This window comes from Neobacillus sp. GCM10027624 (assembly GCF_042675345.1).
Taxonomy (GTDB): domain Bacteria; phylum Bacillota; class Bacilli; order Bacillales; family Cytobacillaceae; genus Neobacillus; species Neobacillus cucumis_D.
The window spans coordinates 57,672-288,357 of sequence record NZ_JBHTHD010000013.1 but is presented as its reverse complement, the minus strand read 5'-3'; the positions used below and the strand labels follow the sequence as shown (position 1 = coordinate 288,357).

The following is a 230,686-nucleotide window of genomic DNA, read 5'->3' as shown; positions in this document are numbered from 1 at the left end:
TCACGAAAAACGTCCTTCATCTAACCCATGAAAGACGTTTCTTGCTGCTTTTCACGAAAAACGTCCTTCATCCAACCCATGAAAGGCGTTTCTTGCTGCTTTTCACGAAAAACGTCCTTCATCAAATCCATGAAGGACAACGGCCTTTCAAAACGAACTGCTCCCATTAACCTCTAGAAACAGGTACCTCAAAAATAATTTTCGTACCCTTTCCTGGCTCAGAAACAATAGATAGGTCCCCGCTAACCGCCCGGGCACGCTCGTCCATGCTGAAAAGACCAACCCCCCGCTGGACTGTGTCTACATCAAAGCCTATTCCCTTATCTTCAATCATTACCCTAACAAGTTCATCAATTTCCCTTATCGTGACAGTTGCTTGAGCAACATCAGCATATTTGCGGATATTGGTTAATGCCTCTTGAATAATCCGATAGATCGTTAATTCAATACTAATTGGCAACCTTTTGTTCAACACACATTCAAAAAAGACATCAATATTATAGTTCTCTGAATAACGAGAAAGAAAAGAACGAATCGCCGGAACCAATCCAAGGTCATCCAATACAGATGGTCGAAGCTCCCAGGAGATTTCACGAATTTCCTCTATTAACTGCGTTGCCTCCTGTTGCATCTGTTGAAGCAGAGGGTGGTCCTGCTCATTAAGCAACCGATTAATCGTAATCAAATGACTATAAAGATTTTGACCAATGCCGTCATGTAAATTTCTTGATAACCGCTTCCGCTCTTCTTCTTGGACATCAATGATGGTCGTCATCATTTTTTGCAATTCCTGCTCAACGCGCTTTCTTTCCGTGATTTCATATCGAATCGCAACATATTGATAAGGTTTACCCTTTTCATTTAAAAATGGGACAATCGTTGTATCCATCCAATAATGGGTTCCATCCTTAGCGCGATTGCGAATTTCCCCCTTCCAGACCTCACCGGAACCAATCGTCCGCCACATATTTTTAAAAAACTCCTGTGAATGATATCCGGAGTTAATAATCCGATGATCCTGCCCCAATAATTCTTCCCTTGAGTATTTTGATATCAAGCAAAATTGATCATTCACATATGTAATAATCCCGTGGGAATCCGTTATCGCTACAATTGATGACGCGTCAAGAGCAAATTTATAGTCTAAAAGTTCATTCTTAATCTGCTGCATTTCTCTTTCCATTTCTGGTCCCTCCTTAAAGTAATGTATGCCCTTTTAAAATCTGCTCCAGAGCTTCAGCAGCATCCTTTACCAATTCTTGATCCTGTTCGGTAAAAAGATGTGCTGCCCTATTGCCAATCAGCAATACCCCTTTAGGGACAGAATGAAAAAATAGTGGAACCGCATATGCGGATAAAAGTTTTTCAGCCAGCATAATCGGATAGTCTGTTACCTTCCCAATGATATTCTTCGGAAAATTTCGAAGCATCATCGCACTTCCGCTCGAAATAATTTTTCCGGCGATTCCCTTCCCAAAACGAACGGTGATACGTTCATATTTATTATTCAAATTACCTGAAACATAATGCCAACGAACATCCGGGCCAATTTCATTTTGAAAGGCAAGCCCCACAAACTCACAATTTACTGCAGCTTTCAATTGATTACATATTTCAATAACTGCCTGTAATTCTCTTAATTTTGTCATCTGTGGCGCTTCTCCTTAAAAACCATACCCTAATAACCCCTTTTTAACCGCATATTCAACAAGCTCCGGCCGGGTTTTCATTTGCAGCTTTTCCATCAGGTTCCCTTTATGGGTTTCAACCGTTTTTACACTAATCACCAGCTGCTCGGCGATTTCCTTGTTTGAGTACCCTTTTGCTATGAGGGTGAGGACTTCTTTTTCCCGTTCCGATAAAAGATTATAAGTGTCTGAACTATCATGCTTCATTCCTGTCAAATATTCTTCCATTAATCGTTTTGTAGCTGCCGGGTGAAGATAGGCATCACCAGCTGCAACCGATTCAATCGCAGCCATTAATTCATCATGGGGTGCACTTTTTAAAATACATCCGGATGCACCTGCCTGAATCGCCCGGAACAGATACTCCTCATCATCATGCATAGTTAAAATCAAAATATTGATCGTTGGCATTTCCTTTTTGAGCTCGGTGGTGGCAGTAAGCCCATCTTTACCATGGGGCATACTTAAGTCCATGACCACTACATCCGGCTTTAGCCTTAATGCCTTCTTTATTCCTTCGTTTCCTTCCGAAGCCTCCCCAATTACTTCCATCATCGGATTGGTATTAAGGAGCATCTTCAGACCCATTCTCACAACCGCGTGATCATCAACCAATAGGATTTTTATCAAAACTAACTCCCCTTTGTCCCTTTATTTCAAGGGAAGAGATATTTCTATCGAGGTTCCTTCTCCTATTTTAGAGGAAATTGAACACTGTCCGCCAGTAAGAAGCATTCTTTCTTTCATCGCTGCAAGGCCGGATAATGGGCTTGTTATTTCATGTTCCTCCGGTTGAAATCCCTTACCAAAATCGTGAATCGTTATGGTTAATTCCTTCTCTTTCCAAATAAAATTCATCTTCACATTGGAGGTATCGGCATACTTCGCAATATTGGCCAGAGCTTCCTGGCAAACCCGGAAAACTGCGATATTTTGCCGCTCGGGAATTTGTTTTTCTTCTCCTATTGATTCCAGGTCAACAAGAATACCAAATGTTGAAGTATACAGCTTAATATAACTCTTAATGGCGGGAAGTAAACCAAGGGTTGTTAAGGTAGGAGGATGCAATTCTACTGAAAGCAGCCTAATTTCTTGGATGGTTTTTTCGATAAGCTGAGACATTTCACGAAGATAATGCTTCATAGCCGGTTGCTCTGTACCGGATTCAACAAACTGTAATCCTGTTAAAATACTATATAGATTTTGGCCAACCCCCTCATGGAGCTCTAAAGCAATTCGTTTAATTTCCTCCTCTTGGGAGTGAATAATGTAGGAGCTAATCCCCTCTTTTGACGGTAAAATTGTCATTCATCAACCCTCCTAAACCCCTTTTGGATTAAACTTAGTTGTTGATTTCCGCTCCAGTCGCTTCGCTTTCCGCGGGCGGTTCGGGGAGCCTCCTCGGCCCCGTCCTCCCGCAGAAGTCTCGCGCCCTCCGCTCCAATCAACAACAATTACAATTAGCACTGTCTATTTGTAAAAAAGCCAGACTTTAGTAGGTCTGAACTTTTTTTACTATATAATGAAGACCGCTTTCCGGATCAAAGGCGGACCATTCGTTTTCCGTTTCAATAACATCGCTTGCTAGTGGTACTGCCAAAAAATAATAATCATCAAAATAAAAGCGGATATGTGTGCCATCAGGGCATGGCTGCACTTTTTTTATCGTTTTGTTAACAGTTGGTGCTTGATCCCCACCCTCTGCATCACGAATCGTAATTTCAACCGGCCCGCCGGTAAATCGTTTTAGATCCTCTAAATTAATGGACTCCACAGCTATTACATCCTCTCTTTGCCGGATAGATGAACAGCTTGTATCCTTGCAGATACTCCCAAAATTTCTCCCCGGCATTCTCCTCGAGAAACATAATTGTTTCTTCCTCAGAGCCCCAATCACTCATTCCTTTTATCTCTGCAACAACCATTTCAGCCTCGTCCATTGTTTTTTCTTCAAGAAACCAATTCAATCGTTTATTCGCAAAAGTTTCTTTTAAAATCTGGTCTATTTCCTTAGCGAAACCGCCTGATTCTGACCGAATAAAACAAAAATCAATATACGTTTCACTAGTCATTGACCTTCACACCTTTTTTGTAGATGATAAGTGCTACTGGAAATAAAATAATATTGATGACCGCAGCAATAATGGTATTTGTGTACTTTTCATAAAAATATTGATGGACCATGTATTGGGTAAAGATAATATTTAACATTAAGACAGCAAGCAAGAGTGCAACTGGTACGTAACTACGCTTCATAACGTTTCACCCCCACGGCATAGACAGCGCCGTTCTCAACTTTCACATAAATTTCAGGAAGCGGACGTCTCGGTGGTCCCGCAATCGGTTCACCTGTTTTCACATCAAATTTCCCGTGGTGGCATGGGCAGATCATTTCTCCCTCGTCTTTTTTCCAAAAAACAGGGCAGCGTAAGTGGGTACAAGCATTTTGGTAAGCTACAAATTTATTTTCTGAAAGCCTAATTAAAATCGCACTATCGTGCTCGCCCGGGAAGGCAAAGTCTACTGCATCCCCTACCGGCAATGACTGTAGGTCAGCGATTTTATGCTTTGGATATTTTTTATCACTAAGACCCGTTAATTCTTTAGCAGCTAAAGCACCCCAAGGAAGGGATGAAACTGCAAATACTCCTGCTGCCCCCGCAAGCATCTTCATAAAGCCGCGGCGGTCAAGCTTTCTCTCATTATTACGATTTATATTATGGGTGTAATTATCTTCATTAAACGGGATTTTATTATTTTTATTATTCATGTTAATCCCTCCTAAAACAGTTTTGTGACACCCTGCAAGATACCAGGGAGATTCACTCTTACATTTGTTTCGCCTTCTAAATAAGGCATGCTTGTTACCCATTTACCGTTATCTAAATTAAATTGCTTTTGTTTTGCTTCAATTTCTTCATCTGTCAGCCATTGCAATGTATTCGACGGGCAGACACTAGCACACATTGGCGGAATTCCATCCTTCGTCCGGTCGATACAAAGATCACATTTATACATTAAATTCTGCTCTGTATCAAACTTTGGTATTCCATACGGACAAGCAATCGTACAGTTCTGGCAGCCGATACATTTTTCCACAAGTGCCGAAAGCACGGCACCTGTTTCATGAATTTGAATAGCCTGTGCCGGACAGCTTCTCGCACATGCCGGATTGACACAGTGAAGGCACATAAGAGGCATCGTTTGACGATTGACTAGCGGATTCACATCGTAAACATAGTTTCGATTGCGTTGTTCATGCCCGCCGCACTGTGTACAAGCCGCTAAACAGGATCGGCATCCTATACAGTTTTCAAGTTCTAAATACAACCTCTTTTTCATTTACTGCACCTTCTTCATTTCTAGTTTTTCGATTTGTGCTGCACATGCTTTAAACTCCGGCATGCGGGAGATTGGATCAAGTGCATCAATTGTTAATAGATTGATAGATTTATCGTGTCCAAAATGATAAGGAACAAACACCGTATCTTTTCGAATGGCTTCTGTGATTTTTACTTTATATTCAGCCTCACCTCTACGGGTAAAGAGGCGGACATATTCTTCATGTTCAATATTATATTTTGCCGCTGTTTCAGGATGAACCTCCACATATGGCTCAGGACACATGTCACGTAAGAATTGAATTCTTCTTGTTTGATTACCTGATAGATAGTGGAAAACGACACGACCTGTTGTTAGGCGTAACGGATATTCTTCATCTGGCTCTTCAGCAGGCGGGCGGTATGGCAGGGCACAAATTTTCGCCTTTCCATCCGGATGATAAAACTTCTTATCTAGGAACATATGTGGTGTACCTGGATCGTTTTCATCTTTGCAAGGCCAGAAAACACCATCTTGTTTGTCGATTTTATCCCATGTTGCTCCGTAATAGTCCGCATAGCCGCCTTTTGAAGCTAAACGGAATTCATCTGCAACATCTCTAGCGGTTTTCAGATGAGAGAAATACTTCCCTCTACCTAATTTTTCAGCCAACTCCACTTGCATTTGCCAGTCCGGCTTTGATTCACCGATTGGCTCTTGTGCTTTATTAATTTTAATAATCCGTCCTTCAAGGTTGGTTACCGTTCCTTCATCTTCTGACCATGTGACAGAAGGAAGGACGACATCCGCATATTCTGCTGATTCAGATAAGTAGAAATCAGCACATACCATGAAATCCAGGCTCATTAACGCTTTTCGAATAAAGTTTTGATTTGGAGCAGAAACGGCAGGGTTCGAACATAGCAAATATAAACCGCGAATTTCCTTTTGCTCCATTAATTGAAACATTTCTACTGCTGAAACTCCTGGCTTCGGCATTTCATCAGGGGTAATGCCCCATACCTGACATACTTCTTCCACATGCTTCGGATTGGTTAGCTTACGATATCCCGGCAATAAGTCTGATTTTTGACCATGTTCGCGGCCACCCTGACCATTTCCTTGACCAGTAAACGTTGCAACACCTGATTTTGGACGGCCAATTTTTCCTGTTACAAGCGCCATGTTGGTGTAACCTGAAACATTGTCGACTCCCTTATGCTGCTGTTCGATTCCACGCGCGAACATTACGATAGCATTTGGTGCTTTGCCGTAAATTTCAGCGGCACGGATAATCTTTTCTTTTGCAACACCAGTAATTTGACTTGTATATTCAGGAGTAAATTCTTTAACTAATTCTTTTGTTTCTTCAAAACCATTGGTATGGTTGTTAACAAATTCCGCGTCGGCATAACCATTTTGTATCAGTAGATTTAAAATTCCATTCGCCAGTGCTAAGTCTGTTCCTGGACGTAAATCTAAGTGAACATCTGCTCTTCTGGCAATTGGTGTTTCACGAGGGTCAGCCACAATCAAGTAGCCGCCTCTTTCCTGTACATGCCAGACACGGAACATCGAGGTTGGATGACATTCAGCTGTGTTACTTCCGGCAATGAACAAGCAATCTGTTTCATGGAGATCGGTCCATGGCAATGTTGAACCACGGTCCACTCCGAAGGAACGTAAGAATCCACCGGCTGCACTGGACATACAGAAACGTCCGTTATAATCGATATATCTTGTTTGAAGGGCAACCCTTGCAAACTTTCCTGTTAAATAACATTTTTCATTTGTCATCGATACACCGCTAAAGACGGATAATGTATCTTTTCCATACTTTCCTTGCAGTTCGGTAAACTTCTTCGCAATCAGGTCATATGCTTCTTCCCAAGTTGCTTCACGGAAGCCCTCTTGTGTCCCTTTTAAGGAAGCATCATCACGAATTAATGGTTTTAAGATTCGATCCGTGTGATTCGTTTGTTGATAAGCAGTTACTCCCTTCGGACACATTTTACCAACATTTACCGGCCAGTCATAACGAGGTTCTACCCCTATGATTTTGTTGGTCTTTGTATTTACACGTAAATTCATTCCACATTGCATTCCACAATAAGCACAATGTGTTTTTATTAACGTTTCGTTTGGATGCCGTACATTTTCAATTTCTCTAAAAAACTTATCCCTTTGCATTCTGGTTTGCCTCCTTGACCTTCACTTGGTGGGTTGGGAATCCTGAGAATCTTGCAATGCGGTATTTTCTGCGGCATGGCAGGCACAATTCAGCAAGATTAAAACCGTCTTCCATATTAAATTCGATTTCATTGACACCTAAAACTTGAATGACATCGTTTGATTGTTCAACTGAAACAAAATGATCTCCGCACACTTTACATTCTTTCATATGCTGTTCTCCATAATGTTCTCGGTAATTTCTTGCAAAAACGCTCATTGGACGGAAAGGAATATGGGCAAGCTTTCCGAATGGTAAATAGATTAATGTGATAATCACTGAAAATTGGTGGATTAAGGACATTTGCGGCTGCATCCAGCCATGTAATACGATGTTCTGAAAGGTTAATAACAGACCTGTAATCGAAATAAACAATAATAGGTAAAGCGGTAAGAAATCGTACATGAATTTTTGCTCGGCTCTTGCCTGCATGTTTTTTAAACGGCGGTAAAGCGCCATGCAAACACCTGAAATGACCATGATGGCGGCAATATTCAGTGCGTTATAAGAGAAAAAGGCGATAATCCCTTCAGCCGGAACCTTCATGACATTCATTCCGAAAAGCACAATATTATAATAGCCGTTGTCTTCCATCGTAAAGTACATCCAGCTAAATACGAGCGGGAAGGTCACAAGACACGCAAGCACACAGCCCCAGCCAATTAAGATATGTTGCACCCATCGGTAAATTCCCCGATTCCGGATAAAATCGTAAATCGCTAAATGACTGACTGCAGTTTTCGCTGTGCTTTTTCTAAAAAGCAGTTTTAAACCTTTTTTAATGATAATTTTGGTTGGCGGTCTTTCGCCCCAGGCAATAAATCGATAGAAAAAGCCACCGACAAAGACAAGGGTTCCCACCATGTATCCGTATAGATTTAAGTCAATATGGGTAAACATTCTTGTTCCGATAAAGGTTAAAATCGCTAGTCCGACGACAGTTAAAAAGACTGATTTCGCAAAATGGGATGCAAACGCATCATTGACCGAGCGTTCCTGTTTTTTACTTGCTACTAGTTTCGCTTCCATTTCAAGCTCCTCCTAAAAAAAAATAACACTAACGTTTTGTCTTACCTTATTGTAAGAAAAACGTTAGTGTTACAAATATAGGGGAACTCCCCCATCCTCGGGGGAAAAAACCCTTAGAAATATGGATTTTGACAAAAGTCTGTCACAATTATGATTTTTGAAGGTATTTTCCCCTCCAGGAATTGATGAGCAGGTAAAAGAACAATACAATCTGTAGGATGAAGAGAGTCGAATCCCAAAAGCTAATACTTGAAGGGAATGTTTTAAAGCCTGGGATTACTTCCTTTATCGAATAAAACAATTCCGGAAAGAAATAAAAAATATATAAAAATACAGTTAAACCGACCCCTATAAAATATAAAATGGAATAGCCGATTACAGTCTTTTTTTCGCTTTCAAAAAGGATTTCACCAGTGGTAAGTGATTTTCCAAACGGTATAAGGCCCCTTAGCAGCCCTTGAGCATTTTCCATCAAATTATAGCAGCCCGAACAATTCTCAATAAGGTAATAAAAATCTGTTTTCATGTAAATACAGCATTGATACACCATTCTAAAAAAGATATCTAAAACAACAATTTTCATTAGGCTTAGGAAAAACCCTGAAATGGGAGCAAAAAACATTTGACCTGCTAAAGCAAAAAATAGGATAACCGTATCAAAACAGATACCTGCCAAAAATAACTTATTTCGATCCTTTGCTGGTAATTTCCATACTGTGGACATATCTGTTTCTAAAACTAAAAGAAATAATCGATGTCCCACATTTATTTTTGCAGGCAGATTATAAGAACGTAATGCCATAATATGTCCAAATTCATGAATTAAAACAAGAAGAGACCTGAGTACAAATAACAGCGGTAAAATTAAAGACATCGAGTCAAGAACGAATAAATCTTTATAATGCGGGAACAAAGAAGGATTTATGATTAAAAGAATGATATTAACAAAAAATAAAAACGAATAAACAATATAAGCATACCGATTGAAAAAGATTCTCCCAATTATGGAGGGAATCCATAGAAATCCTAAATCTTCTTTTTCCCTTTGATTACACTCAATTTTTACGCCGTTAATTTCTGCTATTAGATTTAATGAAATTAACTGGTCAGCAAATTCAATCAGGTCCACGTCTTCATTAGGATATTTCGTACGAAGTTGATGCTCGATTTCTCCTAACTGTATTCCCTGGCTGATTAAATGAATCGCATCAATACAAATCTCCTTCATTTCATAAAACTCACCTGAAGCTTGATCTTCGACAATATAATTTTTTTTATCTCTATGAATTTCGATTTCGACCAATTTGAGAAAGGAAGAATAGCTAACGCTCATTTAACCACCCTTTTACTTTTAATCTATAAAAAAGGATGCTTAGCTAAAAAGCTAGCATCCAACATTTTTCAAGGCATAAAGATACACCACCAGCAGGTAGTTTTGATCTTTTTTAACTTCCGGATCTTCATGAGGTCACCCCCTAACCGTTTGTCTTTTCTTCATGTATGTTTAAATTATTATGTCCTAATCCATCATTCAATTTACTATGAATGGTTTTCCATTTTGGTAATACTTTTTTATATTCTTCTACTAATTCAGGATCAAACTGTGTCCCGCTTCCCTCTAAGATTCTACTATTTGCTTCTTCAACGGATAAAGCTGATCTGTACGATCTTGTTGAGGTCATAGCATCAAAAGCATCTGCTATGGCGGATATCCTTGCGAGAAAAGGTATTCCTTTACCCTTTAATTGGTCCGGGTACCCTTTTCCGTCCCAACGTTCATGATGGGAACGTATAACAGAAATACTATTCTTTAAACCCACCACCTTGGAGACAGCTTCGGCTCCTACAATGGTATGAGATTTTATAATTTCATATTCTTCATTCGTTAACATACCAGGCTTCATTAATATTTGGTCTGGGATATTAATCTTTCCAATATCATGGAGTAGACACGCATAATTAAATGACTGTAACTCATCTTCTGAAAATTTCCCACTTACTTTTGCCAACTCTAATGCATAGCTGGCAACCCTTTCACTATGCCCTCTTGTATAAGGGTCCTTAAGTTCAAGAGTCGCAATTACTCCTTTTACAATGCCCACTATCTGTTGATCATAAGATGTTTTTATTGCTTTTACATACGATTTGAATCTATATAAGATAATGAATGAAAGTACTGAAAAAATAGCTACAATTAAAACTGGCAAAAGAACTACTGGAGATTGGATGATTATCCCATCAAGAATGTATTTTAATAATAAACCGACCGTTACCACCTTAACAAAAGTCGTACTGACAAATACTGGAGATAATAGAAGCCAAAACACTTCAACTACATTTCCTGTTTTAAAATGAGTAGGGTCACCCATAAAGGAAATGATTTCATTTATTAACGATACACTTGTATAGGTAATAAAATAGACATATTTTATTAGGTATACCTTTTGTCTTTTAAATAAATAGTAAGCAATTGGAATTAATGCAAACATGAATAAATAAATCCATAAACCTAGGACATCTCGATTATCATTTTTAAATTTCGGATCATAAATTGAAATTATTCGAAAAGATAAATCATACGCAATGGAGATAAAATAAAACAAAACTAGAAACCATTTTAATGTTCGGCCCTCTTCATTTCTTATGTTGGGGTCTATTAATTTTTTTTTCATATATTTACCTCACATAATGGATGCTAAAACTTTTAGTAGAAGAGAGAAATCAATTAGCTGAACAACATCTAAATTCCAACACTTTTCTACATTATAAATCATTTATTTTAATAGAAGAATACAAATGAGAGATGAATTTTTGTATTTTTGTAGAAATATCTTCGGAAAAATAGGATAAATTACCCAAAGTCAAATACAGACTAAATTTCATTCTATCTTTCCGAATTTTGGTTTATCGGTATAACCACTTCAACCTTTGTCCCTACACCAAACTCACTAAGAAAGTTCAGGTCCCCGAAATGATCGTTAATAATTTGATTCGTAACCATCAGACCCAGACCTGTTCCTTCCTTTTTGGTAGTGTAAAAAGGTTCACCTAAACTTAACAGGCTTTCCTCAGAAATTCCGCAGCCCCCATCTTGGATCGAGATATGCACACTTTTTTCCTTTGCTTCTTTTACGTTAATTTTCACCTTACCTCCATTAGGCATTGATTCAATTGCATTTTTTATTAAATTAATAAAAACTTGTTTCAACTGTTTTTCATCACATTCTATTGCTGGTAAAGGCCCTTCTATAACCGTTTCAAGTATGACATTCTGGTTTTTGGCCTGTTGCTGAGTAATCGATAAAGTATAAGCAATTATTTCTTCAATTCTTGCTCTGTCGAATTTAATTTTTTTGGGTTTTCCTAGATACATCAAATCATTGACAATTGAATTAATACGGTCAATCTCTTGAATCATAATGGGGTAGTGGTCATTTGTATTTGGGTATCTCTCCTTTTGTAATTGCGTAAAACCTTTTAAAGAAGATAACGGGTTTCGAATTTCATGCCCAATAGCTGCAGCCATTTGACCGATAACAGCAAGTTTTTCTTTTTGCCTTAGCTCATCATGTACATGTGTTAAGGAATCAATATAGGATTTAAATCTTATTAATAGAATAAAAGCAATAGCACCTATGATGAAAAACATCAAGACTGGAAATAGCGCACGGTAATCATGAAGGATTAATCCCAAAAAGAGATCTTTTCCAATCATACTAAGAGTAACTGTCCAAAAGTATTTTTTATTAACAAAAACTGGTGAAAAAACAATGAATAGAATTTCCACAATATTTCCACTAGCAAATGGCTTTGATGTGCCTAGATAAGTAATAAGACAATCAATTACATCAAAAAATATATAACCGTAAATATACAGATACTTTACAATGTACGGATTTCCCTTTTTTATATAATAAACTCCAATGGGCAATAAAGATGATAATAAAAAATATTGCCATAATCCTAAACCATCATTAAGGTCTTTTAACTCCTTTTCATTCGAAAAGGAATAGATATAATCATAAAAAAAATCAAATGAAAAATAGATTATATAAAATAACCACAAAAATAATTTAATGGCTTTTTTCTCTTCAAATATTAACTTTTGATTTCTGAAGCCCTCTTTCATATTTGTAAATCCTCCAATGACTTAAGAAACGCGATAGATTTTAATTAATCTTTCCTACTATTCTACCACCTATTATAAAAATTACCGACAGAAATTTAAATTATACGATGATTTTCGACATATTTTTCAATGTTCAACCCATAGGAAAAAGGACCCCTTTTTGAGGTCCTTTCCGCAATTTTATAGAACTAACTAATTTTTCTCATTTCCTTTACACTGCTATTCAATGTGGAATGCTTGCGTCCGTAACCGAAGTAAACAGCTAGACCGATTACAAGCCACACTCCAAAACTAATCCATGATGTTGCTGGAAGCTGAAGTGCCAAATATCCGCAGAATAAGAAAGCCAAGATTGGTACATATGGTACCAATGGAACGCGGAAACCCTTTGGAGCTCCTTGATTATTTTTACGCAGATATAAAATCCCGATTGAAACGGTCATGAATGCTAATAATGTTCCGATGTTAACAAGCTCAGCTAATTTGCCCAGCGGCACTAATCCTGCAAATATGGATACAAGGAAGCAGGTAATCCATGAGTTCATCATTGGAGTTTGTGTTTTCTTGTTTACCTTTGAGAAAACTTTTGGTAATAATCCGTCACGACTGATCGCATAAAACAAACGAGTTTGTCCATAAATCATTACAAGTAAAACCGTTGTTATTCCGGCTATTGCACCAAGTGATATGAGGCCAGCCGCCCAATCTTGATGGATAAAGTTAAGAGCGAATGCAACTGGATTTTTAACATCAAGCATTTGGTAAGGTACAATTCCTGTCAAAATGGCCGATACAGCAATGTATAAAACAGTACAAACAATTAACGAAGCGATAATTCCGATTGGTAAATTACGCTGCGGGTTTTTTACTTCCTCCGCAGCCGTTGCAACAGCATCAAACCCAATATAAGCAAAGAAAACAGTTGCAGCACCAGTTGCGACGCCTGAGAAACCAAATGGCATAAACGGAGTCCAGTTAGATGGTTTTACATACCATACACCGATAACAATAAATAGTACAACGACCGCTAGCTTTATAATTACCATGATCGCATTTAAACGAGCTGACTTTTTAACACCTTGTGTTAATAAGAAAGTGATAAAGAAAACAATGATAATAGCCGGAACATCAATAAACGTTCCATTTGCCGGATCATATGCGCTTGTGATGGCCTTCGGAAAATGGATGCCGAAACCTGCGAGAAGCCCCTGAAAATAACCTGACCATCCACTGGCAACTGCCGATGAGGCAAGTCCGTATTCAAGGATTAAATCCCACCCTAAAATCCAAGCAATGATCTCACCAAATGTTGCATAGCTATACGTATAGGCGCTTCCTGATACTGGGACCGTTGAAGCGAACTCCGCATAACAAAGTGCAGCGAACACACAAGCTAAACCAGATAATATGAAAGAGATGATGAGTGCTGGTCCTGCATGTTCTGCAGCAGCAACTCCTGTTAATACGAATATACCAGTTCCAATGATGGCTCCAATGCCCAGCATCGACAAATCAAAGGCACCTAATTCCTTTTTTAAGGTTATATCTTTTTGTCCAGCCTCTTTGATTAAGGCCTGGATTGATTTCTTTCTAAATAAATCCATTGTGTTTACCTCCTCGACAAATGTCGAAATGTTCTGAATAAATACTTCATAAAAATTTATATTGAAATAATATAATTTATTATTATAAAAAGCAATATATTTTGAAAAATAAAACAACTTGTAGATAATACCAAAACAGAATTTCCCTTTTATAAGGGTTTTTAACAGGGAATGATTGCGTTTTCACTATATTTACTTCTATCGTCATTATATTATTATAATAATTTCTATTACCGAAATAATTTTTTCGTTATAAAAAAAACTGACCATTCGTCTGAAGGGCCAGTTAGACTATTTATATGTTTATGACTTCCTTTTTACCTGCAGGTAGTATCATCGTTACTTCGGTGCCAACTCCAGGTTGACTTTTGTAGGACACCTTCCCATTCATGGTTTCAATAATTCGTAATGAAACAGATGTACCAAGTCCAGTTCCCTTATCCTTTGTCGTATAAAATAAGGTTCCAATCCTTGATAGCTGCTCATGTGTCATTCCCTTGCCGGTATCTGTTATCAAAATAATAGCATTTTGATGATCATACTTGAACTGAATCGCAACCTTCCCTCCTTCTGGAGTAGCTTCAATTGCATTCTTTATCAAATTAACCAGCGCTTGCTTTAATTGATTCCGATCTGTAAACAGCGAGAAAGCAGTTTGGTTAAATTCACTTTTAAGCGTCACCCCTTGTTTTACCGCAAGCGGATCCAAAAGCATAACGACTTCTGAGAGAACATCTGCCAGTTGAAACTTCTCTAATTTTTCAAATTTAGGTTTCGCGAAATTTAGATAATCATTAATAATTGATTCAGCACGTCCTAATTCACTCAAAACAAGGGAAAAGTATTCATAATTTTTACCCTGTTCCTCTTTTTGCATCAATTGTAAAAATCCCTTCACAACGGTCAATGGATTCCGCACCTCATGGGCAATAGAGGCAGCAAGTTCCCCCAACGTATTTAACTTTTCAGCCCGGATAATTTCCTCTCTCATTTTATTTCGTTCGATCACATTTTCACTTAGCTTTGAAGTGATGATAATGGCAAGAGTATGTATAAATCCGATAAGAATAATATCAGGAATATTAAGTACTATTTTGAGTGGGGCCCCTTGAAAATAGTGGTAGGTATTAAATGAAACAAAGCAAAGCAGCAGGGGCCAACAGCCAATTACACTTGAAATAAGCACCCTTTTATTAGGAGGTAATTTCCAAAATCGTTTCGCAGCTAAAAATGATAGTAAAGCAGTTAACAGCGTATTGGCGAGCCCAAAATATATGGTGTTTCCTCCCATAATGATTCGAGTCACAACAAGGGTTCCGAAAACCATCCCTCCGGCTCTCGGTCCCGCGTAAAGAAAAGATAGGACGAGAGGGACGTAACGGAGGTCCCAATGAAATCCATAGTTTGCATGTGTAAAAATCATACAGGTTAGGGCAACTAAACTTTGCAGCGTACCGCTAAGAATAGGAGAGTTCATTTTACTATTTTTGTCTGAAAGAACGCTATAAATTAGGACTGGTGCAATTGTGATTAACAAATTCAATAGAAGTCTTTCCGCCAGCATCGCCGTATTCCCCCAAAAACCAACTATATTCTCAGTTATTCGACAAAAATTTCTCCTTTCCTTTAAAACGAAGAATTTTTTTACATGAGGTATACTTTTTTGCGGTTAACGACTCTTGCCAGTAAAATTCCCATAGTAAATATAGCATTTTCGGTCTTCATCAATTTCTCTTGAATCTAAAGCAAATTCGAGAAACATCCCATCCTTTTGAATATAAATAAAATCCGAATGCAGGCTGGTCAACACTTCTTCATGTCCCCATAATTCTTTGCTTTCTAAAAGCTTTGTCCCTGATGGGCTAAGTTCTCTAATCTCAAAACCGATATAGGAATAGCTCTGCTCTGTTCCTTCGTTTACGTAATCTTCTTTTTTAACATAAAGAACCGCCATACCATCGGGATCCATGGCAGTGGCCGTTACGGCATACGTCCGGCCTTCTTTGACAAAAAAGTCACATGTCATTCTTGCTACAGCTTCCGTTATCGGTAAGTCCTGGTAGCTCCATAATGCAGGATAGTTCAAATCCTGGTCGTCAAGGCGATATTCCAGCCGCATCCTCATCCCTCTTTCTTTTTTGTTTCAATTTTACCATTGTTTTCCTCACCATTCCTTCTATAATAAAAATAGATTAAAAAGGGGTGAGACAGTGAGAAAAACACAATGGTTAATAACGGGGGTTCTTACCTCTCTAGTAGCTGGAACCATATCCGGGTGTTCACAGGACCTGCCGCCTAAACCGGATGATAAGCGTTGTGCCGATTGGGAATGGGATGACGATCAAGGTGTTTGGCAGTGTGATGATACCCATTCAGGCTATTATCATCATTATTACCACGGGGGAAGTTTCTTTAAGAGCAAGTCAGCTCTTCATAAATCATCTGCCTATAAATCTTATAAATCCTCCTCCAGTTTTAAAGGCGGGTTTGGGAGCGGTTCAAGAGGCGGATTTGGAGGGTAAGTATGTCCATTTATAAAGAAAAACGAAAGCAATTTTATTCAAACTTTCCTACCTTTTGGTCAGACCTGTATGGGGGAGAATATAGTCTCTACCATATTTTTGAAATCACAGAACAAACCCGTATGCTTCTTCGTGAAGCAACAGAACGGATGGGGAAGATCTTTTTCAAAACAGCTAGGCTTCTTCGTACTCTACCCGATGAACAGCTTCTCGAGCTTGGTTTCCCACATTCCTGTTTGCCATTCATCCGGATGAAGACTCTTTATCCTGAAACAGTTATCGGAAGATTTGATTTTGCTTTAACCAAAAGTGGATTCAAAATGCTTGAGTTCAATAGTGATACTCCGACGTTTATCGCTGAATGCTTTCAAATCAATGGAAAAGTTTGCACGGATTTTGGATATCATGACCCTAATCGCAGACAAGAAGACCTTCTTTCCTCCGGAATTACGAGGGCAGTACTTGATGCAACAAATAGGAATTCATCAGCAAATATTGTCTTTACAGCTCATGACGACCATATAGAGGATTGGAATACAACTCAATATTTAGGCGGGCTCTGCCAAGTTAAGAATAAGATTTTACCAATGTCTGAGCTTAGTATAACGGAAGATGCCTTACTTGATTCTGACGGTATTCCGATTGATGTTCTGTACCGTCAAACCTATCCTCTTGAACACTTGGTGGAGGACCGTGATCCAAGAACGGGGGATTATGTCGGGATTGAATTATTGCAGCTTGCCAAAGATGGAAAAATTGCAATTTTAAACCCAGTTTCGGCTTTTCTGCTTCAGCCTAAATCCATTCAAAGCTTAATTTGGGGACTTACCGAGAATAGAGCGTTTTATACGGAAGAAGAACAATGCTGGGTTAAAAAATATATGCTGCCAACCTATTTGGAGCCGGATGCTTTTATTGGAAACCAGGAGTTTGTTCAAAAGCCATCGTTTGGGAGAGAAGGGGACACCGTGACGATTTGGGATAAGAATTCTTCTGTTAAAGTACAAAATACTTTTCAAACCTATGCGGATGAACTGCCCATTTATCAAGCATATGCACCGCTTCCAACTGTTACCCTTGAAACAGAAAAGGGCATGGAGGAACTTTCTTATGTGTTTGGGTCCTTCTTGATCGGCGGTAAACCGAGCAGTATCGGGATACGCGCCGGCGGAAAAATCACTGGAAATGAATCTTATTTCTTACCAGTGGGCATTAAAAATTAGGGGGATTGTTTATGGTAAGTTTTTTGAGTTATTTAGCCGTTTCACTTGTTCTTTTGCTGGTGGGGCTATTTTTAATGGAAATCACAACGAAGGTTAAGGAATTTTCCTTAATGGCAAAGGGAAATAAAGCTGCTAGTTATGTGCTCGGAGGAAGAGTATTAGGTCTTGCAATTGTCCTATACTCGACTGTTGCTAATTCCATTTCCCTTACGGATATGGCTTTGTGGGGGGCAGTCGGAATTTTGGCACAGATTATTGTGTTTTATTTAGCGGAATGGCTCACGCCGCGTTTCAATGTAATGCAAAGTATTGAAGAAGATAATCAAGCAGTTGGACTTTTTCTGATGTTTTTATCGGTTTCAATTGGGCTTGTCATCGCAGGCTGTTTGACGTACTAATAATCAAACGCATCTAATTCTAGATGCGTTTGTTTTTTATAGCTTCTGAAATGTTTTTCGATCACATATCACAAATAACTGGGCCTCTTTTGGAATCGGCTCATTCCATTTTTTAAGAATGTTTAAATCCTTCCGATCAGCAATAAGCTGTGCCCCCATTTCCTTAAGGGATTCATATGCCTCACCGTACGTTATCCATTTCGGGTTGACCTCTATCTCCCAAAGATCACTGCCTTCATCCCCGTCCTGACGGCTCAGCAATTGGGTAAACAGATGACTTGCTCCCTTATTCTGAGCAGACTTTGCCATCAGATTGGAGACCGATTCATGCGATAAAATAAACTCATCAATTTTGACATGTTTAAAATTGCCCACATGCTTTTCATTCAAAATCTCAGCAATCGTGTAAATATTTTTTTCCGTGTCCTCATCATATCGTTCAATGGAAGAGGCAACAAGCAAGGTTTTCCCATCAGCCAAATCCGGATTCGTAATCCCATCTGATGCAAACAACAAGACAGCTTTCGATTTTTCAATCTTCGCTTTTCTTAATGTCTCTTCATCCGTTGGACTTCCTTGAATATAATGAAACCGTTCATGTTCATAAGGTGTTTTCTCTAACTCATCAATCAGGACAATCTCCGTTTTAGGTCCGCCTAGGAAAAGTTCTTGGATGGTATTCTTACTTTTTGTTGTCCAACCAATAATAACGAAATGATCCTCCCCTCTGAATGCCATTCTTCCTTCCTCCTTCATTTTTTTGATTTGGGATAAGCTGTCGACAATCATCCCAATCACCGTTCCAAATAAACCAATACCCGCCGTATAAACAATCACCATTGCCCAAATTCTCCCTAATGGGGTAGATGGATACACATCTCCATACCCAACAGTGGTCATCGTTGTTAAGATCCACCATACAGCATGCAAAGTACTTTCAAAGGTTTTAGGCTCAATAACCCTCATAACTTCAGCATTGATAAAAATAAAAAGAATAGTAAAAATAAGGACAATCCGGTATCGATACCGGGAAGCTGTTAGAAACAGCCTTCGAAAAAACAGCATGTGTCCCCCTCCTTTTCCACCTAAAAAGAAGGCATTTCTACCTTCTTTGAGGATTTCTGTAACCAATCCACTTTCCTTATTTTGCTAAGAGTATTATATCATTGGAAAATCCTGCACTGGTTTATATTTTTAAAAAGGATCTCTCCTAAGTCGCTTTAGAGGAAAATTTTTGGGTATATACAAAATATCGTTCATTCCTAAAAGCTTATTCCTTTCATGAAAAGCCTTATTCAGGGAATGCTATCAGCGAAATATGATGTCAGAAAGGGGAGTTTATATGCACAATGATCAGGTGATAAAGCAGACGGTTGCCCATAAAAAATCAGAAAATCAGGAAAAGGGAAAATCCTCTGTACTCGCTTGGTGGCAGCTTTCTCTTCTTGGAATCGGTTCGGTCATCGGAGCTGGCTTTTTTCTTGGAACAGGTCTATCCATTAAAACAGCCGGTCCTTCCATTTTATTTAATTACTTAATTGCTGGGTTTACGGCCTTTTTTGTTTTTAGCGCGCTTGCAGAAATGACCGTCAGGGACCCTCAGCCCGGCTCGTTTCGAACCTATGCAAAAAATGCCTTTGGGAACTCAATGGGTTTTGTTTCTGGATGGATGTATTGGTTATCCGGTGTGTTTATCATGTCAAGCGAGGCAGTTGCGCTTGGAACCTTTACCCGATTTTGGTTCCCTCACGTTGCCTTGTGGATCTTTACGGTTTCCTACGTGGTCATTGCCTTTGGAATCAATTTATTAGGGGTTAAAAACTTTGGAAAAATCGAATCGACGTTTGCAATGATTAAATTATCTACGCTCGTGATTTTTATTCTTTTTGGTGCCTTTCTGTTATTTCATTTCATTTCCCCGCCAACGTCTCCCTTAAGGGGATTTACAGACTTTCACCATATGCTGCCAACAGGAATGAAAGGAATGTGGTCTGCTTTAATCTTTGTGTTTTTCTCTTTTGGCGGAATAGAGATCATGGGAATTGCATCAAATGAATTGAAAAATCGTAAAGAAGTTCCAAAGGCCGGCAGCAGCATGCTGATCGCCCTAGTTTCTGTATATATTTTATCGATTTTCTTTGTCCTTTATATGGTTTCGTGGACGAAAATCAATGAATCGAAAAGTCCTTTTGTTACTTCCTTATCTGTTTTTCATATTCCCTTTATTGATACCATTCTCAATTTCATTATTATTAGTGCTGCATTTTCAACCATGATTGGTGCACTTTTTTCCGTCACCAATATTTTAATCTCTCTTTCCCAAGATGGCGATGCACCAAAAGGGCTGGCAAAGAAAAACGGGCGAGGTACTCCAGTGAAAGCATTGTTTTTAACGGGTATTGCTTTAGCCGCCTCCCTTGGCCTATCGTTTATTTTACCGGGAAAAATATACGAGTACATTACAACGGCCGCAGGTGTGATGCTGATTTTAAACTGGACGATTATTCTTTCGTCCCAAATTAAATTGCGGAAAAGCGATACTTCAAAAACTTTTAAAATGTTTGGATATCCTTTTACCTCTTATTTAGGAATTGCCCTAATCATTATCGCAGTCTCAGGGGGTCTTCTTCATGCCACTCAAAGAATGGGAGTCTTTATTAGCCTGGGCCTAATCGGGGTGATAATACTAAGTTATTGGGTCATTTTTAAGACAGGGCTCATTTCTCATAGTAAGGCTGAATCGTAATAATTTAGCCTTTTTCAAATTTATATTTGACAAAAACCACATTCACCTGTAAAATAATGTCTTGTGCTTTACAAATTATGTAACTTGGAATTTAGAAGAGAACGCAAAGTAAGAATTTTTTCTGGCATTCTGCTTATGTTTTAATAGAAACTATTCACACTGGATCGGCTTCGGAGCCGTAAGGATGTAAGAGAGGTAGGGCTTACGTCGTTTAGGGAAAACCATCAGTGGAACAGTAACCGCGGCAATTGGTATATAAAAACAATCATATCTAAATAAATTTTTACCTTGCGATGGCTGATAGCATTGGCAACCATTCACAAGTTACGATAACAACCCCAATGAGGGTTAAAGCAAAAAAGGCAGAGGGCATTTGTCCTCTGCCTTTGCCAATTTTATATCAAAAGAATTTATCCTCGAAGCTTCATCCTTTGATGTTTTATTTTTCGAATAACCTGGTTTAGTACCTCTGAAAAAATTAAACCAAAAGCAATTGCCCCTGATAACATCAAAACATTGGCTGCATTTCCTAAAGCCTGATTATAATCATTTTCCACAAAATTGCGCATCGCATCATAAGCAAGTCCTCCGGGAACGAGAGGAATAATCCCGGCTACGCTGAAAATAATCACAGGAGTCTTGTAAAATTTCGCTAGTACATGACTAACCACGGCAATAAATATTGTTGCTATCCAGGTCGCTAAAACTGCATCCCCAAAATAATCTTCAATGACATAGTAAATAAGCCAGCCTCCCATGCCAATCAGACCACATTTTATTAACATATTCTTAGGAGCATTAAAGATAATTCCAAAGGCACCCGTTGCAATAAAACTCGTAATTAATTGGGCTAAAATATTCATCCTCTGCCCTCCTTGCTTTTATAAAAATGACAGGACGATTGCAATACCTGATCCGATGGCAAAGGCAGTTAAGAATGCTTCCGCCCCTTTTGACAAACCTGATACTAAATGGCCGGCCATCAAATCCCTGATTGCATTGGTAATTAATAGTCCGGGAACCAAGGTCATAACAGAGCCAATGATGATCTTATCCAACTCTTGACCGATTCCAATTTTTACAAATATAAAGGAAAGCAGACCGATTACAAAGGAAGCTAAAAACTCAGAAAAGAACCTAATAGGTACAAAACGGTGAAAGTAAATATTACTCAAATAGCCAAGACCGCCTGCAATCATGGCCGGGATGAAATCATTCCAGCCCCCGTTAAACATAATCATGAAACAGCCGCTTGCCAAGGAAGCTGCCGCCACTTGAACCATAAACGGAAACGTTAAGGTTAACGAGTTAAGCTCCTTTAGTAATTTTAGCGCTTCTTTTGGGCTTACTTCTCCGCTGCTAATTCTGCGTGAAATACTGTTGACCATCGCGACTTTCTTTAGATCTGTAGATCGTTCAGAAATCCGAATAAGTTTCGTCTTCGTAGGCTCTGATCCTTCTGCTGAAAAAATGATCCCTGTTGGCGTTACATAACTATGTGAATTTTCTATCCCAAAGGCAGCGGCAATTCGCATCATTGTATCTTCTACCCGATAGGTCTCCCCGCCGCTCTGGAGCATGATTTTCCCTGCAAGAAGACATACTTCCATAATTTCATAGGTTTGTGATGCTTGATTTTCCATTCAATCTCTCCATTTATCCTTTAACATTCAGATAAATTACAGTTTAAATCAAAATCAAGTGAATAAGCAATCTTCAATTCTTATGAAGAATGTTTTCACCATTTTTCCAACAATTTCGGCCTTCATCGACCTTATGAAGGACGTTTTCACCGTTTTTCCAACAATTTCGGCCTTCATCCCTCTTATGAAAGACGTTTTCTCCTTTTCTCCAACAATTTCGGCCTTCATCCCTCTTATGAAAGACGTTTTCACCGTTTCTCCAAAAATTTCGGCCTACATCAACCTTATGAAGGACGTTTTCTCCTTTTCTCCAACAATTTCGTCCTTCATCCCTCTTATGAAGGACGTTTTCACCGTTTCTCCAACAATTTCGGCCTTCATCCCTCTTATGAAAGACGTTTTCACCGTTTCTCCAACAATTTCGTCCTTCATCCCTCTTATGAAGGACGTTTTCACCGTTTCTCCAACAATTTCGTCCTTCATCCCTCTTATGAAGGACGTTTTCACCGTTTCTCCAACAATTTCGGCTTTCATCCCTCTTATGAAGAATGTTTTCACCATTTCTCCAACAATTTCGTCCTTCATCGACCTCTTTCGTGACTAGCGGCTTACCCCAGCAGAAAAAGTCACTCACCAATATTGTTTTCAAACCATTCCTGGAGCTCTATTAAAGAATTGAAACTGAAAATCTCTTCCCCGTTCTGCCCATTATCGGTGCCTGTATTCCCTCTTAAGGTAACTTGACCTTCATCACCGGAAATTAAAATGGCATAGGGATGGTTTACATTGATGTACCTTGCATCCAAATCATTGTCTACCCAATTTTTACTCCGCAAAAACGCTTCATAGTTTTCCAATAGAATCCCTCCTATCCCCTTATTGTGCCAATTTATAAAAAAATAAGACCCCTTCGCCAACACGAAAAGGTCCATTACAATCCTCTAAGATTTTTGCTTATAATACGTAATCGCCAGCGCAAAGGCTAAAACTGTTCCTTTGACGATATCCATTGCATAATAAGGAACAGACAACATGACGAGTCCGTTTTGAAGAATCCCAATCAAAACAGCTCCGATAAAGGTTCCAAATGCATTCGCTTTTCCCGCCCCAAGAACAGAAAAACCAATAAAGGCAGCGGCAACAGAGTCCATCAAATACGGTGCCCCAGAATTGATCTCCGATGTCATGACACGAGAGGCAAGAACAATCCCGCCAATCGAAGCAAAAAGTGCTGAAAGCAGGTAGGCTGCCACCTTATACTTATTAACCGGAATCCCTGAAAGCCTCGCTGCCTCCTTATTCCCGCCAATCACATACATGTAGCGTCCATGCTTCGTATAGTTTAGAAAAATATGAACAACTAAAACTGCAACAGCCATGATGATGATAATCCACGGAACCTCACCAATTTTTGCAAAAAACGGACTAATAAGACCTTCCGCCATTGTTCCATCCGGCATCACCATATTTTGCGAAACGGTTGCCCCTTTTGTATAAGTTAACGCAGTCCCTTGAATGATAAACATCGTCGCCAACGTCATCAACATATCCGGAATCCGCATTTTTACAATCATGAAGGAATTCAGGGCCCCGACCACAATAGAAGCGGCAATTGCTGAGATAATCGCAACCAATGTATTTTGTGAAAACCAAACAAACATCGTAATCACGATAGCATTGGAAAGCGAAGCGACGGACCCAACTGATAAGTCGAACCCATCAACGGATAACGATATTGTGATCCCAATCGCAATAATCGTTACAATTGAAATCGAACGAAGAATATTAACGATATTGCTTCCTTGAATAAAATTTGAATTAACAGAGGAAAAAATAATGATAAGGGCAACAATCGTGATGATCGTTCCATACTTATAAAAAAAGTGAAACAGGTCAAATGCTTTTTTCTCTTGTGTCTTAGTTGTAATATTTGCTTCCATTATTACCTGCCTCCTGTTGAATAGAATAAAAGCTCTTCTTCTGTTGTTGATTTCGTTTCCAATTCCTTTACCGCCCGTCCATCATATAAACAATAGACCCGATTCGTGATGCCGATGATTTCGGAAAGCTCTGAAGTTGCATAAAGAATGGCCTTCCCGCGATTCGCCAATTCTGCAATTAAATCAAAAATATCCTTCTTTGCGCCAACATCTACCCCTTTAGTTGGTTCGTCAAAAATATAAACATCCGCTTCGGCAACGAGCCATTTCCCAATTGCAACCTTTTGTTGATTCCCTCCAGAAAGGTTTTGTACCTTTGTTTCCTCTGATGGCGTTTTAATTCCAAGGCGTTGAATAAATTGTTTAGCATTTTCCTTCTCTTTTTTTCGATCAACAAAACCCAACATTTTCGTAAATCGGTTTAAATTTGCAGCCGTTAAATTCGTTTCAACGGACTCAAGGACTAGAATCCCCTCTTTGCGCCTTTCCTCCGGCACTAACGCTACCCCGTTCACTACTGCATCATGTGGACTGCGCAGTTTCAGCTTTTTGCCATGTAGAATAATTTCGCCCGTGGTCAATTTTTCCGAACCAAACAACGCCTTACATAGTTCGGTTTTTCCTGCCCCCACTAATCCGGCAAGCCCGACAATTTCTCCCGATTTCACATGCAGCGTTAAATCGCGGATTTTATCTTGATCTGAAACTCCGTTTACCTCAAGAACAATGTTTCCAATTTGAGTAGGTAGTTCGGGGAACTGCTCCTCCAACTTTTGGCCCAGCATCTTCTCCACAACTTTATTTTGCGTTGTTTCCGCTATTCTTTCTGTCGCGACCCATTCACCGTTTCTCATAATGGTAATTTCATCGCAGATTCCGAATATTTCCGGAAGGCGGTGGGAGATAAAAATAATCCCAACATTTTGTTTTTGTAGATCCCGGATGATTCGGAACAGCTCTGTTGTTTCGGTATGGCTTAACGGTGCTGTCGGCTCATCTAAAATTAAAAATTTACATTGCTGGGAGATTGCCCGTGCAATTAAAACCATTTGTTTTTCCGCAAGTGACAGCTCGCTAACCAGCTTTTTCATAGAAATTTCAATGTTCATGCCTGCTAATATTACAGCCGCTTTTTCATGGAGTTCCTTCCATTTAATTATCTGCTTTTTGCCCATACTATGAACTGTTTCAAGCAGCATGATATTTTCGGCAACCGTTAAGTAGGGGATAAGTGCAGTGTCTACTTCTTGATAAACAATTTGAATCCCGGCATCTTGTGCATTTTTTGGCGTGCGAATGTCCTGCTTTTGACCATTCATCGCAATTTCACCTGAATAGTGGCCGTAAGCACCGGAAAGCACCTTCATTAATGTGGATTTACCGGCACCATTCGCCCCAATCAAAGCATGTACTTTTCCGGTTTCCATTGAAAAATGAACATGATTTAACGCTTTTACCCCAGGGAACTCAATTGATATGTTGCTCATTTCTAATGTTGTCTTTTCCAACGTGTTATCCCCCTTTCAAGAAAACACTCTCTTCATCAACTGAAAAAGAGAGTGTAACCAGAACTGCTTTATTTCTTATAATGATCTTTTAGAGTCTTCATCCAATCCTCTTCAAATGCAGTAGATTGACCCCATCCCGGTATTATATCTGCTAGATTGACCATATTAACCGGCTGTTTAGACTTTTGCAAATCACTTTGAGATACAAGCGACGCTTCAAGGTCATATGATTTTGGAGTTTCTTCTTTTGCTAGTTTCTTTGCTAGTATTCTCATATCAACGGCACCAATCAATTTAGGATCAACGGCAGCCGTAGACTTCCAAGCACTACCTTGGCGCTGAATTTCTTGTAAATCGGAATTGGAAACATCAATTCCATAGATTTTTACTTCTTCACGGCCTGCTTCTTTCAAGGCACGTGCGGCACCGATTGCGAATGCATCCCATGTAGCAAAAATCGCATCTAATTTGCCTTTTGGATATTTATTAAGCATCGCGGCAACTGCATTTTGCGTTTGGACACTTGTATCAGCAGCGGCTACTCCAAAGCGGTCAACCTCTTTGATACCAGGATTTTTCTTAAGAACATCTTGATAAATCTTATTTCTTCTTACCATTGCCGGGAATCCGTCTACCCAAAGATATGCAATATTAGCTTTTCCGTTTGTATCTTTTACTAATTGATTAAGGGTTAATTGCGCTAGCTTTTCATCATCTTGAGAAGTTAACGTGACACCATCCACATCCGCTAGTTTTGGATTTGAGTCGAAGGTAACAACGCTTTTCCCTTTTTCAACAATCTTCTTCACATCATTGACGGTTGCATCATCATCTCCATGCGAAATAATGTAACCATCATAGTTTTGATCCAATGCTTGGTTAATCGCATCATGGAATTTTGCAGTATCTCCATTAGCCGTAAATACATCGACTTGGAAGCCAAGTGCTTCCCCTTCTTGCTTGGCACCAGCTAAAAATTGTGCTGTATGATCGTCTCCACCGATTTTACGGATGACCTTAATTTTAAAATGATTTCCCTTGGCATATGCAGCTGGTACGCCTTTTAATGAAACATTTTTGTCTCCGCTTGCTTGTTTTGTTGTACCCCCGGAAGCACAGCCTGTTAAAAGCAGTGTAGCGGCTAGTGCTGAAACGAGTGTACTTTTTAATAGATTTTCCCCCATCTTTCATGCTCCCCCTTTTTTCTATTGCTGTCCTATACCAAGTTGGAGGGTCCCTTTTTCTGAAAAATAAAAAACCTCTCTGAAAAGAGAGGTTTAAAATCACTAGTAAAAGGGATTTCTCCTCTCTTATCTCTCAAAACAACTAATTGTTTTGCAGGATTTAGCACCAATTCCGATTAGGAACGGTTGCTGGGCATCATAGGGCCAGTCCCTCTGCCACTCTTGATAAGAGAACGCAATATTATATGAATCTAGTTTTTATAATAAACTTATTTTAACTCCTATTATCAAATTGTCAATAGTGTTTTGAATATTTTTAATAGAATAACTTTAACTATTTCTAATGAAACTTTAATTGTAATAAAATTAAATTCGGCACTATAATATTTAGATAAACGAAATATTTTTAGAAAGAAGTGCTAATTATCGTGTATCAACAGGAAAGTGCAAAGCGAAACCTAAGGATCATGTGGTTTGCCAACTTTTTTGTTGGCGGCAGCATGACGATGGTGCTGCCTTTTATTTCACTATATATTGAGTCGATGGGGAACTTTTCAGAAAAATATGTTCAGCACTGGGCTGGATTAACGTTCGGTATCACCTTTGTGTCCGCTTTTATCTTCTCACCTATTTGGGGAAAAGTTGGCGACCGGTTTGGCAGAAAAAAAATTCTCATTTATTCCGGAGTAGGAATGGGAACCTCCATTTTACTAATGGGGTTTGCCCACACTGTTTTTCAATTATTTATGCTCCGCTTCTTTATGGGGTTTTTCTCTGGTTTTATTTCCATGTCTCAGGCATACATTTCTACTCAGACACCGAAAAATATTGCTGGAAGAGTATTGGGGACACTTCAGACAGGCAGTATTACCGGTTCCTTATTGGGTCCTATGCTTGGGGGTGTTTTAGCGGATTCACTCGGCTATGCAACCTCTTTTAAATGGACATCTATTTCCATTTTCATTTCAGCCTTTTTGGTTATATTCACCAAAGAGTTCCGCATTGAAGCCAACAAAAGCACGAAATCTCATTACTCAAGTAAAGAGGTTTTAATGCATATCATAAAAAACCCTGTTTTTTTAACGGTTATTTTACTTTCATCTCTTGAACAGATTGCTCATTTTAGTGTTCAGCCGATTCTTTCTTTATTTGTCAGTGACCTGCACGGAAAAACAAATGTGGCATTTTATTCTGGAATTGCTTTCTCCGCAGCTGGCCTGGGAAACTTGATGATGACGAAACGATGGGGGAAAATCTCGGACAAGTACGGCTATACGAAAATCTTAATTACCCTACTCTTGGCGGCGGGACTAATCTATTTACCAGGGGCCGCTGTCACACAGTTTTGGCAGCTGGTTATCATCCGTTTTGTTCTTGGCGTTTTAATCGGCGGCGTGGTTCCAACTCGAATTGCTTATATCCGGCAGGAAGCACCGATTGCAATGCAAGGAGAGGTGCTTGGTTATAATACAAGTTTTCGTTTTTTCGGAAATATTATCGGACCGATGCTCGGTGGTTTTATTTCCGGAACTTTTGGATATTCCGCCGTATTTATCAGTACAAGCGCCTTACTTATTATTAGTGGGTTGATTTTATTTGCTGCTGTCCACTATCAGCCAAAGCTTTTAAAGCATACAGCATAGGCCGCATGTGAAAACATACGGCCTTTTCTAATCGCTATTTTGCTATTTTCGCTTCTAAACTAGTAAAATCAATCTCTTTATAATAACTGTTCTTCACTAAAATATTCGGACCAAGACAAGAAACCGCCGGACAGTGACAATTCAATTCATTTGCGATACTTGAAGTTTGCCAAGCTTGATAGGCATCCTCAAGCCTTGTCGTTTGAATATTTCCAAGCGCCGGGGTATCGCCAAAATCCGTGACAATAATATCACCGTTGAAAATGTTTACATTTAAACGTGAACGGCCGTCAGGATCATTTCTCACGGTAACATTTTTGCTTTCGTATAGTCGTCGCAAAAGATTCATATCCTCTTGGTTATGGCTGCAAGGATAGAATGGCAGCGTCCCAAACAGCATCCACACATTTTCATCTCTAATGTCTAGTAAATGATGGATCGCCCCTCGAATTTCGTCCAGTGTTAATGTCTCAAGATTGCTGGCAAAATCACTTGGGTACATCGGGTGCACTTCATGACGCTGGCAAAGCATTTCCTCAACAATTTGCCGGTGAATTTTTTCTAAATGAGGCAATGTCCGTTTATTCAACATCGTTTCCGCCGATACCATTACTCCCGACTTTACGAGTTCACGGCTGTTTTCTATCATTCTTTCAAAGTATTTTTCTCGTTGACTGTATTCAGGCTGCTTTTCCATTCTGGCAAAGCCTCCTTCTACAAAGTCATCTATCGTTCCCCAGTTATGTGAAATATGTAATACATCCAGATATGGAATAATTAATTCATAACGGTCTAAATCCAGCGTTAAATTAGAATTAATCTGTGTCCGCACGCCACGCTCATGAGCATATTTTAAAATGGGTCCCACATAATTTTTTACCGAGGAAAGGGAAAGCATCGGCTCACCGCCAGTGATACTTAGCGATCTTAACATCGGAATTTCCTCTAACCGCTGCAGCAGTAAATCAAGGGGAAGTGCTTCTGGGTCCTTTGACTGTAGAGTATACCCTACAGCACAATGCTCACATCGCATATTACAAAGGGTTGTCGTGGTGAATTCAATATTACTTAACTGAAGTTTTCCATATTGCTCAACATCTAAATAAGCTTCCCACGGATCAAACAATGGGGTAATTTTCTTCATATTTGGCATGATAAATCTCCTTACTATCAGTCTTTCAAAACCTTTCCCATTCTAACATAAGATATTCTCTTAGCAAGAAAACCATGACCCAAAAGGCCGCAATCAATTATTTTTGCGGCCCCTCAAATCTACATTATTTTCAAATTCCCGGGAAATATCGACAAAAAGCTATATGATTATTTTTCTTTACTCATGAAATAAAGATAGCCCTTTATCATGAAATAGCTGACTTCGTCCGGCAGAAGCTCCTTAATCGGCTTTAAGCGCTCACGACCTGCTTCTTCTACCGCTTTTTCCAATAAATGAACGTATTCAGAAGGAATAATCGTTGAAAACTCAACCCCTAATCCCTGCTGAGCACATTGAATTAAATGGTTTTCGATAGTACTAATAGATAAATCTCTCTGTTTTGCAATCTCTTTTAAAGATAAGTTGTTTTGAAAAAGTTTAAGGGTTTCCAAATGGGAATCCCCTACTGCTTTTTTCGTAGGCTTTTTTGCCGGTTGTGCTTCAGTTATGAGCTCACTTTGGTAATCGGGATGCGCCTCACAAAATTCACGAATTGCCTGAATAAAATCGAGACCATACTTTTTCAGCTTCATTTCACCAACACCGCTTACTTGTAAAAACGCTTCACTGGATTTCGGCATTTTGGCGCACATATCCTTTAATGCTGCATCTGAAAAAATGACAAATGGCGGTACTTTTTCCGCCTCGGCAATTCTTTTTCTGACTTCACGTAGTTCTTCAAATAATGGATCGCTTATCGATACTTGCTTAACAGTAGCAATTTCCCTTCTGTGAACCTGCTGTTTTCCCAAAAGAACTTCTTTCCCCTTGGGCGGAACATAAAGTGTTGGAAAGGTTCCCTGTTCAATCGCGATTAATTCTTGTGAAATCAAAAACTCAATGAAATCACCGACATCCTTTGCACCTTGGTCCTTCATGATTCCATAAGTGGTGAGCGTGTTAAACCCCATATCGGTTACTTTTTTATTTTTTGAGCCTGTTAACACTTGCGCAATAAGTGTTTTTCCGAAACGTTGCCCCATCCGGATAATACAAGACAACACCATTTGTGCTTCCTTCGTAACATCCACACTCGAACGGGAATCTAAGCAATTTCCACATCTGCCGCATGCTTCAGTTTCGGTTTCCCCGAAATAATGTAAAATAAATTCCTGTAAGCAGTTTTCGGTGTGGCAGTAATCCACCATCTGCTGCAGTTTTTCTAATTCCTGCGTCATTCGGCTGCGGTCACTTGATTGGTCAATTAGGAAGCGCTGAATTTGCACATCCTGTGAGGAATGCAAAAGAATACATTCACTATCAAGACCGTCTCGTCCTGCACGCCCGGCTTCTTGATAATAGCTTTCCATGTTTTTTGGAAGCTGAAAATGGAGGACATATCTTATATTGCTCTTGTCTATTCCCATTCCAAATGCTGATGTAGCAACCATCACGGAGGCTTTATCCTTCAAAAAACGATCCTGCTCTTGGGCGCGTTCCACATCTCCCATCCCAGCATGGTACCGTGAGACCTGTATGTTTTCCCTCTTTAATTTTTCATAAAGCTGGTCGACATTCTTCCTGGTTGCGGCATAAATAATCCCGGTTTCCTTTTCATTTTTTTTAATATAATCAATAAGAAATTTAAAACGATCCTGACCCTTAATAACAGAAAAAGAGAGGTTCTCCCGTTCAAATCCTGTCATTACCGTGTTCTCTTCATCAATTTTAAGCAGTGTGCAAATATCTTCACGAACTTTTGGAGTTGCCGTTGCCGTCAAGCCAATGACAATTGGTTTATTTGGAAGTATGCTGACCATTTGTTGGATATGACGGTAGCTTGGGCGGAAATCATGTCCCCATTGTGAAATACAATGGGCTTCATCAACAGCTACTAACGGAATTTCCATTTGTTTAAGGTCCTCAATGAATTCCTGAGATTCCAGGCGTTCTGGTGCTATGTATAAAAGCTTGTATTTCCCCTGTTTAGATTCCCGTATTCGCTCATTTGCTTCGTTATAGCTTAGGGAACTGTTGATGAATGTCGCAGGAATTCCTGCCTGGATAAGAGCATCGACTTGGTCTTTCATTAAGGAAATCAGCGGTGAAATGACGATGGTTGTTCCCGGAAGCACCATTGCTGGGATTTGATAGCAAATCGATTTACCACCTCCGGTCGGCATTACACAAATCGTATTATTTCCCTCTAATACAGAGCGGATCGCCTGCTCTTGACCCTTACGGAAGGATTTGTACCCGAAATACGTTTCTAATATAGGAAGAGCTTGTTGAAACAAACTTAGTCACTCCTTTCTATTAAAAAAACTCGTATTTCCATTATACGAGTTTTTGAGCATCGAATTCTATAGTCATATAAGGAGCTTTTTTTGGACAGAACTTGATGTAGAGTGAAGTTACAATTAATGGGTATTTTTTTTAATGAGACAATCCATTACAATATAAGTAAATCAAAGACCTAAGAGGGCATCACAGATGAAACCATTTAAAGAAAAGAAAAAACACAAGAAAAAGATTCGCCATTATGTATTTGAAGAAATCCTCGAATGTATTTTTGAGGGGATATTAGGTCTGATATGGAGATTAATTGTAGGTTTTTTTCACCTTTTAGCCCGGTCGATTGCCGCTGTTTTTCATCATTTTTTTTAAATCAAAGGTTGTCAAAAAGCCAAGCCGCTTTTTGACAACCTTTTTTATTATTGTTGAGCCCTACCCAATGAAGCCCCTTGAGCAAACAGCTCCTCTAACTGTTTCCGTAGAATAAACTTTTGGATTTTCCCACTGGCATTCCGCGGCAGCGCCTCACAGAAAACATACTTTCTCGGCCGTTTATAGTTTGCTAATTTGTCGCTATTCTTGCAGTAATCATCCAACTCCTGTTCGGTGACAGCAACCTCTTTTTTCACAACGAAAGCAGTTACCGTCTCACCCCAGCGGTCATCCGGCTGCCCGACTACTGCGACATCGAGTACTCCGATATGCGCATGCAAAACGTCCTCTACCTCGCGCGGGTAAATATTTTCCCCACCGCTGATAATCATGTCGTCCACACGATCATTCACAAAAAGGTAGCCTTCTTCATCCATATAGCCAATATCCCCTGAGTGATACCAGCCCTTATACATTGCTTTTTCAGTCGCTTCCTCCCGGCCAAAATAACCAAGCATCATGCACGAACCTTCTACAATAATTTCACCAGGTTCGCCTGGAGGCAGGACATCGTCCGGGTCGGATGGACCATCCTCATTAGTACGAACAATCCGAACCTCATGATTTAAACTGGCCTGGCCAGCAGAGCCAACTTTCCGTAATTGGTCACCTTCAGACAAGAAGGTAATTGCCGGACCCATCTCAGTCATCCCGTACGCTTGCACTAACGAAATCCCGAGACGTTCATGACAGGCATGGACAAGAGATGGCGCCATTGGAGCAGCTCCATATAATCCAAGCTTCAAGCTTTCAAGATTATACTGGCTTAAATCCTCTTGAAGAAGCATATTCCACATCGTTGGGGCAGCGAAAAATTTTGTGATTTTTTCCTGACTGATTAATTCAAGAACTTTTTTGGGACTAAATTGGTGCAGAATCACATTACGGCCGCCCGAATGAACCCTTGGCAGGAAGGCGCAATGAAGTTCGGCACAATGGAACATCGGTGCCGTCACAAGACCTACATCCTCCGCTTCATACTTCTTGGCCGCAATCACCAGCATACTCTGCTCGATCATATTCCGATGACTGTGCATTACCCCTTTCGGTCTGCCGGTTGTCCCGCTTGTGTACATAATCGCATATAGATCATTTTCATCAACTTCCACCTGTACAAGTTTGGATGAAACCGCATCAAGCTGTTCATGAAAGTTTTTTGCATAGATGGGCGGATCATCATCAATATACCAGAAGGAGATGGCTGGGAAACGGTTCTCGATGTTGGCAATGACAGGCTCTAAAGCATTTTCAAAAAGAATAACCTTTGGGGAGGCATCCACTAAAATATAAGCAACTTCCTCAGAAGTTAACCGAAAATTAATCGGGTTGAAGACAGCACCGATTTTCGCGCAGGCAAAAAAGGCAGTCCCTAATTCTTCGGTATTAAATAGAAAAGTTGAGACGCGGTCGCCTTTTTTTACCCCTTCCTTTAAGAGTGCGTTCGCAAGGCGGCTCACTTGTTCGTTCCATTCTTTATAAGTGAAACGAACATTTTTTCTCACATCATAAATCGCTTCCTTATTCGGAAACTTTTTAACTGTCAAATCGAAAACTTTGCCAATCGTCGTCCCCATACAATCTCCTCCAGAATATTAGTCTAACCTTTCAATAATGGTCGCGTTTGCCATCCCATGCCCTTCACACATAGTCTGCAAACCATAACGGCCGCCTGATCGTTCAAGCTCATGTATCATCGTCACCATTAACCTTGCCCCGCTGCCGCCCAATGGATGACCCAAAGCAATCGCACCCCCATTTGGATTCAGCTTAGCCGGATCCGCACCTGTTTCTTTTAACCAGGCCATTGGTACCGGCGCAAACGCTTCGTTGACTTCAAAAATATCAATATCATCAATGGATAGACCTGATTTCTCCAATGCCTTTTGGGTGGCCGGGATAGGCCCTGTCAGCATCAAGGTTGGATCCGACCCAACGACAACACGGGTATGAACGTGGAAACGAGGTTTTAACCCCAGCTCCTCTGCCTTTTCTCGGGACATAAGTAAAAGGGCTGCTGCACCATCGCTGATTTGACTGGAATTTCCCGCATGAATAACCCCATCCTCAACAAAGGAGGTTTTTAGTCCGGCAAGTGCCTCTAAAGAAGTTCCTTTTCTTGGCCCCTGGTCATCCCTAATAACTATTTTTGTGCCATCAGGAAGTGTTACTTCAAGCGGAAAAATTTCTCTTTCAAAATAGCCCTCAGTTTGTGCCCGCAATGCCTTTTCGTGACTTTCGAGTGAAAATTGATCAAGCTCTTTTCGGGTAAAACCGTATTTTTCAGCAATCCGCTCTGCAGAGAGCCCTTGGTGAATCATCTCAAATCGTTTTCTTAAATTGGGGCTGAAAGGGTCTCCAGCTCCTTTATAGCTAGACCCCATCGGCACCCGGGACATGCTTTCTACACCACCTGCAATGACGACATCCATATCTCCCGCGAGGATGGCCTGTGCAGCAAAATGAACAGCCTGCTGGCTTGAGCCGCACTGGCGATCAATCGTGGTTCCAGGGACTTCAATCGGGAATCCGGCAATCAATGCCGCGACTCTGGCAATGTCTCCTGCTTGTTCACTTACCTGTGTGACACATCCGAGGATGACATCATCAATAATGGCAGGATCTATCCCGGCTCGATTGACTAATTCTTTTAATGTTAATGCTGCCAGGTCATCTGGACGAATATCCTTTAATACTCCATTTCTTTTTCCAACAGGTGTCCGAACACCTTCTACAATGACTACTTCCCGCATCATTTTCGACCTCTCTTTTCTATAATCCAAGGTTTTTTGCAATAATTGTTTTCATAATTTCATTTGTCCCTGCATAAATGCTGGATACTTGTATATCACGGAATCTTCTCGCAATCTCGTATTCTTCCATATAGCCATAGCCGCCGTGCAGCTGCATACATTCGGAGGCAATCTTCTTTGCATTTTCTGTAAGTTTCCATTTTGCCATCGAAACCTTCGTCACAACATTTTTCCCCTCGATATGTTCTCTAATCAGCTGATCTAAAAAGGCCCTGCCCATTTCAATGTCGGCCGCCATCTCTGCAATTTTAAACTGGGTATTTTGGAATTGGCTGATGGACTTTCCGAAAGCTTCACGGCTTTTTACATAATCTATTGTTAGTTTTAGCATTACCTCTGCTGCTATCTGGGCCTGTATCGCCACCACAAGCCGTTCCTGCTGCAGTTTATTCATCATATAGAGGAAGCCTTTTCCTTCCTCACCAATAAGATTTTCTTTTGGAACCTTGCAATCTTCAAAAATAAGTTCAGCAGTATCCTGGCAATGCAAGCCAACCTTGTTCAGCTTTCTCCCTCTGGAAAAACCGGGGTTGCCTCTTTCTACCATCAAAAGGCTGATTCCTTTATGTTTTGGCTTGGCATTCGGGTCGGTTTTACAAGCAACTAGGATTAAATCCGATTGAATTCCATTGGTAATAAACGTTTTTTGTCCATTTACTATATAATGATTTCCATCAAATTTTGCGGTTGTTTTAATATTAGCCAGGTCTGAACCTGTCCCTGGTTCCGTCATCGCAATTGCTGTAATCAGCTCACCCGAAGCACACCTTGGCAGCCATCGCTGTTTTTGTTCTTCTGTTCCAAAGGCGTTGATGTAGGGGATGACAATATCGCTGTGAAGTCCAAGCCCCACCAATCCGGATCCTACGCGTTCGAGCTCTTCATTAATGACAATGGAAAAACCCCAGTCCACCCCACTCCCTCCATATTTCTCCTCTAAATCAGGACAAAGAAATCCCTGCTCCCCCATTTTTGTCCAAAGGGAACGAGGAATAAGGCGATTTTCCTCCCACTGTTCATAAAAGGGATATGCTTCTTTGTCCAAAAACTTTCGTAAAGATTTGCGGAAAATTTCATGATCTTCCGTTAAATATGGATGGTTCATCCCACAATCACCTCTCTATGGTTTGAAAACGCTTACCATTTATATTTTACCAGATAATACCGAATTTTTTTGAATATTTTATTCCAGGTTGCTCACTCCCTCTTACCTATGTCATAGGACCTTTTGCATAATTTGTAGAATTATAAATGTTGAAAATTCAGAAAATATGAAACTATAATAGTTCTGGTAGGAAAAAATTACATAATAGGAGGGAATTTTTATTGAAGTTTAAAAAGTTGTCGATTTTATTTGTATTAATGCTGGCAATAAATACCTTCTTTTCTTCGTTTGTTTTTGCTGAAAACACCAATAAAAAAAGTATTGTTGCCTTAGGGGATTCGATTACATATGGATGGAATCTTCAAGATCGTTCACAAGCATTTCCCTATCTAATTGGGACTGACGAATATACGGTCTTGAAAAATATTAGTGCCCCTGGCTGGAAAACTACTGATTTATTAGCAGGAATGAGCACAGCTGAGAATATGGACGCAATTAAAAATGCTGACTTGATTACTTTGGATATCGGAAATAATGATTTATTGTCACTTCCGGAAGTAAAAGTAATATTAGATCAATTAAAAGCCAACCCGCCGGTACTACCAACTCAGGACCAAATTAATGCTGCAACTGCTGCTTTAATGAATGCTATTTCAAAATTACCAGCAAATCTATGTGCGGTAATCACAACGGTTAAAAATGTGAATCCTGATGCACCAATTATTCTTTACAACCTATATAATCCATTTGGAACCAACGCAGGTCCTTTACATGACCTTGGTGAAAAAGTTATCCCAGCTGTGAATTCACAAGTTATCAACCCTCTTGCGCAAACCTTTGGTGCCCACGTAGCTAATGCCTATTCCGCGTTTGATGGAAGACAAGCTGAATTAATTTTACCTGGGGATATTCATCCAAATACTACTGGCCATCAAGTCTTAGCTGGTTTAGCTAATGATATTTTAAAAACCCTGGCACCTCAGGATTTTGATATTACGCTAACACCATCGACTACAGAACCAGCGGAAAAGGTAACCGTAACGGTTTCTACTACAGCAAATGAAGTTGCCAGCATGAAATGGCTGCCTGGAGAAAAAACGACGGCAGATTTCGAGGGAACTGGAACTGAGATCAAAAACAACCAGTTTGAGGTAACGGAGAATGGCAAATATACAGTGTATGTGATGGACCGGAATGAACGCGAAAAAGTAAAGATCATTGATATCAACAATATTAAACAGGCACCTGCACCTGATTTCAACCTTGACCTAACGGCTTCGCCAATGGAGGAAACAGAAGGTCCAGTGACCATCAAAGTTTCCACCACTGCAGAAGAAGTTCTAGAGATGAAATGGCTTGCTGGTGAAAAAACGGTTGATGATTTTGCCAATGATGGGACTAACATTACCGATAACCAGTTTGATGTAACTGAAAACGGAAAATATACCGTATATGTTTTGGATGGTAGAGGGGTCCAAAAAGTTAAGGTCATTGAAATTACCAATATTAAATCCAATTCCGATGATCCTAGTAATGGAAATCCTGGAGACGACGGTACTAATAATCCTGGGGATAATCCTGGTGATACCGGTAATGACAACTCTACTGATAACCCGGGGAATGGCGGAAGCGACAATCAGACGGACACCTCTGGAGATAATGGCAGTGATCACCCGGCATCTGATTCAGCTGATAAAAGCAGCAAGAGCCCTGCATCCGCAACAGATAATTCGTTACCTGACACTGCAACATCAATGTACAATTATGCCGCAATGGGACTAGCTCTACTATTAGCTGGTATAGTGGCAATGAAGGTCCAGCAAGTAAGAAGAAAGAGAGAAAATATCTAATATAACAGGAGATCCGTTCCATTGGGGGACTGATCACAAATAAACCTGCCGCTTAAGGCAGGTTTATCTTTTGCGATATTCTTTTAAGAGGCAAAATCTTCTGAACCTTCAAATCCCAATTCTGGTGGTCGTTTCCTGAAAAATTTGGTTATGAATAGCAAGTGAATGATTCCTAATACACTCCATATCCCCCCCAAGAATTAAGGCATGTTTATCTAAATTGCTCCAGAGCCAAAAATTAAAGACAGCACCAATAAGCGGTATAATCAAATAAAACAAAATATCTCGAGGAGATCGCTTATTCCCCTTAATGAAATAATGGGCAATAACAGAAATATTGACAAATCCAAAAGCGGTAAAGGCTCCGAAATTGATAAAGGAAGTCGACGAAGCGACATCAAGTTTTAAGGCAACTAGAGAAACCAAGCCGATGATTAAAAGATTATAGACAGGAGTTTTGTATTTAGGATGAATATATCCAAAAATTCTTTTCGGAAGGACAGAATCACGGCCCATAACGAACAGAAGCCGGGCTGCACTCGCTTGGGCAGCGACAGCAGAGGCAAAAGAGCTAACAATCAATCCCGCAATAAAGATGGAAACAAACAAGTCTCCTCCTACCATCCGAATAACCTCAAATCCCCCTGAATTGACATCCTTAAAATGAAAACTAGGATGCACGAGCTGGGCGAGATACGAAACAACTACAAAAATGCCGCCACAAATCAATACCGCAAGAAATGTCGCCTTAGGAATGGTCTTTTCTGGCTGAATCGTTTCCTCTGTAAGGGTAGAAATAGAGTCAAATCCAAGGAAAGAGTAAGCGGCGATCGCAGCCCCTGCAAAAATCACCGGAATAGAAAATTGACCTGTAAACAAAGGGGTAATCGATACTAAGCTGCCCGTTCCCGTCATTAAACTTTTTGCACTCAAAACGATAAAAATACCAATCACTAGAAACTGGAGCATCATCAGCCAAAAATTCAACTTGGTTGCTAATTTGATTCCTAATATGTTTATTACCATAGGTGGAATGATAAAAATCAGGACAGACACCCAGAAAGGGATCGCCGGAATCGCTGCAGATAAAGTATAGGCAGTCAATACACAAATGGCCATCGGTAAGAACACATAATCCAATAAAAGAACCCATCCGATCATGAAGCCTAGATGTGAACCGATTGCTTTCCGTGTATAGGTATAAGCGGAACCAGCTACAGGAAAGGCCTTGATCATTTGGGAATAGCTATACGCAGTAAAAAGCATCGCAATGATGGTAATCAAGTAGGCACTAACAATTAATCCGTGTGTCGTTTCCGATAAAACCCCAAAAGTAGTAAATACTACTGCAGGAGTCATGTAAGCGATACCAAATAAGGTGATCGGAACGAGGGTAAGCGTTCGGTTTAATGATTGATTATTTTCCATCCATATACCTCCATCTATTCAATTACATCAAACGCTTTTCTAACGTTAGATTTCAATTTTCCCATGGTAAGAATTCTCTTCCCGGTTGATGATCTTCAGTCTGCGTTCATTTAAATAGTGATAATGCTTCCTGCTCTCCAGAACGAGCGACAAGTCGATTGAAGCCGAAACCACCTCTTCTTGTTGAGTACCAGCCTCCACCAGAATCCGCCCGTATGGATCAACGATCATACTCCCTCCGACAAATTCAGTAACTTCCCCACCATCACGGCCTTCGCCAATACGGTTAGCCATCGCAACGAAAATCTGATTTTCCTGGGCCCTGGCCTGAAGGGCTACACGATGAACGGAACCGTACGGGTGCATATTACCATCCGTCACGATTAATAATTCTGTTCCCAAACTTGCCACCGCACGGGCTGTTTCTGGGAACTCAATGTCGTAGCAAATAAGAAGTCCTAGTTTGGTACCATTCCAAGTGCAGCTTTGAAAACTATTGCCCGCTTCCACCCTGGAAGCTTCTCCCACCCACAGATGGGTTTTGCGGTAAGAAAGCAATAACCCCGTTGGCCCTACAAGAACCGTTGTATTATAAACATTCTCGCCGTCTCTTTCATAAAGACCGGCAACAATCAAGGTGTCTGCCTCCCGGGCCTTCTGTTCCAAATGGTGAACGACAGGTCCATCCAGCTGCTGCGCTAAAGTACGGCAGACCTCCCTTTCTGGAAATCCCATGACATAAGTCTCCGGAAAAACAATGAGATCATGATGGCTACCATACTCCTCAATCACTTCATCCATTCGAGCAAGATTTTTTTCAATTCGGCCATCTTCACAGGCCAGCTGCGCTAATGCAATTCGAAGCGTTTCCATTCCATTCCTCCTATTAACTTTTATGGTCAACTCTCCCTTAATAATGCAATTAGCGTGCCAAACGAAAAAACCCCGCTAGAATAACAAAACTTCAACATACCAATCAAGGGTATGTAAGTTTAAACTTACACTGTAAGTCAAAGTGCACACATAATAGTAAATGAGCACGCATTTTTCATAGGATGTCAGTTTAAACTAACAGTGTTATTCTATAATTACACCCCTTCTTCGTTATGGATATTTAATCTTTTCATCTTTTGATAGAGAAGAGGACGGGATATTTTCAGGAGCTCCGCAGCTTTGGTTTTATTTCCTTTACACATTTTCAGCACTTGAATGATCGCCTCCCGCTCCGCATGCTTTTTGATTTCTTCGAGCGGGTTATGATGTTCGATAAATTCAAAGGGATCTTTCTCTCTCTCCAAAAGGTAATCGAAATGTTCAATTTTCAACTCGCGCTCCTGCGAGCCAATCCGGTTCATCGCCCTTTCAATCATGTTTTGAAGCTCTCGAATATTCCCTGGCCATTTATAATTCATTAACATTTCCATCACTTCATTCGAAATCGTTTCGACATTTCGATTTAGAATTGGATTGAAGCCATTGATGAAGGATTGTGAGATTAACGGGATGTCCTCCACTCTTTCTCTTAAGGGAGGAATATGGATATTAATCACATTTAATCGATAAAATAAATCCTCTCGGAATTTCCCCTCTTTTACGAGAGTTTTCAGGTTTTCATTGCTCGCCGTTATGATGCGAATGTCAATGGGAACCGTATATTTACCACCCACTCGATCGATCTCTTTTTCTTGTAAGGCTCTAAGGATTTTTGGCTGTAAGGTGTAAGGCATTTGATTAATTTCATCCAAAAACAGCGTTCCATGATTGGCCATTTGGAATTTCCCTTCTTTTCCTCCCTTTTTAGCACTTGTAAAGGCGCCCTCCTCATACCCAAACAACTCCGATTCAAAGAGTTCCGTTGGGATAGCCGAACAATTAATCCGGACAAAATTCCCCTGGCTTCGAGAACTCAGATCATGAATCGCATGAGCTACCAGCTCTTTTCCTGAGCCTGTTTCCCCACTAATCAATACGGTGGATTGGGTACTGGCCGCCTTCCGGATTTCTTCTCTCAACCGTTTGGTAGCCGGACTTTCCCCAATGATATGGTTAATCGTATACTTTGCACTCTGAAGACGTTTTAACTCATTTTTGAAATAATTCAATTCTTGATTAAGGCTTTCTATTTTTTTCACAAAATTATTCAGCAAATAATAGTTATCAAATAAATCGTACTCGACCACGCCAAAAAACGTTCCGTCTTTTTCATAGATAGGGTAACGGGTACTAATAAGGGTGGCATTTTCTAAAAAATAGGGGTCGGCAATGGCTGGTGTTTTCATTTCGACGGTTTTATGAATTTTTGTTGTAGGAATCACATCGTGAACATGTTTACCAATAATCTCTTTAAGATCTACCTTAATGGAGTCTGCTGTTTTTTGATTCATATAAATAATTTTTGCATCTTTATCCACTACAACTAACCCATCAATATATTCTAAAATTAAGTGACATTGCTCCAATGAAAGCATAAAACATCCTCCCAGGAATTTGATCTGGTACCAAACTCTATTAATATAAAGATGTTACCATTTTTCCTATTTTTCCGTTATCATAAAATTTAGTTAATAGATTTTTAATTGAACGGAGCGATGGTATGAAAAAGAGAAAAATGGTCATTACCCATAAATTAACACAGCAGCAAATTAACCAAATCCAAGAACTCATCCCTGATTGGGATTTAATCGTTGGAAAGGATAAAGAATTTTGGCAAGAGCACCTGCAGGATGCAGAAATTATTGCTGGTTGGAAACGGGGACTTGAAGAATATTGCCTCACCCCTGATTCAAAACTAAAATGGCTTCAGACATGGAGTGCCGGAGTCAACTCCCTGCCACTTGAAAATCTGGAATCCAAAAACATTTTCTTGACGAGCGCCAATGGTGTGCATTCCTATCCTATTTCTGAAACTATCTTTGGCTTAATGCTAGGGTTAACGAGAAAAATCCATACCTATGTAAAGAACCAGCAATCGAAAAAATGGCACCATGCAAATATGGGCTTGGAATTACATGAAAAGACAATTGGAATTTTAGGTGTTGGGGCAATCGGAAAAGAAACCGCAAAGATAGCGAAAGCCTTTGGTATGCATGTAATCGGCCTCCGTCACTCTGGAAATCCTGAAGAATATGTCGATGAAATGTACACACCGAACGAACTCAATGCCCTCCTGCCAAATTGTGATTATATTGTGATTACAATGCCATTAACGAAGGAAACGTATCAATTAATCGGAAAAGAGCAATTTGATCAAATGAAACCTTCTGCCTTTATCATCAATATTGGCCGTGGTGAAATTGTCGTAGAAAAGGATTTAGTTCAAGCACTGCAAAACGAAAAAATTGCCGGTGCTGGGCTTGATGTTTTTGAAAAAGAACCATTGACTGAAGAAAGTCCGTTATGGGAAATGGAGAACGTGATTATTACCCCGCACACTTCCGGCTCAACTGAACATTATAATCAGCGGGTAATTGAAAAAATACTTATTCCAAATTTAAAAAGCTATCTTTCCGGACAAACTCCATCAGAAAATCTGGTAGATTTTTCGAAAGGCTACTAGTGGTCTATGGCGCAAATCACCATTGAAAAAACAAAAAGGCGAAGCGTCAAATTTTTAAAGATTCTTATACCGGCTCTTCTTCTCTTTCTGCTCGCTATTAATTTTTTGCCTGTTCAGCCTATTAAGGAGAAGCCATTTTTCAAAAATAACCGTCCGTTGGTTGTTGCCCATCAAGGCGGTGAACTACTCGCTCCCTCCAATACAATTGCGGCATTTTCAAATGCTGCAAAACTTGGGGTTGATGCACTCGAAACGGACCTCCATATAACAAAAGATGGGCAGTTGGTAGCCATCCATGACCCGACTGTTGACCGAACAACGAATGGACATGGGGCTGTAAAAGACTTGACCCTGAAGGAAATCCAAAAGCTTGATGCCGGATACCATTTTAAAGACCTTCACGGTCAATACAGTTTTCGTGGCAAAGGTGTTTATATTCCAACCGCTGAAGAGATTTTTCAAAGGTTCGGGAACATGAGGATTGAAATGGAGATTAAGGATGATAATCCGCCGAAGCGATATGAAGAAATGGCAAAAAAGCTCTGGGCTTTAATTGAAAAATATCACATGGAGGATAAAATTCTCGTTGCCTCTTTTGACCAAAATATTCTTAAAACCCTTGATAAGTATGCAAAGGAACGAGTGGCTACTTGTGCTGGTAAACAAGAGGTGACAAAATTTGTTGTGTTTCATAAGTTCTTTTTACGGGATTTATATCAGCCGCAGGTGGATGATTTTCAGTTACCCGTTGCGGATAGCGGTTTCGATTTAACGGACAAGAATTTGATCGATGGTGCACATCGGCGCGGCATGCAAATTCATTACTGGACCATTGATGACCCGAAAACGATGAAAAAATTAATTGCATCCGGTGCAGATGGGATATTAACCAACCGTCCGGATTTACTGCTTAAGGTGATGAAAGGGATGGGGAAATAATCCAAATAATTCCTTGGATTAACAGCACATGAACCTCTATCACAGGTCATAGTTCCCGTTCCTCTCTGATTTCTCTCGGCACGAGCACTATCATAGGCGCTCAGTTCCCGTTCCTCCCTATATTCTCTCGGCACGGGCACTATCATAGGCGCTCAGTTCCCGTTCCTCTCTGATTTCTCTCGGCACGGGCACTATCATTGGCGCTCAGTTCCCGTTCCTCTCTGATTTCTCTCGGCGCGGGCACTATCATTGGCGCTCAGTTCCCGTTCCTCTCTGATTTCTCTCGACGCGGGCACTATCATTGGCGCTCAGTTCCCGTTCCTCTCTGATTTCTATCGGCGCGGGCACTAGCATGGGTGCTTAGCTCCCATTCCTCTCTGATTTCTCTCGGCACGGGCACTATCATAGGCGCTCAGTTCCCATTCCTCTCTGATTTCTCTCGGCACGGGCACTATCATTGGCGCTCAGTTCCCGTTCCTCTCTGATTTCTCTCGGCACGGGCACTATCATAGGCGCTCAGTTCCCGTTCCTCTCTGATTTCTCTCGGCACGGGCACTATCATTGGCGCTCAGTTCCCGTTCCTCTCTGATTTCTCTCGGCACGGGCACTATCATAGGCGCTCAGTTCCCGTTCCTCTCTGATTTCTCTCGGCACGGGCACTATCATTGGCGCTCAGTTCCCGTTCCTCTCTGATTTCTCTCGGCACGGGCACTATCATAGGCGCTCAGTTCCCGTTCCTCTCTGATTTCTCTCGGCACGGGCACTATCATTGGCGCTCAGTTCCCGTTCCTCTCTGATTTCTCTCGGCACGGGCACTATCATAGGCGCTCAGTTCCCGTTCCTCTCTGATTTCTCTCGGCACGGGCACTATCATTGGCGCTCAGTTCCCGTTCCTCTCTGATTTCTCTCGGCACGGGCACTATCATAGGCGCTCAGTTCCCGTTCCTCTCTGATTTCTCTCGGCACGGGCACTATCATTGGCGCTCAGTTCCCGTTCCTCTCTGATTTCTCTCGGCACGGGCACTATCATTGGCGCTCAGTTCCCGTTCCTCTCTGATTTCTCTCGGCACGGGCACTATCATAGGCGCTCAGTTCCCGTTCCTCTCTGATTTCTCTCGGCACGGGCACTATCATTGGCGCTCAGTTCCCGTTCCTCTCTGATTTCTCTCGGCGCGGGCACTATCATGGGCGCTCAGTTCCCGTTCCTCTCTGATTTCTATCGGCATGGGCACTATCATGGGTGCTTAGCTCCCATTCCTCTCTGATTTCTATCGGCACAGGAACTATGATGGGTGCTCCGTGCCCGTACACTACGTAAATAACCCAAACCGGGCACTTTCCTTTCAAATTGAATTTTTTTACCTCTAAAATAAAAAAAATGACGTGTGTACTCACACGTCATTTTTGCACCCGTCCTCCGGGCGGCCCATTAATACACCGTTTGCGCACCATTTCCCGCAACCGTCATCCATTCAAACTGTCGAAGACGTACTTCAAATAATGTCAATGGATCGCGAAACATTTCAGGATTGGTGTTCATTTTTGTAAGAATATCTTGATTGGTATGAACCTCTGATTGCGCCTCTTCAATAGCTCGTGAGACAACACTGGCCGGAAACCTAAAAAACAGGCTAATGTCCCGCTCCAATGCTTTTTCAAACAATTCAAATTGCTGGAAAAAGCGGTCATTAACCAGAACAACCGTTTCAGAGTAATCATCGTTTTCAACAAAATTTTTGTACTTATTAAACAGCATCGTTTTGTTTTGCGACAACGCCCCTAACAATTTCCCTGCACTTTTTAGCAGGAACTGTGAAGGTGTCCGGCGCAGCAGGATATTGAGCGGTTCTAATATAAATCGGCTTGTCATTCGGTCCGTATCCCGACGCCAATCATCGAGCACCTTAAAATCACATTCCAGCTTAAACCGTTCCTCTCCGTACATTGCGTTAAAGCCCTCTGCCATTTCGTCTAGGAATTGTTGGCTTTGAGCGAATTCCTCTTTCGTTTGCCCAATCCAATCCTGCAAGGAGGTGTAATATTTCGGAAGCACCGTACCCTCTAAATATTCCTGAATTCTTTTGTTCATTTCGGAATTAAGCTCAAGATGTATGTTACTAAAATCACTGTTTTCCTTAATTAAAGAAGAACATTCCTTTAACATTTTTGGCACAGCCTCAGAAATTTCCTTTTGGAGACTCTTCTTAATCTCACGATAACTTCGCGTAATGGTCTCCGTTTTTTGTGATTCAGCATCCTTTATCTGATTGAGAGCCCCCGTTAATTTCATGTGCATCTCTTCATTCCAGCGCACTGATTCAATTAATTGGTTCTCCACATTAATCCGTTTTTGCAGCAATTCCGTAATAGTCGAACGAATAAAAAATAATAATTTTGCCAGCCGATTATCTTCGATATTTCTGGTACTTTTTATCGATCGAATAAACTCTTTCAATTCACCTAACTGTTGACCGCGGTCATTTTGCGCTGAAAAAGCTAAAATCTTTGAATCCGGTAAGTAGGAATGGATTTCCGCTTTTGTTTCATTAAAGATTCGTATCATATCCTGTTCGTTCGCAATCGTATCCATTTTATTCAAGAGAAAATGGATAGGAATATTAGGCGCCTGGTCATGGATTTGTGATAGAATTCCCCGTTCCTTAGCAGTAAACGGTGCATTGGCATCTAGAACAAATAATACCGTGTCCGCTGCATGGATTTGTTTCATTACTTCATACTGATTTCCATTTAGCCCTGGAGTATCAATAATGGAAAGTTGATTCTCCTGCAAAAATCGGACTGGTCGCTTAAACTCGAAAATGGACTCTAAAGCATTTCGGCGCCGATCCATTCGTTCTTGGAAGTCAGCTAGCCCAGCCAATTGGATAATTTCTTGATTATTTATCTCAAAAACATCAAGATCAGGATGATCCATAAACATCACAACAGATGATGTCGGACTATCCTGCAAATCTTCTCCGCAAATGGTATTAACAAATGTAGATTTACCCGTTCCACTAAGTCCAGTTAGGACAAGATGATGGGTTTCAAAATTAATCAGCTGCTGAACCATCCATTTCAGGCGATTATTTTCACCCATATCATTCTTCTCTGCCCATTGCAAAATCGAATCAAACAATTTTAAGCATTCTTCGAGTTCATCTATTTCATGTTCCGTATTACTGATAATCTTTTCTGCCTCACTCACAACGCTCATATTAATGCTTACTGGAAATAACTCGTTCCATGAAAGGACTGCAGCTGATGCGATGACCATGTGAGATGGACTAGATATTCGAATCCAATTGGTCAATAAATCAGGAATTAAATCGGTTAATTCTTTAATTAAATACCTTCCATCAATCAAGCTGAAATAGGTGTCTTTATAAAGGGTTGAAAGTTCTTCCCAGTGATCGTTTTGATTTGTTTCTAAATTGAATAAAAGCTGATTCATTTCTTTTATCCAAGTAAAATACAAATCTTCCCTTTCATAACTATTCCATAAAGCAACCGCTAACTGTTCAAACAAATTCCTGTCTAATGTATAAACTACGTTCAAAGCATGTGAAAAATAGCCTGGCGGCAATTGTTTGGTTACACCATTTTTAATATAGGAAATAACCACTTCAAACCATTCCGGAGTAACCGTTCGATTCGCTTCATTTACAGCGAGTTCAATAGCATTCTCCCAGTCAAGCCGGTCCTCAAAAAACCTCCTGGCGATTTCTGTAACCTGCGGATAATCCGGATTGGAAAGAACCGTTTTCTTGATGACTTCGACTGCTGAGTCCATTTTTCCGCGTTCGTTATAAAGTGTAAATAACTGTAAAGCTACTTCAGTCTTTAAGGTAAGACTGTCGGTTTCAATTGCGGTATACAAGTCCTCCGCATTGGACAACAGCCCCATTTCGTAATAAGCATCTGCTGTATTTTTTTGCGCCCATGGCTCCAGTTCATTGATAATGTTTCCCCATTTAAAAATGGCTGTCTCAAAGTCTCTATTGTGAAAATACACTTCACCTTGTGCAAACCGTATATAGGATAAATCCGGTATACCCTTTTGCATTTCTTCTTGATAGGCATCCCCGAGAACACGAATCGGATGTACCACTTCATGTTCATTAATGAACATGCTATAGTACTGTTTTTCTGTTAGCTGCTTTTCTAACGACATTGTTTTCCCTCCAATTGCAAGCACTTCTATGTCATTCATATGGAAAAGAGGCATATTTATTCCTCATACTATTCGAACAATGGGACGATTATAAGTCCATAACAGAATAATTCTACCAAATGAATTTTTAAAAGCGATTTCAGTTATGTTTCATTTCGGAGACAAAGCTTTTGGAATCGCTTTTTTTCTCCGCTTTTACACCGTATAATGTTGTCAAAGAAAGATAAGGAGCAATCATTTTGGAAAAGGAACAGGCAGTCTCACTCAGTAATTGTATAGAAAAGTGGAATGGCACTAGTTATGAAATCACTCAGTTAAAAACAGTTGATGGTACCTTACCAAAGTTTCATCAATGGACAAAGGGAAAATCCGTTGTAGCGGGTTATAAAGTTACCCGGATTGAATATGATACAAGCTACTACTTTATATTTATTGACTGGCATAGAAACGACAAATATTATTTAGTGATTTATACGCATGATAAATCGACGACCGTCGCTGAAATTCGCAATGTGGAAAAAATCAACGGGGACCTGCATCTGCTATGGGCATATAATCCATTAAAGAGAGACGGAAAAAATGCAGAACGGAAAGCCTATTTTAAACAAATGTTCGGCTCTGTGACTGTTCAGATTAAGCTTCCTTCATCCCCCCTTGAATTAGCCGAATTCTTTGACCAACTATTTCTTCTTTGTTCAAGAAGGATAAAAGCGGACCAGATTGTCGAAGTCTTTGATTTTGATGATCCACATAAATTTGAACGATAGTAAATTGAAAAGAGGCCTTTAGCGGGCCTCCCTTTCATTTTTTATAAAACCTTACTCAAAAATGACTTCGTTCTCTCTTCTTGCGGGTTATCAAATAGCTCACTTGGAACATTTTCCTCAACGATTAGTCCGCCGTCCATAAAAATGACCCGGTCTCCAACTTCCTTGGCAAAACCCATTTCATGCGTGACCACAACCATCGTCATTCCTTCTTTTGCGAGCTGCTTCATTACCTCTAACACTTCACCGACCATTTCTGGATCAAGTGCTGAGGTTGGCTCATCGAAAAGCATGATTTTCGGCTCCATCGCCAGTGCCCTTGCAATTGCAACACGCTGCTTTTGTCCCCCGGAAAGCGAATCCGGGTAGGCATTCGCCTTTTCGGCCAACCCTACCTTTTTCAATAACTCCAGACCTTTTGCTTTCGCCTTTTCGGCAGATACATTCCTTACCTTCATCGGTGCAAGCATTATATTTTCAATGACGGTTTTATGCGGAAATAGGTTAAATTGTTGAAACACCATTCCTACATCTGTCCGCACTTTATTAATATCTGTCTTTTTATCAGTTATATCGATTCCCTCAATCAAGACATGTCCGCCTGTGATGGTTTCTAGTAAGTTAATACAGCGAAGAAAGGTCGATTTCCCTGATCCGGAAGGCCCAATGACAACAACCACTTCCTGGGGTTTTACGGTAACGTTAATATCTTTTAAAACTTCATGATTACCAAAGCTTTTTTTCAAATTGGTTACTTTAATCATTCTGTGGCCAACCTTCTTTCAAGTCGAGATAGCAGGAAGCTTAAGGAAAGAGTTAACACTAAATAAATCGCGGCTGCTGTAAGATATGGCTCCCATACACGGTAATACTGCCCTTGCATGGCTTGTCCCCAGTACATAAGCTCTGGTGCCGCAATGAGCGCTGCGAGGGAGGAATCTTTGATTAATACAATAAATTCATTTCCAAGTGGCGGAATCATACGTTTAAAAGCCTGCGGCAGAATGACAAATCGCATCGATTGTACATGGTTCATACCTAATGAACGGGCTGCTTCCATTTGTCCTTTATCAATTGATTGAATCCCGGCACGGAAGATTTCAGCGATGTAGGCAGCTGAGTTTAAAGAAAGTGCAACAATGGCTGCCACAATCGCATTGGTTTCGCCAAGGAATACTGGAACCACAGCAAAATGGATGAGCAATATTTGAACCATAAACGGTGTCCCTCGGAAAAAGGCAATATACCATTTAAACGGTAGCGCTGCCCATTGATTTTTCATCATTTTTCCTAATCCAATTAATAGCCCCAGTACTGTTCCAATGATGATACTGCCAATGGAAAGCCCAATGGTTAATAGGGTTCCCTTCAAGAAAAAAGGACCATACTCAGCTAATAAATCCCAACGAAAATCCATTCATTGACCCCCTCAATCTTTTTAAAAATCCACCATTTATACTTTAGTTATTTATCACAATAAAATATTTTAAGCAGATGCAAAAATTGCGTAACTGCTAGTATTCTAGAGTTACGCAATTTTCATCTTCTATTGTTGCTTTAACGAATTCAAATCCGGTTCAAACTTAAACCATTTTTGATAAATTTTTGTGTATTCACCGTTTTCCATCATCTTCTTAATCGCCTGGTCAAATTCTGCCTTTATCTTACTTCCTTTTGGAAACAATACTCCATAAAACTCTTTATTAAATGCAGAGTCATCTGGAATGACAACAAAATTTTCATTTGGATTATTTTTTACATATTGCTCAACAACTGTGTTATCAGCGACCACTGCATCAGTACCACCACTCTTAAGCTCCATAATCGCTAGATTATTATCTTTGAACTTTTTAAGTTTCGAGTTATTTTTTCCAAACAGAGCTTCTACCGCTGATTGACCTGTAGTACCATTCTGTACGGCAACTACTTTCCCTTTCAGATCCGCAGCACTTTTAATTGCACTATTTTTCGGAACTAAAATTTCATTTTTAGATAGGAAGTATGGAGTAGAGAAATCATAGGTTTGTTTGCGTTCGTCATTGATGGTGATTGCACCAACTCCGATATCAGCATTTTTCCCTTTCACTTCAACAAATAGCGGTTCCCAGCCCACATGCTCAACTTTGATGTTATAACCGGCTTCTTTAGCAGCCGCCTGGATAAAATCAATATCAAAGCCAACAATTTTCCCTTTATCCATGTATTCAAATGGCGCATAAGCCGCATTTGTTACGACTCGTAAAGTCTTCTGTTGATCTCCTTTTGCACTGCCATTTGTCTTTTCGCTCGTTCCACAAGCTGATAGAACAAACATCAATGCCACGACTAAAATGGTAGAAAAAATCTTAACCTTCTTCATTTTGTACCCCCCAATATTTTTCTATAAAAATATTAATAATATTTTGAATATACAATATTATAACCTACTTTTAAAGAGTTTTCTATAAATATCGGGAATATTTTGAACATACATGATTATAACTACCGTTGTATTCTTATTCAATATGTAATAAATTACTATTTCAATAAGGTAAATAATGGTTTGATCATATATTTTTTGATAGGAATAAAAATTGCGTAACGGCAAAGGGTTACGCAACTTAATTCTTTCCTATTGTTGTTTCAATGCATTTAAATCCGGATCAACCTTAAACCATTTTTGATAAACCTTTGTGTATTCCCCATTCTCAATCACTTTTTGAATCGCTTTATCAAAATCAGCTTTTAACTTGCTGTCCTTTGCAAACATTAATCCATAGAATTCTTTTTCAAATGCAGAGTCATCTGGAATGACTACAAAATTTTCATTTGGATTATTTTTTACATATTGTTCAACTACTGTGTTATCAGCAACAACTGCATCGGCACCGCCGCTCTTAAGTTCCATAATCGCTAGATTGTTGTTTTTGAATTTTTTAAGATTCGAATTATTTTTACCAATTAGCGCTTCGACTGCTTCCTGGCCAGTTGTACCATTTTGTACGGCAACTACTTTATCTTTTAGATCTGCAGCACTCTTAATTGGGCTATCCTTTGGAACTAGGATTTCGTTTTTAGAAAGGAAGTAAGGAGTAGAAAAATCATATGTTTGTTTACGCTCATCATTGATGGTAATCGCAGAGATTCCACCATCGGCCGTCTTCCCTTTAATTTCTACGAATAACGGATCCCAGCCAACATGTTCAAGTTTTACATTATATCCTGCTTCTTTTGCTACAACATTAAGGAAGTCTACATCAAAACCAACTACTTTACCCTTATCCATGTACTCGAATGGTGCATAGGCCGCATCGGTTACGAACCGTAAAGTTTTCTTTTCCTCTTTTTTGGGACTGGCATCTGTTTTTTCACTTGTACCACAAGCAGATAAAACAAACATCAAGGAAAAGACTAGAAGCGTTGAAAAGATTTTGAACTTTTTCATTTTCTACCTCCAATGTTTTTTTATAAAAATATCAATAATATTTAGAATATACAATAATGCCTATCATTTTTAAAGTGTTTTCTGAAAATATTGATAATTTTTCTGTATTTCATGATTCTATTGAACTATGTATTTTTATTCAGTGTTTAGTTTATTACTATTTTAATACACTAAATCATTAACTAAATGAATAGCATGATTAGTTAAGCCCTCTTCTGTCAAAGTTATTTTTGGGATAAAACCTTCCACCGGTGCTTCAATTTGTTTGTTAATTTTTCTAACAGCTTCACTGACAAAAAGGAAAAAAATAGCTATCTTAACATTACAAACCATCGAAAGGAAGATTTATATGTATCGAAAAAACGATATTCAACTGGCAGCCAAAATAGTGAAATTAGATTTATTACGAGACGAACTGTATGAAGAATTAATGAAACAACTCGGCTCCAAAGCACATGAACTTTTAAGAAAAATTCAAAATCAGTAAAGGAGTGAGAAGCATGTCTACACATTTGCGTATAGGAATAGACACCCTAAAAAAATATTACATTAACAAGTTAATTCACTCTGGTCTTGATAAAGATTTCAAAACTGAATTAGATTCCCTTACTTTAAGCGAATTAAAATTAATCCTTAAAAATCAAATTCCCAATCAAAAATGATTCCACATCCAATCATTTTATAATATCAAAATTATAGAAAAATTCATTCAAATGTGAGAAGATGTAACATAAACTGTTATAAAGTTTACAATCTTTTAAAAATAGATGAATAGAGTGTGGTGAGAAAAGATATGGGAAAAGATTTGTCTTATAAAGATAAGAAGGTTATTACCATCGGAGTAGTCAGAGATCTAACCGGTCTATCCGAAAGGCAAATCCGCTATTACGAAGAAAGAAAACTCATTTTCCCAGAAAGATCAGGCGGTGGCAGTCGAAAATATTCCTTTAACGATGTTGAGTTATTAATGGACATAGCAAATAAGATTGAAGACGGGATACAAACTCACGAGATTAGACGAGAAATGCTTCGTGAACAAAAGAAACAAAATCAGGAAGAAATACGCAGGAAAATGATCCAAGGGCAACTAAACGCGCAATTTGGTTTAAGGAAAGGTCAATAAACTGAAAAACATGAAATATTTTTTTGAGCTTAGGCCTCGCTGTTACATTTGAAGCGGGCTTTTATTTTGCCCCCCTGTTACTTTAGCAATCTTACAACATTCAAAAAAACGTGTGAGATTATCTAACATAATTATAGAAATCAATCTCACATTCATGCAAAAATACAACTACAGTGAATGTTAACAAATTTAACATTACAAAAAGGGGGAGAACGAATGGATACTTTGTTTTTATTAAACAGTTTATGGGTGATGGTAGGTGCAGTCCTTGTGATCCTCATGATTGGAGGTTTTATCCTTCTTGAAACAGGATCTACTCGAATGAAAAATGCAGGTCATATTGCTGGTAAAACGATTCTAACCTTTAGCATAAGCTCCATCCTATTTTGGGCTGTAGGATATGGATTAACCTTTGGAAAAGGAAATGAACTGATTGGCCTTTCCAATTTTTTCTACTCTGGTTATGAAATCAAAGGATTATCTCTATCCGGTTCCGTATTCTTCATGTTCCAATTAGCTTTTGCCGGTATTTCTCTAACCATCGCCTTCGGCGGTTTTGCTGAACGAGCGAAATTAGCTGCCTATCTTGTGTTCGCTGTTCTTTTTTCAGTACTTGTTTATCCGCCAATTGCGCATTGGATTTGGGGAGGCGGCTGGTTGGCAGAACACGGAAAACAAGATTTCGCCGGTTCAACAGTCGTCCATTTAACTGGTGCCATGGCGGCACTAGCGGCTACCATTCTACTAAAACCACGGATTGGAAAATATAATAAAGACGGATCACCTAATAATATCGCTGGGCATAACCAAGTTTTTACAGCATTAAGTGTTTTGCTTTTATGGGTTGGCTGGTTTGGATTCAATGCAGGGAGTACATTATCCGCAGACAAAGCATTCTTTGGATTTGTTGCCCTAAATACAAACTTGGGTGCAGCAGCTGGTACTGTTGCAGCAATGATGATCTCATGGATGGTTATGGGAAAAGCAGATGTGCCAATGATGTTAAATGGCGCTCTAGCAGGATTAGTTGCCATCACTGCTTCCTGTGGCTTTGTCGATACATGGGCTGCTGTCGTAATCGGTTTTATCTCTGGCATCCTTGTATTTTATAGCATTCGTTTCTTTGAGAAGAGAAAAATCGATGATCCGATTGCTGCTTTATCGGTCCACGGTACAGCAGGGGTTTGGGGAACACTTTCAAATGGCTTGTTTGCAACAAAGGAATTGGCAACCGTAGGTAAACCAGGGTTATTTTATGGGGGAGGCTTTCACCAACTAGGCATTCAAGCTATGGGGGTCATCACATGCGCCGCTTACGCATTCATTGTATCCTTTATTATTTTGGCCATAATGAAGGCTGTTATGAATGGGTTACGCGTTACGGAGGAAGAAGAAATTATCGGACTGGATATGAGCGAGCATGGAAGCTATGGTTATCCTGAATTAATCAAAGCAGAACAAAAACTGAAAGCTTAATAATCTTTTAGTAAAAATGCGGTGTCCAATCTCTCTTCGCAAGCGGAGGGATTGCACCGCTATATCCGTTTTTACAGCTAGGAGGGGAAAAATGACCTATGAAAGCTTCCAAGAAATCAGAAACTTTAGAGAAAGTCAGTTAAAAGATGCCATTTGGGATCATTTCCGATTAAATCATTTACATGACGAAATCATTCAGCATGTCATAAAGACTGCCATCAAGCATGTTACTCTTCTCCTTGGACCTCCCCCATCCCCTTTTTGTTTCTTTGTTATGGGAAGTGCGGGCAGATTTGAACAATCCATATGGAGTGATCAAGATCATGGAATCATCTATCAAAATCCAAGTAAAGCAGCACAGGAATATTTCCTCGCATTAGGGAAAGAAATCTCACATGGACTCTACATAGCAGGGTATGCATTCTGTGAAGGCGGAGTAATGGCTGATCATCCTTTATGGTGCAAATCCTATCCTGATTGGCAGCGACAATTATTGGATTGGATGACCGATGCATCCTGGGAAACCATTCGGTATTTATTAATCTTTATGGATGGACGGTCTCTTTATGGAGAATCCGTCTATATTCAAGAATTAAAAGTAATGGTTTTTCAAAAGGTTGAAAAGAATGTTCTGCTGCCATCCATTTTGAAAAATACCTTGCATGTAAAAAAGGGAGTCGGCATATTAGGACAACTATTAGTAGAAACACACGGGAATCATGCCGGCTCGCTTAATTTGAAAGAAATGGCCATTTTACCATATGTAAATGCTGTTCGGGTATTGGCCATTCAAAATCATCTGCAAGAGACTTCCACGCTTTCAAGACTTAGTCAACTAAAGATAAAAGATCACACTATCTATAAACAGCATTTCTTAAAATTACTAGAATACAGGCTGCATTTCGGAAATCATTCCGATTATGAATCCGGGCATTATTTACCTATTGCCTCACTGGACAAAATTCAACGTAAAGAAGTTAGAAACATCATAAAAAACGGCATGACTCTCCTTCAATCAACCATCAAGCTAGTAGGCAAGGGGGATTAACTTGAGAATGAATGAAATGATTCAATACTTTAAGCAAATATCAGGAAAACTGGGTTCAAACTTTTACACAGGATTCCAGGATACGCATAATCTGCAACAATTATCTTTTATAAGAAACTTGCAAAAAGAATTGAAAGACACTAAAGTCTTGGACGTTCCCTTGCATGAATTAAATTTTACAGTTTTCGACTTGGAAACATCGGGCTTTTTCCCTGAAAAGGGAGACCGGATCCTTTCCATTGGGGCTGTTAAAATGAAAGGGACTACGATTATATCGGATCAAACCTTTTATACCCTTTTAAAATCTGAACACCCTATTTCCGATGAAATTTCTTTATTAACCAAGATACAAACGGATGAACTACAAAACGCCCCCGAAGGGAAAGAGGTGTTACTCCAATTCTATCAGTTTATTAAGAGGGATATTCTTGTAGCCCATCATTCCAAACATGAAAAAGCCTTTATGCAAAAAAGCTGCTGGGATCACCTGAAAATAAGATTTGTCCATCGAATCATTGATACATCTTTTCTGATCCGATTATCCAATCCACAATGGAAATCGTTCTCGCTTGATGATATCTGCCAAGAATGTGGAATTGAGATAAAAAACCGCCACCATGCACTAGGAGATGCGATGATGACTGCTCAAATTTGGGGGTATTATTTGAATAAAGCACAAGAGATGGGGTTTAAAAATTTAAGAGAAGTGTATGAATACCTTGCAAAGTCAGATAATTAACAATTCTAAAATAATAAAAATGGTAAAAAACAGGTTGTTCTATCATTAGTAAAAATGTATCACTGACTGCCATTTTTTCCTTTATATCCCCATAAATTCCTCTCTTTTTTCTCCTGCTATTATCAAAAAAGATTGTGAAATAAAAATTTTTAAAATTTTTTTATTCTTGTGTTTTCCTTATCGTTACAACATTGTAAACGCTACCAGCTTTTACGATTAGTTTGAATTGTCAGATTTTTATGTTGACCATGTATACAAATGGAGTTATGATAACTGACAATAAAACTTATACGAAAGTGATAAGTTGAACACAGCCATTTACATCCTTCCATAAATAGAAGGAGCCCGGCTGATCATTTACAACCACTTTTAAATTTGAATGATAAGAATTTAGATGAATTGTTACAACAGACGGAGTCGCTTATTATCCATCTGCTGCAAACCACGCAATTGTAAGTTAGGAGGCGCGAAAATATGCGCAGCGATATGATTAAAAAGGGGATTGACCGTGCTCCCCACCGCAGCCTATTATACGCAACTGGGGTAAAAGTGAGTGATCTTGACAAGCCGTTCATCGGTGTATGTAACTCCTATATTGATATTATCCCTGGTCACAGACACCTTAATCATTTCGGTGAGATTGTGAAAGAAGCCATTCGTGAGGCAGGCGGAATACCTTTTGAATTTAATACCATCGGCGTAGATGATGGTATCGCAATGGGACATATCGGGATGAGATACTCCCTTCCAAGCAGGGAAATCATCGCTGATAGTGCCGAAACAGTAATAAACGCACACTGGTTTGATGGTGTGTTTTATATTCCAAACTGTGACAAAATCACACCGGGAATGTTGATGGCAGCCGCCAGAACCAATGTCCCTTCAGTCTTTGTTTCAGGTGGACCAATGGAAGCGGGAAAAACCTCTTCCGGAGAAAACCTTTCTTTAACCTCTGTTTTCGAGGGTGTTGGAGCCTTTCATAAAGGTACAATGACCGAACAGGAGTTATATGAAATTGAAACAAGTGCCTGTCCAACATGTGGTTCTTGTTCAGGAATGTTTACAGCGAACTCAATGAACTGTCTGATGGAAGTACTTGGAATGACGGTTCCTGGGAATGGAACGATTGTTGCAACCTCCGAAGAAAGACATGAATTGATTCGTCAAGCTGCAAAGCATTTGATTGAATTAGTGAAAAAAGATATCCGCCCACGCGATATCATAACAAGAGAAGCAATTGATAATGCATTCGCATTGGATATGGCCATGGGAGGATCCACCAATACGGTATTACATACCTTGGCAATCGCTCATGAGGCCGGTATTGAATACGACTTACGTGATATTAATAAAATTGCAGAAAAGGTTCCTTATCTCGCAAAAATCATGCCAGCATCTAATTATTCAATGGATGATGTTCATCGAGCTGGTGGAATTAGTGCCATCCTTAATGAACTTTGTAAGGTTGAGGGAGCGCTTAATAAAGATTGCATTTCAATTACAGGAAAAACTCTAGCTGAGAATGTAAAAGATGCAGTCATTACCGATGAAAAAGTCATTCGGACAAAAGAAAATCCATACAGCCCTGTGGGCGGACTGTCCATCCTATACGGAAACATTGCCCCAGATGGCGGTGTCATCAAGGTTGGAGCTGTTGATCCTTCAATTAAAACATTCTTGGGTGAAGCCATTGTTTTTGAATCCCAGGATGAAGCGCAGGAAAACATTAATAATGGAACTGTTCAAGCAGGCCATGTTGTTGTAATTCGTTATGAAGGTCCAAAAGGCGGTCCGGGAATGCCGGAAATGCTTGCACCTACATCCGCAATTGCCGGAAGAGGTTTAGATAAGGAAGTTGCACTTATTACTGACGGACGTTTCTCAGGAGCCAGCCGCGGAATTTCAATCGGACATATATCACCGGAAGCTGCTGAAGGCGGCCCAATCGCCCTAGTGCAAAATGGTGACAAAATTTTAATTAATTTACAAGAACGTTCGATTGATCTTCTCGTAGATGATGAAGTATTAGCGGAAAGACGCCGCTCTTGGCAAAAACCAGAGCCAAAAATCAAATCTGGCTATCTTGCAAAATATGCAAAACTTGTTACCTCTGCTAACACAGGCGGAGTCATGAAAATCTAAGTTAGTTAAATTCCAAGGGATTGATTAGTACCCCTCCCCTTCCGAAGAGAAGTAAAGGTGCTAAAACCATATTGACAACGGAATATTTATAAATCGATGACGGGAATAAAGGAATAAGAAACTTGTATTTTCAGAGAGTCGGGGTTGCTGTGAGCCCGGCAATACAACTTATTCTGACATCATCCCCGAGTGTTGGACTGAACGGCTTAGGTCTAGTAGGTTCAATCGGGTGCTAAATCTTAGGCACCTGTTACTAAAAGAAGCGTTATTCCATTTAATATCGCTTCATAAGGCAGTATTCGTAAGGATACTGTGAAACCGGGTGGTACCGAGAAAATGAAGGCCCTTTTCTCCCCGATTACTCTGCTTATTTCTATTAATTGCAGTTTATTCGGAGAGAAAAGGGCTTTTTACTTTGATTATATCCGTTTGAAGGTTAGGCTTTAACGCAAAATTGTATACTAAGTTTTTAAAATATTCAAATAACCCTAAGGAGGGATTATGACGTGAAAGTTGAAGCAAAACCGGAATTCCAAACTAGTACCGCACCATTAACAGGTGCAGACCTTCTCATTGATTTATTAATTAAAGAGGGTGTTGACACAATTTTTGGGTATCCCGGAGGTGCTGTCCTACCAATTTATGATGCAATCTGGCGGGCTCAAAACTCAATTAAGCACATTCTTTTCCGCCACGAACAAGGTATGATCCATGCTGCAGAAGGATATGCCCGAGTTACAGGAAAACCTGGTGTAGTCCTTGCAACTTCAGGACCTGGGGCAACCAACCTGGTTACAGGCATTGCAGACGCCATGATGGATTCCTTACCGCTCGTTGTTTTCACCGGGCAGGTTGCACGAAGTGTGATTGGAACAGATGCCTTCCAAGAGGCTGATGTTGTGGCTATCACTACTCCAATTACAAAACATAATTACCAAGTGCAATCGATCTCTGATTTACCAAGAATCGTTAAGGAGGCCTTTCATATTGCTTCTACTGGCCGGCCTGGTCCAGTCCTAGTCGATATACCAAAGGATATACAACAAGTCACTTCTTTAAGTGAACAGGAAGAAACTGAGATTCAATTACCGGGCTATCAGCCAACAACGAAGCCAAATCCGCTACAAATTAAAAAACTGGCTGATGCACTTTCTAAAGCGAAGAAGCCTGTAATTCTTGCCGGAGCCGGTGTACTTCATGGAAAGGCTTCAGCTGAACTGACAGCTTTTGCAACAAAACACAATTTGCCAGTCGTAACCACCCTGCTTGGGTTAGGAAGCTTCCCTGCTAACAGCCCTCTATCACTCGGAATGGCCGGCATGCACGGAACTTATGTTGCTAATATGGCTCTGTATGAAACTGATTTACTTATCAACTTCGGAGCACGCTTTGATGACAGACTTACCGGAAACCTTAAACACTTCGCACCAGATGCAAAGGTCGCTCATATCGATATCGATCCGGCGGAAATTGGAAAGAATGTTCCAACACAAATACCAATTGTTTCCGATGCAAAAGAAGCATTAAGCGAATTATTGGCGGAAGAAGTTGACTCACCGAAGCTTGAGGAATGGCTAGAAAAACTTGCAAAGTATAAAGCGGAATATCCACTATGGTATAAGCATAGTCAAAACGGTATGTGCCCGCAATGGCTCATTGAAGCTGTTCATAAAGTAACAAATGGTGAAGCGATTGTCGCTACTGATGTTGGTCAGCATCAAATGTGGGCTGCACAGTACTATACATTCAATCATCCACATCGCTGGATCACCTCCGGCGGCCTTGGAACAATGGGCTTCGGCTTCCCTGCTGCAATTGGGGCACAGTTGGCATCACCAGAAAGTACAGTGGTAGCGATTGTCGGAGATGGTGGTTTCCAAATGACCCTTCAAGAATTATCGGTCATCCAAGAAAGAAACTTGCCGGTTAAAATTATCCTTGTCAATAATGGGGCACTTGGAATGGTTCGTCAGTGGCAGGAATTACAATATGATAATCGTATTTCCGAATCCCTGCTTCCGGTACAGCCAGATTTCGTAAAGCTTGCTGACAGTTATTCTATCCGAGGCATGAGGATTGATACTCAAGAAGAACTTATTGCAACACTTCCTGAAGTATTTGCTTATGATGGTCCTGTTCTTCTGGATTGCCGAGTCCTTCAAAAGGAATTAGTGTTCCCAATGGTCGCTCCAGGGAAAGGTTTACATGAAATGATTGGGGTGAAACCATGAAACGTATTATAACAGCAACGGTTCAGGATCGCTCAGGCGTGCTAAACCGTGTAACTGGCCTTTTGCTCAGACGTCAATTTAATATTGAAAGTATTTCAGTTGGAAAAACTGAAGTCGAGGGAATCTCCAAAATGACCCTTGTGGTTGAGATTGAAGATGAACAGCGTCTCGAGCAAGTTACAAAGCAATTAAACAAACAAATTGATGTTTTAAAAGTTTCCGATATTACCGACAAAGCTATCGTCGCACGGGAACTAGCTTTAATAAAAGTAGCAAGCAGTTCACAGCTTCGAAGTGAGGTAAATGGCATTATTGATCCGTTCCGTGCAGTGATTATTGACGTAAGTAAAGATAGCTTAGCTGTCCAAATTACCGGTAAGCCGGAAAAAATTGATGCATTGATTGAATTACTTCGCCCTTATGGCATTAAAGAAATTGCAAGAACCGGCCTGACAGCCTTTTTACGTGGGCATCAGCCACAACTAAACGAGCTAGCAACATATTCACTATTAAAATAAACTACTATACTTGGAAGGATGATATTAAATGGTAAAGGTATTATATAACGGAGATATTCAAGCAGAGGTTTTACAAGGAAAGAAAATTGCAGTAATCGGTTATGGTTCACAAGGACACGCACATGCTCTTAACTTAAAGGAAAGCGGCTTTGATGTGGTTGTTGGTTTAAGAAAAGGAAAATCATTCGATAAAGCAGTGGAAGATGGCGTTGAAGTTACCTCTGTTGCTGAAGCAACTGCTGCTGCAGATGTAGTAATGGTTTTACTTCCAGATGAAATGCAGCCAAAAGTTTATGAAGAAAGCATTAAAGATAACTTACAACCTGGTAATGCCCTAGTGTTTGCTCACGGTTTCAACATTCATTTTTCACAAATCGTACCACCTGCAGATGTAGACGTATTCCTAGTAGCTCCAAAAGGACCAGGACACTTAGTTCGTCGTACTTACACTGAAGGTGCTGGCGTTCCAGCTCTATATGCTGTATACCAAGACTACACTGGCGAAGCTCGTAATCTAGCACTTGCTTATGCAAAAGGAATCGGTTCTGCTCGTGCAGGTGTATTAGAAACTACATTCCAAGAAGAAACTGAAACAGATCTATTCGGTGAGCAAGCCGTTCTTTGCGGTGGTACTACTGCCCTTATCAAAGCAGGTTTTGAAACACTAGTAGAAGCTGGTTATCAGCCAGAAGTTGCTTACTTTGAGTGCTTACATGAATTGAAATTAATCGTTGACCTTCTATATGAAGGAGGACTAGAAAACATGCGTTATTCTATCTCTGACACTGCTCAATGGGGAGATTTCGTATCTGGACCACGCGTAGTAAACGAAGATACAAAAGCACGCATGAAAGATGTATTAAAAGATATCCAAACTGGTAAATTTGCTCAGGGCTGGATCTTAGAGAACCAAACAAACCGCCCACAATTTAACGCAATTAATCGTGCAGAAAACAATCATCAAATCGAAAAAGTTGGCCGCGAGCTTCGCGCATTAATGCCATTTATTAAAAACAAACCTGTAAACGAGAAAAAGGAAGTGGCGGTAAATGGTTCACGTTAACATCTTTGACACCACACTGCGTGATGGCGAACAGTCCCCTGGTGTTAATTTAAACCAGCTTGAAAAATTAGAGATTGCCAGACAGCTAGAACGGTTTGGCGTTGACATTATGGAGGCCGGCTTCCCGGCTTCCTCACAAGGTGATTTCGAAGCAGTAAGAGCCATTGCTAGAACCATCAAAACCTCTTCGGTTACCGGCTTGGCACGAGCAATGAAATCGGACATTGACATTGCGTGGGATGCTTTAAAAGATGCAGCAGAACCTAGATTGCATGTTTTCATTGCAACCTCCCCTATCCATATGCAATACAAATTAATGAAAACGCCTGATCAAGTCGTGCAAACGGCGGTTGAGATGGTAAGTTATGCTAAGAAGAGATTTCCACATATTGAATGGTCGGCTGAGGATGCTTCCCGTTCTGACCTTGATTTTCTTGTAAGGATTATTACAAACGTAATTGATGCTGGTGCAACAGTTATCAATCTTCCAGATACGGTGGGTTATACAACTCCCGAAGAATACGGCCGCATGTTCCGCTATATTCGCGAAAATGTGCCAAATATTCATAAAGCAGCGTTATCCTGCCACTGTCATGATGACTTAGGAATGGCCGTTGCCAATTCACTAGCTGCCATCGAGAACGGCGTTACACAGGTTGAAGGTACGATTAACGGAATCGGGGAACGCGCCGGTAATGCCGCTTTAGAAGAAATAGGCGTTGCTTTAAATATTCGCGGTGATAAATATCCTTACACAACCAACTTGGTTTTAAAGGAAATTAAACGTACAAGTGACTTAGTCAGCCGTTTCACAGGTATGAAGGTCCCTCCGAATAAAGCTGTTGTCGGAAAAAATGCTTTTGCCCACGAATCAGGAATTCACCAGGATGGCGTCTTAAAAAATGCCCAAACCTATGAAATTATTACTCCTGAATTAGTAGGAGTCGGATCGAACGACTTAGTCCTTGGAAAACATTCCGGACGCCATGCGTTTAAAGACAAAATTGAGCAAATGGGCTTTGAGCTATCTCATGAAAAGCTGAACGAAGCATTCCAATCCTTTAAACAACTAACCGATAAGAAAAAAGAAGTAACAGATGAAGATTTATATACAATTTTACTAGATATTCAAACAGCTTCTATCGATGTAAAAAAATATGAGCTTGTAGCTTTCCAAGTTCAGAGCGGATCCGGGAACTTACCTACCGCTACAGTTGCCCTTACAACTCCTGATGGAAACAGAGTAGAAACAGCTCGTACTGGCAGCGGAAGCGTCGAAGCATTATACAACACGCTTGAGGCATTAATTGAAGAAAAAATTCATCTTACTGATTTTAACTTGAGCTCTGTCGGCAAAGGGCGCGATGCTTTAGCTGAAGTTCACGTGAAAATGACCGTTAACGGTACCCCTGTCAGTGGACGCGGTTCTGCCCAAGATGTTTTAGAGGCAGCAGGAAAAGCCTTTTTGAACGCAGTAAACCGTGTATTTTTCAATCAACAGATTGCCTTAAAAGAACCAGCAAACGCATAAATCCAAGACAGCTCTAGAAAAAGCGTAAGTGCCGCCCTTGCGGCGCTTACCAACAACTCTTTTGGTGTCAAAATAAAATGAGGAGGTTGCTCTTAATGAATAAACGAATTGTTTTGCTTCCAGGTGATGGAATCGGTAAGGAAGTTGTTGAATCTGCAAAAGATGTATTAAGTGCCATAGCTGAAGAATTTAATCATTCTTTCAGCTTCGAAAGCCATGATATCGGAGGAGCGGCCATTGATTTGCACGGAACTCCCCTGCCGCAATCAACCGTTGATGCTTGTATGCAAGCAGATGCTGTTCTATTAGGAGCCGTTGGTGGTCCAAAATGGGACCAAAATCCCTCCCATTTACGGCCTGAAAGAGGATTGCTGGGAATTCGCAAGGCGCTTGATCTGTATGCAAATTTAAGACCAATCAAAGGGTTCAAAAATCTACTACATGCCTCCCCTCTTAAAGAAGAAGTGATTACAGGCAGTGACCTTTTAATTGTCCGAGAGTTAACAGGCGGTCTATATTTTGGGACGCCAAGCGAACGCCGGGACGAAGGCCAAACTGTTGTTGATACACTTGCCTATTCCCGCAGAGAAATTGAGAGAATTGTAGATAAAGCCTTTCAAGCTGCACAGCAGCGCCGCGGGCATCTAACCTCTGTCGATAAAGCAAATGTGCTTGAGTCCAGTAAGCTTTGGCGCGAAATTGTGGAAGAGAAAAAGTCTCAATATCCAGATGTCGTCGTCGAGCATGCCTTAGTGGATTCAACTGCCATGAAGTTAATTACCAATCCAACCGAATTTGACGTTATCGTTACCGAGAATATGTTTGGTGATATTTTAAGTGATGAAGCATCCGTATTAACTGGTTCTCTTGGAATGCTCCCTTCTGCTAGCCTGCGTGAGGACGGAGTCGGTCTTTACGAACCGGTCCACGGATCGGCACCAGACATTGCGGGTAAAGGGGTAGCCAATCCGATTGCGACCATCTTATCCGCTGCTCTATTACTCCGCTACTCGTTCGGATTAGAAGATGAAGCGAAATTAATTGAAGAAGCTGTCCAATCAGTACTTGATGCCGGCTACCATACAGCTGATTTACAAGTAAGTGATGGACGTCTTGTCGGCACCTGGGAAATGGCGAAGCTAATTGTTGATTTTATTCAATCACAAAACGCCTCAAAATGTATCATGAGCTGTTACGTGTAAGAAAAGCTATGGGTTTGGACTCGGTTACCGGGGCCGAACCCATATTTTTAAAAATTAGATTTTTAGTCAAAAGGCAAATAATCGCCTAAAAAATATGAACGTGAGGAAGGAAATTATGCAAAAACCAAAAAATATTATTCAAAAAATTTGGGAACAGCATGTAGTACATCAGGAAGACGGCAAACCTGATTTATTGTATATTGATTTGCACCTTGTTCACGAAGTAACTTCTCCTCAAGCATTTGAGGGATTACGAATGAACGGCCGCAAAGTACGCCGCCCAGACCTAACTTATGCAACAATGGACCATAACGTTCCTACGCGCAACCGCGAAGTAATCAAAGATCCAATTTCAAAAACTCAAATGGATACATTAGTGAAAAACTGTGAGGAATTCGGTGTTACCCTTGCAGGAATCAACCACCCTGATAATGGGATTGTCCACGTCATTGGTCCTGAACTTGGCTTAACACAGCCTGGTAAAACCATTGTCTGCGGTGATAGCCATACTTCTACTCACGGTGCCTTTGGAGCTTTGGCATTTGGTATCGGAACAAGTGAGGTTGAGCATGTTTTAGCAACTCAAACACTTTGGCAGGCTCCTCCTAAAACTTTAAATGTTAAAGTAAATGGCAAGCTTGGCACAGGAGTAACTGCAAAAGACTTAATCCTTGCTATCATCGGTAAATTTGGTGTTCAGTTTGGTACGGGCTATGTAATGGAATACACTGGCGAAGCCATTCGCAACCTTTCTATGGAAGAGCGGATGACTGTTTGTAACATGTCCATCGAAGCAGGAGCAAGAGCGGGATTAATTACCCCTGATGAAACTACATTCGAATACTTAAAAGGCAGACGTAATGTTCCACAGGGAGCGGAATTTGAAAAGGCCGTTGAAAGCTGGCGTGCACTTGCATCAGATGAGGGAGCTACTTATGATGCGGTTGTTGAAATCGAAGCTGCTGAAGTAGAGCCACAAGTAACTTGGGGAACAAATCCTGGCATGTGCCTTCCCATTACGGCTTCTGTACCAAATCCTGACAACGCTGTAAAAGCAAGTGAAAAAGATGAAATCAAACGTGCGCTTGAATATATGGGTCTTGAAGCAGGCCAATCTATTTCTAGCATTGAAATTGACCATGTCTTCATTGGTTCTTGTACAAATTCAAGATTAAGCGATTTACGTAAAGCCGCTGAAGTGGTGCGCGGTCATAAAGTAAAGCCATCCGTTAAAGCGATCGTTGTACCAGGTTCCTTCAGTATTAAGCTTGCAGCTGAAAAGGAAGGAATTGATCAAGTGTTTATCGAAGCAGGTTTTGAATGGCGTGAAGCTGGCTGCAGTATGTGTCTTGCCATGAACGACGACATCGTTCCACCGGGCGGACGCTGCGCTTCTACCTCTAACCGAAATTTCGAAGGCCGTCAAGGGAACGGGGCACGTACCCATCTTGTCAGCCCTGAAATGGCAGCTGCCGCTGCAGTTGCTGGGCATTTCGTCGATGTCCGTCAATTTACTGCCCAGGAGGTTGGTTAATCAATGGAACCGTTACGCATTCATACAGGCCTTGTTTGTCCATTAAACCGGACAAATGTGGACACAGATCAAATTATTCCGAAGCAATTTCTTAAGCGTATTGAGCGCAGCGGCTTCGGCCAATTCCTTTTTTATCACTGGCGTTTTGATGACGAAGGTAAATTAAGAGAAGATTTCATTTTAAATAAGCCTCAATATCAAGGCGCATCGATTTTGGTTGCCGGTGATAACTTTGGCTGCGGATCTTCCCGTGAGCATGCTCCGTGGGCTGTTCAAGACTTCGGTTTCAAGGTTATCATTGCTCCAAGTTATGCTGATATTTTTAAAAACAACTGTGTGAAAAATGGTATCCTTGCAATTGTGGCAAGCGAAGAGCAAGTACAGACCCTTATGAACAAGGCTGAATCTGAAGGGTATTCATTAACGGTGAACTTGGAAGAGCAAGTGGTTTCCGATAATGAGGGCTTTGAAATCAAGTTTGATATCGCTCCCTACCCTAAGCAAATGTTGCTAAATGGCTGGGACGAAATCGGCGTTACATTAAGCTATGAGGAACAAATTAATAAATATGAGGCTGCACGTAGATAGCTATTAAAAATTGCCCCCCAAATTAGGGGGCAATTTTTATATTTCGTTTAGACTTTTATCTGCGGTAAATTAGGATTTATCTGCGATACTCACCAGTTTATCTGCGTTACATTCGACTTTATCTGCGAAAGTAGTCAATTTATCTGCGAAGGAGTTTTCCTTTTAAAATTCAGGTAATTGATCCAAGTTATTTTCTTTTATTCCATCGGGTTCGCTTCTAATAATATCCCGGCCGTACTTATGAAATACATCGATGTGCGCGATTTTTCCAGCTTTGGCGTCATTTAACGCAGTGATATAATCCAATTCCCGGCCAGCACTGGTTTTAAACGCAATAATATCGCCATCATCATTTTTCCGAACGGCAACAAATTCCTCTTTTCCATTCGGATTACTGCTCCCAGCTTCTATTTGGGCCTGCTGTTCACTTTGCTGTTTGTAATCTTCATAAATTTTTTCAAAATCCTGTTGTTCCATTCTTCCACCTCCGAACATACGTTTAGTATTTGTCCTATTTTCCTAATTATCCATTGGTACAACAATGATCTTTAGAATAAAAATAGCCCTCCACTAAATGTGTGAAGGGCGTTTGCCTACCTAAATTTTAAATTATAAGTAACTTTTTCTCCTAACTGGTTAAATTCATCATCCGAAGGGCCATCCACCAATATTTGAATAGATTTAATGGCATCAAGATTACTTTTACTTACTTTTAAGGCAATCTTACCACTTTTCGTTGTATTCCCAAGAAATTCTCCATCAACTTGTTGCGAATAAACAATAGCATCTTCAATTTGTTCTCCTGTATTAAAAGCGTAAATTCCTTGTACAGGGAACCAATTTACCTTTTTAGTGGACGTGTTTTGAACCTTAACATCTAAAACCACCGCTTTAATTGCTGGCATGTATTGGTCATATTTGTAACTAGGATTAACTGTAACCCTACTCACGGTCATTTTCATCGGACCTGATTGAAGTACAGCATTTACATTATAGGATTTCACCTTCGTACCACTTGGATGATAATCCTTGGATGTTACAATATACTTATTAGATTTCTTATCATATTTTACTTTACCACCAAACCACGAAACCACATCGTTCAGAGGTACATATGCTTTCTTATTAATCATTTTAACACTTACTTTTTTGGCTTTCCCATTAAACCATACTGATAATTTTGGCGCAGCCAATGCTCCTAAGCTAAAAGATAAAAATACTAACAATGCCGTAAAACCTGAAAATAAAAACTTTTTCTTCAATTGCGCTTCCTTCCTTCCACATTTTAATAGTCCAAATGCAATAATTCTTTATAACTATATAAATTCCCTTTTTTTCAAAAATAATAAAAAATTCTCCTATATGAAAATTGCAATTATTCCTTTACTCTTATATCAGAGTCAAAGACTCAGCTCCTCCACTTGAATTTACAGGATATTAGAATCATACTAATCATTAGTATCATCACAACAGTTAAGTCTAAGGGTCTTTTCGTGCTACCCCCCATACAAAAAATTATAGAAAAACTATATTTCGTTTAAGACCAGTTAATTCCGTTAAAAATGATGGATAAAAGAAGTGTAGGAGGAGTAACTCATGAATCAACAACGTACTCCCAAAATAGTTAATTCCCAAAAAGATAATCAGCTTATTAAAATTTTCGCAATCCTTCTATGGGGCTTGTTTTTATTGATCAATACATGGACGGGTAACCTTGAATTAATGATTCATTCCGGGTTTGTTGAATTTAAATGGAACCCGTCACCAGACTTTATATCATTCTTTAATTTTAATGATATTGCCTTAATCCATCCCTACTTTATTGTGATCAAACTAGGACATTTTATCGGTTTTGCCATCATGGACCTGCTCATTTTCAACTTGATAAAAAGCCATAAGTCGTCAATTGCAATATCAGTAACTTTTGCCTTCTTCACTGAATTTTTTCAACTCTATTGGGGGCGTGATGGACGTTTATATGATCTCGGCATCGATACACTTGGGATATTGACAGTTTATATCATCATAAAGGCACTAAATAAAAAAGATCCGACCAAATAGAAGTTCTGTCCACACCATACGGACAAAACTTCAATTTTGTCCACGAACGGTGCCTGTCACTTTGTGAAGACTGTCACTTTGTGAAACGGAGGTAAGTATGAGTTGCTTTCTTTAGGAAAAAATCATGACCCAAGAAGGAATGGGGAAATTCTTAGCCAAATCAATGGTGGTCAGCTTGACCTAAGAAGAGCTTTGCATGAAACTGAGAAACTATACTTGGAATGTGCGGAGAAAAAGATTCTCTCCCCTGCTCCTGTGCAAAAGAAGCAAACTTTTCAAGAGAAAGTTTTGTCTGGTCTATTTCACCCCTTTGCTTCCGTCACAGAGCTTGGAGTTCCTTCCAAAACTAGGATGGATGCAGCAGGAAATGTTTATCCAGAGTGGAAAGAGACGCTAGATAATGAATACAACAACTTATTAAGCCGTCTTACTCGAGAAGTGAATGTGGCCGATTTTGGTGCAATCGGAGATGGTCGAACAGATAACACCGCTGCCTTTAAAAAAGCGATTGGGAATGGCCAGGTTAAGGTTCGGGTGCCGGAAGGTATTTTTATAACAAAAGGAATCCTTTTGCCCTCCTGGACCTGCCTAGTTGGGGCCGGAAAAGGAAAAACAATCATCAAACTCCACGGAGACGCTCCAAAAGGAACAAGGCTTGTGACAAACGCCAATCATTGGCGCGGTAATCACCATCTCTTTATGCAGGGTATGACGTTAGACTGGAATGTCGAGAGGCTTGGTAACGTTCAAAAAACGGCCATTTGGGGCAATCATTCCAGCTGTTTAACGTATGCGAATGTTACCTATGGCTGGGTTCGAGATGTCGAAGCGATTAATCCCGGTCTCCACTGCTTTGATATTACCTCTACCCTGTACAACTATGCAGGGGATGGTTATCGTGCCAAGGGTGGGAGCCGATATGTCTGGCTTGACAACCTGAATGGCTATGGTTTCGGGGATGATGGGATAACCACCCATCACAGCGAAAAAATCTTAATTTCATATTCCCATATGTGTGACCCAAGTGGCCGTGCCCATGCAAAGGGATTTTCAAATTCCAACGGCATAGAAGTCGATGATGGCTCAAGGGACGTTATGCTCATCAATAATTCTACGGCTAGATGCTTTGGCGGGGTTGAATGTAAAGCACATGAAAATTCCTCCGCCGCTGCAAACGTGCAAATCATCGGACATCTTTCTGTTAACGATAACCGTTCTTTTAATTTTCGTCATATCGGCCACCACAAAAGCACCGATAATAAGTCAAAAACGGCCTATAATCTAATGGCAACGAATCTAGCTGCCATTGCGCCAATTTATTCCGATTTATACGCTGACTCGACGCCACGGGGTTTGGTTGTTTCTGCTTATGAGAATGTTGTCATCAACCACTTTACTCTTGTGGGTGATCCTGATTATAACTACAAAGGAAACCCCGTAATCGCAATTCAATACCGTACAAGGAAGGTAATTTTAAACCACGTAAATCTCTTCGATTTTAAAAAAGCAGGTGCAGGCATAAAAGTTTTTGGCGGTGCGAATCGGGCCGATTCCGTTCGAATAGAAAATGTGGTCTATAAAAATTCTTCGTCAAAAGCGGTTGAGATTGGGCATGGGATACAGGATATGACGATCATCAATGTAAAAGAGTTTATAGAACCCGCTTTGAATAAAAAATAAGCGCCATACAGATTAATCATCTATGGCGCTTTTCATCTTTTTCAACCATTATTCCATCCACCAGCTTTTCAGCCACTCGTCGATAAAGATTACTCATATGAACTAACGAAGAAATCATCAAAAATTCCTCTAGATAATTGGACTCGTCTTCCTGCAATCCCTTTACTTCATCTTTTACCGCTTTAATTCGCTCCTCAATATCCCGATTAAAATCTTCTACATTCTGCGCAATAAGATTCAAATAGCTCGAATAAAAAGAGTCTAAATCAATGTCACCCATAATAATTTTTTTATTCATCTCATTCAGCGTAACCTTAATATCGTTAATCGAAAGGCCTCCTTTAAGCTGGTAAATCAAACTGATTAAAATGAGATGCTCTTTGGAGTATTTTTTATTTTGAATCGGGAAAATAAGCTTTCCTTTTGCATAGTTATTAATCATGGTTTTCGTCAAAACCTTATCGTCTTCATTCCGTTTCGACTCGCCAAATTTATTTTCAAATAACTGAATCACTTGATCCATATACAAATCTATCTTTGGAATTTCATCTAAGGTTAAGCTCGTATTTAAACCAAGCTGTTCCATAATATGTTTAATTTTTTCCATCAAAAAACCCCGTTCTCGACAATTTCTAATTTGATTATACCTAAACGAATAAACATTGACTAGCTAATGTTTTATCGGTATGATTATATGTAGTTATTAAAACTACATGTTGCGTTGGGAGGATTTAAAATGTATCAATATGTTCGTGAACCGATCAATGGATTTACCCATTTAGCAGGAGCTATTTTATCATTTATCGGCCTGCTGGCAATGGTTATCAAAGCATCGATGACCACTCCATCACCACTATCGATTGCTGCCGTCATTATTTTTGGAGTCAGTATGATTTTGCTGTATTCGGCATCCGCTACCTACCACATGGTCATTGCCCGTGATAAAGTGATTGCCTTTTTAAGACGACTCGATCATTCGATGATTTTTGTGTTAATCGCAGGGACATACACACCTTTTTGTTTTATTAGTTTGAATGGAAAAACCGGCTGGATTCTCTTTTCAATTATTGGGGCTGTAGCGATTTGCGGGGTTGTTTTTAAAATGGTGTGGTTTCAATGTCCAAGGTGGATTTCAACCGCACTGTATATCGCTATGGGCTGGATGATTATCTTTGTTTTCTCTCCCCTTGCAGGTAGTTTGAATCCGTTCGGTTTGTTTTTATTAATACTTGGCGGTATTTTTTATACAATTGGCGGCGTTATTTACGGAGCGAAGCCTAAATTTTTGGAATTTAAAAATATGGGCTTCCACGAGATTTTTCATATTTTTATTTTACTTGGAAGCTTAGCTCATTTCCTCTGTGTTTATCTATATGTAATATAAAAAAATCGGCTCCCTAAGCCGATTTTTTTATAGCCTTCGTTTTAATTCTTCTTGTAAAACAATGGCATGATTAAAGATTGGATCCTTTGCACCATAAAGAAGTGTTACTCGGCCATTGGAGGTTAAATCGATGATATGGTTAATCCCTTGTACCTTTTCTTCATCGCTCCGAAGCTCTTCCGTATATCTCAACTTGAACTCATCAAAAAGCTCTGGCTTATGGCAAAACCATTTCCTTAGCTCACTGCTCGGAGCTACATCCTTCATCCACTCATCTAGTCTTGCAGATTCCTTTGAGATTCCGCGAGGCCAAAGGCGATCAATTAAAATTCGAAAACCATCCATTTCGTCATATGGGTCATAGATTCTTTTTAAAAAAATATCAGCCATGGTCTTCACCCCTTCTTTGATTAAATAATCTGGTCCGTCCATTTAATTATATAATTCACATACGCTAGAAGGGAAATTCTCCTATTAATCTCTTCTATTGCTTCCAGAAATACATAAGAAGCTTATTAACTAAAAGCAAGCTCCCCAGGATCCAAGCCATTTCCGATTTCCCGACTGTAACGAGTAATAGAATAGGCAAACCAAACACAATGATTTCTAAAATTAAATGAACTGGTTCTGATAATTGAATAGCTGCCTTCGGAGCACCCATTAGTCCCCAAATAACCGCGACCACCAAAGGAGCACCAATAGCTAGTAACCATTGAAATAACGGACTATTTCCCGTTTTATAACCTAAATAGCCCCATACATAAAGTGAAGTCAGTTCCAATAGAAATCTCAATAGCAGATTTAAAGACTGTAATCCGGCAAGCAAACTCATTTAGTTGTCTCCTCCTAATGAATTATTTATAGCCATCTTCATTACAACACTATTAATTTATTTTTTTTCCAATTACTTCATTACACCCTATACACTAATAATGTTAATAATATAACTAATTATATTAGTTAAAACAAGTGAAAAATCTATTTTTTTACAAAAAACTTTTCAAGTGAGCGAATTTAAAAATAAAAAGGTACCAGCTCAATTTATTGAGCTGATACCTCTTTCAAACGTTCATAGAAAAATATAAATCCTTCAGATTTACTTAAAAACTTGGTTTGTTTATTTGTCAGCTTGGGCAGCCAATTTTGAATTTTTTGTTTCCCTTCGAACGACTGGAGCTACCTTCGTTGCCAACAACTCAATGTTTTCAGCTACTTTTTTAAAAGGCATTCCACCTATATCCATTTGTGCAATAAAGCGTTGATGTCCAAAAAGTTCATATTGCGTAAGAATTTTTTCGATGATTTGTTGTGGACTTCCGACAAATAATGCTGTATCTGGTCCAGCGAGTTGTTCAAACTCTTCTCTGGACATTTGTTTTCTTCCTTGCTCTTTACTGAAAAAATCACGGTAATGGGCATAATAAGGATAATAATCGTCTTTCGCCTGCTGGGTCGTTTCCCCAATAAACGCATGTCCCGTTACAGCCACTTTCAAATTTTCCGGCGCATGACCTGACTGCTTCGCTTTCTCGCGATATACATCCACAAGCGGTTTAAACCGTTTCGGATCACCACCAAGAATTGCCATGGTTAAACCCGTACCGAATTTACCTGCACGTTCCGCGCTTTCCGGAGAACCTCCTACCCCAACCCAAAAAGGAATGCCATTTTGTAGAGGACGCGGTGCAATTTCAGCATCAAATAATGGCGTACGATAATGGCCGTTCCAGGTCACTTTCTCATTCTCATTCAACTTTAAAAACAAATCGATATTCTCTTCAAATAAGCCATCATAATTGTCCAGATCATACCCGAACAACGAAAAAGATTCTACAAATGCCCCTCGCCCTGCTATCACTTCAGCCCGTCCGTTTGATAAAAGATCCAGTGTTGCAAAATCTTCAAATAAACGGACAGGATCAACAGTACCTAATACAGTTGTAGTACTTGCCAGTTTAATTTGCTTTGTAACCTGCGAGATGGCAGACAGTAGAACGGGCGGCGCTGATACTGCGTAATCTAAACGATGATGTTCACCAACACCAAATACATCGAGACCAGCTTCGTCAGCCATCTTTGCCGCATTTATAATTTCTTTCAATCTCTCACTTGCACGAATTGTTTTCCCAGTTTGAAGATCTGGTACTAAATCACCTAATGTGTAAATACCTATCTCCATTCCGTAATGTTCATCTGCCAAAATTATCTTCATTCCCCTCTATAATTCAGAAAAGAAAATTTGTTATTAGTATGCATTTCATGATAGCTTTCATTCATTGCTAGCCTGAAAGTTAATCCTCATCCTTCACATCAAGATCTTCCGGAATCGGCTCGTTTAAGATTTCCTCGACTAGTTGTTTGTATTTTTCCATCTGCCTCAAATGCGTATTAAATTGGTCTTTATAAATTAAATATTCAGTTCCGTCATAGAGGGCACGAATTTTTCGCTTCTGCACGAGCTTTTCTACAGTTGAAACCGGGACAGATAAATACTCTGCTGTTTCTTTAATAGTTATATACACTTTAAAGTTCATTCCTTTTTAAAATTAAGTTGGTTGACAACGCGGCCAAGCCGCCCCTTTGTGATTACAGCCTGTGAAAGAGAATTAAGAATCGCTTCCTCAACTGCTTCAGCCGCTCCTGTAAAAAACTGATTTATAATCGGATGGTCCTCGCGAAGCAGTAAACGGGTTTCTAATAGTTCATCCGTAAAATGAGAAATTTTATGTGCCGTCGAAAAGGCAATCACAATATCCCCGCTCCCATGGCTGAAATGGCTGCCGGTCCGCCCCAGACCAATCCCGCAGCGCTTGGCCAAGCGCTTAAGCTGCCGGTCGCTTAACGGCGCATCAGTAGCAAGGACAATCATAATCGAGCCATCAGCCGTTTCCAAAAGCCCTTCTCCATCTCCTTCACCAAAATAACGCGCCCATTGAAACTCTTCTTTTTTTCCAAAATTACTAAGAACAAGGCAGCCAATGGTATACTCTTCGATTTTTCGTGAAGAAGAACCGATTCCACCTTTATATCCGAAGCAGACCATTCCCTTTCCGGCACCAACAGCCCCTTCCCTAGCAGGCTCAGCATTTGCTTTCCGAATGGCTTCCACCGCATGCTCCGGCTTTACCGGAAAAAGCCGAATTGAATTAAGATAGCTGTCATTGCATTCACCGACAACCACATTGATCGTTCCTGTTGTCTCTCCAATTTCGGGATTGTCCTCAAGCATATATTGCAGTGTACCCTGCGTAACCGCCGGAACAGCAAAGGTATTCGTTAACAGAATGGGTGATTCAAGCGCTCCTAATTCATTAATTTGCACTAGACCCGTGGTTTTCCCAAATCCATTAAGGACGTGGCAGGAGGCAGTAACTTTTTCTCGAAATAAATTTCCGTTATGCGGCAAAATGGCAGTAACTCCTGTGCAGGCATACTCATTACCCGATGCATCCAGAGGGTAATCCAATGTTACATGTCCTACCATAACCCCTGCTACATCGGTAATACAATTCTTATCACCTGTTGGCAGTTTCCCGATACTTAAACCTGCATCCCTTATCTTCATCGTCCAATTCCCGGTCTCTTGTCAAGGAAGTTTTGGCCAGCAAAGCCTCTAACCTCTTCCTCTGAAAAATGCTTTAATAATTCATTAACCAGGTTTTGGCTCTTCGAGGCATCTTCCAAATCTGTAATAAATTCAGAAATCCCATCAAAATCCGAGCCCAATCCGATCTGTTTTACTCCGCCAAGTGAACAAAAATGGTCAATATGTTTAATAAGATCTGCGATGGTTGCTTCTCCCTCTTCTTTTACAAAGGGAGGATTATAGACAACATGAATTAACCCGTCCTTTTTAAACATATCCACAGCCATTTCATCGGTTAAATTACGGCGATGGTTGCAAAGCGCTCTTGAGTTGGAATGGCTGGCAATTGGATATTTCGCAATCTCCATAACATCCCAAAATGCCTGGTCGCAAAGATGGGAAACGTCCGTTAGGATTTTATGATCATTATGAAAATTGACGATCTTTTTCCCAAAATGGGTAAGCCCGGCACCGCGTGGCTCCCCAGCTCCATCTGCTGCAAGGTTGGCATTATTCCAAGTCAAGCCGACCGATCGAACTCCAAGTTGATATAGAATATTTAGCTTCGCTAAATCATTACCAATCGCATCAACACCTTCAAGTGTTAACATCGCGCCAATTTGACCAAGCTTAAGATTGTCAAAATCTGACCAATCTCGAATCTGAACCATATCCGGATTCTTCCCAATAACCTCTTTGTAAAAATAATCAATCTGCTGAAGGGCTTCTTGGAATTTTTGATCAGAAGGAATCTCCGGCTCAATAAAAATGGCAAAACACTGGACTTTCACTTTTCCTTTATGTAAGCGTGCTTTATTCGTCTCTAATTCAGGGGCATCGGCAAAGCGCAGTCTCCCCTTACCTTCCGATAGCTTAAGTAAGGCATCACAATGCAGGTCGATGATATTCATATGAAAAGCTCCTTTTAACAAAAATAACAGATACACCCATTATACTTCTCTTCCGATTAAAAAACAGGTTCATGGATTAAGAGTAAAAATATTTGCTTTTATCCATACTAACTGTCAAGCTAAGAAGAAAAGAACTTGAAACAGGAGATTATTATGATTGAGATCAAAACTTCAACCGTCAGCGAGGGAGAATTTAATAGAGGAGTATTTGCCACCCGCGATATTGCAAAAGGGGAACTCATCCATGAAGCCCCGGTCCTTTCCTATCCAAATAAGGAGCATGAGCATATCGAGAAGACGCTTCTAGCTGATTATGCGTTTGAGTATGGCATAAATCACTCAGCTATTCTTTTAGGTTATGGGATGCTGTTTAACCATTCCTACACACCAAATGCCAGATATGAAATTAACTTTGATAATCACACCTTTGACTTTTATGCCTACAAGGATATTAAAGCAGGGGAAGAAATCTTCATTAATTATAATGGAGATGTCGATATTGACGACCCTTTGTGGTTTGATAAGGAATAAAAAGAAATCCTCTCAGCACATGAGAGGATTTTTTTTTGTCATCTAGCTCATATTTATTGCGGGATTTTTTTTCTCCCGGAATACCAGATGTTCTAAAAATAAACATAAAATCAGACCTACGAGTAAGCCATTAGCAATAATATTTCGCAGCCAAGGCGCCACTGTTTCAAACGCTGCGGTTGGGACAAACATCATTCCGATTCCGACCATTAACGAAAGGCCAATGACCAATAAATTTCTCGATGTTGGTTCCTGTCCCATAAGGTCGCGGATTCCAAAGCCCATCATTTGAGAAAATAGAATAAATAAGGATGTATAGGCAACTTCCATTGGCAATTTAGAAAAAAACTCACCGATGTATGGAAAAAAACTTGAAATCACAATTAAAATAGCCCCAAACACAATTGGACTTTTCTCTTTAATTCCCGTTGTTCCGATGAATCCGGCTGATATGGATAATGGCACAACTCCTACAACAGAAAAGAGTCCTGAGAGAAATAAATTGACCCCATTACCAAAAATTCCTTTTGAATATTCGCGTGGCTGTATCTCCCTCTCAAGGGCAATTCCAACCACTAGGATACTTGCAATTACATTTGAAATTAAAATAATGGCGGTGATGACAGAGGTTAGGACAATCCCGAAATCAAACTGTGGTGCACCCCAGCTGAATACTTTCGGAACAGCAAACCATCCTGCTGGCTTGTAAGCTTTTCCAGGTTGGATTAATCCTAAAGAATGAAATAATAACCAGCCAATCACAATCCCAATTAAAGGTCCCATGCTTCTCAGAATCCCTTTTGCCTTTAATGAAAAAAGTAATATAACAATGATTTCTATGAGACAAATACCAATTATTTTCCCATTTAAATGATTCGTTTCGGTAATTCCCAGCATACTTTTTATAAAAGAACCGCTCATTTGGCTGACAAGCAAAATTAAATAAACTCCGGTTACAATTGGGGTAAACAAATTTGTAATTTTCTCAACTATGGGTGAAAAACCTAATATTGCTAAAATGATTCCTGCAATAACCAGGCCCATTTCTAATTGCTGCAATAAATGCCCTTTCTCAGTAGGGACACTCATGGCACCTAGAACAATAAACAAAGCCCACCACATTCCGGCAGCACCTTCTACCACCTGCAGGCGATGCCCAATGAACAACTGGACTAAGGTAGCTGCCCCCGTTACAAATAGCATACGCTGCATAAAGGTTGAAATTTCAGCGGGAGACATATGAAAAGCTGCCCCGATCACGATAGGAACGGCAATAATATTGGTAAGCATAAAGACCGCCCACTGAATGCCTTGAACTCCTGTCAAAAATCCGCTGCCCTTCTTCGAGAATTCACTCATTCTTCCATACTCCTTCTTTACAACTATACAGCAACAGATTTAGAGTCATGGTGTTCAATCTTTTTATCATAATATTTATTTAAAAAATATCCATTTAATGAGGCTAAAATTTGCTGGAATAGCATGCCAACCACGACTGGAACGGCTACCGCCGCAGGAAAATAAGAAACAGCGATTACAGCCCCGGCGCTAATATTCCGCATTCCTCCAGTGAAGGTTAATGTAATCACAGTATCACGGTCACTTTTAATGAACCGCCCTAAGAGAAAGGAAAATAAATAACCAGTAAGGGCAATGAAAAATACCACCAAGGTAATAAGGACTAATTTTAGATGGATATGCCGCAAATAGGGGGCTACGACAGAACCGTTCAACATCACGACGACCCCCATGCAGATTTTTGAAAAAGGAGCAAGCTTTGAACCTAGTTGATCCTTAATCCTTCCCTTCGTCACCTGGTTTAAGAACATACCAATTAACGAAGGAAGCACTACCATTCCAAATAACCCCTTCATGATACTTATAAAATCCATATCGATTTTTTGGCCCATAAAAAGAGAAATGGAGTAAGGAACAATGAGCGGGGAAAGTAATGTATCCACTAAAATGATCGATAAAGTCATTGGAATATTTCCTTTGTAAATCGATACCCAAATAAAACTAGTGACACCTGTTGGAATGACCATTGCTAGGATTAACCCGGTAACGGTAAAATCATCACCATAAAAGGCAACATGCCCCACCCCCCAGGCCCAAAGCGGCATGAACACATGTAATATGCACATAGCTAAAAATACAGGGAACGGATGGGTAATCACCTCTGTTAGTGATTTAAAATTCGAACTTAGGCTCCCGGAAAAAGTCATAAAGGCAAATAACCAAGGGATTAAATAGGAAAAGTCCTTTAGATAAACACTAAACAAAACGCCTAGGATAACGCTGACAGGTGTAATTAAAGGCAAAATTTTTTCTAGTTGCTTATTTAATCTTTGCAGCATGAAGGTCTCTCCTCACTATTTTTCCAGCGATTTTTGATATTCCTTCCAAGCCGTCAGACCGCCCTCTAAAACTTTGACTTTATAATCAATGGTGCTGAGGATATTGGCACATTTTGCTGCTGAATTCCCGGTTGTACAGGTCACGATGATCTCCTTTTCCTTTGGAAGGAATAATTTCACATCCTCTTTTGTTTCCTCTGCTTCAAAAATAATCGTTTTAGGAATATTGAGGTTTTCAATTTGAGGAGCTGTTATGTGTTCAGCCTGATATTTTTCTTCAGCTCTGACATCAAGGAGCAAAACCTTTTCATTTCTATTTAACCGTTCATGTAATTCTTTTGGCGTAATTTTTTCTATTGTCAACTTCAACACCTCCAATACAAAGAATATCACAAATTCTAGTAAATTAAAGTACTTCGTCTGTCAAAATATATCCATTTACACTTTGTGTTAAAGGGTCCCCAGTTCCATACGTCTTAAGTCTTAAACAGAATTAAATCTCCAGTGCATTGTGAACCCCCCCTTTCCCTTATAAGATGTATTTATAGATAAAAACTGGAAATGGGGAGAAAAAAAGATGAAAAGAATTGTGATTATATTATTAATCATTACCGGTTTGTATTTTATTTTTCAACAATCGCTGCGTTTTGATTGGTTTTCTGCCGGTAGCCGTGAAGGTAGTGCTGCGATTTCTGGCGATGTCCGTGTCATTAAGGTTGATGTTTCCGCTGTTAATGCTGATATTATTCCAGAGGATCGCATGAATTTAAAAGCCGTTCTTGATGGAAAAGGAAAAATGACTGTGAACGAAGACGGGGATACGGTTGAAGTAACTGTGAAAAAGAAATGGTTTGATTGGTTTGATTGGACGCCATTTGAAAAGAAAACATTAAAAGTCTATATTCCGGAAACTTATCAGCAAGATATGGAAATTGACTTAGGCTCCGGAAATCTTGAATTTTCGGGGAAGTCCATGAAATTAGATAAATTATCTGTTGATATTGGTTCCGGAAATATGAATCTCGACAACCTTACCGTGAATCATTTTATTCATGACGGTTCATCAGGCAATGTTCACATTGATTCACTTACCTCCAAAACTGGCACTTTTGATCTTAGTTCAGGGAATCTTGATATTCAACATTATATAGGTAAAATAGACGGGGATGTTTCATCAGGAGGAGCAAAAATTCAAGTAGACAAATTAACAGATTCGATTGATCTTGATTTAAGTTCCGGAAATGTCAATCTTAACCTGCCAAATGATGCAGACTTTGTTTTAGATGGAGAAGTAAGCAGTGGCAATATTTCCTGTGATTTTCCTTTGAAGTCCAAAGAATTTAGTCGTAAAAGTATAAAAGGAACACATGGCACAGGAGAACATATGATCAATCTGTCGGTTTCAAGCGGGAATATTGATATTCATTAAAAAAAGCGTTTGGATTTCTAGAAGTCCAAACGCTTTTTATTTTATCAGTGAATTTAAGTGTTTTATCAGCGATTCCAATGAAAGCCACAATCATTTAGAATTGGTGGCTTTTCAAAAACTACTTCGCCGCCCATTCTCTCCAACTTTTTGGGGATATTTAGGACCTGCTTTAACTGCCAAATTCCCAGTATAAACCCTTGCTTCCGTAACAAAAGCGAACAAAGCAGTAGCGATGGCCAGGTGGAAAACAGCCCATGGGAGATCAAGCTTCGTGACAATAACCATTACGCCAATCACGAGCTGCATAAGCACCGTAAAGGTACACAGCAACATGCGTTTCCTTAAAGCCTTGCCCCTGCTTTTTGAAAAAGCATAAAACGTTACGACTAGAAGATAAAGTGCCGTGACAACTGCTAATCCTCTATGGAAAGATTGCAGTACCTCTGGTGTTGTCCCTGGGAAAAATGATTGCCTGCAGCCCAACCAGCCGCAGGCCAGTCCGTAAGTTTCATGCTTAATATAGGCCCCAAATCCCAAGGTTAATAGAATAAGGCCCAGTAAGATATTTAAATGAAAGATAATTGATTTTTGACTTCGGTGTTGAACCTGATAAGATTGTTGCGCACCATCTAAATAAGGGTACCTCCATATCCATATTAATATGCCCATAAAAAGCATCGCAATTAATAAATGGATGGTGATGATAATGGAAGGCAGGTCGCGTACCACGACCACTGCACCAAGAAGAACCTGAACCGTGAGCAGCCCGAGCATCGTAAAGGATAAAATATGAGCGGTAAAACCCAGCTTTGAGCGAAGAATCTGGAAAAATAACAGTAAAGAAAGGATTCCAAGTAAAGCCCCAATCACCCGGTGCAGATATTCAATCAGAGTAGCTCCTTTTAAAGATGGAACAATTTCACCATTACACATCGGCCATTCAGGCCCGCACCCCATACCGGAATTAGAGGAAGCCACATACCCTCCGAACACAATCAAAAAATAGGTAAGAAAAATAGTCAGCAATGCTAAATTTCGTTTGTTCAACATTCATCCCCCTGTATTTAAATATTTTGACTATAGGAACAATTTACCAAATGGGGACAAGTAATTCGGTGATATGTATCACGTTATCAAGGAATTCCCAGATAAACCTTCCGACACCGTTTTACAATTCTTTCCCACCAAGAAATGCATTTTCATTAAGTAACACAAATATTCCATTAAACATAAGGTATATTGCCTTGTGTTTTCTACTATGGAAGGAGAGTTACGAATGTACTATAACCCTTTTCATTACCCAATCTATCCTCCCGTACCCGCCTACCCTGGTTATTATGTAAACTATCCCCTCCAAAGAACGTATCCGCCCGTTGATATAAAAATATTTTCAAAGTCAGTGAAGTCCTTTCGTCTCCTAATGGAACAGGGAAGTATTTTATTAGACAGGTTAGGGGATGCGGGATTCGCTCATAAAATGATGACCGTTGCACAGCAAGGAAAAAAAGCGGAGGTCGATCAGTTAATTAAATCCATTGGCTTAAAAGTCCCTGTGATTACGAAATTCACCCCCTCTGGCGTAATCTTTGAGCTAACTACGCAACCCACTCAGCAAGCACCAATGAGTTGCTGCACCCTAACCGTATCCATGAAATGGGGAATATAGATTTTAAATATGAATTACCTATCTTAAAAGCTCACATATAACCGTAAGAGTATAATAGGTTATAAAAAAAGCGATTTTCTCTTGTCCAAGAGAAAATCGCTTTTTTTAGTTTCTAACCCATTCAACAGTTTGTCAAAACATTTCGAACAAACGGTGAACTTAATCCTATCAATATGTTAAAAAGATGACCGGTGAATACATTGTAGTATAAAGAAACAATAAAAAAATGAAAGGTGGAATGAGTTATGTTTAATCAATTTTTACGGGAAAATAAAAGCGCTGCCGTCCTTTTAACAATATTACGTTTATACTTGGGTTACTCTTGGTTCACAGCAGGGCTCCACAAATTAATGGGAGGATTCGATGCATCTGGTTATTTAAAAGGAGCGATTGCCAACCCGGTAAAAGGGCCTGAAGGGGATGTTGTCTTCGGCTGGTTTGTAGGTTTCCTTAAAGGCTTCGCCCTTCCAAATGTAGATTTATTCAATTTCATTGTACCATGGGGAGAAACACTAGTCGGACTTGGTCTTATTCTAGGCTGCTTCACTACTGCTGCCATGTTCTTTGGCTTAATGATGAACTTTACCTTCTTCTTAGCAGGAACCGTATCTCATAACCCACGAGACATCTTCCTTGGCTTTATTATTTTAACTGCCGGATATAACGCAGGTAAAATTGGATTAGACCGCTGGGTTATTCCTTTCATTCGAAAAGCAAGAAAAAATCATATTGAAAAAGAAAAACCTAAAGCAATATCTTAATTGAAATTTAAAAAGCGGAGGTCCATACTCCCTCCGCTTTTTTCTATAATCGATAGACCCTTGTTTCGTATGGCTTTAACGTAATTCGTTCAGTTGGTTCATGTTTCTCTATTTCATAGTTCTTTAAAAGTAGGTTTTTATGATCAAATACAATGCCAATTCCCTCGGATATGCTAGCAGGCCGTTCAGAAAGATTGGCCATTACTATCACCCGGTCCTGTGATAATGTTCTTGTATAGGCAAAAATCTGCGGATCTTCCGCTAATAGCAATTCATACATCCCATAAGTAAACACTTCATTTGCCTTTTTTAACTGAATCATTTTTTTATAAAAATTCAAGACGGAATCCGGATTCTTCTCTTGGTCCGCAACATTGATTTCCGAATAATTTGGATTGACCTTCATCCATGGCGTTCCGGTCGAAAAACCTGCGTTTTGTTCCGCAGACCATTGCATTGGTGTTCGCGAATTATCACGGCTTGACGCCCAAATGATTCTCATAATCTCTTCATGTGGAACCCCAGCTGCCGTTTTCAAGTGATAAAGATTTTTCGTAGCAACATCGTCGTAATCATCAATGGACTCAAATTTTACATTGGTCATCCCAATTTCCTGTCCCTGGTAAACAAATGGAGTTCCCTGCATCAAAAAGTACATAGCCGCAAATGCCTTTGCACTTTCTTGCCAAAATTCCTGGTCATTTCCCCACGTAGAAACGACCCGGGCCTTATCATGATTTTCGATAAATAAGGCATTCCATCCCATACCTTCAAGTCCCTTTTGCCAACGGGATAAAACATTTTTTAGTTCAATGATATTCAGTACTTTTTTCAGCTCCGCATCCCAAAGGTTGAGATGCTCGAATTGAAAGACCATATTGAATTTCCCCTGCTTCTCATCGACCCAAAGATCAATATCGTCCACTGAAACACCATTCGCTTCCCCAACAGTCATAATGTCATATTTTGCAAAGGTTTCTTCTTTTAACTCTTTTAAAAAAGTATGAATCCCTTTTACATTCATATGTTTATCAAATGAAGAGACATATTTTAGGTCATCCGGATTGGGCATATCCTTGAGTCCAGGTTCCTTTTTAATATGGCTGATGGCATCCACGCGGAAACCGTCAATTCCTTTATCAAGCCACCAATTGATCATTTCATAGAGAGAATTCCGTACCTCTGGATTTTCCCAATTCAAATCAGGCTGCTTTCGTGAGAAAATATGGAGAAAATACTGGTTCGTTTTCTCGTCATACTCCCATGCTGAGCCGCCAAAAATACTTTCCCAATTATTCGGCTCTTCCCCATTCTTACCATCCCGCCAAATATACCAATCCCGTTTAGGATGTTCCTTAGAAGAACGAGATTCAATAAACCATGGATGCTCATCACTCGTATGATTGATCACTAAATCAAGAATTAATTTCATACCACGGTCATGGACTTCTTGTAAAAGTTGATCAAAATCAGCCATCGTCCCGAATTCATCCATGATTTTTTGATAATCGCTAATATCATAGCCGTTGTCATCATTAGGGGATTTAAACATTGGGCAGACCCAAATAACATCAATCCCTAACTCTTTTAAATAGTCCAGCTTTGCAATAATCCCCTGGATATCCCCAATCCCATCCCCGTTTGAGTCCATAAAACTCCGGGGATATATCTGATAGGCAACCGCTTCTTTCCACCATAATTTATTCATATTAGTTCCTTCCCAAATCGTACTTTTCCCCTTGTTGCTTTATCGGTTCTGCACATGAAAGACGTTCGACCAATTTGTGAGCAATAATAATCCGTTTTGTCGGTTCTTTGCTATTTTCAATCATTTGGATCAAGCTCTTTGATGCTTGATAGCCAAGGTCGAAGATATTGATATCAACAGAGGTTAACGGCGGCTTTGACATCTCCGCCAAAAGAACATTATTAAAGCTGACAATGGAGATGTCTTCGGGAACTTTAATTCCTAATTCATCAAGCATATTCAAGACACCAAGTGCCATGAAATCATCCGCCACAACCAGTGCAGTCGGCCGTTCTTCAAGCGACATTAACTCCCTAACAGCCTCTTGTCCGCCCTCTCGCAGAAATTCTTCGTGAATAATATATTCATTTTTCAAAGGAATTTTGGCATTCCTAAGCGCCCTCTCATATCCTAAAAGCCGCTCAACGGTTACGGTAAGTTCAAGACTCCCGCCGATAAAGGCAATTTGACTGTGCCCGTGCTGAATTAAATATTCAGTAGCCTCTTTCATTGCCCGAAAATTATCATTATCTACGTGGGTAATTTCCTCTACATCCTTATATGGCTTTCCAATTAAGACAAAGGGAAACTCTCTTCCTTTTAAATAGGAAATCACCTGATCTTCTACCTTTGAATTAAGAAGAATGACACCATCCACACTTTTCCCCTGAACCATGCGAATTACTGCATCAAAGATTTCTTTATCTGTCTTCCCTGTTGTTATATGCATCGCATATTGTTTTTCATGAGCACCTTCGCTGATTCCTTGTAAGACAGTAGGGAAAAACGGGTTTTGGAAAACCACATCCCCTGAACTCGGCATAACAAGCCCGATGGTTTGCGTGGACTGGCTGGCTAAATTCCGTGCATTTAAGTTCGGGTGATACCCTAATTGCTCCATCGCTTTTTTTACTTTTTGAGCTGTTGCTTTACTAATCCGAGGATTGTTAGCAATAACCCTCGAAACAGTAGACGGGGCCACATTCGCAAGCTTTGCTACATCTTTAATCGTTACAGTCATCTATTTCACCCCACTTTACCTGAAAAAATATTTTATTTTTAACCTTTAGTACCTCCTGCTGTTAAACCAGATACAAAGTAACGTTGGAAGGATAAGAAAAGAATCGCTATCGGTACGGCGATCAATACAGCACCAGCTGCAAAAGTCGTAAATTCAGCACCAAATTGTTTTGCAACAAGATCATATAATCCTACTGCTAATGTATAATTTTTTTCCGTTCTTAGCAAAATGCTGGCAATAATAAAATCGGCAAACGGTGCAATAAAAGCGAATAGGGCTACAACTGCAATCATTGGCCTTGCGAGCGGCATCACGATTTGGAAAAAGATTCGCAAATGACCGGCACCATCAATTTTGGCTGATTCATCCAGCTCTTTTGGAATCGTATCTAAGTAACCTTTCATCAGCCAAGTATTCATCGGAATTTGACCACCGACATACACACAGATAAGTCCTAAATGCGTATCAATTAAACCGGTCAAGGTCGCTAAAATATAAATAGCGATAAGTGCCGCAAAGTTTGGAATCATTTGCAGGATCAGAAACGTCATTAAGCCGTTCTTTCTCCCAACAAATCGGTAGCGGGAAAAAGAATATGCAGTCAAGCTGACAATCATAACGGTAAAAACCATTGTTAAAATACTTACCTTTAACGAATTGATATACCAGAATACATAGTTGCTTTTATCCAGGTCAAATAACTGCTTGTAATGGCTGAGTGTCGCATGCTTCGGAATAATGCTCGATCCTGATAAACTTTGACCCGGATTAAAAGAGGAACCGATAATCCAAGCGAGTGGGTACAAAATCAGGACAAACATAATTAAGATCACCAGATAAGTTAACGTAAGCCGAATGAAATTTTGTCTTTTTGTATTCATATTACATCATATCCTCTTCTTGGAATGACTTAGTTCGCTTAAACTGCCAAAGTGCGACAGTAATGACAATAACGGATAACAACAAGGTCAGCGTGGCAGCCTTCGAGTATTGCGCCGAAGTCATCGTCAAACGATAGATCCATGAAATGAGAATGTCAGTCCCGCCAGCGTTTTGACCGGTAACTGCCGGTCCGCCGCCATTAAATAAATAAATGATATTAAAATTATTAAAGTTAAAAGTATATTGTGTAATGATGACAGGCGCAGTAGCAAATAACACTAACGGAAGGGTAATGTTTTTAAACTTTTGAAAGTTATTTGCACCGTCAACTGTTGCCGCTTCATAAAGATCAGCAGGGATTGATTGCAGCACCCCAGTTGTCATCGCAAAGATGAACGGGAAACCAAGCCAGGTTTGAATAAAAATCAAAGCGATCCTTGTATAAACCTTTTCTGTCATCCATGGGAGACCGTCGATTCCGAAAAATCCAAGGATATCCCGGTTAATAGCACCGAAGGATTCGTTAAACATCCCGGCAAAAACAAGGATGGATACAAATGCCGGTACAGCCCAAGGCAAGATAAAGACGGTACGGATGATGGCTTTTCCTTTTACATCCTTTTGGTTTACGATTACTGCTAGGAAAATTCCTAAACCAACCTGAAGCGTAGTGGCAACAAATGTCCACACCAATGTCCAAGCTAAAACAGAGAAGAAGGTTTGCCGCCAAATATCGATTTCAAAGATTTCTGTAAAGTTCTTGAACCCAACCCAGTCCACCAGTTTCGCAGGAGGTGTATGGTATAGGTCATAGTTAGTGAACGCTAGTAACACAACGAAAATAATAGGAAAAATAACCACGAAGACTAAAAGCAAAAAACCAGGTGACATGATCAAGTATGGAAATCCATGATCAACAAGATTACGATATTGTTCCTTGATGGTGCTGATTGGTTCCTCACTGTCACGTTTTTTCCCTACCTTATAGGCATCACGCAAATTAAATAGGTAGAATCCAAGACCAAAAATAATGACGATGACAGATAAAATGCCGTATACAAGCAAGAAAATGGAATGGTCTTCTGGTACAATTTCTCCTAGTGTCACTAATCCCCATAATCCAATATTGATTAGGTCTTTAAAAACATATACAAATGCTGCACTTAAGATAAGAAAGAAAAATCCTTTTAAAAATTGCTTGTTGTAAAGTTGACCGACCCCTGGAATAATGGAAAGAATTAGTGCCTTTTTTCGGTGACTGGTTGGATAAGATTCGGTAACAGTTTTCGACATCCCCCGCACCCCTTTCAGTATGTACTTTATTTTCAGATGCTTTGTCAGCAGAAAAGCGGAAGCGCCTTGGTCAGCCCCGACAAGTGCTGGAGGAACTGCCGGTGAAGTCGTTCTTTGACTTCATCGGCAGGGCCGAAGCAACCTCGAGGGGCTAGGCGCTGTAGCTGGACAATTCTCAAAGTCCTTTCTGCTCACAGAGCATCTGATCAGTTTCTTCTATTTTTAAGACAGCAGTACCTCAAGGGGGATGAGGTACTGCTGAGAAATCACTACTTAGAAGTTTGGATATTTGCCTTGATTTGTTTTACTGCATCGTCTAGTGCATTTTTAGGAGTGGCTTTACCGGTTACAACCGTTTGAAGTGAGTCAGCCATTGGCTTCCAAACTTGACCCATTTCAGGGATGTTTGGCATCGGTACTGCGTATTGAGATTGCTCAGCAACCGCTTTGGCACCTTCGTTATCCTTAATAGCGGAATCGTCAAGTAATGCTTTATTCGTTGGAACTTCAGCTGTTTGTTCGAAACGGTATTTTGCATTTTCATCATTTGTGATGAATTCTAAGAATTTCGTAGCCCACTCTTGATTTTTAGAATATGCTGAAACATGCCATCCTTTTACACCCATGAACGTTTTAATATGTTCACCATTTGGCATAGTTGGGAGTGCACTCATACCAATTTTGATACCTGCATCCTGGTATGGTTTATACGCCCATGGTCCATTCATAACAGAAGCTACTTTTCCTTCAGTAAATAGACCGTCTAAAGCAGAACCACCATTTTCACCGATGATTCCTTTCGGGAACAAACCTTCTTTATACCATTTTTGAATATACTCCGTACCTTTAACAGCACCTTCATTGTTCAAACCAATATCATTTGGATCAAGGGTTCCATTATTATTTTTGAATACATATCCACCCATTCCGCCGATAATTCCATGTGCGAAATAGAAGTTATCCCAAAGCGCTAAGAAACCGTATTTTCCGCCTTTTGTGAAATCTTTAGAGAATTTATATACCTCATCCATTGTTTTTGGTGGTTCTGGCATTAAATCTTTATTGTAAATAAAAACAGGTGTTTCAGAGGACTTCGGAAGTCCGTAAAGTTTTCCATTGTAAGTTTCTGCATCAATAGAAGATTGAGAGAATGTATCGGTAACACTTTTATCTACTTTTAGCTCAGCAATTAAACCCTCCGTTGCAACCTGGCCAATTTGATCATGTGGTAATGTAACGATATCCGGGCCTGTACCAGCAGGTCCATCAAGACGCAATTGGTCACGCATTTTTGTAGCCATTTCAACTTCTTTGTATTCAATTTTAATTCCGTTTTTCTTTTCAAAATCCGCAGCAACCTTTTTCAGCCAGCCAGATTTGTCTTTATCTTCCCAAACAACTAGTTTTTCCGGTTTTGCTGCCGCTTCTTCTTTTTTGCCATTATCTTTTGTGCTAGACGCGTCTCTTTTAGGACCGCATGCTGCAAGAACACCGAGCATTAAGACAATCATCATAAAAATCGAAAGTGCTTTTTTCATTTCTACCCCTCCTGTTTTATGTAATATTAAAATTTTGTGGTGTGCTTAGTTTTCACCAGATTGAAGAAAATACTATAACGCTTACATTTTGCGAAAACGGTTGCACAACATAATTTCATTATAAGGGGATTATTAAATTTTACAACTACTTTTTTAAAAAATTTTTTTATATTATTTGAAGATGGATAAACTAAATTCTACTAAAATTAGTGATTATCTAGTAAAATTAACCTTATCTAACACTAAAATGAAAGAGTTGATTCGTATTGTTAAGAGAAGCGATTTATCACCGACCAAAAGATAATTATGCATACGTTTGCACAAACGGCGAATTACACATTCAACTTCGGACGAAAAAAAACGACGTAAAAGAAGTAACTCTCCTTCATGGTGACCCATATGATTGGGCTGACAACGGGTGGCAGCCGACAACCGCACCAATGAAAAAAAACGGTTCTGACCAACTGTTTGATTATTGGTTTATTGCTGTCGCTCCCCCTTTCAAAAGGCTGCGTTACGGTTTTATCCTAACGGATAAGTCTGAATCAGCCTGCTTTACGGAAAAAGGATTTTACTCGGATCCTCCTTTGGACGATACTGCCTATTATTTTAGCTTTCCTTTTTTAAATAATATTGATATTTTTCGAGCTCCTGTTTGGGTAAAAAACACAGTATGGTATCAGATTTTTCCGGAGCGTTTCGCAAATGGGAACCCTGACAATGACCCCGGAGGAACCCTGCCATGGGGCAGCATTGAGCCGACTCCTGCTAATTTTTTCGGCGGCGATTTAGATGGAGTTATCCAACATATTAATTACTTAAAGGAACTAGGGATTAGCGGTATTTACTTTACCCCCATCTTTAAAGCCTATTCCAACCATAAATACGATACGATTGACTATATGGAGATTGACCCGCAATTTGGCACAAAAGAGACCTTTAGGGAGTTAATTGAAGTATGTCATCAAAATGGCATTAAGGTGATGCTTGATGCAGTATTTAATCATAGCGGATATTATTTTCCACAGTTTCAGGATGTTTTAAAAAATGGAGAAAACTCCCGCTATAAAGATTGGTTCTATGTCCGCGAGTTTCCTTTGGTGACGGAGCCGGAGCCAAATTATGATACGTTTGCCTTTACGCCGTTTATGCCAAAGTTAAATACGGAAAACCCAGAAGTGAAAGAATATTTGCTGGAGGTTGGCCGCTACTGGGTAAGAGAGTTTGATATTGATGGCTGGCGTTTAGATGTAGCCAATGAAGTCGATCACGCATTTTGGCGTGATTTCCGACGGGAGGTAAAAGCAATCAAGCCAGATTTGTATATTCTCGGTGAAATTTGGCATGATGCAATGCCGTGGCTTCGTGGCGACCAATTCGATGCGGTGATGAATTATCCGTTTACTTCAAATATCCTGAATCTATTTGCCAAGCAAAAAATATCAGCAAAAGAGTTCGTGGAAAATATGACGGGTGTCATTCATATGTATCCACGTAATATCAATGAGGCAGCTTTTAATTTGGTAGGAAGTCATGATACACCTAGAATATTAACGGAATGTGGAGAAGATATTGAACGGGTGAAGCAGATCTATACCCTTTTATTGACCTTTATTGGTACGCCATGTATCTATTACGGGGATGAAATTGGCATGACAGGAGTGATGGACCCGGGCTGCCGCAAATGTATGAAGTGGGATAGAGCAGGGCAAAATCATGAGCTTTTTGCACATGTACAAAAATTGATTCGGCTCCGTCAAGAAAATCCCTTGCTCGCAAATGAAGGTCAGCTTTCGTTCATTCCGCCAGAATTCCACGAAAGCTGCTTAGCTTATACAAAATCTAATGAGAAGCTGACCCTTTTGGTGGTTTTGAATACAAGCAGCATCGAAACTCAGTATGTGGTTCCTTTTGAGTTGAATGGAAAAAAGGTAAGGAATCTTTGGGAAAATGAAGAGCGTGTTGTTTCTGGGGATGAATTAAGTGTTGTTCTGCCTGGGAACGGGTTTATGATATTGGAATTTTAAAGCTTTTAGTTTTTTTAGGACATTTCTTGGCTTGGTATGGCCGGAAATGTCCTTTATTTTGGTTTTTGGGACATTTCTTGGCTTGGAACCACCCAAAATATCCTTAATCCTATCCATCTAACTTCAAAATTCCTATTTACCTTTTAAAACAATTGCCTCATAAGGACGCAGCTCTTTCGGATCCGCCTCTTCGTAGTTAGCAAGGATGATCTCGTACTCAGGAAAACGGTTAACCAAATCCTCATCCTCGATCACTATCGTTTTGTCACTAAAATTACAGAACACAAGCAGACTTTCATCCTTCCAGTTGCGCTGATACGCGAATATCGCCGGATGATCCTGTAAAAGCAACTGAAAATCTCCCTCAACGATAATATCCATCTCTTTGCGAAGAGAAATTAACTTTTGATAAAAATAAAAAATAGAATCCGGATCCTCCAAAGCAGCCTTTACATTAATCTCTTTGTATCTTGGATTCACTTTAATCCAAGGAGAACCGCTCGTAAAACCGCCATGCTCGGAATCATCCCATTGCACTGGAGTTCTAGCATTATCCCTTCCTTTGACATAAATCGATTGCATGATTTCATCATGTGTATACCCTAATGCTTTTCTTTCTTGATACATGTTAAGAGTCTCAATATCGCGGTAATCTTCCAAAGATTCAAATTTCACATTGGTCATGCCAATTTCTTCCCCTTGGTAAATATAAGGAGTCCCCTGCATGAAATGAAGGCAGGCTGCAAGCATTTTAGCCGATTCCACCCGATATTCCTGATCATTACCGAAACGGGAAACAATACGCGGCTGATCATGATTGTTCCAATATAAACTGTTCCAACCTTTTTTGTGTAAGGCGGTCTGCCATTTTGCCAAGTTTTCCTTCAAATCGACAAGATTCAGCGGCTTTAAATTCCACTTTCCACCTGGCGCACTATCCAAATCCATATGTTCAAAGGTAAAAATCATGTTTACCTCATTTCGATTGGGATCCGTATATTGCGCCGCATCCTTAGGTGAGGCCCCAGGCATTTCCCCCACTGTCATCACCGGATTATCCGACAAAACCTGTTCGTTGATTTCCTGTAAAAACTCATGAATTCTAGGTCCATTCATAAAATAACGACTGCCATCCCCATAGGTTTGTCCATCGTGAATTTCACCATCGGGCAGCCCTGGCTCTTTCGAAATAAAATTAATGACATCCATCCGGAAGCCATCAATCCCCTTATCCAGCCAAAATCTCATCATTTGATAAACTTCTTGACGTAGCCTTGGATTTTCCCAGTTCAGATCGGGCTGTTTTTTTGAAAAAATATGTAAATAATATTCATCGGTGATTTCATCATATTTCCAGGCAGATCCGCCAAAAACAGATCCCCAATTATTCGGATCTCTTCCGTCTTTCCCTTTACGCCAAAAATAATAATCCCGATAAGGACTTTCCTTCGACTTTTTTGACTCCACAAACCAGTGATGTTCATCAGAAGTATGATTCACGACCAAGTCCATGACTAACTTTATACCACGTTGGTGAACCTGATCCAGTAATTGATTAAAATCTTCCATCGTTCCGAACTCCTGCATGATTTCCTGGTAATTACGGATATCGTATCCATTATCATCATTAGGTGAGTCATAAACAGGACTTAACCATAGAACGTCCACACCTAAAAGCTTCAAATAATCTAATTTTTCAATAATCCCTTGAAGATCACCCATCCCATCCCGATTGGAATCATGGAAGCTTCGCGGATAAATTTGATAAACCACACTCTTTTTCCACCATTGATTATTTTCCAAATAAATCCCTCCTGTATTCTACAATATAACATATTTATTTTTAGGAGATTAGCTGTCATCTTTTTCAATCCTTTAATTAGTTGAAGTATCCACTTAAGGAAAAAACTACCATTGTAGCCATTTTAATAAATTAATATAGTTATATTACAAATATATAACACTATTAAAAATAGATTATAAATATACATCAGGGGGAAAAAATGAAGAAGTTTTGCTCTACCTTTCTAGTCCTGCTGCTTTTGCTCTCTTCACTTAATTTTATAAATATTGCATCAGCTGAGGAAGTCAAGTTAATGACAGTTAAGTTGAAAAATTACATTGGCAATCAGAAGACACTGACGATTTCTGTAAAAGGTAAATACGACATTCCCGATACGGATGTTTCATTAGTAGAAGGAAAAACGTATAAAGTACAAGTTGAAAACAGTGCACTCTCTTTATATGAAAATAGTACTTTGATTTCAAAGTTTACTAACTTTACTACTGTTCCGAAAGAATATGGAACAAACAATGTAATCTCCATCAATAATCGCCCGTACCTTGGGACAATGAAATTCACATTAGAAAACAATGCATATGTCCGCCCTGTTAACACACTTCCATTAGAAGATTACTTAAAAGGCGTTGTTCCTTATGAAATGATGGCGTCCTGGAACAAGGAAGCATTGAAGGCCCAGGCCATTGCGGCTAGAACCTATGCGGATCGTTACAAATCATTATCTGGTTTTGACGATACTGTCAGTTATCAAGCCTACGGCGGGTATTCATGGAACACAAACAGCACTGCTGCAGTGGATGGAACAACAGGACAAACCCTAACCTATAATGGAAAGTTGATTGACGCATTTTATTCTGCCAGCAATGGAGGAATGACAGAGTCCAATGCAAGTGTTTGGGGAGGCACTCCACTCGCATTTTACCCGATTAAAGAAGATTCATATGATAAAAAGGTTCCATGGAGTTTCACCTTAAATAAAACACAAATTGATACGGCTTCATTAGATTTAGCCCATCCACAAAACTGGTGGTCTTCGGTTAAAGAAACGGATTCCTCACTTGTTACGAGTATAAAAAGCTGGATGATCCAAAATGGCTATTCCGACAAAGAGATTAAAATCACCTCAATCCCTAAATTATCTTTCTCTGACCAATTGACTTCTGGAGGCAGGGTAAAATTAGCAACGATTAAGCTTAATTTCTTTTTAAAGGATCAAACAACAGGTGCTTATGTACTGGATGACCAGAAGCAAATTAAAACAAATACACTTGAATTTACCGATGTTAAAGCGGCAAGAATTCGGGTCATGATTGGCATTAATGTAATGAAAAGTTATTTAATGACCAGTTACCAAGATAATGGTATTTCTTATTCCGTTACAGGTCTCGGTAATGGCCATGGCGTGGGAATGAGCCAGTGGGGTGCGAAAGCGATGGCCGACCAAGGGCTAAGCTATCGTGACATTTTAAATTTTTATTATCCTGGGACAACGTTAACAAACCCTGATTCTGCACCGGTAGTAAATACAGGCAATACTAGTGGAACCGATAATCCCACATCCAGCGTTGTAAATGAAGCTCCTGCTCCTTCGGGCACCAGCAATGACAATGGGATTGAGCAATCAACACCATCTGCTGTTGCTCCAGAGAATACGACGAAGCCACCTAGTATTTCAAATGTTAGCTCTGGTTACAATTCTAAAACCAAGCAAATTACTGCTAACTATACCGTTTATGAGAATGTTACCACAACTGTTTATGTAAAAAATGCTGCTGGAAAGATTATTTCCTATCCTGTAAAAGCGGTTAAACAAAAACCCGGTAACCAGCATGTGACAGTAGATGTTTCAAAGCTGCCAAATGGTGTATATACATTTGGGATTATTGTTTCAAATTCACAAAAATCCTCTGCTATTAGTAAGGTTACCGTAAACAAAATTGTGGTTACGCCTAAGGTTGGTACAGTTTCGAACACGTCTTCATCCGTTTCCGGAACAGCTGAAGCAAAAGCGGCCATTTATGTAAAAGCCGGTTCAAAGGTGATCGGTAAAGGTGTTGCTGACACAAAGGGCAAATTTAAAGTAACGATTCCTAAACAAAAAGCGGGAACTAAACTTTCAATTTCTGCTAAAGATACCATAGGCAATACAAGCAAATCCTTTAATTTAACCGTAAAGGATAAAATTGCTCCATCTAAACCAAAGGTGAATCCTGTTACTTATCGGGACACAGTAGTAACAGGAACAACCGAGGCCAAAGCTACGATCACGATTAAAACTCGTACAAAAACGCTGAAGTATGCGAAGGCTGACTCAAAAGGAAAGTTCAAAGCAACGATTTCAAGACAAAAAACGGGCACAACCCTATATGTGACCTCCAAGGATGCTTCAGGTAATGTAAGCAGTGCAACGGCTGTGAAGGTGAAAGCAAGAAGATAATGAGAACCAGGTTTTCCGCGGGCGATCAGGGGAGCCTCCTAGGCGCTTATGCGTCTTCGGGGGCTCCCCAGCTCCGTTAAGCTTAACTATTCATCCTTAATTACACCTTTTTTTAGAATAAGATTTGCATATTGTGCTTTTTCCCCTGTTGCAACAATGGCAAATGCCTTCTTTGCCCGTTCATAAAAATCAAACCTTGAAACATATTCAAACCTTCGAAATGAAGGCTCATATTTTTTTATTATTTCATCATATTCTTCCCAAATGACAGGGGAAATATTATCACCAGGAACAACATCCATTAATGAAACTGGTAATTCAACATATTGATCAAGTGGAAGGAATTTCAAAATAGCATCTAATAACATAGAAATAGAATGCCCGTCACTTCTTACACTTCTTTGTGTACAGCTCTCAGCAGGAAAATTACCGTCTGCAAGAACAATTTCATCTCCATGTCCCATTTCTAAAAGAATTTTCATTAGGTCTGGTGATATTACTGTGGGTATTCCTTTTAACATAGCTTAACCTCCTTCCATTAACAGAAAAAAGATTCCATCTCTCTTATTTCCTAAATTTGTAATTCCCGAGGCGCTTCACTCGATTTTTCATCCATTTTTTCTTCTTTAAACACATTTGTCAAAGCCCCGAGATTTTCTATTTCTACAGTCACAACATCTCCCTCCCTTAAATATTGCTGATTTTCCTCAGGCTCGCCCAAAACGACTCCTTCCGGTGTACCAGTAAAAATAAGATCACCAGGTTCTAATGTCATATGCTGTGAAATATAACTAACAATTTCAGCAACCGTAAAAATCATGTCGGATGTATTGGAATTTTGCCGGATTTCCCCATTGACAATTGTTTTTAGCATTAGGTTCTGAGGATCATGAATCTCATCAGAAGTTACAAGATAGGGACCAACAGGACTGAAATCATCACAGGTTTTTCCAAGCATCCATTGTGGTGTTTTCATCTGCAGGTCCCTTGCTGATAAATCGTTAACTGTACAGTAGCCAAAAACATAATTTAATGCTTCTTCTTCGGACACATATTTGCATTTTCCACCAATCACGACTCCTAGTTCAACCTCATAATCAAGCTTTTCAGTTACTTTTGGAATAGCGATTTCTGCTTTATGCCCGGTTAAAGTGTTATGGAATTTATTAAAAAGAATCGGAACCTCTGGATACGCAGCATTCGTTTCATCTGCATGCTTTCGATAATTAAGTCCAACACAAATAATTTTACTTGGATAGGTAACACTTGGAGCCCATTGGATACTTTTATTGTTTAATATATATGGCTGATTACTTGAATAATCGAGCCTGTTAACATAGTTTTCTAATTTTCTTATTCTTCCTGAATCCTTAATAACCTCCATGATTGTTTGTGGTATCCCATCATCATTTACATAGTAAAGAGCTTCTTTAATATCAATCAATACATTTTCAGCCTTTACACCTAAAGTTGGTTTCCCTTTTTTAATAAAAGAAAATAATTTCAATTCTAACACTCCTTTTAGATTAAATTAGTCTAAGCATTCTTCCCAAACACGACTCCTCCATCAATATAAAGAGGCGAACCCATCATAAAGGTTGACTCATCGGAAGCTAAAAATAACGCCGCTTTTGCAACATCTTCTGGTCTTCCAAGTTCACCGCTAAGCTGACGGGTTTTAATAGACTCTAAAGCCTCCTCCGGGTCACTATATGAATCTTTTAAATATTTTTCAACAAACGGGGTTAGGATTGTCCCCGGCAAGAGAGCATTGACACGAATCTGATAGGGTGCATAATCTACCTGCATGGATTTGGTTAGGGCTAAGACTGCTCCTTTTGATGCAGAATAGGATGCACGCTTTGCAAGTCCAATCTCTGCGATGCAGGATGACATATTAATAATTGATCCACTTCTTCGTTCCATCATATATGGTAAAGCAAATTTACTCGTCAAGAATACTCCTCTTATATTTACATTCATTACCTGGTCCCATGCCTCCGGATTGATTTCATGAAGCCTGCCTACTCCGCTAATCCCTGCATTGTTAAAAAGTATGTCAATCCTTCCAAACTTTTCAATAATCTGTTCAATCATTTCTTTTACAGAATGCGCATCAGTCACATCAGCATGAATAAAAGTTGCATCTCCGCCAGTTCTAATTATTTCCATCCTAGAGTTTTCGCCATTTTCACGGTTTAGATCAATAATTACAACTGAAGCACCTTCTTTTGCAAAGAGTATCGCTGTACTTTTTCCAATACCAGAACCAGCTCCGGTAATACACGCCACTTTATCCTTCAACCTCATAAATTCACACCACCTTAATGATTTAGAAACACAAGTTTCATTTATAAACTGATTCCAATCCGATTAATACTAAATTCCTGATGACCTAGTATTTCTGCTTTTGATAAACAACCTGATGCTACTTTCATTATTTCATCAAAAATCCTTTTTCCAGCGGTATCTAAGGTTTCTTTTCCACTTAAAACCGCACTCGTATCGAGGTCAATATTATCCTCCATCCTTTTTCCGGTTATTTCATTTCCCGTAATTTTGATAACGGGAACGATTGGGTTACCTGTTGGTGTACCTAATCCTGTCGTAAAACATACAATATGAACGCCAGCTGCGGCCATACCCGAAACACATTCAATATCGTTTCCAGGAGAATCCATAAAATAGAAACCTGTTCCCTTAATTGGCTCTGCATACTCTACCACACCCTTTAACGGACTGTTTCCAGCTTTACTAATGCAGCCTAGCGATTTTTCTTCGATACTAGAGAGTCCACCTTCAATATTACCTGGACTTGGATTTCCGCCCCGCATATCAACACCCATACGCTCAATTTCCTTTTCAAACCGTTCTACACAAAAAAATAGTTTCTCTCGAACTTCATCGGAAACAGCTTTGTTGGCTAAAATATGTTCTGCACCAATGATTTCTGTTGTTTCTCCCATTACAACACTTCCGCCAAGACCAGTGATTATATCCGAAGCTTTTCCCAATGCAGGGTTGCTGCATAACCCGGAAGTTGCATCGGACGCGCCACATTTTACCCCAACAATTAACTCGGATATATGAATATCTTCCTGTTTATACTGAGTTACTAGACCAACTAAACTTCGGGCTGCCTCAACACCTTTGTTAATTGTTTTTATAGACCCCCCTGTTTCTTGGATATCAATCCAAATAACAGGCTTACCCGTTTCCTTAATTTCATTATGAATCTCTTCCGCATTAATCACTTCACATCCAAGGCTTACAATTAAAACAGCCCCCACGTTTGGATTCTTCCCCATACCTACAAGAACCTGATGTGTACGTTTCTTATCTTCCCCCACTTGACTGCACCCGTGCTGATGTGGAATCGCTACGGTTCCTGGTACCTGCTGCTGAATCCTGTTTACTACCTGATTCGCACAAACAACGGTTGGAATTAATAAAACATGGTTTCGAACCCCTACTTTTCCGTTTGATCTACGATAGCCTTTGATGAATGCCATAAATTTCCCACCTCTTTTTCAAAATGATTATCGCCTCTTCCCCTGATTCCCTCTAAATTATGGATGTGCACGTGTTCCCCTGGTTCAATTAATTGGTTTGCAGCACCAATAGATTCCCCGTATTTTACGATATGTTCCCCGTTTAGGATTGGCTCGATGGCTACTTTATGTCCAAATTTCACGTCCTCTTTCATTAAGATTGTCCGGCTAATACCAGCGACGATGATTGAAATAGATTCTCCCTGTTTCACATTACGAAGAAGAGTTGCAACGTTATCTTTACTACTCATTACAATGCAGCTGGAATTTGATTCGAACGAATATTCTGTCAATTCAAAGCACTTCCTTTCTATTTAGATACATGATTCCACTCTGGCTTCGGTCCAGCAGCATAGCCAATGGTTGCTCCGCCATCCGCAACAATATTTTCACCTGTAATAAAAGAAGAATCATTGCTTGCTAGAAATAATACTATGTTTGCAATTTCTCCTGGTGTGGCAGTTCTCCCTAGCATATGGGACTGGTCCTGGGATTCACGAGCCTTATCTGGATCCTCATGACGCTGAATCCATTCTTCCAATAGTGGTGTATAAACACCAGCAGGACTTATGGCATTTACTCGAACTTGATTCGGTGCAAGATCAATTGCCATTGCTTTTGTAAAAGCAACCACCGCTCCTTTTGTAGCAGAATAAGCAGGATTATTTTGCTGACCGACTACTCCTGTCATCGAAGCCATATTAATAATGCTTCCTCTGCTCCTTTTCAGATGCTCCATTGCATATTTTACGGTTAAAAACATACTTTTTACATTTACGTTAAATACTGAGTCCCATTCCTTCATTGTTATATCCTGTAATTTTTTAGGCAGAATGGACCCTGCATTATTAAATAAAATATCAATTTTGCCATAGATCTTAATCGTTTGATCTATTAGCCGTTTAACATCCAATTCATTTGAAACGTCACATACAATCCCTTCAATTTGTAATCCCTGTTGTTTAAATGATTGAATAACTAGTTTTGTTTTCTCTTCATTCAGGTCGGCAATTACTACATTCGCTCCCTGAGACGCAAATAATTGAGCAGTTGCTTCCCCAATCCCACTTGATCCGCCTGTAATTATGGCTACTTTATTTCGCAGCTTCAAATTTCTTCCCCCCTATGTTCTTTGTGTTTATAGCAAATTTAGTTTGTAAAATTTGTTTGCATTTCCCGCAAATATCGCTTCCTTTTCTTTGTAAGATAAATTTGCAGGTAAGGCTTCCAGGAGAACGTTATATACATCTTGATAGCTTCCTGCCAATAAACAAACAGGCCAGTCACTGCCGAACATCACAGAATCCGTTCCAAAAACTTTAATAACATGATGAACATATCGCCTTATATCAGATATGTTAAACGGCTGCTTCGATTGAGTAATAAGCCCTGATAATTTACACATCACATTTGGAAAACTCGCAACTTTTTCTATATAATCGCCATAAGGCTGAAGAAGTTCTTTACCTATATCAGGTTTTGCAATATGATTGATCACTGCCCTTAAACCTGGGAACCACTCCAATAACTGAATAATAACCGGAAGGTGCCGTGGGAAAATTAATAGATCAATTGGAAAATCATCCTTAACCAACTGTTCAATATTTTTTAAAACGGCAGGTCGCAGGATCCAATCATCATCCACCAAATCTTGGAGCATCGGTCTAACTCCAATAAAACCCCTATGCTTTTTTAATCTTTCATACACGTCTACAAAATGTTCTGACTCTAAATCAATCCAACCAACGACTCCTGCAATGAATTCATACTTTTCAAATATCTTTAAAAGCATATCTGTCTCAAAAACGGTGTCTGCGGCTTGAACTAAAATAGTTTTGTTTATTTGAAGATCTTTTAAATGAGGCAATAATTGTTCCGGACAATAGTCACGATATAAAACAGTTTGTTTAGGACTTAACCAGTGATAGAATTTATTATCCAGTTTCCAAAAGTGTTGGTGTGAATCGATGAGCATCGATATTTCCTCCCATTCTTAAATCATTCTTGAGGGCGGGACTTGATAGTATTTTTTAAAACATCTACTAAAATAATGGGGATCATTATAACCTGTCATTTCGGCTACAAATTGGATATTTTTACAACCATTTAATAGAAGCTGCCTGGCATTCTCCATTCTTATTTTTGTCAAATACTCAATAATCGTGGTACCTGTTTCCTTCTTGAAAATTCTACTTAAATAAGATGGATTTACATGCAAATGATCAGCTATTGAACTTAGACCGATTTCACAGTCCCGAAAACTTTCTTCCATTAAATTAATCGCTTTGACTGAAATTGACTTCAACTCTGAAAGAGATTGTTGTGAGATTGAAATTGCTTCTATGAGTAAATTCATTAAATAATTTTTAATCTCTTCAATTGAACGGAATTGTTCAGTAAATTTTTCAAAATGATTTAATTCAATGAAATAATCTTTCTTCAACTCAAAATCATCAATACCTTTACTTATACTGCTAATCAATTCCTTAATAAAACTAAAAAACTTAATTGAGGGAATTTGGTTTTCTTTACATAAATGTAATATATTTTCAAGTTCATTTTTTGAGAGTTCCTCATTTCCCGACTTTACAAAAATAGATAGTTTATTAATTTTTTCCATAATGATGTTTTCCGAGCTTGCACTTGGAATCGCATAGAAATGAACTTTCCCCGGACCTTGTGTCAAACGGTTATGTAATGCAAATTTTGCCTTTTGAAAAATTTCACCAAATAATTTTAGGTTGTTTGTTTCTGGGCTAAATCCAATGGAAAATGAGGTATTAAAATAGGTTGATAATTCTTTTAATAGAAGCGTCAACTTATTAGGATTAACATTCTCAAGTAAAAAAGGTAGAAAGATTTTATCATTTAATTCGAATGGATACACAGATGATGGAGATAAGTAATTTACAACGAATTTTGTTAATTTCAATTGTTCTATCACTTCTATTGGCTCATCAGGAGACAAAAGTAGGAAACAGCAGGATTTCCCTTTAAGTAAAGGAAAAAGATCATGATAGGCTTGGCTTATCATGGCAGTAATTGGACCATTTAATAAATGATAGAAAATGTAGGATTTTAATTCTCCCTGCTTTATGACAGTAGTGGCTAAATTTTCTGTTTCCTTCTTATTCTTGAATTTTTGTAGCATTTCGGTTAAATCCTCTGCACGCACCGGCTTCAATAAATAATCAAAAACTTCTAATTGTACAGCTCTTTTTGCATATTCAAACTTTTCATAACCTGTTAAAAAGGTAATAAAGAGATTTTTTTGTTCATTATGAAGGATCCTTGCGAGCTCTAGTCCATCCATTAATGGCATATTTATATCAATGATGGCTAAATCGACTGAATTGTTTTGAATGAAATTCAACGCCTTTTCGCCATTTTCTGCTTCCCCTATAATGGAGCAGTTAAAACTGCTCCATTCAATACAGTGTTTTAATCTTTCCCTTATTAAAGGTTCATCATCAACCAAGAGAACTTTATACATATGCCTTTTCCCCTTCACTAATTGCTGGAATGATGATCTCTACAGTTGTTCCCTTTCCAGGACTGTTATGAATAATTAGCCCATACTTTGCTCCAAAGTATTGTTTAATACGTTCACTACAGCTATATAATCCAAACCCTATATTTCCCTTTTCAGCTTTTTCTTTTAAGAGTGATTCTATCGATTTATCAAAAGTTCCCTCCCCATAATCATTTACTAATATATGGATATTCCTTCCTCTCCTCTCACCAATAATTTCAATATAAATCGTACCCTCATCATCTTTAAAATTATGGCGGATGGCATTTTCAATTATTGGCTGTAAAGAGAGTTTCACAATTTGATAATTAAATATTTCTGGATGGAAAATAAATTTATATTTTAGCTTTTCCTTGAACCGAATGCTAAGGATTTCTAAATATCTTTTCGAAATGAGCATTTCATCTTCCATTGAAATAATTTGATTTCCTTTACTAATTACCCCTCGGTAAAAGTCCGCCAATTTATGAGTTAATTCTATCACTTCTTTGTTTTGCCCTGTCTCTGCTAATCCGCAAATATTTTCAAGCGTGTTATATAAAAAATGGGGGTTTAACTGTGACTGAACGCTAATTAATGCATACTTTCGTTTTTTTTCCTGCTCTTTTACCACTGTCTCCATTAGTTCTTTTGTTCTTCTCACCATTTTATTGAACTCTTTAGCAAGCATCCCAATTTCATCACGACTATTAATATCCAGCGAAACATCAAGGTTTCCATTTTGCACTTCTTTAACCACACCGCTTATTTTCTTTAAAGGTTTGGTTACAAGCTTAGATATTAATAAAGTCATAATTATAACGCTGGCAATAACAATAAATCCGATAACAAGGAATGCCCTCATCAAGGAATGGTTTACAGATAAAATATCCTTAATTGGAACAAGACCGATTATGATCCAATTTAACTTTGGCAAAGGCTGTGAAACAATTAGGAACTCTTTTCCGTCAATCTTAACCCTGTGTCCACCTTGGTGTTTTTTTACCCAAGAGAAATAAGGCTGCATTTTTATAGATTGATAGATTTTTGAAGATTGATGATGCGAAACGATTTCTCCCTGTTGATTTATTATGAAAATATTCCCTTTCCTCCCAAAACCAACAGAGTTATATTGTTCACGAATCCAACTTTCCTTAAGACTTACTTGGATCTGCCCTAGTGGTCTTGCAGTTCTCTCGGAATTATATCTTTGAAAAAAAGATACAATATCCAGTTGCTTTGCGTACAAAGTATAATTGCTCTTGTAGACACCTTTCCATGCGATGGCATGAACTGAATTAGTTGTGAAATTATATGGCATCCCCCTGCTCAATAAGGATATTTCCCCTGAATCATAGACCATGCCGTTATTTCCAAAAATAATTATGGCATCAATATAATCTTTTGTACCCTTTATTTCACTTAAGACATTTTTTACCTCTTCCTTATTTTGATAGTTAATCAGTGAATTACTATTCAGTGGCAAAGAAGAATATTTCTGAACAATTGAGTTCGTAACTACCAACTCTGCAAGCTTTTCTGTTTCAGTGAAGATTAAATCTAATTTATTTGAAATCAAACGGAAATTTTGATTCGTATTATCGATCGTTTTTTGAACAAGAATTTTAGAAGAAATATGATAAGTTATGATCATTGAAAAAGCTAAAAATCCAATAACTAAGCATAAAAGGATAAATGTTAATTTCGCATTTATGGAAGAATGTATTGGCTTAAAATTTTTTAGGAAGGAAATCATTTTGCTTCCTCGCTTTCAAAAAAGCACCGTCAACAAAATTCCCCTTCGTACGACGGTGCCTGACAGATCTACAGAGTCTATTTAAGAAATACCTCAATGACTGGGACAATTGTTTCGGGTTTTTGAGTAGGTAATAGAAATACAATCTCTCCGGATTCAATGATTGGTACATCGTGATGAAAAATACCATCCCCCGTCTCTTCTTGAACTTTAAATTCAACTTCAGAATGGTCATGCATAAAACGGGCATATTCAACTTCTACTTTGTTACCATCTGTTTCTAAGTGAATAGTGCGGTAAGGCCATGAAAAAACATGAATATATAAGCGCTTTCTTTTTTGGGTTAAACGACAATCAACGGGTGCTTTAAAACCGCTTTCTCTTGCGCCATAAATGGACTGGGCATGATTCTTCATCCAGTTTTGTAGGGAATCCAACAATTGTACAGCTTTTGTTTCAAAAACTCCTTTTCCGTTTGGACCAATATTTAATAGGAGGTTCCCATTCTTTGAAACCGTATCAATTAACATTTTAATGATCATTTCCTCTGACTTCCAATTGAGATTATCCCGATCATACCCCCACGACCCATTTAATGTTTGACATGCTTCCCAAACAACCATTTTTCCATTTTTAGTTAAAGGAGCCTTCGGCTGATACTGCTCAGGTGTCTGAATTCCTCTTTGTAGGTCAAGCCTATTATTCAGAATAATATCGGGTTGAAGTGTAAGAACAAGTTTTTCTAGCTCCTCGGATTTCCAATCACCAGCACCTTTTCCTTTAGACCATCCCCAATCCCTATCAGGATATGAAAAGTCGAACCATAAGTAATCAATTTTACCATAACCGGTTAATAACTCCTCTACTTGATTATGTAAATAGGCGGCATATTTCGAAAAATCCCTTTGATTCAATTCTTCAGGTCGATCCTCTCTAAGTGGGTGAAGCCCGTCTATTGTAAAATGAGGATGATACCAATCAATCAATGAATAATAGAATCCTATTTTTAAACCTCGTTTTCTAAAAGCATCTACAAATTCTTTTAAAAGATCTTTGCCATAAGGTGTATTGGTTACCTTATAATCTGTATATTGGGAATCCCACAATACAAAGCCTTCATGGTGCTTCGTGGTTAAGACTACATATTTCATTCCTGCCTGTTCAGCCTTTAATGCCCATTCATCTGGACAATTGGATTCTGGATTAAAAAGGTGAAAATATTTTTTGTATTTTTCAGGGTGAATTTGTTCTCTTGTCATTACCCACTCATGTCTAGATGGCAGTGTATATAACCCAAAATGAATAAACATACCAAATCGGTCATGCAAAAACCAGGAAGGGTCGCCATAATTCTGTGGCCAATCTATATTTTTCAAATTTACCACCTTACCTTTTTTTGATAATACCAACACCTTACCAATCCATTTGAGTGATTGTCAATGAAGCGAAAATCATGTTATGAATATTCAATTTATTATTTTAATAAAATATTATTAATAGATATACTTTATAAATTTCAATAATCACTTACTTTAATATTATATTGTTATTGGCATTTTGCATCAAATCACGTTCCGCAATATTCAAAATAGTAAAAAATTTATACCACACGTAAAATTTCTCCATGTTACAAATTTTAGGATTCATCTATACTTTGATTAAATTCGAAAAGGGGGCTTGAATCATTTGAAGAAAACGCTTACTTCCTTAATTGTTTTCCTATTATTATTAACAATTGTTTTATCCGGCTGCAGCTCGGCAGATAAAACAAGCAACGAGGAAACTAAGGATTCTAAAACTACAACAATTCGTATTTTATCGAGATTTGGCGGAGATGATCCTGAGTCAAAAGCTTTTAAAGAGCTTTTAAACAAATTCATGAAAGAAAATCCCACTATAAAGGTAGTAGACGAATCGTTAAACGATGAAGCAGCATTTAATAACAAATTTAAAACATCTGTTGCAACTGGAAACGTACCAGATATCTGGACTAATTATGGTGGTCAGGCTTTTAAAGAATATGCTCAAAATATTGCTTTAGATTTAACTAAATATCTTAATGACGATAAAGAATGGTCCGGTGCCTTTTTACCTTTGTTTGATACATGGAAATATGATGACCTTCCAGGTGTCTATGGTGTACCGTCTGAGTTTTACAGTATTGCCATGTTCTACAATAAAGATCTCTTTAAAAAGATTGGTGAGGAACCGCCAAAATATGTAGAGGATATACCAAGATTACAAGAGAAATTTGCTAAAGAAGGAATCGTTCTGCAAAGAATGGGAGATAAGGAAAACTTCCGCGGCGGACATTTAATCAGTAATCTTGCCTTAAAAAAATTTGGTTTGCAAAAAACTGAAGATTTAATAAGTGGAAAAGCCAAATATACCGATCGAGATATGCTTGAGATTTTTAAAATTATGAAACAGTGGGCGGATCTTGGAGTGTTTGGCGACAATATTGTTACTACAGACGATAATGAAGCAGTTTCAGCCTTTACAAGCGGCAAGAGTGCAATGCTGTTCCAAGGAAGCTGGGGAATCTCATCCCTTGCTGAATCAAGCATTGCAGATAATATCGGTATTATTCCATTCCCTGGCTTTAAAGACCAGCCAAATAACCAAAATATTTGGCATGGTGGTGCTGGAGGATTCTCTGTTTTCAAGGAAACAAAAGGGGCTAAACGAGATGCAGCCATTAAATTACTTAAATATTTGACTTCCGTAGATGCCTTTAAGTACTACTTTGAAAAATCAGGTGGCGGTGTTTATCCTGTGAAAATGGATATGGGTTCAGCAAAAGTAGATCCAGTAACACAAGCTTATACTGATGCATTAAAATCGGCTACCGAATTTGATATGGAAATCACAGCCTACGATCCACGTCCACAATTCCAAGATAAATTAAGAAATGAAATACAGGGGATGTTTGCAGGAAATAGTGCTAAAAAGGCAGCTGAAAACATCCAAAAATTCTCGGATAATCTGAAATAAATCCATTCGTTGATACCGTCCTTTCTAATAAAGGGCGGTATCAAAGTGACCAAACTAAAGGAGGGTTTAAAAATTTTTATTAAAAAACAGTCCTTTTTAATTCTTCTATTTTTAGTTCCATCGCTTATTCTATACTCTATATTTTTTATTTTGCCCATTTTTCAAACTTTTTATCTATCATTCTTTACTTGGAATGGAATAAAATCATCACCATTTATTTTTAATGGCTTAAACAATTTTATTCTTCTCTTTCAAGACGAAGCATTCTATCGATCATTAAAAAACGTCCTAGTTTTTATAATTGGATCCTTTGTGCTTATTATGCCTGGCGGCTTTATACTTGCTTTAATTATAACTTCTAAATTAAAGGGGCGTCGTTTTTTTCGAATCACCTATTTTATTCCTTCTATTCTTCCATTAACCGCATTGGGGTTATTATGGCAGTTTCTACTTAAAGGAAAAGGGGGGCTTATTAATAACATTCTTATTTCTATTGGATTAGATAATCTTGCTAAAGATTGGTTAGGGGATCCTCATCTTGCCATCTATTCAGTAGTTGCTGTCAATGCGTGGATTTTTCTAGGCTTAAATATGATCATCTTTGCAAGCGGAATGGTTTCAATACCTGAAGAAATTTACGAAGCCGCTACCATAGATGGAGCCAGTGGTTTTCAAAAGGTTTTTTACATTACCATTCCATTAATGAAGGAAGTTTTTAAAATTTTTTCCATTCTAGCAATTACCCAATCAATTCGGGTTTTTGCCCAGGTATACGTTATGACTGGAGGAGGGCCAAACGGGGCAACGGAAGTACCAACCACATTGCTATATAATCAATCTTTTGTCTATAACAATTTTGGTGGTGGAAATGCCATTGCAACCTTTATTGTAGTAACGGCTCTGATCTCTACAATTATTCTTAATCGTCTATTTCAAGGGAAATCTACTTCCAAAAGGGTGATTACAAGAAGGACAGGTGGGAAAAATGAAAAAAAGCAAAATATTTATTTATAGTTTCTCCATTCTTTGTTCCATTGTTTTTCTTTATCCACTTTTCTTTAATTTTATCTCTTCCTTTAAAGATAATGATGGAATCTATAATGAAATTTTAGCTTTACCAAGTCACTGGAGGTTTGAAAATTTTATTGTAGCCTTTAAATCTGCGAATATTCATATCGCAATTCTTAATTCTCTAATATATGCGACTGGTGGAACATTTCTGGCTTTAGTTTTAGGATTGCTTTCCTCCTATCCGCTTGCACGTCTTAAATTTAGGCTAAATACCCCTATTTACTTATATTTTACTCTTGGGTTAATGATCCCTGTTTTTTCTATGTTAATCCCGATTTCACGAATCATTACAGCTATTAACGGATTTAATAACTATATTGTCATGATTATCCTTTATGCCGTTTTTGAACTTCCTTTAACTATATTCTTAATAACTGGTTATATGAAAGGTATTCCAAGGGAATTAGACGAGTCTGCCATAATGGATGGATGCGGTCCCTTTCGTTTACTTTTTCAAATTCTAGCACCTTTAACCATGCCAGCTATTTCTACTTCTGGTATTCTAGCCTTTTTTAGTATTTACAATGACCTTGTGTGGAATGTTCTCTTTATTAATAATCATAACATGTATAACATCTCAATGGGATTACTTACGTTTGTTGGGAAAATGGGATCTTCTCAAATGGGCCCAACTTTTGCTAGTATTTTTATCACCATTATTCCTACAATTATCGTTTACCTTTTCTTCCAAGAAAAAATCGAAAAGGGTCTTGGATCTGGTTCAGTTAAGGGGTAGTTTTTCCATTGAGAATCGTGTTGGAACATAAAATTTTCTTCGATAATCCATATATTGAAAAGGGATTGGGTAATAAACCCAATCCTTTTTCAATACCAATTAAAATGGAGCATTCAACTGGCTATCCTGTTTATATTGTTTTTGATACTTTTTATTGAACTGAAGGATGTAGTTCGCACAAAGGCATACCTCTAAGATGAGCAGGCATGGAACAGCCCAAATACCAATCGTAATAATTATTTTTTGAATGGCGGATAGCGCAGACAAGCCAGGAGCTAGCATGTATGTGAAAGTAAAAAACATACCAAACGTAAAAACCCTGCTCCACTGGCTTAGATCATAAATAAAGATTGCCTTTTTTAACCCCAAGGATTTCATTCGCTTATACATTCGATAGATTTCGATCGACTCAACAATTACAAAAATAGTGGCTACACATAGCCATATCGCGATGATTACCTGTTCATTTACTGATTGAGATCGAATACAAGCAAGACCCGTGATGGACAAAGCACCATGGAGAATACAATTGGTGTTATTCCAGTCCTTTTCAATCGACCACGAGGACGATTTCATAAGGTAACGCTTCACGATGATAACCGCACTAATTAAATAGAAGCACAACCCGAGTAGGATAAAGAAATGGTCAACGGTGATGGGTATCTTTTTGTAAACGGAACTCATGACAAGCACTAAGGATTGTGTACTGACGGTCGTTAAGAGCAGGATGCCGTGAACTTTTTCGTTGAGCCTTTTGCTATTTAATTCGAAAAATGCTTGAATGCATATGAGGACATAAAAAAACCAAAGGCCAAAATTAAAATAGGATATGATTTTGGCAATTAGTGCCCATTCGGTAAACTGCTTTGCTATTAAAATTGTACAAATTGAGGTCCCCGCCACCCATGTCCCGATTCCAAACCGATTGATTGGATTGGAATAATGGATTTCCCTAAACTTTTTGTTAAAAAAAGTCATGAGGATAGAAAAGGAAAAAGAGCTCCATAAAGCGAAATTGATGACACTGAGAATTTTTTCAAGGGAATGAATTCCGAAAAAGTTAGAAAGTACTCCCTGTGTGATAATTCCAAGCGACATAACAGCTGCCATTGTCGATGTAGGGACATATATTTTTTTCAAAAGAAAAAATCCAATAAGGCTTGTGCACAGAAGGATAAAAATAAAAAAATATAACACTATTATCACCTTAGAAATATTTATAAGTTCACCTAATTGTAACATTTATAGATTGATTTTTTAATTGCTCAATGGATTTTATTTAAATATGATGGAACGCTGGGTTTGGAATTTAGTCAGCATGAAAAATGTGGTAGGATAGTTTTAGGAATTGATTTTTGAAACAAATGGGAAGGGAGAGTTTTAATATGTTGCAGCGACCAAATGAAAATGAATTTCCAGCTTATTATCAACCTTATATTCAGTTAGTTCCTGAAGGTGAACTTTTGCAGGTGCTAAAAGATGATCTCCAAGAAACAATCGCTCTTTTCGCAGGGATTTCCGAGGAAGATAGTTATTTTCGGTATGCTGAAAACAAATGGAGCCTAAAAGAAGTACTTTGTCATATAACAGATACGGAGAGAATCATGAGCTACCGCCTGCTGCGAGTGGGCCGAGGTGACGAGACTTCTTTAGCCGGATTTGATGAGAATGATTATATAAAAGGCGCACAAATTGAGAGGCTGCCATTAAAAAATATTCTTGACGATTTTATAGCAACACGAAGAGCCACCATCAGTCTCATTCAAAATATGACAGAAACAGCGTGGGAAAATAACGGATTTGCCAACAACATGCCCATCACCACTCGTGCCATCGCCTACATCATCGCCGGCCACGCCATCCACCACAAAAAAATCGTAAAAGAAAGATACGGTGCCTGACACCGTTCGTGGACAAATGGCTAAATTTGTCCGTGTGTAGTGGACACACTCATTTTCAAGTTTTTTTATTATTTATTATTTTTTCGTTGCGAACATTTGTTCTAGATTATATAATTTATTTATGGGCAATAATAGGATTTGTGTTTCTTCATTGCTTTGATAAAAATCAATGAACTAATCTTTGCTCATAGCAAAATAAAAAAATATGAATAAACCGGGAGATGATTGATTAATGACCGTACGTTTAATTCCTTATTTAGTGATGAATGGTAATGCAAAAGAAGCAATCCAATTTTATCAGAACGCATTGGATGCCCAAGTTCTCTTTACACAATCTTTTGGTGAAATGCCGGAAAACCCGGACTTTCCTCTTCCTGCGGAAGCAAAGGATCTGGTCTCACATGCAACAATAAAAGTTGGTGAAACGGAACTAATGTTTTCTGATACGTTTCCTGGTCAGCCGCATCAAAGCGGATCACAGGTTACAATCTGCGTTACAACCGACAATGCGGAACAAGCAAAAAAATTCTTTGATGCTTTATCGGACAACGGTCAGGTGACCATGCCGCTCCAAGAAACTTTTTTTAGTCCTGCATACGGCAATGTAATCGACAAGTTTGGTGTCCACTTCCAAATCTTCACGGAAGGCAAACAACATTAAAAAAATCGCATCTAGTGATACATAAAAAACAAGAAAGTCCCCTGCCAAAAAGGGGACTTTCTTGTTTAGAATATCTAACCCACTTACCCCATTTTCCTCTTGGCTGCAGCGGGCTGATATTTCCGCATTGGTCCAAATTCAAGGACTTCCTGTAAATAGAGATTCCCATTAGGACTTGTTTTCTTGAGCAGTTCCATCAAGTATGTAATATCGTCCATTGCTCTATGTGTTTGGTAATTAGTGATATTATGCGATTGTAAAAGTGTTAAAAGCTTTCCATTTGCGAAGCCATAGTTTTTCCAAGGAATATTCCGCATCGTGCAATACCATTTCTGGTCATTCACCTCTGGGTACATCCTAACCAAAAAACTGCGGTCAAAAGAGGCGTTATGGGCTAAAATGGAGTCTGCACGGTGGAAATAGGTTTTTATTTTCTCATCATAAAAGCTTTTCCCTCTGACGGAATCGTAGGGGATACCATGAACCCTAAAGGCCCGCTCATAATTGTTCAGAGCGGTACTGGACAACGGCTCACGCAAAAAAGAATCTTCCTCAAGAACATCCAAAATCTCTCCAGTATCATCCCGATAAGAAAATAATTTTAAAGCAAGTTCAATCACTTCATCTGTAGTAGGTCCTAAACCAGTTGTTTCTACATCGACTAACAATCCTAATTTTTGGATACTGTGCAAATTTATCACCTTTTATCTGTAATCTTATCCCTATTATAACAAAGCCTATCTTACCTTCCTATTTCCAAATTAAGCAAAGAAAAGACAGTGGGAACCAAGTGATTGAAAAAAACATATCTTAATAGTAAATACATGGTGAAAGTCCGTGGCACCCATATGCCACGGACAGATTGTAAATTCGGAATTATTTATTGATCCATCTTGTCTGTTTAACAGAAGATGGATTATTTTTTGCTGTTTTCCGCCTTAATAAGCAAATGCTCAGAAGTCTTCTTTCCATTACGGCAATTGAATCGTTTTGATATGCTCTAAGTTCCGATACACCGTTTCCCTTTCCGCTGTAACAATCGTCATTTTGTTATTTCGAACCTTTTGAAGCAGGCCGATTTTTTCCGGATGGTCACCGCCATCTAAAATAACCATTTGGTTTTCTAATTTTTTCATCTGTTCTTCAAAGGTCCTGGCCAAAGGAGCAGCTGCGGGCATTAGCGGAATACTTTCTTTACTTAAATTATATGGCGTAGCATTTTCAGGATATGGAATCAGCCACTTTACATGCTGCATGGAAATAAACATCGTTTTGTAAGCGGGCGAATGAAAGACAAAGTAGTCATTCATAATACTGGTTAAATAACCATGGATGGATTTGTTACCAGTCACATAAACCTGTACAAACCGTCCTTTTGCATTGTTTAATGTTTTACGAAAAGAGATGGATTGTGTATCGATTTCAATAGGTTTTTCTGAAGGGGGGCCTTCAAAATCATACTCCTCGATCATGATTTCTTTTAATCTCTGAATATGAACAACTGGAATGTAGAGGAAGGATTGTGTTCTGCCATCATAGATCACAATGATGTCCAGCCCGGAATCGACAAGAACCCCAATATGGAAACAGCCTCCGGAAATTTCAACTTCGATACTTTTTCCTAATAATTCATTAAAATCATTCATAATGATCCTCCTTTTTCCTACTGACGATTATGATTGAAGTGCTCCTCCAAAAATCCACGAAACCCAATAATATAGGACTACTAATGTGAATAATACAGCAGGAGGAATGACGACACCTGTGATTTTTACATACTCCCACCATGTGATTCGCACTTTTCCTTTTCTGATGATATGCATCCACATCAACGTCGCCAAGGTTCCCATTGGGAGCAGCAAGGATCCCATATCACTGCCAATGACATTCGCAAGATAGGAAACTTTCAAAGTAAGCGTGTCCAATCCCATATTGGTTAATGTTAAAGTTCCTACCATTAAGGCAGGATGGTTATTGAAGATATTGGAGAGGACCGATAAAAGCACGCCCATCATAACACTTGCATGCAGCAGACTTCCGGAGACAATCGGGCGCATAAATCCAACCAGCCATTCGGTTAAGCCAATATTATGGAGACCGTAAATGATCACATACATGCTAAATGCAAAAATGATGATATACCAAGGTGTCTTTTTCAACATATCGGTAGGGGACACCTTTAAATACATCCATCTCCAGCCCAAGAGAACAAGTGAGCCAAAAACAGCCATTACTGAGACGGGAATGGAAAAGAACGAAGCGACAAATAAGCTGACTCGGACAGCAAACACGAATAAAAGAACGTTTCGCATAAAACGGGAGCGCTGCTTTTCCGTTTTATATAACGGCCCCGGTTTTAGTGGATGATAGGATGGAAATGACAGCCCTGTAACTTTTGTCGGGACAGTCTTTGGCAGGATTTTATAAAATCTTAGAAACAGCAGCCCTACGAGAAATAGCAGTCCAAGTGTGGCTGGGACAAACATCATCGCGGTATGCATATATAACGACATATCAACGATTTTTAACGCAATTAGATTCACAATATTACTTACCCCAATCGGCGCACTCGATGCAGTCGCAATCAAGCCTCCAGAAAGTAAATAAGGAATCTTTTGGTGATTTTTTAACCCCATATTATTGAGTAACATGACTAGAATAGGGGTGGTAATTAGGATACTTCCATCATTGTTGAAAAAAAGTGTCATGAGAAAACATAAAAGGTTGACGTACCAGAATAAACGAATTCCGGAACCCTTTGCTTTGGCAGCGAGCTTCTCCGCCACCCAGTGGAAAAATCCAAAGCTCTCGAGAACAATCGCCATGACGATCGTGGCCATAATTGTAATCGCGGCACCACTGATTGTTTCGGTGATGATTCCAAGGTCGGAAAGTGTGACACTTCCGCTTAATAACACAAGGATCGCGCCAATCGTGGCCGGAATCGCTTCGTTGATTCCCTTAGGCCTCCAGAGAATGAAAACCAGTGTAACGACAAATGTGAGAATGGTCATCCAAACATTCGGTTGAAGAAACATGTCTTTCCCCTTTCAAACTAGTTCGTAATTCATGATGTTTCATGAGACGACCTCCCTCCTCGGATGAATACTACGCTATTGTCCCCCCCTTCCATCTATCCCTACAGCCAGGATGTACTTTATGTATATGTATCACGATAAAGACAAGCTTGGGTTTATACCCGTTATTTCGACAAATCCGCAAGACACCATAAACGTTTGTCCAAACAAAAAGTGACAGGCACCATGTGAAGAATTCACATGGTGCCTGTCACCGTTCGTGGACTTTTTGCCCAATTTGTCCGTGTGTAATGGACACTTAAACGAAGAATTAATCCTCCATTCCAGCGAGGAAGGCCCTTATTATGATAAGCAGGCTTTCATCTGCATTCAATGCCATTTTAAAGCCTCCTCTTTGTTCTAATGAAGAAAAGCCGTGGAGGATGCTGCGTAAGCCCCTTACGGCATGAATTGCCCGGTCTCCCTCTAAATCATAAGCCTGTAGCACCCGGAGAGTAAGCTCGACGATTTTCGCTCCTGTCTGTTGAACTTCCTCATCATCCGGGTCTGGAGCCATTAATGTTGCTTCATAAACTCCGGGGTGTCTTCTGGCAAACTGAACATATGCTTTACTTAATGCAATGACAGCTTTATCCCCCGATACTCCAATCGCCGCCTCAGCCAAATCGCCATAAAGCTGATTTAGCCCATAAATGGCGAGTTCCTTCCGTAGTCCCAGCAGCCCATCAAAATGGTTATACAGGGAAGGCGGCCGGATATTTAATTTTTTTGCCAGATTCGCCAAGGTGACCTCTACTGATCCATGTTGGTCAGCGATTTCCCCTGCCGCTTCAAGAATCGTTGTTAAATCAAGTCCTACTTTCGGTCTGGGTGACATTTGCTTATGCTCCTTTTCTTACTTTTCTCTCAAAATTCCCAATAGCTTGTTCCATTGCTTCTACAGGATTCTCGATCATTTCTCCATGCCCGACAGCAAGCAGTGCTGGTCGGAACCCCGCTAATTTCTTTGCACTTGCTAATGATGTTGATTTACTCCACGTTCCAAAAGCAGGGAAAGGAAACCAAGGCTTTAGATCTCCTGCGACCGCGACGCCCCCTCTTGTTTGGAATGCATCCCCTGCAATTAACGCATTGGTTCTTTTATCTAAAAAGGACATCGACCCGGGCGTATGTCCTGGTGATGCGATTGCGGTCAAAGAACCAACCTGATCTCCATCTTTCAATAATACATTGGCCCGTGTTTGTAAATTTTTCGGAACGCCGCCTTTAATTGGGGTAGGGTCTTCATGTTGATCCAGCGAACGGTCGCCATTCATTAATCGGTGATCCCTTACTGAAATATACACTGGGACATCTGGAAATTCTGCTTTGATTATATCAAGCGCTCCAACGTGATCCTCATGGGCATGGGTTAAAACAATTTTAGTAATCGGCTTGCCAATTCGATTCGCTGCTTGAAGAATCCCCTTTGCACTAAAGGAAAGAGCCGCATCGACAAGGGTTAAGCCCTCTTCCTCCTCCACCAAATAGCAATTCACAGGAAAAACCTTGGCCATGAACGTTACTTGATACAAAAAATCGTTTTTGATCATTCTCATTATGATCATCCCCTTAACTAATGTTATTAGTTTTACAATAACTAATAATATTAGTTTTATCAAGGGTATAATGAAAAAAATTATAAAAAAACCTCACTTTCGGAATTCCATCCAAAGTGAGGTCTAAAATTTATAAACTATTATCTTCATTACCTTCTCCAAGAACATTTCTATTTTGATACCAATTTGTCACTTGTGTCAGGATGGCAAATACAAAGAAGAAATTCATCGCCCAGACGTTGATAAATGGAGTCATACCATCGAATTCAATCGTTTGATACCCTTTTAAATACATGACAATCAGTGATTCTAGAAACATTAAAATAAAACCAAGAACCCCTGCAACTGCTGCACGAATCAATACATTCCCCTCCATAATTTTCAAGGTATAAAATTCTAACAAAATTGTGACATCCCTAATGCAATTATATTCCAACAGCGTTTAAAAGCAATAGTCCGGAGGCTTACAAAAGCAAAACATCCTGCTTAAAAATTTTAAGAGGCAACACTTTTAAATGTGAAAAGGAGCGCTATCCTTATAGGAAAGCACTCCTTCTTTTTTTCTATATAAAAGAAACTTTAATTTTTAACAGGAAGTTTTTTATATCCATATAACCAGTCAATCATTTCAAATTCTTTTGTTTCTTTTTTTCTCTAAATGTTTGTTGCAGAGCAAAAAGGAAACTGGATTCTCTGCATGGATAATTTCTTCCCATGTACATGCATTTTTTTGTACCTTTGCTGTACGCGGAATTCGTTCTTCCTGATAAGCTGCAAATGCCTGCTCAAAGTTATCCCCATAAACCTTAAGCATGTCAGCTAAATAAGAAGCATCATCTAATGCTTGGCATCCTCCCTGCGCCAAGTATTGAAGCTCTTATTTTAGTTTGCATTCCATTCCTTAACAGTGTAAACAGATTCATTTTCTTGATTCATAGGATCTTTGTTTACAAGACTTTTGGCTTCTTCTAAGGAATCAGCAGTCACAACATAAGCTCCACCCGTTTGGTCTTCGAATCCGCCAGCGATGATTAACAATTGCTGTTCCCGCAAACTCTGTAAAAATTCCCGGTGAACTTGAATGTAATCGCCTGTGAAGGAAGGTTTTCTCTCAATCAAAACTAAATATTTTTTCATTTCTTCACCTCATTTTATTTATCTAATTAGATACCACCGTTCCCTATTTATATAATGTATTAATGACATTGTCAATATTATTAATAGAAAATACTTTCTGATAATTGAACTTTTGTTTGCCTGTGGGATATCATTAACCGCTATGCTAATATAGGGTAATAGAGCTCTGTAGGAGGATCATTATGGAAGTAACGAAAAAAGGAACGACAATTCAATCATTACAAATCGGAATGGGTATTGTGGATTTAATCTCCAAACAAGGAAGGCCGTTAAAATTTACAGATATCCAGGATTTAACACAAATTACGAAAAGTAATCTATATAAATACTTAAATACGTTCACACAATTAGGCATCCTGTATCGAAGCAAGGATACGGGGGAATATGTGTTGGGAAGTAAGTTAATCGAATACGGAATGGCAGCTGCGGATCACGAAAATGTTGTCGAACGGATCACACCTTTTCTGCAAGATATTAACGAGAAAAGTTCGAGTACGGTTCTATATTCTAGCTGGACACACAATGGCCCGATGATTGTTAAAGATATTAACATTAATCGTGGCTATAATATTGGAGCTCAGATAGGAACTTTCCTCCCTATTCATTCCTCAACCGGAAAAATATTCATGGCCTTTATGGATGGGCAAATGATTCATGATTGGAAAACAAAGGAGTTCATGCAACTTTCACCAGAAAAAGTTCGTCAGCTTGAAGAAGAACGTTACATAATCCAAGAAAAAGAAATATCCTTTGCAAGGGAACCGTTGGTTTCATCCGTATCCTCCGTTAGTTTCCCTGTATTTAACTATAAAAAGAGACTGCTTGGAGCCGTAACAATTGTAGGTTTTTCTCAGTTCATACCTGATCATGAAGAGGATGATCTAAGTCAATATTTAGTCCAAATCAGCAAAGAAATATCCGGCACTTTCGGATATAATTCTCTAGAGAAATTAAATAATTAGGTATTGATAAAAAGCGGGGAATCCCCGCTTTTTTTGTTTTATTATAAGATATTTTGGCCCTTTTAATTTACAGAAAATAATTAATATTAAAATTTCCATATTGAAAATCATTCAAATGTTGTTTATAATCCATAAATAGAGAACATTTTTCACTATTGGTACAGTGGAGGTGGTGTTTAATCGTTAACTAATAAATTTTTATAATTTCGTAAGCGTTGTCATCTAACTTTTTTGAAAATAGGGGGAAAAAATTTGGCAAAGATTAATTCAACAGAGGTTATCGCGAGTAGTAAATTTAACCGCTTTCATCTAATCCTACTTTTATGGAGTTTCTTCATCATTTCGTTTGATGGATATGATCTTGTTGTATATGGAACCGTCGTACCGACCCTAATTGAAAAATGGAATCTTACTCCTGTTGAAGCCGGAGCTATAGGAACCTATGGATTATTTGGTATGATGTTCGGTGCTATCCTGTTCGGAACACTTGCCGATCGGATTGGAAGAAAAAATGTTATTACCATTACCCTCCTTTTGTTTAGCTTATTTACATTTCTTTGCGGATTCGCACAAACACCAACTGTTTTCTCTACCTTTCGCTTTTTAGCTGGATTAGGACTTGGCGGGATTATGCCGAATGTCATTGCTTTATTAACGGATTATGCACCTAAAAAAATGAGAAGTATGATTGTATCCATCGTATTATGCGGCTATTCAGTCGGGGGGATTCTTGCTCCGCTATTAGGAATCTTTTTAATGCCTAAGTTTGGCTGGGAGGCCATTTTTTGGTTTGCGGGACTGCCTCTACTTCTTTTACCCTTTATGCATAAGCAATTGCCTGAAACAGCAAGTCACCTTATTCGCACTGGCAAGAAAGAAATATTAATCGCAACTCTTGCTAAAGTAAATCCTGGGTCCACGTTTCATTTGCATGATGAAATCGTAGAAGTAAAGACACAAGAAACAAAGGTTCCGATTATTGGATTATTTAAAGAAAAACGAGCAGTAAGTACTGTTATGTTTTGGGTTGCATTTTTCAGTTGTTTATTGATGGTTTACGGTTTAAATACTTGGCTTCCTAAATTAATGATCGAAGCAGGCTATGGACTAAATTCAAGTCTGGGCTTCCTGATTGCACTTCAAGGCGGTGCCATTATCGGAACACTTATTATTGGTCGACTTTGTGATCAATACGGTTCCAAAAAGATGCTTGTTCCGATGTACGCCTCTGGAGCAATTGCTTTAACATTACTAGGTTTTGGCGGGAGTACATTTTTAATCTACCTATTAGTAGCGATTGCGGGTGCTGCGACCATCGGTTCCCAAAATATTGTCCAAGCCTATGTTTCTCAGTACTATCCACCATATGTCAGGTCCACTGCTTTAGGAATGGCTTCTGGTATTGGCAGGATTGGCGGTATGGCTGGACCACTTTTAGGCGGATTCCTTTTGTCGATTTCATTACCGATTCATTTAAATTTCATAGCATTTGCTATCCCTGGATTAATTGCAGCCATTGCCCTTGCGGTTGTACCTGTTAAAAATGCGTATACGAATGAAATGGATAGCAATGTAGAATCGATTAAAAGCCAGGTTGATGTAGGATAACCCGCTAAAAAATTAGCGCCTTAAGCCCTAAGTTAGAAGTTTAACTTTGGCTAAAATTGGCGCTTGTTGCTGCAATCATTTCTCAGTGAAGGAATCTTCACAACTTCCACACAACTTCTCCCTTAGTTCTACACATGTATGTTTTAAGATAAGAGTAACTTAATTAAGGTTTTGGAACCTAAAAGTCCAAAAACTTCCCATAATTTTGATTGGTGGATTACACCAATCTCTTTTTTTTTGCATAATAAAAAACCTTGCTCAACACCGGCAAGGTTTTGCGTCATAATTCCGATTACAAAGTTTCATTTCCTTGTGAGTAAATCACTTTTGGCAGGATGTCATGTGCTGTATCATGGCTTGAAGATACCTTTAATGCACCGGCAAGAAATGCCCCGATGATCACGGTCACCAAGATTAATTTTTTTAACATATACATTCCCCTTTAGTTAATTTTCTTACGTGCGTCATTGGCTAAACGATAATATTCACTCGCTTTTTTATACTTTGTATCTTTAAAATAATAGTTCGCCAGTTTTTCCGAGCATTCCGTAACATAATGATATAATTGCACCTGTTCAAAATAGCGGATCGCTTCTAGAAGTAATTCTTCATATTGGCTGTTTTCCACTTGCTCAATCTCAAAATTTTGCAAATGGATATGGTAATGGTATTCATCAATTGGCACAGTTTTAAGCTTTGAAAGTGCTCGACCGCACCATACTCTTGCCTCCTGCTTATTTCCAAGATTCATATATTCCTTTGCCACTAAGTAATACGTACCTAAAAGCTCATGGTCAATAATGCCTTTTGAATCGAGAGCTGCCTGGAAATTTTGAAGTGCCTCCTCGGAACGATTCATACTGGAATATAAATAACCCAAATTGTGGTAAATGATTGAAGTCGAGTGATCATCCTTTAATTTTTGCGATAATTGCAAAGCCTTTTTTAAAAATCGTTCCGATTCATTGTAATTATGAACGCGTCGATGGTTGACCCCTAATAAAATAAGTGATTTTAGACTGCTTTCATTATCAAATTCCCTGCGGAAAGATTCTAAGGCCTTTTGAGTTAAAAGAATCGATTGAAAATATTGATAGATACTCGTACAGGCAAGGGCTTGGTTATAATAGATTCTTCCTTTTTCTACCTCTGTCACTTCGGGAAGATTAAACAAAAGAATCATATTCTCATTGCAAACCATCGCTTTTTGAAATTGTTCTTGAAGATAATAATAGATGCTTAAAAAATAATAGTAGTCAAAACGAAGATGCGGCCTGTCCTGTAAAAGCTCCGGGTATTTTTGAATTTTTTCGAGCAAGGTTCTGGAATGTTCGGTTTTTCCTGAAAAAACATAAAGGCCAAACAGATAGGTATCATACTTCATATGAACCTGCTGTGATTGACTCTTTTTTATGGCTTCCTTTAAGGACTCATTCATTTTTTCAGCTTCCGGAAATTGTTTGTTCTTTACTGCTAATTTAAATTGATCAATTTTTTTCAACAAGTCCCCATCAAAGCCTTCATCTAACGTTCCATCACCGAGTTCCAGTCTTTCACAGAGCAAACGAATAACTTCTTCACTCGCAGCAGCTGTTCCACTCTCAATTTTTGAAAGATAGGAGATGGCACAAATGCCCTCTGCCAGCTGTTTTTGCGTGATATTTTTCATTTTTCTAAAATAGCGAATCCGTTCTCCGATCAAATTCCTCGCTCCCTGCACCTCCAATTATATTAAGAATATTCTAATTTTTACAAACTAATAAGTCAAGTAGGACTGGCAAATTATTACCAGTCCTACCAGTGCTATTTTTAATAGACTCCTACCTGTGACCAAGCAGATGCTACTGCACTATATTGAGTGCTGCCTGATCCGTAAAGGTCTGCTGCTGCAGCAAGTAGAGAGGCGCGGGCATCGCTAAAGTTGCTCTTAGGTGATAGATAAACAGTTAGGGCACGATAATAAATTTTTTGAGCCGTATCGAATCCGACCTGCTGAATCGTTAAATAGGCGGCTTTGTTTGGAATGCCACTGTTTGTATGTACCCCGCCATTGTCAGAGGTTGTGTTCACATAGCCGCTCATATTATCCGGCTGACCGTAGAGTGTCGGGTTGGATAAGCTTCTTAGAGCATCTCCTGACTTCTGCGGTGTGTAAACGTCCTCCCCAATTAAGTAATCGCCGCGATCCATAAAAACTCCGAACGTATCGGAAATCGACTCATTGAGGGCTCCTGATTGATATTGGTACTCTAATCCGGCTGTTCGTTCAGTAACTGCATGGGTTAGCTCATGACCAACGACATCCAGTGAACCAGATAAAGAGGTAAAGGTTGTCCCATCGCCATCCCCATACACCATCTGCGAGCCATTCCAGAAGGCATTGTTGTAATTTTTACTATAGTGGACCGATGAACGAATGGTTGCGCCATTGTTATCAAAGCTGTTACGGTTAAAATTATTTTTATAATAGTCGTAAACAACGCCGGCATAATAGTGAGCATCTACATCTGCACGCTGGGAGGTCGAATTAAAATTATTGTCAGCGTCAACCGAATAGTTACCTGGTAAACGTGTTCTATTGGCTGCTGTTCTTGTTTCAATCACACCACTCATCGGTTTCGTGGTATCGTACAAATAATAAGTTCCTCCCGAATAATAGGTATTAATGGTTTTTGTGTCACCTAAAACACCAACACCTGTTCCTTCAGCCACTGCATTATATGAATCTAGGATCTTTCCATTGTTTGCATCCACATAAACGACCCAGTTGGCCGGATACGGCTGAATAAATTGAAGATTGATTTTGTAGGCGTGATAGAAGTCATTCCCTTTTTTATAAATCACTTGCTTGCTTTTTTCGACTAGCCCCCGCTCTTTTTCTCCTCTAGGGCCAGCCTCTGCATCAATTAGGGTTTGCTCTTTTGTCAGATTGATTGATTTCCACGCATACGCAAGCGCTACATCCTTTGAAAGTTGTGCTTTCAGCTTTCCTTTAAAATAACCGGGCGCTTCTGGAAATACATCCCCATTGACAGCGGTTACAATTCCGTTTTTATCAGTATGAACCTTAAAAGCTGCACCGTCGACAGGAATGCCTTGAACCGATTGAACAAAATCATAATGTGTGCTGCCAATTTCATCGGTTTGAATATTCAGTAATGTAAGATCTTTATCCGAATCTAATTGATAGATTTGTTTATTCTCTTTAATAAATTGTTTAATAGCTTCCTTGTCTTTATGACCCTTAGTTGATAGTTTTCCATGAACAAAGGTTGGAACAGCTTGTCCCTTTTTCCAGGTCACCTTTGCATCCTTATTGAACTGAACTTCCTTTGCAGCCATCACATTATAAGGTGTTTTGGCTTGTGCAGCAGCAGTAAATGGCATGACTGCTCCTACTGTTAGACCGAGGGCAAGAACAAGTGAAGTACGCTTTTTCATCTACTTTAGACCTCCTGAAAAATAATTTATAATTTTCTAAATAATTATACCATGGGAAAAAGCAGGCGAAGATTGGGAAACAACACTCAAAATCTATCAATATTTTTGAAAAATTAAAGTGATTTTCCCAATGTTTTATTTTAATATGTTAACTAATTATAAAATTAAGTTGACATATATTCCTGACGCTTTTACAATAAAAATTGAAAAAGATATGAATCTATAGTTAAATATGAGGAGATGGAATATGAAACTTTTAGACATTACATATGTTGCTTTATTAGCAGCCTTTATGGGAGCTTTAGGCTTTGTCCCGCCAATCATGCTCTCGTTTACACCAGTTCCCATCACGCTCCAAACGTTTGGTGTTCTGCTTGCCGGCGGTGTATTAGGCGCAAAACGCGGGGCCTGGAGTATGATTATTTTTCTTTTACTCGTTGCAGCGGGTGCACCGCTATTGTCTGGGGGACGTGGGGGTTTTGCCGTATTCTTAGGACCAAGCGCCGGATATTTAATTTCCTGGCCGATTACCGCATTGTGCCTCGGCTATCTCATCTCTCGTTTCAGCAAACTGCGTCTTGGAAGAATCCTATTCATCAACCTAACTGTTGGAATACTCATGATGTACATAATCGGCATTCCAGTCCAAGCCTTCATCATGCACATTAAACTAACCGACGCCATCATCACCAGCCTAGTCTATATTCCGGGAGACATCCTAAAAGCAACCCTAGCATCCTACCTCGTATACAGACTAGCTAAATCACCGGCTATAAAACGAAACCTGCATAAAAATGCGGAGACACTATAACGGTGTCTCTTTTTATTATCATTCGACAAATTTCGGGCGGTGCCTGTCACCACCCGAAATTTGTCGAATTCATCTGAGAGGAGAAAATAGATGGGTTCGATTACTGACTTATATGCAAATCATGCAAAGAAGTTTCCAATGAAAACAGCGATTTTAACGGCTGGGGAGAGGATTACATATCAGGAGTGGTATGAACGGGTTTGTCGAACAGCGAATTGGTTTGGATCCTTCCATTCTCTCAATAAAACGGTTGCGATTTTGCTTCCGAATGGGATTCCTTTTCTGCAGCTGTTTACAGGGGCAGCTGCAGCAGGTTGGACGGCAGTCCCCTTTGATATAAAATGGACCGAATCAGAGGTAGATAATCGGCTTGCTCTTTCTAGGGCTTCGCTTGTTATAACGACAAAAACCAGGAGTGCTTCCGTAAAAAACCTCCATTCCCCTACTAAAGTTATCATTTGGGAAGAATGCCTGGAGGAAATTCAGCGGGGATCTGCCCCGGAAACCATACATTCTAACGGGGAACTTCCCTTTTACATGGGATTCACTTCCGGTACGACAGGTAATCCGAAAGCATTTATTCGCTCACATAACTCGTGGGTTGCAAGCTTTGCCTGCAACCAAGTTGATTTTCAGATGAATAAGAATGACCACGTCTTAATCCCTGGGGCGCTGATTCATTCCCATTTCCTCTATGGCGCAATCAGCACACTGTATCTTAGTGGAACCGTCTATTTGCTTGAAAAATATATCCCATCCCAGGCCTTGAGGTGGATTGAGACAGCTCCGATTAACGTCATCTATGTCGTCCCGACGATGATTTCCTCCCTTTTTCAGGCGGAATGTACCATCGAAAGGCCACTAAAAATTCTTTCCTCCGGGGCTAAATGGGAGGAGCATTCCAAGCACCAGGTCCGCAGCCAGTTTCCAAACCTCACCCTGTATGAGTTTTACGGGGCAAGCGAGCTAAGCTTTGTAACCGTATTATCCGATCAGGAAATGGAGAGAAAACCGGGTTCTGTCGGCAGGCCCTGCCATAATGTAAAAATTGAAATCCGCCTGCAGGATTCTAAGCTGGCAAAGCCGAATCAAACAGGAAAGATTTATGTGAAAAGTAAAATGATTTTCAGTGGATACCTGGAGCCCGATCAAAGCACAGTTCAAGCAGAGCATGATTGGCTTACCGTTCATGACATGGGCTATTTGGATGAAGAAGGATACCTTTATATTGACGGCCGGGAAAAGAACATGATTCTCTATGGCGGCATCAATATTTTCCCGGAAGAAATTGAAAAAGTACTTTCCTTACATCATGAAGTGGAGGAAGTAGCCGTTATTGGAGTAAGTGACCCTTACTGGGGACAAATCGTAACCGCAGTGGTCAAAGGCTCTGCCACAAAATTGGAACTTCAAAGATTGTGCAAGGAAAAACTTGCTTCTTTTAAAATCCCGCGAAAATGGGTATTCGTCGATGAAATGCCCTATACAAGCGGCGGAAAAATTGCCCGCAGGCAAGTAATCGAATTGGTCGAAAGCAAGGTGAACAACCATTAAAAAAGCAGTCATTGTCCAAGCAAAGCGAACCCCCATCGGTAAGCAAAATGGAATATTTCAATCCCTACAGCCCCATGAGCTGGCTGCTCCCTTGCTTCAGCACTTAGCAAGAGGTATCGAGGATCAGATTGACGATTGTCTTTTAGGAAATGTGACAGGGCCCGGAGGAAATATTGCCCGGCTTTCAGCCTTATCAGCAGGCCTTCCACTTCAGGTCCCCGGTGTAACCCTAGATCGCCAATGCAGTGCCGGTCTCGAAGCGATTCGCATGGCTTCCTATTATATCCAAGGTGGTGCAGGCCAATGCTATCTAGCCGGTGGTGTCGAAAGCCCAAGCACCTCTCTTTTTCCAAAAAGAGCCCGCTTCTCACCTGACCACATCGGTGACCCAGATATGGGGGTTGCGGCTGAATATGTCGCTCAAAAATTTGGAATCAGTAAGGAAACACAGGATGAATACGCCTTGTTGAGCTATCATCGCAGCTGGGAGGCTTATAAAAAAGGTTTTTTTACAGAAGAAATCATCGCGGTTGAAAGGCATAGCGGGGATGAGGAATTCAGTAAGGAGCGAAACATGAGCGCACTGCTAAAACGGGCAAAACCGATATTTGTAAAAAATGGGACCGTGACCGCTGCAAACAGCTGCGGGATTCATGACGGGGTAGCTGCCGTAGTCGTAATGGAGGAGTCAACTGCACTTCATCTTGGATACAAACCGGTTCTCCGCTTCGTTGATAGCCAGGCGGCAGGGTTACACCCCCACTATCCCGGAGCAGCACCAATTCCAGCCATCCAAACATTGCTAAAAAGAAATGGACTGACCATTGAAGAGATTGATCTCTTTGAAATCAACGAGGCTTTCGCTTCAAAAATTGCCGCGTGCGCGCAGGAACTTTCAATCCCGTACGAAAAACTAAATGTATCCGGCGGCGCCTTAACCATCGGTCACCCTTACGGAGCATCGGGTGCCATTTTGGTTACGAGGCTGTTCTATGAAGTACAACGAAAGAAAAATGCTCGTTTTGCTGTGGCCGCGATTGGCAGCGGCGGTGGTGTTGGAGTTGCCGTATTATTTGAAGTTGTGAAAAGATAAGTCAGGCAGCTGCCTGGCTTATTTTGTACTAACGGCGTGAATAAAATAACGAACACTATGGGTAAATTATCTTAAAAAGGAAAATTTCATGATTGGACTTATTATTGCCATTATAGTGTTTAACCTTACTGCCTTTAAAACAAATAAAATTCTTACTGCCAATCTGATTGTTCATATCTGGGTCTTTACAGTTTCCTTTCAAAGCCTTTTTGACACCATCATTGAATTCAAATTCCATGCCTATTGGTATTTTGGTAAAGAAGTCGATTGGTCTGGACTAATTCCACATATATTTTTAGTCCCGCCAGTTAATATGATTTTTCTAAATTGGTTTCCCTATACGGCCAATCTCCTAAAGAAAGCTGTTTATATATTCTCTTTTGTGATTGCCATTTTATTATACGAATTAGTAGCCCTTCTGCCGGAACCCTGGGGATATTTTCATTATGGTTGGTGGAAACTCTGGTATGCAGCCATTATTGATCCCTTTTTGCTGCTTATTTTACTAGGTTATTATAAGTGGGTACGTTCCTTGGAAAAGAACGCTCTAGGGAAAACCTAAATAAAACAGAGCTTGGGTTTCCAAGCTCTGTTTGTTACAGCCAAATTACATTTCTTCCGTTCCTTTTAATACCGAGGAAGAGCGCTTAAATAAAGGAACTAAGGCCAGTACCCCTACAATAAATAACAGGGCTGACGCTTCATACATGGTTAGAAGCGAAAATGCTTTTTTCAACCATCCGCTCGCACTCATGGAAATTACCATCGTTCCCATAAACATTGGGTTTAAGATCCCATTAACCCTTCCGATAAAAGCAGCCTCAGTATTTTGCAAAATCATCGTATTAATCCCGATATGAATGCACGGCATGAAGAGTCCGCTGATAAATTGGGCTGTCAAAGTCAGCCATAATTGATCTGATACCCCCATTACGAAGAATCCGATTGCACATACGGACATACCAAGCGCAAGCAGGATTTGCGGCGGGGTCTTTTTCGCAAGACCAATTGTCAGGCCTCCTCCTAAAATCATCCCTATTCCAAAAGCAGCCATCAGCCATTGCAGCTGTTCTTTTGGTAGCCCAAGACGTTCGGTAACAAGGAAAACAGCTAATGGCTGGGTAAGCCCTAACCCTAAGCCTGCAGCAGCAAAACATCCGCCAAGCAATGTTAATGCACGACTGTTCCAAACATAACGGAATCCTGCTTTCATTTCATTTAGAAGCGTGGTCTTCTCTTGATTTTCTTCACTCTCTTTATCAGGAGGCAGCATGAATAAAATGGCTGCAGACAATAGGAACGCAATTCCCATGATGGCGATTGCGGCATTAATGCCGTAATGCTGAAACACAAAGGTTCCAATAATTGGACCGAGAATCATAAACAAAGCGAATACCGTTTGGTACATCGACATCCCCATTTGGATCAGTTCTTCTTTGACATGTATCTTGAATAGCTTCATTCCGGATGGTTGTGAAAACTGCGATAGAATCGATGAAACAAGGGTCGCAAAGAAAATGACCTTCCAGCTTCCGAAAAAAAGTGTCAACAGGACAACAAAAATCGACAACGCGCTGAGAAAATCGCACCAAATCATGGTCCGCTTTGGACGCCAGCGGTCTGCAAAGGTTCCGCCAATAAAGGAAAACAGAAAGATTGGGGCAAATTCCGCTACAGAAATAAGCGAAACGGCTACTGGATTTTCATGAGTTCGTTCAATGACATATAGTAAAATTGAATAGTTACGTACCCAGATACCAATTTGCAGGAAAAATACGGATAAGAGAATGGTACGAATAACCCGGTTTCGAAACAACGCTCCGACAGTGATATCTGATTTTGTTTTTTCCATAAAAAAACCTCCATATTCCTAACCTGGACAGGAGGCAAAACATACACAAATGGGCATAGTACACTAAATTTCCCTGTACTCCCCCATAACTTATGTAAAAAAGTCCGCACTAATCCTATCCAGAAATATTTTCGTTGATACGAATTTTTTTCTTACAATAGGATTAGTAGTTCATCGGCTTAATGGTCACCCTTTTCATAAATAGTAAGTTAATACTACTTTAATTTGAGTGAATAATCAAGAAAAATTTGTAATTAAATGGTAAGAGAAGACTCACTTTAAGGAAGGGTACTATTGACACTAAAAACATACTGGGCATCTACAAAGAGTTCAGCCAATCACAAAAAACTATCTGTATCTTCTATACCCTCCACAGGTAAGTGATGTTTTCATTTTCATAAATTCATACATGAGATTTGCGTTTCTTCCTTTTTGGGTTTGTGGATTTCTTTTATAGCGCAGGCATTCCATGAATTCATAATCACATTGGCAGGGGGATATTCCGTAATCGAGGCAGGTGTCATGCCTATAGCAGCAGTAATCAACATCATTAATTGGTGCACCAGGACCGCTGCATCCTGGGCCACACCATCTATATTCCGGGAAAATACAGATTGGAAACAGACTTTTTCGTTTCTTTCTTCCTTGCACCATCATCACCCCCAAAATTATAATTTTTATATATAAATATGTAGAAATTATAAAAATGAAATGGCTAATCCCCAACTTGTACAAATTCCTCTTTTTTATAATTATAATAAAAAAAAGCTAGAAGCATTAACCAACATATTTTCTTCGCTGAAAAAGCAAACTAAAAACTGCTGCTCATAATAAAAGGGAGTTGGTTTAGTTGAAATGGCATATGAGACTTTTATCGATGATTCAAAAAAAAGAAGATAAAAAAATCGCTCTTGCAGTTGATACCTCATCCGTTGAAGTACAAACAATTCTAATTAATAACATAGTTAAGTTATTCGAAACTGTTAAGCCCGATACCCTTCTCGTTCAAGCCGATTTCAAAATACGCAGCATTACCCCTGTTAAATCAGACACCATCAAATATCATACACATGGAAAAGCCTCTTATACAGATGTTTTAGAATGGGCAGATAAGGAGAATATTGACACCTTATTCTACATAACCGACGTAACCGGTTATATTTATGAAGAAATCACAAATGTGGATTATGAGCTTTATTGGCTGGTCCCAGATGTATTTTTGCCAAAAGTCCCTTTTGGGAAAGCCATAAAAATTGCTTAAAATAAAAAAGGTGCCTGAGGCACCTTTTTTATTTACGCTACTTGCTCTTCGCTTGATTCATCCAGTTTGTGGCCTTCCCATTTTGTAATGACAATCGCAGCCAAGGAGTTTCCGACAACGTTTACGGCTGTCCGCGCCATGTCTAGGATCCGGTCAATACCAGCAATAAAGGCAAGACCCTCAACAGGGATCCCAACCGTTCCTAAGGTTGCAAGTAAAACAACAAACGATACTCCAGGAACCCCGGCAATACCTTTTGAAGTGACCATTAACACTAAAACTAACGTGATTTGATGGCCAATACTCATGTGAATACCATACATTTGCGCAAGGAATAGTGCTGCAATCGCTTGGTACAGTGTTGAACCATCGAGGTTAAAGGAATATCCGGTTGGAATAACAAACGATGTAATTGCCTTTGGACATCCGAGCCTCTCCATTTTTTCCATGATTTTCGGTAAAACGGTTTCCGAACTTGCTGTTGAATATCCTAACATCAGTTCGTCTTTTAAATACTTTAGGAATTTAAAGATATTAATTCCAACAAGTTTTGCCACTAGTCCCAACACAACCAGAATAAAGAAGAACATTGCACCATAAACGACAATAACAAGTTTTCCAAGTGGAATTAAAGAGCTTAAACCAAATTTAGAAACCGTTACTCCAATTAAGGCAAAAACACCAAGCGGTGCAACCTTCATTACTTGATTTGTTACGTAAAACATGGCCTCAGCCGTTCCTTTAAAGAAATTCACAATAGGAGTTCCTTTTTCCCCGATTGCAGCCACTCCAAGACCAAACATAACGGAGAAGAAAATAATCGCAAGCATATCACCGTTGGCAAGGGACTGCATGATATTAGTCGGAACAATATTGACGAAGGTGTCAACCATGGAATGTGACTCGGTTGTTTTCGCAGTTTCGACATACGTATTAATATCGGTCTTAGTCAAGCGAGACATTTCTACGCCTGTACCGGGATGGAATATATTTGCTGCTAAAAGACCGACTACAATCGCAATCGTGGTAATTAATTCAAAATAAAGAAGTGTTTTTCCGCCAAGCTTTCCTAAAGACTTCATATCGCCAGTACCGGCAACACCGACGATTAAGCTTGAGACAACAATCGGAATCACAATCATTTTAATCAAACGAATGAAGATATTCCCAATTGGCTGCAAATAAGTTTCAACATGCGGGTTTCCATAAAAAATGGCACCGACAATGATACCTAAGGCTAACCCAATGAAAATTTGCCATGCTAAGCTAATTTTCCTCATCTGTATCTCCCCTTTTGTGAATGTAATCAAGCTGTTTTGAAATACAACTTGAGGATGTTTAAAACCCGGAGTGAAGAAAGATATTATTTCAATATAACGCTTTCAATATCTAGCATAAAGGAATTACAGCCTTATAGCAATGAAAAATTACTGGAAGTTGAATTAAAGTTCAAGTTTGATTAGCTATTCTAATATAAATTATAATTCTTTCCGTTTGCTGAATATTGTTTTCCTAATTTGAAATAATATCCGCGAATTATAATAGGAAATACGAGCAAAAGGCCAAATTTTTCGAGTGGAATTTTTAAAGAGTTTTGGCAATCATACCTGATGGACTGGCCGTTCTAATATAGTACGAATGAAGCAAAAACTAAAAGCATGTACCAAAAACAGGTGTTACTGTACCTTCTTTATAAGATGAACTACCCACAACAAACAACAGAAGCTCTAATTCCGAGCTTCTTTTTTTATAAAAACAGAAAAATCATCCTATGAAAAATGGAGGATTATTTTTCGAATGACCATACCAATGAATAATCCAGGAATCATAAACAAAATCGGAAGCCATACAGGACCGAATAGAACCCCAAATAATTTAAAGGTATTGGAATACATACAGCCAACCGTTACAAAGTAGGCGGCAAACACAAAAGGCATAAACGAATATCGGTCCTTCCCACCTCCAGCATCCTTCCATGCATCCCACATGGCGAAAAAATATAAACATGGATAAAACATTAGCCATTGATAATTCGTCTCCTGGATTGCTTTTACGATTTCCCCTTGAAAACTTAACATGATAATCGTATTAAAATGGGCTTTGACATTGATCAAAAATTCTAATCCAACAAATAATAGCCCTTTTATATATTTACCATTTAGAAGCTGCCCAAATCCAGGGAGGGCAATACTCCAAAAAAGCATTTCAACTTTGCGGTCACTTTTTCCCATTGTCTTCCCAACTTTACCATTAAACTTTTTTAAATGAGATTTTATTACAGAAAAGTCCTTATTCTGTATTTTGAACCATTCACCTCTCTTTTATGAGTACAAGTGCTTATTCGTAGATATAGTTATAATAAAGATAAAAATACTAAGAGAAATACCAAAAGATGCTAGGATCATGGAAACAGGCATAGATAAACAACAGTATGAGTAAATGTTTATTCACCTATTTCCTTAGAAACTGTAAAGGATACTCAAATACGATCAATCCTTAAAGGATAATATTCGTTTGTCAGCGGAATTTGCAGAGTTTGCATAAGTCACAAATTTGAAAAAAGGCGACCGAGTCATCATTCCTTTTAATGTGAGCTGCGGCCACTGCTGGTATTGTACACATGATTTGACAAGTCAATGTGACAATGGAAATCCCCATGGCCAAGGTTCAGGTTTCTTTGGCTATTCTGAAACCACGGGTGGATATGCCGGTGGCCAGGCAGAATATATGCGGGTCCCATTCGGAAATTTTACTCCCTTTAAAATTCCCGATAATTGTGAAGTCGAAGACGAAAAATTAGTGCTGCTTGCTGATGCAGCACCAACCGCCTACTGGAGTGTAGATCATGCCGGTGTAAAGGAAGGAGATACCGTCATTGTCCTAGGCTGCGGCCCCGTTGGTTTGTTGGCACAAAAATTCTCCTGGTTAAAAGGAGCCAAACGGGTTATTGCCGTTGATTATGTTGGATATCGCCTCGAGCATGCAAAACGGACGAACAAGGTTGAGATTGTTAATTTTGAAGATCATGAAAATGTCAGGGATTACCTGCTCGAAATTACCAAGGGCGGGGCTGACATCGTGATTGATGCGGTTGGAATGGACGGAAAAATGACCCCGCTCGAGTTTCTTGCTTCTGGGTTAAAGCTCCATGGTGGTTCAATGGGTGCAATTGTAATTGCAAGTCAGGCTGTAAGAAAAGGCGGAACGATTCAGCTTACAGGGGTATACGGCGGCAGGTACAACTCCTTTCCTCTCGGTGATATTTTCCAGAGGAATGTTGATATTAAAACAGGCCAGGCCCCGGTCATTCCGTATATGCCGTTCCTCTACGATATGATTAATGGAGGAAAAATTGATCCAAGCGACATCATCACCCATATCCTTCCATTGGATCAGGCTAAGCATGGATATGAGGTGTTTGATACAAAAACTGAGGACTGCATTAAGGTGATTTTACGGCCGTGATGGTGTTGGGGACAAATTTATATCATCTGCTATTTTTGTCCATAATACTTATTGGGGGCAGATTTTCAAGTTGATTATTTAGGTTTGTCCCCAATGATTTTTATTGAAAATACCTTCCTTGATTTCTGAGACGTTTTCCCCTATAAAATAATTCCCCTTTTTTTCATTAGGCTTCTTCACATCTTCTTGAAATAGGTATATGCCCTTCCATTCTTTTCATCTATTACATATTTTGTTAGTACCTAAAACGGGAGGTGTAATAAGATGTCTGATGGATACGCTGGCGGATTTGCATTGATTGTTGTATTGTTTATCCTCCTTATTATTGTAGGAGCTGCCTATATTGGCTGTGGCTTCTATTAAGAAGTAAATTTACTTAATCTTGAAAGGGGGATTATTATGTTTGGCTACGGTGGATTTGGCTATGGTTATGGCGGATGCGGTTACGGCGGATTTGGCTATGGTGCTGGAGGCTTTGCCTTAATCGTAGTATTATTTATTCTTTTAATCATCGTTGGAGCAGCTTGCTTCTATTAATAATTAAAGTTTATTTAAAAAAAGACACGTTAAAGCAATGCAAAAAATTTTGCATTGCTTTTTATATTTTTATTAGGCTATTTTCGTAAACTTTTTACAGATACAGACCTAGTCGATCAACCGCTTACGGCAGATAACTTACACCGAATATGTTTACAAAATGATCCAATAACAGTTTTTGGATTTATTTATCAATTGAGCATTCCACAGAGTGAATAGTTCTATAAGGAATAGAAACCCTATTTAGTGGAGGTGGAATCCATGCCAAGTGAAAATAAAAATTCTCCAAATAACATTAAATATAGTATTTGGGAAACACGAACCGATGAAGAGCAGATGGAGAATAAGCATAAAATCACAGAAGCAATTCAGGGAACAAATCTCGAGTCAAAGATTGAAGAAAAACACGAATAACAAGACAAAAGCAACCAAATGGGGTTGCTTTTTCTTGTTATTTTTCAAATATACCTATATTATTTGGATGATCTATTAATCGTTACTGCATTTATTCATATTACTTTAAAAGGGACGGGAAGACTTATTTTAATCTATTCACGGAAAACCTTCACAGTTGGAATCATATGTCTTTTATTCATCGGTTTCTTTATATTTTATCATCTCCATAAACCGGTTCAAACACCACCGCAGAAGAATAAGCACTCAGTTGTGAAAAAGAAAGAATACATACCTGTCGTGGAATATAATGGCGGAAGCCATCTAAAGGAAATTGGACAAAAAGTCCGGCAAAAAAACTGGGGGACATTAACTCTAGTAGATAGAATAAAAGTAAACAATACATTTACGGTTTCCCCGATGGTGATTAAGGTAAATGACGTAAAAATAATCAGACTATCAAACCTAACCAAACAAACTAAAGAATTTTTACGAGGATATACCGGTTTAAGTAATGAAGAGGCTTATCAATTATTTACGGAAAAAAATCTAAGTAATGAAGAAATACAAGACCGTGTCGAGCTTTCACGGACAGAAATCGGCAATAATACTACTTATTTAGAGATTACTTATTCTGTTAAAAATACTGGCTCAAAAGAACTTCAATTTTTTAGCATAGAAAATGTTAAATTAAACCATAAATGGTCTTATAAAGTGCCGGAAGAAAACTTTATCCTGTCCGATGATACGTTAATAGGCGCCAAAAGTGTCAGCAGAGTGGATTACAGGCCCGGCGAATCCCGAAAAGGAACAATTGGCCTATTGAATGAGTCGGATTCCTCCATCCGTAAAATAACATCTTTTTCGTTTACAACGGATGACCTTCTTGATGGGGATTCCCACCATCTTTTAGCCAAACCAAAGACATTCACGATAAATTTTTAGCTAAAATAACTAGGGGCCTGATTGATCATCTGGCCCCCTCTGCCGTAGATGTCCCTAATTCTTTTCTCCTTGCTCTCTATGATTCATTTTTTAGTATCGACGAGGCGATGGTTGAAATAAGCATGCCCGCCTTTTGACGGTCAAAATTGTTGATATCCTTAAAAAAGTGTTGATATATCTTAATTTTGTGTTGATATCCTTCTAAAAAGTGTTGATATATCTTAAAAAAGTGTCGATATCCCGCCAAAAAGTGTTGATATCCTCACCATCTTCTTAAAAATTCTACTCTTATTGGTTCATCACAGTATATCCAAGCCAGCCAATCAAAAAAAATTACCAATCTGGATATCCCCTCCTAAAATAAAAATGGACATGATTACAGCATTAAAAACGGCCGTAACCAGTGCCCATTTCACCAAACTATTCCGAGATCCATAATGAAATACTCACCTTAAACAAATCGCCATCCGTCTCGATCTCAAGGCTGCCTTCGTGGAGGTCAATGATGGATTTAGCAATCGCAAGACCAAGACCGGATCCATCTGTATGGCGTGAGGTATCGCCACGCTTAAACCGCTCAAATAGCTCATCACTATTATCATTCAATTCATATTTGGAAACATTTTTAAAAGTAATCATCGCTTGACCGTTCAATTTGGATATCGTTATATACACACGGGAATTCTCCATTGAATATTTCAGGATATTGCCTATTAAGTTATCAAACACACGCCAAAGCTTTTGTCCATCGACAATCGCGTTAATTGGCTTCTCTGTGTTCGTAACTCGGAATTGCAGGCTGGATTCATTGATCATAACATCATATTCTCCCAGCGCCTGCTGCAATAGTTGGACGAGATCCACCTTTTCCTTTTTCAATTCAATATTGCCGCTTGCCATTTTCGATACTTCAAACAAATCATCTATTAACACCTTTAACCGCTTGGATTTCCGATCAATAATTTCAAGATAAGCAGTTCGTTCCTCTGTTGATACCTCGTCAGTTTTTAACAGCTGAGTATAGGTAATGATAGATGTCAGCGGCGTTCTTAGATCATGACTGACATTGGTAATCAACTCCGTTTTCAGGCGTTCGCTCTTGGCCTGGGCATTTTGTGAGGTTTTTACCCCTTGCTTTAACACATTGATATTGCCAGCAAGCTTTGCAAAAACAGACTTCCCTGATACTTCCAAATCCTGCCCCATTTTTCCTGCAGCAAGCTCATTCGTTTTTTCAACAATCTTGTTGAGGTACGCCATTCGATTGACCAGCATGATTACGATCGGAATTGCTGCAAGCCCAATCAAGATTAAATAAAAAGGAAGAAATACTGGCTGCACAACAACTAAAACGGCTACTAATCCTAAGCTATATGCCGCGCCCAATAGAATAAACAATTGAGTGGCAGCTGTTTGATTTAAAAAGGCCTCTTTTAATTTGACCACTGCTTTCTTAAAAAGAAGTTTTGTATTTTTTCCTGATTTAAAAACTAAAGCTTTTTCCCATTGGGTTTTAATTGTTTTCCAGTCTTTTTTGATTACATAGAGGTAATTCCATTGGATAAAGGTAATTGCTCCAAAAATCAGTCCAATGAAAAGAAAAATAACGAAATCCTTACCGGTAACAAAAGGATTTTCATAAAAATAAATGACCTGATTGTTCGCTGCGAATAAACCAAAGGCGAAGCCTAGCCCTGATAGAATAAATAGAATGCCCCGTACATCAATGGGGAGCCAATTATAATATCGCTTCCATTTTTCGATTTCTGCTGGAATCCCTTTCGAATTTTTCCGGATTAAGAAGCCAACAAGAAGGGCAATCATACCTGATACAACGTAAATCCATAACAAGTTTCGCTGTTTTTTATAATTTTCTGCTTCCGACATTAACCAATTATCAGAGGACAGTGACTTAGGCACTCCGAGTTGTACCCCTGACGTTTCCATTGATTTGGAAATCATGGCATTAATAACATCATAATCTCCGGGGCCAAAATACATGAAATCATCTTGCTGAAGATAATGATTTGTATAAAACAGCATATGTTTAGAGTTCATTACATCTTTTGCCGTTTTTCCATCTGACAGTTGAAGATTTGTGTAGACTTTTCCGGTGGACTTGTCCTGATAATAGTATAGAAATGCATCCTTATAGCGCTGAAATTCTTCGCGATAATTCTCTCTTTCTTTAAAGTACTTTTCGATTTTCTTTTCTTTTTCCTTCACAATCTTTTGTTGGACATACTTGTCACTATTAAAAGTATTGGTGATATCCTTGATCTTTTGATCTCTTTCCGCAGTCAATGAATCCACCGTCACTTGATCCTCTTTAGCCTTTGCTTCTAAGATTCGTTGCTCGTATTGCTCTTTAATGTTATTTTCCTGCTCAGATAGACTTCCGTACCGATAGCGATACTCATTGATGTCGTCCTTTGTAACCTTAATCGTTTTTTTCGCTTCCTCCAAGGGGATATTCGTTAGCTCAAACATGATAAAATATCCGGGGAATTGGTCCATATAGCTTTGAAATTCCTGCGTGTGGAAATAGTTGCGGGTAAGGAGGCGTTCTCCGGAAGTAAAAACAGTAATGATTCCACTTAGGCCAAACGTTATTAGTAAAACCCAGATGCCAATAAGGAGCTTATTTTTCCATTTTATACCCAATACCCCACACCACCTTCAAAAATCTTGGATTTTTTGGATCAATTTCAATCTTCTCGCGAATTTTCCGAATGTGAACTGCAACCGTATTTTCCGCGTTATACCCCGGTTCCTTCCAGACCCGTTCATAGATTTCATCGATAGAAAACACCCGGCCTGCATTTGTCATTAGAAGTTCCACAATTTTATATTCAATTGGTGTTAACTTTATCGGCTCTCCGTGGACTGTTACTTCTTTTGCCGCCTGGTCTAAAATCAACCCATTAAGATCAATTATCTTTTTAATCCCATCGTATGTACCCAGGGTCACAAACCGCCTGAGCTGTGATTTCACGCGGGCCACAAGTTCCATCGGATTGAATGGCTTTGTGACGTAGTCATCTGCCCCAACCTGAAGGCCTAAAATTTTATCGGTATCCTCGCTTTTCGCACTCAAAATAATGATGGGAATGTTTTTTGATTCGCGAATTTTATAGGTGGCTGCAATCCCATCGAGCTTCGGCATCATCACATCAAGAATAATCAGATGTACCGGATGTTCATTGAGGATTTCCAATGCTTCGAGCCCATCCTTCGCTTTTAATACCGTAACACCTTCATTTTTCAAATAGATCTCGATGACATCCCGGATTTCTTTTTCGTCATCAACCACTAAAACATAATATGGATCCATGTTTCCCCTTCTTTCTATCTACCAATTTTTTCATTACTTATATAATAAACGGAAAATCTTAACATTCATTTTGGATAATTCTTAAGAATTTCTTAAGATTATTTTATACTAGAAGTTTGATAGGAGGGGGAATTCGGGAAAAATTGAGTGGAGATTAATCTTTCTTTGTAAAAATAAAAAGTCTCTTTGATGGAGAGACTTATAACAAACTATGGAGGTGTCATAAATGGAGAAATTCCTACACATTCTATTCCAAGTTAAAGGTCCAGTTTGGGTACTGATTGAGCGGTTATTTTAAAAAATAGAATTCCATTTACAGTCTAGAATATTTCCGTTATTGAAATGGGAATTTAATGATAGGTGATGATTATGAAAAAAGCATTCATTGTATTTCTTTTGATAATGTTGATGGCACCTATTTCATTAAAGGCAAAGTCTCCGGATCTTTCGCAGACTGTCCTTCATGATTTCGCAATTGCGATTATGAAAAAAGATGAAAGATTGGCTAGGAAGTTGATTAAGCCGTCGGTTAAAATCCCTGAAATTCGTGAAAACACACCGATTCAAGGAATTGAAACACTGCCTTCTCCTCATAAAAATGCGAGAATCCTTTTAGCACGTTTTGAACGGGAATACTTTGATAACCAGTCATTTACTGAAAGAATAGCTTTTATTTGGGAGGTTTACGTCGAAAACAACAAAATTTCTAGGATCAAAGTGCTTTCTGACCTTTCAAACCCATTTATGAATGAACCAATCAAGGAATACCAAGAGAAATATAATAAGCAGTTGCTCGTCCCTGCTTATTTTCCTTTTAAAGTGACTCATATTCAAGGCAATGTGATCTACAATGAGGCGATTTGGTTATATCGAAATAAAAACGGTAAACTATCCATTCAGGCAACGCCTCATTTAGGAAAGTTGGGTGCAATAAAAGATTATCGTGCTCTTGTACTAAAGAATGGGCAAGAGGCCTTTATTAAAGAGATTCCAGCTGGATATGAGGTTACTTTTCTGTATGATGATATTCAATATACTGTGAAGCTAGAGGGTGAAAAGAAGCTCTATCAACCGACGGAAAAAGAGCTAATTGATGTAGTGGAATCAATGTTTCCGACTTCATAGCAGAGGGATAGATGAAGGACATTTTCACATTCACCTAACTGTAATTTGTCCTTCATCACACCAAATTACGCTTTAATCAGCATTGGCTAAAGTAAATTCCTTTACAGCATGTATGTATTTTTCATACCAGATCTTCCATTCCTCAACTCTTGATTCGATTGTTCTTCCCTCCAACAATGCCAGAATTACCTCCAAACACATATGCCAGCCGGCAAGATCCTTGGGCGTATGGTCAGTGATTTCTTTTAATTTCTCCGTCAACACCAACCTGCAACCCTCTGATTCCGGACTCAATTCAAAGCGCATCGTGTTCTCCCACCAGGTAAACTCTAAAACAGAATACATTTTCAATTCAGTTATCGTCAGCTTATCAGAAGTACCATCGGGCATTTGGAAGATTATCGCCCCGCCTTCACGGAGCTCCTCAACTTGGAGTTCTGAAAACCAGTTAGAAAGTTTATCGTTCTCTGTCAACCACGCCCAAACTTCTTGTACAGGGTACTTCCAGTGCCGTTCATACCGTGCAATTGCTCCATTTCCGGTTTTTGTCATTTCCGCGATCATTTCATAAACCTCCTCGATAATCGAAATCTATTTTAAAAATACCATTTTTCCCTCTTGTCCGCATTTTTTTATAAGCGAATTTCTACCTCAATCCATCTATAATTTAAGACTAGCTCCTTTTTTAAATTCGAACGTAATATGTAAAAAATAAGTTGGTGATGACATGCATACGATTATTACCGGATCAGGTGCGCCTATTTATTTAGGTTATTCTGCCCCAATGTTTGGACCTTGGAATCAAATCATACACCATCATAGTATTCAGTTTGGTCAGAACACTATTCACATTCTACCCGCCCTTCATGGGTATCCACCTATGTTTCCATATTTCGGGCCATTCGTACCTTTTCGAAAATAGTTTAAAAAAATAATTCTTAATTCGATAACAAATCCCATATGAACAGATAGTAGAATTCCCGCCCAACAGAAAAAACGATACCCTTTTTTTAGGTATCGCCATAGAGATTAAAAAATGAACCTTATATGCTTTTAAGAATTAATATAACAATCGCCAAAATTAATACTGCCATAATGATAAAAGGAGTTAGCCCGGAACTAAAAACAACGTAGACCGTAATATGGCGGAACGCATTTACGACCATATAAATGAATAAGACGATACCCAAAAATACGATTAGAGCCGCATTATTTTCTCTTTTCACTTCAACGAGCTCCTTTCAAAGCAAAACCACTCATCCAGACAGCTAGTCCTTTATATAACACTTTATTAACTACAATTTGTATTATTCTTGAAGTCCCAAATTCCCCATAAAAAAAGCGATCCTCCACAATCGAAGAATCGCCTACATTTTTCATGAGCTTAGTCCGTTAATTTCGTTCACAAGAGTCTGCAAAGCATCCCCCATTTTTGACTGTTCCATATTCCTGCGGATCTCTCCACTTTTTTTCTGCAAAGTCTCCAACTGCTCAACTAAAGTTTCGATCGTTAAGTTTTCTTCCTGTAACGTTAAAGAGTACCCTTCTTCTTTGAAGGCTTTAGCATTTAAAATTTGATCCCCGCGGCTTTGTTCCAAACCTAAGGGGATAATAAGCATTGGGATTTTTAAAGCTAGAAATTCAAAGATGGAATTGGAACCACCTCTAGTTATAACTAAATCCGTAGCTGCTAAAATATCGGGCAGCTCATCATGAATATATTCAAATTGCTTATACCCTGGCACATTTGAATAACTCGGATCCATATTATTTTTGCCACATAAATGCACAATTTGATACTCAGCAGCAAGTTTTTTTAGAGCCCCTCTTACAGCCTCATTAATTTTTTTCGCTCCCAAACTTCCACCCATAATCGTCAAAATCGGCCGGTTATCATGAAATTCGAGAAACCTTCTGCCCTTTTCCTCCGAACCTTTAAAAATCTCTCTTCGAATCGGCGACCCAATCACGAAGGTCTTTTGTGCCGGAAAATACTTTTTGGTCTCATCAAACGAAGTAAAAATTTTGGTCGCAAACCTTTGTGAAATCTTATTGGCCAAGCCTGGGGTAATATCACTTTCATGAATAAAAATTGGGATTTTTAATGACCTAGCAGCGATGATGACCGGCACGGATACAAACCCGCCTTTAGAAAAAACAAGATTCGGTTTTATCTTTTTCAAAGCCTTCCTCGCATCGAGACAGCCTTTTAATACCCGAAAAATATCTATTACATTTTCAACATCTATGTATCTTCTTAGCTTCCCGCTGCTTATTCCATGATAAGGGATATTGATTTTTGAGATTAACTCTTTTTCAATCCCGTTTTTTGAACCAATATATTGAATATTCCAGTCATGAACAATCTCCTTAATGATGGCAATATTAGGTGTTACGTGGCCGGCTGAGCCTCCGCCAGTAAACACAATCGTCTTTTTTGACATAATTCCTCCTGATAACAAAGCATTTTTAGTATTGATTATATGGGAACATAAACCTACAATGCCACTGCTTGAATTGAATAGTTTATCATAAATGGAAACCAAAGTTTATAGATAAATCAAATCCAAACATTATTCTTGGTTATCCTCTCTTCTATCAACAATAAACATTTCATATTCCATTCTATTTTGGGAAAAATAATCCCGACTGACTAAATGTTGGGGGAATTTGAAATATGAAAACGAAACTTACCACCTTTGCGTTAATACTTTTATTTCTGATCTCAATCGCTTTAGAGACAGAGGCGCTCAGCTTTAATAAATTACCCATCAAACATTCATCGAAGCAATGGTCCGTGGAAGTTGCAGAACCCGGGCATGGCAAAGGATTAGCTAAATCTGAAAAAGGAAAGTTTAATACCTACTCTTTAGAGGTCCATAACATTGGGAAAAAGGTAAATTCAGTAGAAGTGTTTATGTATCGAAATGAACCAAATTCCACTACAAAGTTTTCTCTTTTTGGATGTCCTGATGGGGATGATTGTACGGAAGGCCGCTTTGAGCACGCACTCTCTTTAGCCAAACAATTGAATAAGGGTAAACCTTTTCGCTTTAAAAATTTCCCTTTGGCTAATAAAGCGACAGAACTAGAGGTAGAGGTTATTTGGACACAAAAGGGCCAAAAAGGCAGGCCATTAAAAGAAACCTTCACCTTCGCCGTTGAGTAAAATAGGCATCGCGCATTGCCCGATGCCTTTTAATACCCCTTTTTCGTTTGGATTCATTCTCCATCTAACTCCTTTAATTTTCCATCCGTATAACTTCTCTATTTTTCTCGAATTCCTTCATCCAGTACCTAAGTGAGGAGATAAATCCCTCTGCTTCCGGAGTCTCTTGTTTCTTAACAACATAGGTAAAAGAAACAGGAAGATCGATTTTATCCGGTTTTATCTCAACCATTTTCCCATTTTTTAATTCTTCCTGAACAATCGATAACGGTAAATAAGAAATACCCAGTCCTGTTTCGATAAACCGCTTGGTAATTTCCATTTGAGTAACGGGGATTGTCCGAATTCTTGGATAGTATCTTTTAATCTCTGACAGTAACGTGTCCCAATAGGCTGGATGGTTATCGGTTAATAACCTGAATCGCTGAAGAACGTTCACCTCATTTATATGCGTTTGTTCCTGTTCTTTTTCCTCTAGATTTGGAGCCACCATAATTACTGGATCACGATGAATAATTTCACAAAACAGATCTGTTTGAATCGGTTTCATCCTGGATAACCCAATGTCGGCTTTGCCAAGGCTTATATCTTCACCAATCTCAAAAGAACGAACAACATTGATGATCACCTCTATATCCGGGTGTTGTTCTATAAAAATTTGCAAAAATGTTGGAAGAACAGATGCAGCAATTTGAGGGGCCACCGCAATCGTCAGTTTACGATTATAGCCTTGCTTCCATCCTTCGAATTCCTCCATCTCATCGTCATATCTATTCAAAATTTTGAGGGCAGACGAGAGGAACCTCGAACCAGCCGGGGTAAGAGAGACATTTTTCCCTGTCCGTTCAAATAAAGAAATGTGCAAATACTCCTCTAACCTCTTTATGTGCTTCGTAACAGCTGGTTGTGTCAAAAATAATTCCTCCGCTGCTTTACGGAAATTTTCATATTTAGCCGCTATGATAAATGTTTTTAACCACTTTATATCCATTTCGTTTACAGTCCTTTTATTAATAACCAATGGTTATTAATTTTATTAAAATTTGTTAATTTTCATTATATAGGAACTCTTTTATAATTCATATTAAGTTATATTCAAAAGGGGCTGATTAGATTGAACGAGACAACAAATAGGATTAAAAGAAAATTTGACGAAAATGCACCGAATTATGATCATCAAAGAAGAAAGTTAATTCCATGTTTTGATGATTTCTACTCTATTCCGGTTTCAATCATTCATACTAAAACTGAAGCCCCATCCGTTCTGGATATTGGTGCAGGAACAGGACTATTTTCATTTTTTCTAAAAGAAAAATATCCAAATGCCCGCATGACATTAATTGATTTATCAGAAAAAATGATGGATGTTTCAAGGGAGCGATTCAGCGAACACCAGGATATCCGCTACATTGTTGCAGATTATACTAACTATAGGTTCGAAGAGAAGTTTGATGTTGTAATCTCATCCCTTTCCATCCACCATCTATCAGATGAAGAGAAACAAAAATTATATGAAAGAATTTTCTTTTTGCTAAAAGAGGGAGGGATTTTCATAAACGCGGATCAAGTGCTTGGGAATACACCATTTATTGAGGCGCTATACAAAAATGACTGGAAAACCAAAATTGAAAAAGGCGGTTTAACACTGCAGGAAATTGAGGCTGCTTATGACCGAACAAAGCTTGATAAAATGGCTACACTTGGGGACCAAATCAATTGGTTGAAAGCAAGCGGTTTTCAAGATGTTGATTGCATCTATAAATACTATAATTTTGTCGTTTTATTTGGTAGAAAGCTTTAACTATTTTACTAAAAAACCGAGGTGCACCAAGTCATCAATCTCTTGGTGCCCTATACGTTTTAGTTTAATCATCATATGGCCAAATATAAAAAATAGCAGAAACACCCTCGCTAGCTGCTTCATCGTAACACTCAAGTGCATCCTCATTTTCAGGATCATCTTCATACTGTTCACGGGTAGCGATAAACTGCTCCTCAACCGTAATTACTTCCCAGCCTTCATTAGTTATGTAGTTTTTTGCTTTTGCTAATGCGAAGTTAACATCAATTGAATCCACCCAGCAACAGACAACTGCACCGGCACAATCCTTTTTTTCGGGATTTTCTGCTAAGGGTATGGCGTCAAAAGTAAAATAATAAATCGGCATTGTATACTCCCTTAAATAATCTCTTTCTCTTTTTTATTTTCAGATGTAGACCAGTGGGCCGGCCGAGTAAGCACAGGTGGTAGTTTTGTATTAGCATCGCCCTTTGCCGAGTTAATTTGAGCCTGTGTGAGAAATATAGTTCCGGTTAAGTTAGCACCACTAAGATTTGCATCGCGAAAGTCCGCCCCAATTACATCTGCACCTCTTAAGTCGGCGTCTTTAAGATTAGCAGCAATGAGGTATGCCCCCCTTAAATTTACCCCTTGAAGATTGGCTTTCTGAAGATTTGCACCAAACAAATTGGCTCCCCGTTCATAGGTTTTTCGAGAGTTTTTCGCACCCTTATTCTTGCTCTCCCACTCAACACGAACTAGTTCACTAGTCTTAAGGAGCAATACATTTACATCTGCCCGATGTCCCGACAGGTCTAGTTCCATAAGAGACTCGGGACTAAGAAAGGTAAGTTGTTCTGTCTTCCCTACCATGGATTTGAGCTCTTTGTGGATGGAATGAGTTTCCTTTAATATCAATGCTTCATTTAAATACAAGAGCATCTCATGAAGCTGCTGCATCACTGGAAATACGTCAAACATTTGTTTCGCAGATTGTGGATTCTCGAGCCAGTCGTTCCCTTCAAAAGTAATTTGAGAAACTTTTTGACCCGCGCCAAAGCATTCATATACCGTGCAGCCTTTAAAGCCCTTTTTCCTTAGATCTTTATGGATACCACAGCGAAAATCCGCCTGAAGATTCGGGCACGGACTGCCACCCTCTTTTCCTTTGGCAAAGTCTGCTGAGGCTGCGAACGGCAAAGCAACACAGCACAAACCAAAACAATTCTCGCAGTCAGAATGGAGACTTTCTGGGCTAATGCTGTGTTTACTTAATTGACGTTGATTCTTAGACAAAATATGCACTTCCTTAAAGGTATTCTTAATTTCTAATACATCGCCATCCACCTAATCATACTATTTATTTCAAAAGTTTGTCCTACAATTTTTAACGCCTTGATCTTTTTGAAAAATACGAAAACAATATAACTAATATGCCGGTTAATTGAACACTAAAACCTATTAAGGTGATGACAATTGAACGCGACATATAATCATAATAATAAAAAGTTCCATCCCCTGTATATTTAATATAATCAGTCCATTCCTCTGCGATGCTTGGACTATACAACATAAAAGCTAAACCGATAATTATAAAACAGGCTCCTAATGAGTATTTACTACCCATTTGATCTAGCTCCTTTCCTAATTAAACACGAATCAAAAATTATTCTAGTAAACTTATATTCGACACTATTCCAATTTTATCCTCCATTTTAACAAAAAATGGGTTTAAAAAAGAACCACTTTGAAATGGTCCTTTTTAATTAATGATTAACCCTATTTTTGTCTCTACTTCTAATGATAAAAAAAATTAATGAACTGAGACAAAAATACCATTTCCCATTTTCCAGTAAAAACCACCTGACAAATGGAACCGCTTCCATTAAAATAAAAGTAAGAAATAGGAGAGGGGATAGAAACAATGGAACTTTTATTTGAACTACGTGTATACAATCAGTCTGAAGAACCTTGTGAGGAAAACATCCCAAATAAAGAAATTGAAGAGAATTTCGATATCCCCGATTATGATTATAATAAAAGATTGTGGTTTTAATATAAAATAGGGTTGAAATAAGAGCTTGAGGTCATCCTCAGGCTCTTTATTATTTCTCATCCATTCCATAATAAAATTAAAGCTCATTTTAAAATATGGTCTAAATTGAATCTTTCTCAAATATTTTATAGGAAGAATACCCAAAATCATATGAAATAGGAGAGAGTAAAATGTTTGTTGTTTATTTTTTCGATAACAAAAATCTTTTATTAACTCAGCTTCTTCAGCGTGTTCCATCGGTAGGCGAGGATTTAAAAATTAAAGGTCGTAAAGGAAAGGTTTCGAGTGTTACTAGCGTGGATGAGCAAAAATTCCAAGTGCAAATTGTGCTGGAAGCCGTTAATAAAAATAAGCAGGCGGCAGCTGTAGATAATTCTAAAAAGAAAAAAAGATAACGGAAAACCTTAGAGCACACATGTTTTGTGTGCTCTTTCAATTTACCGCAGCAAATACTGTTTAAGCATCCTGAGTCAAAACTCTATACTAAATCGCTGCGATTTACATAAGTTTTTACTTCTTGTGGAAAAATAAGATTAAAAACAAAAGAGGGAAAATCCTTGAAAAAGCTACTTATTAGTTTGGCCTTGTCAGTTGTTTTTTGTTCGGAAATCATTGCCCCAAGAAATTTAATGAATACAGCATACTCACAACGGAAGCCTATTCCTCCCTATGCGAAGTGGGGAGTTTTTGCGATGAAGAAAACAAAAGAAAAGTATCCGAAAGCACAAATTATTGACTATCTTCATATTGGCAGAATCAGCGGCCCTACAACTTCTACGGAAAAATTCAAGCTTTGGTTAAAAGAAAACGGAAAGGAATTTGGGGTTTTTATCGATATTGAGTTTAACAACAAAACGGAGCAAGTAAAGAAGGTTACTTTAAAAGAGACACCTAAATAATGGGGAATTTTAATGACTCGACTATCTCAGTCGAGTTCTGGTAAGTTAAACTATTTTTGTTCCGTTATTTGATCCAATTAACTTTCAATCTTTTTACTTGTTCATTTTTGGAAGAACGGCTTCCTCATCAGGCAATGAAACAACTTTTCTTTTCCCCTTTTTATATTTACTAACCCTCATCGGGCAATGAAGCAGTCTTTCTTTTCCCTTTTTTATGTTTGTTGACCCCCATCGGGCAATGAAACAGTCTTTCTTTTCCCTTTTTCATGTTTGTTGACCCTCATCGGGCAATGAAGCAGTCTTTCTTTTCCCTTTTTTATGTTTATTGACCCCCATCGGGCAATGAAACAGTCTTTCTTTTCCCTTTTTCATGTTTGTTGACCCTCATCGGGCAATGAAGCAGTCTTTCTTTTCCCTTTTTTATGTTTATTGACCCCCATCGGGCAATGAAACAGTCTTTCTTTTCCCTTTTTTATGTTTGTTGACCCTTATAGGGCAATATACTGGCCTCGTATACAGACTCAATTAATTATGGTAATCTATTTAGTTATAATAAGAATATTTAGATAAATTATAAAAATCAGCTCATTATTAGGGGGAAAAGAATATGCCGATGAAAATTGGAACGGAAGATTTTAATCATCGGGTAGATGCCGGAATTAACAACGCGTTTATGAGAGGTGCAGTATCCAGTGCGCAGGATAACTTAAGTTCAAGGAAGCTAATGGCAGCAGAAGAGCTTGGTAACTGGGAGGAATGGCGTTCACACGGTGAAGAAATCCGTAAACACGTGCTAGAAAACCTGGATTATTATTTATATCAATTAAGTGAAAATGTCGCAAACAGAGGCGGCCATGTCTTTTTTGCAAAAACCGCGGACGACGCAAATCAGTATATTCGTAGAGTAGTTGAAACGAAACAGGCTAAAAAGGTTGTTAAGTCAAAATCAATGGTTACAGAAGAAATTAATTTGAATGCTTGTTTAGAAAGTACAGGCTGTGAGGTCATTGAAACCGATTTAGGAGAATATATTCTGCAATTGGATGACCATGATCTCCCCTCCCATATTGTTGGCCCTGCCATGCATAAAAATAAAGAGCAAATCAGGGAAGTTTTTGTGAAAAAATTAAACTATCAAAAGTCAGACAAGCCTGAAGAGATGGCCTTGCATGCCCGTGAAACGCTCCGCAACGAATATTTAACCGCTGATATCGGCATTACCGGCTGTAATTTTGCCATTGCTGAAACAGGTTCCATCTGCTTAGTAACAAATGAAGGAAATGCTGATTTGGTAACGGCTCTTCCAAAAACTCAAATTACAGTGATGGGAATGGAAAGGCTTGTTCCAACCCATGAAGAATTAGATGTCCTTGTCAGCCTGCTAACAAGAAGCGCCGTCGGCCAAAAGCTGACAAGCTATGTAACCGTGTTATCGGGACCAAGAGATGAAGGTGATGTCGATGGACCAGAGGAGTTCCATTTAGTGATTGTTGATAATGGCCGGGCAAATATTCTTGGCGGTGAGTTCCATTCAATTCTCCAATGCATCCGTTGTGCAGCCTGTGTGAATGTTTGTCCTGTATATCGTCATGTTGGGGGGCATTCTTACGGTTCTATTTACTCCGGGCCAATCGGAGCGGTTTTATCACCATTACTAGGTGGGTACGATGACTATAAAGAGCTTCCCTATGCATCGACATTATGCGGGGCTTGTACGGAAGCCTGCCCGGTAAAAATACCGTTACACGAACTGCTTCATAAACATCGGCAAATCATCGTCGAAAAAGAAGGAAGAGCACCCATTTCGGAAAAACTGGCTATGAAAGCATTCGGACTTGGTGCCGCTTCTCCCTCCCTTTATAAATTAGGATCAAAAATTGCACCGTCTGTGATGAATCCTTTTACTGTCGGAGATAAAATCTCAAAGGGACCGGGCCCATTAAAGGTATGGACAGAAATTCGGGAATTTCCTGCGCCTAATAAAGAGCGCTTTCGTGATTGGTTTAAAAACCGTTCGAAAGGAGAGGACAGATCATGAAGGGTTCCATACAAAATCGGGATGATTTTCTTAGCAATATTGCTGGGCGTCTAGGGAGAGATTCAGTAACCGCCGGGGTAGCAAGACCAAAGTGGAAATACTCACCTCAAGATGCGGTATTAAAAGATGCAAGTTCCGATGAATTACTGGAAATTCTAAAACGACAATGTTCGAACATCCTTACAGACATTGTTTTAACGAACAAAACCGGATTAGCTGACACCATTAATAAAATGGTTGCTAATTATGGCGGTGGGCCTATATTGTCTTGGAAAGATCCCCGCTTTGAGGAATATGGGTTATCTCCCCTGTTTAAAGAGAGATGGCCTGAAGAAGGGATTGAATTTCAGGAGTGGGATTCTTCGATTGGAGAAGAAAATATTAAGCGGGCGGAACGTGCTAATATAGGAATTACGATAAGTGATATTACGCTTGCCGAATCCGGCACAGCTGTTCTTTTCAGCAGCAATGATAAGGGCCGGACTGTTAGCTTTTTACCTACCACTTCGATTATCCTGATTCCCAAAAGTACAATTGTTCCAAGAATGACCCAAGCAGCAAGAAAGATACGGGAAAAAGTAGAACGTGGAGAGCATATTGCTTCCTGTATTAATTTTATTACCGGGCCAAGTAATTCCGCAGACATCGAGTCAAAGCTTGTGGTTGGTGTGCATGGCCCGGTTAAAGCGGGTTATATTGTTATTGAAGATTTATAGGATTTTTGTCGTAAATCAAAAGAAAGGGCGCCTGGACTTTCCTGGCACCCTACTTTTTTTAAAACGGTTTCAATATCATTAGCGAAATAATGATGATAAAAATGATATTTTCAATATATTCAGTCCGAAAAAGACTTTTGGCTAAACGTTTATATTCTCCAGGGATTTCCTCGCCTTTATGTGTTTCCAATAGGGCTTTTATCGGTTTCGATCTTGGTGATAGCGCTAGTGGGCCCATCGCCAAGGAAATTAAAAAGAGAATAAGGCTTGTTACATACCACCCCATCCGAAATAGCGCCGGATTAAGAAATCCCATGGTCAATCCGGTAATTAACAATAACGTGCCGCCCACCATCACAAAAATATGTAATTTATGTCTAATTTTATAGGAATGCCTTAACTCCGTCATGGTATTCCCCATTCTGACCACGGTTGTTAAAATAAAACCTGGTCCCATTCCGATTATGGCAGAAAATATATGTATGAAAACGATGATTTTGTAGAAAGTAATCACATTATGCCCCCTCTATTCCCATCTCTAATTTTACCATATTCTTAGGAAATAACATGTGATAGAAATGGCAGACAGATCGTAAATTAGCAGTGAATGCCCAATTAGCTTCCCATTCATTATACTATTTTAGCATATATATCCATTGTATTTTTGATTGTTTTGCAAGAGGGAAAATAAAAAGAAAAGGCCTCGGTCGTTTTCCCCGATGCCTCTTCCTTTCAACCACCCACCTCTTTCTTTTTCCGAAGAACATAACAGGTTCCATCCTCCGCAAAATACAAATATTCCCCCTGGTCGATATTAAAATGAACATTCTCTTTGTCGTACAGGAGTTTTGCAACTTTTACAAATTGCTCCACTAGATCACTTGTTGGATTAAAGATGATTTCTCCACTTTTCTGGGTTGTCACAAATCCCTTCGGGTTACATTTTCGTTCCGGTTTTAATTCAGTGGTCCAGGTTCCATTGAGAAGAACAGAACTTGCGGTAACCCTAGATTTTCTGTTTTGAACGGACCAAATTTTCCGGCAATTACAACGATGGATTTTGCTTTTCATCACCAAATACCTTCTTTCAATAAGAAGATGAAAAAACGTATCATGGTAATTATATTCAGTAAGAGTTTGGCCTATTTTATCAAAAATGAAAAAGCCTGGATCTCTCCAAGCCTGTGTAATCATAATTTAAATTTCATTATTTTTTCTTATAGCCTTTAGTAGTTCATCAAGCTTTTCATTTCTTTCCCGCTCTAACTTTGTTTTTTCATTCATAAACTTAATAACTTTAATGACGAAAAGAATTCCTAGTACAATCAGCACTAAATAAACAATAATCGGCAAAAAGCTAAATAAGACAAATAGGCCCTCTGATGCAAAAAAGGAATGACCACTTGACATCAAAAATCCCCCCTAATTTATATATATGCATATTATACCTTAGTTTCCATTTTTGGTAATTATTTTCATTAGAGAGGATATTAATTTCTATTTTTGGATTAAAACGGTAGAATAAGATTGGTTAAACAATATTATATATTTAAATAAAGATTTATGGGGGATTTAGGATGTCACCTTCGAAAGTTCTTAAATGGGTAACGGGCGGTTTAGAGGCATTACTGGGAATTCCGATTCTAGGCGGAACGATTGTCTTAAGTCTTGCTTGGACTCCACTGGGGATCATGCTGGTTTTACATATTATAACTCTTGTTTTAGCCAAAAAGGATGGCGATGCTGTTTCGGGGAGCATCCTTGGGATTGTGACTTCCTGTATTGCTTGGATTCCAATTGTCGGAATGATCATGCATATTGTTACCGCCATCGTACTAATGGTCGATGCTGCAAAATCTTATAGACAGGCATAATTGCACATCAAAAGCAGTTCTAATAAGGTAGAACTGCTTTTTTAATTTAAGATAGATTCACTTTTTCGAAATGTTCAACCGTAGGGAACGGATCATAAAAATGATGTAAAAGCTTCTTCCATTCCTGATATTCATTTGATTGCCGGAATCCAACGGTATGGTCTTCTAGTGTCTCCCATTTCACCGTTAACAAATATTTTCCGTCAACCTCCAGACAGCTCTGTAACTCATGGGATATATAGCCGCCCATGGAGGATATTATTTTTGAGGCTTGGCGAAAAGTTTCCTCGAATTCCTGTTCTTTCCCCTGTTTAACTTGAAGCATAGCTGCTTCTAAAATCATAAAATCTCCCCCTTTCACTTTAGCAATGTCTAAAACGATGAATGTAACATCCTCCTTTGGGAATTATAGGATAAAAAGACTTTGAGGAGCTCTTCATGATTGCTATTGCCTACTCGATTTTCTGGATTGCCGCTGCATATAAGTTAGCAGACCGCAATTGGAAACCCTATTATCCCACACTTCTGTATGCATCGCTTGGAAATGCTTTATACGAACTCATCTGCTATAAATATCAACTATGGCAAATGGAGCCAAATGGGCTGCCTTTTGCCATGATACCGATGTTGTTACTTATTTTACTAGGGATGCCACTATCGACCTGGATTTACCTTTCAAAATTTCCTTTTAGAAAAGGGCTCTCCTCCCAAGTGCTTTACATTTCTTTGTTTGTCGTCCTTTTTGTTATATTGGAATTTTTATCGATAAAATGGGGTGCCATTACCTATCACCATAACTGGAACCTATTATGGTCCTTATTTTTCGTTATTGTTATGTTCATAATGCTCCGGATTCATTATCAAAGACCGATGCTGGCACTTATTCTATCTGTCATTTTTTCTGTTTTTCTATGCTTGATGTTTAATGTTTCCCTGGATAAAATGAAGTAATTATTAATGCCGGAGGTTTCGCCCTGGTCTATTCACAAATTTGATGCACTTAGAACGTTTTATCTGCGTTAAAATAGAATTTATCTGCGATTCTTAGCCATTTATCTGCGTTTCCAGGACTTTTATCTGCGTTGCGATTTTTTTAAAATGAAAGCCTGTACGCTTTGACGATTATTCCGTCATTTGCAGGCTCAAAATCGAATTCCGGCTGCCGTTCAAAACCTAAATGTTCATAAAGCCGCATCGCGCTTTCCATAAATTCTCCTGTATGGAGCCCAATTGCACTATGTCCAAGCGCCTTTGCACGTGAAATACATTCTAAAATCAATAATTTCGCCACACCTTTACCACGGGCTTCCGGCGTGACAGCTAGCATTCGGATTTCGGGATGATCCAACTCCTCCAACAACCCTTCGTAAGCATCCATCTTTGCTGGGAATAAAACCACACTGCCTACAATCGCACCATCCATTTCGGCAACAATCCTCACCGCCCCCGGATGCAAATCCCCCTCTGAGGAAATGCCGTTTTTCAACGCATTCCAATGACCTTCAGGAATACGGGCAGCATGTTCCTGATAAGCCTTGACTCTCTGTTCACGAATAAAAGCCATTTCCTCCAATCGTGCATCACGTATAATCAAGAGCCCATCATCCCCTAAAAAATTTTTCTTCCTTCTTGCTTAATTCATGGCGGTTATGCTCGGAATATAGACCTGAAAGATCCGGCCCCTTCGGTAAAATGCTATTCTGGCCTTTTTGGTCATCACTTGCGATATGGTTTGATAAATGATAATGCTTCTTAATCGCATCAAAATCTGTTGTATCGCCAAAACCAGGTGTCTGAAATAAATCACGTAAATAGCCCCATAAGTTTGGAAAATCCACAATACGATTTCGATTACATTTGAATGCTGAATAATAGGCGCAATCAAATCGAACCAGCGTTGCATAAAGACGAACATCTGAATCGGTAATATAATCACCAAATAAGAACCGCTGCCCTGCAAGTCGCTGCTCTAGTACATCGAGACGGGCAAAAAGAACATCATATGACTCTTCATAGGCTTCCTGCGATTGGGCAAAGCCGCATTTATACACCCCATTGTTCACTTCATGGAAGATGACGTCGTTTAGGGCATCAATCTCTTCGCGTAAATGTTCCGGATACAAATTCGGTGCATTTTCCTTATGAAAAGGTGCCCAAGAAGTTTCAAGATAGTTTGTTAATTTAAAATAATCATTGTTAACGACCTTTTGTTCCTTTACATCAACAAATACAGGAACCGTTGGTCGTCCCGTATAATCGGGGTCAGTTTTTTTGTAGATTTCACTTAGGTAGCGGATTCCTAAAACTGGGTCTACACCATTCTCATCCAAAGAAAATTCCCAGTCCACATGCGCAAGCTTTGGACGCATTGGACTTGCAGTTCCCAAACTAATGCTATCCTCTAATCCTAGTACTCTTCGAACAATCACCGACCGATGGGCCCAAGGGCAGACAGCCGACCATAATAGCCGGTATCGTCCTGCTTCTACTGGAAGTTCACCCTCGCTTGTACCAAAGGGTGTAATAAATCTATTTTTTTGACGTTTAAAAGAACCATCGGAGCTTATTTCTGTAACAGTTCCTGAAGTGGTTTCGCTTTTTGACATGTCGGGCACCTCTCAACTATTGAATAAAATTGCTTTTGCCTTGGCTACTAATTTTTCTTGATCATCGTAGATGGAGCATTCCGCATGGGTAAGAGTGCGGCCTTGCTTAAATACATGAGCATGAGCAATCAGGTATTCTCCCTTTGCTCCTTTTAAAAAGGTAACATTTAAATCGGTTGTTACGACCCTTTGTGTACCATCTTCATTAGCAGCAATAACATTGCACATTCCTACATCCGCGAGAGAGGAAATAATCCCTCCGTGTACAACGCCAACACTATTTACATATAACGGTTGGATTTGCAAAGTTACTTTTATATTGTTTTCATCTTGTCTTTCATATTGTAATCCTAAAAATTCATCCAACGGTTGTTTTATAAACAAAGTGCACACCTCTGTTTTGATTTAAGTAATTTCAAGTTTTTCAATAAGTTTAATTCATTTTAGGCTTTTCTTTGTTTTTAAGTCAATCAATACAGGTTGAATATTCTGAAATTACAGAGGTTTGATTAATTGACTTCTTTACTCGAGATACTTACCATAGTACCTAAATTCGTTAGGGAGATGAGTACCTTGCAAGTGAAGGAGTTAGGGGATTATTTAGTGAACTTCAGAAGGAATCTTCATTTGGAACCAGAATTATCAAATGAAGAATTTGAAACGACGCGAAAAATTAAAGAAGCGCTGCTATTGCAAAATATTAGCATCCTTAACCTGCCGCTGAAAACAGGTGTGGTAGCTGAAATTAAAGGAAGTAAACCAGGTCCAACCATTGCGCTTCGCTGCGATATTGATGCATTGCCAATTTTGGAACAATCCGAGGTAAGTTTCACCTCAAAACGTCAAGGCGTAATGCACGCCTGCGGGCATGATTTTCATACCTCCGTCATTTTGGGAACTGCCTTTTTATTGAAAAAAGAAGAAAATAACTTAGCCGGAACGATTCGGCTGATTTTTCAACCGGCGGAGGAAACGGGCCATGGTGCTAGAGCAATCCTCGAAACCCATGTATTAGATGATGTGGACGTGATTTTCGGACTCCACAATGATCCGACTCTTCAGGTTGGTGAACTAGGGACAAAACATGGTGCGCTGACTGCTGGAGTCGACCGCTTTGAAATCCATGTTACCGCAACTGGGGCTCATGCGGCCAAACCGGAAGAAGGAAATGACCCGATTATCATTACCAGTCAAATCATTTCCACCTTACAAACGATTATAAGCCGGAATGTGCCGCCAAGGGAGACCGCTGTTGTAAGTATTACGCAAATTCATAGCGGCTCAACATGGAATGTAATTCCGGATACTGCCTATCTGGAAGGAACAGTCCGGACATTTAGTAAGACCCAGAGAGCTTTTATTCAGAAGCGCATGGAACAAATTTTACACGGAATTGGTGTGACGTTTAATGCAAGGGTAGAGCTGGTTTGGCATCCGGGGCCCCCATCCGTGAATAATACCCCTGAATGGGCAGATTTTGCACTTGAGGTTGGGGCTAATGCTGGCTACAAGACAAAAGTCGTGGAAGCAAGCTCTATTGGCGAGGATTTTGCTTTTTATCAGGAGAAACTACCGGGAGCTTTTGTGATGATTGGGTCAGGCGGGCCTTTCGATTTACACCATCCAAAGTTTGTTGTGGATGAAGGTGCCATTTTACCTGCAGCAGAATATTTCAGCCTTTTGGCTGTAGAGGCTTTGGAGAAATTAAAGCAAGGTTAAACTTTTTTGGGTTGAGGTTTGCTTGAACGGATTGTTGGTTGATTACGGGCACTATACACATCTGATAGGTCCCGTACCTCTTCTTTTGCTTTGATTACGGGCACTATCGGAACCTGATAGTGCCCACGCTTTTTGTTTTTTCTTCCCCATGGGCACTATGAAGGCCTGATGCTTCCCGCACTTCTTAGTTTTTCTTCCCCACGGGCATTATGAAGGCCTGATGCTTCCCGCACTTCTTAGTTTTTCTTCCCCACGTGCACTATGAAGGCCTGATGCTTCCCGCACTTCTTAGTTTTTTCTTCCCCACGGGCATTATGAAGGCCTGATGCTTCCCGCACTTCTAAGTTTTTCTTCCCCACGGGCACTATGAAGACCTGTTAGTTCCCGCACTTCTTAGTTTTTCTTACCCACGGGCATTATGAAGGCCTGATACTTCCCGCACTTCTCAGTTTTTCTTCCCCACGGGCACTATGAAGGCCTGATGCTTCCCGCACTTCTTAGTTTTTCTTCCCCACGGGCACTATGAAGACCTGTTAGTTCCCGCACTTCTTAGTTTTTCTTCCCCACGGGCACTATGAAGGCCTGATGCTTCCCGCACTTCTTAGTTTTTCTTCCCCACGGGCATTATGAAGGCCTGATGCTTCCCGCACTTCTTAGTTTTTCTTCCCCACGGGCACTATGAGACCCAGATAGTTCCCGGAATCACACCATTTCTTTCGCTAAGGGCATTATGAAGCCTATTTGTCCCCACTCGCCCTCTCTTTTTCTATAATCATCAAAACGATCAATTCATATTAGAGACACTTTTCCTTTCTCTTATCTGATTTCCGCCCTCAATGACCTCGACTGTTTTATTGCAAAGATGTTCTATTGAAAAAGGTAATTTATTTAGTGATGCCGAATATTATGTACAATGGAAATCCAGTATTTTGATAGAGAAAGGGGTATATAAATTGGAAAAGACCGCCTTAATTCTAGTTGATATTCAAAACGATTATTTTCCTGGAGGAAAAATGCCACTCCATGAAACAGAAAAAGCTGCGAAAAATGCGAGGGCTATATTAGATTATTTTCGTAAAAACAATCTCCCTCTTTTTCACATTCAACACATTTTCAAAGATACACAAGCACCATTTTTTGCACCGGACACAGAAGGAGTTCAGATTCATCAAAGTGTTACACCATTAGAAAGTGAAACTGTGATTCAAAAGCATTTCCCGAACAGTTTTCTACATACTTCATTAGAAGCAGAATTAAAAAATCTAGGTATCGAACATGTAATCATTGTTGGCATGATGAGCCATATGTGCATCGATGCAACATGCCGTGCAGCTGTAGACCTTGGTTTTAGTTGTACAGTCCTTGAGGATGCATGTACATGCCCCCATCTTACCTTTAACAATAAAACCATTAAGGCTGTAGATGTCCATGCTGCGTTTATGGCAGCACTTGGAAGCCTATATGCTACCATCAAGACAACTGATGATTTCCTTGTTAAAACAACAAACTAATAACTATCTTTCAATAAGCAAAGGAGAACCTATTTGTTGATTACGGTCACGAAGAACTTCTCATAGCCGTAATCTTTTTTTGATGATCACAAGGCCATCGTTAATTAATGATTCCAGAATTCAATAGCTCCAATTGAAGGTCTACCTTTATCGGGATCTCTTTAATCGAAACATTTTTATATTTCCCCTCCCAAAGTCGATGATTGTGGACCTTGATTTCTTCTTCAATTCCAAACCCGTCACAATTGGCTTCTTGTAACTTCCATATCATTTTTTTAGCAGTATTCGTTAATCCTGCTTCTATTTCGTAATTAAGCTGTTTTAAAAGAAGTGGACTTGTTAAATGATTTTTAGGATATTCTCTAATCCGATATTGGAGCTTTAGGGCTAAATTAGCAGTAACTGCACCATTTTTCACATTTAATTTTGTCTTTGGCCGTGAATTCAGAATTTCAACAATGACATAATTCAATTGGTTTTGTTTATAACGATGCTTCGTTCTCACTAAGAAGGAAACCTTCTGTTTTATACCTCCACTAAGAAGTATAAACATCTTTGATTCTGGAATTGTTAGTTTTCCAGTCATTTTTTCATTATTAAACAACGCCATCCCCACTGATTCTGCTCGATGACCTTTACTATGAATTTTTATCAGCGGTAATAACGGATCCTTTGTATGTTTAAGTAATAAAGGGCAGACGGATTGAACATTATAATCTGTATAAAAACCCGTTGCTATCCCGCTTTTTAGAAACTCATCATAATATCGACTGTTTAAATCAGCCTCTTCCTGTTTTAAGCGAATCGCATCCATTGCTTTTCCTTCAATAATTGCCACTTTTGCACCAAGAGCTCCTTTTGGATTCCGATAAATATAATCAAGTTCTTGATAGAGGCCTTTTGCTGCAATCCTCTCTCCGAAAAGGATGACTTGTGTTTTCGAGGTGTCAATTTTTTCAGAAATCTTCAAATCCTCCTGTAACAGCGTATCTCCAGCTGTTATCCCATGTGAGGTAAGAATAGTACTTTTCGAAGAAGTTGTTGAGCTAGAAGCTAAATTACCTGAACTCCCCATACCAATTGGATACGAGGAACTAGTAACTACTTCCCCTTTTGAGCCAGCATCATATCCAATTAGTTCAATTATTTTTTGCTCTTTTAAAAGCCGCTGGTCCCAACAGCCTGTTAAGAAAAACGGAATACAAACGACCATAAACCATCTAATTATCTTTTGCATTAGATACACCCTTCTGCTGCTTTCTAAATAAAAGGGAAATGATTAAAAGAGATATAGGAATAACCATTAAAAAGATGAAACCAGCATAGGTAGTGAACTGCGCTAATTTTTCTATCACTTTTTGATGATTAAACAATAGAGCAACACCAAAACAAATGATGGCTGATAAATATACTAAAGACTTTCTATTCCATTTTTTCATTAAAAAAGTGCCTGCTAACGATGCACCGTAAAGGTAGCTTATAAAGGATGTCCCCACCAAAATAATCCACAAAGAAATAAGGATTAAATCAGGTCTTTCGATAATTTTGAAAGTAAAAGACTTTAAAAGATAAAGGACAGGCTCTGGGAGCAGCAACATTTCGTCATCACTAAAGTAAATTAAGCAGACAAAGGTTAGGAATGAATATAATAGGGTGACAATAAGATTCGCCAATGTAACCGCCTTTATCCGCTCCTTTTTTGTTGCCATAACAAATGGTGATACAATCAGAAACATTTCCATCCCCTGCCATGCTAATGTGGCATGTGAAGCCCCTTTTATAATGTTCAAAATTCCTGAGTGACCAATCGGCATGATAAAGTGAATATTTCCATCTTTAAAAGCAATCGGGGCAATAAATACAAAAACGAATAAAACAAAACTAGCGATAAAATAGAACCTGGCAATTACCTTAAGATTTTCGACAGCCATGTATATTCCGATGGAACACATTAAAATTAGGATCACCCAATTAGGAGTATAAAGGAGCATCCATTTTTTTATTATGTAGACAAATAAAATTAGAATGGTAGAACCAGTCAGTAAGAAATAGAGAGCATAAAGAACGGTTAAGCATTTTCCCAAAACCCTTCCTAAAATGGATTGCAGGATTTGAAATAAATGCTGCTTAGGGAACCGATTACATAAAATCGTATAGACAATAGCAAGGACCTCCATAAGAAGGCCTGTAAGGAGAATGGATATCCAGCTATCTCCTTTTGCAAATTTATGAATGTCGTATGGTAACGAAAGAAAAGCCACCCCTATTTGAGTCTGTATTAAAAAGGTAATAAGCTGAAGCTTCGTAATTTGGTTTTCATTTTTCATTTTTTTCCCATCTTCTTGGTCGATATAATCGTTTTTTATTTTTAACTAATAACTCTCTAGGTCGGAACTTTAAAAGCCAAATTGGGAATCGAATGAATGCATCCTTCATCCCTTGTACATTAAATGGAGCAACAGGTGTAAAATACGGTGTTCCAAGGGACTCAAGTTTACAAAGGTGACCAACGATAAACATTAAAGAAAAGATGATTCCGACAAAACCAAAGGTGGCTGCAGAAAGCATAATTGGAAAGGTTAACAGCCGAACAGTGTTACTCATTTCATAGGATGCAATCGTAAAGGATGATATTGAAGTAAGGGCTATCACGATAACCATAATATTTGATACTAATCCTGCCGAAACAATTGCATCGCCGATGATTAGACCACCGACAATTCCTATTGTTTGTCCAATTGGTGATGGCAGGCGAATTCCTGCTTCTCTAATTAATTCAATCGTGAACGCCATAATCATTGCCTCGATTAAAGGTGGAAATGGAATGTTCTCTACAGAGTTTTTTACAAGAAATAAAATTTCATTCGGGATAATTTCAAAATGGAAACCGATAACCGCAATATATAAAGCTGGTAATAGAAGTGAGAGAAAAAAGCTCATTACTCTTAAAAGCCGAAAAGTAGAGCTTGTTAAAATCCGGCTGTTGTAATCATCCGTCGTTTGAAAAAAAGAAAAAAATGATACGGGAAGAACAAGAACATCACAACTACCTTCAGACATTAAGACAATTCGCCCCTCCATTAATTGAGCAATGGCCCGGTCTGGTCTTTCCGTAAAAAGTATATGCGGAAACGGAGAAAATGGCTGATCCTCAATTAACTCTTCTAAATACCCGGGGCTAAAAGTCATATCTGTAGATAGCGTCTGAATTCTTTCTTCAAGTCTCTTTACTAACGTAAGGTTTGCTATACCTTCCATATAGACAACGGCTATTTGGGTGTTCGTATATTGACCGGTACGATGATAATTAATTCTAAGATATTTACTCTGAATCGCCTGCCTGATAAAGCCTAAATTAGATGATAAACTTTCAACAAATCCAATATGTGATCCCCTTACAGTTTTTTCACTGTCGGGTTCCTGGGGGCTTCGTGATAAGTCTTTCTTTGTATTAAATGAAAAGAGATCATCTTCTCCTTGAACGATCAAAATTGTATTTCCTTGTAGCAATGTATTTATGGTATCTTCAAGCTTTACCTTACTTTTTGTTTCAGCAGTATATGGAATGTCGCCAAAATCTAATTCTGGATTTTTACTTAAAGGAACTAAGATACTTTCCTGGATTTTCTCCGAATCGGAAATGGTTTCTAAATAGAAAAGAATTCCTTTCTCCTCATGATATAGAATAGGAAGCATTAACAAATCCTCAGTGTTACCAAAAGCATCCTTAATAAACTCTAAACGGCACTCGAGTGCAGACTTTCCAATGTCTGAAGGCTGTTCATTTGATTTATAATGAATTAAAGGTCGTTTCATAAATGAACTCCTATGTTTAAAATGTTCATTTTATGTTCTGCAAAATTTTCCAAACTTATCCCTAGAAATGATAAAGAACCCTGAAGTAGGTTATTCTGGGTTCTTTCGACTGTTATTTATGTTTAGTAAAATAGTAAAGAAACCACACCGCATGGTTTTGCTCGTCTGCTGCAGCTCTCCGAAATACTTCTTTTATATGCTCTGTTGTAGCTGTATCGGCAATTTCCATATAAAAATCAACCGTTTTTTGTTCATCTTTTAGAGCAAATTCTAACCCATTTAAATAAGCAGCCGGACACTCCTCCACAATCTTCGGCTGCGGTTGTCTCCCCGTGAGACTCACATATATCTGCTGGAATTGTTGAAAATGCTTGACTTCATCTTGACGAATTTCAAGGATTCTCTGCCGTTCTTCCTCATTTTTAGCCATATTTGCTAATTTTGAATAACAATTGATTGCACTATACTCCCCATTTACAGCCTTTTCAACATCATTGACCAAGTTATTCGGTTGTCTAAAAAGAGCATCATGATAATTTGTATATGGATACATCCCATACCCTCCCCGTTATATTCTTACTATCCTATGAAAAAGTGAGATACGGGGTGCAATACAAATTTGTTTCACTCTAAATATTCAACTTTCTTAACTTTGATTTATCAAAAAATCCTCCACCTGTTTCAAAACTTCCTTTAAAGCTTCTATAGAGGCAAACATATCACTGCTTATCTCTAAGCAATGATTCCATAATATCTAATCCCATTTAATTAAACGATTGATCAGTATTTGCTATTTAACTATCCCAGTAAAAAGCTCTATTTTAAATAAAGAGTTTCTAAACGGGAATACTAAATTTATCTATTTGGCTTTGGGAGGTATAAACTTGAGTACCCATGAAAATACATTGTCAATTTTCGCTTTAGGCGGTATTAATGAAATTGGGAAGAATATGTATGTGGTTCAATATTCAGATGAAATTGTGATAATCGATTGTGGCGGAAAATTCCCCGATGAAAGTTTATTAGGAATTGACCTAATTATCCCTGACATCACCTACCTAGAGGAAAATCAGGAAAAAATCCGCGGGATGATTGTGACCCATGGTCATGAGGATCATATCGGCGGAATTCCATATTTTTTACGAAAATTAAATGTACCCATTTATGCAACCCGCTTTACACTTGGCCTGATCGAATTAAAGTTAGAGGAACACCGGCTCAAAGGCGACACCAAACTTGTTCAAATTGATTCGGAATCGATATTGGAACTTGGCAAGATGAAGGTTTCTTTTTTCAAAACAAGCCATAGTATTCCTGATTGCCTGGGGATTGTTTTTCACACACCTGAAGGGAATGTCGTCCATACAGGGGACTTTAAATTTGATTTAACTCCTGCCAATAATGAATCATCTGATATTCATAAAATGGCCAAAATCGGCAGCGATGGAGTTCTGGCTTTAATCTCTGAAAGCACCAATGCCGAGCGTAAAGGACTGTCGCCATCAGAGCAGATGGTCGGTGACAATATGGATGAGGCCTTTATGAAAGCGCATGGGAAAATTATCGTGTCTACATTTGCATCGAATGTGAACCGGATTCAACAGGTTGTCAATGCTGCTATGCTGACCAATCGAAAGCTGGCACTGCTTGGCCGAAGTATGGTAAATGTCGTAGGTGTTGCAATCGAACGCGGGTATTTAACCGTGCCTGAAGGGATGTTGATTGACGCACGTGATGTAGATCCATTGCCGCCTGAAAGAGTAGCGATACTTTGTACCGGAAGTCAGGGAGAACCAATGGCGGCCCTCGCCCGCCTTGCTAGCGGAAGCTATCGGGATGTCGCAATTTATCCAGACGACACCGTTATTTTAGCAGCATCCCCTATACCTGGAAATGAAAAGGATGTATCGCGGATCATTGATAACCTCTTTAAACTTGGCGCAAGAGTCATTTATGGCTCCGGAAGTTCAACCGGCATGCATGTTTCCGGGCATGGGTATCAGGAAGATCTAAAGCTTATGCTTACCTTGATGAAACCAACCTATTTTATTCCGATACATGGTGAATACAGAATGCTCCATCATCACCAGCTGCTAGCGGAATCCGTTGGGGTAGAAAAAGGAAATACCTTCATTATTAAAAATGGTGACGTTGTTGATATTGAAAATTCCGTTGCACGTCAGACTCGCAGTATTCCTGCCGGGGATACGTATGTGGATGGTATGGGGGTTGGAGACATCGGCGAAGTCGTGCTGCGTGACCGTAAGCAGCTTTCGGAAGATGGAATGTTGGTGATTGTGATTACCATCAGTAAATCAGACAGAAAGATTATTTCCGGACCGGACACGATTACCCGTGGTTTCGTCTTTGTAAAAAATTCGGACGATCTCCTTAAGGAAGTAAATCGTCTGGTTAAAAAAACCGTCATCGACTTACAAGAAGAAAATGTACGGCAATGGAGTGTCATTAAACAAAATATTAAAAAATCAGTTGGACAATATCTATTCACCCAAACAAAGCGGAAGCCGATGATTCTGCCGATCATTATTGAAATTTAAATGTGGAGGTTCTCGGCACTCCTCCCAATATGATGAAAGGCTGACCAATAATGGCCAGCCTTTCTTATACTTGAATTTTCCTTATGCCTGTATATTTGTTAAAGGTTGCTTATCTTCTTTTAATTCGGGGGGTAATTCGATCCGCTCTACTTTGTTAACGATAAAGATGTAGGATAATGCACCGATTAACAACACTGCGCCAATAAAGAATAAGGCGGCACTAAATGAATGCGTTGTACTCAATATAAATCCGACTACGATGGGAATTACAATGCCAGCAATGTTACCTGCTGTATTAAAGATTCCACCGTTGAGTCCAATAAGTTCTTTTGGAGACATATCGCCAACAAGCGTCCAAGTTGCACCGGCCATCCCTTTGGCGAAAAAAGAAACCGACATGATTAACATAATGAGCGCCGCAGATGAGGTATAGTTAGCTAGGACAACAACACTCGAAAAAAGGAAACCGATGATAATCGGTGTTTTACGTGCAAAACCAAGGGACTTCCCACGCTTTAACAAGTAATCGGATATATATCCCCCAACGATTCCCCCTAAAAAGGCCCCTGCATATGGGATTGAAGCCATAAATCCAACCTTAAGCATGGACATATGTTTTTCTTCAACAAGGTAGGTAGGGAACCAGGTTAAAAAGAACCAAAGAATTGTATTGAGGCAAAATTGTGCAATATAGATTCCGATCATTTGTCGGTTGGTCAATAGAAGTTTTACGTGAGCCCACCTGATTTTAATCGGTTTATCCCCTGCATTCGCTAGGCCGCCACCTTCCATAATATAGTCAATTTCAGCCTGATTAGCTTTTGGGTGTTTTTTCGGCTCATAGATATTCTTAAACCAAAATACCGACACAACAATTCCAGCCAACCCTGCAACATAAAAAACCACATGCCAACTATAACTCTGTAAAAGCCAAGCCATCACAGGCGTAAACAAAGCAATTCCAAAAAATTGAGCAGAATTATACACGGATACCGCCCTGCCTCGTTCATTTTGAGGAAACCACATGGCAGTCAATCGGCTATTCCCAGGAAACGAAGGAGCTTCTGCAACCCCTACGAAAAATCTTAGGACGAATAGCATTAGAAATCCGCTAGTCCATCCTTGAAAGAAAGTAAACAATGACCATACAAATAACCCAACTCCATAAACAACACGGGCCCCAAATCGATCCAATAACCAGCCACCTGGGATTTGTAGAAAGGCATAGGCCCAGTTGAATGCGGAAAATGCGATTCCCAATGTTACCGCATCCAATTGTAGATCTTTGTTCATTACAGGGGCAGCAACACTTAACGCCGAACGGTCAATATAGTTAACTGCGGTCGTTATAAATAATATAGCCAAAGTCAAATAGCGTACATTGGTTTTTTTCGTAATCGCTTTCAAATCTTGCATGTTAACACTCATAAATTTCCCCCCTAAAAGATATCAACTCAAACATATTGTTGATCATTATCCTTCCATGCACTGGTCACTTTCCTTCATTTACGAGTGAGGCTAATTCAAAAAGGATAACAGATAAAATTAGTGCACAAAATACCCAGATTCTTTAATCATGTATTCTATTATACAGAGCCTATCTTCCTTCACCATTTCGCAATACATCTTCAGGGAATATTTGTTACTCCAAAATTTGTTTTACCAGACATTCGTTAACCTCCTTCCCATGCATTTTATTTTTCCCTCAGGTGAAAACCCTTACAGCAATTATTGCTTAATGTATACATTATTGTCAATTATTTTTTAAATAGTTTATATACTCAAAAAAATTGATAACGTTGAATCCATCTTAATAAACCGCATTTCATCAATATATTACTGTAGATCAAAGCCTAAAATATTATTCTCGCATTAGCTTCTCAAAATGAAATTAATATTAATTCAAATAAAATCTATTGACGTTAACGTATACATTGTTTAATAATTGACGTATAAAGTCATTCACACAATCACTTTACCAACTGTTTAACGATCTAATCATAAAAAGGAGTGTTATTATGAGCGCTATTATGGAAAAAGTACAACAAAAAGAAAAGATGACAAATCTAATGTCAAAGTTTATATCCCTTGTCAGCTACAAACTTCCTGATGATGTGGAAAATAAACTGAAAGAACTAAGTGAAGAGGAAGATAATAAACTGGCAAAAATCATTTACAAAACGATGTTTGATAACCAGAAACTTGCCTTTGAGTTAAAGAGACCTTCCTGCCAGGATACAGGCGTCCTTCAATTTTTTGTAAAGTGCGGACAGAACTTTCCATTAATAGGACAATTGGATAGTATTCTGCGGGATAGTGTATATAAGTCAACGCAAGAAACTCCTTTGCGTCACAATTCTGTTGAGACATTTGATGAATACAATACCGGAAAAAACATTGGTGACGGTACACCAAGTATCTTCTGGGAAATTGAAGAAGACAGTGACAAAGTAGAAATCTATACGTATATGGCTGGTGGAGGATGTACCCTTCCTGGAGTTGCAACCGTTCTCATGCCTGGCGAAGGCTATGAAGGCGTAGTAAAGTTTGTCTTGGATCGGATGACAAGTTATGGAGTCAATGCCTGTCCTCCACTACTTGTAGGGGTCGGCGTCGGTACTTCTGTTGAAACAGCGGCGCTAAATTCAAAATTAGCCCTGATGAGGCCTGTTGGAAGTCATAATGAAAATGAAAATGCTGCCAAGATGGAAAAGCTTCTTGAAGATGGAATTAACGCGATTGGCCTTGGACCTCAGGGACTTAAAGGTTCTAAATCCGTCATGGGTGTAAATGTTGTGAATACAGCAAGACATCCTTCTACTATTGGGGTTGCCGTTAATACAGGATGCTGGTCTCATAGAAGAGGCAAGATCACCTTTGATAGTAATTTGAACTATGAAATTAGTACTCACGAGGGGGTTACACTATGAGTAAGAAAATATTAACAACACCTATAAAAGATGAAGATCTTAAGGATATACGAATTGGAGATATCATCTATCTAACCGGCACCATTGTGACTTGCAGAGACGTTGCCCACAGAAGGCTGATTGAAGAAAAAATACCATTACCTGTTGATCTTAGAGGTAAAGCGATTTTCCATGCTGGTCCAATTGTTCGGGACCTTGGAAATGAACAATATGAAATCGTTTCTGTTGGTCCTACAACCAGCATGAGAATGGAAAAGTTTGAAAAGGAATTTATCGAAGAAACCGGTGTGAAACTCATTGTTGGAAAAGGTGGAATGGGAAAGAACACCGAAGAAGGCTGCAAAACTCATAAGGCGCTGCATCTCGTCTTTCCTGCCGGAAATGCGGTTTTTGCTGCAACAAAGGTAGAACAAATCACCGAAGTACATTGGAAAGACCTTGGTATGCCTGAATCGCTTTGGGTATGTGAAGTGAATGAATTCGGTCCGCTTATTGTTTCCATTGACACAGAAGGAAATAATATCTATGAAGAAAATAAGGTGGAGTTCAATAAAAAGAAGGAAGAACAATATGAGTTAATCAGCAAGCAGGTAAGATTCATTAAATAATTGTTCTTAAGAAAATGGTTCAAATACAGATCCGCATTTGACATATCTTTCATATGGCTTATCCGGATCTGTATTTTTTTGGAGAAGCTGCGATTATTAAATTTATAGATGGAGTTGGTTGACATGGTAATGCAGGTACTGCAAAAAACACAAACGATAGTTCGCTATCAGAATTATAACGGTAATGTATATTACGGAATTGTAGAGAATGACGAAATTTTACAATTATCCAGTAATTTTACTGAAATTGTAAACAACGAACTAAAGTATGATGGTGTAAGAGTTCGCTATAGTGATGTGAAAATTTTGGAGCCTGTAACTCCCTCAAAAGTCGTTAATTTCGGTTGGACCTATGCTGAACATGCAAAAGAGACTGGGGGTATGGCCAATCTTAAAGAACCGTTTTTGTTTTTAAAACCTGCATCGTCCTTGATTCCAAATGAAGGGGAAATCCTTCTTCCATCAGGTGATTTAACCAATCAGGTTGAAATGGAGGGGGAAGTAGCTCTTGTTATAGGGAAACGTGGAAAAAATATAAAAGAAGAGGACGCGTTGGATTATGTTTTTGGCTGCACGATTTTTAATGATGTAACAGCACGAGACCTGACAAAAATGGATCCACAGTTCACGCGCGGCAAAGGGTTTGACACGTTTGGTCCATTGGGCCCCTGCATTGTGACAGGTATCGATCCAACGAATTTACAAATCGTTACCACGTTAAACGGCAAAGTTGTACAAGAGGGGAATACGAATCAGATGTCACTCTCCATTCCTTACCTTATCAGTTGGATTTCACATGTGATGACACTGGAGCCAGGTGATGTTTTAGCTACTGGCTCCCCATCTGGCAGCTGTCCAATGAAGGCAGGCGATATTGTAGCTGTGGAAGTAGAGAATATCGGAAAACTTCTTAACTATGTAAAATAGTAGAAATAACTAAAAAAGTCTGTAGTAATTTTTTTCGAAAATCGCTACAGACTTTTTTATAAAAGGATGGATTTATTACCTAAGAATGAGATTGGTCTGACGGTTCACTCCTAATTCGAAGGCAATGATCGGATAACCTTTAAAATTTCATTACGTGCTCTATACCGATGGGATTGTACCATCATACGTGCGGCCTCCGGTTCACCTGCTCTCATAACAGAAACAATAGCCTTGTGATCCATTATCGAGCGTGTTGGTTTAGGTCGAAGTTTAATTGTATATAATCTTGCACGATATAGTTGATCAGATTGACTATCCATAACTCCTCTTAAGCGTGGATTTTGAGCCAAATCAACAATGAATTGATGAAATTGCTCATCAAGGTTGGTCCAGGTAAGTAGATCTTCTAATTGGAGTGCTTTTTCTTGTTCATGAATCAAATGATCAAGTTGGTCTAATTCTTCCGAGGTGGCACGTTTGGTTGCCAGGCTGGCAGCAATACCGTCAAGCCCTTCTACCACTTCATAAATTTGTTGGAGATCATCCGCTACAATAGGTGCAACAACAAACCCACGACGTGGAATTAAGCGTACCCATCCCTCCATCTCCAAACGCACAAGAGCTTCACGAACAGGCGTTCTACTCATACCCAAGATTTCAGCCATTTCCCTCTCTAAAACTGTTTGTCCTGGATGTAGTTGAAGATGCCGAATCGCACGACGTGTTGCCAAATAAGCACGTTGTGGCAAGCGCGATTCCCCGATTTCATCTAAATTGGCTAAAAATGATTGAATGTTTAGATAAAGGGAAGATTGATCTAGTTCTTTCAAATTAATATCAGCCTTTGTACGTTCATCTGGCGTATTCATATTTAAAACACACTTCCCCAAAATTTGATTTAACATGGACCACTTAACTGATCGATTGGTACATTCAGAAAATTGCTTCACTAAAAATATACCAGAAATACAATTATAAACTCAATTAAGTAGTTGGAACTGTGGAATGGGTGTGGGTGAAATCGAATAAATTGCGCTGTGGGACCGCAAGCAGCTTTCAGAAGATGATATGCTGGTTATTGATTTTTCAGTAACGTTTCTAAACCTTAAAACAACATTCATTCGTTTTTAATAATTTTTTCAGAGACCCTTCATTTTTTCTCTGTAAATAACTGTTATGTTTTAAAGGTATTAAAATTCGAGAGGAGAAATCTTACCTATGAAAAAGAGAATGGGATTTTTATTTGCAGCAGTAGCTTTAATGGTAATGATGTTAAGCGCATGTGGAAGCACTAGTAATAATTCTTCAAGCGCGACAACATCTTCTAGTAAAAAGTCAGATACCACAACACAGACAGCTAAAACTGGGAATCCACAAAAGGTTGCCGCAAAAAGTACTTCAACAGGAAATGTAGTTACTATCAAGGTTATGGCAAAAGATTTTGAATACGATAAAAAAGTAATCCATGTTAAAAAGGGTGATAAAGTAAGAATCACTCTACAAAGTGATGATGGCGGTCATGGCTTTGCACTTCCAGCATTCAATGTAAACATTCAGGGGAATAAAAGTGCTGAGTTTACTGCTAATAAAACTGGGACATTTGAATACCACTGTTCTGTAGTATGCGGAGCAGGACATTCTAAAATGACGGGAAAATTAATAGTAGATTAGTATTTTTGCGATAAAAAGGACTTTCTAGTAAAGATCCTAAAAAGAAAAGAGTTGGCGAAAAACAATACTAGTTTTCCCAACTCTTTTTTTTCCAAAATTAAAAGTTTGTTGATTATTTCTTTTGTAAAAGTTTAGGTAATTCTTGCGCAATAATTTTGAGAGGGCCGCTTACTTTTTGTGTTAAACAAAGCATAATTCCGCCTTCAATAGTGGCAGTCATCATGAGTGCAGTGGAAGCTGCTGCTTCCTTCGAAAATCCTTCTGCTAATAACTTTGTAATATAAATGGTGATAAAACGAACCTTTTGAAATATTACATTCTTTTATAATTTCGGTTAATCCTACACCCATATAGCCCTTCACTGCTGTTCGAAATCAACATTGTCCTTTAACACCACCTTTATAAAAAAGGTATCATTCCTGAAAAAATGGCATCCTTCTGTTTTCGTATAAAATTAACAATTAACTTTCCCAGAACTTTTTTATAGCCAGATAATCAGTCAATCATTTCAAATTCCTTGGCTTCCCTGCTTTCAAGAAAAGTGTTTCGCAGTAAAATGGAAACTGGGTCTTCTACGTGGATAATCTCTCCCCATGGACGAGCATATTATTCATGAGTGGAAGGCGAACGAATTTAAACCTATTCCTTAAGGGTTGGTTAGCCAACTGGAAGATGATTGTGATTTTTAAATTTAATATGATATGAATATAAAAAACAAGGAGGAGCAGGATTTTATGAACATATTATGGGATTTTGACGGAACGCTTTTTGATACGTACCCGGCACTTTTAGAAGGATTTATGCAATTAACTCCCCAAAAACTAGATCGGGGTGAAGTCCTAAGATGGCTGAAAAAGGACTCAAAAACAGCGTTTAAACATTATGGGATTAGTGAAGACCAACGAGGAAAATACGAAGAATTATACAACTACTATTCAAAACTAAATAGTAAACCGTTTGATTACATCGAAAATGTGTTATCAACTGTTAACAGCAATGTCATCGTCACTCACCGAGATAAGGAATCTACCATCTATCTCTTGGAAAAGTTCAATTTAAAAAAGTATTTCAAAGACATTGTTTCTGTTGAGGAAGATGGTTTTATTCGAAAACCCCATCATTCTTCTTATGAACACGTTCTTAAAAATCACAAAATAGATTTGGTAGTCGGGGATCGGGAACTAGATTTAATTCCTGCGAGAGAATTAAAGATTAACACCGTTGCTTTTCAAAACAAAGGTATTGAAGCAAATTTTCATATTGAGAGTTATGCGGATTTTATTCCTGTGGTTCTTCATCGGTGATATGGAAGCAAAATCTCCTTAGATGACTAACGGATTTGGTCTTCATTGTAGCCTATAATTTTATATTTTCCTCAAACTCTATCTAATAAGATTACTTTTTTGGGGCATAAATAAAAATTCCCTATCATTAATTAATACAAAACAGGCTCGTGTCGTCTCCAAGGAGATGAAAGCTATGGATTTTGTTAAATGGATTATTATTGAAGTTTAATACTAGCCTTTTTTACCAGTAAGCTCTGGGAAGATACTAAGACAGCAATAAAATACAAGCGAAAATAAAATTTATGAGATCGCGCGAGTTCTGTCCTTACGTATGGTTCAGAACTCGCTAAAGATAATTAATTAGATACTGCAACCTAAGGAGTTAAAATATTTAACATCAACAGGCGCTTGCGCTTTTCTTACGATTTAGAAGTTATTTTAACACCAACTGCTCCTATTACAATACAAACAATAAAATAGATTCTTTTACTATTTCTCGGTTCATTAAAGTAAGCCATGCCCACTAAGACACTTCCAACAGAAAAGATTCCAGTCCATATTGCGTAAGCCGTCCCGATTGGAAGAATCTTTTATGATTCATCCCTTGATCCAGAAGATATAAGGCATAATTAACTTTTTCCTCATCAGTTTTCGATCCTCCAGAACTTCCCCCCTCGTTTCCTTGCAGCCTGGATACCTTCCTTTGTCCGTTCAGAAATTAAATCTCTTTCAAATTGAGCAATACCAGCGAAAATGATAAACTACTTTTTTCCATGTGTTGTGGTTGTATTCAGCCATGATTCCTTTAGACCTTCCAAGTGTACTCCTTTTTTAGAGATAAGTTCCGTAATCTCAATCAGATCCTTTGTAGAACGTGACAATCGAGTAAAGAATACTTTACAAATAGCGATAAACATTTGACATTAACTTTAAATGCTTTATTGCGGGTGAGAAAGCTTTGATGGTACTACCCCGCTAGTCGAGTTGATAAAGGAACATCTGTAGAAATTATTTTCTACTTGTTACTTGTAACAGAATTTTTATTGAATAATTTATAAAAGGGAGTGAGACACTTTAACGACGGAATATTGAGCTTTTTCTTAAGTTAGATTTTATAAATCATATATTGGGGGGAATATGGTGAAAAAAATTCGTAAGATGAAGCCTTTAAAAAAAGCTATTCAGGAACTGGAGAGTACCGGCGTATTGCCCCTAAATGTTCAAGATGAGGTACTCTTACCTGATATATCCGTGAATGAACAAATTTTGAAACAAGTTTTTGAAAATTGTTCTGATATTGTCTTCCGCCCCATTTGCGCCAATAGGCAGACCAAAATGCTTCTGATTTATATAGATGGATTAGTGGATAAGAAAATAGTGGAACAGGTTGTTTTGAAACCAATGATGTTCGAAGGTATGCCTGATGGATTAAAGCAAGTGAACTCAATAGGCGAAATTATCCAAGACCAGCTTGTCGCTATTACTCAAGTAAAGGCGGTTTCTAAGATTCGTGAGGTCAGTGATGCAGTATTGAAATCTAATCTTGCTGTTCTGACGGACGGGGAGAGTCAAGCGCTGGTTGCCGATATAAAAGGGTTTGAGAAACGTAGTATCGAAGAGCCTAGTGCAGAGCTTTCTGTTCGCGGCCCGCGAGATGGGTTTACGGAAACACTCAGGGTAAATACAAGCCTTGTACGCCGGAGAATTCGGAGCCCTAGACTAAAAATGGAACCTTATTCGATCGGAGATTTATCGCAGACAGATATCGCGATTTCCTACATTGAGGGGATTGCTTCAAATACAGTTTTAGAGGAAGTTCGCCAAAGGGTTCGGCGAATTCAAATTGATGGGATTTTAGAGTCTGCTTTTATTGAAGAGTTTATCGAAGATCTTCCTTATTCTCCCTTTCCGCAAATTCAAAATACCGAACGACCAGATGTTGTGTGTGCAAGCCTATTAGAAGGGAAGGTTGCCATTTTCGTGGATAACACACCTTTCGTTCTGATCGTTCCAATGACATTCTGGACAGGAGTGCAAGCAGCGGAGGATTATTATGAACGATCGATCTTTACATCCTTCATTCGATTTGTACGTTTTACACTTATAAATATTTCTTTATTCCTCCCTTCTCTTTACGTTGCGGTGACAACCTATCATCCACAATTGATCCCGACAAATTTGCTTATCAGTATTGCAGCGGCACGGGAAGGAATCCCTTTCCCGACTGTCGTGGAAGCGCTGATGATGGAATTTTTGTTTGAAGGTCTGCGGGAAGCAGGCGTTCGTTTACCAAAAGCCGTTGGATCCGCTGTCAGTATCGTGGGAGCGCTTGTAATTGGACAAGCTGCCGTGCAAGCAGGCATTATATCAGCACCCATGGTCATAATCGTGGCTACCACCGGTATCTCGTCCTTTTCTTTTCCTCGCTACAACTTGGGAACAGCTTATCGTGTGCTGCGCTTCCCGATGCTACTATTGTCGGGAATATTGGGGCTGTATGGGGTTGCCTTTGGAGCCCTTGCCATGCTCATACATTTAACTAATATTCGCTCTTTTGGTATTCCTTATCTAAGCCCTGTTGCTCCCCAGATTCCTCGTAATTTGAAGGACGTATTGATGCGAGCACACCGGTGGAACATGACAAACCGTCCCGTGATGATTTCTGGTGAGGAAAAAATGCGGATTCCGAAAGGCCAACAACCCGGTCCGAAACAAGGGGACCAGACAGAATGAGCCGGCTAAAGGCACTTTGTCTTATTCTGGTTATTTCTTTATTTTTCTTGACGGGCTGCTGGGATCGAACGGAGTTAAATGATCTGGCCATAGAGTTGGGCTGGGGACTCGATCAGGCAGAGAATAACAAAATTGAAATCAGCGCTCAATTTATCATCCCTTCAAAAATTGGAATGGGGCAGAGTGGAAGAAGCGAAGCAGGAAAAACTGTTTTTATTGAATCGGGAACTGGAAAGGACACACTTGAAGCTGTACAAAATATGCAGACGAAATTGTCAAGAGAAGTCTTTCGAGGGCACCGGCGTGTTATTGTGATTGGAGAACAATTGGCTAGGCGGGGTCTCGATCCATTTTTAGATACCTATAGCCGCGATCCCGATATTCGCTTACGAGCTGATGCACTTATAGTAAAGGGGAGTACAGCGAAGCAGTTTCTGGAAGCATCCTATCCTTTAGAAAATATCCCTGCACTTGGGGCACTGAAAGAACACTCTCAAGTGGGTGGAATGGGAGATACGTCTTTATTAAATTTTTTTATCGCCATCATGAGTGACGGGATCACCCCAACCCTACCCGTTATTGAACTGAACCAGGGCTCCAAAAAACAAGATCAAACAAGTGTCAAAGGATTTCAAATTGTAGGCATGGCAGTTTTCAACAAAGACCTTAAATTAAAGGGGTTCTTAAATTTACAGGAAGATAAAATCTATCTTTGGCTAATCAACCGTTTAACTAAACAAACGATTACAGTAACTGTGCCTGAGGGAAAGGGAACTGCTAGTTTATATATAATCAAAATGAACAGCAAAATTATACCCATTATTCAGGGTCACACCATCAAGTATGACATTATCCTTTCGGGTGAGGGAATCATCCGAGAGAACAATACGAATTTAGATCTTACACAATCGAAAAATCTTGATCTTCTAGAACATGTATTGGAAAAAGAGGCCAAAAAGGAAGCTCTTCAAACCATTGAAAAGGTTCAAAAACAATATGGAACCGATATCTTTGGCTTTGGTGAAGCCATTCATCAAAAATATCCATCCCAATGGAAAGTATTGAAGAAAAGTTGGGCCAATCAGTTCCGAAAGGTAGAGGTCTCAGTCCATGCAAATCTGACCATTCGGCGAGTGGGTCTGACCGGACCATCGTTGCAGTTAAAGAATAATGAAATAAAAAAATAAGGAGACATACAGCTTGTGGCAAAATCAATGAAAATCTCTGGCTCGCAAATTTTTTGGATGATGTTCACATTTGAAGTGGGAAATTCACTTCTTCTGACCATATCATCTACGATCCGTAGTGTAAAACAAGATGCATGGATCTCGATGGTGATTGCAGGACTTGTTGGCATTGCCATTACTTTTCTGGCAACTAAACTCAGTTCTCTATATCCGAACCAAACCATGATTGAATTTAGTCAAACCATTCTCGGTAAATGGCTTGGTAAGCTGATGATGATTCCCTTTTTCCTTTTATGGTACTCGGCGATTGGAGTAATCGTCCGTGAATTTGGTGATTTCATGATTACTGCGTTGTTTCATAAGACACCTCTGTGGGTTATTATATTTACCACCATGTTACTGCTCATTTTTATCATGTACCAAGGTGGTATAGAAGGGATTGGACGCTTAAGTGAAATCGTTGGTCCAATCGTTATTTTGATGATTACTGTCCTGATCATTTTAGACCTTGGCAATATGCATTGGCATTATATACTTCCCATTTATCATGATTCTGGATTGCTTCCAATCCTTAAAGGTTCCTATACCCCAATGGCCTCCTTTTTTGGAGAGTCTGTCATGATGACAATGTTCGTCTTCTTTATGGAAAAACCGGAACAAGCGTCAACACGGGCGATGTGGGGAATAGGGCTGGCCGTTTTCATGGTGAGCGTCGGCACATTGGCTGTGATTTTCACGTTCGGGCCAAATTTACCTTCAAGGCTTTTGTATCCGTTTTACGATATGAGTCGGTTCATATCCGTAATGGAATTTATTCAAAACGTGGATATTTTGATTGTAATTATATGGTTTTTTAGTATTTTTGTTAAGCTGGCGTTATATATGTTTATTGCTAGTTATGGAACGGCACAATTGTTTCACCTGAAGGATTGGAGAAAAGTGGTTTGGCTTCTTGTTCCAATTTCGTTTGTTATGGCTCTGTCGATTAAAAATATCCAGATATTCGCCCAGTATTATGATAAGTTTTTCGTGCTTCCATTTGTATTTCCCATCAACATGATCGGGATTCCCTTGCTTTTGTTGGTTGTTGGCTGGATTCGAAGAAAATATGCGTAAATCAAGTAGCATCATGTGTTGTTTATTGTACTTGTTAATGGGAATAAGCTTCCCAAACACCCATTCGGGTTGTTAAAGAAGGGATTTCCAAGCTTAAAACGAAAATAGTGGACGTTAAGACCTAATACACTTGATATATAAGGAAAGGCAAAGTTTACACAACTCTGTTAGAATACTTTTGAAATAAGCCAAAATCTTGTTAAAGCAAGGTTCAAAACCTATTACCAAAAATAAAATTCCATTAGTTTTAAAGGATATTATATGTCAACTAGCCCTATGACGGGGCTGGTTTTCGTATTTTGAAGATCAAAGGTAACAAAACCCTATCAGATAAATACTATAAATGGGGCTTCCAGTCGATCTTTTTTAAAACGGTTCAATCTTGTTCTAAACGGTGCAACTTTATTTTAAAGCCACACATGGTCGTAATTTCACTAAACATTGAAAATCAATTATGGAGCCTTTCCTTTATTGTTTAGTGACAGGTAATGTTCTCCTGGCTAATAATCTTTAACTAAACGTTTGATTAGTTTATACTGTTTCAGCCAAAACCCCAATTTATCAAGGCTTACGCCTTTCAATTAAACGTTTAATTAGTATACGCTTTTCCGACACAAGGCTTTTAGTGAAATAACAATTCCACTTCCTTACGTAATTCTTCTAACAAAGCAAAGCTCCCTTGGGCCCCCAAGCTTTCCACGACATTCGTGTAATACCACTTTTGCTTCTCCCTGCCCCGTTTAAATCTTTTCCAAACCTCTTCGCCAACTTGTTCATAGTCATTTCGGATCGATCGAATATTATGTAGTTTATCCGCACAAGCAACAGCACGGATTTCCTTTGAAGCCGTTTTTAAAAATTCAATCGTATGTTCCTTTCGCTTCTCCCAAGAGAGCGATTTATCTGGTTCAGAACAGCCCGAAACGATTTCAGCAATTTTTTCGCCAAATTTACGTTTAAGAACTTCCAAGGTTAAACCGGTATCTTCAACCGTATCATGCAGGATTCCCGCTGCCACAACATCATCCAAATACCCTGCTTTCATCAGAAGCATTCCCACTGCCACAGGATGTGTTATGTAAGGGATATCCGTAAGTTTTCGGTACTGGCCTTCGTGGGCTTTACTAGCTGTTTGAAGTGCTTTTTCAACAATTTCCATCGTGGATCCCTCCTCTAATTTTTATTTTATCATTCCTTATTGTTTACTCTTGTAAAATTCCCAAAAAAAGAGCTCGGAAACGAGCCCTGTATAAAAGGTTATCCAACCTGTTGATTATCTTTTAATTGCGCAGCTATTTTTTGATATACACTAGCTTCCTTGACCATCCCCTTTTGCTGATACATTTTACTGATTCTTAAGACGGGAATTGGGTTTTGCGGCTGTAACTCCATCTCCCAAAAGAAGCAATCGATGGCCTTATCATATTGCTGAAACTCTGCGTAATAATCCCCCAGTTCCATCATCCGTTCTGGATCCTCTTCCAACCCGGCCATTTTATTGATTTTTTCAAACAACTTTAAATGGGGGATTGTCTCATTAACAGGTATTAGTTTATTACGAACCGTTTGGAGGTCATGCTCTTCTAAAAGGAGAACAGCTAGCTGGGACATTTTTTGTTCCATCTGGATTGTTTTCTTATCATCGGGAAGATGTTTCAGCAAGGTAAGGAAATCGTCCAAGTGTGTGAACACAAACTTAGGGTCGGAATTTCCCCAAATGTTGGTTAGAATGGTTTCATAGGAATGTGGCAGGTCATCTAAAAAGGTGAATAAATATAGGGCAGCTTTCTCAGTGTTACCTTTCACAACCATTTTTTCAATCAGTTGTTTTGCTTCAGGGAGCTCTTTAAACGGGTTAATGTTTGCCTCACTTAAAACGAGCATCCATTGTTCTAACGTTAGAAATCTTAGTGCAAGCTCAGTAGACTTTTCAAGGTTCTCCACTCTTTGTAGTTTTTCAACTCGTTCCAGCCACAGCAGTAACACTTCAACATTACAATCCTGCTGCGTAGATATTTGTTCTAAAAATTGATGTTCATTTGGATTTAAGCGGTTTTGGAAGCAGTGCAGCTCTACATAAAGTGGGTCCTTTTTAAGGATTTCAGACAAACTGGAGGTATTGTAAAAATCGTGGTAAGAAAAGTATTCGTGTGATTCTAATCGTTCCTTTGCAGATTTTAAGGAAGGAGCAAAGTCACATAAAATTTGAATCACCTGAAAAGATTTCATAAACTTGCCACTTCTTCTATGGTGATAATAAATTTTGTCAATCATTTCGATTAGCTGATTTTTTTCAAAAAAGGAATCAAGTGTTGTGGCAATATAGGCTACTTCTTGCAGTGAAAAATGCACTTGGAGTTCTGTGAAGAGTTTATTTTTACTCGGAATTGAAACGTTTAAATTGGGGATAAATGTGGGTAACATTGGATTGGGAGCCTTAAGAACAATTCCTTCTCGAAAAGCTTTATCGATAAAAGTATCTTCAGTGGTTTTAGTGGTTTTAGTGATTTTGTCACCATAAATAAAAGAGTTTTTATAGTAAACAAGATAATATTTATCGTGTTCTTCTGTCATAACTTCGACTACCTTGCTTCTTGCAAAAAGAGCGGCACGAAGAATATTCCCTTTTATTATTCTCTTTTTATCCTTTATTGATATTTCAGTTGGTATCATCAGTTCTTTATCCATTTAGACCTGCCCCCTATCATCATTTTGACTCTTACCTTCGACTTTATTATATCACACGTCTAAAAAAAGAGTGCATCGGGCTATTTTTGCTAAAAAGGAAAGGATCTGGCAAGTGGTTTATTTTTGCCAGATCCTTTTTCGTCTTAACCCGATACATTTTTATAATTATTTTCTTCCGTTACTTCCTTCTTATCAAGATTCATAAATAGAACCATCAGAAAAGATATTAACAGCAAAGCACTTAAAAAAAGCAGTCCGGATTTGGTATCCCCTGTCATCCCCCTTATTATACCTATCGCATAAGGACCCACAAAACCACCTAAATTACCAATCGAATTGATTGATGCGATCGCAATTGCTGCTGTTGACTGGGTTAAAAACAAGGATGGTAAAGCCCAGAATGGAGCTTTAAAACTGTACATTCCCGTCAGAGAAACCGTTATTAACACAATGGCTATATAAGGGTTATTCGTCAGACCCGCTCCGACTAACCCCACACATGCAACGAGAAGAGGAATTGCTGAATGGAGACGCCTTTCGTTCTTACGGTCAGAACGCCGAGACCATACGATCATTCCAATTGTAGCCCCAATATAGGGGATCGTAGCAATTAAACCAATCTGAAAATTCGACAATACGCCAGAAAAACCTTTAATAATCTGTGGCATCCAGTACCCTACACCAAGACTGCCTGTTTGATAGACAAAATAAATAAAGGAGAGGAACAATACTTTAGGATTTGCCATCGCTTTAAGAGTACCTAGATGTTTTACATTTTTTCTCGCTTCTTTATCCTTCTTTAACTCCCCAATTAACCACTCTTTTTCTTCCTTATCTAACCACTTTGCATTTTCAGGACGCTCAGTCAGGTAAAAGTACGTTACCACCCCTAATATGACAGCGGGAAGTCCTTCCAATATAAACATCCATCGCCAACCTGAGAAATCGCCCCAATTTATATGATCCAAAATCCAGGTTGAGAGAGGGGCACCTATAATGTAGGAAACGGGTATAGCCGCTGTGAATAAGGCGACAGTAGTGGCCTGTTCCTTTGCTCTAAACCAAACAGTTAGGTACATGATAATTCCCGGAAAAAATCCAGCTTCTGCAATACCGAGTAAAAATCTCAAAATATACAAATGTGTTGCACTTTGAACAAATCCAGTTATAACAGCTAATATCCCCCATGAAATTAAAATTCTAGCAATCCAGATTCGTGCCCCAAAGCGTTGCATCATTACATTGCTTGGTACCTCAAATAAGAAATACCCAATGAAAAAGATGCCAGAAACAAGTCCAAAAACTTCACTGCTTAGCGCTAAATCTTTATTCATTTCTAATGCTGCATATCCCAGGTTTGCTCTATCAATATAGGAAATAATATAACAAATAAATACAAACGGGATGATTCTCCAGGTGACCTTTCGGATCGTTTTCTTTTCTAATGAAGAGGCAGTATGGGTCATTTTTTCACTCCTTTTTAGTAGAAAGCGCTTTCGTTATTTGTAAAGAAAAATTTTGTTTTCAACGTGTCATTCGGATCCATAATCTAATTTTAAGGTACATTCTTTATCTGAAAAAATATTAATTGTTCATACTTAGATATAACTAAATTGAATATTCTGCAATTTTACCCGACGTTAAAGATGGATTGTAAACGGCAGCCAAACTTTCATAAACTATTTGGCTGCCTGACAATCTATCATTTTAATGATCTTCCTCAGGTTTATTCCTAGCAAAAGTCCTACATAAGGACAATGCACACCGGACTTCCAGTCTTCACGATTTGACCCGTAGAAAAAATATGTCCGCTTTTCTCATCAACCGTAAACGAAACGATCGCATCGCTGTCCTCATTTGCAACATAAAGGCACTTACCGGTTGGATCCAGGGTAAAAAAGCGTGGAGTCTCCCCTAAGGTCGGTTGCCAGCCAATAGATGATAGTAACCCCGTTTTTTGGTCTGTCTTAAAAATAGCAATACTATCGTGTCCACGATTTGATACATAAACAAACTTTCCTGATGGCGATATAAAAACTTCCGCACATGTATTGGTACTATTATTTTCAGGTAAGGTAGACAATACTTGCAAGAGCATTAATTTTCCAGTTTGACAATCAAAATGCAGGGTTGTTACCGTGGAATCCAATTCATTGGCTACATATACGTATGGCAGAGTGGGATGGAAATCAACATGTCTAGGGCCTGAACCTTTCTTCGTTTCAACAAATGCTGGATCATTGACTACCAATTTTCCCTTTTCCGTGTTCAAAGAATAAACATAGATTTTATTAAAACCTAAATCAGGTACTAAAAAGAAACTTCCTGTTGGATCCATTGGGTTATGATGCGGATGAGGTACACCTTGTTTCGCATATAAGTTAACAAGTTGGTCTTCCGATTTTCCCGGAATCTCCACTAAATCGCAAAGTTCCTTTAGTGAACCATCCTTTTGGATGGGAAGCACTGCAAGAGTACCAGATATATAATTTGAAACCACAAGGAATTGGTTTGTAGCGTCTACCACTAGATGAACAGGATTTCTCCCCCCGGTTGATTGGGTATTAATATACGTTAATTCACCTGTTTTTTGAATAACCTTAAAAGCACTAATCTCACTACAATCACCATGAACCGTGTATAAAAATTCTTGATTTCGATCGAAAGTTAAAAAAGATGGGTTAATAATATCATTATAAAGTTGAACATGTGTCCAAATTCCCGACTCCTGATCAATTCGGTAAACATTAATCCCCTCTCCACGTGCATTGCGTTCTTTGGTTGTACGGCAACCTATATATGCGAATCGCGGTGAAGCCTTAGAATTCATCTAAAAACACCCCCAGATTAATAGAACACTACTAGCCACTTACTTGTTACCAATTAAATTCCTTACTGCTTTCTGCATAATCCCTCCATTTTGGTAATATTCGATGTCGACTACATTATCCAGCCGTACAATGACTTCAAAAGTGAATTGGGTGCCATCTTCCCTGACCGCTTTAATACTAATGGAATCCCCAGGTTTGACTTGGTTAGATAAACCAACTGTACTCAAAACTTCTGTTCCAGTAATCCCTAAAGACTTTGCGCTTGTTCCATTTGTAAATTGCAGCGGTAAAACACCCATTCCTACTAAATTGCTTCGATGAATCCGCTCAAAACTCTCTGCAATCACTGCTTTTATACCGAGTAACTGTATGCCTTTGGCAGCCCAGTCTCTTGAACTACCTGTTCCATATTCTTTTCCCGCAATAACGACAAGGGGAATGCTGCTTTCCTTATATTTGGAGGATGCTTCAAAAATCGACAGTATTTCGTTTGAAGGAAAGTGCTTGGTTACTCCTCCCTCAATCCCAGGAACTAGCTTATTTCGAATCCGGAGATTTGCCAAAGCACCACGAACCATTACATGATGATTTCCACGCCGTGACGGATAGGAATTAAAATCCTTTTTCTCTACACCTTGTTCACGTAAATAACTTCCCGCAAGACTAGTTGATGTAATGGCCCCCGAAGGAGAAAGGTGATCCGTTGTTACTGAATCTCCCAAAAAAGCCAATACGCGAGCGTTTTCAATTTCTTGTATAGGTTCAATTTCCTCAGACATATCATGTAAGAAAGGCGGTTCCTGAATGTATGTCGAAGACGAATCCCATTCATACAACTGTCCTTCCGGGATATTAATTTTGTTCCATTCTTCATTTGCCTCATAGACTTCCTGATAACGGTCTAGAAAAAGTTCAGGATAAACCGCATTAGAAAGCCATTTCTGAATTTCATCTGGTGATGGCCAAATATCACGTAAATAGATGGGGCTGCCCTGATCATTAAAACCAAGCGGTTCGGTTGCAAAGTCAATATTCACCGTTCCAGCTAATGCATAAGCAACAACAAGTGGTGGCGAAGCCAAATAATTAGCCTTTATTTCTGGGTGAACTCGTCCTTCGAAATTTCGATTTCCCGAAATGACACTTGCAACGGTTAAATCATGTTGTTCAATCGCTTGGCTGACTTCAGTCGGAAGTGGTCCCGAGTTGCCAATACAGGTTGCACAACCATACCCAGCAACGTGAAATCCTAAATTTTCCAAATAGGAAAGTAACCCAGATTTTCGTAAATAATCTGTTACAACCCGTGAACCAGGTGTTAATGAGCTTTTAACAAATCCAGGCTTCTTCAATCCCTTCTCAACTGCATTTTTTGCAAGTAGACCGGCCATCATCAACACAGTTGGATTCGATGTATTCGTACAGCTTGTAATAGCGGCCAACACAACTGAGCCATTCATAAAACTCGTTTTTTCACCATTTTTATGTGTAATGGTAACTTTTTTATTTAATTGCTTTTCATTTAGTCCATAGCCACCATCTATGATTGGCTTACGAATAATTTCATTATAGGACTCCTTCATTTTTACCAGACTAATGCGATCTTGTGGTCGTTTTGGTCCAGCCAATGAGGATGTGACTTCGGATAGATCCAATTGGATCATTTCCGGATAATCCGGCTCCTGACTATTTGCCTCCATAAACATCCCCTGTGCCTTATAATAAGTTTCAATCAGGTTCAGATGCTCTTCGGTATGCCCAATCACTCTTAAATAATCAATCGTTTCGGAATCGACAGGAAAAAAGCCCATTGTCGCTCCGTATTCAGGTGCCATATTTGCAACAGTAGCACGATCAGCTACACTCATAGAATGAACACCAGGACCAAAAAATTCAACGAATTTTCCTACAACACCATACTTCCTGAGCATTTGTGTGATGGTCAATGCCAAGTCAGTTGCTGTAACTCCTTCTTTAAGCTCTCCTGTTAACTTAAAGCCCAGCACTTTGGGGATTTCAAAATACAATGGTTGTCCAAGTAAAGCTACTTCTGCTTCCAATCCGCCAACACCCCATGCCACAATGCCAAGACCATTGATCATGGTTGTATGCGAATCTGTTCCGACAAGTGAATCCGGAAATAACATTCTTTGCCCTTCAATTTCCTTTGCAATAGCCACTGATGATAAATACTCCATATTGATTTGGTGCATGATACCCGTGGCAGGCGGTACAATCTTTAAATTATCAAATGCATGCTGGGCCCAGCGCAGGAAGCGAAAGCGCTCCATATTCCGTTCCATGTTTATTTTTTCATTTAAGGTTACCGCATTGGGAGTTCCATAATGATCAACTGAAACGGAATGATCTACTACAAGATCAACAGGTATTAGCGGATTTACCTTTGAAACATCTTCGCCTTTTCGGTTTATTGTCTCCCGCATTGCTGCAAGATCCACTAAAGCGGGAAGCCCCGTTGTATCATGCATTAAAATACGAGCTGGTTTAAACGGAATTTCTTCATTTCGATTGCGTTCTACTGTCCAATTAGCAATTTTTTTAATATGTTCTTCTGTTACGGTTCTTCCATCATAATTCCGAATAGCTGACTCAAGTAGTACTTTCAATGAATAAGGTAATTTGTTTACGTACTTAAAGCCTTGTTCTAATAATAAGGTAATAGGGTAATAGAGATAATCCTTTTCGTTAACAGTTAATTTCGAACTCCTATTGAATATTTTCGTATCCACTGCTGCGCCTCCTCAATCTGTACCTTAACTCTTAATTACTATTTTATTGAAAATTTTGTCTTTCGAAAAATAGGATAATTTCATAGATGGGTATGACAATTTTGAATGTAGCTTTTCAGATTGTGGCTAATCATGTTAAGGTAAAATACATGGAGGGATGGATATGGATGATCGTGACTGGCAAATTATACATACGCTTTATCAAGAAAAGAGCATCACGAAGGCTGGACAAGCCTTGTATATTTCACAGCCAACCCTAACAAAACGGATCAAGCAAATTGAAACAGAATTTGGAGTTAAAATAGTAAATCGTGGCATAAAAGGAGTTCAATTCACAGCAGAAGGTGAATACTTAGCCAAAAAAGCCGAGGAACTATTAAATATTTTTCAAGCAACAAGGGAAGATATAGACAATTTTAATCATTATGTCGTTGGAACATTGCGGTTAGGTGTATCCAACTTTATCAGTAAATACAAACTCCCTGGTTGGCTGACTACATTTGAAAAGCAATATCCAGACGTCGATTTCCAGGTAGAAACCGGTTATAGCAGGCAAATCTACCAAATGGCATACAATCATGATATACATATTGGTTTTATTAGAGGAGAATATAACTGGCCAGAGAATAAAGAATTGTTATTTGAGGAATCTCTCTGCATTGCTTCGATAAAGCCAATTGACTTGGAGGAATTACCTAGTTTACCAAAGATCGATTATCAAACAGATTCACTTTACAAACATCTTACAGATAATTGGTGGGCAGAGAGATTTTCCCAACCGCCGTTTGTTCGAATTACAGTGGACCGTGGTGACACATGTAAAGAGATGGTTTTAAAGGGACTTGGTTATGCTATTATGCCTTCTCTTTTTTTAGAGGATTCTCCGCATATCCATCAAATTCCGTTAAAAACAAAAGAAGGAACTCCAATAACACAAAAGACATGGATGGTTTATCATAAGAGTGCTGAGGAACTTAATGTGGTAAAAGCCTTTATTGATTTTATTAAAGAAACTGTGGGACCCTCGTCTATATAAAAAGTTGGGCCTCATAGATTGGGCCCAACTTACATTTAGGATAACATCTTATCTAGATAGGTTATGATTTCTTCCTTATTGTTTGATACCTTTTTAGCTCTATTAATATCTTTCTCTAACTTTTCCTGCGATTTTTTCAGGACTTCATCTTCCCTTTCGCTTGGTATTATTACGACACCATCTGCATCTCCAACAACAATATCACCAGGAGAAATAGTCACACCTCCGCATGAAATCGGTACATTAATACTGCCATTACCTGTTTTATTGCTTGCTGCTATTGTAGTTCCTTTACAAAATACAGGATAATTTAATTCCTTTGCACCTATAATGTCACGAATAACACCATCCGCAATAATCCCTTTGATGCCAAGGGTTTGGGCCATACCGAGGATAAAGTCACCTGCAATAGCTCTGCTCGTATCCCCTTTTGCATCTATAACAATTACATCACCTAGTTTAGCTTCGCGTATGGCTTTTAGAACAACAAGATTATCCCCTGCTTGCATGTTCACAGTAAATGCACGCCCGGAAACCCGGTATTCTTCTTTTAAAGGTTTGATTGATGCATCTAAGTTTGTCATTCCATCTAATGAATCGGAAATACAAGTTGTTGGTATGTCTTGAAATTGATCAACGATATTCATTTTTTCTCCTCCTAATTTTATTTACAAGGTCAATAGCATCAAATAGTAATCTATATGTATCTCTAGCATACTAATATATCTCCTATTAAATAAAATCGAAATATTTCATATTGGGTTATTCCTTATTTGAATGAACTGAACATGGTTGGTTAAACTTTATTATCAAAAGTTGAAAGAAAACGAAGGGCAATTTTAATTAAACGTTTGATTAGTGTATGCTATTTAAGAAAAAGCCTGATTATTCATGGAATCAAATTTTAATTAAACGTTTGATTAGTATACACTATACATTAGAATCTTTAGTGGAAAGTGAGATGACTTGAATATGAAAAACATTACAAAATTTGAAATAGCAAAACCTGCTCATGAAGTATTTGAAGCATTTGTTGATCCAGCCAAAATCGGAAATTTTTGGTTTTCGACAAGCTCCGAAAGATGGGAAACTGGTAAAACAATTGCATTGACCTATCAAGAATACAATGCAGAACTTGAGATAAAGATTACTGAAATTGTGGAGAATCAGAAAATTGGGTTTAGATGGGGTCCTGTTGAGGATGAACATCAGGTCACAATCTCACTAAATAAAGTTGATTCGTCCTCTACGATTATCGAAGTTTCAGAAGATGGGTTTAAAGAAAATGACCCTGAATTCGTACATAATCTAGTCGACAATAAAGAAGGATGGGTTTATATGTTGACCTGTTTAAAAGGATATTTAGAAAACGGAGTCAATACCTTGAGAGGCGCTTTAGTTAAGGAGTAGTTATCAATAGCCCGTTGGAACAAGGGAGTCCAACGGGGTAACTTTTTAAATGACATCACTTACCTCTTTTAATTATCTCAAAGATGTTTTTTGCTTGATCTGTATTGTTTATTTTTCCGGCAAAAAGATTGCTTCCGGGTCCGTAAGCATATATGTTCACATCATCCCCCGTATGCCCGCTTGTTGTCCAGCCCGTGACGGAGCGATTGTCAAAAATCTTTTCAATTGCATTATCGATTTCAGTTACATTTTTTGTTGCAGATGCTTTTTTAACAGACAGGATTTCAGCAGTTGTTAGTGAGAAGCCAATATTGTTTTTTAATGTTTGTTCTACATCTGCGCCTTTTGCGATTTGTTCTGCCATGAAATCAGGTGTATGTTTAGCTGCAGCTATTGGTGCAGCAAACCAGTTATAATTCCCCTTTGCTCCTACTGAAAAACCACCCGTTGAATGATCTGCTGTTGCAACCACCAATGTATGCTTGTCTTTTTTAGCAAAATCAATTGCCGCTTTAAACGCATTTTCGAAGTCTTCCATTTCGCTCATCGCAGAAACAATGTCATTGTCATGACCTGCCCAGTCGATTTGGCTTCCTTCAACCATCAGGAAAAAACCCTTTTTATTATTACTTAATTTACTTAACGCAGTTTCTGTCATCTCTTTCAAGGATGGTGTAGATGCCTCTCGATCCAGCATTTTAGGTAAGCCTTCAGGGGCAAACAATCCAAGCACTTTAGTTTGTTTACTTTTTAACATTTCATTCTTATTCGTTACATAATCATAACCATCTTTTTGGAATTCCTTTGTTAAATCACGGTCAGAACGGACCAAGTTGTTAACTCCACCGCCAAGCATCACATCGATTTTGTGATGACCTTTGATTTTTTCATCAAAATAATCGTCCGCGATGGCATCCATATTTTTACGATTTTTTTCATGGGCACCAAAGGCTGCAGGTGTGGCATGAGCAATCTGGCAAGTCACAACGAATCCAGTGGATTTACCTTTTTCTTTAGCCGCTTCCAGAACGGATTTTACCGGTGAGCCATTACGGTCAACACCAATAGCCGAATTGTAGGTTTTGACACCTGTTGCCATAGCTGTACCTGCAGCAGCTGAATCCGTTACATTATGCTTCGGATCATCCGAATAGGTCATTTGCTGCCCAACTAGGTATGGATCAAACGCGGTTGGCTCAAACTTTTTTGTGGCCGGATTATCCTTAAAATAACGATATGCAGTGGTATAGGAGCCCCCCATTCCATCTCCGATTAAAAAAATAATGTTGTTAATTTCTGCTCGTTCGGCATGTACTCCGTGATGAATGGTACCGAGTATGGTTCCAACTGCTGCAATAGAAAGTGTGGCTATGGTTAAAAATTTTTTTCGCAAAATCTCTCCTCCTAAATTTCATTATATAGGTTCAGTTTCCCCTTTAAATTTATAATCATAAGGAATTTACCTTTTTGGGTAATCTAACATTAAAAAGGGTATGTAATAAAAGAAATTTCTTTTGCGATATACACATACAATCAATTATTAATGAGAAATGTTAAATACATTTACTGGAGGGAAACCTGTGTTTTTATCCTATCCTATTTTAGCCGCCCTTTTAGGGATGTTGATTGCTCAATTCGTAAAGATCCCCATTCATTTTTTAACCACTGGAGAAGTAAGATGGAATCTAATGTTCAGCACTGGCGGTATGCCAAGCTCCCATACCGCAACAATTATTTCCTTAACGACAGCGATTGGGCTCACCTCTGGGTTTAAATCAAATGAGTTTGCCATTTGTGTAGTGATGTCTGCGATTGTCATGCATGATGCGACGGGTGTCCGCCGTCATGCTGGATACCATGCGGAGGTTTTAAATAAATTGTTAGTTGATTTTAACGCTTTGGTTGAAACCTTGAAGAACCCTAATTTGAAAAAAACAGAATCCCGAGCAAAGCTTAAGGAGCTTTTAGGACATCAACCGGCTGAGGTATTTTTTGGAGCCATCACGGGAATCATCGTAGGTTTCCTAGTCTACCTTATTTATCCATTTCGAGTTTAGCAATAAATGGTTTATTGAATATATTTAAAAGTTATGATATTCTCAAATTAACAAGAAGGAAAATGCAGTGACTGACGACAACCGTGGAATTGACCACATGGGAGCTGCATTTTATACGGTCGGGTCGTCTGGGCAGAGATAGGGATTTTTTTCCTATCTCTTTTATTATTTAGGAGGGTTTTTTTCAATGGAAAAAGTCATTTTAGATGGACAACTCGTAGCAACAAATATTAAAGATGCTTTAAAAGATAAAGTAAACGTTCTAAAGGAAAAAGGAGTTACTCCTTGCCTTGCCACTATTCTAGTCGGAGATGATCCTTCATCAGCGACATATGTAAAAATGAAGGGTAATGCTTGTGAGAAGGTTGGAATTAAATCATTACGGATTCATCTTCCTAAGGAAACACAAACAGATGATTTATTAAAAACGATTGATGAATTAAACCAAGATAATTCTGTTCATGGGATTCTTCTTCAACATCCAGTGCCGGCACAGATTGATGAGCGAAAAGCGTTTGAGTCCATTGATATTCGAAAGGATGTTGATGGGGTAACAAGCAGAGGCTATGGTGAAACAGCTTTAGGATTCGGAAAATATCCATCATGTACTCCTGCAGCTATCATGGAAATTATTAATTTTTATAATATACCCGTTGAGGGAAAACATGCGGTTGTTGTTGGTAGAAGCCCAATTCTTGGGAAACCTGTATCTGCCTTACTCTTAAATGCCGATGCTACAGTTACTACTTGTCATTCACGCACTACAAATCTACCTGAAATCGTAAAACAAGCAGATATTGTTGTTGCAGCTGTTGGTAAACCTAATTTTATTCAAGGAGACTGGATCAAAGAAGGTGCAGTAATCTTGGATGCTGGGTATAATAAAGGCAATATCGGTGATGTGGATTACGATGCTTGTTATGAAAAAGCTAGTGCAATTACACCTGTTCCTGGCGGCGTGGGTCCTGTGACAATTTCGATGCTGTTAAAGCATACTGTAAAGTCTGCTGAGGAAACTCTTCAAAACTAAAATAATTGAGTTGAGCTGTTTTTTTGGCTCAACTCTTTTTTTGCAATTTCATTAACCTTAAGTATGCATTTATCATCTTCACGGGTAATGTAACGCCTTTCCTTTTACCTCAAGATCACTTTTTTCCTCTTCACGGGTAATGCAACTCCTTTCCTTTTCCTCGAGATCACTTTTTTTCCTCTTCACGGGCAATGCAACTCCTTTCCTTTTACCTCGAGATCACTTTTTTTCCTCTTCACGGGTAATGCAACGCCTTTCCTTTTACCTCGAGATCACTTTTTTCCTCTTCACGGGTAATGCAACGCCTTTCCTTTTACCTCGAGATCACTTTTTTCCTCTTCACGGGTAATGCAACGCCTTTCCTTTTACCTCGAGATCACTTTTTTCCTCTTCACGGGTATTGCAACGCCCTCCCTTTTACCTCGAGATCACTTTTTTCCTCTTCACGGGTAATGCAAATACATTCTTTTTCAAGAGATTTACTGTTTCCCAGTCTCTCGACGCACAACCGGTGCTACTTCCGTTGCTAACCGCTCAATATTCTCCGCTACCTTCTCAAACGGCATTCCGCCAATGTCCATTTGAGCAATAAACCGCTGGTGCCCAAAAAGCTCGTATTGATAGAGAATTTTTTCAATAATCTGCTGCGAACTTCCCACAAATAATGCCGTTTCCGGAGCAGCCATAATCTCAAAATCAGCCCTCGACATATGGGTACTCATTCCACGCTGGCGATTGAGATATCCCCAATAATTCGAGTGGTACGCATAATACTCATCTTTTGCCTGCTCTGTTGTTTTAGATATATAGGCATGTCCTGTTACTCCCACCTTTAAATCATCAGGAGCATGCCCCGCCTGACTAGCCGCCTGACGGTATATATCTACAAGAGGCTTAAATCGGATTGGCGGTCCTCCAAGGATGGCCAAGGCTAAACCAGTACCTAATCTGCCTGCTCGTTCCGCGCTCTCCTGAGTACCGCCAACTCCAACCCAAATCGGTATATCTTTCTGTAACGGCCTCGGAGCTATTTCAGCAGCCTGCAATGGCGGCCTAAATCTGCCACTCCATGTAACCCTCTCTTCCGCATTCAGCTTCAAAAATAGCTCAATATGTTCTTCAAACAATGCATCATATTGGTTCACGTCATACCCAAACAGCGGAAACGATTCAATAAATGCTCCACGTCCGGCAATAATTTCCGCCCGCCCATTTGATAGCAAATCGAGTGTAGCAAAATCCTCAAATAAACGGACAGGGTCTATCGTATTTAAAACTGTCGTTGTACTTGTTAGCTTAATTCGTTTTGTAACTTGCGATATGGCCGATAATACTATTGCAGGAACAGATACCGCATAGTCCAGTCGGTGATGCTCCCCAACACCAAATACATCCAGCCCTAATTCATCGGCCATTTTTGCCGCTTGGATAATTTCTTCAAGTCGCTGATGCGCACTAATCGTCTTCCCCGTATGCGGATTCGGACCTAAATCCGCCAACGTATAAATTCCAAATTCCATTGCTTTCCCGCCCCTTCATTTCCTCATTGTTAGTATTTATTAGTTGACAAAAATAATTATGTGTAATATTATTATCTTGAATTAAATATATTTTAATTTGAGATTCATGATTTGTAAATATATTTCACAAAAATACAAGGGGTGTCAAAAATGAGCTTTTTCAGTAATTTATTTGGCAGTGCATCTAAGGAGGAAGAAAAAATGACAAATCCAAAATTAAAAATCGGTATTATTTTAGGAAGTACACGTCAAGGACGCGTTAGTCCACAAGTAGGAGAATGGGTAAAAAGTATTGCTGACAAACGTCAAGATGCAGATTATGAAATCGTCGATATCGCTGACTTCAAATTACCATTCTTAGGAGAAGGTACTGGCCAAGAACCAGGACTTCAAGCATGGAATGAAAAACTTGCAAGCCTTGATGGCTTTGTATTTATTGTTCAGGAATACAACCACAGCATCACAGGCGCATTGAAAAATGCACTTGATTCCGCTCGCGAAGCTTGGAACGATAAAGCAGCAGGTATTGTAAGTTATGGATCAACAGGCGGAGCGCGTGCTGCTGAACACTTACGCGGCATCTTAGGGGAATTAAAAGTAGCAGATGTACGTACACATCCGACTCTTTCATTATTTACTGATTTTGAAAACGGATCAGTATTCAAACCAGCTGAATTGCATCTTACAAATGTGAATGCAATGCTTGGGGAAGTCGTCGCTTGGAGCGGAGCATTAAAAACTGTTAGATAATAGATATTTACTCTCCTTTTTGAAATAGAGCTTGGGATCCAAGCTCTATTTTTTTAACGCTTAATTCTTATAATCCTCTTACATTCATCCAAAACCCTCCTCTTCTCCAACTTTCAACAAATATATCAACTGTCATACCAATGGAGATCACTTGCCAATAAGGATATTATTTGATAACATAACTAACGAACGTTCGTAAGTTAGAGGTGGGTTTTTTGAAAAGCAATGAAATTAAAGAAGCAGCTCTAAAATATTTCACCATTCATGGTTATGAAGGAGCATCTCTTTCGCAAATAGCTGAAGAGGTCGGTATGAAAAAGCAATCGATTTACGCTCATTTTAAAGGGAAGGATGACCTTTTTCTGCAAGTTTTGCGTGATGCAAAAGAGACTGAGCTATCTTCAAAGCTCCAATATTTTGGGAAAATTGATTCACAAAACCCCGAAAGAGACTTATACGGATTCCTACAATTGGTTATCGATCTTTTTCAAAAAAATGAGCATATAAAGTTTTGGCTGCGTATGTCCTTTTTTCCTCCAGCCCATCTTGCAAAAGCAATTGAAAAGGAAATAATTGATACCGAGGAGAAGGTTCAGGTGATACTGGAAAGTAATTTTCAGGATTGGATTGATGCTGAAGTAATCGTTGGAGATACAGCAAAAACACCCACCTTCGCTTTCTTAGGAGTAGTCGATTCCATTTTGCTGGAACTTGTATATGGCAATGATGAGAAACGGCTGAAAGATAAATTAGAAGCCTCTTGGACTGTATTTTGGAGAGGGATTTCACATTAATGATTCATACAGAAAAGAGGTGTTGATTCATGAAGAAAACGATAAAAGAACAAAAAGCTGTATTAATTATTCTATTAAGCAACATTTTCATTGCCTTTCTGGGAGTGGGGCTAATCATCCCTGTTATGCCGACGTTTATGAATAACATGCATTTATCTGGAAAAACGATGGGCTATCTTGTTGCGGTTTTTGCGGTGTCACAACTGCTGGTGTCACCACTCGCAGGAAGATGGGTTGACCGTTATGGCAGAAAGAAAATCATTATCATTGGCTTATTCCTATTTGGTGTTTCAGAACTAATTTTTGGGATAGGTGAAAAGGTATCAGTGCTTTATCTATCAAGGATTCTAGGTGGTTTTAGTGCCGCCTTTATTATGCCGGGAGTTACTGCATATCTTGCAGATATTACATCGGTTCAGGAACGGCCAAAAGCGATGGGCTATATGTCTGCCGCTATTAGCACTGGCTTTATCATAGGGCCCGGCATAGGTGGATTTATTGCAGAATACGGTGTACGTATGCCCTTTTTCTTTGCGGCAGCCATTGCCTTTTTAGCCTGCTTTACTTCCATATTTATTTTAAAAGAGCCGCTAACTAAGGAACAGCTTGCGGAAATTTCCACTAATACAAAGCAAACAAACTTTATTAGCGATTTAAAAAAATCACTTAATCCGCTTTACTTCATTGCCTTTATCATTGTATTTGTGCTTGCATTCGGTTTATCAGCCTATGAAACTGTTTTTAGTCTATTTTCTGATCATAAATTCGGCTTTACACCAAAGGACATTGCAGCCATTATTACAATAAGCTCCATCTTTGGCGTTATCGTGCAAGTATTTATGTTTGGGAGAATGGTAGATTTTCTTGGAGAAAAGAAACTGATCCAATTATGTTTGGTCATTGGTGCAATTTTGGCAGTGGCATCCACCGTGGTTTCTAGCTTTTTGATGGTACTTGCGGTAACTAGCTTCATCTTTCTTGCATTTGACTTGCTTCGTCCGGCATTGACGACATTTTTATCAAAAGCTGCCAAGAAGGAACAAGGATTTGTTGCTGGAATGAATTCAACTTATACGAGTTTAGGCAATATCGTCGGACCAGCAATGGGCGGGATCCTGTTTGACATAAATATCCACTTCCCTTATCTTTTCGCTGCTGTCATTATGGTCATTGGGCTTGGGATTACAGTGATGTGGAAAGAAGGACATTTATCAGAAAGTGTTGCAAAATAATAAAAAGCTATTCTTTCTACAGTCTTACCTTACGAATAAAAGAGTGCTGAGGAAGCCAAAAGGCTTCCTCAGCACTATCTATTGGTTACTTATATAACAGCTTCTTTTAATTCCTTACCTGGTTTAAAAGCGGGAACTTTAGAAGCAGGAATCCGCATTTCCTCGCCTGTTTGTGGATTACGGCCTGTTCTGGCTGCGCGTTCACTTCTACAAATGTTCCAAACCCAATCAACTGGATCTTTATTCCTTATCAAGTGTATTATCAAACAACGCTTCCACCGCTTTTGTAGCATCTTTTTACTCTATTACTACTATCCAGAAGTTATTTTAACACCAATAGCTCCTATTATAATACAAAGAATTAAAAAGATTCTTTTACTATTTCTCGGTTCTTTAAAATATGCCATTCCTACTAAGACACTTCCAACAGAGCCGATGCCAGTCCATATTGCGTAAGCGGGCCCAATTGGAAGGACCTTTAATGAGAGGGAAAGAAAATAAAAGCTGAAGCTTCCAAATACAAGACAGGATACGGTAGGAAGAAATTTTTTAAATCCTTCTGCACGTTTTAGACTTATGACACTTCCAATCTCAGCAAGTCCAGCAAAAAGAAGTAACAGCCATGCCATCTACTCATCACCTAACCTTGGACAAATCATTTTCTTCTTGTTGACCGACATTTGACTCGATTTTTAATCCAATTATTCCATAAATCATTAAAATGACAAAAAACATTTTTAGCAGATTGAAAGACTCTCCCCAAAAAATCGCCCCAACAGCTATGGTTCCAACCGTACCCAAACCCGTAAAAATGGCATATCCTGTTCCTACGGAAATTAAGCGTAAAGCTTTTGACAATAAAAAAAAGCTGAAAATGATAATCCCCACTGTTAGGACACTAGGTATGAATTCAGTAAACCCATGCGAATATTTAAGTCCTATAATCCAGACGATCTCTAAAAGACCTGCAATCAAAATATAAATCCAATCCATTTAAAAGATTCTCCTTGTTAGCAGATACATTCCATTATGTGTAATTGCTAACCCACTATTTTAATAAATGATATTATGGTTGAATCACCAAGTTTTCAAAATATTGATAAATGGCATGAGCCACACCATTTTCATCATTTTTTAGAGTGGCCATTGTACAAATATCTTTTATCTCAGGTTTTGCATTTCCCATCGCTACGCTATATTTAACCTTCTCGAACATAGATCGATCATTGTCGCTGTCTCCGATTGCCATTGCACGGTCTAAACTGCAATTTGTCAAAGAGCAAAGTTTTTCAAGGGCAATTCCTTTCGAAGCATGTTTGCTCGTAATTTCAATATTATGATGTGCAGATGAAACAACTGTTAACGAAGCAAATTCTTTAAAGTGTTTCCTGCTTTCCTCTAACTTCTTTTCATCAAAAGAACACACTACAATATTATAAAAATCTTCCTTTTGTTTTAGGATATCATGATAATTTTCAACAAAAACATAGCCATACTGATCAAGTTGTCTTTCTGCTTCCTCCACTAATTCATTCCTATCACCATCTAAGCCGGATCTTTTCATCATTTGAATCTCATGATTGAAATTTTCCCTGTCTTTTCTAATCGTATAAATGGCTTTGTTTGTAAACACCTCATAGTAAAAATTCCATTCGTCTAACCATTGAAGAATAGATTGGACTTCATTTTTCTCTATGGCAGCAGCAGACAAAAGCATCTCATCTTTGGAATGAATGGTGGCACCGTTTGTACCAATTACAACGGTAGAAAGCCCTGCCTTTTCACAAATTCTTCGCACATCAAAATAGGCCCGGCCTGTTGAAATGACTATTTCAATGCCATTCTCTTGGGCAAATTGAATCGCTTTTATATTTTCTTCACTTATTTCAATCTGATGGTTTAATAACGTTCCATCTAAGTCTATTGCAATTAAACTCATGTTCTTTGTCTCCTATTCGATATCTATGCTTTAATCCAATCGATTTCGTTTAGTCTCAAATCATTTTCCCAAGATTCCGGGAGATGTTGGTCACACACAATGATATCTAATTTCTCTAAGGGGCATATTTTACAAAATGTATCCACGCCGAATTTTGAATAATCGGCTAACAAAATAATTTGTTTTGATACCCTAACCATGGTTTGAGAAACCAAAGTTTCGTTTAAATGAAAATTGCTAACACCGTTTTCTATAGAGACACCGCCTGCTGAAATAAAGGCCTTATTAATATTGAATTGATTTAATATTTGTTCAGTAATACCGCCACTGACCGATTGCTGTTTCGGATCAATTTGACCGCCTAACAGCAAAATCTGCCCTGTGAACTTTTGTTGATTAAGAGATTCCGTTAATACAGCTGATACAGGAATGGAATTTGTTAAGATCGTTATATTTTCTTTGTTTTGGATAGAATGGGCAAACTCCAGTGTAGTTGTCCCGACATCAATAACAATAACATCTCCATCGGAAATCAGTTCCGCTGCTTTTTTACCAATTTGTATTTTTTCTTCTTGATTCACTGTCGTACGCTGGGTAAACGGAGGTTCCCCAGATTGAAAGGTTGTTTTAATTGCCCCGCCATAAACCTTTTTTAATAGCCCATTTTCCTCTAATTGTGTTAAATCCCGACGGATGGTTTCCTCTGAGACATTGAATTGTTTGGCCAAATCAATAACTTTTACCTTACCGATTCTTTTTAACTCATTTAAAATTTCATTTTTTCTTTCCTCTGGTAAGATTAACATTTGATTACCCCATTACTAATTTATAAAACAATACATTCTTTCTTTGGTATAAGGATCCGAATAGGTGAGCCCTGATTCAGTTTTCCTCCTTGATGATGAAGAGAATCCACATGAAGGATGGAACCATCTGTTTCAACTTCGTATCTTAAAACATTCCCAGTCATCGAAATATCCCGAATCACACCTTTAACCGACCAATTATCTTGTAAAGGTATGGTTTCTTGTTCAACTGGAGTTAATCGTAATACTTCAGGGCGGATCGCCACTTCATTGCCTGTTAATTCCGGACTTCTAATCAATTTATTAAATACCTCAACATTTAATACATTATAATTCCCGATAAACTTTGCAACAAAGGTGTTAACTGGAGAAGTATAAATTTCTGATGGAGATCCTGATTGAACAATATTGCCTTCATTCATAATAAAGATCTTATCTGACAAAGTCATTGCCTCTTCTTGATCATGCGTAACAAAGATCGTGGTGATCTCCAATTCCCTTTGGATTCTTTTTAATTCCCTTTGTAAATTTTTCCTGATTTTTGCATCCAATGCACTTAAAGGCTCGTCCAACAGCAGCACTTTCGGTTCCATTACAAGCGCCCGTGCCAGTGCAACCCGCTGCTGCTGGCCGCCGGACAGCTGATGCGGATAAGATCCTTCTTTTCCGGTTAAATCAACCATATCAATCATGTTTTGCACCCTGGATTTGATATTTCTTTGTTTTTTCATTTTAAGCCCATATGCAATGTTATCGAAAACGGTCATATTCGGAAAAAGGGCATAAGATTGGAAGACCATTCCGACTTCACGGTGCCGAGGTGATAAATGAGTAATATCCTTTTGATCCACCAAGATCCTTCCCCTATCCACTTCTTCAAGTCCAGCGATGGACCTGAGTAATGTACTTTTTCCGCATCCGCTTTGTCCAAGAAGTGTAGCAAATTCCCCTTTTTGCAGTGTTAAAGATATATGATTTAAAACTACCTGATTTTCATACCGTTTTGTCACTTGATCAATGGTTATATAGCTCATTAATTTTCACCTTCCAAAAAAGTAATGTTTTTAGGAGACTGTTTCTTAAAACTTGAAAAAGTCCTCTTCTTTTTTAACCTATATGGACTTTTTTGGTTTCGGAACGTGGCTTTTAAAATGGCCCATGTTAACAGCATAATCACTGAATAATACGTAATAACAATTGCACTTGTTAAGTGACCGCTTGTATTTAACTTGTTGGCAAGATAAATTTGAAGGGTCTCAAACTGTCCTCCAACAAGCAGATTGGCAAAAGAAAACTCACTAAATAAAAGAGCAACGGATAACAGTGTAGATACTAGGATACCCGATAGAATATTAGGAAACACGACGGTTCTAAAAGCTTGAAACTTTGATGCCCCCAACAACTCAGCGGCATCAACAAGTTCCACCGCATTAATGGTCCGCAGACTGTTACGAATCCCTTGATACATAAATGGCAAAATGGTAACAAAATAAGCACCAATTAGAATCCAAGGTGTCCCGGAAATTTGAATCGGTCCATTCGAATATAACTTGATTAATCCAACAGCCCCGACAATGGGAGGAATTCCATAAGGAAGCATCGCCACTCCTTGAAGGAGTCCTTCCAACTTGCGAAAATAGATCGTAATAATAAAAATAGTCGGAAGCATAATCAGGATACTAAGCCCCACAGACAGAACAATCAGAAACAGAGTGTGTTGAAAAGCAGTAAAAAATCTAGCATCTTGAAATAATTCAACATACCACTTTACGGTAAAAGACTCAGGTAGAATGGTACGATCCCACTTGCCGGCAATCGAAAATAAAAATGTCCCAATTAGCGGAATTAACAAATAAATAATGAGTAACCAAACCGCTGCTTTATGGAAACGCAATGAAGATTTCATTATAAATCCCTCCTGAAACGACGCATCATCCGCTGATTAAACCACATCGCCATAATCATCGTCGAAGCTAAGAGAACACCTAATGCACTGCCCAGTTGCGGCTTTAAGGCAACATCACTAGCAACAAGAGAGGCAATTTGCAAAGATAGTAAATTATAATTACTGCCAACTAATGCATAAGCTGTAGCATACGCGCCCATGGCATTCGCAAACAAAATACTGAATATACCGGCAATACTAGGTAAAAGAACAGGCAGGCCAATATGAAGCCAAAATTGCCGCTTTGAAGCACCTAATAATGCTGCAGCTTCTTTCCATTGCTGTTTAATCCCTTGATAAGACGGATATAGAAGCATAATAGCCATGGGAATTTGGAAATAAACGTAGACAAGAATTAACCCCGTCCAAGAGTATAAATTAAAATTCCCTAACACATCCCAGCCAAACTTGGCAAAAAGTAAAGTAAACAGACCATTGTTACCAAGCAATATAATGTAGGAAAAAGAAAGTGGAATTCCTTCAAAATGCGAAGTCATATTGGCAATCATGAGTAAACGATTTTGTGCTTTCTTCGAAAATTTTGTAAACGAATAGGCGATACCAATCGCCACTATAATCGAAGTGATTGCGGAAAAAAATGAAATAAGAACGCTGTTTTGAATGGCTTGTAAGTAAAATTTACTTTTGAAAATGGTTATATATTGCTCAAATGTCACCTTGGTTCCATCGTCAGCATAAAAGCTATTTTTCAACATCGTAACTAATGGTCCAATTTCAAAACCAACAATCAGAATAATAAATGGCAGTAAAAGAGCTAATAAATAAAGTTTTTGTTTTTTTATTTTTTGCAAGATTTTTCGCTCCTCTAAAAATGGGTAAGCAATCCTTTGAATCGATTTAGCAATAATGCCAAATCGATTCAAATTTTCAAAGAATGCTTGATTTCTAGACTACAAAGCTGTCCAAATTAAAGAGTGACCGCTTCTTTCAGTCCAGGAAATTTATAAGAAATCATTTTGTCAGACGGTTCAATACCTAACAGTTCACAAACCAGTGGTGCAAACGCCAATTGAGGAATGGTTTCCCCATGTATTCCTGTTTCTATTCTTGGACTAATGACAAAAAGCGGTACATCACGTTCACCATCAGTTATGCCCCCATGGTTCCCATATTCACTCATCCCATGGTCGGAGGTAATCAAAATATGGTAACCAGATTTCATCCAAATCGGGAGAAGTTGCGCTAACAAGCTGCCCATTTTTAAAATTTGTTCCCGATATTCTTTCGATTCGGAACCATAATTCTCTCCTTTTACATCCACTCCCATAGGATGAATATATAAAAAGTGAGGATCATGCTTTCTGCGTAAAGCCTCCGCATCCATCAACAAATGGCTATCCGGATAATCATCTTCCCAATAGAACAATCCGGATTGGATAGGCTTAGAAATATCTTCTTGGATACGGTCTTCTATAAAGTTGAATGGCGCCCGGTTATATAGTTCGCTTACCCAGTAATAAGCTGCAGAAGCATTTCTTAATCCGTTCTCTTTCGTAAGATGAAAAATACTTTTCTCATTAGATAAACGAATCGTTTGATTGGAGGTAATTCCATTCATGGATGCCGGAGTGCCGGTTAGTAATACTTCATACAGCGGACGGGAAAGACTTGGAAGCTCCGATTTCACTTTGTATAGTGCCGCCTGATTCGTTTGAACTAAATGCTGAACATATCCTAGTGCATCAAACGCCTTATCATATCTCATACCATCAACAACAACGACAATCACTTTATTTAACATTGACTAACACCTCTTCTTGCCAAAGCTGCGGTAAAGTTTTTGCTGTTCCTTCCCAAGCTTTGTAATCTTTAATTGGTTGGGCATTTTTGTATTCTTCGTTTGGAACCAGTTTGGCTGCTACCTCTTTTGGAAGTTGTACATCACGAATCGGACGTGCAAATCCTTTAGCTAAATTAATTTGACCTTCATCACTTAAGATATATTCTCTAGTCGCCATCGCAGCATATGGATGCTTAGCATATTTGTTAATGATGGTGGAATAAGCACTGACAACTGAACCTTCTTTTGGAATGCTTATATCAAATTGCTTGCGGTTGATTTGCTCCGCATATCCAATGGCATTGAAATCCCAAACAATGGCTACCTCTACTTCCCCTTTTTCAATGTTAGCCGGCTTTGCATCTGTCAGACTAAGACGGCCCTGTTTGGCAAGCTTGGCAAAATATTTAAGACCCGGTTCGATATTTGACTCACTACCGCCGTTAGCAATCGCAGCAGCAAGAACAGCCATTTGATTCTGTGCGCCGCGCTGAACATCCCCAACGGTTACTTTGTAGTTTCCTTTTAATAGATCAGCCCATGATTTTGGCGGGTTCTTTACCAATTCTTTATTTGTTAAGAAAGCAATCGTTCCCTGATATCCTGCAACCCAGTCTCCATCGTCATCTTTTGCCCATTTCGGTACTTCATTCCAATAGGAGGTCTTATATGGTATAGTGAGCTTTTTTTGCTCCGCTATAGGAGCAAAAGAAATCCCTACGTCACCAATATCAGCCGAAGCATTCTCCTTTTCAGATTCAAACTTTGCAATTTCTTCAGCGCTTGATAAATCTGTATCATTATGGGTCAATTTGTATTTTTTTGTCACGTCTCCCCAAGTTTCCCCCCAGTTTGCCCATGTATCTGGCATACCGACGCTATTTATGGCCCCTTCTTTCTTTGATTTTGACTCAATTTCCCCAACTTTTAGTGAATTAGGATTTTTCACAACGGGAGCAACAGTTTTTTCATTTGTACTGCAAGCTGCCAAACTTAGTAAACTTACACCTAATACCCCAGCTTGTATTGACTTCAGTGTCTTACTCCATTTACGTTTCATTAAGAAATCCTCCAGTTTGGTTTCTTTAATATTGTTGTTGATTGTTTACGGTTTTAGAATAATTCATTAATGTAAACTCTACATTAAACCAATGTTAAGGTTATGTAATCTTCTGCCCCACCCTCTAGAAGTGAATATCTTTTCAAAAAAAAAACCTACTGTACCGGACAACATTTTGTTGTTTGGTTCAGTAGGTTGCTTTTATATATATAATAAAGCCCCTGTATCTATCCATACAGAATTTTTGATCAAACTTTTTTCAGAATGATTAAAACTTATTTCAAATCCATTTTACATTTATCACTAACATTAAAAAGCAGGCGGGGTAACTGAAAATAATACAGATACATTTTGATTGAAATCATTTTCCCATTTATGTTTCATATATGCTGGTATTTTCACACTATCGCCAGCCTCTAATATATGTTCCTCCTCATTTAAATACACCTTAATTTTTCCCTCTAAAATGAAAGCAACTTCCTCTCCTTTATGTTCCAAGAGTTTCTCAGACGACGAAGTGTTTGGTGGAATCTTCATAATAGCTGAGGCGAGATTTCCAGTAAAATCGGGTGACAACAATTCATAAGACAAATTGTCAATCACCATTTTTCTACGTTGATTTTTCCTAACAACTAAATCTGCCGTGTTTTTTTCTTCAAGAAAAAAACTAAAGGTTGGAACATCAAGGGCTTTTGCTAAAACTTTAAGCGTTTGAATAGAAGGATTTGCTAATCCGCGTTCAATTTGGCTTAACATTGAAGGCGTTATTTCAGCTAACTTAGCTAATTCTCTAATGCTTAACTCTTTAGCTTTTCTATATTGTTCAACCTTTTTACCAATATCTATATTTTCCATCTCTATATACTCCTTACTATTACTTGTTAAATATCATTTAATATAATTAAACAAGACTTAACAATTAAAACGATTTGTGTTAAATTTCATTTAACGTTTATTAACTTATATTTTATTTCAGTTTGATAGCTGGTTACAAGTCAATTAGGAGGATTCGTCGAATGAAAGAGATTGAAAGCAAAGAAATACAAAAATGGAAAGACCAATATCCTTTACTAAGCAAACTCATTTCAATGGAGGAAACCTTCTGGTTCAATCCTAATATCAAAAAATTCCAAAAAGGAATTAAAAAATCCCCACTAATTCAAGAGGATGTAAAGGATGCAGAAGAAAGGTTGAAACGTTTTGCTCCATATATCGCTAAGGTTTTTCCAGAAACAAAAAAGATGAATGGTATTATCGAATCACCTTTAGTGGAAATCCCCTCCATGAAAGAATCCCTAGAAAGGAATTATCAACAGCCTATATTAGGTGAATTATTTCTAAAGTGTGATAGTCATCTTCCTATATCAGGGTCAATAAAAGCAAGAGGCGGGATCTATGAAGTTCTCAAACATGCAGAAGAATTAGCTCTTCAACATCAATTATTAACCATTCATGATGACTATTCAATTTTAGATAGTGAGAGGTTTCGAACCTTCTTCTCTCAATATTCAATCGCTGTTGGGTCGACTGGAAATTTAGGACTTAGTATAGGCATCATGAGTGCAAAATTAGGTTTTAATGTGACTGTTCATATGTCGGCTGATGCAAAACAATGGAAAAAAGAGTTGCTTCGAAGCAAAAATGTTAATGTCATTGAATATGAAGCAGATTATAGTAAAGCAGTAGAAGAAGGTCGAATTCAAGCAGATAGGGACCCTACATGTTATTTTGTGGATGATGAAAATTCTCATGATCTATTTTTAGGATACGCAGTGGCAGCAGTTCGATTAAAAAAACAATTAGAAGAGTTAAAGATAATAATAGATGAAAATAATCCTTTGTTTGTATACCTTCCATGTGGGGTAGGCGGTGGTCCTGGGGGCATAGCATTTGGTTTAAAGCTATTGTATAAAGATTACGTTCACTGTTTCTTTGCAGAACCTACCCATTCTCCATGTATGTTACTTGGATTAATGACTGGACTCCATGATAGAATTTCTGTACAAGATATTGGTATTGATAATATCACAGACGCAGATGGACTGGCTGTTGGAAGACCATCTGGGTTTGTGGGTAAAACGATCGAACCGTTTTTAAGTGGTAATTATACGGTTTGCGATGAGCAATTATACATGTTGCTAAAGGAACTAGTTGATACAGAGGCGATTCGTTTAGAACCTTCTGCACTAGCAGGCATGATTGGCCCCATTAAATTATGTAAAGAGGGAACCGATTATTTACTGAAGCATAATTTAACTAAAAAAATGAACAAGGCTACACATATTATTTGGGGAACAGGTGGAAACATGGTTCCTGAAGAAATGATGGCAGAATATTATCAAAAAGGATTGAAGTTAACGTTAAATGAACAATAAGTAAATTAACACGGGGTTAGGTGTTCTTTAACCATCCCATCATAATATAATTAGGTCTTAATACGTTACACCGTGAATCGCATGGACTAATTCCTATCAGCTACTTGCATAAGTATTGAATTCGTTTAAAACTTCTGAGTTAGATGGGGGAAGGAGCTCCTATCCCCATCAAATGATCTGATTTGGCTCAAATATGATTTCCTCGGGAGAAATATTATAATTATCTGACGGTCATTCCTTATTAATGTAATAAAATAAATAAATATAAAAGTAAGGAGAATAAATGTTTAGATTTTCAAAGAGATGAAGGGTTTTAAGGCTAGAATACAAAATGAAGTTATAGTGAATTTTTTCTTGTTTTACGAATGGTTAGAGTCCATAGAAATAAGGAGAGGAACGCTTTGCGTTCCTCTTTTTTATTAACATCCATTTGTCCCAGTAGGAAACAACCCCAGTTAAAAAAGCATTTCTTCTTTTTCTTTTCCGAATTTTTTATTCTCTTTTTTCTCTTTTTCTTTTAATACATAGCTGAGTAAGTCTAGTAAAATACGGGCTGCTACTTGTCCGGTCATGCCCGTTGGGTCATATGGTGGTGCAACTTCTACTAAATCAAACCCGATGACTTCTCCTCTTTTGGAAATTCCTTCAAGCAATTCATTAACCTCATCGTAGAGGAGCCCACCTGGAGAAGGTGTTCCTGTTCCAGGTGCAATTGACGGATCGATTCCGTCAATATCAATCGTTATATAATATTTTTCTCCTGCAGGAATAAGCTCCAACACTTCTTTAAGTCCCATTTTTCTCATCTGACGAGGTGATAGGATCACACTGCCATACGCTCTTGCTGCATCGACGTCTTCTTTTTTGCTGCTGCTGATCCCGCGAATACCGAACTGGAATATTTTCTGAACATAATCCAGCTCAGATAAGCGACGAATACAATTTCCATGACCATACCTCATTCCTGAGCGATGATCCGCCCAGTCTAGATGGGCATCAATTTGAATCACATGAAACGGACCTATGTCTTCTAGTCCCTTTCCAACTGCTGCTGTGATGGAGTGATCGCCTCCTAATACAACCGGCATAGCACCTTTGGAAATAATTTTTCGTATTGCTTCTTCTGTATTTTCATGGCACTGCATAATATCTCCGTGTACCATGTCTACATCACCACAGTCGACGACTTTCCATTCAGGCCCAAGATACATAATATCGTTTTCAATATCATAAGCACCATCCAGACCGAAACTATATAATGTAGAGCCTTCACGGATTCCTCTAGGGCCCATTCTTGCACCAGATTTCCATTGTGTCCCCATGTCATTCGGCACCCCGATTACAGCTACATCTGCATCAAGCTGGTTCAGGTTCGAACATATTGGGTATTTCCCAAAAGTACAAATTCCTGTAAATGGTAAGTTTAAAAACTGCTTTTCATCACGAATAGACATTCTTGCTGCCTCCTTTTTAATTTTCATCCACGCTTTTTCCTTATGCAAAGTTTTCTGATGGGGGCCATTTGTTAACCAATTATTTTTAATTCTATTTTTATATTGTTTACACAATTAGCTTTCAATTAAAGTTGTTGTTTTCTCCTCATAAGTCTTTTGAAATAAATTCAGATAGTCTTCTTTTGTCAAATCCCTTGAATTTGCCTGAGTACACAAATGTTTAAAGGCTCCTTCTGCTAGGAATGGGAAGTCTTCGGGATTTACATTACTTAAATCTCGAAAGCTAGGAATGCCGATTTTATTTGCCAGCTCTTTTAACAACACAACACCTTCATAAGCCGTTTCTTCAATTGTTTTTCCTTCAGGATTTGCCCCAAGCTTGATTGCTACCATGGCGTGCTTTTCTGGATTGGAAGGAATATTATATTCAAATACATGTGGAAGAAAAATAGAATTCGCCACTCCATGTGGAGTATCATAAAGTCCTCCAAGTGGTTCGGCCATTGCATGTACAGCCCCAAGATCCGTGTTATCAAAGGCGATACCGGCAACCAAACTGCCCAAAAGCATATTTTTCCTAGCCTCTAAATCGTGACCATTTTCTACTGCTAATGGTAGGTACTTTGCAATTAATTCTATGGAATATAGTCCCAAAGCATCTGAAAGTGGTTGAGCAACTTTGCAGGTGTAAGCTTCGATAGCATGTGTGAGTGCATCCATTCCTGTAGCTGCTGTAATGGATTTAGGCAAAGTTACCGTCAATTCAGGATCTACAAGTGCAAGTTTAGGAGCGATTTTCAAATCTAGTATCGCCTCCTTTTGTTTCGTCACGGTATCGGTAATGACAGAACCTCTTGTAACTTCACTACCGGTACCTGAAGTTGTCGGAATACAAATTAGTGGTGGGATTTCCCGTTCTAGTAAATTTACACCGTAACGTTCTCTTAATTCTCCTCCATGTGTTAAAAGTGTCCCAATTGCTTTGGCTGTATCCATTGAACTTCCGCCGCCAAGACCAATTAAAAGATCGATGTTCTCGTTTTTAAACTTTTGATAAGCACTCTCGCAGTCTACATCTTTTGGATTAGGTGATATTTCATCATAAACAATATAATTAACACCTTCTTGATCTAAAGATTGTGTGATTTTGTCCAAAATTCCTGTTTGTGCAAGTCCTTTATCTGTAATAATGAGTGCTTTATTTCCCCCTAATTCTTTAGCCCTTTTCCCAATATTCTTTACTTTACCCTTTCCAAACTCTATAGAAGTAGGCAGATTAAAATGAAAATCCCATAGCATATTAAATTTCCTCCTTTATTATTCGCAATATTCTGAATTCAAAACTGATGTTTTCTCTATTTAACTAATTGCTAAACCATTCAGTTGGCTTAACATCTAAATTAATATTAATTTGTTTTACCTCAGTAAACGTATCCAAACCAAAGGTTCCTAACCCGCGACCAATACCGCTCTGCTTGTACCCTCCCCACGGTGCTTCATTATAGGCGAGGTTATAAGCATTAACATAGGTAATTCCGGCTCTTACTTTTTTAATAACCCTCAAAGCTTTGGCTCCATCTTGTGAAAAAACACCTGCTGCAAGCCCGTATGAGGTATCATTGGCCAGCTGGATTGCTTCCTCCTCATCTTTAAACTTTTGAACGACAAGGACTGGTCCAAAAATTTCTTCCTGAACAATTCTCATGTCAGGTTTGGTGTCAACAAATATTGTTGGCTCAATGAAATAACCATTTTCAAGCCCGTCACTTGTGATGCGGTTGCCCCCGCAAACTAATGTAGCCCCTTCGTTTAAGCCAATTTGAATATATTCAAGGATGTTCTTCATATGGTCTTCACTTACAAGCGGACCCATCTCTGTAGACGAATCATCCCCAAGCCCAACCTGAATCTTTTTCGCTCTTTCTACTAATCTAGCAATGAACTTATCATGAATGCTCTCTTCTAATAGTAGACGCGATCCTGCATTACAAACTTGTCCGGCATTGGTAAAAATCCCATTTAATGCATAATCGATGGCTGTCTCAAAATCTGCGTCAGCGAAAACAATATTTGGTGACTTGCCGCCTAGTTCGAGTGAAATGTTTTTAATATTTCCTGTTGCTGCATTCATGATGCTTCTACCCGTTGCTGTACTACCTGTAAAAGAAATTAGATCCACCTTTTGACTTTCCGCTATTTCATTTCCTACTGTTGAACCACCTCCCAAAACTAGGTTTGCAACACCAGCTGGTATCCCCACTTCTTCCATGATCTCAAATAATTTGTAAGTGGTGACCGGAGTGATTTCAGCTGGTTTAAATACAAGCGTATTTCCCGCAGCAAGCGCAGGGGCTATTTTCCAAGCTCCCGTCAACAATGGAAAATTCCATGCAGCGATAAGTCCGCATACACCGACAGGTTCCCGAATAACCATGGCTTGTACAGGATCGGCAACAGAATACGTTTGACCATTTGGCTTTGTCACTAACCCAGCATAGTATCGAAAGCAATCCACCGTATCAGCAATATCAAACTCAGATTCTTTAAGGGGTTTTCCCGTATTCTCTGTTTCAAGTTTGCTAAGCTCGGCTGCCCTTTCTTCAATCTTATCCGCTATTTTAAATAAGTAGGATGCACGTTCAGATGCCGGCAAGTCTGACCAAATTCCGGAGTCAAAAGCTGTTCGTGCTGCATTAATCGCCATTTGGGCTTCTTCTCTACTTCCCTGCGGAGCCTCAGCCATGATTTTACCGTTTGCGGGATTCACAGCATGACTCTTCTCTCTGCTTAACGAATCCATCCATTCACCATTAATAAACATTTTCAACTTCAACATTTTGACAAACCTCCAATATGTTATTTTTATCTTACCTGTTGAGAGATAACCTCTTGATCAATGTCTTGGTCATTTTCTGGAATCATTTCTTTATCAAAATAAAACTCAGGAAGTGGTTTGCGGAACCATTTCGTCATATAGACAAGATAAATCAATCCGCATGCCATCCAAATGCCCCCGAGAATCAACGCATCCATTTCTAAATGCGACCATAACCACATCGTAAAGGCTGCGCCAATGAGTGGTAATAATAGATACCGAATGCAATCCAGAAAGGAACGCTTGTGACTTCTGATAAAATAATGGGCGATAACAGACACATTTACCGATGTAAAGGCAATTAACGCTCCAAAATTGATAAACTTTATAACTTGTTCTAGGGTTAATAAAATTGCAAGTAAAGAAACTGCGCCAATCACAATGATGCTAAGTGACGGTGTTTTAAATTTAGGATGAATATATCCAAATATTTTTTTTGGTAATACAGAATCTCGCCCCATCGCATATAACACTCGAGAAGCGCTTGTAATTGAAGCGATACCTGAAGAGAAATTACCAATAATCACCGCTGTAATAAACATGGATTTAAATAAATTTCCTCCGACGAGCACTGCTATTTCAAGGGCTGCAGAATCAGCATGTTTGAATGAAATGCCCGGATTCACCAATTGTGCTAAGTAAGAAGATCCAATATACAAAACTCCGATAAACAATAGCATGATAATAATCGCTTTTGGAATCGTTTTTTCGGGATTGATTGTTTCCTCTGATAAAGTGGTGAGTGAATCAAAACCAAGAAAACTAAAACAAAGAATGGTAGCACCTGCCAAAATATCGGATAAGGAAACACCGGCATCAAACAATGGCTTAATTGAGAAAAGACTACCCGTCCCTACTCCTTCTGATAGACTTTTGAAGGTTAATATCCAGAAAAGGCAAACAAAAATGACTTGAGCAATCACAAAAATTTTACTAGTTATTGCTGATATCTCCACACCTAGTATACTTGGAGATACGATGCTTGCAGTCAACACAATTACCCACACATAATGCGGGATTCCAGGAAATACCGAACTCAAAAAGACAATCGACATTAAGCAGGTAACCATAGGTGTTAACAAATAATCAAGCATTATCGACCAACCCACAATGAACCCAGCCTCAGAATTAATAGATTTTTGCGTAAAGGTATAGGCTGAACCTGAGATCGGGAACGCTTTAGCCATCTTGCCATAGCTGAGAGCTGTAAAAAGTATTGCTAAAAAAGCAATAATGTAAGCAGCTGTAATGACACCTTTTGAGGTAACGGCAGCAATTCCATAGGTATTAAAAAACACCATGGGGTTATTCCATGCAATTCCTAAAAAAACAACCTGTGACAAAGTAAGCGTTTTTGCAAGCGCTTTCTGTTTCATAACTCAACTCCCTCCGTGTTAATAAATTCAATTCTTAGATGATTAAGAATATTTCGTACCCTCATTGTAAACCTTGTTGTTACACAAAGGTCAATAGGTGTATTATAATTTTTTAGGGGAGGTGATCTCATTGAAGATAAAGGAAAAATTAACCATCGGTGAAATGGCGGGGCTACGGGGGATAACGACGGAGACCTTACGCCACTATGATCGGATTGACCTATTCAAACCTCAATATGTTGATCCCGATTCGGGGTATCGCTACTATTCTATTTTTCAATATGAAGTTCTAGGGACCATCAAAGAGTTACGGCAACTTGGGATGAGTACAGACGAAATAAAGGAATATTTTAATGAACGTAATTTTAATAAGTCCATGGATATTCTAAAAGCCAAACATACGGAACTTAAATCAAAACTGAGTGAGTTACATGACTTGGAGGAAAATATTCGCGGAAAAATTGGATATTTGGAGCATGTAGCGAAAGAAAAAGAACTTCAAGAGGTGTTTTTCCGAGAAATTGGAAAAAGGAAGTTAATTACCTTAAATGAAAAAATAAATAATAATTTGGAGCTTTGTTATGGTGTTATAAGGTTAGAAAATATGCTCACCGAGAAGACACCAATTCTGGCTAGTAATAGACTAGGTATTATCATCAAGGAAGCAGATCTTAGAGCGAAACGGTTTGAAGAACCTTCCATTATTTTTGTCGTTGCAAAAAATAAAGAAAAATTACCAAAACAGTGCCAAATCACTGTTCCTGCCGGTTTATTTGCATGTATTCGTTACAACGGAGAATTATTATGGAACCGAAGCGAAAGTTTGAGTAAGATATTGGAATATCTTGATGAAAACGGATATCATATAACCGGAGATGCGCTGCAAATTATGCACGTCGATATTACAATCACAGATAAACCAAATGAGATTACATTCGAAATTCAGGTTCCAGTTCAAATTTAGGGACGGCGGGTTAGGAACCTTGTCCCACCTTGATGAAGTGAGAGGACGAGGGAACCGTCCCCTTGTATCAACTCCCATTTAATTAACAAATAAAAACCACTTGGATTATCCTAAGTGGTTTTTACTTTAACTATTAGTATCATCAAAAAAGTATTACAGATATGTTAATTAATACGCTTTTTTGTATGCTACCGATAATGTTTTTCCACGAAAACCGAACTAATTATAATAGTTCGTTTCTATTCGTGTTCCATAGCAGCCTCCTGGAAGAGCAACTGACCGTATGAGTTAACGATTACCCATCCACTGTCCATCTTAAATCCATGTAGGTAACGACTCTCCCAATACATTTAAATTCAATTCTACTTTTGTTTCCAAGCGGAACGAGTAGCTGCCTCCATCCATATTGCGCGGTTTTTATCGGTCGCTGCAGGCTCCGATTCACCAAAGATGGCGCGTACCCAATGTCCGTCAGTTGGATTTGGCATGAGAATAAACTTAGTTCCAAAGAGATCTTTATCCTGTTCCATCAACTTGGCACGCTTGTCAATGTCTGCAACGTAATAAATTCGGCGGAAATCGTTCAAGTTATCACCTAAATAGGAGATTACCTTATAATTTTGAGCTATCTCGTTTTGACGGGGTTCCTTGTTTGATGTGTCTCTGAGAATTGTCAGATGCTTATTATCGACATAAGGAAATTTAAGTTTCTTTAGTTGTGTTTTTGCGTAGTGATATGTTTTTGATCCTTGGTCACGGCTCGAAACATAGTAAACCTCTACCCCTTTTTTCTTACAGTAATTAAAGAAATCCAGTGCCCCTGCAGTAGCCGCCATGTTATACGTTGGAATCCACTTGTCCCAAATCGCATCGTCGAAGAAGTCTTTATTATTGTTAATAAGATATCCCCAATAATTGACCGGACTGAGAATTGTATCATCAATATCCGTGATAACAGCTAACGGTTTATCCCCCTCCTTGCGGTTGGCAAGGGCACGATCAACTTGGATTCGTGCCATATTAAAAGATTGGTGATAGAGCGCTTTATACTCTGCAGCAGTCTGCTTCCAGGCAACTGCTACATTCAGTATATTATTGAGTCCATCTACTGTAGAACCTTCAGCACTTGGTGTTATTTTTGGTTGTTCCACTGCTGCCTGTACATGTGCTGAATGCTGTTTAGATAAGCCAAATACATAACCAACCGTTGCACTACTAAGTACAACAATAATTGCTAGAATCATTGAAAAATGTCTTTTCATTTCTTTATCCTCCTCAAATTTTTTATAACATAATATATGTTAAATCATCACTCTGACATATTTCTGACATTATAAACAATTCTGAAAAGACGTGGTTATAGAAAAAAAGCGACTTGAATCGGAAACAGCTCCTTTTCAAATCACTTTTGGTCCTTTAGAGGATTTTTATTAATTCCATATAGTGCTTTTCAACTTTTAAAGAGGGTGTGCAGCCCATTTCTTTCATAAGATATTGGCTATGCTGCTGATATTGTCTGATGAGGGCTGGCTTGTCTTTACGTTTTTCGTAGATGTCCATTGCCATAATACATGCCTTTTCCTCATAGGGGAAAAAGCGCAATAGCTTTTTCAGGTATTCCAATTCTTGTTCAATGGATTGGTTTTTATCAAAATAATTGATTAGCCGATATGTAAGTCGAATATAAATTTGGTTGATGCTTTCGCTAAGAGCAGCACTCCAAAGATAAGCTTTATTTTCAAAAAGCTCTCCACGGTAGTATGATTCAACTTTCATAAGCAACGATACTTCTTTTTCGCTGTCAGGATGTTGGTTGCTCCTTAACAATTCCGTGGATACTCTTACAAATTCCTGATAATCCAAGAGACATTCCTCAAGCTCCACCCAGTACCCGTCACTATTACTTTTAATCTTAAGCGGCACCTGCTCATTCACAATTGTTTTCTTTAAGCGGTAAATAGAGGTATGGAGATTGGTTGTCGCCCGATCAGGGTCTAGGCTAGGCCAAAGCAAATCACAGAGCCTCCATTTGCCGATAGGTTTCCCAAGGTGCATAACAAGATAAGCCAAGAGCTCCTCTACCTTCGATGTTATCCAGTGTACCTTTTGATTTGAATGTCGCCCAAAGACTTCAAATTCGCCCATACAAAGAATTCTTCCCTTGTGCATGATTTCTTGATCCTCAATTGTGGATTCAGGCCTTTGCCGGCTCGTACGGTTCATGATTTTACGAACCACTCGATTTATTTCTTGCGCATCAACAGGCTTTAAAATATAATCCAGGGCATTAACTTTAAAAGCTTCTATCGCATACTGGCTGTATGCAGTAACAAAAATGATATGCGTTTCCCCATGAATCGCCAAAATCTTTTCTGCCAATTCCAATCCATTCATGTCTGGCATTTCAATATCCACAAACGCAACATCTGGTTTAATCTCACCAATTTTTTCAAGAGCCGTTTTAGGATGAGTAAATTGCTTGACCACTTCTAATTGACCATTTAGATCAATCACTCGTTTTAGTAGAATATGGTTTGGATACTCATCATCTATGGTAATCGCAATCAGCTTCGGCAAGTCAAATTTCCTCCTCCAGTTATTTTATCCAGTATTTTTCTTAAACGGTAAATACAAAGTGATGATTGTACCATACCCTTCTCTGCTTTCAATGGTCAGTTTCGTGTCTGCAATATGTCCCAGCCTTTGATGGATATTGGCAAGGCCTACTCCAAAAACAGTTTCCTTTCGAGATAAAATTTCTTTAATTTTTTGTTCCGACATCCCAACCCCATCGTCTGTAACAGTAACTTTTATCGATTCGTCTTTTGGCTGGACGGTAAGCTTTACCGTGCCTCCCCGCGTTTTTTTTACAACCCCATGCCGGATTGCATTCTCTACTAAAGGCTGTATCATCAATGGCATGACCCTTTGCTGTAAACAAGTTTCATCAATTTCGAAAATGGTTTGAAGTCGTTCTCCATATCTGGCTTGCTCAATATCCACATAAGATTTCACCAGTTCAATTTCACGTTGCAGTGTCACCAGTTCACCACGGTTATCGGTATTAAAAACAATTCTTAGGTATTTACTGAGACTGTTCAATAATTCTCCCGCTTTTTCTGAATCAGTATAGCAAAAGGCCATGATCGCGCTTAGTGCATTATATAAAAAGTGAGGTTTTATTTGCGATTGCAAATAGGCCATTTCGTTTATCGCTACTTCCTTCTCAAGTTTTTTCGAAACCTTTTTAGTTCGAATAAAACCGAATACAAATAGTGATAACACGATCAATACAATCAGCAAAATGAAAGTGATTAGATTCCGATGTCTTTTTTGCGTGATATACCTGTTCCTAAGTTCACTTTCACCAACTTTATACTTATCAACAATATCATTTGTATCAAAATAATTCATAGCACGATTCATAATGCTTACTAAGGTATCCATCTCGCCTGTCTGTTTAAAAAAATAGCAATAATATTTAGGTGATTCTTTAATGCGATAAACAGAAATCAAATCAAAAAGCTCATTTTCATAAAAATCTTCCAAAAAGACATTTTCGTTTTGAATGATATAGTCAACATCCCTATTTTTTAGTCCGAGATACATTTTACGATCACTATCAAAATATGTGATTTGTTCTTTTGGAATAATTGTCTCAATGAAATCTGTTATGGACGTTCCCTTTACGATTCCTACTTTTTTATGAAGAAGTTCTTGCACATATTTTATCTTTTTTGGGTTGTCTGCTTTTGCAATTACAGAATAATATGTGGAAACATAAGGGTGTGAAAAGAGACCGAATTTTTGTCTAGTCTCCGTAATGCTAATTGGAAACAGGAGGTCAACATTTTTCTCTTTCACTTTGTTAACCTTATCGGACCAACTAAGGTTTTCATCGCGTATGAAGATATAGTCTAACCCAATGAGGTGTGCAATGTTTTCAAAAAGTTCGACACTGGCACCTGAATATTTACCTTTGGCTTTATCATAAAAGGATAGGGGTGCAAAGTTGTCATCCACCATAACACGCACTTTTCCAATTGAACGTATAAACTCCTTTTCCTTTTCCGTGATAGGGAAATGATTGTACAAATATGCTTTCTGCATTTCTTTTTCATATTTTGCAACGATTGGGCCAATTGCGATGGAAATCGCTTTGTTCAGTATCGATAGTAATAGAGGATTGGAACTGCTAGTTATTACTCGATAGGTATCATAGGTTCGGGAATTAGGGACCGGACGCGCCAAGAGACCATGATCAATTAAACTTCTATAATTCCCAACATTTGAGTAGATAAAATCAATCTTATTATTTTTTAATGCATCATAAGCAGCAGAAAGATCTTTGTATGGATAATATTTTATATCGCTAAAATTATTCAGTGATTGACTGTTATCGTCTATCATGTTTAGAATACCGACTTTTTTCCCTGCAAGTGTATCATCCGTTATTTTTTTATCATTCGAATAAAAAATGAAATTCATATTGATGCTAATGGGTTCACTAAGCAAAATCTCAGGATAGACTACTGTACGCCTTTGGATTATGGGTGACAAATCCAATGTGCCATTCGATATTTTATTGATGACATCTTCTGAACTACTCACTGCGACATAAGATAGTTTTACTCCTAACACTTTTTCCAGTACGGAGTAGAAGAGTTTATTTACCCCATATTCATTTCCATTATTTTTAAATTCATAGAATCCCCCCATGGAATCAAGATTATTAGGAACTTTCAACCCTTTTTTCCTGACATTATCAAGGTACTCTATTTCTTCATCTGTGAGTGGAATCGACTCGCTTGAAAAAGAGTCTGCAATACTACTATATTTTTCATAGATTTTTTCATAGCTATTTCTATTTTTTGAAGAGGTTGCTTCTGCAACCGAGAAATTCGAAGTAAGAAGCCAAACCATAATCAAAAGTATGATCACTTTTTTTTCATTCATTCAAATAGCCCCTCATGTTGCATTATTCCATTTCACCTAATTTACGACCCGCTATTGCATTTTTTTAATCAGTATAAAATCGACATCGAGAGATATCAACAATATCTCACAAAATTATCGAAAAAATCATTTTACTTTTAATGGAGTTAAGACAAGGCTGTTTTCTTAAAGATTTCGTTCATAACAGGGAAGCCCGTTGCCATTACTACACGTCCTGTTGTCGTGTGCTGCATCACTTGTATTTCCTTTTTTGCTTTTAAAACCATCTTGGTAACCGATGGGGAAAAAATGCTCTCTGTTTCAAGCTGAGATACTGATTTTCCAATTAAAAAAGGAACATCCTTTCCGTAAATACCTTGGCAATTCGGACTAGCTCTTAAAACAAATCCGTTTCCATCTGTAATCACTATGTTATCTTTCGAAGCTCTAAGAATTGCATCCAATTCGATTTGAAGAGTTCCAAAGTGTTTTTCCATATAATCACTGCCTTTACGAATGAATTTCCTTATTATTAAGATAACAATTCATTTTTAAAGTAAAAAGGCTGTTCAATATAAAAAAAGAGCGCTAAGGAAGCAGAAAGGCCTCTTTAGCGCTCTTTATTGGTTACTTATTTGACAGCTTCTTTTAGTTCTTTACCTGGTTTAAAAGCGGGAACTTTAGAAGCAGCGATCTGCATTTCCTCGCCTGTTTGTGGATTACGGCCAGTACGGGCTGCACGTTCACGTACTTCAAATGTTCCAAATCCGATCAACTGGATTTTCTCTTCTTTAGCAAGAGTATTAGAGATGGTCTCAAACAACGCATCCACCGCTTTGGTAGCATCTTTCTTTGCTAATTCTGTTTGTGTTGCGACAGCGTTGATTAGTTCTGTTTTATTCATAATCTAGCACCTCATCCTTTTATTTTAGATAGTATGTAAAAATGATATCATAACACATCTACTATAAGGTTTTCCAATTTAACAGATTGATATACATCTATTTCGAAAGAAATAGTACCCTTAATGGTATGCTTTAAGAAAAATCATAAAAAGACACGAGCGTTTTTAACCCGTGTCATTTATTATGTGTATCCAAACTTCTGTGAAATCTCGTGTGCCGCACACTTGACCTTTTCAACCAACGAAGGCAGCATCTCCCTTTGGTAATTCACTTGAAGGCCTGATATACTAATGCCTGCAATGATAGACCCATTGTAATTAAAAATAGGAGCAGCAACAGCAGATATATAATTTTCAAGTTCAGAATGACTGACCGTATATCCATTCTTTTGAGATTCTTCTAGATGAATACGAAGCTTCTTTTTTTCTGTTATCGTTCCAGACGCAATCGACTTTAGTTCGATATTCTCTAAATATTGCTCTCGCTCATCATGTGGCAGAAAAGCAAGAATAACACGCGAACTTGCTCCGGCATAAAGCGGCATTCTCCGGCCAATTTCCGTGTAAGGTCTCAGGCGCTGTTTTGTATCCATTTTTTCGATATAGATTGCTTCTTTTCTATCTTGTACGATGAGATGAACAGCTTCTCCTACATTATCATGTAGTTTTTGCATAATAGGCAAAGCTGCCTGCCGAATGTCCAAACGTTCAGATACTAAATAGCCAAACTGAAGAAAGACTAGTCCAAGCAAATATTTTCCATCTTCATCTTTATCGAGAAGCCCCATCTCTTCAAGTGATACCACCATTCGATAAACAGAAGATTTCGGTCTCCCTGAAAGCTGTATGATTTCATTAAAACTTAATTTTGAGTGCGTTAAGAAAAGATTAAGGATATCCATTGATCTAACGACTATCTTATTTTTGCTTTGCATGGTTCCCCCTCCTTAGCAAAACAAAAGATCAAGATGTCCCTATGTTTATAGTAAATTTTTTTAGTTTATAACCTCCTTGAAATTGAATCTATTCTGAGATATAAAAGGTACCTGATTTAGGAATTTAACTGTCAATTCTTCTACATTACCTCCCTTTAGCCATTCCATGATTTGACCGCTTATTTCATCATTTCTTTTGCCAGACCCATATCTTATAAATAACCCTTGGCAAGTTTTGTTCCCCTTTTTAATCTCCACATTATAAATACCAGGTGTTGGCAGGATATACTTATTTTCGATATGGATCGGGATATTTTTTCGTTTTTCAAGTTTATGTTTATTTGGAATAGAAACAAATCCTTTAATCTCATAATGATGCCCTAAATAGTACGGTACAAGGTGGACATCTCCGTCACTTATTCTTTTTCTTATTAAGGTTGAACTTATTTTTTCGTCATTAAGTGACTGTTTTAAAATAACGGTTACATCAAAGGGATTATTTTTGCTCACTTGTTGCAAATAATCAATCGTGCCCTGAGCTTTATAACCAAAGGTAAAGTCAAATCCTACTACTACGTGTTTGGCTTGAAGTCCTAAAATATATTGTTTAATAAAATCAGATGGCGGAAGGGAAGCAAATGATAAATTAAACTTTATGACAAATAGTTTATCCACTCCAATAGCGGCCATTCTTTCAATCTTTGAATCTAGAGGAGTTAAATATTTTCGATCCTTCTCCAATTTAATTACTTCATTTGGATGGGGATCGAATGTCATCGCTGAGAATTGAAGATTGTTTTTAACGGCTATTCTTTTGGCCTGCTTTAATAAAGATTGATGACCTAAATGAACCCCGTCAAAAAAACCTAATGCCATTACATGAGGCTCCATTGTATACAAGGATGTATCTATCGGATGTGTTAAATGGAAAACTTGCAACTTTCTTCACCTTCTCCGTCATCAAGATAATTATTTTTGGGTGTTTTCCATGTAATTTAATTATATTTACACAATTTATTATACGGAAAATTCAGATTTCTAAAGTTAAATAAATTTGTATTATTTAACCGCTACATCTTCCTGAGGCAATGAAATATCTGTTTCAGCATTCACCGCGTGGTTCCTGCGTAAGAATGTAACAGAAATAAAAGAAACAATAGAAAGGATCGCGATAAAAATAGCAAGAGGAATCCAAGAATTATGATAAGTGCTTAACAACACAGTCGCAATCATTGGAGCAGTCCCTCCAAATAAAGCTGAACCTGCTTGGTAGCCAAGTGTTATTCCCGTGTATCCAACATTCGTACTAAACATTTCAGTAAACATTGTTCCAATTATACTTGCAATGGCAGACCATAGAATTCCTAACCCAATAATCGCAGCGGCATATATCATAAATGTTGCTTTTGTTGATAATAGATAATAGTACGGAAAAGAAAATAGAGCAAGCCCGGCTGCACCTAGCATAAAAACTCGTTTACGGCCGATTTTATCAGATAATTTCCCCATAATTGGGATACACAATGTTGTAACAATTGTTGCAACCGTAATGATATTTAATGCAGCAGTCCTTGAGAAACCGATGTGATCTGTAGCATACGAGATAAAAAATGTTGTAAAAAGATAGAATGGACCAACTTCCACACATTTTGCTCCTAATGAGATTAGGACAGCCTTCCAATGATATCGTAGTGTTTCAAAAAGAGGAACTTTTACAACATTGCCTTTTTGTTTTTCTTCACTGAATGCCGATGTTTCCTCAATTCCTCGGCGTATCCAGAGACCGGTGATGACTAAAACTGCACTTATTAAAAAAGGAATTCTCCATCCCCATGATAGAAATTGTTCTTCTGGAAGTAAACTCACTAACGAAACAGCAGTTGTTCCGAGTAACATACCAAGAGGGATTCCCATTGCAGGGAAGCTTCCATAAAAGCCGCGTTTCTCTTTCGGTGCATTTTCAACTGCCAGGAGAACCGCTCCACCCCATTCTCCACCAACGGCAATCCCTTGAACTAGACGTAAAGTCACAAGCAAAATGGGTGCTAAAAGGCCAATTACGCTATAAGTTGGTAGTAATCCAATTCCTACTGTTGAAACACCCATTAATAGAAGTGAAATGACAAGCGTATTTTTTCTGCCGAATTTATCTCCCATATGACTAAAAACGAGACCGCCAAGTGGCCTGATAAAAAATGTAATCCCAAAAGAAGCATATGCAAGTAGTAAACTGACAAATGGATCATCACTAGGAAAGAATAATTTATTAAACACGAGTGCAGCAACGGTACCATAAAGGAAGAAATCGTAAAACTCGATTGCGCTACCAACTAAACTAGCAAATAATACCTTTTGGGAACTTGCCTTTGATTTTTCTTTCCCCATTATCTACTTTCCTCCAACCATTTATATTATTTGTAAGAACCTAATGCATACCTAATAATCTGTTAACAAATGTAATCCAAATTTTTAGCTCAAATAAAAGATAGTATTCATATATGCAATTTTGTACTGTGAATACCGAACTGTGTATACATTAAAAATGCAGAGGAACATATTTTCTGTTATTAAAGGTATTTTAAATGGCCCCTCGTTCTTGATGTAATGAGAAGCCATTTGTACTAATAGATTAATTAATGCGAAATCCATTTTCCCCCTATTTATTTCTCTCTGGAGTAGTAACGAACCTCGAAAATCTTACAGCCATCTGGTGATTTCCAAGGTCCATGCTCCATCCCTGGAGGACGGCAAGCAACCATTCCTGCTGTAAATTCCTCATTTAGACGTAAATCGATTAAAGATCCTTCAATAATATATAATTCTTCCCAGAAATCATGGACTTGTACTCCATTAGGTGTAGTATCTGTCCCTGGACCGTTATGAAGAATTCTTGTAGCGACTCCTGTAGCAGGATCAGAAGCAATGATTCTTTGTGAAAGGCTCTCAACCTTACTAAAAGGCTCCGCTTCAAAAGTTCGATAATCGACAAATTCATGTTCTTCTTTTTTCTGATCTGCATAATAGCGAACTTCGAAAATTTTACAGCCATTTGGTGATTTCCATGGTCCATGCTCCATCCCGGGAGGACGACAAGCTACCATTCCTGCTGTAAACTCCTCATTTAGACGTAAATCGATTAAAGATCCTTCAATAATATACAATTCTTCCCAAAAATCATGGACTTGTACTCCATCTGGGGATGTATCCGTACCTGCCCCTAATTCAAGAATACGAGTTGCTACATTCGTACCTGGAATCTGGGCAATAATTCGTTGGGATGCACCGTCTACCGTTTTTGAAGGAACAGACTCAAAGTTTTTATAATCAACAAATTCAAGCTCTGGTTTTCTATCTATTTTTATTTCTGATTTTCCCATGTTAAACTGCCTCCGCATCTGTTAAAATATGAACCTGATAATCTAATTGAATTTTGTCATCTGTTACACGATCATATAATTCTGCTGAAAATGCTTCCCCGTAAATAAATTTACCACCTTTAATCGGTAGTGTTCCGCAAAACACAACCATATCCTCACTGCCGTATCCACGTTCCTCGATAATTTTGAGCAATTCTTTTGGATTCAAGAATTCTTCCAGTTTGCCTGTTTGATACTCTTTTTTTACTCCATCAACAATCATCCAGCTTCTCATTTCAATGTCATCCCATCGATCTTCTATGTCATCTAAAGACCAAAATTGAGTTGAAATAGGCTTGCTGCAAACTTGTTTGGATTTCTGAATCGATACGGTTTCGAGATCACGGTCCGTGTGATCACTTCCGAGTCCTAAATACCATTTCCCTTCAATTTTCATGATGACTACTTCTGCTTCACCACTGCTGCCTTTTTGGATAACCGAAATAGTCTTATTGGTCGTAATCAGATTTGTTGAAAGATCATAAATCATCGGAACTTGTGGAGGGGCTGGAACGCCAATCTCCTTTAATTCATCAATATGTTTTTTTACTGATTCCTGATCTTTTCCGGTATAGCCGGCAATAAGTAATCGTTTAGGGTCTGCGACAATATTTCTTCCGCCAATATTAATATTTATCAACTAAATTCCTCCTGTCTATCTAAAACTCGATGCTTTAAATTAGGAAATACCTCACGAATATGAGTAATCTGAGATGGATCAATTTCTGTTTTTACAATCGTTTCTTCATCTCCTCCAGATGCGACAACTATTCCCCATGGGTCAACCACTTGGCTATGCCCACCTAATAGAACGTCATGAGTAGTACCTACACAATTACTCGAAATCAAGAAACACTGGTTTTCTAATGCACGGACTGAATTGAATAATTTCCAATGCTCTAGCCTTCTATGCGGCCAAGCAGATGTAACAAGCAGTAATTCTGCTCCTAAATCTACTTCTGCACGGTACAATTCAGGAAATCGTAAATCATAGCAAGTTGATAAGCCTACTTTCCCAAATTCTGTATCTACTACAGTTGTTTCATTTCCTCTCGTCAATATTTGACCCTCTTTTGAACCATAACGAAACAGATGCATTTTTCGATAGGTTCCTATAAGTTTCCCATCAGGAGAAAATAGAACACTCGTGTTGTAGTACTTTCCATTATTCTTTTCTATAAAACTACCTGCGAATAGATAGGATTGAATTTCTTTTGCTTTTGAAGAGAATCGCCCAACAAAATCCCCTGTTAATTCTTCTGATTCATCAATATAACGATCAAATGAAAAGTACCCCGTTGCCCACGTTTCAGGTAAAACAATTAAATCTTGACCTTTTAACTTATCAATCATGGACTCCACCCGATCGATGCGGGCATTTTTAGATTCACTATCTTTAATCTCTAATTGGATTGATGCAATTTTCATTTCTTCCACATCCTTTTTATTAAACTAGTTCTTTCACCTGTGAAGGAAGAGAATAACTTGCTAAAAATTTATCTACCATTTGAACGGGTTCATCATATCCGTAATTTCTAAATGAATAGCCTTTCGTGACGAAAGGTGCGCCATTATAGAACAATTCATACTGTTGATGTCTGCCCCCGAATTCTGAACCAATGATATCCCATACTAACTTAAATAATTTAATTTTCTCCTCGGCTCCAACTCCCGTAGAACGGATATATTGATACATATCATCTTTCGTCTCAGGATTGATGAGTTCTTTGTAGGAGGATGGCACTTGTAAAACACCACCACCACATAGCTCTCTTAAAATTCTAATAGTGGAAGCATAAATAATTTCCTGTTGACCGACTACACCGTAAAGGAAACGTGGATCAGGCCGTGCCACACCGTTTTTGTCGATGCTGCAATTATATTCAGAAGCTAAAAGATTTCCTTCTACAGAAGCCGCAATAGACGCAAGTTCACCCAACTTCTCTTGGACGGAAGGGATTTTATCGATTCCATTCGTTGCAGCAACTTTTCGCGCAGCCCCAATCAAAAATTTTAATTTATTACTGAATCTTATTTGGGCCTGATTATTGCCTAACACGTGCGCTGGTGTTTCATGGAACTGAGCCCTCAAGATATCAATATTTTTGTAAACAAAAATATCTTTCCATGGAATAAATACATCGTCAAAAACAACTAATGAATCACTTTCGTCAAAACGGGATGATAATGGGTAATCATATGTGCTTGGGGATTTTTCAGCGTAACTCGGTCTCGCATAAAATTTTAATCCCTTTGCATGAATCGGCAGTACAAAAGACAAAGCATAATCTTCATCACCAGGGCGAAGTGGGGTAAGGCAACTTACAAATAAGTAATCGGATACGGCTGATGCGGTACCAAGCATTTGAGAACCTCGAACAATAATACCGTCCTCTTTTTCTTCGTACACTCCAACTGGGAGGAATTTATCTTCCAACTCATGGGCTGCTTTACTTCGATCTATTTGTGGTGGAATAATGACATACGTTACATATAGATCCTCATCTCTAACATGTTTATAGAAATTCAAAACATTATTTCCATAGCCTTCTCCCCCACGATCAAACACTTCGGGTGAACTGGCAAATGCAGCCAAAAAACTTGCCACGTGATCAGGACTTCTTCCGACAAATCCACAAGTTGCTTCAGACCATTTAGAAATCGCCAATCTTCTCTCTTTTAACTCTTCCTTACTCCTTGGAATCATATAAATTTTATTTGCTAGAGTCCCGTCCTCTGTTTTATAAGTCATATTCTGAGATTCATCTGATGCCAAATCGTATAGACCCGCAATGGTTTCTGTAATTCCTTTAAAAGCTGGATGGGTCCTCACATCTTTAACTCTTTCCCCGTTTATAAAGATTGTTCGATCATCTCTCAATGCCTGTAAATATTCTTTACCTGTTCTAACCATACTTAATTCCTCCCTAATATTTTGAATAAGTATATGTTTAAAAAAACTAGAAACAATTTAACAGAGAATCATAGATGCGTATTACAGGTTGTGTGTTATGTGTTGTGTATACATTAAAAATTCAAAATCTACTATACCTACCAATTAATAAAAACGATTAATCATAAAATACGAATTGTTGCTTCCTAATCAAGTTTCTTATGAGTGATTCTTTACACGTTTTAATAAATAAATACTAATGGATAGTCTTAGGTGAAGGTCAATCAGTATTTTTAAATAAATTTTCCAAAAGCATGGAGTACACTTCAGGAAAGAAGTGGAAGGTAAAAATTAGTCATTTTGCCAAAATCCAATATATTTACGATTTAAAAGAACGATATAACAACTTTCCAAAAGTTTTACACTACGTGTTCTGTGTTCTGTGTTTTGTGTTGTGTATACACTAAACACTAAAAGAAATTAAGTACCTATTTGCTAAAAACGGCTTCTTTTATTTCTTGATCAAGCTTCTTGATGAGTGCCTCTTTATACGTTTTAATAAATTGTGGTTTCTGGGTGATTTGGGCTCCATAAAAGGTAATGTCTCGAATCTCTCCCACTGCTAATTCAATAATAGACATCTTCAACGTTATATTATCCGTTTTCTCAATTTTAACATTGGCACAACCCGATACAGAGTAAACGCTTTCACCCCCAATAAAACATAGTGTTACCTCTGACTGATCCCTGACTGCTTCAACAATTTTAGATTTGCAATCCACCGCAAATCTGATTGTTTTGCTATCTATAGCAAAAACCCAGGACAAAGCACTTGAAAGAATTTTTCCAAGGCTTTTGCTATAAACATGACAAAAGACTAAGGTTTGACCTTGCAGTAAATCTTCAATTTCATAAGTTAAAACTGATTCTGTTCCTTTCATTTTCAACATCCTTCCTTAGATATTAGTAGTCTAACTTTTATTAAGAACAATCCCCGCCCCCAAGCTTTTATTTGAAGATCAGGAATTATCAACAATATTTAATGTTTCTTTTGTTTTTTCTAAATGGTTTAATATCTCCTGTGAAGCTAGTTCTGGATTTTTTTCCTCTATAGCTTGGATAATCTGATTATGCTCCAGCAAAACATTTTTCATTCTCCCTTGTTTACTTACTGCTTTTAATCCCATAAGCTGAGTAAGATTATGAAGATTGTTCAAAACTTGCTCTGTTATAGTGAAGTTTGCCAGTCTAGTCAGCGAGAGATGAAACTCATTATCCAGCCTAATAAAACTAATAGCATCATCATTTTGCAAAGCTTCTTCTTGTTGCTTCAGAATTAATTTTAATACCTTCAGTTGTTCAGGTGATGTAATCACTTTTGTAAGTTTTTTTACTGCTTCGACTTCAATTGCACTTCTTAGTAAAAATATTTCTTCCTGTTCCTCTGGTGTAATCTTTCTTACAGTCAATCCCTTCCTTGGTATGGAAACAAGCAATCCTTCTTTTACCAAGTCTTGGATTGCTGCCCTTACCGGTGTTCTTGACGTATTTAACCTCTCGGCTAATTGAACTTCTGTAAATATTTCATCGGTGGTTATACCACCGAATAAAATTGCCTTCTTAATTTGGTTATATACTTTATCTTGTGTTGTTTTTTCCTTCTCGATTGGTTTTAATTGAATTCCTTCCATATCAATCCGTCCTTTTTGATAAGTCTTTACAATTATGAATAATTGAATTTATATGAATGGTTAATTTCACCTGTGTGTTATGTATACATAATACATATTTTAGAAGATCTAAGTCAACTATATTTTTTATTTTTTCTGAAACTTCCCTTTTAACAACATATTCGTGGTCTTTCATAGAATCATCTGATTAAAAATAGGCAATAAAAAAAGCCCAAGCAGGCTCTTAAGGGAAAATTTACTTCGCTTTTGGTCTATGACAGCAATCAGTCACTCTTCTTTTTAGCAATGTACCCTTCAAAAAATATGGTTTCTTCGTTAACATGATGCTCAATATAAATCCCCGGTTGTTTTGTCTCTCCGATTAAAAAATTCTCCTCCAATTGAAATTGAAAGTTACTGATATTTGCTTTGATAAAATCCTTTTCAAAGTTTTTAAGATAGGCATTCGGATAGAGTTTTTCCATTTTACGTATCGATTTTGCACCCTGTCTATAATAAGCAGTGCATCCAATGATCGTGGCATCCTCTTTACATAGCTTTGTGAGCTTGGCAAGAGGAAAAACAGGATTAAACAGTGCATAGTCGTTAAAGGAAATACTATCAATGAGATAATCAACGCTGTGATTTGCCAAAGGCAAATGAAGAGAAGAGTTGACAATGTAAAGGACTTTCAAAGCAGGATTGATTGAGTCGATTTTCGCCTTTAGCTTCTCAATCATTTCTTGCTTGCTGCCACAAAAAATATAATAGGCATTCTCCTGCAGCAGATGTAAATACTTCGGCAGAAATACAAAGGTATCGATGCAAGGTTCAAGGATCATTTTATTTGTCAGTTTAACATTTTTTAGATTTTGATAGGTAAAGAGACTGCATTTCTCAATCATTTTCACGAGGTCTGTGCTCATTTCCCCTACAGTTTTGTGTTCATACAAGTATGCACTATTTTGAATGGAATTATCGAGATTAGGAGCATACAATATGCTTTTATGAATTTCTGCATGATAGCCGCATGTACAATGTATGGATCCATCGATAATTGATTCGTTTTGAATCAGTGCGTTTTGAAACTGAAAAGAACCGGAACAAACCGGGCAGCGTAGAAAAGGAAAAAATGATAAAGAAAAACCCGTACTTGATTCATTGGTTTCTTTATGTCGAAGGATCTCCATTTTCTGATCAATTTTTTGAACCGTCGATTGAAGTTTAGAAATTTCATAGGAAATCCCTGCTTTTTTCTGTTCAAGCAGTTTCACGTAGAAATCCAAATCTTCATGATCACGCAGCAATGTGATCCTTTTTAAGTCTATGATTTCCCTGATTTCGTTTAATGTAAACTCAAATGATTTTAATTCTGTAATGAGATTCATATCCTCTTCGCATGTCTGATCAAATTCATAATAGGTCCCTGTTTTTACAGGGATAAGCAATCCTAGATTCATATAGTAACGAATCGTATCAATGGAAACCTTAAATTTTTTGGCAAATGAACTAATTTTCATCTTCCACTTCTTTCCTGGAGTATACTCCATGCTTTTTACAAATCTATTTAAAAATGCTGATTGACCTTCACCTTAGACTATCTATTAGTATTTGATCAGGCTATTTTAATTTTCTATCTATTCAATCAATTGAAAGGAGAGATGTCTTATTAATCAACTTGATCACCGGTTCCTTCTGCTTACATTTTAGCATTGGCTGTAATGTTTTTTACAGCCTTAAGTTATGGAAAAAGGGCATCCGCCTTTAAGGTATCCGGTTCCGCTTAAAAGTAATTAAAACATACCTTTACTAATGAAGGCGATTTCACAAAATACAAATGGATTCTCAGTCTCTAATCTACTATTTAAAAGAAAGGAAGAAAGGAAGATAGGTAATGAATGCAGATTTGATTCTAAAAGGAAATAAAGTATTTACTGGACTTGTTGATCATCCGGAAGAGGCAGCGATCATCATTCAGGGAAATAAAATTATCGCTGTCTGTTCCATTGAAGAGAGCAGGTTTTATGTTGGAAAAGAAACAAAGCAATATGAATTCCATAATCAACTAATTTTACCAGGGTTCCATGATGCTCACCTGCATGTAATGCTTGGAAGCCTTTTTAGCAGCTTTAGCGTTGATTTGTCGGAAACAGCTTCTGAAAAGGAGACGGCACAGCTGGTGAAGGCATTCGCTGATAAGAGGCCTAATGATGATTGGATTATTGGGAATGGATGGGATAGTGGAAATTGGGAGAGGAGACAATTCCCTTCCTATTCTTCTTTAGATCAGGTAATCCCTGATCGTCCTGTTCTACTTTTTCATGCCGAAGGGCACTATGCCTGGGTAAACAGCAAAGCTTTAGAAATAGCCGGGATCACCAGCCAAACAGAAAATCCCCCTTACGGAACGATTCTAAAAGACGACAAAGGAGAACCTACAGGATTATTAATAGAATCAGCGGTTTCGTTTGTAGCAGATATTGCTCTTTCCTTTTCTAAAGAAAAACAATATGAACTGCTGAATGGATTTCTTCAGCAAACTAAAAGCTTAGGGGTCACATCCGTGAACGATTTGTACGCCCAACGTGCTCTGGAAAAGCTTGAATGCTTCGATACTTTCAAAGAATTTGATGAAGCCGGCCGCTTAACCACCCGTC

General features: G+C 38.8%; 223 protein-coding genes, 4 pseudogenes and 2 riboswitches (1 of these 229 running past the window's edge). Of the genes and pseudogenes, 80 read left to right on the top strand and 147 right to left on the bottom strand.

From position 1 onward, the window contains the following. Nucleotides 1–166 precede the first annotated feature (166 nt). The 17 genes from ACFQZ9_RS22440 to ACFQZ9_RS22360 all read right to left on the bottom strand — a co-directional run bounded on the left by ACFQZ9_RS22440 (nucleotide 167) and on the right by ACFQZ9_RS22360 (nucleotide 16,120). Nucleotides 167–1,183 (bottom strand): PAS domain-containing sensor histidine kinase, encoded by a 1,017-nt coding sequence (locus ACFQZ9_RS22440; protein ID WP_498945491.1) that lies wholly within the window; start codon nucleotides 1,181–1,183, stop codon nucleotides 167–169. Between the two features lie 13 nt (nucleotides 1,184–1,196). After that, nucleotides 1,197–1,649, bottom strand: coding sequence for a GAF domain-containing protein (locus tag ACFQZ9_RS22435; RefSeq protein ID WP_498945490.1), 453 nt, complete (start codon nucleotides 1,647–1,649; stop codon nucleotides 1,197–1,199). A gap of 15 nt (nucleotides 1,650–1,664) precedes the next feature. Next, nucleotides 1,665–2,318, bottom strand: coding sequence for a response regulator (locus tag ACFQZ9_RS22430; protein ID WP_026573156.1), 654 nt, complete (start codon nucleotides 2,316–2,318; stop codon nucleotides 1,665–1,667). A gap of 21 nt (nucleotides 2,319–2,339) precedes the next feature. Continuing rightward, nucleotides 2,340–2,996 carry a sensor histidine kinase gene (locus ACFQZ9_RS22425; protein WP_498945489.1) on the bottom strand — a complete coding sequence of 219 codons (657 nt, stop codon included), beginning with the start codon at nucleotides 2,994–2,996 and terminating at the stop codon, nucleotides 2,340–2,342. A 184-nt stretch (nucleotides 2,997–3,180) separates the two neighbouring features. After that, nucleotides 3,181–3,462, bottom strand: coding sequence for a hypothetical protein (locus ACFQZ9_RS22420; RefSeq protein ID WP_498945488.1), 282 nt, complete (start codon nucleotides 3,460–3,462; stop codon nucleotides 3,181–3,183). Further along, complete coding sequence (locus ACFQZ9_RS22415; RefSeq protein ID WP_498945487.1) at nucleotides 3,449–3,760, bottom strand: hypothetical protein; 312 nt, start codon at nucleotides 3,758–3,760, stop codon at nucleotides 3,449–3,451. Before ACFQZ9_RS22415 ends, ACFQZ9_RS22420 begins: the two co-directional genes overlap by 14 nt. Then, nucleotides 3,753–3,944 carry a hypothetical protein gene (locus ACFQZ9_RS22410; protein ID WP_026573152.1) on the bottom strand — a complete coding sequence of 64 codons (192 nt, stop codon included), beginning with the start codon at nucleotides 3,942–3,944 and terminating at the stop codon, nucleotides 3,753–3,755. Before ACFQZ9_RS22410 ends, ACFQZ9_RS22415 begins: the two co-directional genes overlap by 8 nt. Further along, complete coding sequence (locus ACFQZ9_RS22405; protein WP_498945486.1) at nucleotides 3,934–4,458, bottom strand: Rieske (2Fe-2S) protein; 525 nt, start codon at nucleotides 4,456–4,458, stop codon at nucleotides 3,934–3,936. Before ACFQZ9_RS22405 ends, ACFQZ9_RS22410 begins: the two co-directional genes overlap by 11 nt. A gap of 11 nt (nucleotides 4,459–4,469) precedes the next feature. Continuing rightward, on the bottom strand, nucleotides 4,470–5,030 hold the full coding sequence (locus ACFQZ9_RS22400) for a 4Fe-4S dicluster domain-containing protein (protein WP_071354772.1): 561 nt from the start codon (nucleotides 5,028–5,030) through the stop codon (nucleotides 4,470–4,472). Then, the gene (locus tag ACFQZ9_RS22395; protein WP_498945485.1) at nucleotides 5,031–7,199 is read right to left on the bottom strand and encodes a molybdopterin oxidoreductase family protein; all 2,169 of its coding nucleotides are present in this window, start codon (nucleotides 7,197–7,199) and stop codon (nucleotides 5,031–5,033) included. Next, nucleotides 7,186–8,268, bottom strand: a complete 1,083-nt coding sequence (locus ACFQZ9_RS22390; RefSeq protein ID WP_198311569.1) for a hypothetical protein — start codon at nucleotides 8,266–8,268, stop codon at nucleotides 7,186–7,188. The genes ACFQZ9_RS22395 and ACFQZ9_RS22390 overlap by 14 nt, the downstream gene beginning before the upstream one ends. A gap of 148 nt (nucleotides 8,269–8,416) precedes the next feature. Beyond that, nucleotides 8,417–9,601 carry a hypothetical protein gene (locus ACFQZ9_RS22385; RefSeq protein ID WP_498945484.1) on the bottom strand — a complete coding sequence of 395 codons (1,185 nt, stop codon included), beginning with the start codon at nucleotides 9,599–9,601 and terminating at the stop codon, nucleotides 8,417–8,419. 142 nt (nucleotides 9,602–9,743) lie between these two features. Next, entirely contained in the window at nucleotides 9,744–10,940 is a 1,197-nt protein-coding gene (locus ACFQZ9_RS22380; RefSeq protein WP_498945483.1) for an HD-GYP domain-containing protein, read from the bottom strand. Nucleotides 10,941–11,152: 212 nt separating this feature from the next. Beyond that, the gene (locus tag ACFQZ9_RS22375; protein ID WP_498945482.1) at nucleotides 11,153–12,397 is read right to left on the bottom strand and encodes a sensor histidine kinase family protein; all 1,245 of its coding nucleotides are present in this window, start codon (nucleotides 12,395–12,397) and stop codon (nucleotides 11,153–11,155) included. Nucleotides 12,398–12,585: 188 nt separating this feature from the next. Next, complete coding sequence (gene bcaP / locus ACFQZ9_RS22370; protein ID WP_498945481.1) at nucleotides 12,586–14,001, bottom strand: amino acid permease; 1,416 nt, start codon at nucleotides 13,999–14,001, stop codon at nucleotides 12,586–12,588. Nucleotides 14,002–14,296: 295 nt separating this feature from the next. After that, entirely contained in the window at nucleotides 14,297–15,565 is a 1,269-nt protein-coding gene (locus ACFQZ9_RS22365; protein ID WP_498945479.1) for a sensor histidine kinase family protein, read from the bottom strand. Nucleotides 15,566–15,670: 105 nt separating this feature from the next. Then, on the bottom strand, nucleotides 15,671–16,120 hold the full coding sequence (locus tag ACFQZ9_RS22360; protein ID WP_498945478.1) for a hypothetical protein: 450 nt from the start codon (nucleotides 16,118–16,120) through the stop codon (nucleotides 15,671–15,673). A 91-nt stretch (nucleotides 16,121–16,211) separates the two neighbouring features. On the opposite strand from ACFQZ9_RS22360, the gene ACFQZ9_RS22355 reads away from it, so the two are divergent. From ACFQZ9_RS22355 to ACFQZ9_RS22345, 3 genes are read left to right on the top strand one after another with little or no spacing between them, the layout of a single operon-like run. Beyond that, nucleotides 16,212–16,523 carry a hypothetical protein gene (locus ACFQZ9_RS22355; RefSeq protein WP_498945476.1) on the top strand — a complete coding sequence of 104 codons (312 nt, stop codon included), beginning with the start codon at nucleotides 16,212–16,214 and terminating at the stop codon, nucleotides 16,521–16,523. 2 nt (nucleotides 16,524–16,525) lie between these two features. Further along, nucleotides 16,526–17,746, top strand: coding sequence for a glutathionylspermidine synthase family protein (locus ACFQZ9_RS22350; protein WP_498945475.1), 1,221 nt, complete (start codon nucleotides 16,526–16,528; stop codon nucleotides 17,744–17,746). An 11-nt stretch (nucleotides 17,747–17,757) separates the two neighbouring features. Beyond that, on the top strand, nucleotides 17,758–18,144 hold the full coding sequence (locus ACFQZ9_RS22345) for a DUF350 domain-containing protein (protein WP_198311561.1): 387 nt from the start codon (nucleotides 17,758–17,760) through the stop codon (nucleotides 18,142–18,144). A 36-nt stretch (nucleotides 18,145–18,180) separates the two neighbouring features. On the opposite strand, the gene ACFQZ9_RS22340 is transcribed toward ACFQZ9_RS22345, so the two are convergent. Further along, on the bottom strand, nucleotides 18,181–19,209 hold the full coding sequence (locus ACFQZ9_RS22340; protein ID WP_498945473.1) for an ion channel: 1,029 nt from the start codon (nucleotides 19,207–19,209) through the stop codon (nucleotides 18,181–18,183). 277 nt (nucleotides 19,210–19,486) lie between these two features. Between ACFQZ9_RS22340 and ACFQZ9_RS22335 the strand changes: the two genes are divergently transcribed. Further along, nucleotides 19,487–20,890 (top strand): amino acid permease, encoded by a 1,404-nt coding sequence (locus ACFQZ9_RS22335; protein WP_498945472.1) that lies wholly within the window; start codon nucleotides 19,487–19,489, stop codon nucleotides 20,888–20,890. A 410-nt stretch (nucleotides 20,891–21,300) separates the two neighbouring features. Here the strand turns inward: ACFQZ9_RS22335 and ACFQZ9_RS22330 are convergent, their stop codons facing one another. The 8 genes from ACFQZ9_RS22330 to ACFQZ9_RS22295 all read right to left on the bottom strand — a co-directional run bounded on the left by ACFQZ9_RS22330 (nucleotide 21,301) and on the right by ACFQZ9_RS22295 (nucleotide 27,165). After that, nucleotides 21,301–21,753, bottom strand: a complete 453-nt coding sequence (locus ACFQZ9_RS22330) for a threonine/serine exporter family protein (RefSeq protein WP_198311558.1) — start codon at nucleotides 21,751–21,753, stop codon at nucleotides 21,301–21,303. Between the two features lie 18 nt (nucleotides 21,754–21,771). Beyond that, on the bottom strand, nucleotides 21,772–22,533 hold the full coding sequence (locus tag ACFQZ9_RS22325) for a threonine/serine exporter family protein (RefSeq protein ID WP_198311557.1): 762 nt from the start codon (nucleotides 22,531–22,533) through the stop codon (nucleotides 21,772–21,774). 54 nt (nucleotides 22,534–22,587) lie between these two features. Then, a complete protein-coding gene (locus ACFQZ9_RS22320; RefSeq protein ID WP_498945471.1) occupies nucleotides 22,588–22,785 on the bottom strand; it encodes a hypothetical protein in 198 nt (65 codons plus the stop codon). Between the two features lie 21 nt (nucleotides 22,786–22,806). Beyond that, nucleotides 22,807–23,118 (bottom strand): hypothetical protein, encoded by a 312-nt coding sequence (locus ACFQZ9_RS22315; protein WP_498945470.1) that lies wholly within the window; start codon nucleotides 23,116–23,118, stop codon nucleotides 22,807–22,809. A gap of 41 nt (nucleotides 23,119–23,159) precedes the next feature. Next, nucleotides 23,160–23,390 carry a hypothetical protein gene (locus ACFQZ9_RS22310; RefSeq protein ID WP_498945468.1) on the bottom strand — a complete coding sequence of 77 codons (231 nt, stop codon included), beginning with the start codon at nucleotides 23,388–23,390 and terminating at the stop codon, nucleotides 23,160–23,162. A gap of 84 nt (nucleotides 23,391–23,474) precedes the next feature. Continuing rightward, nucleotides 23,475–24,473 carry an ABC transporter permease gene (locus tag ACFQZ9_RS22305; protein WP_498945467.1) on the bottom strand — a complete coding sequence of 333 codons (999 nt, stop codon included), beginning with the start codon at nucleotides 24,471–24,473 and terminating at the stop codon, nucleotides 23,475–23,477. Between the two features lie 2 nt (nucleotides 24,474–24,475). Then, nucleotides 24,476–25,960, bottom strand: coding sequence for a sugar ABC transporter ATP-binding protein (locus ACFQZ9_RS22300; RefSeq protein WP_498945832.1), 1,485 nt, complete (start codon nucleotides 25,958–25,960; stop codon nucleotides 24,476–24,478). A gap of 89 nt (nucleotides 25,961–26,049) precedes the next feature. Continuing rightward, nucleotides 26,050–27,165, bottom strand: coding sequence for a sugar ABC transporter substrate-binding protein (locus ACFQZ9_RS22295; protein WP_498945466.1), 1,116 nt, complete (start codon nucleotides 27,163–27,165; stop codon nucleotides 26,050–26,052). 123 nt (nucleotides 27,166–27,288) lie between these two features. After that, a riboswitch (SAM riboswitch) is annotated at nucleotides 27,289–27,397 on the bottom strand. Nucleotides 27,398–27,632: 235 nt separating this feature from the next. Between ACFQZ9_RS22295 and ACFQZ9_RS22290 the strand changes: the two genes are divergently transcribed. Beyond that, a complete protein-coding gene (locus ACFQZ9_RS22290) occupies nucleotides 27,633–28,808 on the top strand; it encodes an MFS transporter (RefSeq protein ID WP_498945831.1) in 1,176 nt (391 codons plus the stop codon). 34 nt (nucleotides 28,809–28,842) lie between these two features. Here ACFQZ9_RS22290 and yfkAB read toward each other — a convergent pair whose 3' ends face one another. Together yfkAB and recQ are read right to left on the bottom strand one after the other, a co-directional pair. Further along, on the bottom strand, nucleotides 28,843–29,961 hold the full coding sequence (gene yfkAB, locus ACFQZ9_RS22285) for a radical SAM/CxCxxxxC motif protein YfkAB (protein WP_498945465.1): 1,119 nt from the start codon (nucleotides 29,959–29,961) through the stop codon (nucleotides 28,843–28,845). A gap of 167 nt (nucleotides 29,962–30,128) precedes the next feature. Then, nucleotides 30,129–32,258 (bottom strand): RecQ family ATP-dependent DNA helicase, encoded by a 2,130-nt coding sequence (gene recQ, locus ACFQZ9_RS22280; RefSeq protein ID WP_498945464.1) that lies wholly within the window; start codon nucleotides 32,256–32,258, stop codon nucleotides 30,129–30,131. 196 nt (nucleotides 32,259–32,454) lie between these two features. Between recQ and ACFQZ9_RS22275 the strand changes: the two genes are divergently transcribed. Continuing rightward, entirely contained in the window at nucleotides 32,455–32,628 is a 174-nt protein-coding gene (locus tag ACFQZ9_RS22275) for a hypothetical protein (RefSeq protein ID WP_198311550.1), read from the top strand. 47 nt (nucleotides 32,629–32,675) lie between these two features. Here ACFQZ9_RS22275 and ACFQZ9_RS22270 read toward each other — a convergent pair whose 3' ends face one another. Genes ACFQZ9_RS22270 through ACFQZ9_RS22260 form a run of 3 tightly spaced genes read right to left on the bottom strand, consistent with a single transcriptional unit; the run spans nucleotide 32,676 to nucleotide 36,603 of the window. Beyond that, nucleotides 32,676–34,262: a fatty acid--CoA ligase gene (locus ACFQZ9_RS22270; RefSeq protein ID WP_498945463.1), complete on the bottom strand. Its 1,587-nt coding sequence runs from the start codon at nucleotides 34,260–34,262 to the stop codon at nucleotides 32,676–32,678. Nucleotides 34,263–34,280: 18 nt separating this feature from the next. Then, nucleotides 34,281–35,438 carry a thiolase family protein gene (locus ACFQZ9_RS22265; RefSeq protein WP_498945830.1) on the bottom strand — a complete coding sequence of 386 codons (1,158 nt, stop codon included), beginning with the start codon at nucleotides 35,436–35,438 and terminating at the stop codon, nucleotides 34,281–34,283. Nucleotides 35,439–35,457: 19 nt separating this feature from the next. After that, entirely contained in the window at nucleotides 35,458–36,603 is a 1,146-nt protein-coding gene (locus tag ACFQZ9_RS22260) for an acyl-CoA dehydrogenase family protein (RefSeq protein WP_498945462.1), read from the bottom strand. 221 nt (nucleotides 36,604–36,824) lie between these two features. On the opposite strand from ACFQZ9_RS22260, the gene ACFQZ9_RS22255 reads away from it, so the two are divergent. Then, on the top strand, nucleotides 36,825–38,453 hold the full coding sequence (locus ACFQZ9_RS22255; RefSeq protein WP_498945461.1) for an SGNH/GDSL hydrolase family protein: 1,629 nt from the start codon (nucleotides 36,825–36,827) through the stop codon (nucleotides 38,451–38,453). Nucleotides 38,454–38,561: 108 nt separating this feature from the next. On the opposite strand, the gene ACFQZ9_RS22250 is transcribed toward ACFQZ9_RS22255, so the two are convergent. From ACFQZ9_RS22250 to ACFQZ9_RS22240, 3 genes are all read right to left on the bottom strand, one after another. Then, a complete protein-coding gene (locus tag ACFQZ9_RS22250) occupies nucleotides 38,562–39,881 on the bottom strand; it encodes an APC family permease (protein WP_498945460.1) in 1,320 nt (439 codons plus the stop codon). Between the two features lie 45 nt (nucleotides 39,882–39,926). After that, on the bottom strand, nucleotides 39,927–40,754 hold the full coding sequence (locus ACFQZ9_RS22245) for a carbon-nitrogen hydrolase family protein (protein ID WP_498945459.1): 828 nt from the start codon (nucleotides 40,752–40,754) through the stop codon (nucleotides 39,927–39,929). A 215-nt stretch (nucleotides 40,755–40,969) separates the two neighbouring features. Next, nucleotides 40,970–42,349 carry a sigma-54 interaction domain-containing protein gene (locus ACFQZ9_RS22240; protein WP_498945458.1) on the bottom strand — a complete coding sequence of 460 codons (1,380 nt, stop codon included), beginning with the start codon at nucleotides 42,347–42,349 and terminating at the stop codon, nucleotides 40,970–40,972. A 125-nt stretch (nucleotides 42,350–42,474) separates the two neighbouring features. Between ACFQZ9_RS22240 and ACFQZ9_RS22235 the strand changes: the two genes are divergently transcribed. Then, nucleotides 42,475–43,437 carry a D-2-hydroxyacid dehydrogenase gene (locus ACFQZ9_RS22235; RefSeq protein WP_498945456.1) on the top strand — a complete coding sequence of 321 codons (963 nt, stop codon included), beginning with the start codon at nucleotides 42,475–42,477 and terminating at the stop codon, nucleotides 43,435–43,437. A 6-nt stretch (nucleotides 43,438–43,443) separates the two neighbouring features. Next, nucleotides 43,444–44,376, top strand: coding sequence for a glycerophosphodiester phosphodiesterase family protein (locus ACFQZ9_RS22230; RefSeq protein ID WP_498945454.1), 933 nt, complete (start codon nucleotides 43,444–43,446; stop codon nucleotides 44,374–44,376). Nucleotides 44,377–45,805: 1,429 nt separating this feature from the next. Here ACFQZ9_RS22230 and ACFQZ9_RS22225 read toward each other — a convergent pair. Next, nucleotides 45,806–48,550: a GTP-binding protein gene (locus ACFQZ9_RS22225; protein ID WP_498945453.1), complete on the bottom strand. Its 2,745-nt coding sequence runs from the start codon at nucleotides 48,548–48,550 to the stop codon at nucleotides 45,806–45,808. 239 nt (nucleotides 48,551–48,789) lie between these two features. Between ACFQZ9_RS22225 and ACFQZ9_RS22220 the strand changes: the two genes are divergently transcribed. After that, a complete protein-coding gene (locus tag ACFQZ9_RS22220) occupies nucleotides 48,790–49,317 on the top strand; it encodes a hypothetical protein (protein ID WP_498945452.1) in 528 nt (175 codons plus the stop codon). Between the two features lie 41 nt (nucleotides 49,318–49,358). Here ACFQZ9_RS22220 and ACFQZ9_RS22215 read toward each other — a convergent pair whose 3' ends face one another. The 4 genes from ACFQZ9_RS22215 to ACFQZ9_RS22200 all read right to left on the bottom strand — a co-directional run bounded on the left by ACFQZ9_RS22215 (nucleotide 49,359) and on the right by ACFQZ9_RS22200 (nucleotide 52,741). After that, nucleotides 49,359–50,081 carry an amino acid ABC transporter ATP-binding protein gene (locus ACFQZ9_RS22215; RefSeq protein WP_198311539.1) on the bottom strand — a complete coding sequence of 241 codons (723 nt, stop codon included), beginning with the start codon at nucleotides 50,079–50,081 and terminating at the stop codon, nucleotides 49,359–49,361. Next, the gene (locus tag ACFQZ9_RS22210; protein ID WP_026573120.1) at nucleotides 50,078–50,734 is read right to left on the bottom strand and encodes an amino acid ABC transporter permease; all 657 of its coding nucleotides are present in this window, start codon (nucleotides 50,732–50,734) and stop codon (nucleotides 50,078–50,080) included. The genes ACFQZ9_RS22215 and ACFQZ9_RS22210 overlap by 4 nt, the downstream gene beginning before the upstream one ends. A gap of 129 nt (nucleotides 50,735–50,863) precedes the next feature. Then, on the bottom strand, nucleotides 50,864–51,676 hold the full coding sequence (locus tag ACFQZ9_RS22205) for a basic amino acid ABC transporter substrate-binding protein (RefSeq protein ID WP_498945450.1): 813 nt from the start codon (nucleotides 51,674–51,676) through the stop codon (nucleotides 50,864–50,866). Between the two features lie 252 nt (nucleotides 51,677–51,928). Further along, complete coding sequence (locus ACFQZ9_RS22200) at nucleotides 51,929–52,741, bottom strand: basic amino acid ABC transporter substrate-binding protein (RefSeq protein WP_498945449.1); 813 nt, start codon at nucleotides 52,739–52,741, stop codon at nucleotides 51,929–51,931. 349 nt (nucleotides 52,742–53,090) lie between these two features. On the opposite strand from ACFQZ9_RS22200, the gene ykzB reads away from it, so the two are divergent. The 14 genes from ykzB to leuD all read left to right on the top strand — a co-directional run bounded on the left by ykzB (nucleotide 53,091) and on the right by leuD (nucleotide 67,936). Continuing rightward, the gene (gene ykzB / locus ACFQZ9_RS22195) at nucleotides 53,091–53,228 is read left to right on the top strand and encodes a protein YkzB (RefSeq protein ID WP_198311536.1); all 138 of its coding nucleotides are present in this window, start codon (nucleotides 53,091–53,093) and stop codon (nucleotides 53,226–53,228) included. Nucleotides 53,229–53,241: 13 nt separating this feature from the next. After that, nucleotides 53,242–53,403, top strand: coding sequence for a Fur-regulated basic protein FbpA (locus ACFQZ9_RS22190; RefSeq protein ID WP_198311535.1), 162 nt, complete (start codon nucleotides 53,242–53,244; stop codon nucleotides 53,401–53,403). 131 nt (nucleotides 53,404–53,534) lie between these two features. Then, nucleotides 53,535–53,864 (top strand): MerR family transcriptional regulator, encoded by a 330-nt coding sequence (locus ACFQZ9_RS22185; protein ID WP_198311534.1) that lies wholly within the window; start codon nucleotides 53,535–53,537, stop codon nucleotides 53,862–53,864. 216 nt (nucleotides 53,865–54,080) lie between these two features. Continuing rightward, nucleotides 54,081–55,340: an ammonium transporter gene (locus ACFQZ9_RS22180; protein WP_429741429.1), complete on the top strand. Its 1,260-nt coding sequence runs from the start codon at nucleotides 54,081–54,083 to the stop codon at nucleotides 55,338–55,340. A gap of 91 nt (nucleotides 55,341–55,431) precedes the next feature. Continuing rightward, nucleotides 55,432–56,388, top strand: coding sequence for a DUF294 nucleotidyltransferase-like/CBS domain-containing protein (locus ACFQZ9_RS22175; protein WP_498945447.1), 957 nt, complete (start codon nucleotides 55,432–55,434; stop codon nucleotides 56,386–56,388). A 7-nt stretch (nucleotides 56,389–56,395) separates the two neighbouring features. Next, nucleotides 56,396–57,127, top strand: a complete 732-nt coding sequence (locus ACFQZ9_RS22170) for an exonuclease domain-containing protein (protein ID WP_498945829.1) — start codon at nucleotides 56,396–56,398, stop codon at nucleotides 57,125–57,127. 474 nt (nucleotides 57,128–57,601) lie between these two features. After that, nucleotides 57,602–59,269, top strand: a complete 1,668-nt coding sequence (ilvD, locus tag ACFQZ9_RS22165) for a dihydroxy-acid dehydratase (protein ID WP_498945445.1) — start codon at nucleotides 57,602–57,604, stop codon at nucleotides 59,267–59,269. Between the two features lie 506 nt (nucleotides 59,270–59,775). Beyond that, nucleotides 59,776–61,500 carry an acetolactate synthase large subunit family protein gene (gene ilvB, locus ACFQZ9_RS22160; RefSeq protein WP_498945443.1) on the top strand — a complete coding sequence of 575 codons (1,725 nt, stop codon included), beginning with the start codon at nucleotides 59,776–59,778 and terminating at the stop codon, nucleotides 61,498–61,500. Further along, nucleotides 61,497–62,018 (top strand): acetolactate synthase small subunit, encoded by a 522-nt coding sequence (gene ilvN / locus ACFQZ9_RS22155; protein WP_198311528.1) that lies wholly within the window; start codon nucleotides 61,497–61,499, stop codon nucleotides 62,016–62,018. The genes ilvB and ilvN overlap by 4 nt, the downstream gene beginning before the upstream one ends. Before the next feature lie 28 nt (nucleotides 62,019–62,046). Then, entirely contained in the window at nucleotides 62,047–63,081 is a 1,035-nt protein-coding gene (ilvC, locus tag ACFQZ9_RS22150) for a ketol-acid reductoisomerase (protein WP_026573109.1), read from the top strand. Then, nucleotides 63,068–64,612, top strand: coding sequence for a 2-isopropylmalate synthase (locus tag ACFQZ9_RS22145; RefSeq protein ID WP_498945441.1), 1,545 nt, complete (start codon nucleotides 63,068–63,070; stop codon nucleotides 64,610–64,612). Before ilvC ends, ACFQZ9_RS22145 begins: the two co-directional genes overlap by 14 nt. A gap of 95 nt (nucleotides 64,613–64,707) precedes the next feature. Continuing rightward, entirely contained in the window at nucleotides 64,708–65,814 is a 1,107-nt protein-coding gene (leuB, locus tag ACFQZ9_RS22140; RefSeq protein WP_498945440.1) for a 3-isopropylmalate dehydrogenase, read from the top strand. 115 nt (nucleotides 65,815–65,929) lie between these two features. Continuing rightward, nucleotides 65,930–67,348: a 3-isopropylmalate dehydratase large subunit gene (gene leuC / locus ACFQZ9_RS22135; protein WP_198311525.1), complete on the top strand. Its 1,419-nt coding sequence runs from the start codon at nucleotides 65,930–65,932 to the stop codon at nucleotides 67,346–67,348. A 3-nt stretch (nucleotides 67,349–67,351) separates the two neighbouring features. Further along, on the top strand, nucleotides 67,352–67,936 hold the full coding sequence (gene leuD / locus ACFQZ9_RS22130; RefSeq protein WP_198311524.1) for a 3-isopropylmalate dehydratase small subunit: 585 nt from the start codon (nucleotides 67,352–67,354) through the stop codon (nucleotides 67,934–67,936). Nucleotides 67,937–68,098: 162 nt separating this feature from the next. Here leuD and ACFQZ9_RS22125 read toward each other — a convergent pair whose 3' ends face one another. Together ACFQZ9_RS22125 and ACFQZ9_RS22120 are read right to left on the bottom strand one after the other, a co-directional pair. Next, nucleotides 68,099–68,413: a DUF3892 domain-containing protein gene (locus tag ACFQZ9_RS22125; RefSeq protein WP_498945438.1), complete on the bottom strand. Its 315-nt coding sequence runs from the start codon at nucleotides 68,411–68,413 to the stop codon at nucleotides 68,099–68,101. A gap of 116 nt (nucleotides 68,414–68,529) precedes the next feature. Further along, nucleotides 68,530–69,198 (bottom strand): hypothetical protein, encoded by a 669-nt coding sequence (locus ACFQZ9_RS22120; protein ID WP_498945437.1) that lies wholly within the window; start codon nucleotides 69,196–69,198, stop codon nucleotides 68,530–68,532. A gap of 334 nt (nucleotides 69,199–69,532) precedes the next feature. Here ACFQZ9_RS22120 and ACFQZ9_RS22115 point away from each other — a divergent pair, with 334 nt between their 5' ends. Beyond that, nucleotides 69,533–69,997 carry a VanZ family protein gene (locus tag ACFQZ9_RS22115; protein ID WP_198311510.1) on the top strand — a complete coding sequence of 155 codons (465 nt, stop codon included), beginning with the start codon at nucleotides 69,533–69,535 and terminating at the stop codon, nucleotides 69,995–69,997. 102 nt (nucleotides 69,998–70,099) lie between these two features. Continuing rightward, the gene (locus ACFQZ9_RS22110; RefSeq protein WP_498945436.1) at nucleotides 70,100–71,677 is read left to right on the top strand and encodes a pectate lyase family protein; all 1,578 of its coding nucleotides are present in this window, start codon (nucleotides 70,100–70,102) and stop codon (nucleotides 71,675–71,677) included. Between the two features lie 16 nt (nucleotides 71,678–71,693). On the opposite strand, the gene ACFQZ9_RS22105 is transcribed toward ACFQZ9_RS22110, so the two are convergent. Then, on the bottom strand, nucleotides 71,694–72,284 hold the full coding sequence (locus ACFQZ9_RS22105) for a DUF1836 domain-containing protein (RefSeq protein ID WP_498945435.1): 591 nt from the start codon (nucleotides 72,282–72,284) through the stop codon (nucleotides 71,694–71,696). Nucleotides 72,285–72,413: 129 nt separating this feature from the next. Here ACFQZ9_RS22105 and trhA point away from each other — a divergent pair, with 129 nt between their 5' ends. Beyond that, nucleotides 72,414–73,061 carry a PAQR family membrane homeostasis protein gene (gene trhA, locus ACFQZ9_RS22100; protein WP_498945434.1) on the top strand — a complete coding sequence of 216 codons (648 nt, stop codon included), beginning with the start codon at nucleotides 72,414–72,416 and terminating at the stop codon, nucleotides 73,059–73,061. A 27-nt stretch (nucleotides 73,062–73,088) separates the two neighbouring features. Here trhA and ACFQZ9_RS22095 read toward each other — a convergent pair whose 3' ends face one another. The 6 genes from ACFQZ9_RS22095 to ACFQZ9_RS22070 all read right to left on the bottom strand — a co-directional run bounded on the left by ACFQZ9_RS22095 (nucleotide 73,089) and on the right by ACFQZ9_RS22070 (nucleotide 77,558). After that, the gene (locus tag ACFQZ9_RS22095) at nucleotides 73,089–73,451 is read right to left on the bottom strand and encodes a DUF488 domain-containing protein (protein ID WP_498945433.1); all 363 of its coding nucleotides are present in this window, start codon (nucleotides 73,449–73,451) and stop codon (nucleotides 73,089–73,091) included. 94 nt (nucleotides 73,452–73,545) lie between these two features. Continuing rightward, entirely contained in the window at nucleotides 73,546–73,893 is a 348-nt protein-coding gene (locus ACFQZ9_RS22090; protein ID WP_498945432.1) for a YrdB family protein, read from the bottom strand. Between the two features lie 285 nt (nucleotides 73,894–74,178). Next, nucleotides 74,179–75,273 (bottom strand): LLM class oxidoreductase, encoded by a 1,095-nt coding sequence (locus tag ACFQZ9_RS22085; protein WP_498945431.1) that lies wholly within the window; start codon nucleotides 75,271–75,273, stop codon nucleotides 74,179–74,181. Between the two features lie 79 nt (nucleotides 75,274–75,352). Next, nucleotides 75,353–75,583: a MerR family transcriptional regulator gene (locus tag ACFQZ9_RS22080; protein ID WP_498945430.1), complete on the bottom strand. Its 231-nt coding sequence runs from the start codon at nucleotides 75,581–75,583 to the stop codon at nucleotides 75,353–75,355. Nucleotides 75,584–75,591: 8 nt separating this feature from the next. Then, complete coding sequence (locus ACFQZ9_RS22075; protein WP_498945429.1) at nucleotides 75,592–76,626, bottom strand: P1 family peptidase; 1,035 nt, start codon at nucleotides 76,624–76,626, stop codon at nucleotides 75,592–75,594. Then, nucleotides 76,623–77,558, bottom strand: a complete 936-nt coding sequence (locus ACFQZ9_RS22070) for a dipeptidase (protein WP_498945427.1) — start codon at nucleotides 77,556–77,558, stop codon at nucleotides 76,623–76,625. Before ACFQZ9_RS22070 ends, ACFQZ9_RS22075 begins: the two co-directional genes overlap by 4 nt. A 153-nt stretch (nucleotides 77,559–77,711) precedes the next feature. Between ACFQZ9_RS22070 and ACFQZ9_RS22065 the strand changes: the two genes are divergently transcribed. Continuing rightward, nucleotides 77,712–78,089 carry an SET domain-containing protein gene (locus ACFQZ9_RS22065; protein WP_198311501.1) on the top strand — a complete coding sequence of 126 codons (378 nt, stop codon included), beginning with the start codon at nucleotides 77,712–77,714 and terminating at the stop codon, nucleotides 78,087–78,089. Between the two features lie 42 nt (nucleotides 78,090–78,131). On the opposite strand, the gene ACFQZ9_RS22060 is transcribed toward ACFQZ9_RS22065, so the two are convergent. Genes ACFQZ9_RS22060 through ACFQZ9_RS22050 form a run of 3 tightly spaced genes read right to left on the bottom strand, consistent with a single transcriptional unit; the run spans nucleotide 78,132 to nucleotide 80,818 of the window. Then, nucleotides 78,132–79,448: a purine/pyrimidine permease gene (locus tag ACFQZ9_RS22060; RefSeq protein WP_498945426.1), complete on the bottom strand. Its 1,317-nt coding sequence runs from the start codon at nucleotides 79,446–79,448 to the stop codon at nucleotides 78,132–78,134. A 23-nt stretch (nucleotides 79,449–79,471) separates the two neighbouring features. After that, entirely contained in the window at nucleotides 79,472–80,446 is a 975-nt protein-coding gene (locus tag ACFQZ9_RS22055) for a bile acid:sodium symporter family protein (protein WP_198311499.1), read from the bottom strand. Nucleotides 80,447–80,461: 15 nt separating this feature from the next. After that, nucleotides 80,462–80,818 carry a rhodanese-like domain-containing protein gene (locus ACFQZ9_RS22050; protein WP_498945828.1) on the bottom strand — a complete coding sequence of 119 codons (357 nt, stop codon included), beginning with the start codon at nucleotides 80,816–80,818 and terminating at the stop codon, nucleotides 80,462–80,464. 205 nt (nucleotides 80,819–81,023) lie between these two features. Here ACFQZ9_RS22050 and liaG point away from each other — a divergent pair, with 205 nt between their 5' ends. Further along, the gene (gene liaG, locus ACFQZ9_RS22045) at nucleotides 81,024–81,875 is read left to right on the top strand and encodes a DUF4097 family beta strand repeat-containing protein (protein ID WP_498945424.1); all 852 of its coding nucleotides are present in this window, start codon (nucleotides 81,024–81,026) and stop codon (nucleotides 81,873–81,875) included. Between the two features lie 111 nt (nucleotides 81,876–81,986). Here liaG and ACFQZ9_RS22040 read toward each other — a convergent pair whose 3' ends face one another. Then, nucleotides 81,987–82,922 carry a COX15/CtaA family protein gene (locus ACFQZ9_RS22040; RefSeq protein ID WP_498945423.1) on the bottom strand — a complete coding sequence of 312 codons (936 nt, stop codon included), beginning with the start codon at nucleotides 82,920–82,922 and terminating at the stop codon, nucleotides 81,987–81,989. Nucleotides 82,923–83,151: 229 nt separating this feature from the next. Between ACFQZ9_RS22040 and ACFQZ9_RS22035 the strand changes: the two genes are divergently transcribed. Together ACFQZ9_RS22035 and ACFQZ9_RS22030 are read left to right on the top strand one after the other, a co-directional pair. Beyond that, nucleotides 83,152–83,541: a YuzC family spore coat inner layer protein gene (locus ACFQZ9_RS22035; RefSeq protein ID WP_498945422.1), complete on the top strand. Its 390-nt coding sequence runs from the start codon at nucleotides 83,152–83,154 to the stop codon at nucleotides 83,539–83,541. Between the two features lie 245 nt (nucleotides 83,542–83,786). Next, nucleotides 83,787–84,302, top strand: coding sequence for a DoxX family protein (locus tag ACFQZ9_RS22030; protein WP_198311494.1), 516 nt, complete (start codon nucleotides 83,787–83,789; stop codon nucleotides 84,300–84,302). Nucleotides 84,303–84,345: 43 nt separating this feature from the next. On the opposite strand, the gene ACFQZ9_RS22025 is transcribed toward ACFQZ9_RS22030, so the two are convergent. The 5 genes from ACFQZ9_RS22025 to ACFQZ9_RS22005 form a co-directional block, all read right to left on the bottom strand. After that, complete coding sequence (locus tag ACFQZ9_RS22025) at nucleotides 84,346–86,010, bottom strand: glycoside hydrolase family 13 protein (protein WP_498945421.1); 1,665 nt, start codon at nucleotides 86,008–86,010, stop codon at nucleotides 84,346–84,348. 1 nt (nucleotide 86,011) lies between these two features. After that, the gene (locus tag ACFQZ9_RS22020; RefSeq protein WP_498945420.1) at nucleotides 86,012–87,070 is read right to left on the bottom strand and encodes a LacI family DNA-binding transcriptional regulator; all 1,059 of its coding nucleotides are present in this window, start codon (nucleotides 87,068–87,070) and stop codon (nucleotides 86,012–86,014) included. 38 nt (nucleotides 87,071–87,108) lie between these two features. Then, on the bottom strand, nucleotides 87,109–87,951 hold the full coding sequence (locus ACFQZ9_RS22015) for a sugar ABC transporter permease (protein WP_498945419.1): 843 nt from the start codon (nucleotides 87,949–87,951) through the stop codon (nucleotides 87,109–87,111). A gap of 1 nt (nucleotide 87,952) precedes the next feature. Then, entirely contained in the window at nucleotides 87,953–89,245 is a 1,293-nt protein-coding gene (locus ACFQZ9_RS22010; protein WP_198311490.1) for a carbohydrate ABC transporter permease, read from the bottom strand. A 269-nt stretch (nucleotides 89,246–89,514) separates the two neighbouring features. Then, on the bottom strand, nucleotides 89,515–90,783 hold the full coding sequence (locus tag ACFQZ9_RS22005) for an extracellular solute-binding protein (RefSeq protein ID WP_327837650.1): 1,269 nt from the start codon (nucleotides 90,781–90,783) through the stop codon (nucleotides 89,515–89,517). 266 nt (nucleotides 90,784–91,049) lie between these two features. Here ACFQZ9_RS22005 and ACFQZ9_RS22000 point away from each other — a divergent pair, with 266 nt between their 5' ends. Next, nucleotides 91,050–92,810, top strand: coding sequence for an alpha-glycosidase (locus ACFQZ9_RS22000; RefSeq protein ID WP_498945417.1), 1,761 nt, complete (start codon nucleotides 91,050–91,052; stop codon nucleotides 92,808–92,810). 132 nt (nucleotides 92,811–92,942) lie between these two features. Here the strand turns inward: ACFQZ9_RS22000 and ACFQZ9_RS21995 are convergent, their stop codons facing one another. Continuing rightward, nucleotides 92,943–94,613: a glycoside hydrolase family 13 protein gene (locus ACFQZ9_RS21995; RefSeq protein ID WP_498945416.1), complete on the bottom strand. Its 1,671-nt coding sequence runs from the start codon at nucleotides 94,611–94,613 to the stop codon at nucleotides 92,943–92,945. A gap of 200 nt (nucleotides 94,614–94,813) precedes the next feature. On the opposite strand from ACFQZ9_RS21995, the gene ACFQZ9_RS21990 reads away from it, so the two are divergent. Next, the gene (locus ACFQZ9_RS21990; protein ID WP_498945415.1) at nucleotides 94,814–97,048 is read left to right on the top strand and encodes a SpoIID/LytB domain-containing protein; all 2,235 of its coding nucleotides are present in this window, start codon (nucleotides 94,814–94,816) and stop codon (nucleotides 97,046–97,048) included. Nucleotides 97,049–97,134: 86 nt separating this feature from the next. Here ACFQZ9_RS21990 and ACFQZ9_RS21985 read toward each other — a convergent pair whose 3' ends face one another. The 10 genes from ACFQZ9_RS21985 to ACFQZ9_RS21940 all read right to left on the bottom strand — a co-directional run bounded on the left by ACFQZ9_RS21985 (nucleotide 97,135) and on the right by ACFQZ9_RS21940 (nucleotide 107,242). Continuing rightward, nucleotides 97,135–97,569: an RbsD/FucU family protein gene (locus ACFQZ9_RS21985; protein ID WP_498945414.1), complete on the bottom strand. Its 435-nt coding sequence runs from the start codon at nucleotides 97,567–97,569 to the stop codon at nucleotides 97,135–97,137. A gap of 50 nt (nucleotides 97,570–97,619) precedes the next feature. Continuing rightward, complete coding sequence (locus tag ACFQZ9_RS21980; RefSeq protein ID WP_498945412.1) at nucleotides 97,620–98,555, bottom strand: fumarylacetoacetate hydrolase family protein; 936 nt, start codon at nucleotides 98,553–98,555, stop codon at nucleotides 97,620–97,622. Between the two features lie 29 nt (nucleotides 98,556–98,584). Further along, complete coding sequence (locus tag ACFQZ9_RS21975) at nucleotides 98,585–99,358, bottom strand: SDR family NAD(P)-dependent oxidoreductase (protein ID WP_498945410.1); 774 nt, start codon at nucleotides 99,356–99,358, stop codon at nucleotides 98,585–98,587. Nucleotides 99,359–99,399: 41 nt separating this feature from the next. Next, nucleotides 99,400–100,560, bottom strand: a complete 1,161-nt coding sequence (locus tag ACFQZ9_RS21970) for a UxaA family hydrolase (protein ID WP_498945408.1) — start codon at nucleotides 100,558–100,560, stop codon at nucleotides 99,400–99,402. Continuing rightward, nucleotides 100,518–100,892: a UxaA family hydrolase gene (locus ACFQZ9_RS21965; protein WP_498945407.1), complete on the bottom strand. Its 375-nt coding sequence runs from the start codon at nucleotides 100,890–100,892 to the stop codon at nucleotides 100,518–100,520. Before ACFQZ9_RS21965 ends, ACFQZ9_RS21970 begins: the two co-directional genes overlap by 43 nt. Before the next feature lie 17 nt (nucleotides 100,893–100,909). After that, nucleotides 100,910–101,710 (bottom strand): SDR family NAD(P)-dependent oxidoreductase, encoded by an 801-nt coding sequence (locus tag ACFQZ9_RS21960; RefSeq protein ID WP_498945406.1) that lies wholly within the window; start codon nucleotides 101,708–101,710, stop codon nucleotides 100,910–100,912. A 27-nt stretch (nucleotides 101,711–101,737) separates the two neighbouring features. Next, a complete protein-coding gene (locus tag ACFQZ9_RS21955; protein WP_498945405.1) occupies nucleotides 101,738–102,574 on the bottom strand; it encodes an amidohydrolase family protein in 837 nt (278 codons plus the stop codon). An 18-nt stretch (nucleotides 102,575–102,592) separates the two neighbouring features. Further along, on the bottom strand, nucleotides 102,593–104,092 hold the full coding sequence (locus ACFQZ9_RS21950) for a response regulator (RefSeq protein ID WP_498945404.1): 1,500 nt from the start codon (nucleotides 104,090–104,092) through the stop codon (nucleotides 102,593–102,595). Continuing rightward, nucleotides 104,085–105,764 carry a sensor histidine kinase gene (locus ACFQZ9_RS21945; protein ID WP_498945403.1) on the bottom strand — a complete coding sequence of 560 codons (1,680 nt, stop codon included), beginning with the start codon at nucleotides 105,762–105,764 and terminating at the stop codon, nucleotides 104,085–104,087. The genes ACFQZ9_RS21950 and ACFQZ9_RS21945 overlap by 8 nt, the downstream gene beginning before the upstream one ends. A gap of 179 nt (nucleotides 105,765–105,943) precedes the next feature. Continuing rightward, complete coding sequence (locus ACFQZ9_RS21940; RefSeq protein ID WP_498945402.1) at nucleotides 105,944–107,242, bottom strand: alpha-L-fucosidase; 1,299 nt, start codon at nucleotides 107,240–107,242, stop codon at nucleotides 105,944–105,946. 310 nt (nucleotides 107,243–107,552) lie between these two features. On the opposite strand from ACFQZ9_RS21940, the gene ACFQZ9_RS21935 reads away from it, so the two are divergent. From ACFQZ9_RS21935 to ACFQZ9_RS21925, 3 genes are read left to right on the top strand one after another with little or no spacing between them, the layout of a single operon-like run. Then, complete coding sequence (locus ACFQZ9_RS21935; protein WP_498945400.1) at nucleotides 107,553–108,860, top strand: ABC transporter substrate-binding protein; 1,308 nt, start codon at nucleotides 107,553–107,555, stop codon at nucleotides 108,858–108,860. 45 nt (nucleotides 108,861–108,905) lie between these two features. Next, nucleotides 108,906–109,874 carry a carbohydrate ABC transporter permease gene (locus tag ACFQZ9_RS21930; RefSeq protein WP_498945399.1) on the top strand — a complete coding sequence of 323 codons (969 nt, stop codon included), beginning with the start codon at nucleotides 108,906–108,908 and terminating at the stop codon, nucleotides 109,872–109,874. Beyond that, nucleotides 109,846–110,667, top strand: a complete 822-nt coding sequence (locus ACFQZ9_RS21925) for a carbohydrate ABC transporter permease (RefSeq protein ID WP_498945398.1) — start codon at nucleotides 109,846–109,848, stop codon at nucleotides 110,665–110,667. The genes ACFQZ9_RS21930 and ACFQZ9_RS21925 overlap by 29 nt, the downstream gene beginning before the upstream one ends. 99 nt (nucleotides 110,668–110,766) lie before the next feature. Here the strand turns inward: ACFQZ9_RS21925 and ACFQZ9_RS21920 are convergent, their stop codons facing one another. Beyond that, nucleotides 110,767–111,807, bottom strand: a complete 1,041-nt coding sequence (locus tag ACFQZ9_RS21920) for a TDT family transporter (protein ID WP_498945397.1) — start codon at nucleotides 111,805–111,807, stop codon at nucleotides 110,767–110,769. 245 nt (nucleotides 111,808–112,052) lie between these two features. Between ACFQZ9_RS21920 and ACFQZ9_RS21915 the strand changes: the two genes are divergently transcribed. Together ACFQZ9_RS21915 and ACFQZ9_RS21910 are read left to right on the top strand one after the other, a co-directional pair. Next, nucleotides 112,053–112,568: a DinB family protein gene (locus ACFQZ9_RS21915; protein ID WP_498945395.1), complete on the top strand. Its 516-nt coding sequence runs from the start codon at nucleotides 112,053–112,055 to the stop codon at nucleotides 112,566–112,568. Between the two features lie 232 nt (nucleotides 112,569–112,800). Further along, nucleotides 112,801–113,229 carry a VOC family protein gene (locus ACFQZ9_RS21910; protein ID WP_198311483.1) on the top strand — a complete coding sequence of 143 codons (429 nt, stop codon included), beginning with the start codon at nucleotides 112,801–112,803 and terminating at the stop codon, nucleotides 113,227–113,229. 83 nt (nucleotides 113,230–113,312) lie between these two features. Here ACFQZ9_RS21910 and ACFQZ9_RS21905 read toward each other — a convergent pair whose 3' ends face one another. From ACFQZ9_RS21905 to ACFQZ9_RS21870, 8 genes are all read right to left on the bottom strand, one after another. Next, nucleotides 113,313–113,930 (bottom strand): exonuclease domain-containing protein, encoded by a 618-nt coding sequence (locus ACFQZ9_RS21905; protein WP_498945394.1) that lies wholly within the window; start codon nucleotides 113,928–113,930, stop codon nucleotides 113,313–113,315. A 270-nt stretch (nucleotides 113,931–114,200) separates the two neighbouring features. Then, a complete protein-coding gene (locus ACFQZ9_RS21900) occupies nucleotides 114,201–114,875 on the bottom strand; it encodes a YwrJ family protein (RefSeq protein WP_198311481.1) in 675 nt (224 codons plus the stop codon). 27 nt (nucleotides 114,876–114,902) lie between these two features. Continuing rightward, nucleotides 114,903–116,267: an arsenic transporter gene (locus ACFQZ9_RS21895; RefSeq protein ID WP_498945392.1), complete on the bottom strand. Its 1,365-nt coding sequence runs from the start codon at nucleotides 116,265–116,267 to the stop codon at nucleotides 114,903–114,905. Between the two features lie 310 nt (nucleotides 116,268–116,577). Beyond that, nucleotides 116,578–117,144, bottom strand: coding sequence for a TetR-like C-terminal domain-containing protein (locus ACFQZ9_RS21890; protein WP_498945391.1), 567 nt, complete (start codon nucleotides 117,142–117,144; stop codon nucleotides 116,578–116,580). A 4-nt stretch (nucleotides 117,145–117,148) separates the two neighbouring features. Further along, nucleotides 117,149–117,865, bottom strand: coding sequence for an MBL fold metallo-hydrolase (locus ACFQZ9_RS21885; RefSeq protein ID WP_498945390.1), 717 nt, complete (start codon nucleotides 117,863–117,865; stop codon nucleotides 117,149–117,151). A gap of 130 nt (nucleotides 117,866–117,995) precedes the next feature. After that, complete coding sequence (locus ACFQZ9_RS21880; protein ID WP_498945388.1) at nucleotides 117,996–118,226, bottom strand: hypothetical protein; 231 nt, start codon at nucleotides 118,224–118,226, stop codon at nucleotides 117,996–117,998. 267 nt (nucleotides 118,227–118,493) lie between these two features. Beyond that, complete coding sequence (locus tag ACFQZ9_RS21875) at nucleotides 118,494–118,730, bottom strand: hypothetical protein (RefSeq protein WP_498945386.1); 237 nt, start codon at nucleotides 118,728–118,730, stop codon at nucleotides 118,494–118,496. Between the two features lie 17 nt (nucleotides 118,731–118,747). Beyond that, nucleotides 118,748–119,002 (bottom strand): YciI family protein, encoded by a 255-nt coding sequence (locus tag ACFQZ9_RS21870; protein ID WP_498945384.1) that lies wholly within the window; start codon nucleotides 119,000–119,002, stop codon nucleotides 118,748–118,750. Nucleotides 119,003–119,184: 182 nt separating this feature from the next. Here ACFQZ9_RS21870 and ACFQZ9_RS21865 point away from each other — a divergent pair, with 182 nt between their 5' ends. Together ACFQZ9_RS21865 and ACFQZ9_RS21860 are read left to right on the top strand one after the other, a co-directional pair. After that, the gene (locus tag ACFQZ9_RS21865; RefSeq protein WP_498945382.1) at nucleotides 119,185–119,964 is read left to right on the top strand and encodes an IclR family transcriptional regulator; all 780 of its coding nucleotides are present in this window, start codon (nucleotides 119,185–119,187) and stop codon (nucleotides 119,962–119,964) included. 252 nt (nucleotides 119,965–120,216) lie between these two features. Further along, a complete protein-coding gene (locus ACFQZ9_RS21860) occupies nucleotides 120,217–121,572 on the top strand; it encodes an MFS transporter (RefSeq protein WP_498945380.1) in 1,356 nt (451 codons plus the stop codon). Between the two features lie 292 nt (nucleotides 121,573–121,864). Here the strand turns inward: ACFQZ9_RS21860 and ACFQZ9_RS21855 are convergent, their stop codons facing one another. The 3 genes from ACFQZ9_RS21855 to ACFQZ9_RS21845 all read right to left on the bottom strand — a co-directional run bounded on the left by ACFQZ9_RS21855 (nucleotide 121,865) and on the right by ACFQZ9_RS21845 (nucleotide 125,013). Then, nucleotides 121,865–122,002 carry a hypothetical protein gene (locus ACFQZ9_RS21855; RefSeq protein ID WP_155925483.1) on the bottom strand — a complete coding sequence of 46 codons (138 nt, stop codon included), beginning with the start codon at nucleotides 122,000–122,002 and terminating at the stop codon, nucleotides 121,865–121,867. 12 nt (nucleotides 122,003–122,014) lie between these two features. Continuing rightward, a complete protein-coding gene (locus tag ACFQZ9_RS21850; protein ID WP_498945378.1) occupies nucleotides 122,015–123,274 on the bottom strand; it encodes a helix-turn-helix domain-containing protein in 1,260 nt (419 codons plus the stop codon). A 107-nt stretch (nucleotides 123,275–123,381) separates the two neighbouring features. Further along, on the bottom strand, nucleotides 123,382–125,013 hold the full coding sequence (locus ACFQZ9_RS21845; RefSeq protein ID WP_498945376.1) for a M4 family metallopeptidase: 1,632 nt from the start codon (nucleotides 125,011–125,013) through the stop codon (nucleotides 123,382–123,384). 247 nt (nucleotides 125,014–125,260) lie between these two features. Here ACFQZ9_RS21845 and ACFQZ9_RS21840 point away from each other — a divergent pair, with 247 nt between their 5' ends. The 4 genes from ACFQZ9_RS21840 to ACFQZ9_RS21825 all read left to right on the top strand — a co-directional run bounded on the left by ACFQZ9_RS21840 (nucleotide 125,261) and on the right by ACFQZ9_RS21825 (nucleotide 129,033). Next, complete coding sequence (locus tag ACFQZ9_RS21840; protein ID WP_026573046.1) at nucleotides 125,261–125,824, top strand: biotin transporter BioY; 564 nt, start codon at nucleotides 125,261–125,263, stop codon at nucleotides 125,822–125,824. 90 nt (nucleotides 125,825–125,914) lie between these two features. Then, nucleotides 125,915–127,378: an AMP-binding protein gene (locus tag ACFQZ9_RS21835; protein ID WP_498945375.1), complete on the top strand. Its 1,464-nt coding sequence runs from the start codon at nucleotides 125,915–125,917 to the stop codon at nucleotides 127,376–127,378. Beyond that, nucleotides 127,374–128,471, top strand: coding sequence for an acetyl-CoA C-acyltransferase (locus ACFQZ9_RS21830; RefSeq protein ID WP_498945827.1), 1,098 nt, complete (start codon nucleotides 127,374–127,376; stop codon nucleotides 128,469–128,471). Before ACFQZ9_RS21835 ends, ACFQZ9_RS21830 begins: the two co-directional genes overlap by 5 nt. 88 nt (nucleotides 128,472–128,559) lie before the next feature. Further along, complete coding sequence (locus ACFQZ9_RS21825) at nucleotides 128,560–129,033, top strand: hypothetical protein (RefSeq protein ID WP_498945373.1); 474 nt, start codon at nucleotides 128,560–128,562, stop codon at nucleotides 129,031–129,033. A gap of 45 nt (nucleotides 129,034–129,078) precedes the next feature. Here the strand turns inward: ACFQZ9_RS21825 and ACFQZ9_RS21820 are convergent, their stop codons facing one another. Then, nucleotides 129,079–130,323 carry an MFS transporter gene (locus ACFQZ9_RS21820; protein WP_498945371.1) on the bottom strand — a complete coding sequence of 415 codons (1,245 nt, stop codon included), beginning with the start codon at nucleotides 130,321–130,323 and terminating at the stop codon, nucleotides 129,079–129,081. 395 nt (nucleotides 130,324–130,718) lie between these two features. Further along, nucleotides 130,719–130,910 (bottom strand): hypothetical protein, encoded by a 192-nt coding sequence (locus ACFQZ9_RS21815; RefSeq protein ID WP_498945369.1) that lies wholly within the window; start codon nucleotides 130,908–130,910, stop codon nucleotides 130,719–130,721. A 263-nt stretch (nucleotides 130,911–131,173) separates the two neighbouring features. Here ACFQZ9_RS21815 and ACFQZ9_RS21810 point away from each other — a divergent pair, with 263 nt between their 5' ends. Beyond that, on the top strand, nucleotides 131,174–131,584 hold the full coding sequence (locus tag ACFQZ9_RS21810) for a vWA domain-containing protein (RefSeq protein WP_498945367.1): 411 nt from the start codon (nucleotides 131,174–131,176) through the stop codon (nucleotides 131,582–131,584). A gap of 32 nt (nucleotides 131,585–131,616) precedes the next feature. Here the strand turns inward: ACFQZ9_RS21810 and ACFQZ9_RS21805 are convergent, their stop codons facing one another. Both ACFQZ9_RS21805 and ACFQZ9_RS21800 read right to left on the bottom strand, forming a co-directional pair. Beyond that, nucleotides 131,617–132,864, bottom strand: coding sequence for a cation:dicarboxylate symporter family transporter (locus ACFQZ9_RS21805; protein WP_198311467.1), 1,248 nt, complete (start codon nucleotides 132,862–132,864; stop codon nucleotides 131,617–131,619). A 489-nt stretch (nucleotides 132,865–133,353) separates the two neighbouring features. Continuing rightward, nucleotides 133,354–133,815: a hypothetical protein gene (locus ACFQZ9_RS21800; RefSeq protein ID WP_198311466.1), complete on the bottom strand. Its 462-nt coding sequence runs from the start codon at nucleotides 133,813–133,815 to the stop codon at nucleotides 133,354–133,356. Between the two features lie 313 nt (nucleotides 133,816–134,128). Between ACFQZ9_RS21800 and ACFQZ9_RS21795 the strand changes: the two are divergent. The 5 genes and pseudogenes from ACFQZ9_RS21795 to ACFQZ9_RS21775 all read left to right on the top strand — a co-directional run. Next, a pseudogene (locus ACFQZ9_RS21795) lies at nucleotides 134,129–135,049 on the top strand (zinc-binding dehydrogenase); the annotation flags it as partial. A 264-nt stretch (nucleotides 135,050–135,313) separates the two neighbouring features. Then, the gene (locus ACFQZ9_RS21790) at nucleotides 135,314–135,412 is read left to right on the top strand and encodes a YjcZ family sporulation protein (protein WP_310174143.1); all 99 of its coding nucleotides are present in this window, start codon (nucleotides 135,314–135,316) and stop codon (nucleotides 135,410–135,412) included. A gap of 36 nt (nucleotides 135,413–135,448) precedes the next feature. Beyond that, nucleotides 135,449–135,586: a YjcZ family sporulation protein gene (locus ACFQZ9_RS21785; RefSeq protein ID WP_081810668.1), complete on the top strand. Its 138-nt coding sequence runs from the start codon at nucleotides 135,449–135,451 to the stop codon at nucleotides 135,584–135,586. A 261-nt stretch (nucleotides 135,587–135,847) separates the two neighbouring features. Next, nucleotides 135,848–136,000 carry a hypothetical protein gene (locus ACFQZ9_RS21780; protein WP_198311460.1) on the top strand — a complete coding sequence of 51 codons (153 nt, stop codon included), beginning with the start codon at nucleotides 135,848–135,850 and terminating at the stop codon, nucleotides 135,998–136,000. Nucleotides 136,001–136,018: 18 nt separating this feature from the next. Beyond that, a complete protein-coding gene (locus tag ACFQZ9_RS21775; protein ID WP_498945364.1) occupies nucleotides 136,019–136,924 on the top strand; it encodes a hypothetical protein in 906 nt (301 codons plus the stop codon). 420 nt (nucleotides 136,925–137,344) lie between these two features. Here the strand turns inward: ACFQZ9_RS21775 and ACFQZ9_RS21770 are convergent, their stop codons facing one another. After that, the gene (locus ACFQZ9_RS21770) at nucleotides 137,345–139,588 is read right to left on the bottom strand and encodes a sensor histidine kinase (protein WP_498945362.1); all 2,244 of its coding nucleotides are present in this window, start codon (nucleotides 139,586–139,588) and stop codon (nucleotides 137,345–137,347) included. After that, nucleotides 139,566–140,258, bottom strand: coding sequence for a response regulator transcription factor (locus ACFQZ9_RS21765; protein ID WP_498945361.1), 693 nt, complete (start codon nucleotides 140,256–140,258; stop codon nucleotides 139,566–139,568). Before ACFQZ9_RS21765 ends, ACFQZ9_RS21770 begins: the two co-directional genes overlap by 23 nt. Nucleotides 140,259–140,627: 369 nt before the next feature. Between ACFQZ9_RS21765 and ACFQZ9_RS21760 the strand changes: the two genes are divergently transcribed. Beyond that, the gene (locus ACFQZ9_RS21760; protein ID WP_498945359.1) at nucleotides 140,628–141,383 is read left to right on the top strand and encodes a hypothetical protein; all 756 of its coding nucleotides are present in this window, start codon (nucleotides 140,628–140,630) and stop codon (nucleotides 141,381–141,383) included. A 72-nt stretch (nucleotides 141,384–141,455) separates the two neighbouring features. On the opposite strand, the gene ACFQZ9_RS21755 is transcribed toward ACFQZ9_RS21760, so the two are convergent. From ACFQZ9_RS21755 to murG, 3 genes are all read right to left on the bottom strand, one after another. Further along, nucleotides 141,456–141,947: an SRPBCC family protein gene (locus tag ACFQZ9_RS21755; protein WP_498945358.1), complete on the bottom strand. Its 492-nt coding sequence runs from the start codon at nucleotides 141,945–141,947 to the stop codon at nucleotides 141,456–141,458. A 479-nt stretch (nucleotides 141,948–142,426) separates the two neighbouring features. Next, nucleotides 142,427–142,609 (bottom strand): hypothetical protein, encoded by a 183-nt coding sequence (locus ACFQZ9_RS21750; RefSeq protein WP_198311454.1) that lies wholly within the window; start codon nucleotides 142,607–142,609, stop codon nucleotides 142,427–142,429. Nucleotides 142,610–142,759: 150 nt separating this feature from the next. Beyond that, nucleotides 142,760–143,827, bottom strand: a complete 1,068-nt coding sequence (gene murG / locus ACFQZ9_RS21745) for an undecaprenyldiphospho-muramoylpentapeptide beta-N-acetylglucosaminyltransferase (RefSeq protein ID WP_498945357.1) — start codon at nucleotides 143,825–143,827, stop codon at nucleotides 142,760–142,762. Between the two features lie 233 nt (nucleotides 143,828–144,060). On the opposite strand from murG, the gene ACFQZ9_RS21740 reads away from it, so the two are divergent. After that, a complete protein-coding gene (locus tag ACFQZ9_RS21740) occupies nucleotides 144,061–144,552 on the top strand; it encodes a YozF family protein (RefSeq protein ID WP_198311452.1) in 492 nt (163 codons plus the stop codon). 73 nt (nucleotides 144,553–144,625) lie between these two features. Here ACFQZ9_RS21740 and ACFQZ9_RS21735 read toward each other — a convergent pair whose 3' ends face one another. Beyond that, entirely contained in the window at nucleotides 144,626–145,543 is a 918-nt protein-coding gene (locus ACFQZ9_RS21735; RefSeq protein ID WP_498945356.1) for a LysR family transcriptional regulator, read from the bottom strand. A gap of 123 nt (nucleotides 145,544–145,666) precedes the next feature. On the opposite strand from ACFQZ9_RS21735, the gene ACFQZ9_RS21730 reads away from it, so the two are divergent. After that, complete coding sequence (locus ACFQZ9_RS21730; RefSeq protein ID WP_498945354.1) at nucleotides 145,667–146,353, top strand: class I SAM-dependent methyltransferase; 687 nt, start codon at nucleotides 145,667–145,669, stop codon at nucleotides 146,351–146,353. 64 nt (nucleotides 146,354–146,417) lie between these two features. Here the strand turns inward: ACFQZ9_RS21730 and ACFQZ9_RS21725 are convergent, their stop codons facing one another. The 3 genes from ACFQZ9_RS21725 to ACFQZ9_RS21715 all read right to left on the bottom strand — a co-directional run bounded on the left by ACFQZ9_RS21725 (nucleotide 146,418) and on the right by ACFQZ9_RS21715 (nucleotide 147,959). Continuing rightward, complete coding sequence (locus tag ACFQZ9_RS21725) at nucleotides 146,418–146,720, bottom strand: hypothetical protein (RefSeq protein WP_198311450.1); 303 nt, start codon at nucleotides 146,718–146,720, stop codon at nucleotides 146,418–146,420. Between the two features lie 11 nt (nucleotides 146,721–146,731). Next, nucleotides 146,732–147,631, bottom strand: a complete 900-nt coding sequence (locus ACFQZ9_RS21720; protein ID WP_498945826.1) for a pentapeptide repeat-containing protein — start codon at nucleotides 147,629–147,631, stop codon at nucleotides 146,732–146,734. Between the two features lie 88 nt (nucleotides 147,632–147,719). After that, a complete protein-coding gene (locus ACFQZ9_RS21715) occupies nucleotides 147,720–147,959 on the bottom strand; it encodes a hypothetical protein (RefSeq protein ID WP_498945353.1) in 240 nt (79 codons plus the stop codon). 599 nt (nucleotides 147,960–148,558) lie between these two features. Between ACFQZ9_RS21715 and ACFQZ9_RS21710 the strand changes: the two genes are divergently transcribed. The 4 genes from ACFQZ9_RS21710 to ACFQZ9_RS21695 all read left to right on the top strand — a co-directional run bounded on the left by ACFQZ9_RS21710 (nucleotide 148,559) and on the right by ACFQZ9_RS21695 (nucleotide 152,041). After that, entirely contained in the window at nucleotides 148,559–148,783 is a 225-nt protein-coding gene (locus ACFQZ9_RS21710; RefSeq protein WP_198311448.1) for a hypothetical protein, read from the top strand. Between the two features lie 162 nt (nucleotides 148,784–148,945). Next, nucleotides 148,946–149,287 carry a YqzG/YhdC family protein gene (locus ACFQZ9_RS21705; RefSeq protein ID WP_198311447.1) on the top strand — a complete coding sequence of 114 codons (342 nt, stop codon included), beginning with the start codon at nucleotides 148,946–148,948 and terminating at the stop codon, nucleotides 149,285–149,287. A gap of 607 nt (nucleotides 149,288–149,894) precedes the next feature. Then, on the top strand, nucleotides 149,895–151,325 hold the full coding sequence (locus tag ACFQZ9_RS21700; protein ID WP_498945352.1) for a LutB/LldF family L-lactate oxidation iron-sulfur protein: 1,431 nt from the start codon (nucleotides 149,895–149,897) through the stop codon (nucleotides 151,323–151,325). Then, complete coding sequence (locus ACFQZ9_RS21695) at nucleotides 151,322–152,041, top strand: LutC/YkgG family protein (RefSeq protein ID WP_498945351.1); 720 nt, start codon at nucleotides 151,322–151,324, stop codon at nucleotides 152,039–152,041. Before ACFQZ9_RS21700 ends, ACFQZ9_RS21695 begins: the two co-directional genes overlap by 4 nt. Nucleotides 152,042–152,099: 58 nt before the next feature. Here the strand turns inward: ACFQZ9_RS21695 and ACFQZ9_RS21690 are convergent, their stop codons facing one another. The 3 genes from ACFQZ9_RS21690 to ACFQZ9_RS21680 form a co-directional block, all read right to left on the bottom strand. Continuing rightward, nucleotides 152,100–152,555, bottom strand: coding sequence for a DUF2269 family protein (locus ACFQZ9_RS21690; protein WP_498945350.1), 456 nt, complete (start codon nucleotides 152,553–152,555; stop codon nucleotides 152,100–152,102). 218 nt (nucleotides 152,556–152,773) lie between these two features. Further along, the gene (locus ACFQZ9_RS21685) at nucleotides 152,774–153,112 is read right to left on the bottom strand and encodes a hypothetical protein (protein ID WP_133336547.1); all 339 of its coding nucleotides are present in this window, start codon (nucleotides 153,110–153,112) and stop codon (nucleotides 152,774–152,776) included. A 126-nt stretch (nucleotides 153,113–153,238) separates the two neighbouring features. After that, nucleotides 153,239–153,451 (bottom strand): hypothetical protein, encoded by a 213-nt coding sequence (locus ACFQZ9_RS21680; RefSeq protein WP_498945348.1) that lies wholly within the window; start codon nucleotides 153,449–153,451, stop codon nucleotides 153,239–153,241. A 167-nt stretch (nucleotides 153,452–153,618) separates the two neighbouring features. Between ACFQZ9_RS21680 and ACFQZ9_RS21675 the strand changes: the two genes are divergently transcribed. After that, nucleotides 153,619–153,915 carry a hypothetical protein gene (locus ACFQZ9_RS21675; RefSeq protein ID WP_198311442.1) on the top strand — a complete coding sequence of 99 codons (297 nt, stop codon included), beginning with the start codon at nucleotides 153,619–153,621 and terminating at the stop codon, nucleotides 153,913–153,915. Nucleotides 153,916–153,961: 46 nt separating this feature from the next. On the opposite strand, the gene ACFQZ9_RS21670 is transcribed toward ACFQZ9_RS21675, so the two are convergent. Continuing rightward, entirely contained in the window at nucleotides 153,962–154,258 is a 297-nt protein-coding gene (locus ACFQZ9_RS21670) for an antibiotic biosynthesis monooxygenase family protein (protein WP_498945346.1), read from the bottom strand. A 95-nt stretch (nucleotides 154,259–154,353) separates the two neighbouring features. Here ACFQZ9_RS21670 and ACFQZ9_RS21665 point away from each other — a divergent pair, with 95 nt between their 5' ends. Continuing rightward, entirely contained in the window at nucleotides 154,354–154,866 is a 513-nt protein-coding gene (locus tag ACFQZ9_RS21665) for a CBO0543 family protein (protein ID WP_498945345.1), read from the top strand. Nucleotides 154,867–155,008: 142 nt separating this feature from the next. Here the strand turns inward: ACFQZ9_RS21665 and ACFQZ9_RS21660 are convergent, their stop codons facing one another. Genes ACFQZ9_RS21660 through ACFQZ9_RS21650 form a run of 3 tightly spaced genes read right to left on the bottom strand, consistent with a single transcriptional unit; the run spans nucleotide 155,009 to nucleotide 156,914 of the window. Further along, nucleotides 155,009–155,509 (bottom strand): GNAT family N-acetyltransferase, encoded by a 501-nt coding sequence (locus ACFQZ9_RS21660; protein ID WP_498945344.1) that lies wholly within the window; start codon nucleotides 155,507–155,509, stop codon nucleotides 155,009–155,011. A gap of 7 nt (nucleotides 155,510–155,516) precedes the next feature. Continuing rightward, a complete protein-coding gene (locus ACFQZ9_RS21655; RefSeq protein WP_498945343.1) occupies nucleotides 155,517–156,521 on the bottom strand; it encodes a glutathione S-transferase family protein in 1,005 nt (334 codons plus the stop codon). Between the two features lie 12 nt (nucleotides 156,522–156,533). Then, nucleotides 156,534–156,914, bottom strand: a complete 381-nt coding sequence (locus ACFQZ9_RS21650; protein WP_498945341.1) for a PaaI family thioesterase — start codon at nucleotides 156,912–156,914, stop codon at nucleotides 156,534–156,536. Between the two features lie 171 nt (nucleotides 156,915–157,085). Here ACFQZ9_RS21650 and ACFQZ9_RS21645 point away from each other — a divergent pair, with 171 nt between their 5' ends. Further along, nucleotides 157,086–158,240 carry an amidohydrolase gene (locus ACFQZ9_RS21645; RefSeq protein WP_498945825.1) on the top strand — a complete coding sequence of 385 codons (1,155 nt, stop codon included), beginning with the start codon at nucleotides 157,086–157,088 and terminating at the stop codon, nucleotides 158,238–158,240. 953 nt (nucleotides 158,241–159,193) lie between these two features. Further along, nucleotides 159,194–159,751 carry a cysteine hydrolase family protein gene (locus ACFQZ9_RS21640; protein WP_498945339.1) on the top strand — a complete coding sequence of 186 codons (558 nt, stop codon included), beginning with the start codon at nucleotides 159,194–159,196 and terminating at the stop codon, nucleotides 159,749–159,751. Between the two features lie 100 nt (nucleotides 159,752–159,851). On the opposite strand, the gene ACFQZ9_RS21635 is transcribed toward ACFQZ9_RS21640, so the two are convergent. The 4 genes from ACFQZ9_RS21635 to ACFQZ9_RS21620 form a co-directional block, all read right to left on the bottom strand. Next, nucleotides 159,852–160,988, bottom strand: a complete 1,137-nt coding sequence (locus tag ACFQZ9_RS21635; RefSeq protein WP_498945337.1) for a Ger(x)C family spore germination protein — start codon at nucleotides 160,986–160,988, stop codon at nucleotides 159,852–159,854. After that, entirely contained in the window at nucleotides 160,972–162,078 is a 1,107-nt protein-coding gene (locus ACFQZ9_RS21630) for a GerAB/ArcD/ProY family transporter (RefSeq protein WP_498945336.1), read from the bottom strand. The genes ACFQZ9_RS21635 and ACFQZ9_RS21630 overlap by 17 nt, the downstream gene beginning before the upstream one ends. Next, entirely contained in the window at nucleotides 162,068–163,567 is a 1,500-nt protein-coding gene (locus ACFQZ9_RS21625; protein ID WP_498945334.1) for a spore germination protein, read from the bottom strand. The genes ACFQZ9_RS21630 and ACFQZ9_RS21625 overlap by 11 nt, the downstream gene beginning before the upstream one ends. Nucleotides 163,568–163,679: 112 nt before the next feature. After that, a complete protein-coding gene (locus ACFQZ9_RS21620; RefSeq protein ID WP_498945332.1) occupies nucleotides 163,680–164,120 on the bottom strand; it encodes a ferritin family protein in 441 nt (146 codons plus the stop codon). 331 nt (nucleotides 164,121–164,451) lie between these two features. On the opposite strand from ACFQZ9_RS21620, the gene ACFQZ9_RS21615 reads away from it, so the two are divergent. Next, nucleotides 164,452–166,125 carry a ribonuclease J gene (locus ACFQZ9_RS21615; RefSeq protein ID WP_498945330.1) on the top strand — a complete coding sequence of 558 codons (1,674 nt, stop codon included), beginning with the start codon at nucleotides 164,452–164,454 and terminating at the stop codon, nucleotides 166,123–166,125. A gap of 81 nt (nucleotides 166,126–166,206) precedes the next feature. Here ACFQZ9_RS21615 and ACFQZ9_RS21610 read toward each other — a convergent pair whose 3' ends face one another. Continuing rightward, nucleotides 166,207–167,553 (bottom strand): MFS transporter, encoded by a 1,347-nt coding sequence (locus ACFQZ9_RS21610; protein ID WP_498945329.1) that lies wholly within the window; start codon nucleotides 167,551–167,553, stop codon nucleotides 166,207–166,209. A 590-nt stretch (nucleotides 167,554–168,143) separates the two neighbouring features. On the opposite strand from ACFQZ9_RS21610, the gene ttdA reads away from it, so the two are divergent. From ttdA to ACFQZ9_RS21595, 3 genes are all read left to right on the top strand, one after another. Beyond that, on the top strand, nucleotides 168,144–169,055 hold the full coding sequence (gene ttdA, locus ACFQZ9_RS21605) for a L(+)-tartrate dehydratase subunit alpha (RefSeq protein WP_498945328.1): 912 nt from the start codon (nucleotides 168,144–168,146) through the stop codon (nucleotides 169,053–169,055). Next, nucleotides 169,052–169,663 (top strand): L(+)-tartrate dehydratase subunit beta, encoded by a 612-nt coding sequence (gene ttdB, locus ACFQZ9_RS21600; protein WP_429741614.1) that lies wholly within the window; start codon nucleotides 169,052–169,054, stop codon nucleotides 169,661–169,663. Before ttdA ends, ttdB begins: the two co-directional genes overlap by 4 nt. Before the next feature lie 123 nt (nucleotides 169,664–169,786). Then, nucleotides 169,787–170,590, top strand: coding sequence for a fumarylacetoacetate hydrolase family protein (locus ACFQZ9_RS21595; RefSeq protein WP_498945326.1), 804 nt, complete (start codon nucleotides 169,787–169,789; stop codon nucleotides 170,588–170,590). Between the two features lie 110 nt (nucleotides 170,591–170,700). On the opposite strand, the gene ACFQZ9_RS21590 is transcribed toward ACFQZ9_RS21595, so the two are convergent. Further along, entirely contained in the window at nucleotides 170,701–171,459 is a 759-nt protein-coding gene (locus ACFQZ9_RS21590) for a GntR family transcriptional regulator (protein ID WP_498945325.1), read from the bottom strand. Nucleotides 171,460–171,808: 349 nt separating this feature from the next. Here ACFQZ9_RS21590 and ACFQZ9_RS21585 point away from each other — a divergent pair, with 349 nt between their 5' ends. Continuing rightward, on the top strand, nucleotides 171,809–172,261 hold the full coding sequence (locus tag ACFQZ9_RS21585) for a cupredoxin domain-containing protein (protein ID WP_498945324.1): 453 nt from the start codon (nucleotides 171,809–171,811) through the stop codon (nucleotides 172,259–172,261). A 112-nt stretch (nucleotides 172,262–172,373) separates the two neighbouring features. On the opposite strand, the gene ACFQZ9_RS21580 is transcribed toward ACFQZ9_RS21585, so the two are convergent. Then, on the bottom strand, nucleotides 172,374–172,547 hold the full coding sequence (locus tag ACFQZ9_RS21580; protein WP_498945824.1) for an LmrA/YxaF family transcription factor: 174 nt from the start codon (nucleotides 172,545–172,547) through the stop codon (nucleotides 172,374–172,376). 448 nt (nucleotides 172,548–172,995) lie between these two features. On the opposite strand from ACFQZ9_RS21580, the gene ACFQZ9_RS21575 reads away from it, so the two are divergent. Continuing rightward, complete coding sequence (locus tag ACFQZ9_RS21575) at nucleotides 172,996–173,565, top strand: HAD-IA family hydrolase (protein ID WP_498945323.1); 570 nt, start codon at nucleotides 172,996–172,998, stop codon at nucleotides 173,563–173,565. 401 nt (nucleotides 173,566–173,966) lie between these two features. On the opposite strand, the gene ACFQZ9_RS21570 is transcribed toward ACFQZ9_RS21575, so the two are convergent. Together ACFQZ9_RS21570 and ACFQZ9_RS21565 are read right to left on the bottom strand one after the other, a co-directional pair. Continuing rightward, nucleotides 173,967–174,125: a DMT family transporter gene (locus tag ACFQZ9_RS21570; RefSeq protein WP_498945823.1), complete on the bottom strand. Its 159-nt coding sequence runs from the start codon at nucleotides 174,123–174,125 to the stop codon at nucleotides 173,967–173,969. Further along, nucleotides 174,071–174,434 (bottom strand): annotated as a pseudogene (locus ACFQZ9_RS21565) (recombinase family protein); the annotation flags it as partial. The gene ACFQZ9_RS21570 and the pseudogene ACFQZ9_RS21565, both read right to left, overlap by 55 nt. 250 nt (nucleotides 174,435–174,684) lie before the next feature. Here ACFQZ9_RS21565 and ACFQZ9_RS21560 point away from each other — a divergent pair. From ACFQZ9_RS21560 to ACFQZ9_RS21550, 3 genes are read left to right on the top strand one after another with little or no spacing between them, the layout of a single operon-like run. Beyond that, nucleotides 174,685–176,280 (top strand): spore germination protein, encoded by a 1,596-nt coding sequence (locus tag ACFQZ9_RS21560; RefSeq protein ID WP_498945321.1) that lies wholly within the window; start codon nucleotides 174,685–174,687, stop codon nucleotides 176,278–176,280. Then, complete coding sequence (locus ACFQZ9_RS21555; RefSeq protein WP_498945319.1) at nucleotides 176,277–177,467, top strand: Ger(x)C family spore germination protein; 1,191 nt, start codon at nucleotides 176,277–176,279, stop codon at nucleotides 177,465–177,467. The genes ACFQZ9_RS21560 and ACFQZ9_RS21555 overlap by 4 nt, the downstream gene beginning before the upstream one ends. Nucleotides 177,468–177,494: 27 nt before the next feature. Beyond that, complete coding sequence (locus tag ACFQZ9_RS21550) at nucleotides 177,495–178,583, top strand: GerAB/ArcD/ProY family transporter (RefSeq protein WP_498945822.1); 1,089 nt, start codon at nucleotides 177,495–177,497, stop codon at nucleotides 178,581–178,583. Between the two features lie 622 nt (nucleotides 178,584–179,205). Here the strand turns inward: ACFQZ9_RS21550 and ACFQZ9_RS21545 are convergent. From ACFQZ9_RS21545 to acnA, 5 genes are all read right to left on the bottom strand, one after another. After that, nucleotides 179,206–179,742, bottom strand: a complete 537-nt coding sequence (locus tag ACFQZ9_RS21545; RefSeq protein WP_498945318.1) for an HD domain-containing protein — start codon at nucleotides 179,740–179,742, stop codon at nucleotides 179,206–179,208. Between the two features lie 98 nt (nucleotides 179,743–179,840). Beyond that, nucleotides 179,841–181,271: a tetratricopeptide repeat protein gene (locus ACFQZ9_RS21540; protein ID WP_498945317.1), complete on the bottom strand. Its 1,431-nt coding sequence runs from the start codon at nucleotides 181,269–181,271 to the stop codon at nucleotides 179,841–179,843. Nucleotides 181,272–181,414: 143 nt separating this feature from the next. Continuing rightward, on the bottom strand, nucleotides 181,415–182,737 hold the full coding sequence (locus tag ACFQZ9_RS21535) for an MFS transporter (RefSeq protein ID WP_498945316.1): 1,323 nt from the start codon (nucleotides 182,735–182,737) through the stop codon (nucleotides 181,415–181,417). A 278-nt stretch (nucleotides 182,738–183,015) separates the two neighbouring features. Further along, nucleotides 183,016–184,101: a lactonase family protein gene (locus tag ACFQZ9_RS21530; protein ID WP_498945315.1), complete on the bottom strand. Its 1,086-nt coding sequence runs from the start codon at nucleotides 184,099–184,101 to the stop codon at nucleotides 183,016–183,018. A gap of 39 nt (nucleotides 184,102–184,140) precedes the next feature. Next, nucleotides 184,141–186,852: an aconitate hydratase AcnA gene (gene acnA / locus ACFQZ9_RS21525; RefSeq protein WP_498945314.1), complete on the bottom strand. Its 2,712-nt coding sequence runs from the start codon at nucleotides 186,850–186,852 to the stop codon at nucleotides 184,141–184,143. Between the two features lie 163 nt (nucleotides 186,853–187,015). On the opposite strand from acnA, the gene ACFQZ9_RS21520 reads away from it, so the two are divergent. After that, the gene (locus ACFQZ9_RS21520) at nucleotides 187,016–187,888 is read left to right on the top strand and encodes a LysR family transcriptional regulator (RefSeq protein ID WP_498945313.1); all 873 of its coding nucleotides are present in this window, start codon (nucleotides 187,016–187,018) and stop codon (nucleotides 187,886–187,888) included. Nucleotides 187,889–187,923: 35 nt separating this feature from the next. Here ACFQZ9_RS21520 and ACFQZ9_RS21515 read toward each other — a convergent pair whose 3' ends face one another. Next, entirely contained in the window at nucleotides 187,924–188,535 is a 612-nt protein-coding gene (locus tag ACFQZ9_RS21515; protein WP_498945312.1) for an RraA family protein, read from the bottom strand. A 325-nt stretch (nucleotides 188,536–188,860) separates the two neighbouring features. Between ACFQZ9_RS21515 and ACFQZ9_RS21510 the strand changes: the two genes are divergently transcribed. Continuing rightward, a complete protein-coding gene (locus tag ACFQZ9_RS21510) occupies nucleotides 188,861–189,298 on the top strand; it encodes an SRPBCC family protein (protein ID WP_498945311.1) in 438 nt (145 codons plus the stop codon). A 55-nt stretch (nucleotides 189,299–189,353) separates the two neighbouring features. On the opposite strand, the gene ACFQZ9_RS21505 is transcribed toward ACFQZ9_RS21510, so the two are convergent. Continuing rightward, complete coding sequence (locus ACFQZ9_RS21505) at nucleotides 189,354–190,655, bottom strand: alkaline phosphatase (RefSeq protein WP_498945821.1); 1,302 nt, start codon at nucleotides 190,653–190,655, stop codon at nucleotides 189,354–189,356. A gap of 223 nt (nucleotides 190,656–190,878) precedes the next feature. On the opposite strand from ACFQZ9_RS21505, the gene ACFQZ9_RS21500 reads away from it, so the two are divergent. Further along, nucleotides 190,879–191,355 carry a divergent PAP2 family protein gene (locus tag ACFQZ9_RS21500; RefSeq protein WP_498945310.1) on the top strand — a complete coding sequence of 159 codons (477 nt, stop codon included), beginning with the start codon at nucleotides 190,879–190,881 and terminating at the stop codon, nucleotides 191,353–191,355. Between the two features lie 57 nt (nucleotides 191,356–191,412). Next, nucleotides 191,413–191,496: riboswitch (ZMP/ZTP riboswitch) on the top strand. Between the two features lie 46 nt (nucleotides 191,497–191,542). Continuing rightward, the gene (locus tag ACFQZ9_RS21495) at nucleotides 191,543–192,385 is read left to right on the top strand and encodes a bifunctional 5,10-methylenetetrahydrofolate dehydrogenase/5,10-methenyltetrahydrofolate cyclohydrolase (RefSeq protein ID WP_498945309.1); all 843 of its coding nucleotides are present in this window, start codon (nucleotides 191,543–191,545) and stop codon (nucleotides 192,383–192,385) included. 479 nt (nucleotides 192,386–192,864) lie between these two features. Here the strand turns inward: ACFQZ9_RS21495 and ACFQZ9_RS21490 are convergent, their stop codons facing one another. Next, entirely contained in the window at nucleotides 192,865–193,905 is a 1,041-nt protein-coding gene (locus ACFQZ9_RS21490) for an LLM class oxidoreductase (protein ID WP_498945308.1), read from the bottom strand. A 150-nt stretch (nucleotides 193,906–194,055) separates the two neighbouring features. On the opposite strand from ACFQZ9_RS21490, the gene ACFQZ9_RS21485 reads away from it, so the two are divergent. The 3 genes from ACFQZ9_RS21485 to ACFQZ9_RS21475 all read left to right on the top strand — a co-directional run bounded on the left by ACFQZ9_RS21485 (nucleotide 194,056) and on the right by ACFQZ9_RS21475 (nucleotide 196,681). Next, a complete protein-coding gene (locus ACFQZ9_RS21485) occupies nucleotides 194,056–194,655 on the top strand; it encodes an NADPH-dependent FMN reductase (protein ID WP_498945307.1) in 600 nt (199 codons plus the stop codon). A 215-nt stretch (nucleotides 194,656–194,870) separates the two neighbouring features. Next, entirely contained in the window at nucleotides 194,871–195,449 is a 579-nt protein-coding gene (locus ACFQZ9_RS21480) for a TetR/AcrR family transcriptional regulator (RefSeq protein WP_198311402.1), read from the top strand. A 29-nt stretch (nucleotides 195,450–195,478) separates the two neighbouring features. Further along, nucleotides 195,479–196,681, top strand: a complete 1,203-nt coding sequence (locus tag ACFQZ9_RS21475) for an MFS transporter (RefSeq protein ID WP_498945306.1) — start codon at nucleotides 195,479–195,481, stop codon at nucleotides 196,679–196,681. An 89-nt stretch (nucleotides 196,682–196,770) separates the two neighbouring features. Here ACFQZ9_RS21475 and ACFQZ9_RS21470 read toward each other — a convergent pair. From ACFQZ9_RS21470 to ACFQZ9_RS21420, 11 genes and pseudogenes are all read right to left on the bottom strand, one after another. Continuing rightward, a pseudogene (locus tag ACFQZ9_RS21470) lies at nucleotides 196,771–196,978 on the bottom strand (HU family DNA-binding protein); the annotation flags it as partial. A gap of 14 nt (nucleotides 196,979–196,992) precedes the next feature. Then, complete coding sequence (locus ACFQZ9_RS21465) at nucleotides 196,993–197,310, bottom strand: DMT family transporter (protein WP_498945305.1); 318 nt, start codon at nucleotides 197,308–197,310, stop codon at nucleotides 196,993–196,995. A 7-nt stretch (nucleotides 197,311–197,317) separates the two neighbouring features. Further along, entirely contained in the window at nucleotides 197,318–197,674 is a 357-nt protein-coding gene (locus ACFQZ9_RS21460; RefSeq protein WP_498945304.1) for a DMT family transporter, read from the bottom strand. A 73-nt stretch (nucleotides 197,675–197,747) separates the two neighbouring features. Continuing rightward, nucleotides 197,748–198,620: a Cof-type HAD-IIB family hydrolase gene (locus ACFQZ9_RS21455; protein ID WP_498945303.1), complete on the bottom strand. Its 873-nt coding sequence runs from the start codon at nucleotides 198,618–198,620 to the stop codon at nucleotides 197,748–197,750. A gap of 23 nt (nucleotides 198,621–198,643) precedes the next feature. Then, nucleotides 198,644–199,426 (bottom strand): DeoR/GlpR family DNA-binding transcription regulator, encoded by a 783-nt coding sequence (locus ACFQZ9_RS21450; RefSeq protein ID WP_498945302.1) that lies wholly within the window; start codon nucleotides 199,424–199,426, stop codon nucleotides 198,644–198,646. A 20-nt stretch (nucleotides 199,427–199,446) separates the two neighbouring features. Then, nucleotides 199,447–200,460, bottom strand: a complete 1,014-nt coding sequence (locus ACFQZ9_RS21445; RefSeq protein ID WP_498945301.1) for an ABC transporter ATP-binding protein — start codon at nucleotides 200,458–200,460, stop codon at nucleotides 199,447–199,449. Then, nucleotides 200,460–201,332, bottom strand: a complete 873-nt coding sequence (locus tag ACFQZ9_RS21440; protein WP_498945300.1) for an ABC transporter permease — start codon at nucleotides 201,330–201,332, stop codon at nucleotides 200,460–200,462. The genes ACFQZ9_RS21445 and ACFQZ9_RS21440 overlap by 1 nt, the downstream gene beginning before the upstream one ends. After that, nucleotides 201,332–202,183: an ABC transporter permease gene (locus tag ACFQZ9_RS21435; RefSeq protein ID WP_498945298.1), complete on the bottom strand. Its 852-nt coding sequence runs from the start codon at nucleotides 202,181–202,183 to the stop codon at nucleotides 201,332–201,334. The genes ACFQZ9_RS21440 and ACFQZ9_RS21435 overlap by 1 nt, the downstream gene beginning before the upstream one ends. Nucleotides 202,184–202,299: 116 nt before the next feature. After that, on the bottom strand, nucleotides 202,300–203,133 hold the full coding sequence (locus tag ACFQZ9_RS21430) for an alkaline phosphatase family protein (RefSeq protein ID WP_498945297.1): 834 nt from the start codon (nucleotides 203,131–203,133) through the stop codon (nucleotides 202,300–202,302). After that, nucleotides 203,123–204,232 (bottom strand): ABC transporter substrate-binding protein, encoded by a 1,110-nt coding sequence (locus tag ACFQZ9_RS21425; RefSeq protein WP_498945296.1) that lies wholly within the window; start codon nucleotides 204,230–204,232, stop codon nucleotides 203,123–203,125. The genes ACFQZ9_RS21430 and ACFQZ9_RS21425 overlap by 11 nt, the downstream gene beginning before the upstream one ends. 309 nt (nucleotides 204,233–204,541) lie before the next feature. Further along, a complete protein-coding gene (locus tag ACFQZ9_RS21420) occupies nucleotides 204,542–205,087 on the bottom strand; it encodes a cupin domain-containing protein (RefSeq protein WP_498945295.1) in 546 nt (181 codons plus the stop codon). A 161-nt stretch (nucleotides 205,088–205,248) separates the two neighbouring features. Between ACFQZ9_RS21420 and dsdA the strand changes: the two genes are divergently transcribed. Continuing rightward, a complete protein-coding gene (gene dsdA / locus ACFQZ9_RS21415; RefSeq protein WP_498945294.1) occupies nucleotides 205,249–206,607 on the top strand; it encodes a D-serine dehydratase in 1,359 nt (452 codons plus the stop codon). Between the two features lie 455 nt (nucleotides 206,608–207,062). Here the strand turns inward: dsdA and speB are convergent, their stop codons facing one another. The 4 genes from speB to ACFQZ9_RS21395 form a co-directional block, all read right to left on the bottom strand. After that, the gene (speB, locus tag ACFQZ9_RS21410; RefSeq protein WP_498945293.1) at nucleotides 207,063–208,061 is read right to left on the bottom strand and encodes an agmatinase; all 999 of its coding nucleotides are present in this window, start codon (nucleotides 208,059–208,061) and stop codon (nucleotides 207,063–207,065) included. Between the two features lie 114 nt (nucleotides 208,062–208,175). Then, entirely contained in the window at nucleotides 208,176–209,360 is a 1,185-nt protein-coding gene (locus ACFQZ9_RS21405; protein WP_498945292.1) for an iron-containing alcohol dehydrogenase, read from the bottom strand. A gap of 64 nt (nucleotides 209,361–209,424) precedes the next feature. Then, entirely contained in the window at nucleotides 209,425–210,897 is a 1,473-nt protein-coding gene (locus tag ACFQZ9_RS21400; protein WP_498945291.1) for an aldehyde dehydrogenase family protein, read from the bottom strand. Between the two features lie 26 nt (nucleotides 210,898–210,923). Further along, on the bottom strand, nucleotides 210,924–212,312 hold the full coding sequence (locus ACFQZ9_RS21395; RefSeq protein ID WP_498945290.1) for an APC family permease: 1,389 nt from the start codon (nucleotides 212,310–212,312) through the stop codon (nucleotides 210,924–210,926). A 130-nt stretch (nucleotides 212,313–212,442) separates the two neighbouring features. On the opposite strand from ACFQZ9_RS21395, the gene ACFQZ9_RS21390 reads away from it, so the two are divergent. Next, nucleotides 212,443–213,276: a MerR family transcriptional regulator gene (locus ACFQZ9_RS21390; RefSeq protein WP_498945289.1), complete on the top strand. Its 834-nt coding sequence runs from the start codon at nucleotides 212,443–212,445 to the stop codon at nucleotides 213,274–213,276. A 362-nt stretch (nucleotides 213,277–213,638) separates the two neighbouring features. Here the strand turns inward: ACFQZ9_RS21390 and ACFQZ9_RS21385 are convergent, their stop codons facing one another. The 15 genes and pseudogenes from ACFQZ9_RS21385 to ACFQZ9_RS21315 form a co-directional block, all read right to left on the bottom strand. After that, nucleotides 213,639–214,538: an HAD family acid phosphatase gene (locus tag ACFQZ9_RS21385; protein ID WP_498945288.1), complete on the bottom strand. Its 900-nt coding sequence runs from the start codon at nucleotides 214,536–214,538 to the stop codon at nucleotides 213,639–213,641. A 154-nt stretch (nucleotides 214,539–214,692) separates the two neighbouring features. Beyond that, nucleotides 214,693–215,853, bottom strand: coding sequence for a response regulator (locus ACFQZ9_RS21380; RefSeq protein WP_498945287.1), 1,161 nt, complete (start codon nucleotides 215,851–215,853; stop codon nucleotides 214,693–214,695). Nucleotides 215,854–215,877: 24 nt separating this feature from the next. After that, nucleotides 215,878–218,232, bottom strand: coding sequence for a histidine kinase (locus tag ACFQZ9_RS21375; protein WP_498945286.1), 2,355 nt, complete (start codon nucleotides 218,230–218,232; stop codon nucleotides 215,878–215,880). A gap of 173 nt (nucleotides 218,233–218,405) precedes the next feature. Continuing rightward, nucleotides 218,406–218,708 (bottom strand): annotated as a pseudogene (locus tag ACFQZ9_RS21370) (sigma-54 interaction domain-containing protein); the annotation flags it as partial. 134 nt (nucleotides 218,709–218,842) lie between these two features. Then, nucleotides 218,843–219,115: a non-specific DNA-binding protein Hbs gene (gene hbs, locus ACFQZ9_RS21365; protein ID WP_133336639.1), complete on the bottom strand. Its 273-nt coding sequence runs from the start codon at nucleotides 219,113–219,115 to the stop codon at nucleotides 218,843–218,845. A gap of 182 nt (nucleotides 219,116–219,297) precedes the next feature. Beyond that, a complete protein-coding gene (locus tag ACFQZ9_RS21360) occupies nucleotides 219,298–220,050 on the bottom strand; it encodes an IclR family transcriptional regulator (RefSeq protein ID WP_498945285.1) in 753 nt (250 codons plus the stop codon). Nucleotides 220,051–220,110: 60 nt separating this feature from the next. Continuing rightward, complete coding sequence (locus ACFQZ9_RS21355; protein WP_498945284.1) at nucleotides 220,111–220,926, bottom strand: cytidyltransferase; 816 nt, start codon at nucleotides 220,924–220,926, stop codon at nucleotides 220,111–220,113. A gap of 183 nt (nucleotides 220,927–221,109) precedes the next feature. Next, complete coding sequence (locus tag ACFQZ9_RS21350; RefSeq protein ID WP_498945283.1) at nucleotides 221,110–222,435, bottom strand: MFS transporter; 1,326 nt, start codon at nucleotides 222,433–222,435, stop codon at nucleotides 221,110–221,112. A 275-nt stretch (nucleotides 222,436–222,710) separates the two neighbouring features. Continuing rightward, nucleotides 222,711–223,427, bottom strand: a complete 717-nt coding sequence (locus ACFQZ9_RS21345) for a cupin domain-containing protein (RefSeq protein ID WP_498945282.1) — start codon at nucleotides 223,425–223,427, stop codon at nucleotides 222,711–222,713. 1 nt (nucleotide 223,428) lies between these two features. Continuing rightward, nucleotides 223,429–224,106, bottom strand: a complete 678-nt coding sequence (locus ACFQZ9_RS21340; RefSeq protein ID WP_498945281.1) for an FAA hydrolase family protein — start codon at nucleotides 224,104–224,106, stop codon at nucleotides 223,429–223,431. After that, nucleotides 224,103–224,894: a carbon-nitrogen family hydrolase gene (locus tag ACFQZ9_RS21335; protein WP_498945280.1), complete on the bottom strand. Its 792-nt coding sequence runs from the start codon at nucleotides 224,892–224,894 to the stop codon at nucleotides 224,103–224,105. The genes ACFQZ9_RS21340 and ACFQZ9_RS21335 overlap by 4 nt, the downstream gene beginning before the upstream one ends. A gap of 19 nt (nucleotides 224,895–224,913) precedes the next feature. Continuing rightward, entirely contained in the window at nucleotides 224,914–226,380 is a 1,467-nt protein-coding gene (locus ACFQZ9_RS21330; RefSeq protein ID WP_498945279.1) for a 4-hydroxyphenylacetate 3-hydroxylase family protein, read from the bottom strand. A gap of 467 nt (nucleotides 226,381–226,847) precedes the next feature. Then, nucleotides 226,848–227,300 carry a PNPOx family protein gene (locus ACFQZ9_RS21325; RefSeq protein WP_498945278.1) on the bottom strand — a complete coding sequence of 151 codons (453 nt, stop codon included), beginning with the start codon at nucleotides 227,298–227,300 and terminating at the stop codon, nucleotides 226,848–226,850. A 78-nt stretch (nucleotides 227,301–227,378) separates the two neighbouring features. Beyond that, a complete protein-coding gene (locus ACFQZ9_RS21320; protein ID WP_498945277.1) occupies nucleotides 227,379–228,050 on the bottom strand; it encodes a GntR family transcriptional regulator in 672 nt (223 codons plus the stop codon). A gap of 263 nt (nucleotides 228,051–228,313) precedes the next feature. Then, nucleotides 228,314–229,549, bottom strand: coding sequence for a MerR family transcriptional regulator (locus ACFQZ9_RS21315; protein ID WP_498945276.1), 1,236 nt, complete (start codon nucleotides 229,547–229,549; stop codon nucleotides 228,314–228,316). Nucleotides 229,550–229,923: 374 nt separating this feature from the next. On the opposite strand from ACFQZ9_RS21315, the gene ACFQZ9_RS21310 reads away from it, so the two are divergent. Further along, nucleotides 229,924–230,686 carry the 5' portion of an amidohydrolase gene (locus tag ACFQZ9_RS21310; protein WP_498945275.1) on the top strand. 860 nt of this gene lie beyond the right edge of the window, so 763 of the gene's 1,623 nt are visible here — the first part of the coding sequence; the start codon lies at nucleotides 229,924–229,926; its stop codon lies beyond the right edge, outside the window.

What these genes read in the sequence shown, in the direction of transcription:
- ACFQZ9_RS22440 (WP_498945491.1), bottom strand. Translation starts at nt 1,183, where the DNA reads ATGGAAAGAGAAATGCAGCAGATTAAGAATGAACTTTTAGACTATAAA.
- ACFQZ9_RS22435 (WP_498945490.1), bottom strand. Translation starts at nt 1,649, where the DNA reads ATGACAAAATTAAGAGAATTACAGGCAGTTATTGAAATATGTAATCAA.
- ACFQZ9_RS22425 (WP_498945489.1), bottom strand. Translation starts at nt 2,996, where the DNA reads ATGACAATTTTACCGTCAAAAGAGGGGATTAGCTCCTACATTATTCAC.
- ACFQZ9_RS22415 (WP_498945487.1), bottom strand. Translation starts at nt 3,760, where the DNA reads ATGACTAGTGAAACGTATATTGATTTTTGTTTTATTCGGTCAGAATCA.
- ACFQZ9_RS22410 (WP_026573152.1), bottom strand. Translation starts at nt 3,944, where the DNA reads ATGAAGCGTAGTTACGTACCAGTTGCACTCTTGCTTGCTGTCTTAATG.
- ACFQZ9_RS22405 (WP_498945486.1), bottom strand. Translation starts at nt 4,458, where the DNA reads ATGAATAATAAAAATAATAAAATCCCGTTTAATGAAGATAATTACACC.
- ACFQZ9_RS22400 (WP_071354772.1), bottom strand. Translation starts at nt 5,030, where the DNA reads ATGAAAAAGAGGTTGTATTTAGAACTTGAAAACTGTATAGGATGCCGA.
- ACFQZ9_RS22395 (WP_498945485.1), bottom strand. Translation starts at nt 7,199, where the DNA reads ATGCAAAGGGATAAGTTTTTTAGAGAAATTGAAAATGTACGGCATCCA.
- ACFQZ9_RS22390 (WP_198311569.1), bottom strand. Translation starts at nt 8,268, where the DNA reads ATGGAAGCGAAACTAGTAGCAAGTAAAAAACAGGAACGCTCGGTCAAT.
- ACFQZ9_RS22385 (WP_498945484.1), bottom strand. Translation starts at nt 9,601, where the DNA reads ATGAGCGTTAGCTATTCTTCCTTTCTCAAATTGGTCGAAATCGAAATT.
- ACFQZ9_RS22380 (WP_498945483.1), bottom strand. Translation starts at nt 10,940, where the DNA reads ATGAAAAAAAAATTAATAGACCCCAACATAAGAAATGAAGAGGGCCGA.
- ACFQZ9_RS22375 (WP_498945482.1), bottom strand. Translation starts at nt 12,397, where the DNA reads ATGAAAGAGGGCTTCAGAAATCAAAAGTTAATATTTGAAGAGAAAAAA.
- bcaP (WP_498945481.1), bottom strand. Translation starts at nt 14,001, where the DNA reads ATGGATTTATTTAGAAAGAAATCAATCCAGGCCTTAATCAAAGAGGCT.
- ACFQZ9_RS22365 (WP_498945479.1), bottom strand. Translation starts at nt 15,565, where the DNA reads ATGCTGGCGGAAAGACTTCTATTGAATTTGTTAATCACAATTGCACCA.
- ACFQZ9_RS22360 (WP_498945478.1), bottom strand. Translation starts at nt 16,120, where the DNA reads ATGCGGCTGGAATATCGCCTTGACGACCAGGATTTGAACTATCCTGCA.
- ACFQZ9_RS22350 (WP_498945475.1), top strand. Translation starts at nt 16,526, where the DNA reads ATGTCCATTTATAAAGAAAAACGAAAGCAATTTTATTCAAACTTTCCT.
- ACFQZ9_RS22345 (WP_198311561.1), top strand. Translation starts at nt 17,758, where the DNA reads ATGGTAAGTTTTTTGAGTTATTTAGCCGTTTCACTTGTTCTTTTGCTG.
- ACFQZ9_RS22340 (WP_498945473.1), bottom strand. Translation starts at nt 19,209, where the DNA reads ATGCTGTTTTTTCGAAGGCTGTTTCTAACAGCTTCCCGGTATCGATAC.
- ACFQZ9_RS22335 (WP_498945472.1), top strand. Translation starts at nt 19,487, where the DNA reads ATGCACAATGATCAGGTGATAAAGCAGACGGTTGCCCATAAAAAATCA.
- ACFQZ9_RS22330 (WP_198311558.1), bottom strand. Translation starts at nt 21,753, where the DNA reads ATGAATATTTTAGCCCAATTAATTACGAGTTTTATTGCAACGGGTGCC.
- ACFQZ9_RS22325 (WP_198311557.1), bottom strand. Translation starts at nt 22,533, where the DNA reads ATGGAAAATCAAGCATCACAAACCTATGAAATTATGGAAGTATGTCTT.
- ACFQZ9_RS22315 (WP_498945470.1), bottom strand. Translation starts at nt 23,118, where the DNA reads ATGAAGGACGAAATTGTTGGAGAAATGGTGAAAACATTCTTCATAAGA.
- ACFQZ9_RS22305 (WP_498945467.1), bottom strand. Translation starts at nt 24,473, where the DNA reads ATGGAAGCAAATATTACAACTAAGACACAAGAGAAAAAAGCATTTGAC.
- ACFQZ9_RS22300 (WP_498945832.1), bottom strand. Translation starts at nt 25,960, where the DNA reads ATGAGCAACATATCAATTGAGTTCCCTGGGGTAAAAGCGTTAAATCAT.
- ACFQZ9_RS22295 (WP_498945466.1), bottom strand. Translation starts at nt 27,165, where the DNA reads ATGGGGGAAAATCTATTAAAAAGTACACTCGTTTCAGCACTAGCCGCT.
- ACFQZ9_RS22290 (WP_498945831.1), top strand. Translation starts at nt 27,633, where the DNA reads ATGTGGTTTGCCAACTTTTTTGTTGGCGGCAGCATGACGATGGTGCTG.
- yfkAB (WP_498945465.1), bottom strand. Translation starts at nt 29,961, where the DNA reads ATGCCAAATATGAAGAAAATTACCCCATTGTTTGATCCGTGGGAAGCT.
- ACFQZ9_RS22275 (WP_198311550.1), top strand. Translation starts at nt 32,455, where the DNA reads ATGAAACCATTTAAAGAAAAGAAAAAACACAAGAAAAAGATTCGCCAT.
- ACFQZ9_RS22270 (WP_498945463.1), bottom strand. Translation starts at nt 34,262, where the DNA reads ATGGGGACGACGATTGGCAAAGTTTTCGATTTGACAGTTAAAAAGTTT.
- ACFQZ9_RS22265 (WP_498945830.1), bottom strand. Translation starts at nt 35,438, where the DNA reads ATGCGGGAAGTAGTCATTGTAGAAGGTGTTCGGACACCTGTTGGAAAA.
- ACFQZ9_RS22260 (WP_498945462.1), bottom strand. Translation starts at nt 36,603, where the DNA reads ATGAACCATCCATATTTAACGGAAGATCATGAAATTTTCCGCAAATCT.
- ACFQZ9_RS22250 (WP_498945460.1), bottom strand. Translation starts at nt 39,881, where the DNA reads ATGGAAAATAATCAATCATTAAACCGAACGCTTACCCTCGTTCCGATC.
- ACFQZ9_RS22245 (WP_498945459.1), bottom strand. Translation starts at nt 40,754, where the DNA reads ATGGAAACGCTTCGAATTGCATTAGCGCAGCTGGCCTGTGAAGATGGC.
- ACFQZ9_RS22240 (WP_498945458.1), bottom strand. Translation starts at nt 42,349, where the DNA reads ATGCTTTCATTGGAGCAATGTCACTTAATTTTAGAATATATTGATGGG.
- ACFQZ9_RS22235 (WP_498945456.1), top strand. Translation starts at nt 42,475, where the DNA reads ATGAAAAAGAGAAAAATGGTCATTACCCATAAATTAACACAGCAGCAA.
- ACFQZ9_RS22230 (WP_498945454.1), top strand. Translation starts at nt 43,444, where the DNA reads ATGGCGCAAATCACCATTGAAAAAACAAAAAGGCGAAGCGTCAAATTT.
- ACFQZ9_RS22225 (WP_498945453.1), bottom strand. Translation starts at nt 48,550, where the DNA reads ATGTCGTTAGAAAAGCAGCTAACAGAAAAACAGTACTATAGCATGTTC.
- ACFQZ9_RS22215 (WP_198311539.1), bottom strand. Translation starts at nt 50,081, where the DNA reads ATGATTAAAGTAACCAATTTGAAAAAAAGCTTTGGTAATCATGAAGTT.
- ACFQZ9_RS22210 (WP_026573120.1), bottom strand. Translation starts at nt 50,734, where the DNA reads ATGGATTTTCGTTGGGATTTATTAGCTGAGTATGGTCCTTTTTTCTTG.
- ACFQZ9_RS22205 (WP_498945450.1), bottom strand. Translation starts at nt 51,676, where the DNA reads ATGAAGAAGGTTAAGATTTTTTCTACCATTTTAGTCGTGGCATTGATG.
- ACFQZ9_RS22200 (WP_498945449.1), bottom strand. Translation starts at nt 52,741, where the DNA reads ATGAAAAAGTTCAAAATCTTTTCAACGCTTCTAGTCTTTTCCTTGATG.
- ykzB (WP_198311536.1), top strand. Translation starts at nt 53,091, where the DNA reads ATGTATCGAAAAAACGATATTCAACTGGCAGCCAAAATAGTGAAATTA.
- ACFQZ9_RS22190 (WP_198311535.1), top strand. Translation starts at nt 53,242, where the DNA reads ATGTCTACACATTTGCGTATAGGAATAGACACCCTAAAAAAATATTAC.
- ACFQZ9_RS22185 (WP_198311534.1), top strand. Translation starts at nt 53,535, where the DNA reads ATGGGAAAAGATTTGTCTTATAAAGATAAGAAGGTTATTACCATCGGA.
- ACFQZ9_RS22180 (WP_429741429.1), top strand. Translation starts at nt 54,081, where the DNA reads ATGGATACTTTGTTTTTATTAAACAGTTTATGGGTGATGGTAGGTGCA.
- ACFQZ9_RS22175 (WP_498945447.1), top strand. Translation starts at nt 55,432, where the DNA reads ATGACCTATGAAAGCTTCCAAGAAATCAGAAACTTTAGAGAAAGTCAG.
- ACFQZ9_RS22170 (WP_498945829.1), top strand. Translation starts at nt 56,396, where the DNA reads ATGAATGAAATGATTCAATACTTTAAGCAAATATCAGGAAAACTGGGT.
- ilvD (WP_498945445.1), top strand. Translation starts at nt 57,602, where the DNA reads ATGCGCAGCGATATGATTAAAAAGGGGATTGACCGTGCTCCCCACCGC.
- ilvN (WP_198311528.1), top strand. Translation starts at nt 61,497, where the DNA reads ATGAAACGTATTATAACAGCAACGGTTCAGGATCGCTCAGGCGTGCTA.
- ilvC (WP_026573109.1), top strand. Translation starts at nt 62,047, where the DNA reads ATGGTAAAGGTATTATATAACGGAGATATTCAAGCAGAGGTTTTACAA.
- ACFQZ9_RS22145 (WP_498945441.1), top strand. Translation starts at nt 63,068, where the DNA reads ATGGTTCACGTTAACATCTTTGACACCACACTGCGTGATGGCGAACAG.
- leuB (WP_498945440.1), top strand. Translation starts at nt 64,708, where the DNA reads ATGAATAAACGAATTGTTTTGCTTCCAGGTGATGGAATCGGTAAGGAA.
- leuC (WP_198311525.1), top strand. Translation starts at nt 65,930, where the DNA reads ATGCAAAAACCAAAAAATATTATTCAAAAAATTTGGGAACAGCATGTA.
- leuD (WP_198311524.1), top strand. Translation starts at nt 67,352, where the DNA reads ATGGAACCGTTACGCATTCATACAGGCCTTGTTTGTCCATTAAACCGG.
- ACFQZ9_RS22125 (WP_498945438.1), bottom strand. Translation starts at nt 68,413, where the DNA reads ATGGAACAACAGGATTTTGAAAAAATTTATGAAGATTACAAACAGCAA.
- ACFQZ9_RS22115 (WP_198311510.1), top strand. Translation starts at nt 69,533, where the DNA reads ATGAATCAACAACGTACTCCCAAAATAGTTAATTCCCAAAAAGATAAT.
- ACFQZ9_RS22105 (WP_498945435.1), bottom strand. Translation starts at nt 72,284, where the DNA reads ATGGAAAAAATTAAACATATTATGGAACAGCTTGGTTTAAATACGAGC.
- trhA (WP_498945434.1), top strand. Translation starts at nt 72,414, where the DNA reads ATGTATCAATATGTTCGTGAACCGATCAATGGATTTACCCATTTAGCA.
- ACFQZ9_RS22095 (WP_498945433.1), bottom strand. Translation starts at nt 73,451, where the DNA reads ATGGCTGATATTTTTTTAAAAAGAATCTATGACCCATATGACGAAATG.
- ACFQZ9_RS22090 (WP_498945432.1), bottom strand. Translation starts at nt 73,893, where the DNA reads ATGAGTTTGCTTGCCGGATTACAGTCTTTAAATCTGCTATTGAGATTT.
- ACFQZ9_RS22085 (WP_498945431.1), bottom strand. Translation starts at nt 75,273, where the DNA reads ATGAAGATAATTTTGGCAGATGAACATTACGGAATGGAGATAGGTATT.
- ACFQZ9_RS22075 (WP_498945429.1), bottom strand. Translation starts at nt 76,626, where the DNA reads ATGAAGATAAGGGATGCAGGTTTAAGTATCGGGAAACTGCCAACAGGT.
- ACFQZ9_RS22070 (WP_498945427.1), bottom strand. Translation starts at nt 77,558, where the DNA reads ATGAATATCATCGACCTGCATTGTGATGCCTTACTTAAGCTATCGGAA.
- ACFQZ9_RS22065 (WP_198311501.1), top strand. Translation starts at nt 77,712, where the DNA reads ATGATTGAGATCAAAACTTCAACCGTCAGCGAGGGAGAATTTAATAGA.
- ACFQZ9_RS22060 (WP_498945426.1), bottom strand. Translation starts at nt 79,448, where the DNA reads ATGAGTGAATTCTCGAAGAAGGGCAGCGGATTTTTGACAGGAGTTCAA.
- ACFQZ9_RS22055 (WP_198311499.1), bottom strand. Translation starts at nt 80,446, where the DNA reads ATGCTGCAAAGATTAAATAAGCAACTAGAAAAAATTTTGCCTTTAATT.
- liaG (WP_498945424.1), top strand. Translation starts at nt 81,024, where the DNA reads ATGAAAAGAATTGTGATTATATTATTAATCATTACCGGTTTGTATTTT.
- ACFQZ9_RS22035 (WP_498945422.1), top strand. Translation starts at nt 83,152, where the DNA reads ATGTACTATAACCCTTTTCATTACCCAATCTATCCTCCCGTACCCGCC.
- ACFQZ9_RS22030 (WP_198311494.1), top strand. Translation starts at nt 83,787, where the DNA reads ATGTTTAATCAATTTTTACGGGAAAATAAAAGCGCTGCCGTCCTTTTA.
- ACFQZ9_RS22025 (WP_498945421.1), bottom strand. Translation starts at nt 86,010, where the DNA reads ATGAATAAATTATGGTGGAAAGAAGCGGTTGCCTATCAGATATATCCC.
- ACFQZ9_RS22020 (WP_498945420.1), bottom strand. Translation starts at nt 87,070, where the DNA reads ATGACTGTAACGATTAAAGATGTAGCAAAGCTTGCGAATGTGGCCCCG.
- ACFQZ9_RS22015 (WP_498945419.1), bottom strand. Translation starts at nt 87,951, where the DNA reads ATGAATACAAAAAGACAAAATTTCATTCGGCTTACGTTAACTTATCTG.
- ACFQZ9_RS22010 (WP_198311490.1), bottom strand. Translation starts at nt 89,245, where the DNA reads ATGTCGAAAACTGTTACCGAATCTTATCCAACCAGTCACCGAAAAAAG.
- ACFQZ9_RS22005 (WP_327837650.1), bottom strand. Translation starts at nt 90,783, where the DNA reads ATGAAAAAAGCACTTTCGATTTTTATGATGATTGTCTTAATGCTCGGT.
- ACFQZ9_RS21990 (WP_498945415.1), top strand. Translation starts at nt 94,814, where the DNA reads ATGAAGAAGTTTTGCTCTACCTTTCTAGTCCTGCTGCTTTTGCTCTCT.
- ACFQZ9_RS21985 (WP_498945414.1), bottom strand. Translation starts at nt 97,569, where the DNA reads ATGTTAAAAGGAATACCCACAGTAATATCACCAGACCTAATGAAAATT.
- ACFQZ9_RS21975 (WP_498945410.1), bottom strand. Translation starts at nt 99,358, where the DNA reads ATGAGGTTGAAGGATAAAGTGGCGTGTATTACCGGAGCTGGTTCTGGT.
- ACFQZ9_RS21970 (WP_498945408.1), bottom strand. Translation starts at nt 100,560, where the DNA reads ATGGCATTCATCAAAGGCTATCGTAGATCAAACGGAAAAGTAGGGGTT.
- ACFQZ9_RS21955 (WP_498945405.1), bottom strand. Translation starts at nt 102,574, where the DNA reads ATGCTCATCGATTCACACCAACACTTTTGGAAACTGGATAATAAATTC.
- ACFQZ9_RS21950 (WP_498945404.1), bottom strand. Translation starts at nt 104,092, where the DNA reads ATGTATAAAGTTCTCTTGGTTGATGATGAACCTTTAATAAGGGAAAGA.
- ACFQZ9_RS21945 (WP_498945403.1), bottom strand. Translation starts at nt 105,764, where the DNA reads ATGATCATAACTTATCATATTTCTTCTAAAATTCTTGTTCAAAAAACG.
- ACFQZ9_RS21925 (WP_498945398.1), top strand. Translation starts at nt 109,846, where the DNA reads ATGAAAAAAAGCAAAATATTTATTTATAGTTTCTCCATTCTTTGTTCC.
- ACFQZ9_RS21915 (WP_498945395.1), top strand. Translation starts at nt 112,053, where the DNA reads ATGTTGCAGCGACCAAATGAAAATGAATTTCCAGCTTATTATCAACCT.
- ACFQZ9_RS21910 (WP_198311483.1), top strand. Translation starts at nt 112,801, where the DNA reads ATGACCGTACGTTTAATTCCTTATTTAGTGATGAATGGTAATGCAAAA.
- ACFQZ9_RS21900 (WP_198311481.1), bottom strand. Translation starts at nt 114,875, where the DNA reads ATGAATGATTTTAATGAATTATTAGGAAAAAGTATCGAAGTTGAAATT.
- ACFQZ9_RS21895 (WP_498945392.1), bottom strand. Translation starts at nt 116,267, where the DNA reads ATGTTTCTTCAACCGAATGTTTGGATGACCATTCTCACATTTGTCGTT.
- ACFQZ9_RS21890 (WP_498945391.1), bottom strand. Translation starts at nt 117,144, where the DNA reads ATGTCACCCAGACCGAAAGTAGGACTTGATTTAACAACGATTCTTGAA.
- ACFQZ9_RS21885 (WP_498945390.1), bottom strand. Translation starts at nt 117,865, where the DNA reads ATGAGAATGATCAAAAACGATTTTTTGTATCAAGTAACGTTCATGGCC.
- ACFQZ9_RS21870 (WP_498945384.1), bottom strand. Translation starts at nt 119,002, where the DNA reads ATGAAAAAATATTTAGTTTTGATTGAGAGAAAACCTTCCTTCACAGGC.
- ACFQZ9_RS21865 (WP_498945382.1), top strand. Translation starts at nt 119,185, where the DNA reads ATGGAAGTAACGAAAAAAGGAACGACAATTCAATCATTACAAATCGGA.
- ACFQZ9_RS21855 (WP_155925483.1), bottom strand. Translation starts at nt 122,002, where the DNA reads ATGTTAAAAAAATTAATCTTGGTGACCGTGATCATCGGGGCATTTCTT.
- ACFQZ9_RS21845 (WP_498945376.1), bottom strand. Translation starts at nt 125,013, where the DNA reads ATGAAAAAGCGTACTTCACTTGTTCTTGCCCTCGGTCTAACAGTAGGA.
- ACFQZ9_RS21840 (WP_026573046.1), top strand. Translation starts at nt 125,261, where the DNA reads ATGAAACTTTTAGACATTACATATGTTGCTTTATTAGCAGCCTTTATG.
- ACFQZ9_RS21835 (WP_498945375.1), top strand. Translation starts at nt 125,915, where the DNA reads ATGGGTTCGATTACTGACTTATATGCAAATCATGCAAAGAAGTTTCCA.
- ACFQZ9_RS21825 (WP_498945373.1), top strand. Translation starts at nt 128,560, where the DNA reads ATGATTGGACTTATTATTGCCATTATAGTGTTTAACCTTACTGCCTTT.
- ACFQZ9_RS21820 (WP_498945371.1), bottom strand. Translation starts at nt 130,323, where the DNA reads ATGGAAAAAACAAAATCAGATATCACTGTCGGAGCGTTGTTTCGAAAC.
- ACFQZ9_RS21805 (WP_198311467.1), bottom strand. Translation starts at nt 132,864, where the DNA reads ATGAGGAAAATTAGCTTAGCATGGCAAATTTTCATTGGGTTAGCCTTA.
- ACFQZ9_RS21800 (WP_198311466.1), bottom strand. Translation starts at nt 133,815, where the DNA reads ATGGGAAAAAGTGACCGCAAAGTTGAAATGCTTTTTTGGAGTATTGCC.
- ACFQZ9_RS21790 (WP_310174143.1), top strand. Translation starts at nt 135,314, where the DNA reads ATGTCTGATGGATACGCTGGCGGATTTGCATTGATTGTTGTATTGTTT.
- ACFQZ9_RS21785 (WP_081810668.1), top strand. Translation starts at nt 135,449, where the DNA reads ATGTTTGGCTACGGTGGATTTGGCTATGGTTATGGCGGATGCGGTTAC.
- ACFQZ9_RS21780 (WP_198311460.1), top strand. Translation starts at nt 135,848, where the DNA reads ATGCCAAGTGAAAATAAAAATTCTCCAAATAACATTAAATATAGTATT.
- ACFQZ9_RS21775 (WP_498945364.1), top strand. Translation starts at nt 136,019, where the DNA reads ATGGGGTTGCTTTTTCTTGTTATTTTTCAAATATACCTATATTATTTG.
- ACFQZ9_RS21765 (WP_498945361.1), bottom strand. Translation starts at nt 140,258, where the DNA reads ATGGATCCATATTATGTTTTAGTGGTTGATGACGAAAAAGAAATCCGG.
- ACFQZ9_RS21760 (WP_498945359.1), top strand. Translation starts at nt 140,628, where the DNA reads ATGAAAAAAGCATTCATTGTATTTCTTTTGATAATGTTGATGGCACCT.
- ACFQZ9_RS21755 (WP_498945358.1), bottom strand. Translation starts at nt 141,947, where the DNA reads ATGATCGCGGAAATGACAAAAACCGGAAATGGAGCAATTGCACGGTAT.
- murG (WP_498945357.1), bottom strand. Translation starts at nt 143,827, where the DNA reads ATGTCAAAAAAGACGATTGTGTTTACTGGCGGAGGCTCAGCCGGCCAC.
- ACFQZ9_RS21740 (WP_198311452.1), top strand. Translation starts at nt 144,061, where the DNA reads ATGAAAACGAAACTTACCACCTTTGCGTTAATACTTTTATTTCTGATC.
- ACFQZ9_RS21735 (WP_498945356.1), bottom strand. Translation starts at nt 145,543, where the DNA reads ATGGATATAAAGTGGTTAAAAACATTTATCATAGCGGCTAAATATGAA.
- ACFQZ9_RS21725 (WP_198311450.1), bottom strand. Translation starts at nt 146,720, where the DNA reads ATGCCGATTTATTATTTTACTTTTGACGCCATACCCTTAGCAGAAAAT.
- ACFQZ9_RS21715 (WP_498945353.1), bottom strand. Translation starts at nt 147,959, where the DNA reads ATGGGTAGTAAATACTCATTAGGAGCCTGTTTTATAATTATCGGTTTA.
- ACFQZ9_RS21710 (WP_198311448.1), top strand. Translation starts at nt 148,559, where the DNA reads ATGTTTGTTGTTTATTTTTTCGATAACAAAAATCTTTTATTAACTCAG.
- ACFQZ9_RS21700 (WP_498945352.1), top strand. Translation starts at nt 149,895, where the DNA reads ATGCCGATGAAAATTGGAACGGAAGATTTTAATCATCGGGTAGATGCC.
- ACFQZ9_RS21695 (WP_498945351.1), top strand. Translation starts at nt 151,322, where the DNA reads ATGAAGGGTTCCATACAAAATCGGGATGATTTTCTTAGCAATATTGCT.
- ACFQZ9_RS21685 (WP_133336547.1), bottom strand. Translation starts at nt 153,112, where the DNA reads ATGAAAAGCAAAATCCATCGTTGTAATTGCCGGAAAATTTGGTCCGTT.
- ACFQZ9_RS21680 (WP_498945348.1), bottom strand. Translation starts at nt 153,451, where the DNA reads ATGTCAAGTGGTCATTCCTTTTTTGCATCAGAGGGCCTATTTGTCTTA.
- ACFQZ9_RS21675 (WP_198311442.1), top strand. Translation starts at nt 153,619, where the DNA reads ATGTCACCTTCGAAAGTTCTTAAATGGGTAACGGGCGGTTTAGAGGCA.
- ACFQZ9_RS21670 (WP_498945346.1), bottom strand. Translation starts at nt 154,258, where the DNA reads ATGATTTTAGAAGCAGCTATGCTTCAAGTTAAACAGGGGAAAGAACAG.
- ACFQZ9_RS21665 (WP_498945345.1), top strand. Translation starts at nt 154,354, where the DNA reads ATGATTGCTATTGCCTACTCGATTTTCTGGATTGCCGCTGCATATAAG.
- ACFQZ9_RS21655 (WP_498945343.1), bottom strand. Translation starts at nt 156,521, where the DNA reads ATGTCAAAAAGCGAAACCACTTCAGGAACTGTTACAGAAATAAGCTCC.
- ACFQZ9_RS21645 (WP_498945825.1), top strand. Translation starts at nt 157,086, where the DNA reads ATGAGTACCTTGCAAGTGAAGGAGTTAGGGGATTATTTAGTGAACTTC.
- ACFQZ9_RS21635 (WP_498945337.1), bottom strand. Translation starts at nt 160,988, where the DNA reads ATGCAAAAGATAATTAGATGGTTTATGGTCGTTTGTATTCCGTTTTTC.
- ACFQZ9_RS21630 (WP_498945336.1), bottom strand. Translation starts at nt 162,078, where the DNA reads ATGAAAAATGAAAACCAAATTACGAAGCTTCAGCTTATTACCTTTTTA.
- ACFQZ9_RS21625 (WP_498945334.1), bottom strand. Translation starts at nt 163,567, where the DNA reads ATGAAACGACCTTTAATTCATTATAAATCAAATGAACAGCCTTCAGAC.
- ACFQZ9_RS21620 (WP_498945332.1), bottom strand. Translation starts at nt 164,120, where the DNA reads ATGTATCCATATACAAATTATCATGATGCTCTTTTTAGACAACCGAAT.
- ACFQZ9_RS21610 (WP_498945329.1), bottom strand. Translation starts at nt 167,553, where the DNA reads ATGAGTGTTAACATGCAAGATTTGAAAGCGATTACGAAAAAAACCAAT.
- ttdA (WP_498945328.1), top strand. Translation starts at nt 168,144, where the DNA reads ATGAGCGCTATTATGGAAAAAGTACAACAAAAAGAAAAGATGACAAAT.
- ttdB (WP_429741614.1), top strand. Translation starts at nt 169,052, where the DNA reads ATGAGTAAGAAAATATTAACAACACCTATAAAAGATGAAGATCTTAAG.
- ACFQZ9_RS21595 (WP_498945326.1), top strand. Translation starts at nt 169,787, where the DNA reads ATGGTAATGCAGGTACTGCAAAAAACACAAACGATAGTTCGCTATCAG.
- ACFQZ9_RS21590 (WP_498945325.1), bottom strand. Translation starts at nt 171,459, where the DNA reads ATGAATACGCCAGATGAACGTACAAAGGCTGATATTAATTTGAAAGAA.
- ACFQZ9_RS21585 (WP_498945324.1), top strand. Translation starts at nt 171,809, where the DNA reads ATGAAAAAGAGAATGGGATTTTTATTTGCAGCAGTAGCTTTAATGGTA.
- ACFQZ9_RS21575 (WP_498945323.1), top strand. Translation starts at nt 172,996, where the DNA reads ATGAACATATTATGGGATTTTGACGGAACGCTTTTTGATACGTACCCG.
- ACFQZ9_RS21560 (WP_498945321.1), top strand. Translation starts at nt 174,685, where the DNA reads ATGGTGAAAAAAATTCGTAAGATGAAGCCTTTAAAAAAAGCTATTCAG.
- ACFQZ9_RS21555 (WP_498945319.1), top strand. Translation starts at nt 176,277, where the DNA reads ATGAGCCGGCTAAAGGCACTTTGTCTTATTCTGGTTATTTCTTTATTT.
- ACFQZ9_RS21550 (WP_498945822.1), top strand. Translation starts at nt 177,495, where the DNA reads ATGAAAATCTCTGGCTCGCAAATTTTTTGGATGATGTTCACATTTGAA.
- ACFQZ9_RS21545 (WP_498945318.1), bottom strand. Translation starts at nt 179,742, where the DNA reads ATGGAAATTGTTGAAAAAGCACTTCAAACAGCTAGTAAAGCCCACGAA.
- ACFQZ9_RS21540 (WP_498945317.1), bottom strand. Translation starts at nt 181,271, where the DNA reads ATGGATAAAGAACTGATGATACCAACTGAAATATCAATAAAGGATAAA.
- ACFQZ9_RS21535 (WP_498945316.1), bottom strand. Translation starts at nt 182,737, where the DNA reads ATGACCCATACTGCCTCTTCATTAGAAAAGAAAACGATCCGAAAGGTC.
- ACFQZ9_RS21530 (WP_498945315.1), bottom strand. Translation starts at nt 184,101, where the DNA reads ATGAATTCTAAGGCTTCACCGCGATTCGCATATATAGGTTGCCGTACA.
- ACFQZ9_RS21520 (WP_498945313.1), top strand. Translation starts at nt 187,016, where the DNA reads ATGGATGATCGTGACTGGCAAATTATACATACGCTTTATCAAGAAAAG.
- ACFQZ9_RS21515 (WP_498945312.1), bottom strand. Translation starts at nt 188,535, where the DNA reads ATGAATATCGTTGATCAATTTCAAGACATACCAACAACTTGTATTTCC.
- ACFQZ9_RS21510 (WP_498945311.1), top strand. Translation starts at nt 188,861, where the DNA reads ATGAAAAACATTACAAAATTTGAAATAGCAAAACCTGCTCATGAAGTA.
- ACFQZ9_RS21495 (WP_498945309.1), top strand. Translation starts at nt 191,543, where the DNA reads ATGGAAAAAGTCATTTTAGATGGACAACTCGTAGCAACAAATATTAAA.
- ACFQZ9_RS21490 (WP_498945308.1), bottom strand. Translation starts at nt 193,905, where the DNA reads ATGGAATTTGGAATTTATACGTTGGCGGATTTAGGTCCGAATCCGCAT.
- ACFQZ9_RS21485 (WP_498945307.1), top strand. Translation starts at nt 194,056, where the DNA reads ATGAGCTTTTTCAGTAATTTATTTGGCAGTGCATCTAAGGAGGAAGAA.
- ACFQZ9_RS21475 (WP_498945306.1), top strand. Translation starts at nt 195,479, where the DNA reads ATGAAGAAAACGATAAAAGAACAAAAAGCTGTATTAATTATTCTATTA.
- ACFQZ9_RS21465 (WP_498945305.1), bottom strand. Translation starts at nt 197,310, where the DNA reads ATGGCATGGCTGTTACTTCTTTTTGCTGGACTTGCTGAGATTGGAAGT.
- ACFQZ9_RS21460 (WP_498945304.1), bottom strand. Translation starts at nt 197,674, where the DNA reads ATGGATTGGATTTATATTTTGATTGCAGGTCTTTTAGAGATCGTCTGG.
- ACFQZ9_RS21455 (WP_498945303.1), bottom strand. Translation starts at nt 198,620, where the DNA reads ATGAGTTTAATTGCAATAGACTTAGATGGAACGTTATTAAACCATCAG.
- ACFQZ9_RS21450 (WP_498945302.1), bottom strand. Translation starts at nt 199,426, where the DNA reads ATGTTAATCTTACCAGAGGAAAGAAAAAATGAAATTTTAAATGAGTTA.
- ACFQZ9_RS21445 (WP_498945301.1), bottom strand. Translation starts at nt 200,460, where the DNA reads ATGAGCTATATAACCATTGATCAAGTGACAAAACGGTATGAAAATCAG.
- ACFQZ9_RS21440 (WP_498945300.1), bottom strand. Translation starts at nt 201,332, where the DNA reads ATGAAATCTTCATTGCGTTTCCATAAAGCAGCGGTTTGGTTACTCATT.
- ACFQZ9_RS21430 (WP_498945297.1), bottom strand. Translation starts at nt 203,133, where the DNA reads ATGTTAAATAAAGTGATTGTCGTTGTTGTTGATGGTATGAGATATGAT.
- ACFQZ9_RS21425 (WP_498945296.1), bottom strand. Translation starts at nt 204,232, where the DNA reads ATGAAACGTAAATGGAGTAAGACACTGAAGTCAATACAAGCTGGGGTA.
- ACFQZ9_RS21420 (WP_498945295.1), bottom strand. Translation starts at nt 205,087, where the DNA reads ATGGAAAATATAGATATTGGTAAAAAGGTTGAACAATATAGAAAAGCT.
- dsdA (WP_498945294.1), top strand. Translation starts at nt 205,249, where the DNA reads ATGAAAGAGATTGAAAGCAAAGAAATACAAAAATGGAAAGACCAATAT.
- speB (WP_498945293.1), bottom strand. Translation starts at nt 208,061, where the DNA reads ATGTCTATTCGTGATGAAAAGCAGTTTTTAAACTTACCATTTACAGGA.
- ACFQZ9_RS21405 (WP_498945292.1), bottom strand. Translation starts at nt 209,360, where the DNA reads ATGCTATGGGATTTTCATTTTAATCTGCCTACTTCTATAGAGTTTGGA.
- ACFQZ9_RS21400 (WP_498945291.1), bottom strand. Translation starts at nt 210,897, where the DNA reads ATGTTGAAGTTGAAAATGTTTATTAATGGTGAATGGATGGATTCGTTA.
- ACFQZ9_RS21395 (WP_498945290.1), bottom strand. Translation starts at nt 212,312, where the DNA reads ATGAAACAGAAAGCGCTTGCAAAAACGCTTACTTTGTCACAGGTTGTT.
- ACFQZ9_RS21385 (WP_498945288.1), bottom strand. Translation starts at nt 214,538, where the DNA reads ATGAAAAGACATTTTTCAATGATTCTAGCAATTATTGTTGTACTTAGT.
- ACFQZ9_RS21375 (WP_498945286.1), bottom strand. Translation starts at nt 218,232, where the DNA reads ATGAATGAAAAAAAAGTGATCATACTTTTGATTATGGTTTGGCTTCTT.
- hbs (WP_133336639.1), bottom strand. Translation starts at nt 219,115, where the DNA reads ATGAATAAAACAGAACTAATCAACGCTGTCGCAACACAAACAGAATTA.
- ACFQZ9_RS21360 (WP_498945285.1), bottom strand. Translation starts at nt 220,050, where the DNA reads ATGCAAAGCAAAAATAAGATAGTCGTTAGATCAATGGATATCCTTAAT.
- ACFQZ9_RS21355 (WP_498945284.1), bottom strand. Translation starts at nt 220,926, where the DNA reads ATGGCATTAGGTTTTTTTGACGGGGTTCATTTAGGTCATCAATCTTTA.
- ACFQZ9_RS21350 (WP_498945283.1), bottom strand. Translation starts at nt 222,435, where the DNA reads ATGGGGAAAGAAAAATCAAAGGCAAGTTCCCAAAAGGTATTATTTGCT.
- ACFQZ9_RS21345 (WP_498945282.1), bottom strand. Translation starts at nt 223,427, where the DNA reads ATGGGAAAATCAGAAATAAAAATAGATAGAAAACCAGAGCTTGAATTT.
- ACFQZ9_RS21335 (WP_498945280.1), bottom strand. Translation starts at nt 224,894, where the DNA reads ATGAAAATTGCATCAATCCAATTAGAGATTAAAGATAGTGAATCTAAA.
- ACFQZ9_RS21330 (WP_498945279.1), bottom strand. Translation starts at nt 226,380, where the DNA reads ATGGTTAGAACAGGTAAAGAATATTTACAGGCATTGAGAGATGATCGA.
- ACFQZ9_RS21325 (WP_498945278.1), bottom strand. Translation starts at nt 227,300, where the DNA reads ATGAAAGGAACAGAATCAGTTTTAACTTATGAAATTGAAGATTTACTG.
- ACFQZ9_RS21320 (WP_498945277.1), bottom strand. Translation starts at nt 228,050, where the DNA reads ATGGAAGGAATTCAATTAAAACCAATCGAGAAGGAAAAAACAACACAA.
- ACFQZ9_RS21315 (WP_498945276.1), bottom strand. Translation starts at nt 229,549, where the DNA reads ATGAAAATTAGTTCATTTGCCAAAAAATTTAAGGTTTCCATTGATACG.